Origin of the sequence: Roseomonas sp. HF4, assembly GCF_005222755.1 — a bacterium.
Taxonomy (GTDB): domain Bacteria; phylum Pseudomonadota; class Alphaproteobacteria; order Acetobacterales; family Acetobacteraceae; genus Neoroseomonas.
The window spans coordinates 1-224,583 of sequence record NZ_STGD01000001.1; the positions used below are offsets into that span (position 1 = coordinate 1).

Annotated in this window: 204 protein-coding genes, 5 tRNA genes and 3 pseudogenes (1 of these 212 only partly in view); 72 read left to right on the forward strand and 140 right to left on the reverse strand. The window is 72.0% G+C overall.

Annotation, left to right across the window (positions count from 1 at the left end):
* The first annotated feature begins 239 nt into the window (after positions 1-239).
* Positions 240-518, forward strand: a complete 279-nt coding sequence (locus tag E8M80_RS00005) for an AlpA family transcriptional regulator (protein ID WP_137123605.1) — start codon at positions 240-242, stop codon at positions 516-518.
* Here E8M80_RS00005 and E8M80_RS00010 read toward each other — a convergent pair.
* The 9 genes from E8M80_RS00010 to E8M80_RS00050 form a co-directional block, all read right to left on the reverse strand.
* A complete protein-coding gene (locus E8M80_RS00010; protein WP_137123606.1) occupies positions 484-1,764 on the reverse strand; it encodes a tyrosine-type recombinase/integrase in 1,281 nt (426 codons plus the stop codon). The two genes, E8M80_RS00005 and E8M80_RS00010, sit on opposite strands and share 35 nt — an antisense overlap.
* A 317-nt stretch (positions 1,765-2,081) precedes the next feature.
* Positions 2,082-3,677 (reverse strand): glutamine-hydrolyzing GMP synthase, encoded by a 1,596-nt coding sequence (gene guaA / locus E8M80_RS00015; protein ID WP_137123607.1) that lies wholly within the window; start codon positions 3,675-3,677, stop codon positions 2,082-2,084.
* Positions 3,678-3,756: 79 nt separating this feature from the next.
* Complete coding sequence (locus E8M80_RS00020; protein WP_137123608.1) at positions 3,757-4,332, reverse strand: GNAT family N-acetyltransferase; 576 nt, start codon at positions 4,330-4,332, stop codon at positions 3,757-3,759.
* Positions 4,329-5,654, reverse strand: a complete 1,326-nt coding sequence (locus E8M80_RS00025) for an RsmB/NOP family class I SAM-dependent RNA methyltransferase (protein WP_137123609.1) — start codon at positions 5,652-5,654, stop codon at positions 4,329-4,331. Before E8M80_RS00025 ends, E8M80_RS00020 begins: the two co-directional genes overlap by 4 nt.
* Positions 5,651-6,328, reverse strand: a complete 678-nt coding sequence (locus tag E8M80_RS00030; RefSeq protein ID WP_137123610.1) for a haloacid dehalogenase type II — start codon at positions 6,326-6,328, stop codon at positions 5,651-5,653. The genes E8M80_RS00025 and E8M80_RS00030 overlap by 4 nt, the downstream gene beginning before the upstream one ends.
* A gap of 106 nt (positions 6,329-6,434) precedes the next feature.
* Entirely contained in the window at positions 6,435-7,940 is a 1,506-nt protein-coding gene (guaB, locus tag E8M80_RS00035; protein ID WP_137123611.1) for an IMP dehydrogenase, read from the reverse strand.
* Between the two features lie 144 nt (positions 7,941-8,084).
* Positions 8,085-8,846 (reverse strand): hypothetical protein, encoded by a 762-nt coding sequence (locus tag E8M80_RS00040; protein WP_137123612.1) that lies wholly within the window; start codon positions 8,844-8,846, stop codon positions 8,085-8,087.
* A 514-nt stretch (positions 8,847-9,360) separates the two neighbouring features.
* Entirely contained in the window at positions 9,361-10,035 is a 675-nt protein-coding gene (locus E8M80_RS00045) for an RlmE family RNA methyltransferase (RefSeq protein WP_137123613.1), read from the reverse strand.
* 11 nt (positions 10,036-10,046) lie between these two features.
* Positions 10,047-11,105: a Ppx/GppA phosphatase family protein gene (locus E8M80_RS00050; RefSeq protein ID WP_137123614.1), complete on the reverse strand. Its 1,059-nt coding sequence runs from the start codon at positions 11,103-11,105 to the stop codon at positions 10,047-10,049.
* 181 nt (positions 11,106-11,286) lie between these two features.
* Between E8M80_RS00050 and E8M80_RS00055 the strand changes: the two genes are divergently transcribed.
* Positions 11,287-11,360, forward strand: a tRNA-Gln gene (locus E8M80_RS00055).
* Positions 11,361-11,406: 46 nt separating this feature from the next.
* Here E8M80_RS00055 and E8M80_RS26985 read toward each other — a convergent pair.
* Positions 11,407-12,555: pseudogene (locus E8M80_RS26985) on the reverse strand (sensor histidine kinase); the annotation flags it as partial.
* Here E8M80_RS26985 and E8M80_RS00065 point away from each other — a divergent pair.
* From E8M80_RS00065 to E8M80_RS00080, 4 genes are all read left to right on the forward strand, one after another.
* Entirely contained in the window at positions 12,445-13,071 is a 627-nt protein-coding gene (locus tag E8M80_RS00065) for a hypothetical protein (protein WP_137123615.1), read from the forward strand. The pseudogene E8M80_RS26985 and the gene E8M80_RS00065 overlap by 111 nt on opposite strands.
* A 39-nt stretch (positions 13,072-13,110) precedes the next feature.
* Positions 13,111-13,581, forward strand: coding sequence for a hypothetical protein (locus tag E8M80_RS00070; protein WP_137123616.1), 471 nt, complete (start codon positions 13,111-13,113; stop codon positions 13,579-13,581).
* A gap of 127 nt (positions 13,582-13,708) precedes the next feature.
* Positions 13,709-14,215 (forward strand): M23 family metallopeptidase, encoded by a 507-nt coding sequence (locus E8M80_RS00075; RefSeq protein WP_137123617.1) that lies wholly within the window; start codon positions 13,709-13,711, stop codon positions 14,213-14,215.
* A gap of 248 nt (positions 14,216-14,463) precedes the next feature.
* Positions 14,464-15,792 (forward strand): NAD(P)/FAD-dependent oxidoreductase, encoded by a 1,329-nt coding sequence (locus E8M80_RS00080; protein WP_137123618.1) that lies wholly within the window; start codon positions 14,464-14,466, stop codon positions 15,790-15,792.
* A gap of 168 nt (positions 15,793-15,960) precedes the next feature.
* Here the strand turns inward: E8M80_RS00080 and E8M80_RS00085 are convergent, their stop codons facing one another.
* The 7 genes from E8M80_RS00085 to E8M80_RS00115 all read right to left on the reverse strand — a co-directional run bounded on the left by E8M80_RS00085 (position 15,961) and on the right by E8M80_RS00115 (position 23,721).
* Entirely contained in the window at positions 15,961-16,374 is a 414-nt protein-coding gene (locus E8M80_RS00085; RefSeq protein WP_137123619.1) for a DUF3830 family protein, read from the reverse strand.
* Positions 16,375-16,605: 231 nt separating this feature from the next.
* Complete coding sequence (locus E8M80_RS00090; RefSeq protein WP_137123620.1) at positions 16,606-17,649, reverse strand: C-terminal binding protein; 1,044 nt, start codon at positions 17,647-17,649, stop codon at positions 16,606-16,608.
* Positions 17,650-17,674: 25 nt separating this feature from the next.
* Entirely contained in the window at positions 17,675-18,577 is a 903-nt protein-coding gene (locus E8M80_RS00095) for a carbohydrate ABC transporter permease (RefSeq protein ID WP_137123621.1), read from the reverse strand.
* Between the two features lie 19 nt (positions 18,578-18,596).
* Positions 18,597-19,559, reverse strand: coding sequence for a carbohydrate ABC transporter permease (locus tag E8M80_RS00100; protein ID WP_137123622.1), 963 nt, complete (start codon positions 19,557-19,559; stop codon positions 18,597-18,599).
* A 53-nt stretch (positions 19,560-19,612) separates the two neighbouring features.
* On the reverse strand, positions 19,613-20,953 hold the full coding sequence (locus E8M80_RS00105; RefSeq protein ID WP_137123623.1) for an ABC transporter substrate-binding protein: 1,341 nt from the start codon (positions 20,951-20,953) through the stop codon (positions 19,613-19,615).
* 28 nt (positions 20,954-20,981) lie between these two features.
* Positions 20,982-22,034 (reverse strand): ABC transporter ATP-binding protein, encoded by a 1,053-nt coding sequence (locus E8M80_RS00110; RefSeq protein WP_137123624.1) that lies wholly within the window; start codon positions 22,032-22,034, stop codon positions 20,982-20,984.
* 58 nt (positions 22,035-22,092) lie between these two features.
* Entirely contained in the window at positions 22,093-23,721 is a 1,629-nt protein-coding gene (locus E8M80_RS00115) for a thiamine pyrophosphate-requiring protein (RefSeq protein ID WP_137123625.1), read from the reverse strand.
* Between the two features lie 185 nt (positions 23,722-23,906).
* On the opposite strand from E8M80_RS00115, the gene E8M80_RS00120 reads away from it, so the two are divergent.
* From E8M80_RS00120 to E8M80_RS00130, 3 genes are read left to right on the forward strand one after another with little or no spacing between them, the layout of a single operon-like run.
* A complete protein-coding gene (locus E8M80_RS00120) occupies positions 23,907-24,383 on the forward strand; it encodes a tripartite tricarboxylate transporter TctB family protein (RefSeq protein WP_137123626.1) in 477 nt (158 codons plus the stop codon).
* Between the two features lie 4 nt (positions 24,384-24,387).
* Positions 24,388-25,884, forward strand: a complete 1,497-nt coding sequence (locus E8M80_RS00125) for a tripartite tricarboxylate transporter permease (RefSeq protein WP_137123627.1) — start codon at positions 24,388-24,390, stop codon at positions 25,882-25,884.
* A gap of 33 nt (positions 25,885-25,917) precedes the next feature.
* Entirely contained in the window at positions 25,918-26,907 is a 990-nt protein-coding gene (locus E8M80_RS00130) for a tripartite tricarboxylate transporter substrate binding protein (protein ID WP_137123628.1), read from the forward strand.
* 35 nt (positions 26,908-26,942) lie between these two features.
* Here E8M80_RS00130 and E8M80_RS00135 read toward each other — a convergent pair whose 3' ends face one another.
* From E8M80_RS00135 to E8M80_RS00150, 4 genes are read right to left on the reverse strand one after another with little or no spacing between them, the layout of a single operon-like run.
* Positions 26,943-27,725: an enoyl-CoA hydratase/isomerase family protein gene (locus tag E8M80_RS00135; protein ID WP_137123629.1), complete on the reverse strand. Its 783-nt coding sequence runs from the start codon at positions 27,723-27,725 to the stop codon at positions 26,943-26,945.
* A 2-nt stretch (positions 27,726-27,727) separates the two neighbouring features.
* Complete coding sequence (locus tag E8M80_RS00140; protein WP_240789828.1) at positions 27,728-28,354, reverse strand: glutathione S-transferase family protein; 627 nt, start codon at positions 28,352-28,354, stop codon at positions 27,728-27,730.
* Positions 28,351-29,061, reverse strand: a complete 711-nt coding sequence (locus E8M80_RS00145) for a metal-dependent hydrolase (RefSeq protein WP_137123630.1) — start codon at positions 29,059-29,061, stop codon at positions 28,351-28,353. Before E8M80_RS00145 ends, E8M80_RS00140 begins: the two co-directional genes overlap by 4 nt.
* A 19-nt stretch (positions 29,062-29,080) precedes the next feature.
* Positions 29,081-29,539: a MaoC family dehydratase gene (locus E8M80_RS00150; RefSeq protein ID WP_137123631.1), complete on the reverse strand. Its 459-nt coding sequence runs from the start codon at positions 29,537-29,539 to the stop codon at positions 29,081-29,083.
* A gap of 96 nt (positions 29,540-29,635) precedes the next feature.
* Between E8M80_RS00150 and E8M80_RS00155 the strand changes: the two genes are divergently transcribed.
* Entirely contained in the window at positions 29,636-30,838 is a 1,203-nt protein-coding gene (locus E8M80_RS00155) for an MFS transporter (protein ID WP_137123632.1), read from the forward strand.
* Between the two features lie 45 nt (positions 30,839-30,883).
* Here E8M80_RS00155 and E8M80_RS00160 read toward each other — a convergent pair whose 3' ends face one another.
* Together E8M80_RS00160 and E8M80_RS00165 are read right to left on the reverse strand one after the other, a co-directional pair.
* On the reverse strand, positions 30,884-31,558 hold the full coding sequence (locus E8M80_RS00160; RefSeq protein ID WP_137123633.1) for a hypothetical protein: 675 nt from the start codon (positions 31,556-31,558) through the stop codon (positions 30,884-30,886).
* Between the two features lie 131 nt (positions 31,559-31,689).
* Positions 31,690-32,292 (reverse strand): HupE/UreJ family protein, encoded by a 603-nt coding sequence (locus E8M80_RS00165; protein ID WP_137123634.1) that lies wholly within the window; start codon positions 32,290-32,292, stop codon positions 31,690-31,692.
* Positions 32,293-32,376: 84 nt separating this feature from the next.
* Between E8M80_RS00165 and E8M80_RS00170 the strand changes: the two genes are divergently transcribed.
* The gene (locus E8M80_RS00170; RefSeq protein ID WP_137123635.1) at positions 32,377-33,168 is read left to right on the forward strand and encodes a sterol desaturase family protein; all 792 of its coding nucleotides are present in this window, start codon (positions 32,377-32,379) and stop codon (positions 33,166-33,168) included.
* Positions 33,169-33,186: 18 nt separating this feature from the next.
* On the opposite strand, the gene E8M80_RS00175 is transcribed toward E8M80_RS00170, so the two are convergent.
* Together E8M80_RS00175 and E8M80_RS00180 are read right to left on the reverse strand one after the other, a co-directional pair.
* Positions 33,187-33,672, reverse strand: coding sequence for a RidA family protein (locus E8M80_RS00175; RefSeq protein ID WP_137123636.1), 486 nt, complete (start codon positions 33,670-33,672; stop codon positions 33,187-33,189).
* An 83-nt stretch (positions 33,673-33,755) separates the two neighbouring features.
* A complete protein-coding gene (locus E8M80_RS00180) occupies positions 33,756-36,107 on the reverse strand; it encodes a recombinase (protein WP_137123637.1) in 2,352 nt (783 codons plus the stop codon).
* 97 nt (positions 36,108-36,204) lie between these two features.
* On the opposite strand from E8M80_RS00180, the gene E8M80_RS00185 reads away from it, so the two are divergent.
* Together E8M80_RS00185 and E8M80_RS00190 are read left to right on the forward strand one after the other, a co-directional pair.
* A complete protein-coding gene (locus E8M80_RS00185; protein ID WP_240789829.1) occupies positions 36,205-37,650 on the forward strand; it encodes an aspartate aminotransferase family protein in 1,446 nt (481 codons plus the stop codon).
* The gene (locus tag E8M80_RS00190; protein WP_170979120.1) at positions 37,647-38,435 is read left to right on the forward strand and encodes an RMD1 family protein; all 789 of its coding nucleotides are present in this window, start codon (positions 37,647-37,649) and stop codon (positions 38,433-38,435) included. Before E8M80_RS00185 ends, E8M80_RS00190 begins: the two co-directional genes overlap by 4 nt.
* 4 nt (positions 38,436-38,439) lie before the next feature.
* Here E8M80_RS00190 and E8M80_RS00195 read toward each other — a convergent pair whose 3' ends face one another.
* The 3 genes from E8M80_RS00195 to E8M80_RS00205 all read right to left on the reverse strand — a co-directional run bounded on the left by E8M80_RS00195 (position 38,440) and on the right by E8M80_RS00205 (position 41,263).
* Positions 38,440-39,825, reverse strand: coding sequence for an amidase (locus E8M80_RS00195; RefSeq protein ID WP_170979121.1), 1,386 nt, complete (start codon positions 39,823-39,825; stop codon positions 38,440-38,442).
* Entirely contained in the window at positions 39,822-40,016 is a 195-nt protein-coding gene (locus tag E8M80_RS00200; protein WP_137123640.1) for a hypothetical protein, read from the reverse strand. Before E8M80_RS00200 ends, E8M80_RS00195 begins: the two co-directional genes overlap by 4 nt.
* 68 nt (positions 40,017-40,084) lie before the next feature.
* Positions 40,085-41,263, reverse strand: coding sequence for a pyridoxal phosphate-dependent aminotransferase (locus E8M80_RS00205; protein WP_137123641.1), 1,179 nt, complete (start codon positions 41,261-41,263; stop codon positions 40,085-40,087).
* 67 nt (positions 41,264-41,330) lie between these two features.
* Between E8M80_RS00205 and speB the strand changes: the two genes are divergently transcribed.
* The 6 genes from speB to E8M80_RS00235 all read left to right on the forward strand — a co-directional run bounded on the left by speB (position 41,331) and on the right by E8M80_RS00235 (position 50,364).
* Entirely contained in the window at positions 41,331-42,227 is an 897-nt protein-coding gene (speB, locus tag E8M80_RS00210; RefSeq protein WP_137123642.1) for an agmatinase, read from the forward strand.
* 478 nt (positions 42,228-42,705) lie between these two features.
* Entirely contained in the window at positions 42,706-43,932 is a 1,227-nt protein-coding gene (locus E8M80_RS00215) for a type III PLP-dependent enzyme (RefSeq protein WP_137123643.1), read from the forward strand.
* A gap of 20 nt (positions 43,933-43,952) precedes the next feature.
* Positions 43,953-45,359 carry a homospermidine synthase gene (locus tag E8M80_RS00220; protein WP_137123644.1) on the forward strand — a complete coding sequence of 469 codons (1,407 nt, stop codon included), beginning with the start codon at positions 43,953-43,955 and terminating at the stop codon, positions 45,357-45,359.
* A 59-nt stretch (positions 45,360-45,418) separates the two neighbouring features.
* Positions 45,419-47,131 (forward strand): acyl-CoA dehydrogenase family protein, encoded by a 1,713-nt coding sequence (locus E8M80_RS00225; RefSeq protein ID WP_137123645.1) that lies wholly within the window; start codon positions 45,419-45,421, stop codon positions 47,129-47,131.
* 66 nt (positions 47,132-47,197) lie between these two features.
* Positions 47,198-48,349 carry a TAXI family TRAP transporter solute-binding subunit gene (locus E8M80_RS00230; protein ID WP_137123646.1) on the forward strand — a complete coding sequence of 384 codons (1,152 nt, stop codon included), beginning with the start codon at positions 47,198-47,200 and terminating at the stop codon, positions 48,347-48,349.
* Positions 48,350-48,429: 80 nt separating this feature from the next.
* Positions 48,430-50,364: a TRAP transporter fused permease subunit gene (locus E8M80_RS00235; protein WP_137123647.1), complete on the forward strand. Its 1,935-nt coding sequence runs from the start codon at positions 48,430-48,432 to the stop codon at positions 50,362-50,364.
* A 10-nt stretch (positions 50,365-50,374) separates the two neighbouring features.
* On the opposite strand, the gene E8M80_RS00240 is transcribed toward E8M80_RS00235, so the two are convergent.
* Positions 50,375-51,328, reverse strand: coding sequence for a mitochondrial fission ELM1 family protein (locus tag E8M80_RS00240; RefSeq protein ID WP_137123648.1), 954 nt, complete (start codon positions 51,326-51,328; stop codon positions 50,375-50,377).
* 63 nt (positions 51,329-51,391) lie between these two features.
* On the opposite strand from E8M80_RS00240, the gene E8M80_RS00245 reads away from it, so the two are divergent.
* The 6 genes from E8M80_RS00245 to E8M80_RS00270 all read left to right on the forward strand — a co-directional run bounded on the left by E8M80_RS00245 (position 51,392) and on the right by E8M80_RS00270 (position 56,532).
* Complete coding sequence (locus E8M80_RS00245) at positions 51,392-52,105, forward strand: orotate phosphoribosyltransferase (protein WP_137123649.1); 714 nt, start codon at positions 51,392-51,394, stop codon at positions 52,103-52,105.
* Entirely contained in the window at positions 52,102-53,751 is a 1,650-nt protein-coding gene (locus E8M80_RS00250; protein WP_137123650.1) for a peptide ABC transporter substrate-binding protein, read from the forward strand. The genes E8M80_RS00245 and E8M80_RS00250 overlap by 4 nt, the downstream gene beginning before the upstream one ends.
* The gene (locus E8M80_RS00255; RefSeq protein ID WP_240789830.1) at positions 53,751-54,683 is read left to right on the forward strand and encodes an ABC transporter permease; all 933 of its coding nucleotides are present in this window, start codon (positions 53,751-53,753) and stop codon (positions 54,681-54,683) included. The genes E8M80_RS00250 and E8M80_RS00255 overlap by 1 nt, the downstream gene beginning before the upstream one ends.
* Positions 54,680-55,516, forward strand: coding sequence for an ABC transporter permease (locus tag E8M80_RS00260; RefSeq protein WP_137123652.1), 837 nt, complete (start codon positions 54,680-54,682; stop codon positions 55,514-55,516). Before E8M80_RS00255 ends, E8M80_RS00260 begins: the two co-directional genes overlap by 4 nt.
* 130 nt (positions 55,517-55,646) lie before the next feature.
* Positions 55,647-56,033: a hypothetical protein gene (locus E8M80_RS00265; protein ID WP_137123653.1), complete on the forward strand. Its 387-nt coding sequence runs from the start codon at positions 55,647-55,649 to the stop codon at positions 56,031-56,033.
* Between the two features lie 166 nt (positions 56,034-56,199).
* Positions 56,200-56,532, forward strand: a complete 333-nt coding sequence (locus E8M80_RS00270) for a hypothetical protein (protein WP_137123654.1) — start codon at positions 56,200-56,202, stop codon at positions 56,530-56,532.
* Between the two features lie 106 nt (positions 56,533-56,638).
* On the opposite strand, the gene E8M80_RS00275 is transcribed toward E8M80_RS00270, so the two are convergent.
* The 3 genes from E8M80_RS00275 to E8M80_RS00285 all read right to left on the reverse strand — a co-directional run bounded on the left by E8M80_RS00275 (position 56,639) and on the right by E8M80_RS00285 (position 62,582).
* Positions 56,639-58,618, reverse strand: a complete 1,980-nt coding sequence (locus tag E8M80_RS00275; RefSeq protein WP_170979122.1) for a PhoX family phosphatase — start codon at positions 58,616-58,618, stop codon at positions 56,639-56,641.
* 209 nt (positions 58,619-58,827) lie between these two features.
* A complete protein-coding gene (locus E8M80_RS00280) occupies positions 58,828-60,270 on the reverse strand; it encodes an alkaline phosphatase PhoX (protein ID WP_170979123.1) in 1,443 nt (480 codons plus the stop codon).
* Positions 60,267-62,582, reverse strand: coding sequence for a molybdopterin-dependent oxidoreductase (locus E8M80_RS00285; RefSeq protein WP_137123656.1), 2,316 nt, complete (start codon positions 62,580-62,582; stop codon positions 60,267-60,269). The genes E8M80_RS00280 and E8M80_RS00285 overlap by 4 nt, the downstream gene beginning before the upstream one ends.
* A gap of 57 nt (positions 62,583-62,639) precedes the next feature.
* Between E8M80_RS00285 and E8M80_RS00290 the strand changes: the two genes are divergently transcribed.
* Both E8M80_RS00290 and E8M80_RS00295 read left to right on the forward strand, forming a co-directional pair.
* Positions 62,640-63,215 (forward strand): hypothetical protein, encoded by a 576-nt coding sequence (locus tag E8M80_RS00290; protein WP_137123657.1) that lies wholly within the window; start codon positions 62,640-62,642, stop codon positions 63,213-63,215.
* 72 nt (positions 63,216-63,287) lie between these two features.
* Positions 63,288-64,682, forward strand: coding sequence for an aspartate aminotransferase family protein (locus tag E8M80_RS00295; protein WP_137123658.1), 1,395 nt, complete (start codon positions 63,288-63,290; stop codon positions 64,680-64,682).
* Between the two features lie 142 nt (positions 64,683-64,824).
* Here the strand turns inward: E8M80_RS00295 and E8M80_RS00300 are convergent, their stop codons facing one another.
* Entirely contained in the window at positions 64,825-65,850 is a 1,026-nt protein-coding gene (locus E8M80_RS00300; protein ID WP_370287114.1) for a polyprenyl synthetase family protein, read from the reverse strand.
* 87 nt (positions 65,851-65,937) lie between these two features.
* On the opposite strand from E8M80_RS00300, the gene E8M80_RS00305 reads away from it, so the two are divergent.
* Together E8M80_RS00305 and E8M80_RS00310 are read left to right on the forward strand one after the other, a co-directional pair.
* Positions 65,938-66,150: a DUF2007 domain-containing protein gene (locus E8M80_RS00305; protein WP_137123659.1), complete on the forward strand. Its 213-nt coding sequence runs from the start codon at positions 65,938-65,940 to the stop codon at positions 66,148-66,150.
* Entirely contained in the window at positions 66,147-66,878 is a 732-nt protein-coding gene (locus E8M80_RS00310) for a tRNA1(Val) (adenine(37)-N6)-methyltransferase (RefSeq protein WP_170979124.1), read from the forward strand. Before E8M80_RS00305 ends, E8M80_RS00310 begins: the two co-directional genes overlap by 4 nt.
* Before the next feature lie 24 nt (positions 66,879-66,902).
* Here the strand turns inward: E8M80_RS00310 and E8M80_RS00315 are convergent, their stop codons facing one another.
* From E8M80_RS00315 to E8M80_RS00335, 5 genes are all read right to left on the reverse strand, one after another.
* Entirely contained in the window at positions 66,903-67,190 is a 288-nt protein-coding gene (locus tag E8M80_RS00315; RefSeq protein WP_137124146.1) for a hypothetical protein, read from the reverse strand.
* A gap of 98 nt (positions 67,191-67,288) precedes the next feature.
* Positions 67,289-67,972: an SCO family protein gene (locus E8M80_RS00320; RefSeq protein ID WP_137123660.1), complete on the reverse strand. Its 684-nt coding sequence runs from the start codon at positions 67,970-67,972 to the stop codon at positions 67,289-67,291.
* A 57-nt stretch (positions 67,973-68,029) separates the two neighbouring features.
* Positions 68,030-69,082, reverse strand: a complete 1,053-nt coding sequence (locus E8M80_RS00325; protein ID WP_137123661.1) for a ribonucleotide-diphosphate reductase subunit beta — start codon at positions 69,080-69,082, stop codon at positions 68,030-68,032.
* A gap of 139 nt (positions 69,083-69,221) precedes the next feature.
* Positions 69,222-70,184: a tripartite tricarboxylate transporter substrate binding protein gene (locus E8M80_RS00330; protein ID WP_137123662.1), complete on the reverse strand. Its 963-nt coding sequence runs from the start codon at positions 70,182-70,184 to the stop codon at positions 69,222-69,224.
* Positions 70,185-70,267: 83 nt separating this feature from the next.
* Positions 70,268-73,423 (reverse strand): AsmA-like C-terminal region-containing protein, encoded by a 3,156-nt coding sequence (locus tag E8M80_RS00335; protein ID WP_137123663.1) that lies wholly within the window; start codon positions 73,421-73,423, stop codon positions 70,268-70,270.
* Positions 73,424-73,470: 47 nt separating this feature from the next.
* Between E8M80_RS00335 and E8M80_RS00340 the strand changes: the two genes are divergently transcribed.
* Positions 73,471-76,461, forward strand: a complete 2,991-nt coding sequence (locus E8M80_RS00340; protein WP_137123664.1) for a bifunctional [glutamine synthetase] adenylyltransferase/[glutamine synthetase]-adenylyl-L-tyrosine phosphorylase — start codon at positions 73,471-73,473, stop codon at positions 76,459-76,461.
* A complete protein-coding gene (gene bcp, locus E8M80_RS00345; RefSeq protein ID WP_137123665.1) occupies positions 76,458-76,925 on the forward strand; it encodes a thioredoxin-dependent thiol peroxidase in 468 nt (155 codons plus the stop codon). Before E8M80_RS00340 ends, bcp begins: the two co-directional genes overlap by 4 nt.
* 46 nt (positions 76,926-76,971) lie before the next feature.
* Here the strand turns inward: bcp and E8M80_RS00350 are convergent, their stop codons facing one another.
* Entirely contained in the window at positions 76,972-77,526 is a 555-nt protein-coding gene (locus tag E8M80_RS00350; protein ID WP_137123666.1) for a hypothetical protein, read from the reverse strand.
* A gap of 123 nt (positions 77,527-77,649) precedes the next feature.
* Positions 77,650-78,144, reverse strand: coding sequence for a hypothetical protein (locus E8M80_RS00355; RefSeq protein ID WP_137123667.1), 495 nt, complete (start codon positions 78,142-78,144; stop codon positions 77,650-77,652).
* Between the two features lie 124 nt (positions 78,145-78,268).
* Between E8M80_RS00355 and E8M80_RS00360 the strand changes: the two genes are divergently transcribed.
* The 5 genes from E8M80_RS00360 (at position 78,269) to E8M80_RS00380 (ending at position 82,355) form a co-directional block, all read left to right on the forward strand.
* Positions 78,269-79,531, forward strand: a complete 1,263-nt coding sequence (locus E8M80_RS00360; RefSeq protein WP_137123668.1) for a CaiB/BaiF CoA-transferase family protein — start codon at positions 78,269-78,271, stop codon at positions 79,529-79,531.
* A 289-nt stretch (positions 79,532-79,820) separates the two neighbouring features.
* Complete coding sequence (locus E8M80_RS00365; protein WP_137123669.1) at positions 79,821-80,420, forward strand: TetR/AcrR family transcriptional regulator; 600 nt, start codon at positions 79,821-79,823, stop codon at positions 80,418-80,420.
* A complete protein-coding gene (locus tag E8M80_RS00370; RefSeq protein ID WP_137123670.1) occupies positions 80,417-81,124 on the forward strand; it encodes a glutathione binding-like protein in 708 nt (235 codons plus the stop codon). The genes E8M80_RS00365 and E8M80_RS00370 overlap by 4 nt, the downstream gene beginning before the upstream one ends.
* Positions 81,121-81,816: a glutathione S-transferase family protein gene (locus E8M80_RS00375; RefSeq protein ID WP_137123671.1), complete on the forward strand. Its 696-nt coding sequence runs from the start codon at positions 81,121-81,123 to the stop codon at positions 81,814-81,816. Before E8M80_RS00370 ends, E8M80_RS00375 begins: the two co-directional genes overlap by 4 nt.
* A gap of 17 nt (positions 81,817-81,833) precedes the next feature.
* Positions 81,834-82,355, forward strand: a complete 522-nt coding sequence (locus E8M80_RS00380; protein WP_137123672.1) for a redoxin domain-containing protein — start codon at positions 81,834-81,836, stop codon at positions 82,353-82,355.
* Positions 82,356-82,510: 155 nt separating this feature from the next.
* Here E8M80_RS00380 and E8M80_RS00385 read toward each other — a convergent pair whose 3' ends face one another.
* Together E8M80_RS00385 and E8M80_RS00390 are read right to left on the reverse strand one after the other, a co-directional pair.
* On the reverse strand, positions 82,511-83,536 hold the full coding sequence (locus E8M80_RS00385) for an L-idonate 5-dehydrogenase (RefSeq protein ID WP_240789832.1): 1,026 nt from the start codon (positions 83,534-83,536) through the stop codon (positions 82,511-82,513).
* Complete coding sequence (locus E8M80_RS00390) at positions 83,533-84,474, reverse strand: 2-hydroxyacid dehydrogenase (RefSeq protein WP_137123673.1); 942 nt, start codon at positions 84,472-84,474, stop codon at positions 83,533-83,535. Before E8M80_RS00390 ends, E8M80_RS00385 begins: the two co-directional genes overlap by 4 nt.
* Positions 84,475-84,525: 51 nt before the next feature.
* On the opposite strand from E8M80_RS00390, the gene E8M80_RS00395 reads away from it, so the two are divergent.
* A complete protein-coding gene (locus E8M80_RS00395; protein WP_137123674.1) occupies positions 84,526-85,281 on the forward strand; it encodes an SDR family oxidoreductase in 756 nt (251 codons plus the stop codon).
* On the opposite strand, the gene E8M80_RS00400 is transcribed toward E8M80_RS00395, so the two are convergent.
* The 18 genes from E8M80_RS00400 to E8M80_RS00485 form a co-directional block, all read right to left on the reverse strand.
* Entirely contained in the window at positions 85,278-86,144 is an 867-nt protein-coding gene (locus E8M80_RS00400) for a CoA ester lyase (RefSeq protein ID WP_137123675.1), read from the reverse strand. The genes E8M80_RS00395 and E8M80_RS00400 overlap by 4 nt on opposite strands.
* Positions 86,141-87,043, reverse strand: a complete 903-nt coding sequence (locus E8M80_RS00405; protein WP_137123676.1) for a polysaccharide deacetylase family protein — start codon at positions 87,041-87,043, stop codon at positions 86,141-86,143. The genes E8M80_RS00400 and E8M80_RS00405 overlap by 4 nt, the downstream gene beginning before the upstream one ends.
* A complete protein-coding gene (locus E8M80_RS00410; protein WP_137123677.1) occupies positions 87,040-87,945 on the reverse strand; it encodes a polysaccharide deacetylase family protein in 906 nt (301 codons plus the stop codon). The genes E8M80_RS00405 and E8M80_RS00410 overlap by 4 nt, the downstream gene beginning before the upstream one ends.
* A 67-nt stretch (positions 87,946-88,012) precedes the next feature.
* Positions 88,013-88,987, reverse strand: coding sequence for a tripartite tricarboxylate transporter substrate binding protein (locus E8M80_RS00415; protein ID WP_137123678.1), 975 nt, complete (start codon positions 88,985-88,987; stop codon positions 88,013-88,015).
* 61 nt (positions 88,988-89,048) lie between these two features.
* Positions 89,049-90,566, reverse strand: a complete 1,518-nt coding sequence (locus E8M80_RS00420) for a pilus assembly protein TadG-related protein (protein WP_137123679.1) — start codon at positions 90,564-90,566, stop codon at positions 89,049-89,051.
* Positions 90,563-91,138 (reverse strand): TadE/TadG family type IV pilus assembly protein, encoded by a 576-nt coding sequence (locus E8M80_RS00425; RefSeq protein ID WP_137123680.1) that lies wholly within the window; start codon positions 91,136-91,138, stop codon positions 90,563-90,565. Before E8M80_RS00425 ends, E8M80_RS00420 begins: the two co-directional genes overlap by 4 nt.
* Complete coding sequence (locus E8M80_RS00430; RefSeq protein ID WP_170979125.1) at positions 91,116-91,592, reverse strand: TadE/TadG family type IV pilus assembly protein; 477 nt, start codon at positions 91,590-91,592, stop codon at positions 91,116-91,118. The genes E8M80_RS00425 and E8M80_RS00430 overlap by 23 nt, the downstream gene beginning before the upstream one ends.
* Entirely contained in the window at positions 91,589-92,311 is a 723-nt protein-coding gene (locus tag E8M80_RS26425; RefSeq protein WP_137123682.1) for a tetratricopeptide repeat protein, read from the reverse strand. Before E8M80_RS26425 ends, E8M80_RS00430 begins: the two co-directional genes overlap by 4 nt.
* A gap of 19 nt (positions 92,312-92,330) precedes the next feature.
* Positions 92,331-93,251 carry a type II secretion system F family protein gene (locus E8M80_RS00440; RefSeq protein WP_137123683.1) on the reverse strand — a complete coding sequence of 307 codons (921 nt, stop codon included), beginning with the start codon at positions 93,249-93,251 and terminating at the stop codon, positions 92,331-92,333.
* Positions 93,248-94,213 carry a type II secretion system F family protein gene (locus tag E8M80_RS00445; protein ID WP_137123684.1) on the reverse strand — a complete coding sequence of 322 codons (966 nt, stop codon included), beginning with the start codon at positions 94,211-94,213 and terminating at the stop codon, positions 93,248-93,250. The genes E8M80_RS00440 and E8M80_RS00445 overlap by 4 nt, the downstream gene beginning before the upstream one ends.
* Entirely contained in the window at positions 94,210-95,619 is a 1,410-nt protein-coding gene (locus E8M80_RS00450) for a CpaF family protein (protein ID WP_240789833.1), read from the reverse strand. The genes E8M80_RS00445 and E8M80_RS00450 overlap by 4 nt, the downstream gene beginning before the upstream one ends.
* Positions 95,607-96,845, reverse strand: coding sequence for a cellulose synthase operon protein YhjQ/BcsQ (locus tag E8M80_RS26830; RefSeq protein WP_137123685.1), 1,239 nt, complete (start codon positions 96,843-96,845; stop codon positions 95,607-95,609). Before E8M80_RS26830 ends, E8M80_RS00450 begins: the two co-directional genes overlap by 13 nt.
* Positions 96,832-97,155: a hypothetical protein gene (locus E8M80_RS00460; RefSeq protein ID WP_137123686.1), complete on the reverse strand. Its 324-nt coding sequence runs from the start codon at positions 97,153-97,155 to the stop codon at positions 96,832-96,834. Before E8M80_RS00460 ends, E8M80_RS26830 begins: the two co-directional genes overlap by 14 nt.
* 11 nt (positions 97,156-97,166) lie before the next feature.
* The gene (locus tag E8M80_RS00465) at positions 97,167-98,633 is read right to left on the reverse strand and encodes a type II and III secretion system protein family protein (protein ID WP_137123687.1); all 1,467 of its coding nucleotides are present in this window, start codon (positions 98,631-98,633) and stop codon (positions 97,167-97,169) included.
* A complete protein-coding gene (cpaB, locus tag E8M80_RS00470; RefSeq protein ID WP_137123688.1) occupies positions 98,630-99,484 on the reverse strand; it encodes a Flp pilus assembly protein CpaB in 855 nt (284 codons plus the stop codon). The genes E8M80_RS00465 and cpaB overlap by 4 nt, the downstream gene beginning before the upstream one ends.
* Before the next feature lie 203 nt (positions 99,485-99,687).
* Positions 99,688-99,873, reverse strand: coding sequence for a Flp family type IVb pilin (locus tag E8M80_RS00475; RefSeq protein WP_137123689.1), 186 nt, complete (start codon positions 99,871-99,873; stop codon positions 99,688-99,690).
* 186 nt (positions 99,874-100,059) lie between these two features.
* Complete coding sequence (locus E8M80_RS00480) at positions 100,060-100,983, reverse strand: nucleoside hydrolase (RefSeq protein ID WP_137123690.1); 924 nt, start codon at positions 100,981-100,983, stop codon at positions 100,060-100,062.
* The gene (locus tag E8M80_RS00485; RefSeq protein ID WP_240789834.1) at positions 100,980-102,164 is read right to left on the reverse strand and encodes an amidohydrolase; all 1,185 of its coding nucleotides are present in this window, start codon (positions 102,162-102,164) and stop codon (positions 100,980-100,982) included. The genes E8M80_RS00480 and E8M80_RS00485 overlap by 4 nt, the downstream gene beginning before the upstream one ends.
* 19 nt (positions 102,165-102,183) lie before the next feature.
* Here E8M80_RS00485 and E8M80_RS00490 point away from each other — a divergent pair, with 19 nt between their 5' ends.
* Positions 102,184-102,915 (forward strand): phosphoribosyltransferase, encoded by a 732-nt coding sequence (locus E8M80_RS00490; RefSeq protein WP_255467488.1) that lies wholly within the window; start codon positions 102,184-102,186, stop codon positions 102,913-102,915.
* Positions 102,912-104,468, forward strand: coding sequence for an ABC transporter substrate-binding protein (locus tag E8M80_RS00495; RefSeq protein ID WP_137123692.1), 1,557 nt, complete (start codon positions 102,912-102,914; stop codon positions 104,466-104,468). Before E8M80_RS00490 ends, E8M80_RS00495 begins: the two co-directional genes overlap by 4 nt.
* Here E8M80_RS00495 and E8M80_RS00500 read toward each other — a convergent pair.
* A complete protein-coding gene (locus E8M80_RS00500) occupies positions 104,465-105,091 on the reverse strand; it encodes a heme-binding protein (protein ID WP_137123693.1) in 627 nt (208 codons plus the stop codon). The two genes, E8M80_RS00495 and E8M80_RS00500, sit on opposite strands and share 4 nt — an antisense overlap.
* A 109-nt stretch (positions 105,092-105,200) precedes the next feature.
* Between E8M80_RS00500 and E8M80_RS00505 the strand changes: the two genes are divergently transcribed.
* The 4 genes from E8M80_RS00505 (at position 105,201) to E8M80_RS00520 (ending at position 111,551) form a co-directional block, all read left to right on the forward strand.
* Positions 105,201-108,056, forward strand: a complete 2,856-nt coding sequence (locus E8M80_RS00505) for a molybdopterin oxidoreductase family protein (RefSeq protein WP_137123694.1) — start codon at positions 105,201-105,203, stop codon at positions 108,054-108,056.
* The gene (locus E8M80_RS00510) at positions 108,053-108,796 is read left to right on the forward strand and encodes a 4Fe-4S dicluster domain-containing protein (RefSeq protein WP_137123695.1); all 744 of its coding nucleotides are present in this window, start codon (positions 108,053-108,055) and stop codon (positions 108,794-108,796) included. Before E8M80_RS00505 ends, E8M80_RS00510 begins: the two co-directional genes overlap by 4 nt.
* The gene (locus E8M80_RS00515) at positions 108,793-109,734 is read left to right on the forward strand and encodes a DmsC/YnfH family molybdoenzyme membrane anchor subunit (protein WP_137123696.1); all 942 of its coding nucleotides are present in this window, start codon (positions 108,793-108,795) and stop codon (positions 109,732-109,734) included. Before E8M80_RS00510 ends, E8M80_RS00515 begins: the two co-directional genes overlap by 4 nt.
* 233 nt (positions 109,735-109,967) lie before the next feature.
* Complete coding sequence (locus E8M80_RS00520) at positions 109,968-111,551, forward strand: ABC transporter substrate-binding protein (protein WP_170979127.1); 1,584 nt, start codon at positions 109,968-109,970, stop codon at positions 111,549-111,551.
* Positions 111,552-111,699: 148 nt separating this feature from the next.
* Here the strand turns inward: E8M80_RS00520 and E8M80_RS00525 are convergent.
* The 11 genes from E8M80_RS00525 to E8M80_RS00575 all read right to left on the reverse strand — a co-directional run bounded on the left by E8M80_RS00525 (position 111,700) and on the right by E8M80_RS00575 (position 119,034).
* Positions 111,700-111,776, reverse strand: a tRNA-Pro gene (locus tag E8M80_RS00525).
* Positions 111,777-111,821: 45 nt separating this feature from the next.
* Complete coding sequence (locus tag E8M80_RS00530) at positions 111,822-112,247, reverse strand: MerR family transcriptional regulator (RefSeq protein WP_137123698.1); 426 nt, start codon at positions 112,245-112,247, stop codon at positions 111,822-111,824.
* Positions 112,244-112,549, reverse strand: coding sequence for an integration host factor subunit alpha (locus E8M80_RS00535; RefSeq protein ID WP_137123699.1), 306 nt, complete (start codon positions 112,547-112,549; stop codon positions 112,244-112,246). Before E8M80_RS00535 ends, E8M80_RS00530 begins: the two co-directional genes overlap by 4 nt.
* 116 nt (positions 112,550-112,665) lie before the next feature.
* Positions 112,666-113,937 carry a TRAP transporter large permease gene (locus tag E8M80_RS00540; protein WP_137123700.1) on the reverse strand — a complete coding sequence of 424 codons (1,272 nt, stop codon included), beginning with the start codon at positions 113,935-113,937 and terminating at the stop codon, positions 112,666-112,668.
* Entirely contained in the window at positions 113,934-114,443 is a 510-nt protein-coding gene (locus E8M80_RS00545; RefSeq protein ID WP_137123701.1) for a TRAP transporter small permease, read from the reverse strand. The genes E8M80_RS00540 and E8M80_RS00545 overlap by 4 nt, the downstream gene beginning before the upstream one ends.
* A gap of 15 nt (positions 114,444-114,458) precedes the next feature.
* Positions 114,459-115,478 carry a TRAP transporter substrate-binding protein DctP gene (gene dctP / locus E8M80_RS00550; RefSeq protein ID WP_170979128.1) on the reverse strand — a complete coding sequence of 340 codons (1,020 nt, stop codon included), beginning with the start codon at positions 115,476-115,478 and terminating at the stop codon, positions 114,459-114,461.
* Between the two features lie 132 nt (positions 115,479-115,610).
* On the reverse strand, positions 115,611-116,591 hold the full coding sequence (locus E8M80_RS00555) for a beta-ketoacyl-ACP synthase III (protein ID WP_137123703.1): 981 nt from the start codon (positions 116,589-116,591) through the stop codon (positions 115,611-115,613).
* A 14-nt stretch (positions 116,592-116,605) separates the two neighbouring features.
* Positions 116,606-117,667: a phosphate acyltransferase PlsX gene (gene plsX / locus E8M80_RS00560; protein ID WP_137123704.1), complete on the reverse strand. Its 1,062-nt coding sequence runs from the start codon at positions 117,665-117,667 to the stop codon at positions 116,606-116,608.
* A 29-nt stretch (positions 117,668-117,696) separates the two neighbouring features.
* Positions 117,697-117,897, reverse strand: coding sequence for a 50S ribosomal protein L32 (gene rpmF, locus E8M80_RS00565; RefSeq protein ID WP_137123705.1), 201 nt, complete (start codon positions 117,895-117,897; stop codon positions 117,697-117,699).
* Between the two features lie 89 nt (positions 117,898-117,986).
* A complete protein-coding gene (locus E8M80_RS00570; RefSeq protein ID WP_137123706.1) occupies positions 117,987-118,490 on the reverse strand; it encodes a DUF177 domain-containing protein in 504 nt (167 codons plus the stop codon).
* Positions 118,480-119,034, reverse strand: a complete 555-nt coding sequence (locus tag E8M80_RS00575; RefSeq protein WP_137123707.1) for a ubiquinol-cytochrome C chaperone family protein — start codon at positions 119,032-119,034, stop codon at positions 118,480-118,482. Before E8M80_RS00575 ends, E8M80_RS00570 begins: the two co-directional genes overlap by 11 nt.
* A 69-nt stretch (positions 119,035-119,103) precedes the next feature.
* On the opposite strand from E8M80_RS00575, the gene E8M80_RS00580 reads away from it, so the two are divergent.
* Positions 119,104-119,619 (forward strand): outer membrane protein assembly factor BamE, encoded by a 516-nt coding sequence (locus tag E8M80_RS00580; RefSeq protein ID WP_137123708.1) that lies wholly within the window; start codon positions 119,104-119,106, stop codon positions 119,617-119,619.
* Positions 119,620-119,698: 79 nt separating this feature from the next.
* On the opposite strand, the gene E8M80_RS00585 is transcribed toward E8M80_RS00580, so the two are convergent.
* The 5 genes from E8M80_RS00585 to E8M80_RS00605 form a co-directional block, all read right to left on the reverse strand.
* Positions 119,699-119,775: transfer RNA gene (locus E8M80_RS00585), tRNA-Arg, on the reverse strand.
* A gap of 30 nt (positions 119,776-119,805) precedes the next feature.
* Positions 119,806-120,129, reverse strand: a complete 324-nt coding sequence (locus E8M80_RS00590) for an NADH dehydrogenase ubiquinone Fe-S protein 4 (protein WP_137123709.1) — start codon at positions 120,127-120,129, stop codon at positions 119,806-119,808.
* Between the two features lie 23 nt (positions 120,130-120,152).
* A tRNA-Pro gene (locus E8M80_RS00595) sits at positions 120,153-120,226 on the reverse strand.
* Between the two features lie 45 nt (positions 120,227-120,271).
* Positions 120,272-120,763, reverse strand: a complete 492-nt coding sequence (locus E8M80_RS00600) for a DUF192 domain-containing protein (RefSeq protein ID WP_240789835.1) — start codon at positions 120,761-120,763, stop codon at positions 120,272-120,274.
* Positions 120,760-121,887, reverse strand: coding sequence for an acetoin utilization protein AcuC (locus E8M80_RS00605; RefSeq protein ID WP_137123710.1), 1,128 nt, complete (start codon positions 121,885-121,887; stop codon positions 120,760-120,762). The genes E8M80_RS00600 and E8M80_RS00605 overlap by 4 nt, the downstream gene beginning before the upstream one ends.
* Positions 121,888-122,030: 143 nt before the next feature.
* Here E8M80_RS00605 and E8M80_RS00610 point away from each other — a divergent pair, with 143 nt between their 5' ends.
* Positions 122,031-123,443 carry an ATP-binding protein gene (locus tag E8M80_RS00610; protein ID WP_137123711.1) on the forward strand — a complete coding sequence of 471 codons (1,413 nt, stop codon included), beginning with the start codon at positions 122,031-122,033 and terminating at the stop codon, positions 123,441-123,443.
* Positions 123,444-123,531: 88 nt separating this feature from the next.
* On the opposite strand, the gene E8M80_RS26910 is transcribed toward E8M80_RS00610, so the two are convergent.
* The 3 genes from E8M80_RS26910 to E8M80_RS00625 form a co-directional block, all read right to left on the reverse strand.
* Positions 123,532-124,626: an OmpA family protein gene (locus E8M80_RS26910; protein ID WP_305011534.1), complete on the reverse strand. Its 1,095-nt coding sequence runs from the start codon at positions 124,624-124,626 to the stop codon at positions 123,532-123,534.
* 514 nt (positions 124,627-125,140) lie between these two features.
* A complete protein-coding gene (gene prpB, locus E8M80_RS00620; RefSeq protein WP_137123712.1) occupies positions 125,141-126,061 on the reverse strand; it encodes a methylisocitrate lyase in 921 nt (306 codons plus the stop codon).
* Positions 126,062-126,074: 13 nt separating this feature from the next.
* Positions 126,075-127,487, reverse strand: coding sequence for a sodium:proton antiporter (locus E8M80_RS00625; RefSeq protein WP_137123713.1), 1,413 nt, complete (start codon positions 127,485-127,487; stop codon positions 126,075-126,077).
* 149 nt (positions 127,488-127,636) lie between these two features.
* Here E8M80_RS00625 and E8M80_RS00630 point away from each other — a divergent pair, with 149 nt between their 5' ends.
* The 7 genes from E8M80_RS00630 to E8M80_RS00660 all read left to right on the forward strand — a co-directional run bounded on the left by E8M80_RS00630 (position 127,637) and on the right by E8M80_RS00660 (position 134,015).
* On the forward strand, positions 127,637-128,266 hold the full coding sequence (locus E8M80_RS00630) for a carbon monoxide dehydrogenase subunit G (protein ID WP_137123714.1): 630 nt from the start codon (positions 127,637-127,639) through the stop codon (positions 128,264-128,266).
* On the forward strand, positions 128,263-129,147 hold the full coding sequence (locus tag E8M80_RS00635) for a MoxR family ATPase (RefSeq protein WP_137123715.1): 885 nt from the start codon (positions 128,263-128,265) through the stop codon (positions 129,145-129,147). The genes E8M80_RS00630 and E8M80_RS00635 overlap by 4 nt, the downstream gene beginning before the upstream one ends.
* Positions 129,148-129,337: 190 nt before the next feature.
* Entirely contained in the window at positions 129,338-130,597 is a 1,260-nt protein-coding gene (locus E8M80_RS00640) for a VWA domain-containing protein (protein ID WP_137123716.1), read from the forward strand.
* A complete protein-coding gene (locus E8M80_RS00645) occupies positions 130,594-130,926 on the forward strand; it encodes an XdhC family protein (RefSeq protein WP_137123717.1) in 333 nt (110 codons plus the stop codon). The genes E8M80_RS00640 and E8M80_RS00645 overlap by 4 nt, the downstream gene beginning before the upstream one ends.
* The gene (locus E8M80_RS00650; RefSeq protein WP_137123718.1) at positions 130,923-131,663 is read left to right on the forward strand and encodes an XdhC family protein; all 741 of its coding nucleotides are present in this window, start codon (positions 130,923-130,925) and stop codon (positions 131,661-131,663) included. The genes E8M80_RS00645 and E8M80_RS00650 overlap by 4 nt, the downstream gene beginning before the upstream one ends.
* Positions 131,660-133,309 (forward strand): NTP transferase domain-containing protein, encoded by a 1,650-nt coding sequence (locus E8M80_RS00655; RefSeq protein ID WP_137123719.1) that lies wholly within the window; start codon positions 131,660-131,662, stop codon positions 133,307-133,309. Before E8M80_RS00650 ends, E8M80_RS00655 begins: the two co-directional genes overlap by 4 nt.
* 88 nt (positions 133,310-133,397) lie before the next feature.
* On the forward strand, positions 133,398-134,015 hold the full coding sequence (locus tag E8M80_RS00660) for a hypothetical protein (protein WP_137123720.1): 618 nt from the start codon (positions 133,398-133,400) through the stop codon (positions 134,013-134,015).
* Positions 134,016-134,025: 10 nt separating this feature from the next.
* Here the strand turns inward: E8M80_RS00660 and E8M80_RS26915 are convergent, their stop codons facing one another.
* Genes E8M80_RS26915 through E8M80_RS00675 form a run of 3 tightly spaced genes read right to left on the reverse strand, consistent with a single transcriptional unit; the run spans position 134,026 to position 137,316 of the window.
* The gene (locus E8M80_RS26915; protein ID WP_137123721.1) at positions 134,026-134,964 is read right to left on the reverse strand and encodes a glycosyltransferase 61 family protein; all 939 of its coding nucleotides are present in this window, start codon (positions 134,962-134,964) and stop codon (positions 134,026-134,028) included.
* Complete coding sequence (locus E8M80_RS00670; protein ID WP_170979129.1) at positions 134,961-136,055, reverse strand: DUF563 domain-containing protein; 1,095 nt, start codon at positions 136,053-136,055, stop codon at positions 134,961-134,963. The genes E8M80_RS26915 and E8M80_RS00670 overlap by 4 nt, the downstream gene beginning before the upstream one ends.
* Positions 136,048-137,316 carry an amidase gene (locus E8M80_RS00675; RefSeq protein ID WP_137123723.1) on the reverse strand — a complete coding sequence of 423 codons (1,269 nt, stop codon included), beginning with the start codon at positions 137,314-137,316 and terminating at the stop codon, positions 136,048-136,050. The genes E8M80_RS00670 and E8M80_RS00675 overlap by 8 nt, the downstream gene beginning before the upstream one ends.
* Positions 137,317-137,421: 105 nt before the next feature.
* Between E8M80_RS00675 and E8M80_RS00680 the strand changes: the two genes are divergently transcribed.
* The 3 genes from E8M80_RS00680 to E8M80_RS00690 are packed head-to-tail and all read left to right on the forward strand — an operon-like array spanning position 137,422 to position 139,562.
* Positions 137,422-137,916, forward strand: coding sequence for a hypothetical protein (locus E8M80_RS00680; protein WP_240789836.1), 495 nt, complete (start codon positions 137,422-137,424; stop codon positions 137,914-137,916).
* Positions 137,913-138,281 (forward strand): hypothetical protein, encoded by a 369-nt coding sequence (locus E8M80_RS00685; RefSeq protein WP_137123724.1) that lies wholly within the window; start codon positions 137,913-137,915, stop codon positions 138,279-138,281. Before E8M80_RS00680 ends, E8M80_RS00685 begins: the two co-directional genes overlap by 4 nt.
* A 21-nt stretch (positions 138,282-138,302) precedes the next feature.
* Positions 138,303-139,562 carry an MFS transporter gene (locus E8M80_RS00690; protein WP_137123725.1) on the forward strand — a complete coding sequence of 420 codons (1,260 nt, stop codon included), beginning with the start codon at positions 138,303-138,305 and terminating at the stop codon, positions 139,560-139,562.
* Between the two features lie 116 nt (positions 139,563-139,678).
* Here the strand turns inward: E8M80_RS00690 and E8M80_RS00695 are convergent, their stop codons facing one another.
* Positions 139,679-140,944: a CNNM domain-containing protein gene (locus tag E8M80_RS00695; protein WP_240789837.1), complete on the reverse strand. Its 1,266-nt coding sequence runs from the start codon at positions 140,942-140,944 to the stop codon at positions 139,679-139,681.
* 113 nt (positions 140,945-141,057) lie between these two features.
* On the opposite strand from E8M80_RS00695, the gene E8M80_RS00700 reads away from it, so the two are divergent.
* From E8M80_RS00700 to E8M80_RS00725, 5 genes are all read left to right on the forward strand, one after another.
* The gene (locus tag E8M80_RS00700; protein WP_240789838.1) at positions 141,058-142,044 is read left to right on the forward strand and encodes a Gfo/Idh/MocA family protein; all 987 of its coding nucleotides are present in this window, start codon (positions 141,058-141,060) and stop codon (positions 142,042-142,044) included.
* 159 nt (positions 142,045-142,203) lie between these two features.
* Positions 142,204-142,911, forward strand: a complete 708-nt coding sequence (locus E8M80_RS26835) for a hypothetical protein (protein WP_206035540.1) — start codon at positions 142,204-142,206, stop codon at positions 142,909-142,911.
* An 81-nt stretch (positions 142,912-142,992) separates the two neighbouring features.
* Positions 142,993-143,871 (forward strand): tetratricopeptide repeat protein, encoded by an 879-nt coding sequence (locus E8M80_RS00715; RefSeq protein WP_170979130.1) that lies wholly within the window; start codon positions 142,993-142,995, stop codon positions 143,869-143,871.
* A 111-nt stretch (positions 143,872-143,982) separates the two neighbouring features.
* Complete coding sequence (locus E8M80_RS00720; protein ID WP_137123728.1) at positions 143,983-144,333, forward strand: RidA family protein; 351 nt, start codon at positions 143,983-143,985, stop codon at positions 144,331-144,333.
* Positions 144,334-144,628: 295 nt separating this feature from the next.
* Positions 144,629-145,423 carry a CHAP domain-containing protein gene (locus E8M80_RS00725; RefSeq protein WP_137123729.1) on the forward strand — a complete coding sequence of 265 codons (795 nt, stop codon included), beginning with the start codon at positions 144,629-144,631 and terminating at the stop codon, positions 145,421-145,423.
* A gap of 61 nt (positions 145,424-145,484) precedes the next feature.
* Here the strand turns inward: E8M80_RS00725 and E8M80_RS00730 are convergent, their stop codons facing one another.
* Positions 145,485-146,075 (reverse strand): cysteine dioxygenase, encoded by a 591-nt coding sequence (locus E8M80_RS00730; protein ID WP_137123730.1) that lies wholly within the window; start codon positions 146,073-146,075, stop codon positions 145,485-145,487.
* Between the two features lie 67 nt (positions 146,076-146,142).
* On the opposite strand from E8M80_RS00730, the gene E8M80_RS00735 reads away from it, so the two are divergent.
* Positions 146,143-146,646, forward strand: a complete 504-nt coding sequence (locus E8M80_RS00735; protein ID WP_137123731.1) for a cupin domain-containing protein — start codon at positions 146,143-146,145, stop codon at positions 146,644-146,646.
* A 77-nt stretch (positions 146,647-146,723) separates the two neighbouring features.
* Here E8M80_RS00735 and E8M80_RS00740 read toward each other — a convergent pair whose 3' ends face one another.
* From E8M80_RS00740 to E8M80_RS25670, 8 genes are all read right to left on the reverse strand, one after another.
* Positions 146,724-147,791, reverse strand: a complete 1,068-nt coding sequence (locus E8M80_RS00740) for an alcohol dehydrogenase (protein WP_137123732.1) — start codon at positions 147,789-147,791, stop codon at positions 146,724-146,726.
* Positions 147,792-147,850: 59 nt separating this feature from the next.
* A complete protein-coding gene (locus E8M80_RS00745; protein WP_137123733.1) occupies positions 147,851-148,435 on the reverse strand; it encodes a transposase in 585 nt (194 codons plus the stop codon).
* A gap of 211 nt (positions 148,436-148,646) precedes the next feature.
* Positions 148,647-149,447 (reverse strand): alpha/beta hydrolase, encoded by an 801-nt coding sequence (locus E8M80_RS00750; protein WP_170979131.1) that lies wholly within the window; start codon positions 149,445-149,447, stop codon positions 148,647-148,649.
* Positions 149,448-149,672: 225 nt separating this feature from the next.
* Entirely contained in the window at positions 149,673-150,002 is a 330-nt protein-coding gene (locus E8M80_RS00755) for a YMGG-like glycine zipper-containing protein (protein WP_137123735.1), read from the reverse strand.
* Positions 150,003-150,050: 48 nt separating this feature from the next.
* Positions 150,051-151,013: a tripartite tricarboxylate transporter substrate-binding protein gene (locus E8M80_RS00760; RefSeq protein WP_137123736.1), complete on the reverse strand. Its 963-nt coding sequence runs from the start codon at positions 151,011-151,013 to the stop codon at positions 150,051-150,053.
* 101 nt (positions 151,014-151,114) lie between these two features.
* Complete coding sequence (locus tag E8M80_RS00765; protein ID WP_137123737.1) at positions 151,115-151,651, reverse strand: hypothetical protein; 537 nt, start codon at positions 151,649-151,651, stop codon at positions 151,115-151,117.
* A gap of 93 nt (positions 151,652-151,744) precedes the next feature.
* The gene (locus E8M80_RS00770; protein ID WP_137123738.1) at positions 151,745-152,470 is read right to left on the reverse strand and encodes a hypothetical protein; all 726 of its coding nucleotides are present in this window, start codon (positions 152,468-152,470) and stop codon (positions 151,745-151,747) included.
* Positions 152,467-152,625 (reverse strand): hypothetical protein, encoded by a 159-nt coding sequence (locus E8M80_RS25670; protein ID WP_170979132.1) that lies wholly within the window; start codon positions 152,623-152,625, stop codon positions 152,467-152,469. Before E8M80_RS25670 ends, E8M80_RS00770 begins: the two co-directional genes overlap by 4 nt.
* A 115-nt stretch (positions 152,626-152,740) precedes the next feature.
* On the opposite strand from E8M80_RS25670, the gene E8M80_RS25675 reads away from it, so the two are divergent.
* Both E8M80_RS25675 and E8M80_RS25680 read left to right on the forward strand, forming a co-directional pair.
* Complete coding sequence (locus tag E8M80_RS25675; RefSeq protein ID WP_170979133.1) at positions 152,741-153,217, forward strand: DUF3592 domain-containing protein; 477 nt, start codon at positions 152,741-152,743, stop codon at positions 153,215-153,217.
* Complete coding sequence (locus E8M80_RS25680; protein WP_170979134.1) at positions 153,214-154,041, forward strand: DUF3592 domain-containing protein; 828 nt, start codon at positions 153,214-153,216, stop codon at positions 154,039-154,041. Before E8M80_RS25675 ends, E8M80_RS25680 begins: the two co-directional genes overlap by 4 nt.
* Here E8M80_RS25680 and E8M80_RS00780 read toward each other — a convergent pair whose 3' ends face one another.
* From E8M80_RS00780 to E8M80_RS00820, 9 genes are all read right to left on the reverse strand, one after another.
* A complete protein-coding gene (locus E8M80_RS00780) occupies positions 154,042-154,755 on the reverse strand; it encodes a metallophosphoesterase (protein ID WP_137123740.1) in 714 nt (237 codons plus the stop codon).
* Positions 154,752-155,624, reverse strand: coding sequence for an ABC transporter permease (locus tag E8M80_RS00785; RefSeq protein ID WP_137123741.1), 873 nt, complete (start codon positions 155,622-155,624; stop codon positions 154,752-154,754). The genes E8M80_RS00780 and E8M80_RS00785 overlap by 4 nt, the downstream gene beginning before the upstream one ends.
* Before the next feature lie 454 nt (positions 155,625-156,078).
* Complete coding sequence (locus E8M80_RS00790; RefSeq protein WP_137123742.1) at positions 156,079-157,026, reverse strand: ABC transporter permease; 948 nt, start codon at positions 157,024-157,026, stop codon at positions 156,079-156,081.
* Positions 157,027-157,198: 172 nt separating this feature from the next.
* Positions 157,199-158,722: an ABC transporter substrate-binding protein gene (locus E8M80_RS00795; protein ID WP_137123743.1), complete on the reverse strand. Its 1,524-nt coding sequence runs from the start codon at positions 158,720-158,722 to the stop codon at positions 157,199-157,201.
* On the reverse strand, positions 158,719-159,771 hold the full coding sequence (locus E8M80_RS00800; RefSeq protein ID WP_137123744.1) for an ABC transporter ATP-binding protein: 1,053 nt from the start codon (positions 159,769-159,771) through the stop codon (positions 158,719-158,721). The genes E8M80_RS00795 and E8M80_RS00800 overlap by 4 nt, the downstream gene beginning before the upstream one ends.
* Before the next feature lie 145 nt (positions 159,772-159,916).
* Positions 159,917-160,900: an ABC transporter ATP-binding protein gene (locus E8M80_RS00805; RefSeq protein WP_137123745.1), complete on the reverse strand. Its 984-nt coding sequence runs from the start codon at positions 160,898-160,900 to the stop codon at positions 159,917-159,919.
* Positions 160,901-161,092: 192 nt separating this feature from the next.
* Complete coding sequence (locus E8M80_RS25685) at positions 161,093-162,808, reverse strand: methyl-accepting chemotaxis protein (RefSeq protein WP_170979135.1); 1,716 nt, start codon at positions 162,806-162,808, stop codon at positions 161,093-161,095.
* An 82-nt stretch (positions 162,809-162,890) separates the two neighbouring features.
* Complete coding sequence (locus tag E8M80_RS00815) at positions 162,891-164,201, reverse strand: NtaA/DmoA family FMN-dependent monooxygenase (RefSeq protein ID WP_137123746.1); 1,311 nt, start codon at positions 164,199-164,201, stop codon at positions 162,891-162,893.
* 110 nt (positions 164,202-164,311) lie between these two features.
* On the reverse strand, positions 164,312-165,244 hold the full coding sequence (locus E8M80_RS00820; protein ID WP_137123747.1) for a 3-hydroxyacyl-CoA dehydrogenase NAD-binding domain-containing protein: 933 nt from the start codon (positions 165,242-165,244) through the stop codon (positions 164,312-164,314).
* A gap of 102 nt (positions 165,245-165,346) precedes the next feature.
* Between E8M80_RS00820 and E8M80_RS00825 the strand changes: the two genes are divergently transcribed.
* The 3 genes from E8M80_RS00825 to E8M80_RS00835 are packed head-to-tail and all read left to right on the forward strand — an operon-like array spanning position 165,347 to position 167,932.
* A complete protein-coding gene (locus E8M80_RS00825) occupies positions 165,347-166,189 on the forward strand; it encodes a serine hydrolase (RefSeq protein WP_137123748.1) in 843 nt (280 codons plus the stop codon).
* Position 166,190: 1 nt separating this feature from the next.
* Complete coding sequence (locus E8M80_RS00830; RefSeq protein WP_137123749.1) at positions 166,191-167,066, forward strand: hypothetical protein; 876 nt, start codon at positions 166,191-166,193, stop codon at positions 167,064-167,066.
* On the forward strand, positions 167,063-167,932 hold the full coding sequence (locus E8M80_RS00835) for a CoA ester lyase (protein WP_137123750.1): 870 nt from the start codon (positions 167,063-167,065) through the stop codon (positions 167,930-167,932). Before E8M80_RS00830 ends, E8M80_RS00835 begins: the two co-directional genes overlap by 4 nt.
* Positions 167,933-168,115: 183 nt before the next feature.
* Here E8M80_RS00835 and E8M80_RS00840 read toward each other — a convergent pair whose 3' ends face one another.
* Together E8M80_RS00840 and E8M80_RS00845 are read right to left on the reverse strand one after the other, a co-directional pair.
* Positions 168,116-169,183, reverse strand: a complete 1,068-nt coding sequence (locus E8M80_RS00840; RefSeq protein WP_137123751.1) for a ketopantoate reductase family protein — start codon at positions 169,181-169,183, stop codon at positions 168,116-168,118.
* On the reverse strand, positions 169,180-170,139 hold the full coding sequence (locus tag E8M80_RS00845) for a Gfo/Idh/MocA family protein (RefSeq protein ID WP_137123752.1): 960 nt from the start codon (positions 170,137-170,139) through the stop codon (positions 169,180-169,182). Before E8M80_RS00845 ends, E8M80_RS00840 begins: the two co-directional genes overlap by 4 nt.
* A gap of 117 nt (positions 170,140-170,256) precedes the next feature.
* Between E8M80_RS00845 and E8M80_RS00850 the strand changes: the two genes are divergently transcribed.
* Positions 170,257-170,502, forward strand: coding sequence for a phage baseplate assembly protein V (locus tag E8M80_RS00850; protein WP_137123753.1), 246 nt, complete (start codon positions 170,257-170,259; stop codon positions 170,500-170,502).
* A gap of 219 nt (positions 170,503-170,721) precedes the next feature.
* The gene (gene secD, locus E8M80_RS00855) at positions 170,722-173,295 is read left to right on the forward strand and encodes a protein translocase subunit SecD (protein ID WP_137123754.1); all 2,574 of its coding nucleotides are present in this window, start codon (positions 170,722-170,724) and stop codon (positions 173,293-173,295) included.
* Positions 173,296-173,452: 157 nt separating this feature from the next.
* Here the strand turns inward: secD and E8M80_RS00860 are convergent, their stop codons facing one another.
* From E8M80_RS00860 to E8M80_RS00915, 12 genes are all read right to left on the reverse strand, one after another.
* Positions 173,453-174,622: an iron-containing alcohol dehydrogenase gene (locus E8M80_RS00860; protein WP_137123755.1), complete on the reverse strand. Its 1,170-nt coding sequence runs from the start codon at positions 174,620-174,622 to the stop codon at positions 173,453-173,455.
* Positions 174,622-175,500, reverse strand: a complete 879-nt coding sequence (gene mmsB, locus E8M80_RS00865; RefSeq protein ID WP_137123756.1) for a 3-hydroxyisobutyrate dehydrogenase — start codon at positions 175,498-175,500, stop codon at positions 174,622-174,624. The genes E8M80_RS00860 and mmsB overlap by 1 nt, the downstream gene beginning before the upstream one ends.
* Before the next feature lie 175 nt (positions 175,501-175,675).
* Positions 175,676-176,737 carry an ABC transporter ATP-binding protein gene (locus E8M80_RS00870; RefSeq protein WP_137123757.1) on the reverse strand — a complete coding sequence of 354 codons (1,062 nt, stop codon included), beginning with the start codon at positions 176,735-176,737 and terminating at the stop codon, positions 175,676-175,678.
* Positions 176,734-177,720, reverse strand: a complete 987-nt coding sequence (locus tag E8M80_RS00875; RefSeq protein WP_137123758.1) for an ABC transporter ATP-binding protein — start codon at positions 177,718-177,720, stop codon at positions 176,734-176,736. Before E8M80_RS00875 ends, E8M80_RS00870 begins: the two co-directional genes overlap by 4 nt.
* A 174-nt stretch (positions 177,721-177,894) precedes the next feature.
* Positions 177,895-179,328, reverse strand: coding sequence for an amidohydrolase family protein (locus E8M80_RS00880; protein ID WP_137123759.1), 1,434 nt, complete (start codon positions 179,326-179,328; stop codon positions 177,895-177,897).
* Between the two features lie 13 nt (positions 179,329-179,341).
* Positions 179,342-180,940: an ABC transporter substrate-binding protein gene (locus tag E8M80_RS00885; RefSeq protein WP_137123760.1), complete on the reverse strand. Its 1,599-nt coding sequence runs from the start codon at positions 180,938-180,940 to the stop codon at positions 179,342-179,344.
* A gap of 17 nt (positions 180,941-180,957) precedes the next feature.
* Entirely contained in the window at positions 180,958-181,833 is an 876-nt protein-coding gene (locus E8M80_RS00890; protein WP_137123761.1) for an ABC transporter permease, read from the reverse strand.
* Entirely contained in the window at positions 181,830-182,771 is a 942-nt protein-coding gene (locus E8M80_RS00895; RefSeq protein ID WP_137123762.1) for an ABC transporter permease, read from the reverse strand. The genes E8M80_RS00890 and E8M80_RS00895 overlap by 4 nt, the downstream gene beginning before the upstream one ends.
* Positions 182,771-184,381, reverse strand: coding sequence for an amidohydrolase (locus E8M80_RS00900; protein WP_137123763.1), 1,611 nt, complete (start codon positions 184,379-184,381; stop codon positions 182,771-182,773). The genes E8M80_RS00895 and E8M80_RS00900 overlap by 1 nt, the downstream gene beginning before the upstream one ends.
* Before the next feature lie 100 nt (positions 184,382-184,481).
* The gene (locus E8M80_RS00905; protein ID WP_137123764.1) at positions 184,482-185,357 is read right to left on the reverse strand and encodes a transglutaminase family protein; all 876 of its coding nucleotides are present in this window, start codon (positions 185,355-185,357) and stop codon (positions 184,482-184,484) included.
* Positions 185,354-187,831, reverse strand: coding sequence for a circularly permuted type 2 ATP-grasp protein (locus E8M80_RS00910; protein ID WP_137123765.1), 2,478 nt, complete (start codon positions 187,829-187,831; stop codon positions 185,354-185,356). The genes E8M80_RS00905 and E8M80_RS00910 overlap by 4 nt, the downstream gene beginning before the upstream one ends.
* Positions 187,824-191,198 carry a DUF2126 domain-containing protein gene (locus tag E8M80_RS00915; RefSeq protein WP_137123766.1) on the reverse strand — a complete coding sequence of 1,125 codons (3,375 nt, stop codon included), beginning with the start codon at positions 191,196-191,198 and terminating at the stop codon, positions 187,824-187,826. Before E8M80_RS00915 ends, E8M80_RS00910 begins: the two co-directional genes overlap by 8 nt.
* Before the next feature lie 173 nt (positions 191,199-191,371).
* Here E8M80_RS00915 and E8M80_RS00920 point away from each other — a divergent pair, with 173 nt between their 5' ends.
* Entirely contained in the window at positions 191,372-192,709 is a 1,338-nt protein-coding gene (locus E8M80_RS00920) for a ferric reductase-like transmembrane domain-containing protein (RefSeq protein WP_170979136.1), read from the forward strand.
* 263 nt (positions 192,710-192,972) lie between these two features.
* Positions 192,973-194,679, forward strand: coding sequence for an amidohydrolase family protein (locus E8M80_RS00925; RefSeq protein WP_137123768.1), 1,707 nt, complete (start codon positions 192,973-192,975; stop codon positions 194,677-194,679).
* Between the two features lie 168 nt (positions 194,680-194,847).
* On the opposite strand, the gene E8M80_RS00930 is transcribed toward E8M80_RS00925, so the two are convergent.
* The 12 genes and pseudogenes from E8M80_RS00930 to E8M80_RS00985 all read right to left on the reverse strand — a co-directional run bounded on the left by E8M80_RS00930 (position 194,848) and on the right by E8M80_RS00985 (position 206,491).
* Entirely contained in the window at positions 194,848-195,840 is a 993-nt protein-coding gene (locus E8M80_RS00930) for a branched-chain amino acid ABC transporter permease (RefSeq protein ID WP_137123769.1), read from the reverse strand.
* 3 nt (positions 195,841-195,843) lie between these two features.
* Positions 195,844-196,740: a branched-chain amino acid ABC transporter permease gene (locus E8M80_RS00935; RefSeq protein WP_137123770.1), complete on the reverse strand. Its 897-nt coding sequence runs from the start codon at positions 196,738-196,740 to the stop codon at positions 195,844-195,846.
* A gap of 17 nt (positions 196,741-196,757) precedes the next feature.
* Complete coding sequence (locus tag E8M80_RS00940; protein WP_137123771.1) at positions 196,758-197,978, reverse strand: ABC transporter substrate-binding protein; 1,221 nt, start codon at positions 197,976-197,978, stop codon at positions 196,758-196,760.
* Between the two features lie 101 nt (positions 197,979-198,079).
* Positions 198,080-199,321, reverse strand: coding sequence for an ABC transporter substrate-binding protein (locus E8M80_RS00945; RefSeq protein ID WP_137123772.1), 1,242 nt, complete (start codon positions 199,319-199,321; stop codon positions 198,080-198,082).
* Between the two features lie 59 nt (positions 199,322-199,380).
* Positions 199,381-200,619, reverse strand: a complete 1,239-nt coding sequence (locus E8M80_RS00950; RefSeq protein WP_137123773.1) for an ABC transporter substrate-binding protein — start codon at positions 200,617-200,619, stop codon at positions 199,381-199,383.
* A gap of 31 nt (positions 200,620-200,650) precedes the next feature.
* Positions 200,651-201,889 carry an ABC transporter substrate-binding protein gene (locus E8M80_RS00955; RefSeq protein WP_137123774.1) on the reverse strand — a complete coding sequence of 413 codons (1,239 nt, stop codon included), beginning with the start codon at positions 201,887-201,889 and terminating at the stop codon, positions 200,651-200,653.
* A 52-nt stretch (positions 201,890-201,941) separates the two neighbouring features.
* A complete protein-coding gene (locus E8M80_RS00960) occupies positions 201,942-202,631 on the reverse strand; it encodes an ABC transporter ATP-binding protein (protein WP_137124156.1) in 690 nt (229 codons plus the stop codon).
* 49 nt (positions 202,632-202,680) lie between these two features.
* Positions 202,681-203,460 (reverse strand): ABC transporter ATP-binding protein, encoded by a 780-nt coding sequence (locus E8M80_RS00965; RefSeq protein WP_137123775.1) that lies wholly within the window; start codon positions 203,458-203,460, stop codon positions 202,681-202,683.
* Between the two features lie 210 nt (positions 203,461-203,670).
* Positions 203,671-204,456: pseudogene (gene tig, locus E8M80_RS00970) on the reverse strand (trigger factor); the annotation flags it as partial.
* A 636-nt stretch (positions 204,457-205,092) separates the two neighbouring features.
* Positions 205,093-205,509 (reverse strand): annotated as a pseudogene (locus E8M80_RS00975) (trigger factor); the annotation flags it as partial.
* Positions 205,510-205,553: 44 nt separating this feature from the next.
* Positions 205,554-205,638, reverse strand: a tRNA-Leu gene (locus E8M80_RS00980).
* 82 nt (positions 205,639-205,720) lie between these two features.
* Complete coding sequence (locus E8M80_RS00985) at positions 205,721-206,491, reverse strand: aspartate/glutamate racemase family protein (RefSeq protein WP_170979138.1); 771 nt, start codon at positions 206,489-206,491, stop codon at positions 205,721-205,723.
* A 60-nt stretch (positions 206,492-206,551) separates the two neighbouring features.
* Between E8M80_RS00985 and E8M80_RS00990 the strand changes: the two genes are divergently transcribed.
* Positions 206,552-207,769, forward strand: coding sequence for an NAD(P)/FAD-dependent oxidoreductase (locus tag E8M80_RS00990; protein WP_137123777.1), 1,218 nt, complete (start codon positions 206,552-206,554; stop codon positions 207,767-207,769).
* A gap of 4 nt (positions 207,770-207,773) precedes the next feature.
* A complete protein-coding gene (locus E8M80_RS00995; RefSeq protein ID WP_137123778.1) occupies positions 207,774-208,727 on the forward strand; it encodes a tripartite tricarboxylate transporter substrate binding protein in 954 nt (317 codons plus the stop codon).
* A 197-nt stretch (positions 208,728-208,924) separates the two neighbouring features.
* Here E8M80_RS00995 and E8M80_RS01000 read toward each other — a convergent pair whose 3' ends face one another.
* The 12 genes from E8M80_RS01000 to E8M80_RS01055 all read right to left on the reverse strand — a co-directional run.
* Positions 208,925-211,228: a xanthine dehydrogenase family protein molybdopterin-binding subunit gene (locus E8M80_RS01000; RefSeq protein WP_137123779.1), complete on the reverse strand. Its 2,304-nt coding sequence runs from the start codon at positions 211,226-211,228 to the stop codon at positions 208,925-208,927.
* A 60-nt stretch (positions 211,229-211,288) separates the two neighbouring features.
* Positions 211,289-211,897, reverse strand: a complete 609-nt coding sequence (locus E8M80_RS01005) for a cysteine hydrolase (protein WP_137123780.1) — start codon at positions 211,895-211,897, stop codon at positions 211,289-211,291.
* 1 nt (position 211,898) lies between these two features.
* The gene (locus tag E8M80_RS01010; protein ID WP_137123781.1) at positions 211,899-213,941 is read right to left on the reverse strand and encodes a hydantoinase/oxoprolinase family protein; all 2,043 of its coding nucleotides are present in this window, start codon (positions 213,939-213,941) and stop codon (positions 211,899-211,901) included.
* Positions 213,938-215,638 carry a hydantoinase B/oxoprolinase family protein gene (locus tag E8M80_RS01015; RefSeq protein WP_137123782.1) on the reverse strand — a complete coding sequence of 567 codons (1,701 nt, stop codon included), beginning with the start codon at positions 215,636-215,638 and terminating at the stop codon, positions 213,938-213,940. Before E8M80_RS01015 ends, E8M80_RS01010 begins: the two co-directional genes overlap by 4 nt.
* Positions 215,639-215,640: 2 nt before the next feature.
* Positions 215,641-216,342 carry an ABC transporter ATP-binding protein gene (locus E8M80_RS01020; protein ID WP_137123783.1) on the reverse strand — a complete coding sequence of 234 codons (702 nt, stop codon included), beginning with the start codon at positions 216,340-216,342 and terminating at the stop codon, positions 215,641-215,643.
* Positions 216,335-217,102, reverse strand: a complete 768-nt coding sequence (locus E8M80_RS01025; RefSeq protein ID WP_137123784.1) for an ABC transporter ATP-binding protein — start codon at positions 217,100-217,102, stop codon at positions 216,335-216,337. The genes E8M80_RS01020 and E8M80_RS01025 overlap by 8 nt, the downstream gene beginning before the upstream one ends.
* On the reverse strand, positions 217,099-218,046 hold the full coding sequence (locus E8M80_RS01030; protein ID WP_137123785.1) for a branched-chain amino acid ABC transporter permease: 948 nt from the start codon (positions 218,044-218,046) through the stop codon (positions 217,099-217,101). Before E8M80_RS01030 ends, E8M80_RS01025 begins: the two co-directional genes overlap by 4 nt.
* Positions 218,043-218,885, reverse strand: a complete 843-nt coding sequence (locus tag E8M80_RS01035; RefSeq protein WP_137123786.1) for a branched-chain amino acid ABC transporter permease — start codon at positions 218,883-218,885, stop codon at positions 218,043-218,045. Before E8M80_RS01035 ends, E8M80_RS01030 begins: the two co-directional genes overlap by 4 nt.
* A 36-nt stretch (positions 218,886-218,921) precedes the next feature.
* Positions 218,922-220,133 (reverse strand): ABC transporter substrate-binding protein, encoded by a 1,212-nt coding sequence (locus E8M80_RS01040; RefSeq protein ID WP_137123787.1) that lies wholly within the window; start codon positions 220,131-220,133, stop codon positions 218,922-218,924.
* 94 nt (positions 220,134-220,227) lie between these two features.
* Complete coding sequence (locus E8M80_RS01045; RefSeq protein WP_137123788.1) at positions 220,228-222,414, reverse strand: glycosyltransferase family 1 protein; 2,187 nt, start codon at positions 222,412-222,414, stop codon at positions 220,228-220,230.
* Positions 222,415-222,569: 155 nt separating this feature from the next.
* Entirely contained in the window at positions 222,570-223,916 is a 1,347-nt protein-coding gene (locus E8M80_RS01050) for a glycosyltransferase family 1 protein (RefSeq protein ID WP_137123789.1), read from the reverse strand.
* A gap of 117 nt (positions 223,917-224,033) precedes the next feature.
* Positions 224,034-224,583, reverse strand: the end of a protein-coding gene (locus E8M80_RS01055; RefSeq protein WP_137123790.1) for a TRAP transporter large permease. The gene runs 770 nt beyond the window's last position; the window shows 550 of its 1,320 coding nt (coding positions 771-1,320); its start codon lies off the right edge, out of view; the stop codon is at positions 224,034-224,036.

Below are 224,583 nucleotides of genomic sequence, written 5' to 3' on the forward strand. Positions count from 1 at the left end.
CTCGTATGAGCGCTCGCAGTCTCCACCTCGATCTCCATCGGCCACCCCGCCACGACATCAGCCGCGACAGCGCACCATTAGAAACCCGTGCCGCAAGGTGTGGCCCAGACAGCGGATACAGCGGATCACCATCCGATTTGCACGCAGCGACGCGACGCGGCACTACGGCATTCAATCTCGGCTTTTCTCTGCTCGATAGATGCCGCTGCATGGCGATAGCGATCGTCACGGAGCGGCACATGTCCGAGAATCAGCGCAGCTTCCCCGCTCTTCGCCGAACCCTTCGACGGCACGAGCTTCGGGATCTCGTCCCACTATCGGACACGACGATCTACGAGATGGAGCAGAGGGGCGAATTTCCACGACGCTTCCATCTGACGCCGCGTTGCGTGGCTTGGGACTACGCAGAAATCGCAGCATGGCTCGCGGAGCGGCGGCACGGCGCTGACCGTGGCGCATCAATGCGCGCGCCAATACCCGATGTCAGGATGCGGCGGACACGCCCTTTGAAGGCATGACGTCTGTGGGCCCAAGCTGCATCGTCGGCGGATAGAGCGTGGGCACCCGCTTCTGTCCGCTGCACCATGCGTCGATCATGTCCGCCCACTCCTGGAGCATGTGTCGACGCTGCGGCTCATACTCCGCCTTGTTGTAGACACCGCGCGACGATCGATTGTCCTCATGGGCAAGGGTTTTCTCGATCCAGTCGCTGTTGAAGCCGAGCTCGTTCAGCAACGTCGCGCCAGTCCGCCGCAGGTCGTGCACCGTGAAGGCGCCCAACGGCAGCCCGCTGGTCTTCGCACGCCCGACAACCGCGTAGATGACGCGATTGAAGGTCGCACGGGACATCGGCTGGTCGGCCTCATAGCGAGAGGGCAACACATAGGGTGAATTGCCAGCGCAGGTTTTCAGCGCGACCATGATGTCGAGTGCCTGTCGCGCGAGATAGACGTTGTGCGCGCGCGAGCGCTTCATGCGCTCCTTCGGAATAGTCCAGACAGCGTTTTCAAAATCTACCTCGTCCCATGTCGCATCGAGCAGCTCGCTCTTGCGCACCATGGTCAGGAGAATGAGGCGGAGCCCGAGCCGTATGGTCGGCAGGGTTGCGACGTGTTCGACCTGGTCGAACAGAATGCGGATCTCCGACGGCAAAAGCGCGCGATCCTTCGGCACGAAGGTGGCGATTGATGCCGGCCCCACTTCGTCGGCCGGGTTCGCAATCTTCTCGCCATGCAGGATCGCGTGGCCATAGATCTGCTTGATGATGTCGCGAACATGGATCGCGGTCGCCGGCGCACCGCGCTCCTTCACTTTGGCACAGAGCCCGCGCAGATCGTCGGGCGTGATCTCCGACAGGAGTCTATTCTTCCATGTCGGCAGGATGTCCCGGTCGAAGATTGCCTTCCGCATCGCCCGTGTGCTCTCGGCCATTCGCGCGCCGTCGAACCAGCGCTTTCCGGCGGCCGCGATGGTGAGTGCTTCTGCCGCGCGGCGCTTCGCGCGCTGCTTCTCCTGCGCGGGCGACTGTCCGACCGCAACGGTCTTCCGAGCAATGAGGCAGCGCTCGCGGGCTTCGGCGAGCGTCAGTCCGCCAGGTCCGTAGGCGCCGAGGGTCAGCGTTTCGCGGCGCCCGTTCAGCCGATAGTCGTAGCGGAACGAGATCGCTCCTGACGGCAGGACCGCGACATACATACCGTCGCGGTCAGCAACCTTGTACGATTTGTCTTTTGGTTTCAGCCGCTTGATGGCGATATCGGTGAGCATGGCATCCTCCTCAGCGACTACGATACGCCCCGCTCCAGGGCCGTCCATACCGTCAGAGCTGATACCGTCAGTCCAATAAAAATTATCAATAAATTCAGTTCTTTGTCCGCAAAAATTGGATCGAGCTTGACGGAGCTCCAGGCGGGCAAGCTTCAACACGCCTGCACTATCCGCCAGATGATACCGTCAAGGATGCCGTCAGATCATCGCGCTTGCGCGCGATAGATCGCGAAGCATCTCACCAGATATTATCAATGATTTTAGATACTAAGCGCCGTTTGCGCGATAGGTCTCGAACCCTGCCGAAGCCTATCGCATCATTCCCACTCGATCGTCCCCGGCGGCTTGCTCGTGATGTCGTAGGTCACGCGGTTGATCCCGCGCACCTCGTTCACGATGCGGTTCGCGACGCGACCCAGGAAGGCCATGTCGAAGGGGTAGAACTCCGCCGTCATGCCGTCGGTGCTGGTCACCGCCCGCAGCGCGCAGGCCTGGTCGTAGGTGCGGCCATCGCCCATCACGCCCACTGTCCGCACCGGCAGCAGCACCGCGAAGGCCTGCCAGATCGCGTCATAGAGCCCGGCGTTGCGGATCTCCTCGAGGAAGACCGTGTCCACGCGCCGCAGCAGGTCCGCCTTCTCGCGCGTGACCTCGCCCGGGATGCGGATGGCGAGCCCCGGACCCGGGAAGGGATGGCGGCCCACGATCTCCTCCGGGATGCCGAGTTCGCGGCCCAGCGCGCGCACCTCGTCCTTGAACAATTCCCGCAGCGGCTCGACCAGCCGCATGCGCATCCCTTCCGGCAGGCCGCCGACATTGTGGTGCGACTTGATGGTGACCGACGGCCCGCCGGTGGCGGACACGCTCTCGATCACATCCGGATAGAGCGTGCCCTGCGCCAGGAAATCCGCGCCGCCGAGCTTGTTCTGCTCCTCCTCGAACACCTCGATGAACAGCCGCCCGATCGTCTTGCGCTTCACCTCGGGGTCCGTGACGCCGCTCAACTGGCCGAGGAACAGGTCGGAGGCGTCGCGGTGCACAAGGCGGATGTTGAAGCGGTCGCGAAAGGTCTTGACCACCTGCGCGCTCTCGTTCGCGCGCATCAGACCGTGGTCGACGTAGATGCAGGTGAGCTGGTCGCCGATCGCCTCGTGGATCAGCACCGCGGCCACCGAGGAATCGACGCCGCCCGACAGGCCGCAGACGACACGCCCCTGGCCGACCTCGGCGCGGATCTTCGCGATGGTCTCGGCGCGATAGGCGCCCATGGTCCAGTCGCCGCGGCAGCCGCAGATGCCGTGCGTGAAGTTGCGCAGCAGGGCCGCGCCGTGCGGCGTGTGGACCACCTCCGGGTGGAACTGCACGCCGTAGAAGTGGCGCTCGTCGTCGGCGATGGCGGCGAAGGGCGCGCCGTCGCTGACGGCCACGGGGCGGAAGCCCTCGGGCAGGCGCGTCACGCGGTCGCCATGCGACATCCAGACCTGCTCGCGCGCGCCGGGCGCCCAGACGCCCTTCGTCAGCGCGCTGTCGGCCACGACGTCCACGAAGGCGCGGCCGAATTCGCGATGGTCGTGCGGCTCGACCGCGCCGCCGAGCTGCGCCGCCATGGCCTGCTGCCCGTAACAGATGCCGAGCACGGGCACGCCGAGCCGGAACACGGCCTCCGGCGCGCGCGGGCTCTCGCCCTCGGTGACCGAGGCTGGCCCGCCGGAGAGGATGATGCCGCGCGGCGCGAAGGCGCGGATGCGGGCCTCGGGTGCGGCGTTGAAGGGCCAGATCTCGCAATAGACGCCGGTTTCGCGCAGGCGGCGCGCGATGAGCTGCGTCACCTGGCTGCCGAAGTCGAGGATCAGCACATGGTCGTGCCGGGGGGCGGAATCAGCGTGCGGGTCGGCCATGGCGGCGTGAAGCATGCCGGCGCGCCTGGGGCAAGCCGCACGCCATTGCGTGTTTCGCATCACCGGGGCCGAGCCAGCCGCAGCGTAGAGCGCCCTATCGCTCCCCGGCCGGCGCGGTCGCCGCCAGCAGGCTCTCGATCGGGTCCCAGACATAAGCCGCCTGCTCGACCGCCTGGCCGCCGACGCGGATGCCCTCCCGCGCCACTTCCCGGGCGCCGAGCCGGCGGTAGAACCATTGCGTCGGATTGTCCCGCAGCACCCAGAGCATGGCCGACCGGCAGCCGACCGCGCGCAGATGCGCCCCCATGGCGCGCATCAGCCGACGGCCCGCGCCGCGGTCGCGCCAGTCCTCGAGCAGGTAGAGCGTCTCGACCTCGCCATCCGCGAGACCCGGGCGCCGGGCGCGACCGCCGGAGGCGAAGCCCACCACCGTCGAGCCGCCGAGCCCCTGGATCGGCGCATCCGCGCCGCCCGCCACCGCCACGAAGACCGCATGGCCTTCCCGCCGGTCGAGGATGGCGCGCTGGTAGAAGCCCGCGAGCCGGCTGGCCGAAAGCCCCGCGAGATAGGCATCGGGCAGGATGCCCGCATAGGCCGAGCGCCAGACCGCCGCGTGGATCTCCCCGATCGCCGGCGCATCGGCCGGGCGGGCGCGGCGGATGCTGATCACGCCGCGCGCTCCAGCACCGCACAGAAGAACCCGTCGGTCCCCTGCCCTGCCGGCGACAGTGAAAGCCAGGGCCCCGCGCAGGGCACCGGGACGCCGGGTCGCAGCGCCGCCCAAAGCCCGTCCAGCGGAACCGTCGCGAAGGCATCGCCGCGCGCCAGGAAGCGATCCATCTGCTCCTCGTTCTCCTGAGGCAACAAGGAACAGGTAGCGTAGACCAGCCGGCCGCCCGGGCGCACCAATTCTGCGGCCTTGACGAGGATATCATGCTGCACGACCAGGAGCTCGGCGAGGTCCTCGGGGCCGGTGCGGAGCCGCGCGTCCGGATTGCGCCGCCAGGTGCCGGTGCCGGTGCAGGGCGCATCGACCAGCACGCGGTCGAAGGTGCCCGCCCGCCGCTTGGCCCAGCGGTCGCCGGGTGCCAGCAGGTGGCGTTCGGCGTTGTCGACGCCCGCGCGCCGCAGGCGCTTCCCCGCCCCCTCGAGCCGCGGCGCCGAGGTGTCGCAGGCGGTGATCCGCCCGCGATTGCCCATCGTCGCCGCCATGGCGAGCGTCTTGCCCGCCGCGCCGGCGCAGTAATCCGCGACGCGCATCCCGGGCCGGGCATCGGCCAGCAGCGCGATCAGCTGGCTGCCCTCGTCCTGCACCTCGATCAGCCCGTCCCGGTAGGCGGCGGTCCCGGTGATGGGCCGGCGCGCCGGCAGCCTGAGGCCCCAGGGGGAGAAGGGCGTGGGTGCCGCCTCGATCCCCTCCCCCGCCAGCAGGTGCCGGGCGGCATCGCGGTCGGTCTTCAGCAGGTTGGCGCGCAGGTCGAGCGGCGCCTCGGCTTCCAGCGCCGCCGCTTCCGCGGCAAGGCGCGGCCCGAAGCGCGCCGCCAGCGCGGGCAGCGCCCAGCCGGGCAGGTTGAGGCGCACCGCCTCCGGCATCGCCGGGTCCTGCAGCGGCCGGCCCGCCAGGGCCGCGGCCGCGCGGCGCTCCGCCTCGTCCAGCGCCGCCGGCCCGTAGCGGGACCCGTCGAAGACGGCCTCCACCGCCTGGCGCTGCTCGCGCTCCACGAGCAGCAGCTGCGCCAGCAGCAGCAGCCGCGCCGTCGGCGCCATGCCGATGCGCTCCAGGTGCCAGCCGAGACGGATGCGCTGGCGCACCACGCCCCAGGCCAGTTCCGAGACGACGCGGCGGTCGGCGCCGCCGATGAAGCGGCGCGACCGGAGGAAGTCGCTCGCCACCGCGTCCGCGGGCCGGCGGCGCGCGCCCTCCGCGAAGCACTGGTCTTCGAGGACGCCGAGGAGATCGATCGCGGCGGCGATGCGTCCGGCGGGCGTCACGCCAGCAGGTCTGTCAGGCCGGCGAGGTCCGTCACCACCGGCACACCCGCTTCCTCCAGGCCGTATTCGTCCGGCGTCGCGGCTCGGCAGACGCGGATCACGCGCATGCCGAAATGATGCGCCGCCTGCGCGTCCCAGGCATTGCCCGACACGAAGGCCAGCGCGTCCGGCGAACAGCCGAACTGGCGCGTCGCCAGCCCATAGACGCGCCGGTCCGGCTTGAAGACGCCCACTTCCTCCACGCTCAGCACCTCGTCGATCAGGGGCGCGATCCCGGCCGCCTCCACGGCCGCCGCCAGCATGCCGGGCGTGCCGTTGGACAGGATCGCGGTCGCGACGCCCCGCGCGCGCACCGCGCGCAGCATGGCGGGCACCTCGGGATAGGCGGGCAGCGTGCGGTAGGCCTGCATCAGGTCGCGCGCCAGCGCCTCGTCGGCGATGCCGTGGCGCGCCAGCACGAAGGCCAGCGCGTCGCGCGTGCAGAGCCAGAAATCCTCGTGCCGGGCGGGGCCGGTCAGGCTGCGCACCCAGGTGTATTCCAGCTGCTTCGCGCGCCATTCGCCCGAGAGCGATTCCCACCGCGCGCCCAGCCGCGCCGCATGCCCCGCCATGGCGGCATTGACGTCGAGCAGCGTTCCGTAGGCATCGAACACGACCGCTTCAGGCGCGGGCATGGCGCATCTCCTGTCCTTCGAATTCAGGATGGCCGAGATGCCGGCGCGCCGCCAGCACGACGCACCAGGCCCGCCCGGGCGGATCGCGGTCCCGGCCGCGCGCGCTTCAGTTCTCGGCGCGGTAGTTCGGCGCCTCGCGCGTGACGGCCACGTCGTGGACATGGCTCTCGCGCAGGCCGGCGCCGGTGATGCGGCGGAAGCGCGCGTGGGACTGCAGGTCGGGAATGGTGGCGCAGCCCGTGTAGCCCATGGCGGCGCGCAGGCCGCCGACCATCTGGTGCAGCACCGCGCCCACCGGGCCCTTGTAGCCGACGCGGCCCTCGACGCCCTCCGGCACCAGCTTCAGGCTGTCCTGCACCTCGGCCTGGAAGTAGCGGTCGGCGGAACCCCGCGCCATGGCGCCGAGGCTGCCCATGCCGCGATAGGATTTGTACGACCGGCCCTGGTAGAGGAAGACCTCGCCCGGAGCCTCGTCCGTGCCGGCGAAGACGCTGCCCAGCATGGCACAATCGGCACCCGCCGCCAGCGCCTTGGCCAAGTCGCCCGAGGACCGGATGCCACCGTCGGCGATGCCGGGCACGCCCTTCTCCCGCGCCGCCGCGGCGCTTTCCATCACGGCGGTCAGCTGCGGCACGCCGACGCCAGCGACGATCCGCGTCGTGCAGATCGAGCCCGGGCCGATGCCGATCTTGACCGCGTCGGCGCCGGCCTCGATCAGCGCCAGCGCGCCTTCGGGGGTCGCGATGTTGCCGGCGACGACCTGCACGGAATTCGACATGCGCTTGATGATCTCGACGGCCGCCATCACGCCGCGGGAATGGCCGTGGGCGGTGTCCACCACCACGACGTCCACATCGGCCGCGACCAGCAGCTCGGCGCGCTTCAGCCCGTCCTCGCCCACGCCGGTCGCGGCGGCGACGCGCAGCCGCCCCATGCCGTCCTTCACCGCGTTCGGATTGGCCTGCGCCTTGTCCATGTCCTTCACCGTGATGAGGCCGACGCAGCGATAGGCTTCGTCGACCACGAGAAGCTTCTCGATCCGGTGCTTGTGCAGCAGGCCGCGCGCCTCGTCGGGCGTGATGTCCGGCTCGGCGGTGACCAGGTTCTCGCGCGTCATGAGTTCGTAGACGCGAAGGTTCGGGTCGGTCGCGAAGCGGACGTCGCGGTTCGTGATGATGCCGACGAGCCGGCCCGAGCCGCGCTCGACCACCGGGATGCCGCTGATCCGGTGGCGGTCCTGCAGCGCGCGCACCTCGGCCAGGGTCTGGTCGGGATGGACGGTCAGCGGGTTCACCACCATGCCCGATTCGAACTTCTTCACCTGCCGCACCTGCGCGGCCTGGTCCTCGGGGCTCAGGTTCTTGTGGATCACGCCGATGCCGCCCGACTGGGCCATGGCGATCGCCATGTTCGCCTCGGTCACCGTGTCCATCGCCGCCGAGATCAGCGGGATGTTGAGCGTGATCTCCCGCGTCATGCGGGTGCGCGTGTCGGTCTGAGCGGGCAGGACGGTGGAGAAGGCCGGCACCAGCAGTACGTCGTCGAAGGCGAAGGCCTCCTCGATCATGCGGGGCGCGAAGCGGGGGGCGTCGTTGCTGCTGTCGGGAGCCATGGGGGACCTTTCGGGATCCGAACCTTGGCGGCCCTCCTTAGTGGGCGGCGGGGGTCACGGCAAGCGCAGGAAGACGAGGAGGTCGCGGAAAACGAACATCGCTGGCAGTCACCTACGTATTTCAGCCACGTGGCGCCTGCCGCCTCAGGAGGTGCGAAAGACCGCGCCCCGCATCTCGAGCGCGGTCTGCACGAAGTCCTCGAGCCGTCCCGGATCCACCGCATCCGTGCGCATCCGCACGCGCAGACCGTCGCCGCGCCAGAGCAGGATCGGGGACGCCTCCCCCCCATGCCGGCTCTGCCAGGCATCCGTCGCCGCCACGATGCGCCCCAGGTCGATCTCCGACGGCATGCTGCCGGTTGCGAAAAGGCTCAGCCGTCCCTGCACCGCCTCCGGCCCCTCCAGGGGCTGGAGCAGCGCCGCGGCGGGGCCGAACTCGCCGAACATTCGCTCGAACAGCGCCTTCCGGAACGTGTCGGGAAGCCCTTGCGCCGAGGGGCTGGCGAGCGCCCTGATGTCCGCCGAGGCCGGCAGCGCGATCGCCAACGCAAAGCCCTCCGGTGCCTTGCAGGCGGCGTCGGTGAATTCGGTCAGGCCCCGTCGCCTGACGACGCTGGCGCCGGACTCGTCGTTCGGGTTCGTCGCCTCCTCGTCCCAGGTGCCGGAGTCGCAGCGCCAGCCCTGGCCGTCCCTGGGCGTCACGACGATGCGCGCCTCCTTGCCGCTCAGGTGCGCGATCCCGAGGGCCGTTTGGCGGCCCTCCATCGCAATGTCCCAACCCCGCCGAGCGGCCATGGCCGCCAGCGCCGCGCTACGCTGCGCCTGCGCCCTCTGTCGAAGGAAGAAGATGCCGCCGAGGACACCGAGGCCCCCCAGGACCAGCACGATCGTTAGGTCGAAGTCCATCGTCCCCTCCCTGCGCCAACGGTCGCGGGTCCGCGCGGCGGGCAGCCGTGGATGCGCCTACGCATGTCCGGCCAACCCCGAAGGCGGGCTCAACGGGATCCGACGAGACCGACGCATGCAGCGTCTGCCGGGAAGCCCCCTCGTCGCCGCATCGGAGCGCACGCCTTGGAATGAGGTCAATCGCCACGGGGCGCGACAGCGTGAGTCTGATCACACGAAAGCGATCCCTCGCACGCCGAGAAGGCCTCCGCCGCCGACGCCCTGCAGCGGCAGGGACGCGGCCGCCCCGCATGCTGCAGGCTCAATCGTCCCGCGCGAAAGGGCGGCGAGGTCCCGCGAGTCAAGGTGGCGCCATGCAGGCCCCAGGATCGGCGTGCCCCATGACCAAAAGCGCGCCCTCGGACACGCTGAACGGGGGCCGCCTCATCTGCGTGAGCGTTTCGTCCGCCGGCGCGGCGCCGCCTTCAAGACCCTTCAGGGCTTTGGTGTAAGAGTTTGTGGGAGCATCACTTCTTCAACGCCGGAAACCCGTCGCAACCACATACATCTCGGCGCTGTCCTTCCGGCTCGCCGGCGGCTTCACGTGGCGCACCACCGCGAAATCCCGCTTCAGCACGGCCAGCATCTCGGCCTCCGTGCCCCCCTGCAGCACCTTCGCGACGAACGCGCCCTTCGGCGCCAGCACGCGGGTCGCGAAATCCAGCGCGATCTCGGCCAGCGCCATGATCCGCAGGTGGTCCGTCGCCTGGTGCCCCGTGGTGTTCGGCGCCATGTCGGACAGCACCAGATCGGCCTTCCCGCCCATGGCGGCGGTCACCCGCACCTCCGCCTCATCCTCCGTGAAGTCGCCCTGCAGCACGGTCGCCCCGGCAACCGGGTCCATCGGCAGGATGTCGATCGCGACGACCTCGCCGCGCTCCTCCACCGCCGCGACCGCCACCTGCGTCCAGCCGCCCGGCGCGGCGCCGAGGTCCACCACCCGCATCCCGGGCTTCAGCAGCTTCAGCTTCGCGTCGATCTCCAGCAGCTTGAACGCGGCGCGGGACCGGAAGCCCTGCGCTTTCGCCGCCCGGACATAGGGGTCGTTCAACTGCCGCGTCAGCCAACGCTGGCTGGCGGTGCTGCGCCCCTCGGCCGTGCGCAGCCGCGTGGCCATGCCGCGCCCCGCGGCCGGCGGCTTCTTCGCCATGGCTGCGTTCCCTATCTCGTGCGGCGGCGCGGCGCGCGATCGGCGCGCATCATCCGCGTCAGCATCCCTTCCCGCAGGCCACGGTCCGCGACCGTCAGCCGCGGCGTCGGCCAGACGCGCCGGATCGCAGCATAGACCGCGCAGCCCGGCAGCACGAATTCCACCCGGTCCGGGCCGACGCAGGGGTGTTCGGCCAGGCCCTTGCGGCCGAGCGCGAAAAGGTCGCCCAGCGCCAGGTCCGCAGCCTCGCAATCCAGGGTCTTGCCGTCCACCAGCGGCCGGCGGTAGCGCGGCAGCGCCATCGCCACGCCCGCCAGCGTGGTGACGGTCCCGGACGTGCCCATCAGCCGGACACCACCCGCCCGAATCTCCTGCCCGATGCAATGCACGCGGTCGAATTCCGCAAGATATGCCGTGACCTCGTCCACCACCTCGAAGAAGCCGCTCTCTGTGAAGCAGTCCCGGCCGGCCCGCTCGGCCAGCGTGACGACGCCGAGCGGCAGCGAGACATAGCCGATCAGTTCCGGAAAGGCCCCGCCTGGCGGCACGCGCATCCACGCGATCTCGGTACTGCCGCCGCCGATGTCGAACAGCAGCGCGCGCCGGTCCTCGGGCTCGAGCAGCGGCGCGCAGGATTCCATGGCGAGCTCCGCCTCCTCCCGCGCCGAGATGACGCGAAGCCTGAGCCCCGTCTCGGCCGTGACGCGGGCGAGGAAGGCCGGGCCGTTCGCGGCGCGCCGGCAGGCCTCGGTCGCCACCGCCTCAAGCCGGCGGACCGGGCGGCGCGCCAGCTTCTCGGCGCAGGCGGCCAGCGCCGCGGCGGCGCGGTCCATCGCGGCCTCCGCGAGGCGCCCGCTGGTGGCCAGCCCCTCCCCCAGCCGGACGATGCGGCTGAAGCTGTCGACCACGCGGAAGCCCGAGCCCGTCGGCGCCGCGACCAGCAGCCGACAATTGTTGGTGCCGAGGTCGAGGGCGGCATAGGCCGCGCCGCCGGGGTCCGCGCGCGCGAATCCCCGGTCCGCCGGATGCGGCGGTGCGTCGGGGACAAGGGGGGCGGCGGCGTCGGTCATCTCGGGTCCGGACCGGCGGGCGAGAGCCGATCATATTGGAATGATCTGGACATGTGGGGCGTGGGGCAAGCGCTTTCCATGCCGCATCCGCAACCGCCGGGCCGAGCGTTGCGCCGGTGGGTGTTGCCTCCCCGGGGCCCCGATGCTACTCCCCCGGCCCTCGGCCACGGCCGGGCCCGCTTGGGGGATAGTTTAACGGTAGAACTCCCGACTCTGACTCGGGCAGTCTTGGTTCGAATCCAGGTCCCCCAGCCATCTCCGCCGGCACTTCGGGCGCAACCTGCTCCGCCCGGCGCAGCCTCAGCGTGAACGCCGCCCCCTCACTGTCGTTGCAGCCCTCGATCTCGCCGCCCATCGCGCGCATCAGCCCGTGGCATATCGACAGGCCAAGCCCCGTGCCGGTCTCCGGGCTCTTGGTCGTGACGAAGGGCTGGAATAGGCGCGGCAGCAGGTCGGGCGCGATGCCGCCACCGGTGTCGGCGACGCGGAGCGCCGTGACGCCGTCCTCCGTGTTCCGTGCCGTGATGCGGATGCGCCGCGCCGCGCCCGGCGGCCGCTCGACCAGCGCATCGCGTGCATTCAGCAACAGGTTCGTCAGCACCTGCTCGATCGGCAGCGCCTGGCCCAGCACCCAGGGGCCCGCGGCGCCGAGATCGATCTCGACCGCAATCCCGGCCTCGCGCAGCGAATGGCCGACCAGCGACAGCGCGCGCTCCACGCTGCGCGCGAGGCTGACAGGCACCGGCGGCCCCGCCCCCTCCGCGCCGCGGGCGAAGCGCCGCAACTCGTCGATCACCGCGCCGGCCCGGTCCGCCTGCGCGACGATCCGCGCGAGCCGGCGCCCGAGTGCCGCATCGCCCTGCGAGGCCGCCACCCGCTGCGCGTTCTCGGCCGAAAGCAGGATCGCCTGCAGCGGCTGCCGCAATTCATGCGCGAGACCCGCGGACAGTTCCCCGAGCGCCGCGAGCCGGCCCGCCGCCTCCGCGCGCGCCTGCGCCGCCCGCTCGGCCGTGACGTCGAGCAGGTAGCCCACCAGCTCCGCGCCCCCATCGGCGCGGCGCGTCAGGATCCGCCCCGCCTGCAGCACATGCCGCCAGCTTCCGTCGGGCTGCCGGAAGCGCCATTCGACGCTCGCCCGCCCCTCGTCGAGGGCCGTGCGCTGGAACCGCAGCGTGCAGTCGGGCGCGGCGTCGCCGAACGCCTTCATCAGGTTGTCGTGGCGCGCGAGTTCATCGGCCGGCCAGCCCGTCACGGCCTCGAGGTCCCCCGCGCGATAGAGCAGGCGTGAGGATCCGTCGGGGGCGATGTCACGCAGGAAGATCAACACGGGCATGGCGGCGTGCAGGCGCTCGACCTCGGCGCGCCCCGCCCGGAGCGCGGCGGCCTCGTGGAGCGCGTCGCGCAGCGCGAGGCGCCGGTTCATCCAGATTGCGCCGAGCAAGGCGACCATCAACGCAGCCGCAGCCGCCAGCAGGAATTCCAGTTCCCGCCAGGCCGCGGCGGGCCCCGCCTCGAGGGGTTGCGAGACGACAACGGTCCAGCCCTCGGCCATGGTGAGCCGCTCGAAGGCGACGTCCGCCGCGCCGTCTGCGCCATCGTCGGAGACCATGCCGCGCTGTTCGCCCTGCTGCAGCGCCGCGCGCCATGCCGCCGGGATCGTAGGCATGGCGGCGTCGCCGTTCGAATGGGCGACAACCTGCATCCGCCGGTCGACGATCGCGGCAACGGTGCCCGCCGGCAGGTCCTGCTGCGCAAGCAGCGCCTGCAGGGCCGCCGTATCCTGACCGAGGGCAAGCGCACGGGTGGCCCGGCCGGCATGCAGCAACGGCAGGAAGCTCAGGAACACGGGGCGGCCGCGCAACGGGCCGTCGAACACGTCCGAGACCCCGGGCCGGCCCTCCGCGAACACCCGGGTCAGCGGCGCGGCCGTGGCGTCCTTGACCTCGGTGGGACGCGGAGAGGGTAGCGGCCGCCCGGGGCCGCGGAGCGAATTCGCGAGCAACCGATGCTCGGGCGGCGGCCCCAGGAACACGATCCAGCCGCCCAGCGCTTCCGCCACGTCGCGCGCACGCGCCTCGATCTGGATGGGATCCGCCGGATCGTCAAACAGCGGCGAGACCCCGAAGCCGCGGAGCGCCGCGAACCCGGCGTAGATCCGCGCATCGACCGCGGCCGCCAGCGCCTGTGCCGCGCCGCGCAGCCGCGCCTGCTCGGCGGCGCGAATGCTGCCCATCGCGTCGACGACCGCGAAGACGGCGAAGGCGCTCAGCGGCAGCAACGCCAGCAGGGCGAGGGGCAGGCCGCCGCGCCGCCGCCTGGGCAGCGGTCGGGTGGCCAGGGTCTCGGAGCGTGCCGCGGCGGGCAAGGTCACCTCATGGGTCGCGATGCGCGGACGGCGAACGGGATGCCGCGCGCCGAAGACAGCCGCCCATGCGCCGCCCCCATCGGCAGCGCCCAGGCGGGCATGCACCCCTAGTCTAGGCGCCGGGCGCCGCGTCGCGCGACAGTTCTGACAGGTGGCCGGCGCGCCGGCCCGGGATTGACGTGCCGCCCGCCGGCTGCTCTTGCAGAGGCACGTCGCTGCCCTGGGGGACAAGATCCGCATGCCGAATGATCGCGCGGGCCGCCGCCTGCCGTGTGCCGCGTTCGTCCTGGCGGCGGCTCTTGCGCCGGCAGGCGCCATCGCCGCGCCCTGCCCGGTCGCCCTGCCGGTTTCGGGCGAGTATTCGTCCGGCTTCGGTCAGCGCGGCCGCGTGTTCCACGCCGGCGTGGACCTGCGGGCACCGACCGGCACGCCGGTTCGCGCCGCGGTGGGCGGTACCGTGGCCTTCGCCGGGCGCTACTACGCCTACGGCATCATCCTCGACATCCGCCACGCCGACGGGTCGGTCGCGCGCTATGCGCATCTTTCGCGGATCGCACCGGGGCTGACGCCCGGGGCGGCGGTCGCGGGCGGCGAGACGATAGGCGCTGTCGGCCGGACGGGGCGGACGACCGGTGCGCATCTGCACATCGAATTGCGGCGGGACGGACGGCCGGTCGACCCCTGGCCGTGGCTCGCGCGAACGGCCTGCCGCAGCGACGTCGAGGTGGCCGAGGCGCAGCGGTAGCCGCCGCTCGGCGCCCTCGATCACAACCCAACGCACGAAGGCGTCACCTTCGTGCGCCTCAGGCGCCGGGCCGCGGCCATCAGGCCACCGTGGCTTCGCCGGACTGGCGGCCGACCGCAGTCGCGGCTTCGGCCCTCAGGGCCAAGGGTCGGGCATGCATGCGCCGCGTTTCATTGCGCAGCCGCAAGCGGGCCTGGACGGCGCGCCGCCGCTGCGCCGATGCTGGCGTGGCAGCGCAGGAGCACGGCATGGCCGACGCATCGCCCGGGGCGGACCCGCACCGCATCGTCATCGCCGGCGGGGGCGCCGCCGGGCTCGAGCTCGCGACGCGGCTCGGCGACCGGCTCGGCCGGCGGGGCGAGGCCTTGGTCACGCTGGTGGACCGCGCGCGGGGGCATCTCTGGAAGCCCCTGCTGCACGAGGTCGCCGCCGGCAGCATGGACCCCGACGAGCATGAGCTCGGCTACCTGGCGCAGGCGCACTGGCATCATTTCCGCTTCCGCCACGGGGAGATGGTGGGGCTCGATCGCACCGCGAAGACCGTGCTTCTGGCGCCCACCTTCGACGAGGAGGGACGCGAGGTGACGCCCGGGCAGGCGCTGCCCTACGACACGCTCGTCATCGCCATCGGCAGCACGACGAATGATTTCGGTACGCCCGGCGTGCGCGAGCACGCCATCGCGCTCGAGACCACGCAGCAGGCCGTGCGCTTCAACCGACGCCTGGTGAATGCCTGCCTGCGCGCGCACGGCCAGGATGCGCCCGTGCGGCCCGGGCAGTTGCATGTCGCGATCATCGGCGCCGGGGCGACAGGCACGGAACTGGCCGCGGAGCTGCACCATTCGGCACGCGCCGTCGTTGCCTACGGGCTCGACCGCATCGACCCCGACAAGGACATCCGCATCACCCTGATCGAGGCGGCGCCGCGCATCCTGCCCGGCCTGCCGGAACGGATTTCGGAGGCGGCGCGGCAGTTGCTCGAAGGCATCGGCGTCATGGTCAGCACCGGCGTGCCGGTCACGCGCGTGACCGAGGCCGGGATCGAGATGAAGGACGGCCGCTTTATCGATTCGGAACTCGTGATCTGGGCCGCCGGGGTGAAGGGGCCGGAAGTGCTGCGCGACCTCGGCGGGCTCGAGACCAGCCGCAGCAACCAGCTTGTCGTGCTGCCGACGCTGCAGACGACGCGCGACCCCGACATCTTCGCGATCGGCGACTGCGCCTGGTGCGAGATGCCGGGCGGCAAGCCGGTGCCGCCGCGCGCCCAGGCGGCGCACCAGCAGGCGACGCACCTGCTGAAGCAGATCCGCCGGCGCCTGAAGGGCGAGCCGCCGCTTCCCTTCGTCTACCGGGACTTCGGCTCGCTGGTCTCGCTCGGCGAGTATTCGACCGTTGGCAGCCTGATGGGCTTCCTGGCCGGCCGGAGCATGTGGGTCGAGGGGCTGTTCGCCCGGCTGATGTACCGCTCGCTCTACAAGATGCACGAGCGGGCGCTGCACGGCACGGTCAAGACCGCGCTCGGCAGCCTGGCCCGGAGCCTGTCCCGACGGACCGAGCCCCGCGTCAAGCTGCACTGATGCCAGCGGCCGAATTCTTCGACCGCTGATACCCGGTTTTTCCTGCCCTCGGACGCCGGGCGGAAACCTCCGGTTTCCTTGGCTTCGCCGGATTGCCGGCGGGCCGCATGCGCGGCCTCGGCCCTTCGGGGGCGCAGGTTTTCCGGCGCCGCGTATGCGCGCGGCGGATCAGGCCGGGCGGAAGGTGATCGGCTTGGCGCCATCCCAGAGCACCGAGCGGCCGATGACCGCCAGGCGGTCGAGCCCCTCGCGGATGGTCAGCACGTGGTTGCCGGCCAGCGGCCCGGCCTTGGAAGCGAAGGCGGTCGGGCCGTAGGCGATCAGGATCTCGGTCTCGCTGACGCCGCCCGGGTAGACGATGACGTGACCGGGCGCCGGGTGGGAGGTGGCGTTCTCGAAGGTGAGGCCGAGGTCGTAGTCCCCCATCGGGATCCAGCAGGCCTCACCGGACCAGCGCACGTGGATGATGCGGTTGCTGTAGGGGATGAAGTCCCGGAAGCGCGCGACGGTCCTGGGCGCGTCCTTGGTCTCGTAGAAGGCTTCGAAGATCTCGCCGCCGATGTCGATGATCACGTCCGCCACGTGGGGGATTCTCCGGTTCGGGTGCGGGTGGGGTTTAGCGGGAAGGTCGGGGGAGGAGAACCTCCCCCGATCCGGGACCCCGCGACGTTGCTGCGCAACGCCGCGGGGACCCCAAGCCATCCCTTCCTTGGCACCTGGCGACGAACCTGGAAGGCCGGGGCCAAGTGCCAAAAAAGGCTTGAGGCGGGGTCCGGGGGGAGAAGTTCTCTTCTCCCCCCGCCTTCATTCAGCTCAAGAGTTCGGCCCGCGGTCCATCGCATAGGGCTGCCAGCGCCGCAGGGTGGACGTGGCCAGCACGGTCGGGTTCACGCAGGACATCGGCCACTTCCCTTGCAGGGTCAGCGCCAGTTCCTGGCCAACGCGCCGCTTGCGCGCCGGGTCGAAGCGCGACGACGCCGAGGCGTTGTGCGGCGACAGGATGATGTGCGGCATCCGGTGCAGCGGGTTGTCCTGCCGCGTCGGCTCGACCTCGAACACGTCGAGGCCGGCGCCGGCGATCCACTTCTCCTCGAGCGCCTTGATGAGCGCGGCCTCGTTCACCGTGGGGCCGCGGCCGGTGGTGACGAAGATCGCGGTCTTCTTCATCTGGCGGAAGTGGTGTTCCTTGAGGAAGCCGCGCGTCTCGGGCGTGTCGGGCAGGTGCATGGAGACGAAGTCGGAGGTGGACAGCACCTCGGACAGCGACGCCGGCTCGACGCCGAGTGCGGAGAGCGTCAGTTCCTCGACATACGGATCATACGCCTTCATGTGCAGGCCGAAGGCCCTGGCGCGCCGGGCGGTGGCGCGCGCCACGCGGCCGAAGCCGATGAAGCCCAGCGTCTGCCCCATCAGGCGCGGGATGGTAAGCAGTTGCGGGCGGCCTTCGGCCCAGCGGCCCTCCCGCACCATGCGGTCCTGTTCGATGCAGCGGCGGTGCGCGGCCAGCAGCAGCATCATCGCGTGGTCGGCGACTTCCTCGATGAAGGTGTCGGGGCAGTTGGTGACCGGGATGCCCTTCGCGGTGGCGGCGGCGACGTCCACATAGTCGACGCCCACGGTGCCGAGCGCGATGTGGCGGCACTTCGTCAGCGCGTTGATCATCGCGGCCGAGAACTTCATGCCCTTGCCATAGACCGCGTCCGCGGACGGCGCGGCGGCGATGAAGCCCGCCTCGGTCGCCGGGCATTCGACGATCTCGGCGTCCATGCCCGCGAGCGCCTCCATCTCGTACTCGTAACCGCCGCCGGCAGTGGTGAAGGATGCGCCGGCCGGCGTCAGGATCGTGTACTTCGCCAAGGGTGGTTCTCCTGTTGCGGGAGCCTCATTCCTTCACCGCGCCGGTGAGGGAGGAGACGTAGTAGTCGACGAAGAAGGAATAGAAGATCGCGACCGGCAGCGAGCCGAGCAGCGCGCCCGCCATCAGCGCGCCCCACTGGTAGACGTCGCCGGTGACGAGCTCGGTCAGGATCGCGACGGCGACGGTCTTGTTCTCGCTGCTCTGGATGAACGCCAGCGCGTAGATGAATTCGTTCCAGGACAGCGTGAAGGAGAAGATGCCCGCGCTGATGAGGCCCGGCACCGCCAGCGGCAGCGTGATCTGGCGCAGGATCTGCAGGCGCGTCGCGCCGTCGATCAGCGCGCATTCCTCGAGCTCGTAGGGGATCGACTTGAAGTAGCCGATCAGCAGCCAGGTGCAGAAGGGAATGAGGAAGGTCGGATAGACCAGGATCAACGCGAAGGGCGTGTCGAACAGCCCGAGCTGGAACACGATGGTGGCCAGCGGGATGAACAGGATCGACGGCGGCACCAGGTAGGCCAGGTAGATGCCCAGGCCGACATACTGGCTGCCCCTGAAGCGCAGCCGTTGGATCGCATAGGCTGCGAGGGTCGAGGCCAGCAGCGACAGGAAGGTGGACGCGACCGCCACCATCATCGTCGTCCACAGCCACTTCGGATAGGCCGTGTTGAACAGCAGGTGATAGATGTGGTCGAGCGTCGGGCTGCTGATCCAGAACGGGTTGTGGTCCCTGAGGTTGTACAGTTCCGCGTTCGGCTTGAATGCCGTCATCGTCATCCAATAGAACGGGAACAGCAGGATGATGACGAAGCACAGCAGCGGCACATAAAGTACCACTACGCGCCGCGCCTTGCTGTCCCAGGACAGCAGTTCTGGCGCATCGGTGGTGGATGCGGGCGGCTTGGTCTCGGCGACGGCGTCGCTCATGGGGCTGCTCTCCGGCCGCTCAGTCGTTCGCCTCGCCCTGCTGCCACTTGCGCCGCGCGAGGGCGAAGTAGCTGAACAGGGTGGCGAAGACCAGGAAGGGGATCATCGAGACGGCGATCGCCGCACCCTCGCCGAGCTGCCCGCCCGGGATGCCTTTCTGGAAGGCCAGCGTCGCCATGATCTGCGTCGCGTTCACCGGCCCGCCGCGCGTGATCGCATAGACCAGCTGGAAGTCGGTGAAGGTGAAGATGATGCTGAAGGTCATCACGATCGCCAGGATCGGCAACAGCATCGGAAAGGTGATGAAGCGGAAACGCTGCCAGGGCGACGCGCCATCCAGCAGCGCGGCTTCGTACAGCGATGGCGAGATGGTCTGCAGCCCCGCCAGCAGCGAGATCGCGACGAAGGGAATGCCGCGCCAGACATTGGCCGCGATCAGCGACCAGCGCGCCGGCCAGGCCTCGCCCAGAAAGTTGATGTTGGTCTCGCGCCAGCCCAGCACCTCGACCAGCATGTAGGAGATGATCGAGAATTGCGGGTCGTAGATGAACCAGAAAGCGATGGCGGACAGCACCGTGGGCACGATCCACGGCAGCAGGATGATGGCGCGCAGCATCGACTTCCACGGCAGGTGGTTGTTGAGCAGCAGCGCCAGCCACAGCCCCAGGCCGAACTTCAGCACGGTGGCGACCGCGGTATAGAACACGCTGTAGAACACCGCGCTCCAGAAGATCGGGTCCTCCATCAGCCATTCGAAATTCTCGATCCCGATCCACTTGCCGCTGCGCCCAATCGTGGTGTCGGTGAAGGCGAGCCAAATGCCCAGGCCCAGCGGATAGGTCAGGAACACCATCAGCAGCCCGATCGCGGGCAGCAGGCAGATGAAGATCAGGAAGGGCTTCCAGTCGAACAGCCGCACCAGCAGGTTCTTCTGCTGCTTCGGCCGCGTCCAGGTCTCGGTTTCGATCGCGGTGACGGACATGGTGCCCTCCGGCGCTCGGCGCGCCGCCGGGTGACCGGCGGCGCGCGGCGGGTTCAGCGGTAGTAACGGCGGATGCGGCGCTCGGCCTCGCGCGCGGCGGCTTCCGGCGTCGCCTGGCCGGACGCGACGGACGCATACATCTGGATCATGATGTATTCCGACGCGACGGTGCCGGAGGCCTGCGTGATCGGCCCCTTGTAGCCGGACCAGAAGGGGTGATCCATGCCGTTGCGATAGACGGCGAGCTTCGGGTCGCTCTCCCACACTGCGCTGTTGCTGTAGGCGCGCAGCGGGTGCGACCAGTAGCCGAGGCAGCCGGTCAGCCAGCGGTCGTACTGCTCGCCTTCCATCATGTAGGCGATCAGCCGCTTCGCCGCATTCGGGAAGCGGGTGTGCTTGAACACCATCGCATTCAGGATGGTGGCCGATTGCGGCGTGCCGGTCGCGACGCCGCGCGGCAGTGGCGCATGGTCGGTGTCCTCGGCGATGGCGCGCGTCGCCGGATCGTTCTTGAGCGCGAAGTACATCGACACGCCGTTCGGCGTCAGCCAGGTCTGCTGCGACGCATAGGCGCGGTTGTTGGACGGGTCGAGCCACGACAGCGTACCGTCCACGAAGGTCGGATACAGCTCCTTCAGGTAGTTGAGGGAGGCGATCGTCTCGCGGCTGTTGATCGCGACCTTGCCGTCCTCGTCGACCATGTAGGCGCCGTGCGACCAGGTCAGCCAGTTCGCCGTGCCGTTGCCGTCGCCCACCGCATTGCCAAGCGCGAAGCCGCCCGGCTTGTTGATGCGCTTGAGCGCCTGCATCAGACGCAGGAAGCCGGCATGGTCCTGCGGGATCTCAGTGAAGCCGGCCTCGCGGACCGCCGAGATGCGGTAGACGATGGGCCCGGTCGATCCTCCCATCGGAATGCCGATCCAGTTGTTCGTGCGCGCCCGCTTGCCGAACTTGTCGGCCAGGAACATCCAGCCGCCATACTTGGTGCCGAGGTATTCGGCGATGTCCGACAGCTCGACCACCTTGTCGGCATAGACATGCGGGTCGTCGCCCCAGCCGATCACCATGTCGGGGCCCGCACCGGTATTCGCGGTGACGGCGGTCTGGGAACGGATGTCCTCCCAGCCCACGAAGTCGGCGCGCACCTGCACGCCGGTCGCCTGGGTGAACTTCGCGATGTTCTCGCGGAAGATCACCTCGTCGGGCTCGACGAAGCGCGTGGGCCGGATCAGGCGCAGCGTCGCACCGCTCTCGATCGGCAGGTTGGGCATGGTGGCCGCGACGGTCTGGATCGGCCGCGCCGCCTGGGCCCAGGCGTCGCCACCCTTGAGCGCCGAGAGCGCGATCGCGGAACCGCCAAGCCCGAGGGCCGCGCGACGTGTGAGTTCGGTCATTCCTGCTTCCTCCCTTGTTACTGTTGCGTCAGATCCGTTGCCCGGTCTGCCGGTCGAACAGATGGACCAGCGCCGGGTCCGGCGACACGGGCAGGACATCACCCGGGCGCGCCGAGATGCGTTCGCGGAAGGCACCGTGGAACTGCGCCTGCCCGATCCGCAGGACGACCTGCGTCTCGGAGCCCGTCGGCTCCACGATCTGAACCGTACCAGGCAACCCGCCCTCGGGGTCGAGCCGAAAATGCTCGGGGCGGATGCCATAGACCACGTCGCCGCCCGGCGGATGGCCATTGGCCGGCAGCGGCCAGGCGGTGCCGTCGTCGGTGCGGAAGGCGCCGCCCTCGATCCGCCCATCCAGCATGTTCATCGCGGGCGAACCGATGAAGCCCGCCACGAACAGGTTGGCCGGACGGTCATACAGTTCCAGCGGCGCACCGGCCTGTTCGATGCGGCCGTGGTTCATCACCACGATCAGGTCGGCCATGGTCATGGCCTCGATCTGGTCGTGCGTGACGTACACCGTGGTGACCTTCAGGCGCTGGTGAAGCTCCTTGATCTCGGAACGCATCTGCACGCGCAGCTTGGCGTCGAGGTTCGACAGCGGTTCGTCGAACAGGAAGACCTGCGGGTTGCGCACGATGGCGCGCCCCATGGCGACACGCTGGCGCTGCCCGCCCGACAACTGCCGCGGGAAGCGGTGCAGCAATTCGTTGAGGCCGAGGATCTTCGCCGCCTTCTGCACCTCGCGCTCCATGTGCTCCTTCGGCGCACCGGCGAGCTTCATGGAAAACGCCATGTTCTGGAACACGGTCATGTGCGGATAGAGCGCATAGTTCTGGAACACCATGGCGATGTCCCGGTCCTTCGGCGGGACGTTGTTGACCACCCGCCCGCCGATCGCGATCTCGCCGCCGGTGATGTTCTCGAGCCCCGCGAGCATGCGCAGCAGCGTGGACTTGCCGCAGCCCGACGGGCCGACCAACACGACGAACTGCCCGTCCTCGATCGCGACCGAGACCCCGTGCAGGATCTTGGTGCTGCCGAAATTCTTCCGCACGTCGCGGATGTCGACCGTGGCCATTCAGCCTCCCCTTCCCGGTGCGCGGGTGCGCACCCCGCCTGCTCATGATCTCCCGCCGCTAGAGGCGGGAGACGGCGGTTTCCTTGGACGTGATGAACTCCAGCAGCGCCGGGGTCCCGTTCTTCGTCTGCTCGATGCCGCGCAGGATGGCCGGGACGATGTCGGCGACTTTGGTCACCCTCTCGCCGTAGCCGCCGAAGGCCCGCGCCATCGCAGCATAGTCGCCCGAGATGTCGGTCGAACGATATTTTTCTGTGCTGATCGGCATCACCTTCAACTCGATCGCCATCGAGAAGTTGTTCAGCAGGATGGACAGGATCGGGATGCGCTCGCGCACCGCCGTCTCGAAATCCATGCCGGTGAAGCCGATCGCCGCATCGCCCCACACATTGATGCAGAGCTTGTCCGGCGCCGCGAGCTTGGCACCCATCGCAAGACCCAGCCCGTAGCCGAGCTGCGTCGTCTTGCCCCATCCGAGATAGGACAGCGGCGTGCGCGCCACCCAGAACGGGGAGAGCTGGTCGCGCGGGCTCCCCGCATCATGCGTGATGATGGTGTTGTCGACATCGACCGTCCGCCACAGGTCGCGCAGCACGCGATAGGGGTTGAGCGGCTCGGCATCGCTGTCGGTCTTCGCGGCCCAGGCGGCGAGCCATTCGGCGCGGTGCTGCGCAATCTCGGTGGCGACGGGGCCGGCATCGCGCGGCGCCGTCACGCGGCCGGCGAGTTCCGCCAGCAGCGCATCGAGCGTCAGGCCCGCATCGCCCACCAGCCCGATCGCGCAGGCGACATCCTTGTTCAGGTGATCGGGGTCGAGCGTGGCGTGGATGATCTTCTTCCCCGCCGGCATCTTCACGCCGAAATTGGTCTCGGTGAAGGAACACCCGATGCCGAGGATGAGATCGGCATTGTCCAGGAAATGCCGCACCGGCTTCGGGATGGCGAGCCCGCCCGAGCCGAGCGCCAGCGCGTGGTCCTCGGGGAAGGACGACTTTCCGCCGAGGCTGGTCGTCACCGGCGCCGCCAGCAACTCGGCCAGCGCCTTCAGCTGCGGCCAGGCGCGCGCCCAGTGCACACCGGTGCCGGCATAGATCACCGGCCGCTTCGCCGCCGCCAGCGCATCTGCGGCGCGCGCCACATCGGACGGGTCCGGGCCGTAGCGCGTGGCGATGATCGGCGTATAGGCCAGCGGCTCCGGCACCTCCTCGTTCCACATGTCGGTCGGGATCTCGACCAGCACGGGCCCGCCGCGCCCGTTGCGCAGCTTCGAGAAGGCGCGGCGCAGGATGTTGGGCACCTCGGCCGCCGACATGATCGGCTCGGCGGATTTCGTGATGCCGCGCATCTGCACGGATGAATTGAAGTTCGGGTCGATGTGGGCCAGCCGGCGCGGATAGCCCATCGGCAGCACGAGCACGGGGATGCTCTCCCCATAGCATTGCGCCACGCCGCCATAGGCGTTCTCGGAGCCCGGCCCGTGCTGCATGCAAAAGGCGCCGATGGTGCGGCCCGAGGTGACGCGGCTGATTGCGTCGGCCATGTGCAGGCCGATGCGCTCCTGGCGTACCATGATCGGGCGGATGTCGACCTCCGCGGCGAACTCGATCAGGTGGTTGACCGGGTAGCCCGTGAGGATCTCGATGCCCTCGCGCTTCATGATCTCGGCGATGGCCGCGCCAAGTTTCATCCTGCCGTTTCCTCAATGCCCGGCGCTCTCGCGGCGCTCTCTGCTATGGCAGCCTAGACACCCGCGGCGGTCGGCGGCAACCCCCGGACGCCGCTTACCGGTGCAAAGGGTCTGGAAACCGCCGCGCGTTCGTCTAGCGTGAGGACGCGGCGAAGACCGCGCATGGGTGGGGAGACGACAAGAAGATGCACCTGTCGGACCGCGTGACCGGGTTGTTCCTGGTCGTGCTCGGGGCGCTGGCCTTCTGGGGCGGCTCGCTGCTGCCGGCGGTGCCGGGGCAGGATGTCGGCCCTGCCGCCTTCCCGATGGTGATCGGTGGCGGCCTCGTGCTCTGCGGCGCGCTGATCGCGCTCGGCATCGGCCGCAGCTTCGAGGCACCGGAAGCGGCGGACGATGCGCCCCCGCCCGGTCTCGCGGCGCGCATCGGCGGCTGGGCCGCCTTCCTGCCGCCGGCGCTGCTCATCTTCTACGTGCTGGTCTCCGAACGCCTCGGCTTCCTGCCGACGGCGGCGCTGATGCTGCTGGCGACGGCGCGCGCGCTCGGCGCGTCCTGGCGCCTGGCCGCCGGCGTCGCGCTGCTGGCGCCGCTCGCCGTCCATCTCGCCTTCGCGAAGCTGCTCCGCGTGCCGTTGCCCGACGGCGTCCTGCCAGCGCCGTGGTGACCCGATGAACGCCGTCCTCGAAGCCTTCCAGATGGTCGCGACCACCGAGGTCGCGATCGCCATCCTCGCCTCGGCCGTCTACGGCATGGTGATCGGTGCGCTACCGGGCCTGACCGCCACCATGGCGACGGCGCTGCTGGTGCCGGTCACCTTCTACCTCTCCCCGATCGCGGCGATCGCCACGATCATCACATCCTCGGCCATGGCGATCTTCTCGGGCGACATCCCGGGCGCGCTGATGCGCATCCCGGGCACGCCGGCCTCGGCCGCCTATACCGACGAAGCCTACGCCATGACCCGCAAGGGCCAGGCCGAGGTGGCGCTCGGCGCCGCGCTCTGGTTCAGCGCCATCGGCGGCATCGTCGGCACCGTCGCGCTCATGATCATGGCGCCGGCGCTGGCCGAGGTCGCGCTGTCCTTCTCCACCTACGAGTATTTCTGGTTGTCCTTCCTCGGCCTGATGTGCGCGACGCTGGTCGCCCGCTCATCGCCCATCAAGGCGATCGCCGCGGCGCTGCTCGGCCTGCTCGTGACCTGCATCGGCATCGAGAACCCCGGCGGCGTGCCGCGCTTCACCTTCGGCATGACGGACCTGCTGGGCGGCATTGAACCCCTGCCCGCGCTGGTCGGCGTGTTCGCGGTGTCCGAGATCATGCGCGCCATGACGAGCGCGCCGCCGCCGCCCATTCCGCACCGGCCGCTCGGCTCGATCCTCGCCGGGCAATGGGCGCTGACGCGCCGCTACAACAAGCAGATGTGGCGGGGCAACATCGTGGGCGTGCTGATCGGCGCCCTACCTGGCGCCGGCGCCGACATGGCCGCCTGGATCGCCTACGCGAATTCCAAGCGGTTCTCCAAGGAACCGGAGAAATTCGGCACCGGCCACCCCGAGGGACTGGTGGAATCGGGTGCCGCCAACAACTCGGCGCTCGCCGGCGGCTGGGTGCCGGCGACGCTGTTCGGCATCCCGGGCGACACGATCACGGCCATCGCCATCGGCGTGCTCTACATGAAGGGGCTGAACCCGGGCCCGACGCTGTTCACCGAGAAGGCGAGCAGCATGTACGCGCTCTACATCGTCTTCATCATCGCCAACATCCTGATGATCCCGCTCGGCATCGTCATGATCCGGCTTTCGCGGCACGTGCTGCGCGCGCCGCGGGCGGCGGCGATGCCCCTGATCCTGCTGCTTTGCGCCGTCGGCGCCTTCGCCATCGGCAACAACCCCTTCGCCGTGGTCCTGGTCGCGGTGTTCGGCGTGATCGGCTACGTGATGGAGCGCAACGGCTACCCCGTGGCGGCCCTCGTGCTCGGCATCGTCATGGGCACGATGGTCGAGCAGACCTTCGTCACGTCCCTGATCAAGTCGGACGGCGCCCTGCTGCCCTTCTTCGAACGACCGGTCTCCGCCGGCCTCGCCGCCCTGACCATCGCGGCGCTCGCCTGGCCCGTGCTGGTCTGGATGTTGCGCCGCTTGCGGCGCGCCGAACCGGCGCGATAGCGTCGCCCCCCACTGCCCAAGGAGGAAACGAGAATGACCCAGTTCACCCGCCGCGGCGCGCTTGCCGCCGGCGCCCTCGCCGGCTTCGCGCCGCTTGCCCGCCCCGCGCTCGGCCAGGCGCGCTACCCGGCCCGCCCCGTCCAGGTCATCGTGCCCTGGGGCGCGGGCGGCGGCACGGACGCGACCGCGCGCATCGTCGCGACCCTGCTCGAGAAGGAGATGGGCCAGCCCTTCAACGTCGTGAACCGCACCGGCGGCTCGGGCGTCGTCGGCCACAGCGCGATCGCCCAGGGCGCGCCCGACGGCTACACGATCGGCATGATCACGGTCGAGATCTGCATGATGCACTGGCAGGGCCTGACCGAGCTCAAGCGTACCTCCTACACCCCGCTGGCACTGCTGAACGAGGACCCTCCGGGCGTGCAGGTCAACGCCTCCTCCCCCTACCAGGACGTCAAGGCGCTGGCGGACGCGATCAAGGCGAGCCGCCCCGGCCAGTTCAAGGCGTCCGGCACCGGCCAGGGTGGCATCTGGCACCTGGCGCTGGCCGGGTGGCTCGGCGCGATGGGGCTGCGCGCGGACCATGTGCGCTGGGTGCCGTCGAACGGTGCCGCGCCCGCCATGCAGGACCTCGCCGCCGGCGGCGTCGACCTCGTCACCTGCTCGGTGCCCGAGGCGCGGGCGATCATCGAGGCCGGGCGCGCGCGCTCACTCGCCGTCATGGCCCCGCAGCGCAATCCGCAATTCCCGAACGTGCCGACGCTCAATGAAGCGCTCGGCATCAACTACAGCGTCGGCGCCTGGCGCGGCATGGCCGCACCGCTGAACACGCCGCCCGCCATCGCGCAGGCGCTGACGGCCGCGCTGCAGAAGGTCTGGAACAGCGACGAGTTCAAGACCTTCATGAACGCGCGCGGCTTCGGCATGACCTGGGGCGACGCCGCCGGCTTCGCCGCGCACATGGAACGCACCGACGCCAACCTCGGCGCGGCGATGCGCGCGGCCGGCCTCGCGCGCGGCTGATGCGACGGGCGGCGCCGGGCACGCCCCGGCGCCGCTCACCGCCCGCGGAAGACGGGCTTGCGCTTCTGCGCGAAGGCGGCCAGCGCCTCCTGCGTGTCCTCGGTGCGTGCGAGCGCCGCGGTCTGCGTCTGCTCGAACCGGTAGCCCTCGTGCAGCGGCATGTATTCGCACAGCGTGAAGGCCCGCTTCATCGCCGCCACCGCCAGCGGCGCCTTGCCCGCGATCTCCGCTGCCATCGCCTGCGCCGCGGGCAGCAGCTCCGCCTTCGGGAAGCAGCCGGAGGCGACGTTCATGCGCAGCAATTCGGGCCCCTGCAGCCGGCGCGCGGTGAACAGGAACATCCGCGCATCCGACTGGCCGAAATGGCGCAGCACGTGCTGCACGCCGCCGGCCAGGCCGACCTCCACCTCGGTCATGGACATGAAGGCGTCCTCGGCCACGAGCACGATGTCGCAGACCAGCGCGAGCACGCAGCCCGCGCCGATCGCCGGTCCGTTCACCGCCGCGATCACCGGCTTGGCGCATTCCATCACGCAGTCGAAGCCGGCGCGCACGGCGCGGCTGTGACGCGGGAAGGCGCCCACCGTCCCGGCATCCGGCCGGTCGCGCAGGTCGGCCCCGGCCGAGAAGGTCTTCCCCGCCCCGGTCAGCACGATCGCGCGCACCTCCGCCATCTCGTGCAGCGCGTCGAAGATGCGCGTGATCTCCTCGCGGAAGATGCTGTTCTGCGCGTTCACCGGCGGGCGGTCGATGGTCACGGTGGCGACGCCGCCGGCCAGCCCGACATGGAACGCCGTGAGGGGGCCGAGGCCTTCCATGCTCAGTCGTCCATCACCGGCACCGCGCGCACCGAAGGCCGCGCGGCGAAGCCCTCCGCCCAGGCCGCCAACGCCGGGCGCCCGTCCCGCCAGCCGAGTTCGGCGAAGCGGAAGTCGAGGTAGCCGAGCGCGCAGCCCAGCGCGACATGCCCGATCGTGAAGCCGTCGTGCCCGAGCGCCGGCGCTTCCGTCTCGAGCGCGGCGAGCGTGGCCGCGGCCTTGCCCTCGAAGCCTTCCAGCACGCCCGGGTGGGGCGCGGCGCGGGCGCGCTCGTAGCGCCAGAGGATCAGCATGTCGAGGAACCCGGTGCCGAGCGCGTGGCGCCGCAGCGCCGTCCAGCGCGCCGGCCCTTCCCGCGGGAACAGCGTCCCGCCGGCCAGCGCGTCGAGGTATTCACAGATCACGCCGGAATCGTAGAGCACCGTGCCGTCCGCGAGCACCAGTGTCGGGATCTTGCCGATCGGGTTGTCGGCCAGGATCTCGTCGTTCGGCTCGGTCATGGAGACGCGCGTGCGCACCGTCCCGATCCGGTCCGCGAGACCGAGCTCATGCGCCGCGATCATCACCTTCCGCACGAAGGGCGAGCGCGGCGACCAGTGCAGGCGCATCTGCCCCGGCTGCCCGCTCACGGCGCGAAGGCCTCGCCCTTCGCGGGCACGACCACGCGGGCATTGGCGCCTTCCATCTCGGCCACGAAGCCCGAGGCATCGGGCAGCAGCAGGCCGAAGGTCGCGTAGTGGCAGGGGATGGCGATCCGCACGCTCGGCAGGAAGCGCTTCAGCGCGAGCGCCGCGCCGCGCGGGCCCATGGTGAAGCGGTCGCCGATCGGCACCATCGCGACCGCCGGGCGGTGCATCTCGTCGATCAGCGCCATGTCCGAGAACAGGTCGGTGTCGCCCATGTGGTAGACGACCGGCTCCGCCTTGTCCTTCGGCGTCACCACGATGCCGTTCGGGTTGCCGAGGCAGTGCGACACCCCGTTGCCGTCCAGTTCCACCGAGGAATGCAGCGCATGGGTCAGCGAGACGGTGAACTCGCCCTGGTCCGTCGTGCCGCCCGTGTTCATCGGGTCGAGCGCGGTCAGCCCCTGCCGCGCCAGGTACATGGCCAGGTCGTAGTTGGTCACGAGCTTAGCGCCCGTCCGCTTGCAGATCGCGACGGTGTCGCCGATGTGGTCGCCATGGCCGTGCGTCAGCAGCACATGCGTCGCGCCGACGGAGGCGGCCTCGGCATCCCCCCCGAAGGCCGGGTTGCCGGTGAGGAAGGGGTCGATCATCACGACCGAGGCGCCGAATTCCAGCCGGAAGGCGGAATGGCCGAACCAGGTGATCTTCATCGCTGTGGCTCCGTCTCGCTCAGGGGAAGGTCATGCGGATGGTGTCGGCGACCAGGGCCGGCTTCTCCTGGCCCTCGATCTCCATGGTCTGGCGGACGGTGATGCGGTGCGTGCCATTTGCGCCGTCATCCACCGCGACCAGCGCCTGGCGCAGGCGCACGCGCGCGCCGGCCTGCACCGGGTTCACGATGCGCACCTTGTCCGACCCGTAGTTCAGCGTGCGCGACGGCCAGGCCAGCCGGTAGACGCCGGCGCCGAGCTTCGGCAGCAGCGACAGCAGCAGGTAGCCATGCGCGATGGTCTTGCCGCCCGGCATCTCGGCCCGGGCGCGCGCCACGTCGACATGGATCCACTGGTGGTCCCCGGTCACCTCCGCGAAGCGGTCGATCATGTCCTGCGTGACCTCGAGCCAGTCGCCGACGCCGAGTTCCTGGCCGACCAGCGCCTTCAGCGCCTCCGGCGTCGCCACGTCGCGCATGCGTTCCCTCCGTGCCTGCGGGCCGGAGTGTCGCGGCGTGCGGCGCCGCGATCAACCCCGCTTCCGGCGGCGCTGCGTCGGCCCTAGCCTGCCGTCATGGCCCTGACCCCCGGCACGCCGCGCTTCACCGCCGCCATGGTCACGGCGCAGGTGCTGACGCAGATCGGCGCCTTCACCCTGCCCGCGCTGCTGCCGGGCTACATGGAGCGCTGGTCGCTCTCGGGCACCGAGGCCGGCTGGCTGATCGGCATCTTCTTCGCCGCCTACGTGCCGGCCGTGCCGGTGCTGCTGGCGCTGACGGACCGCGTGCCGGCACGGCGGATCTACCTGATCGGCACCGGGGCGACTGCGCTCGCGCATCTCGGCTTCGCCTTCGCCGGCGGCTTCTGGGAAGGGCTCGCCTGCCGCGCGCTGGCCGGCATCGGCTGGGCGGGGGCCTATATGCCCGGCCTCAAGGCGATCGCCGATCCGCTGACCGGGCCGGCGCAGTCGCGAGCCGTCTCCTGGCACGCGGCGGGGGTGGGCACGGCCGGGGCGCTGTCCTTCGCCGTCTCGGGCGCGATGGCGGCGCTGGCCGGCCCCGAGGCCGCCTTCCTGCTCGGCGCCGCCATGGCGGCGGGCGCCTTCGCCATCGCGCTGCTGATCCTGCCCGACACGCCGCCGCCGCGCCGCGCTGCCGGCGGCAGGCTGCTCGATTTCCGCCCGGTGCTGGCGAACCGCCGCGCCATGGCCTGGATCGCCGGCTATTGCGTCCATACGCTGGAGATGGCCGTGCTGCGTGCCTGGGCGGTCGCCTTCCTGGCCGCAAGCTTCGCCGCCGCCGCCCCGCCGGCCTGGCTGCCGGGGCCGACGGTGCTGTTCACGATCGCCGGGCTGGTCGGCATCGCGGTCTCGCTGTCGGGCAACGAGGCGTCCGAACGCTTCGGGCGCGGGCGCGTGGTCGGCGCCGCGATGCTCTCGGGCGCGGCGCTCGCGGCCGTGACGGGCTTCACGGCGGGCTCGGCGCCGCTGCTGGCGCTCGGCTTCGTGCTGGCCTGGAACGCGGCGATCTACCTCGACAGTGCGGCGCTCACGGCCGGCACGGTGCAGGCGGCGGACCCGGCGCTGCGCGGCGCCACCATGGGGCTGCATTCCATGGCGGGGTATGCGGGCGGCTTCGCGGGGCCGCTGCTCTGCGGCGTGGTGCTCGACCTCGCGGGCGGCGAAGGCGCGCTGGCCTGGGGCCTCGCCTTCGGCCATGTCGCGCTGATCGTGCTGGCGGGCTATGCGGTGCTGCGGCGCCTGGGACGGGATGCCTGATCCTGGCCGGGCCCGGCCAGCGGAAGCCGGGCCCAGCGCGCCGGATCAGTTGATGGCGAAACAATAGAACAGGCCGGCGCCGCCCGTGCCGCGCAGCGCGTCCTGCGAGCAGCCGCCGCGCGACGCATGGGATGCATTCCAGAAGGAGGCACGCGGGTCGTTCGGCAGGCCCATGCGATCATGGTGCCCGAGCATGGCCGCGCCGTCCGGCCCGCTGTAGGTCCAGTTGCGGCAGGTCATATCCTCGGCGCCGGTGAATGCGGTGCCATCTTCCTGCGAGCCGGTCAGGATGTCGTGCGTGTTCGGCTGGTCGCCGCGCCCGTTCACGACGGCGCCACGCTCGGTCAGCGCGGTCTGCTTCGTCAGGTTGTTCTGCCCATGCAGTTCGGCGACGCTCTGCGCGACCACCACGCCCTGCGCGTTGCGCCAGGGCCCGGCGCCGATGCGGTCGCGCGCGTTGACTGCTGCCGCCCCCCCGGCCGCCTGTGTGCTGAGATAGGCGCGCCAGGTGCGGCCGCCCGCGCCGGCCGCCTGCGCAAGCGACTGGCAATGCGCATCCGCCCCCGCGAGGCCGCCGAGGTCGGCGCCGTTGCCGCTGCCGACGCTCGTTACGAAGAACGTCATCGCGGCCGGGTTCGCCGCCGGTTGGGACCGGACGCCGACCGGACCCAGTGCCGCGAGCGCCGTCACGGCGACCAAAGTCGGGACGAGCCTGTTCATCCTGTTTCCTCCATGCGGGCGACAACGGTCGCTCCTCAAAGGAGAAGGCTCGCAGCTATCTCCCCGGCATGGAATGACAATGTCACGCGCCGCCGGCCGGGACCCGGCCGACCGCGCGCGACACCCCGGGATCAGCCGAGCAGCGCGGCGCCGGCGAAGACGACGCCGAGGGCGAGCCCCGCCACGCCGGCCGCGCGGCGCAGCCCGGCGCCGTGGCCGGCCGCCGCGACGCGCGCGGCGACGAGCATCGCGACGATCGCGACGCCCGCCTGCATCATCGCGAGTGCGCCGAGATAGGCCACGAGCGGCGTCGGCTCGGCGCCGATGATCGCCTCGGCGAAGGCATGGCCGTGCACCAGCCCGGCCAGCGCGAAGGCGGCCGGCAGAACCGCCGCCGGCACGCCGCGCCAGAGCAGCGCAAACCCGGCCGCGACCAGGCTGAGCGCGACCAGCGCCTCGACCGGCCCGAACCCGATCCCCGCGACATGCGCCAGGCTGCCCGCGAAGCCGCCGGCCACGAAGGTCAGGATCGCCAGCAGCCCGCGCCGCGCGGGCAGCGTCGCCGCCAGCACCCCGGCCGCAAGCAGGAAGGCGAGATGGTCCGGCCCGATCACCGGATGCCCGATGCCGGAGGCGAAGCCCTCCCACAGCGTGGCCGGCACCGCGCCGCCCATCGGGTGGTGCGCGAGGGCGGGCAATGGGGCCAGGGCCAGCAGGGCGGCGATGCGCATCATGGGCGTATGTCTCCTTCGGCCCGTATGCTCGCCCCGGAACGCGCCCCCTGCAAGCCGGGCGGCGGCGCGCTACATGAATGGGCGATGCTGTCCCAGGAACCCGTCATCCGGCTTTCGGCCTTCGCGGCCGTGCTGCTCGCCATGGCGCTGCTCGAACACGCCTTCCCGCGGCGGCCGCAGCGCCTCGCCTGGCGGCGCTGGCCGTCGAACCTGGGGCTGGTCGCGCTGTCCTCCGTGCTGCTGCGCCTCGTCGCGCCAGCGGGGGCCGTCGGCGTGGCGCTCTGGGCCGAATCGCAGGGGCTCGGGCTGTTCCGCTGGCTCGACGCGCCGTTCTGGGCGGCGGCGCCCATGGCCGTGCTGCTGCTCGACCTGATCATCTATCTGCAGCATCGCGTCTTCCACGCCGTGCCGGTGCTCTGGCGGCTGCACCGGGTGCATCACGCGGACCCGGAGCTCGATGCCTCCTCCGGGCTGCGTTTCCATCCGGTCGAGATCCTGCTCTCGCTCGGCATCAAGGCGGTGGCCGTCATGGCGCTCGGCGCGCCGGCCGAGGCGGTGCTGGCCTTCGAGGTCCTGCTGAACGCGACGGCGATGTTCAGCCACGCCAACCTGGCGCTGCCCGCCTGGGTCGACCGGCCGCTGCGCTGGGTTCTGGTCACGCCCGACATGCACCGCGTCCACCATTCCGAGATCGAGCGCGAGACGAACAGCGACTTCGGCTTCTGCCTGTCGGTCTGGGACCGGATCTTCGGCACCTACATCGCCGAGCCGGCGAAGGGGCAGCTCGGCATGGTCATCGGCATCGATGGGTTCCGCGCAGACCGCGAACAGCGGATCGACCGGCTCCTCGTGCAGCCTTTCAAGAGCTGGCGCTGAAACCTGCGACGCCCATCGTCACGGCCGTATGAGGACTTCGGCCTCGATCTCCACCGCCACATCGAAGGGAAGCCCGGCCATTCCGACGGCCGATCGCGCATGGCGCCCGCGCTCAGGGCCATACAGGTCGAGGATGAGATCGGTGAACCCGTTGATGACCATCGGATAGGCGCGGAACGCCGGCGCCGTGTTCACCATCCCGAACACCCTCAGCCACGCGACCACACGGTCCAGGTCGCCAAGTTCGGTCCTGAGGCTGGCCAGGATCGCGAGACCCACCGAGCGGGCTGCTCCATAGGCCTCCTCCGGCGTGACCTCCTGGCCGACGCGGCCCAGCGGTTGAGCCAGACTGCCATCCGCCGCAAGCGGGACATGGCCAGACACGAACGCGCGGTCACCTCGAACATTCACCCAGGGAAAGCGGATAAGGACCCCCGGCGGCAGGCGGATCGGCGCAGGCAACGGCAAGCCCAATTCACGGAGGCGCGTCTCGATCTCGGCCATGGCCTGGTGCCCTCTCCATATCTGAGTTCTCGGGACAGAGCGGACCACGCTGGCAGAAGTTCCGAAGCGAAGGCAATCCAATCTCAGACCGGGCAGACCCCCGCCTCGCATTGCAGCCGCGCGAGGTCGACCGCCTCCCCCGCCCCGGGGTCGCGGATGCCGGCCACGATCGCGGCGAAGCGCTCGGGCGGCACCTCCTCCTCCGGCAGGTATTCGTAGCCGAGGTCGCGGTCGGGCCGGCTCGGCAATACCGCGCAGCAGCGCAGATGCGGCTGGTGCGCGCGCAGCAGGTCGCGGAATTCCTCCAGCCCGACGCGCTCGGTCGCGATCTTGAGCGTGTAGGAGACCTGGTTGCCGCGCGCCGCGCCGATCCAGTGGCGTTCCAGCAGCGCGAGCCAGCGGTACTGCTCGGCCGGGCTCGCCTCCGGCGCCGTGACCAGCTTCTCCCCGATGCCGAGGCGCTGGATCAGCGGCAGCGTCGGGAAGCCCACCACCGCGACGCCCGGGAAGGTCTCGAGCCGCCGCACCGGGTAGCCGCGCCCGGCATAGTCGGCGACCAGCGGGTCCTCCGCCCGGAACTGCACCCAGCGGAGGTATTGCCGCCGCGCCGGCAGGTGCGCGCCCTCGGTCAGGCCGAACAGCTTGCTGGTCGTGCCGGCGGGCTTGACGGTCGTGACCGTCGCGGGTGCCGCCATGCCGAGCGCCGCGGCGTAGCGGCTCGCCTCCTCCTTCGCGGCGGCCGAGAGCCGCGCCAGCGCGTCCCAGAACGGCGCGGCGCGCGCCTCGTCGAGCAGGTCGCGGAAGGCGAGGCCGAAGCGCGCCCAGGCCCATTCGTGCAGCCCGGTCGGCCCGATGCCGATGCGGTTGGTGCGCGCGACCTCGGCCGCGTAGAGCCCGTCCATCCGGTTCACGCGGATCAGGAAGCGGACGCCGAGGCGCACCGCATCCTCGACCCTTGCATCCCATTGGGCCGCGAGGTCCGTCGGCACGGCACCAGGCACCAGGCCGTCCAGCGGCACCGGGCAGGCGAGCAGCGGCGCGAAATCCGCGATGACGCAATAGCCGCCGGTCACGTGCAGCACGACCTCCCCGCAGGGATTGGTCGTGACGGGGAAGTCGGCCGTCGCGGCGCGGCGCGCGACCTCGGCCAGCAGCGGCGCCCCCTCCCCGATCCGATATTGCGCGGAGCCCGCCTCGGCCGTCGCGGGCTTGGCGCGGGCGAAGCCGGTGCGCGCATCCTCCAGCCGGTCGCCGTTGATGAAGCCGGGCTCGCCGTTGACATAGGCGCAGGCGGTCGCGGCCTCGAACAGGGCATGGGCGTGGCGGGTCAGGCGCTCATCGTCATCACGGCCGAGCCGGGCCCAGAACTCCGCATCCACCATCAGCGAATGATTGGCGGTCCAGAGCCCTCCTTCCGCCTTGAGGCGGACGAAGCGGAGCGCCCCGGGGTCGCGCCAGGACTTCGTCGCCATGCGCGCGGCCCGGCGCGCGCCGCCCAGCTGCACCTCGGTCGACAGGATGTGGTCGGCGCGCAGCGCCTGTTCCCAGGGGCGCATCGCCTCGCCGGCCGGGTCGCGGTCGCGCGCGGCCTCGATCACATCCCGCCGCAGCGTGATGAAGGCGCGCAGCAGCGACAGCGGGCCCGAGGCCGGGCGCCCCTGCATGCCCCGGATCGGCGCGCCGAGCGGCCGGACCTCCGAGAGGTCGAGCACCAGCGCACGGCCGCGCGCGCGGCCGAAGGCGAGGGCTTCCAGCACCTCGACCGCGCGCGCCCAGCCTTCCCGCGTGTCGGCGACGCGGTGCAGGACGGCATCGGCCGGCAGCCGCGCGAGGTCGTGCACCAGCTCGCGCGCCAGGAAGGCGCGGACGTCGGCTTCCTCGACATCGCCGAAATCCTCCGCGCGCATGCCCCAGCGCAGCAGGCCGAACTCGAGCCCGAAGCGGTGCAGCGCCGCGCGGTCGCGAGGCCAGTCGGGATGCGCGGGCGACAGGTGCAGAAGCAGCTCGGGCGCCTCCGCCCAGTCGACGGGGCAGAGCGCGTCGTCATAGGCCCGCCCGACGCCCGCGCCGTTCAGCAGCAGGTAGAACTTGGTGAAGGATGCGCCGGCCGTCGCGCAGTTGGTGAAGACCTCCATGTTGCGCGACGGCTGCGCCGCGTCGCCGTGCTGGAGATGGCGGCCGGAGGTGATCAGCGCGCCGGTGGCGATCGCGTTGCGCAGCCGCACGGCTTCCAGCGGGTCGGCGGCGCTGCCCGCCAGCGCCATGTTGCCGGCCGCGACGCGGTCCGCCACGCGGCCGAAATCCTCGGCATCCGAGGGGCGCAGCACGGTGCGGCGCGCGACCGCGAGGCCCATCCCCGGGTCGAAGGCGCGGCCCGGGAGCGGCGCCTCCCCGAAAGCCGCGCCCGGCAGCGGTACAGGTGACGGGCCGTCCATCGCTCTCCCTCCGCCGCCGGGCTGGGATGCCGCGGCGACACGCTGAATATAGCGGTTCGCGGGCGGGATTCACACCACATCTCGGCAATCCGGCGCCATGGACAGGCCGCCGGCGGTCGCGCAGGCTTGCGACCTCGACCCCCCCCGCGAGGCCGCCATGAACGCCATCCCGCCGAGCAATTCACCGATCATCGCCGCCTTCGTCGCGCATACCCCGGGCAGCGCCGCCGCCTACGCCGAGGCGCGAACCCATTTCCCGGGTGGCGTGACGCATGACACGCGCTATGTCCGTCCTCATCCGCTCGCCGTCTCGCACGCCGCGGGCGCGCGGAAATGGGACGTCGACGGCCACGAATACGTCGACTACGCGGGCGGCCACGGCGCGCTCATCCTCGGCCACGCGCATCCCGCGGTGACGGCGGCGGTGGCAGAGCAGTTGGCGAAGGGCACGCATTACGGCGCCAACCACGCGCTCGAGAACCGCTGGGCGGAACTGATCAAGGAGATGGTGCCGAGCGCGGAGATGATCCGCTTCACCAATTCCGGCACCGAGGCGACGCTGATGGCGCTGCGCGTCGCGCGCGCGGCCACGGGCCGGGCGAAGCTGCTGCGCCTGCGCGGCCATTTCCACGGCTGGCACGACCACATGGCCTTCGGCGTGACCAACCATTTCGACGGCACGCCGACGCCGGGCATCCTCGAGGGCCTCTCCGACAACGTGCTGCTGCTCGACCCGAACGACGAGGCGGGGCTCGCAGGACTGATGGCGGCGCATGGCGGGGAGATCGCTGCCGCCATCCTGGAGCCGACCGGCTCCACCTACGGCCAGGTGCCGCTGCGCGAGTCCTTCGTCCATGCGCTGCGCGCCGAGACGGCGCGGCATGGCGTCGTCCTGGTGTTCGACGAGGTTGTGACCGGCTTCCGCGTGGCGAAGGGCGGCGCGCAGGAGGTGCTCGGCATCCGGCCCGACCTCACGACCCTCGCCAAGATCCTGGCCGGCGGCCTGCCGGGCGGCGCCGTGGTCGGGCGGGCGGACCTGCTGGAACTGCTGGACCCCGAGCGCGCCGCGGCCCGGGGCGTCGAGAAGATCCCGCACCAGGGGACCTACAACGCGAACCCGCTCTCCGCCGCGGCCGGCATCGCGACGCTCGGCATCCTGCGCGACACGGATGCGATCGCCCGCGCGCACGCCACCGCCGCGCAACTGCGCGAAGGCATGAACGGCGTGCTGGAGGAAATGGGCGTGCCCTGGGCCGTCTACGGCCAGCACACCGGCATCCACGTCTTCACCAATTGGAAGGGCCTGCGGGTCACGCCGCGCGGCTTCGATCCCCTGGCGATGGGCTACGCCGACCTCAAGGCGCCGCGGGGCTCCCAGACCATCACGAAGCTGCTGCTGGCGTTGCGCACGCATGGGGTGGATTTCTCGCCCTGGCCGGGCGGGCCGGTCTCGGCGGTGCATGGCCCGGCCGAGGTGGAAGCGACCGTCGCGGCCTTCCGCGCCGCGCTCGCCGACCTCAGGGCCGAGCGCGAGATCCCGTGAGCACCAGCGTCGTCGGGCGCGCCCTGCTGCTGGGCGAAAGGCTCGACCATCGCGGCCTGCCCCGGGAAGGCGCGCCGCTGGCCGACCCGGTGCCGCTCGCGACGCCGGAGGGCTTCACGGCCTTCGCCTTCCGATGGGGCGCCGTCGTGTTCTTCGGCGCCACGACGGCGCAGCAGGACGCGGTGGTCGGGATGCTGCGCCCGCGCCTGACCGGCCCCCTGCCCACCCCGGTCGAGGAAGCGGCGCGGATCGAGTCGGGCGCCGAGCAGGATGGCGTCGACCCGGCGGGCATCGTCCGGCTGCGTGACCTGGCGCCCGCCAGGCTCGCGGTGGTCGCGGACGCCCTGGCGAAAAGCGCCGCGCTCGCGCACCAGGAGGCGCTGCTGGCCGAGGCGCTGGACCGGCTGGAACCTGTGGTCGCGGCGCTCAGGCGGGACGGGCGGCTCGTCGCCTCCACCCGCGCGCTGCACCGGCAGATCGGCCATGCGCTGTCGGCACGCAGCCGCACAACGGCGCGCGTCGAGGCCGAGGAGAAGCCCGAGATCCTCTGGGACCACCCGGAGCTCGAGCGCCTGCACGCGCGCCTCGCGGACGAATGGGAGCTGAAGGAGCGCAGCGCCGCCCTCGACCGCAAGCTGTCGCTGATCGGCGACACCACCGAGGGCGTGCTGTCGCTGATCCACGGCCGGCGCGCGATGGGGCTCGAGATCGCGATCGTCGCGCTGGTCGGCATCGAGGTCGTCTTCACCTTCTGGGAGTATCTGGTGAAGCCGATGTTGCGCTGAGGGCCTACCCCGCCATGGCAGGCCGCCGCGCCCGCCACGACGTCGCCGTCTCATAGGCATGGCCGGCGCACAGCACCGTCGCATCCTCGAAGGGCCGGCCCACGAGCTGCACGCCGACGGGCAGCCCGCCTGCGCCGAAGCCCGCGCAGACCGTCAGCGCCGGCTGGCCGGTCAGGTTGAAGGGGATGGTGAAGTTCGGCACCTCGAAGGAGGTCCACTTGCCCATCTTGGTGATGAGCGGCGCCTCTCCCGGCTGCGCCGCGGTCAGCAGCAGGTCGCAGCCTTCCATGACCTTCGCGACCGCGTCGCAGAGCTCCCGCCGCCGGCGCTGCGCCTGGAGGTAGTCGGCGGCCGAGATGGTGGCGGCGAGCGCCAGGCGTTCGCGCAGGATCTCGCCGTAGTCGCGGTACTTCGTGTGCAGCCAGGGTTCGTGCACGGCGAAGGCGTCGGCGGCCAGGATGAGCCAGCCGGCCGCGTTGAAGTCGGCCAGCGGCGGCAGCGTCACGTCCGTGATTTCGGCGCCGAGGGCGCGCAGCGTGTCGGCCGCATGCGCGATGCCCGCCGCCATGCCGGGGCTGACCGGGCAGTCGGTCTCGTGGAAATGGCGGATCACGCCGATGCGCAGCCCCTTCACGCCGCCGCCTAGTCCGCGCAGCAGGTCGGGCTTCGGCCGCGGCGCCGAGGACGGGTCGACGGGATCGTGGCCGGCCAGGGCATCGAGCAGGATGGCGCAATCCTCGACCGTCCAGGCGAGCGGCCCGACCGTGTCGAGGCTGTGCGAGAGCGGCAGCACGCCCATGCGCGAGCAGAGCCCGTAGGTCGGCTTGATGCCCGCCGTGCCGCAGAGCGAGGCCGGGCCGCGGATCGAGCCCCCCGTGTCCGAGCCCGTGCCGCCCAGGATGACGCCGGCGGCGATCGCCGCCCCGGTGCCGGAGGAGGACCCGCCCGTGAAGTGGTCGGTGTTCCAGGGGTTGCGCGCCGGCGGCCAGGGCAGGTCGAAGGAGGGCCCGCCCCAGGCGAATTCGTGCGTCGCGAGCTTGCCGAGCATGACCGCCCCGGCCCCGCCCCAGGCGCGCACGGCGGCGGCGTCGGCCTGCGGCACGTGGTCGATCAGCACGCGGGAATGGCCGGTCGTGGGCACGCCCGCCGTCTCGTAGATGTCCTTATGGCCGATCGGGATGCCGTCGAGCGGGCCCTTCAGCGTACCCGCCATCTGCCGCGCCTCGGCGGCCTTCGCCTGCGCCAGCGCGATCTCGGGCGTGAAGCGGATGAAGGCGTGGATCGCGGGGTTCAGCGCCTCGGCCTTGGCGAGGCGGTCCGTGGCGAACTCGACGGGCGAGACCTTCTTCGCGGCGATCAGGCGCGCCGCCTCGGCGATGGTCGGGATCATGCCGCGGGGCCCTTGGGCGCGAAGGTCACCGCCATCTCGGCGAAGCATTCGCGGGGCGTGCGCACGCGCGTCGCCATCGCGAGGATATGGCCGGAGACGGCGCGGATGCCCTCGCGCTCGGCCTCGGTCAGCGGCAAGGCGTGCCGCGCCATCAGCGCGTCGAACTGGGGCTTGTCCATGGGCTCGGGCATCGCGGTTCCCCTCCTGGCTCGGGAAGCGGCGATGCTGCGCCGATCGGCGGGCGGGTCAATCCCGCCGGTCAGCCACGCGCGGCGTGGTCGGTCAGGGATTGCGCGACCCGCGTGCAGGCCGTGCGCAACCGTTCCTCGGTCTGCGCGAAACAGAGGCGCAGATGCCCTTCCCCGCCCGCCCCGAAGGCCGCGCCGGGCGCAAGGCCCACGCCCGCCGAATGCAGCAGCGACTTCGCTAGCGCCACGCTGTCCGTGCAGGCCGCGACCTTCAGGAAAAGGTACATCGCGCCGTCGGGCCGCGGCGCCGTGACGCCCGGCACGGTGCCGAGGATCTCGACCGCAAGGTCGCGGCACGCCCGGTAGCGCGCCTGCGTCTCGGCGATGAAGCCATCCCCCCGGTCCAGCGCCGCGACGCCCGCGTGCTGCACGAAGGTCGCGGCCGAGGACATGTTGAACTCGTTGAGCTTGGCGAGGCTGTCCATCAGCGCGGGCGGCGCCACGATCCACCCCAGCCGCCAGCCCGTCATCGACCACGACTTGCTGAAGGAATTGACCGAGACGACGCGGTCCTCGGGCGTCGCGATGGACAGGAAGGACGGCGCCGCGTCGCCGGCGAAGAACAGGCGTTCATAGACGTCGTCCGCCAGGATCCAGGTTCCGGTCCGCCGGCAATGGTCGAGGATGATGCGCTGTTCGGCCGCGCTCAGCGTCCAGCCGGTCGGGTTGCCGGGGCTGTTCAGGAACAGAAGGCGCGTGGCCGGCGTCACGGCCGCCAGCAGTTCGTCGAGATCCACGCGCCAGAGGCCGTTCTCGATCCGCAGCGGCAGCGGCGCGACCCGCGCGCCCAGCACCCGCGCGATGCCGTCCATGTTCGGCCAGGCCGGCATCGGGATCACCACCCGGTCGCCCGGGTCGAGCAGCGCCTGCGCGACCAGCATCAGCGCATTGACGCCGGACGCCGTGACCGCCACCCGCCCCGGCCCCACAGGCCGGCCGTTGCGGGTGAGGTAGCGCGCGATCGCGTCCCGCAGCGGCGCGATGCCGGGGTTGGGCGCGTAGAAGGTCTCCCCGGCATCGAGCGCCGCCTTCGCCGCCTCCCGGATGAAGGCGGGGGTGACGGTGTCGGGCTCGCCGAAGAACAGGCGGACCAGGCCCGGGATGCCCCGCCCGGCCTCGGAGACTTCGCGGATCAGGGAGCCTTCGATGGCGTCGAGCGCAGCGCGCGGTCCGGTCGGATGGGTCGTCATGCGGGGGGACTTACCGCCGCGCGCCGGTCCTGGACAGGGGCGGGCGGGGCGCGCTTAAGGTGCCCGCATGGCCACGCCCATGACCTTCGCCGCCCCGCACGCCTTCCTCGGCGCCCGCGCCCACGACCGCGGCGCGGCCGTGTGCGTGGCGGGCGTGCCGCTCGACATCGGCACCACCAACCGCGCCGGCACGCGCGACGGCCCGCGTGCCATCCGCGCCGCGGCGCGCATGCTGACCGACGGGCGCCACCCCGAGACTGGCGCCGACCCCGCGGCGCTCGACCTTTCGGACCTCGGCGAATTCGCCATCGCGCTGGGCGACATCCCCGAGAGCCTCCGGCTGGTCGAGGCGCAGGCGACGGGGCTTGCCCACCTGCTCGCCTTCGGCGGCGAGCACGGCGTGACGCTGCCGCTGCTGCGCGCGCTCACGAAGCGTATCGGCGGGCCGGTCGGCATGGTGCACATCGATGCGCATCTCGACACGTCGGAGGACAATTTCGGCCAGCGCTTCGCCCATGGCTCGGTGTTCTGGCACGCCATCACTGAAGGCTTGGTGGAGCCGCGGCGGATGATCCAAATCGGCATCCGCTCCCCCGCCTGGCCCGAGATGTTCGCCTGGACCCGGGCGCAGGGCGTCACGATCCTCTCCGCCCAGCAGGTGCACGAGAGCACGCCGGCCGCGGTCGCGACGCGCGTGCTGGAGGTGGTGGGCGCCGGCCCGGCCTACCTGTCCTTCGACATCGACGGGCTCGACCCCGCCTTCGCGCCCGGCACGGGCACGCCGGAGGTGGGCGGCCTCGCCACCTGGCAGGCGCAGGGCATCCTGCGGCGGCTGGGCGCGATCGACTTCCGGGGCGCGGACGTGGTCGAGGTGGCGCCGGCCTACGACGTGGCCGAGGTGACCGCGCTGGCGGCGGCGACGATCGGCTGGGAATACCTCTGCCTTCTGGCCGGCAAGGGTTGACCGCCGGATAGTTTCCGGCTGTTACAGGGGGTGTTCCGGCCGATATGCGCGCGGCTCATGCCGCCCCCGCGAGTTTCTTCTTGCAATCCGCAGACATGCTGCATATTTTCCGGCCGTCGCCCCGTCCTGGGGCGCCGACGCCATCGCACGTGCCGCGAGGCCCGCCTTGCCGGGCCACAAGCAACGACGGGACGCGTCCTTTGCACGATCCGGCCATGCTGTGGGCCGGAAGGTTCGAGGGAGCCGCCTGTGTCGCCTGACCGCCGCCTTGCGATGGACCCCCATCGCACCAGACGCAGCGCCTGATCCACGCCGCTGCGCCGCCGCCCCGTCCCCAAGCCGCAAGGCCGGGGGGAGAGCGGGGCGTCGTCTGCGGCGGGCCGCCGGCAGGCTCCCTCATTCGCCGCCGCCGCGCCCGGGTGCGAACCCGTGGCGCGGCGGCGGGCGCGCGAAACCCCCCTCCCCAAGGTCCGATGCGATGACCCAGATCCGCCTCCGCGGCGCAGTCGCGCCGCTCCGCCGCCCCGGGGCCACCCAGCGCCGCGCGACCGTCGATGCCATGGTCGCCGCGCTCCGGCCCGAGGAGCCGCTGCACTGCCTGCGCCCGCAGGCGGTGACCGACGCCGCGCGCGCCTTCGTCGCCGCCTTCCCGGGCGACGTGCTCTATGCCGTGAAGTGCAACGCCGAGCCCGCCATGCTGCGCGCCGTCGCGGCCGGCGGCGTGGCGCATTTCGACTGCGCCTCGGATGCCGAGGTGCGGCTCGTGCGCTCCATGTTCCCGGGCGCCGCCATCCACTTCATGCACCCGGTGAAGTCCCGCGCCGCCATCCGCGCCGCCTGGGCGCAGCATGGCGTCAGTGACTTCGTGCTCGATGCCGATGCGGAGCTGACCAAGATCCTGCAGGAGACCGGCGGCGGCGACCTCGGCCTGGTGGTGCGGCTCGCGCTGCCGAAGGGCTCGGCCGCCTACGACCTGTCGGGCAAGTTCGGCGCCGCGCCGGCGGAGGCCGCGGCGCTGCTGCGCGCCGCCCGCCCGCATGCGGCGCGGCTCGGCCTGTCCTTCCATGTCGGCTCGCAATGCATGGACCCCGCGGCCTGGACGCGCGCGCTGGCGCTGGCGGCCGAGGTGATCGCCGCGGCCGGCGTCGCGGTCGATATCGTCGATGTCGGCGGCGGCTTCCCGGTCGCCTATCCCGGCAGCACGCCCCCGCCGCTCGCGGCCTTCATGGCCGCGATCCGTGACGGCGCAGCGCTGCTGCCGCCGGGCGTGCGGCTCTGGGCCGAGCCCGGCCGCGCGCTGGTCGCCGGGGGCGCCTCGGTGGTGGTGCAGGTGCAGCAGCGCCGCGGCGATGCGCTGTATGTGAACGACGGCGTCTATGGCGCGCTGTCGGATGCGGGCGCGCCCGGCTTCCGCTTCCCGCACCGCCTGGTCCGTGCGGGCGGGGACCCGGTCGCGGCCGTCGCGCGGGACTTCACCCTGTTCGGTCCGACCTGCGATTCGGCCGACGTGATGAAGGGCCCCTGGACGCTCCCCGCCGATGTGCGGGAGGGCGACTGGATCGAGGTCGGCCAGCTCGGCGCCTACGGCACGGCGCTGCGCACCGCCTTCAACGGCTTCGACCGCGCGCATGTGGCGGAAGTTTCCGATGCGCCCATGCTCGCCACCGCCGGATACGACACGGCCGCGCCCGCGCGCGCGGCCTGACCTGCAAGGATACGACGACGATGAAGCATGCCGCCTTTGAAGGCCGCCTCGTGATGCTGGGCTTCGGCTCGATCGGCCAGGGTGTCCTGCCGCTGATCCTGAAGCATATCGACATGCCGAAGGAGAGGATCGAGATCATCACCTCCGACGCGCGCGGGGAGGCGATCGCCGCGCAGTACGGCATCGCCCATACCGTGCTGCCGCTGACCCGCGCCAACTATGCGGGGGTGCTGCGCACGCGGCTCGCCAAGGGCGACTTCCTGCTGAACCTGTCGGTCGACGTCTCCTCCGTCGCGCTGGTCACGCTGTGCCGGGAGATCGGCGCGCTCTACCTCGATACCTGCGTCGAGCCCTGGGTGGGCGGCTACACCGACCCGTCGCTGACGCCGTCCCAGCGGTCGAACTACGCGCTGCGGGAAAGCGCGCTGGCGCTCAAGACCGGCGCCGGGCCGACCGCGGTGATGACGCATGGCGCCAATCCCGGGCTGGTGTCGCATTTCGTCAAGCAGGCGCTGCTGGACGTGGCGCGCGACACCGGGCACGCGACGCAGGTGCCCGGCACGCAGCAGGGCTGGGCGCGGCTCGCGCACGACCTCGGCGTGAAGGTCATCCACATCGCGGAACGCGACACGCAGGTCTCCGCCCACATGGCCAAGCGGCGGGGCGAATTCGTCAACACCTGGTCGATCGACGGCTTCACCGGCGAAGGCTGCCAGCCCGCGGAACTCGGCTGGGGCACGCATGAGAAGGCGATGCCGGCCGACGGCCTGCGCCACGATTTCGGCTGCGACGCCGCGATCTACCTGATGCGCCCCGGGGCCGCGACGCGCGTGCGGTCCTGGACGCCGCTCGAAGGGCCGATGCATTCCTTCCTGATCACGCACAATGAGAGCATCTCGCTGGCGGACTACTACAGTTTGCGCGACGCGTCGGGCGCGGTGGTCTATCGCCCGACCAGCCACTACGCCTACCACCCCTGCGACGACGCGGTGCTGTCGGTGCACGAATTCGCCGGGCGGAACTGGGACCTGCAGCCCGAGAAGCGGCTGATGATGGAGGAGATCACCTCCGGCATGGACGAGCTCGGCGTGCTGCTAATGGGCCATGCGAAGGGCGCCTACTGGTACGGATCGCGCCTGACGATCGAGGAGGCGCGCGCTCTCGCACCGCACAACAACGCGACCTCGCTGCAGGTCTGCGTCGCGGTGCTCGCCGGCATGGTCTACGCCATCGAGAACCCCGAGGCCGGGCTGGTCGAGGCGGATGAGCTCGACCATGCCCGCGCACTCGAGATCTGCTTCCCCTACCTGGGGGAGATGGCGGGGGTCTATTCCGACTGGACGCCGCTCGAGAACCGCGGCGCGCTGTTCCCCGAGGAGGTGGACACCGCCTGCCCCTGGCAATTCGCCAATTTCCGCGTGACGTGACCGATCCAGGGGAGGGCAGCGCCCTCCCCAAGGCCACCGCTTGGTCGTAGCCTTGCGCCATGACCGTCATCCGCCCCAACCGCCCAGCCCCCATCGGCGCCGAGGCCGTCCCGGACAGCCACGGCCTCAACCTCTATCGCGCCGACCCCACGCTGGCCGCGCTGCTGCGGATCTATCTGCCGCCCGACCTCGACGCGCATCTGGCGCCGCATCTCGACCGCCTCGGCGCGCTCGCGGGCGGGCCGCTCGCGGGCCTGGCCGCGGCGGCCGACGTGCACCCGCCCGAGTTGCTGCACCGGACGCGGCGCGGGGAGGACGCGCAATCCATCGCCTACCACCCCGCCTATCGGGAAATGGAGCGCCTGGCCTTCGGGGAATACGGGCTCGCCGCGCTGTCGCATCGCGGCGGCGTGCTCGGCTGGCCGGCGCCCATGCCGGGGGCGGCGAAATACGCCATCACCTATCTGTTCGTGCAGGCGGAATTCGGCCTCATGTGCCCGGTCTCGATGACCGACAGCCTGACGCGCACGCTGCGCAAATTCGGCGACCCGGCGCTGATCGACCGCTACCTGCCGGCGCTCACCACGCAGGACCTCGACGACCTTTACCAGGGCGCGATGTTCATGACCGAGCAGGGCGCGGGGTCGGACATCGCCAATACGGCGGTGACCGCGACGCCCCAGGCCGACGGCACATGGGCACTCACCGGCGACAAGTGGTTCTGCTCCAACGCCGATGCCGAGCTGGCCATGGTGCTGGCGCGGCCGGAGGGTGCCCCGCCGGGCATCAAGGGCGTGTCGCTGTTCCTGGTGCCGCGCGTGCTGCCCGACGGCACGCCGAACGGCTACCGGATCGTGCGGCTGAAGGACAAGCTCGGCACGCGCTCGATGGCGTCGGGCGAGATCGCGCTGCAGGGCGCGACGGCCTGGATGCTCGGCGAGCCCGGCGCGGGTATGCGCCAGATGGCCGACATGGTGAACAATTCCCGCCTGTCGAACGGCGTGCGCGCGGCCGGCATGATGCGCAAGGCGGTGACCGAGGCGTTGTTCATCGCCCATCGCCGCATCGCCTTCGGCACGCCGATCGTCGCGATGCCGCTGATGCGCCGGCAGCTGGCCAAGATGCTGGTGCGTGCCGAACAGGCCCGGTCGATGGTGTTCCAGACCGCGGAGGCCCTGCGCCGGTCCGATGCCGGCGAACCCGGCGCCTACGCGCTGCTGCGCATCCTGACGCCGCTGCTGAAGTTCCGTGCCTGCCGCGACGCGCGCGTCGTCACGGGCGACGCGATGGAGGTGCGCGGCGGCTGCGGCTACATCGAGGACTTCCCCGATGCCCGGCTGATGCGCGACGCGCATCTGGGCTCGATCTGGGAAGGCACGTCGAACATCGTGGCGCTCGACGTGCTGCGTGCCGCGGCGCGCGAAAGCTCGCTCGAGGCACTGGAGGCGCATCTCGGCGCACTGCGCGCCGCGACGCCCGATCCGCTGCCGCTCCTCGACGACGCGACGGCCCGCGCCGTCGCACTTGCGCGCCATGCCGGCGCCGAGGGCGGGCCGGTGCTGGCGCGCCAGGCGGCGAGCGGCCTCTTCAACGTCACCGCGGCCACTGCGATGGCATGGGAGGCAGCGCGGGCCGGCCTGCCGGAGCGGCGCGAGCTCGCGCGCCTCGTGCTCGTGCACCGGGTGCTGCCGCGCGACCCGCTCGATCCGGGCGCGGACGGGATCGCCGACGAACTCCTCCACGACCCGGGCGCGGCCGCCGCGACGGTTTGACAGGCCCGCGCGTCCTCGGGGTAGTCTGCGGGGCCACAACCAAGAACAGAAGGAACGGGAGCCGCCATGATCACCCGCCGCACGGGACTTGCCCTCACCGCAGCGCTCGGCACCGGAGCCCTCGCCCGGCCGGGCCTCGCGCAGACCGCAATGCCGGACCTGCCCTCCACGATGGTCTGGTCGGTCTACGACGTCGGATCCGCCGGCTATGTGGAGGCCTCCGCGATTTCCGACGCGCTCGGCCGCGCCCATGGCTCCCGCGTCAGGCTGCTGCCGTCCGGCACGTCGATCGGGCGCATCCTGCCGCTGAAGCAGCGCCGCGCGTCCCATGCCTGGCTCGCCAACGAGTTGTTCTTCGCGGCCGAGGGCATCTACGAATACGCGACGCCCGACTGGGGCCCGCAGGATTTCCGCGTGCTGATGGGGCGCAAGAACGCGTTCTCTGTCGTGGCCACGAAGGAAAGCGGCATCACCAAGCCCGAGGACCTCAAGGGCAAGCGCATGGCCTGGGTGCCGGCGAATTCGTCGGTCAACATCAAGGTCGAGCCGGTGCTGGCCTTCGCGGGCCTTACGCTGAATGACGTGCAGCTCGTGCAGTTCCCGTCCTACGTGGCCAGCCTGCGCGCGCTGATCGAAGGCCGTGCGGACTGCGCCGGCGCGGCGGTGAACACGTCCGTCCTGCGTGAGCTGGAGGCAAGCCCGCGCGGCATCTCCTGGGTGCAACTCGACCCGAACAATGCGCAGGGCTGGGCTGCGATGCGCCGCGTCGTCTCCTTCGCCGAGCCGCTGCGCGAGACGATCGGCTCGGGCGTGTCGGAAAGCTCGCCCGCGAACGTCATGGGCTACCGCTACCCCATGATCACGGTGAATTCCGACACGCCGGACGCCGAGGTCTATGCCCTGATGAAGGCGGTGCACCAGACCTTCGACCTCTACAAGGGCGTCAACGCGACCATGCCGCGCTGGGCGATGAGCCAGGCCGGCACGCCGCCGATGGACGCGGCCTTCCACCCGGGCGCGATCCGCTTCCTGACCGAGGTCGGCGTCTGGAACGCCGAGGCGCAGGCCTGGCAGGACGGCGCGCTGCGTCGCAACAACACGCTGCGCCAAGCCTGGGGCGAATTTCTGCCCGGCGCACGCAGCCGCAACCTGGAAGGCGAGGCCTTCTCGAACGCCTGGGGCGAACGCCGGCGCGCCGCCCTCGCGACCCTCGGCTGAAGCTTCGCCGCGCCCACCCGTGACGCCGCCGCCGGCCCGTGCCGGCGGCGGTTTCGTCTCCGCCGCCAGGACCACCCCGCATGTCCAGCACCGCCAGCGCGCAACCCATGCCCGAGGATCCGGAGGCGCGATCGACACGCCTGACGGGCGCTGCCTTCTGGGCGGCCTTCGTGCTCGCCTCGGCGGGTCTGATGCTGACGGTGAACCAGGTGTTCAACCTCGGCATCGGCGGCTTCCGGCCGATCAGCACGGCTTACTACTACCTGGTGCTCGGCTGCTTCGGCGGCTTCGCCTTCCTGGCCTTCCCGGCACTGAAGTCGCACAAGGCGCGCGTTCCCTGGTTCGACTGGATCTGCGCGGGAACGGTTCTGGCGCTCGGCATCTGGCTCGCGACCGAGGCGCTGCGCATCCAGCTCGCAGGCTGGAACGCGACGGCGCCGGACTGGGCCGCCTGGCTCGGCGTGCTGCTGCTCGTGCTGATCCTCGACGGCGTGCGCCGCACGGGCGAGATCGTGCTGTTCATCGCCTGCCTGCTGTTCGGCCTTTTCCCGCTCATCGCGGATAGCGCGCCGGGCTTCCTCTGGGGCGTCCAGTTCACGCCGCTCGATGCCGCGCGCGAGCATGTCTTCGGCACCGAGAGCATCATCGGCATCCCGATGCAGGTGGTGAGCGACACGCTGATCGGCTTCCTCGTCTTCGGCGTCGTGCTCTCGGCCACGGGCGGCGCCGCCTTCTTCATGGATTTCGCGCTGTCGCTGATGGGCACCTCACGCGGCGGGCCGGCCAAGGTGGCGGTGGTGTCGTCGGCGATGTTCGGCATGCTCTCGGGCAGCCCGACCTCGAACGTGCTGACCACCGGCACGCTCACCATCCCGACCATGAAGCGCTGCGGCTACGCGCCGCACTACGCCGGCGCGGTCGAGGCCTGCGCGTCGACGGGCGGCGCGCTGATGCCGCCGGTGATGGGCGCGGCCGCCTTCATCATGGCGAACTTCCTGAACGTGCCCTACGCCGAGGTGATGGTCGCCGCCGTGCTGCCCAGCGTCCTCTACTACGGCGCGCTGTTCCTGCAGACCGATCTCTATGCCGTGCGCAACGGCCTGCGCGGCGTGGCGCGCAGCGAAGTGCCGCCGCTGCTGCCCACGCTGCTGTCCGGCTGGTACTACATCGCGGCGATCGTCGGCCTGACCGTGCTGCTGCTCGCTTTCCGGATCGAGGCGGAGGCGCCCTTCTGGGTCTGCCTGTTCCTCCTGGGCATCGCCGTGCTGCGCGCGCGGACCACCGGGTTCAACCTGCGCCGCTTCTGCGGCCTCGTGGTCGATGCCGGCCAGGCGGTCGCGCAGCTGGTCGCGCTCATTGCGGGTATCGGGCTCATCATCGGCGCGCTGTCGATGACGGGCGTCGCCAATTCCTTCTCGCGCGAGCTGGTGCAATACGCGGCGGGCAACATCGCGCTGCTGCTGTTCTTCGGCGCCATCACGTCGTTCATCCTCGGCATGGGGATGACGGCCTCGGCCTGCTACATCTTCCTGGCCATCGTGCTGGCGCCGGCGCTGGTGCAGGCGGGGCTCGACCCGATGGCGTCGCACCTCTACGTCCTCTACTGGGGCATCGTGTCCTTCATCACGCCGCCGGTGGCGCTTGCCGCCATCGCCGCGGCCTCCATCGCGAAGTCGAGCCCGATGCTCACGGGGCTGATGGCGCTGCGCATCGGCTTCCTGCTCATGCTGCTGCCGGTGCTGTTCGTGCTGCAGCCGGCGCTGATCCTGCGCGGGGACCTGCCGACCATCGCGCAGGCGGTGCTGACCGCGGCCGTCGCGGTGGTGCTGATCGCCTCGGCGCTCGAAGGCTACGTCTACAAGGTGGGCCGGACGCCGCTCTGGGCGCGCGTGCCGATCCTGCTGGGCGGGCTGCTGATGCTGATCCCGGAAGGCACGACGGACCTGATCGGCCTCGCGGTCGGCCTGGGTGGCATCGCGGCGCTGCGCCTGGCGCGGCCGCCCGCGCCGGCCTGAGGCAGCCGGCTCAGACCGGCCAGTCCTCCAGGAAGCGTTCCGCCACCTCGAAGGCGACGCGCCCGGTCTCGTCGAGCGGCTCCCGCGCGAAGGGGGTGGGCGCCTCGGCCAGCGGTCGCGCCTGGCGCGCGGCATAGAGGCTGTCGTGCAGGCGCCGGTGGCGCGCCCCGAGCCCGCCCGGATCGGCGATGAACACCGGCACCTCGGTCGCCAGCGCCTCCGAGACCATGGAGACGGAATCGCCCGTCACGACCACCGCATCCGCCCAGGCGAGCAGCCCGGCATAGGGGTTGGCGCCGCCATCCCCCCAGCGATGCAGGTGGTGCGGCAGGTCGCCGATCATCCCGGCCGCCGCGGTCTCCGCCGGACGGCCGGTGCGGCGCGAGCCCGTGGCCAGCACGCTGCCGGCGAAGCCCGCGACCTGGCGGGCGATGGCGGCCGCCGTGCCCGGCGCCATGCCCTCCCCCCGCGGCGGGCCGCCGAGCAGCAGCGCCACGCGCGGCGACGGGAAGGCGGCGAACATGCTCCATTCCTCCCGCGCCGCCGCCAGGCGCGCGGGCGACATGCGATGCGTCGCGCCCAGGATCGCGACAAGGTTCGGTGCCGCCGGCGGGGAATCGTGCCGCCCGGCCACCAGCAGGCCGAAGCGGTGCTCGGCGAAGCCCGGGCGCATGCAATGGACGGTGCGCGCCCCCTGCCCCGCCAGCCACAGCGCGACCGGCGCGCTCCTGCGCCCGGCCGAGATCACGAGGCGCGGCCAGGGCGGCGCGAGGCCGCGGCGCGCCGCCGCGCCCATCCCCGCCAGCGTCGGCCAGCGCAGCGGCAGCCGCGCGAGCGGCCCCCAGGCCAGCGGCATCGTGCGGAACGGGCGCCCGAGCCGTTCTGCGATGCCGATGGCCTGCGCCGCCGTTCCCGCCCGCGGGTCCGCCAGCACCCAGATGCGCCCGGCCTCCGCCTCCGTCATGGACGGCGCCCGCACTGCCGATTAGGACAGGGGCGACAAGGACCACCACCAGGACAGACCGCCATGACCGCGCTGCACGCCTCCGACTGGGACCGCGACGCCGCCCTGACCACCGCGCGCATCCTGCTCGAGATCAAGGCGGTGAACTTCCGCCCCGAGGAGCCCTACACCTTCACCAGCGGCTGGGCCTCGCCGGTCTATATCGACTGCCGCAAGATCATCTCCTTCCCGCGCGCGCGCAACCGCATCATGGAACTCGGCGTCGAGAAGATCGGCCGGCATGTCGGCTACGAATCGATCGACATCGTGGTGGGCGGCGAGACCGCCGGCATCCCCTTCGGCGCCTGGATCGCCGACCGGATGATGGCGCCCATGGCGTATGTGCGGAAGAAGCCCAAGGGCTTCGGCCGCAACGCGCTGATCGAGGGCGAAGTGCCCGTCGGCCAGCGCACGTTGCTGGTCGAGGACCTGACGACCGATGGCGGCTCCAAGATCCGCTTCGCCAATGCGCTGCGCGAAGCGGGCGCGATCTGCGACCACACCTTCGTGGTGTTCTACTACGGCGTCTTCCCAGGATCCTTCGAGAAGCTGAAGGAGATGGGGCTGAACCTTCATCACCTCTGCACCTGGTGGGACGTGCTCGAGGTGTGCCGGGAGAAGCCGTATTTCAGCGAGGCCGCGCTCAAGGAAGTGCGGAAGTTCCTCGAGGACCCGGTGTCCTGGTCCGTCGCGCATGGCGGGGCGGGCGAGGCGAAGCCGAAGGACGCGGCCGAATGAGGCTCGGCGCCGCCGCGCTCCTGCTGGCGCTGGCGGCGCCCGCCGCCGCGCAGCCGCGCGACAGCCTGACCATCGGCATCACCCAGTACCCCTCCACCTTCCACCCCAACATCGAGAACATGGCGGCCAAGTCCTACGTGCTGGGCTTCGCGCGCCGTCCGCTCACCGCCTATGGCGCCGACTGGCGCCTGGCGTGCCTCACCTGCGAGACCCTTCCCAGCCTCGAGAACGGCGGCGCCGAACGCGAGACCACACCCGACGGGAAGGCCGGCATCCGCGTCACCTTCCGCCTGCGGGAAGGGCTGCGCTGGGGCGACGGCACGCCGGTTTCCGCCGAGGACCTCCGCTTCGCCTGGGAAGCCGGGCGCGAGGCTGCCACCGGCTTCGGCCCGGCGGAATTCTACCGCAGCGCCTACGAACTCATCGTGGTGGACCCGCGCACGGTCACGCTGCGCTTCGACCGCGTCACCTTCGAATATGCCTCGATGGGGGACTTCCAGCCGCTGCCCGCGCATGTCGAGCGCGCCCGCTGGCAGGCCGACCCGCGCGCCTATCGCACCCGCACCGCCTACGACACGGAAACGACCAACCCCGCGCTCTGGAACGGGCCGTGGCGCATCACGGGCGTGCAGCCCGGCGCCTCGGTCACGCTGGAGCGCAACGAGGCCTGGACCGGCGCCGCGCCCGCCTTCCGCCGCATCGTGATCCGCACGGTCGAGAACACGCCGGCGCTGGAGGCGCAGCTTCTCGCGGGCCAGGTGGACATGATCGCGGGCGAACTCGGCCTGCCGATCGAGCAGGCCATCGCGCTGGAGCGGCGTGCCGGCAACCGCTTCCGCTTCACCTACCAGCCGGGGCTGATCTACGAGCATCTCGACCTCCGGCACGACCACGTGGCGCTCGGCGACCGTCGCGTGCGCCAGGCGCTGCTGATGGCGACCGACCGCGCGACCATCACCGAACGGCTGTTCGGCGGCCGCCAGCCTGTGGCGCATACCAGCGTCAACCCGCTCGACCCGATGCACGACCCGGATGTGCGGCGCTGGCCCTTCGACCTGGCCCGGGCCCGTGCGCTGCTCGACGAGGCCGGCTGGACGCCCGGGCCGGACGGCATACGCCGCAACGCAGCCGGCGAACGCCTGTCCCTCGAATTCATGACGACCGCCGGCAACCGCGCACGCGAACAGGTGCAGCAGGTGCTGCAGGGCATGTGGCGCCAGGCGGGCATCGAGGCGCGCATCAGGAACGAGCCGCCGCGCGTCTTCTTCGCGGAAACCCTGTCGCGCCGCCGCTTCCAGGGCCTCGCGCTGTTCGCCTGGATCAGCGCGCCGGAAAGCGTGCCGCGCAGCGCGCTCCATTCGGACGAGATCCCGCGCGAGGAGCGCAACTGGTCCGGCCAGAACTACGGCGGCTTCCGCAACGCCGAGGTGGACGCGCTGACCCACGGCATCCCCGAGGAACTCGACCGCGAGCGACGCCGCGCGATGTGGCGCCGCTTGCAGGCGATCTACGCGGAGGAGCTGCCCGCGATCCCGCTCTGGTTCCGCGCCGATGCGCATGTCTGGCCGCAATGGCTCGATGGCGTGCGGCCGACCGGGCATCTCAACGCCTCGCCGTTGTGGGCGGAGGAATGGCGGGTGCGCTGATGGGGCGCATCCTTCCCGCCCGCCTCGCGCAGATCGCGGCGACGCTCGCGATCCTTTCCTTCTGTGCCTTCGCCCTGATCGCGCTGATGCCCGGCGACCCGATCGAGGTCGCCATCGCCGGCGACCCGCGCCTCACCTCCGAGGACGCGGCGCGGATGCGCGCGCTGCATGGCCTCGACCGGCCCTTCCACGAACGCTACCTCGCCTGGGCGTCCGGCCTGCTGCGGGGTGATTTCGGCTATTCGCGCCTGTTCGCGCAGCCCGTGGCGGCATTGCTCGGGCCCGCGCTGCTGTCCACGCTGGCACTCGCCGGCACGGCGCTGCTGGTCGCGCTGACGCTCGGCGTGGCGCTGGGCGCGCTCGCGGCATCGCGCCCGCGCGCCGCCCCGGCGGTGGATGCGATCGCGGTGATGGGCCAGGCGATGCCGACCTTCTGGCTCGGCATCCTGCTGATCATCGCCTTCGCGGTCACGCTCGGCTGGCTCCCGGCCGGCGGGGCGGCCGAAGCTGGCGCGGGGCTGCGCTACCTGGTGCTGCCGGTCGCGACGCTCGCCATCGCGCACCTCGCCGCCTATGCGCGCCATTCGGCCGCGAGCCTCGAGGCGACGCTCACCGAACCCTGGATCCGCACCGCCCGTGCCCGCGGCGCGCCGGAGCGCATCGTGCTGTTCCGCCATGCCTTCCCCAACGCCGCGCTGCCGGTGCTGCAGATCGCGGCACTCGATGCCGGCGCGCTGGCCGGCGGCGCGCTGGTCACCGAGACGGTCTTCGCCCGCCCGGGCATGGGCAAGCTGCTGTACGACGCGGTGATGGGCAACGACACCAACCTCGCGCTGGTCGCGCTGCTGCTGGTCGCGCTCACGACCATGCTCGCGACGCTCGGCGCGGACCTCGCGCAGCGCGCCCTCGATCCCCGGCTGCGCGAGCGATGAGCCGCCTCGCCCTCGGCCTCGCGCTGCTCGGCGCGCTGGCGCTGGCCGCCATCGCCGCGCCCTTCGCGGCCGATGCGCTCGGCCACGATCCCTTCGCGCCGGACCTGCTGGCGCGGTTCGAGCCGCCTTCGGCCAGGCATCCGCTCGGCACCGACGACCTCGGGCGCGACATCCTGCTGCGGCTGCTGTTCGGCGCGCGGGTCTCGCTCGCGGTCGGGTTGGCGGCGGCGCTGGCCGCGACCGTGATCGGCACGGCGGCCGGGCTGCTCGCCGCCTGGCGCGGGGGTGTCACGGACGCGATCGTGATGCGTCTCGCGGATTTTATGCTGGCGCTGCCCGCCCTGCCGCTGCTCGTGCTGCTGGCCGCGGCGGACCCGTCCCGAATCGGCCTGCCCGCGCGGGGGGAGCCGGCGGGGGACGTACTCCGCATCGTCGTCATCCTGGCGGTCTTCGGATGGGTCGGCGTGGCGCGGCTCGCGCGGGCGGCGGCACTGGCCACGCTCTCGCGCGACCATGTGCGCGCCGCACGCGCGCTCGGCGCCGGGGAGGCGCGCATCCTCGCCCGCCACGTCCTGCCGGCCCTTGTGCCCCCGATCGCGGTCGCGACCGCGCTCGCCGTCGCGGGTGCGATCCTGGCGGAGAGCACCCTGTCCTTCCTTGGCCTCGGGATCAGCCCGCCGGCGCCCTCCTGGGGGAACATGCTTGCAAATGCGCAGGACCTCGTGTTCAGCGCCCCCTGGGCGGCCATGTGGCCGGGGCTTACGATCATGGCCACGGTCGCGGGCTGCACCCTGGTCGCGGACGGCGTCCGGCGCCGGGGACGGGCACGCTGACCCCAGCCGGCGCGGGGCTTTCGGCCGCAGGACTTGTTCCGGATCAAGGCAGCGCCCGGCCCGCTGCCGCAACCTTCACCCGACGGCCCCGGCGGGGCCGCCACCACACGCGAGGAATGCAGGACCGACCATGACCGACACGCCCTTCTCGAAGTCCATGATGGACCTGCTCTCCCACATCCGCCTGCCGGCGGCGGATGCGCCGAGCCATGCCGAGGGCGCCGCGGCCGACCCGCAGCAGCCGCTGGCCGAGGATGTCGGCGGCCCGCACGCCGTGATCGACCACCTGCTGGCCGAGGTGGAGCACGACCTGCGCGCGGGGCATCACCAGGCGGCGAGCACGGCGATCGGCCTGGTGGGCACCCGCGTCAGCCTGGACGCGATGCGCGGTGCGACGCCGCCGCGGCATGTCGAGTGGCTGGCCGCGCATCTCCGCACGGCGGCGGCCGAGATGGCGCAGGGCCATCCCGGCAAGGCGCTCCATGCGGTGCGACGGGCGCGGCTGGCGCTCCGCTGAGCGCCGCCGGGGACGGCGCTGCGCAGGTGCAGCAAATGTTTCCGATCAGTCACTTTCCGGACAAGCCTGCGACAGGCCGGCAAGCGTAGAGTGTCCTCCAGGTAGCGGGCCCCCGACCGTGCCGTCACGCCCTTGCCGGTTCGCCGGTCGAAAAGGATCCGACGCCATGTCTCGAGCCTTCCTGCTTGCCGCGGGCCTCCTGCTTGCCCTCGGGACCATGGGTTCCGCCAGCGCGCAGCCCAGCGGCGCCGGCGCGAACCGCACCGAAGCCGCCGCCGCGGCCGATGCCCCGCGGGCGCAGTCACCGCGCCGGACGCGCCGCACGGAGGCGCAGCGCCAGCGCCGTTCGCGCGGCGAGGCCAGCGCCGCGCGTCGCAACCGCGGGGAGACGCGCGCGCAGCGCCGGTCACGCGGCGAGGCCAGCGCGCAACGGCGGCAGCGCGGCACCCAGACCGCGTCGGCCGACCGCCGCACCCGCCAGGCGCCCCGCGCGCAATAGGCGCAGCGGCGGCGCGTCCCGGGGAACCTCGGCCTGATGCGACGGGGCCGCGGGGCCCCGTCCGGCAAGGAGGCGCGGCCGGTGCGTCGCCCAATCGGCTGAGGTTCTAGTCTCCGATCACCCCGCCATCCTTCTTCACGATGGCGATGACCGACGGGCGCGGCGGCACGCCCTCGGCGAAGTCGGGCCAACGGGTGGACGGCCGCTCGAAGGTGGAACCGCTGTCTTCGCCCGGATGCTGGATCGCGAGGAAGACCGTGCGGTCGTCGGGCGTGAAGAGTGGCCCGCAGACCTCGGCCCCCGTGGGCGCCTGGTAGAACAGCCTGGTCAGCGCCCGGCCGCGGCCCGAGGTATCGGCGGCATAGAGGCCATCCGCGACGCCGGCTGCCGAAGGCGCGCCATCCGTCGCGATCCAGATCCGCCCCTTGCTGTCGAAGGCGCAGTTGTCCGGGCAGGACAGCCAGCCATCGGCGCTGGTGGCGCGGTGGTATTGCGCGCCGGCGTCGATGCCCGGCTTGCCGGCCACCAGGAACAGGCCCCAGCGCATCTCGCGGGCGGCGTGGTCGACCTCGGCGGTCCCGGCGCCGGGCGGGATGATCTCGACCACATGGCCGTGCGCGTTGCGCGCGCGGGGATTGGCGGCATCGACCTGCTGCGCCGTGCGGCGGTCGTTGTTGGTCAGCAGGACGTAGACGCGGCCATTCGCCGTGTTGGGCTCGACATCCTCGGGCCGGTCCATAGGCGTCGCGCCCAGCAGGCTGGCGGCCTGGCGGCAGTTGATCACGACATCCGCCTGGCTGCGGAAGCCGTTCGCCTCGGTCAGCGGGCCCTGGCCGTGCACCAGGTCCACCCACTCCACCTTGCCGTCGGCGGCGAACTTCGCGACCGAGAGCGTGCCCTCGTCCAGCAGGTCGCGATTGGCGGCGCGGTTCTGCCGGTCATGGGGACGCGCGGTGACGAAGCGGTAGACGAACTCGAAGCGCTCGTCGTCGCCCATGTAGATCACCACGCGGCCGTCCTTGTTGACGGCGTGGTGGCAGCCCTCGTGCTTGAAGCGGCCGAGTGCGGTGCGCTTCACCGGCACGCTCTCCGGGTCGTAGGGGTCGAACTCGACCACCCAGCCGAAGCGGTTGGGCTCGTTCGGTTCCTTGCCCACGTCGAACCGGTCCATGTGCTGCGGCCAGGAATACCAGGCGTTCTGGCCGATGCCGTAGCGGCGCCAGGCCGCGTGGCGCGGGTTCTGCTGGTTCGCGGCCTCGGCGCCGCCGAAATAGCCGTTGAAGTTCTCCTCGGCCGTCAGCACCGTGCCCCAGGGCGTATTGCCGCCGGCGCAGTTGTTGAGCGTGCCGAGCACGCGCAGACCGGTAGGATCGGCACTGGTCTTGAGCGCGTCATGCCCCGCCGCGGGGCCGGCGACGCGCATCGGCGTCTCGCCGGTGATGCGGCGGTTGAAGCGGCTTTCCTTCACGTAGCCCCAGCGGCCGCCGGTCCTGCGGATCTCGACGACCGACATGCCGTGCGCGAGCAGCTCGGTCTTCGCCTGCTCGGCGCTGGCGCGCAGCGCGGCGGCGCGGCCCGTGCCCATGCCCGGCCACATCAGGTTGGTGTTGGTGTATTCGTGGTTGACCGCGAGCAGGCCGTGGTCGCTCGTGGTGCTGCCCGCGGGCAGCGGGAAGAAGTCTAGATAGTCGTTGTTGTAGCCGAACTGGCGCGCCTGCGCCTCCGGCGTGGTGCGGCCGGGCGCGAAGTCCGGCGCATCGGCCAGGATCGGGTCGCCCCAGCGGATCACCGTCTGCACCTCGTAGCCCTCGGCCACGGCCTCGGTCTGCGCAAGCTGGTGGCGCAGTTCCTGGAAGCCGAGCGAGGAGGGGCCGCCGGTGCGCGGCGCACCCTGCGCCTGCGCATCCTCGGGCAGCGCCGCGATGGCGGCCGCGGCCGCGGCCGAGCCGAGCAGCGCGCGACGGCCGTAGCGGGCCTCGATCAGTTCGCCGATCGGGCGGCGCGGGTCGGGGTTGGAGGTGCCGAGGCTCTCAGAGGCGTCGATCATCTCGTCCTCGGGCGTCGGTGTCAGATGCGTGTCGGGCATGGCGTCCGTCCATGATGGGCAGGCGCCGGCAGGATGTCCGGCGGCGCCGCGAACATGGCCGCGACCGGACATGTCGAAAACGGGTCCAAGTGTGAAGCTTCTGTGGCGGCGCCCGGAACCCTCCGCGTGCGATGCGGTGGCCGTCACGGCCCGGGACGGTCGCCGGCCGCCCGGATACGCCCCCCCGGAACGGCCCCCAAGCCGATCCTTCAGCGCGACAGCATGACGATCGTGCTGCGCGGCGGCTCGTCCGGCCGCATGTTCGGCCAGCGAGTCGCCGGCTGCGCCCAGGCGGCGCCGGGCGCCGCGCCGGGATGCGCGACCGCGGCGAAGACCGTCCCGTCCGCGGCGGCTGCCGCGCCGCCCATCGCCGCGCCCACCGGCGCGCCATAGAGGAAACCGGGCTGGCCGCGGTCCGGCCCCTCCGTCGGCACGCGGTAGAGCGCCTCGGGCAGCGCGCCGGGACGGGCCCCGCGGTCGGTCGCGAGCAGAAGCGCCCCCTCCCCGTCGAAGCCGAGCGCCGCCGGCGCCCAGGGCCAGGCGGGCGCCGCCGCCGGGGCCGCGCCGCGCCGCGGCGCCTCGGCGGGCGCCTCGCGCCCCACGAGCAGCGTCTCGGCCGCGCCTGTCTCGGCCGCCGCGTCGCCGGCCGCCATGCGCAGGTCGAGCACGCGCCCCGCGCCGTCGTTCAGCGCGACGCAGAGCCGCTGGCGCGTCGGATCGAAGGCGAGGCCCCGCGCGCCGCCCAGCGGCGTCGCCCCCGCGAGCCGCGCCGCGGCGAAGGGGTCGCCCTCGCCCAGCGGGACGAAGCGCAGCGAGGATCCGTCCATCCGCGCCGCCGCCATCCGCCCGGCATCGAGCGCACGCGGCCCCGCCCCGCCATCCGAGACGAAGCGATAGAGAAAGCCGCCCGCGCGCCCGTCGGTCAGCCACACCACCGCCCGCCCGTCCGGCGTGCGCGCCGCGGCGACGTCGACCGCGCCGATGCGGCCGAGCGCCGGATGGCGCACCGGCACCGAGACGGGATCGAGCGCGTCGACCTCGACCACCATGCCGGTTGCCTGGCCGTCGATGGCCGGCAGCCTGGCGCGCCAGGCGGCGGCCCTGCCCTCGGCCAGCAGCAGGCTGCCCCAGGGCGTCGCGCAACCGCCGGTGACGCCCACGATGCCGAGCGCCGGCCCGCCATCCGCGCCGAGGCGGCAGAGCGTCGCCGCCGTCAGGCGTCGGTTCTGGTAGCCGCCGTCGACCACCACCCAGGCTCCGCCGCGCCGCACCAGGTTCAGGATGGTGGCGCCCTGCATGGCGCCCGCCACCTCCGGCTGATCGCGCCCGCCGGGGAAGGCCATGGCGGGATCGACCTCGGGGTGCCCGACCGCCAGCAGCAGGCGCGGCAGCCCGTCATCGGCCGGCGGTGCCGGCAGGACCGCCAGGATGCGGGCATCCCAGCCGAACTGCGCCGCCGCGGCGGCAAGGCTGGGCGCCTCGGGCGTCCAGGCAGGGGCGTCGAAGGTCACGCGATCGCCCCAGCGGACCACCACGCCGCGGGTCCAACCCGGCGCCACCTGGTCGTCCTGGCGGATCGCCAGGGCTTGCGCGCGCAACGCCGGCGCTGCCAGCACCGCCGGGGCGGCAAGCAGCGCGCGGCGTCCGATCACCCCGCGATGTCCTCGATCCGGGGCGGCAGGTGGGCGCGGACGGGGGGAAGGGCCTCGGTCCATTTCTCGACCTCCACCAGGCAGGATTGCGCCGAGGGCCCCTGCCCCAGGCGCGAGGTGCCGATATCGGGCGTCAGAACGTTCGGGTTGCCATGCACGCAGAGGCTGCCAGGCACGCCGGGCTCCAGCGGGTCGAACCAGGCGCCGGTCGCCATCATCGCGACGCCGCGCATCAGGCCGGGATCGGTGCGGAGTCCGCCAAGACACGCCCCACGGTCGTTGAAGACGCGCACGATGTCGCCGGCCTTGAGGCCGCGCGCGGCCGCGTCCTCGGGGTTGAGCGTGATGGGCTCCCGGCCGGCGATCTTGTCGGTCGCGGCGACACGTCCGGGGTCGAGCTGCCCGTGCAGGCGCGTCGCCGGCTGGAAGGACAGCAGGTGCAGCGGGAGGCGCTTTGCGTGGTCGGCGCCGAGCCATTCGCGCGGCGCGATCCAGGCCGGGTGGCCGGGCGCGTCGTCGTAGCCGAAGGACGCCACAGTCTCGCTGAACAGCTCGACCTTGCCGGAGGGCGTGTCGAGCGGGTGTTCCTCCGGGTCGGCGCGGAACTCCGCGAACTGGGTGTATTCGGTGCCGCGCTTCGGCACGTCCGCTTCCCAGTATCCCTGTGACCAGAAGGTGTCGAAGTCGGGCGTGTCGAAGCCGAGGCGTGCGCTGTTCTGGCGCCACTGCTCGAACAGGTGGCGCAGCCACGCTTCCTCGTTGCGCTGTTCGGTGAAGCGGTCGCGGAAGCCGAGTTCCTCGGCGATGTCGGCCAGGATGTCGTGGTCGTTGCGCGCCTGGCCGACCGGGTCGATCGCCTTGTGCATGGCGCGTAGGAAACGGTCGCGGCCGCTGGACGCGATGTCGTTGCGTTCGAGCGTGGTCGTCGCCGGCAGCACGATGTCGGCGTGGCGCGCGAGCGCGTTCCAGTGCTGCTCCTGCACGATGATGGTGTCGGGGCTGGCCCAGGCGCGCAGCAGGCGGTTGAGGTCCTGGTGGTGGTGGAAGGGGTTGCCGCCGGCCCACCAGACGATGCGCGCATCGGGGTAGCGCTGTTCGCGCCCGTTGAAGTGGTAGGCGCCGCCGGGGTTCTCCAGCATCTCGGTCACGCGCGCGACGGGGATGAAGGCGCCGGTCGGATTGCGCGCGGCGGGCATGGCGAAGGACGGCACGTCCTGCCGCGGGTTGCCCATGCCGTTCACGCTGCCGTAGCCGAAGGCGACGCCCTGCCCCGGCTTGCCGATCCTGCCGAGGATCGCGGCGAGCGCCGCCAGCATCCAATAGGGCTGCTCCCCGAAGTCGGCGCGCTGCAGGGACCAGGTGGCGGTCAGCATCGCGGGCGTCCCGGCCAGGTCCAGCGCGAGTTCGCGGATGCGCGCGGCCGGGATGGTGGTGATCGGCGCAGCCCAGTCCGGCGTCTTGGGCGTGCCGTCGCCCTCGCCCAGGATGTAGGCGCGCAGCCGGTCCCAGCCGGTGCAATGCGTGGCGAGGAAGGCACGGTCCTCGCGCCCCTCGGTCACGACGACATGCGCCATCGCCAACAGCAGCGCGGTGTCGGTGCCGGGGCGGATCGGGATCCATTCCGCCTTGCACCACTCCGGCACGTCGGCGCGGTTGGGCGAGACCTGGATGAAGCGCAGCCCCGCCTCGGCGGCGCGGCGGAGGTTGATCTCGTTGGCATGTTCGCCGGCGCCGCCGGAGGTCACGAGCCCGTTGCGCAGCGGCAGCCCACCCAGGCAGAGCATCACCTTCGCGTGACGCATGATGGCCGCCCAGTCGGTGACCTTGCCGAGCAGCACCTCGTTGGTGCCGAGCACATGCGGCAGCAGTGCCTGCGCGGCCGCGTAGGAATAGGCGTTGATCTGCCCCGTATAGCCGCCGCCGAGGCCGAGGAAACGCTGCAGCTGGCTGCGCGCATGGTGGAAGCGCCCGGCCGAGGACCAGCCATAGGACCCGCCGAAGATGCTGGTCGGCCCGTGCTCAGCGCGCACGCGCCGCGTCTCCGCCGCGACCAGCCGCACCGCGCGGTCCCAGGTGACCGGCACGAAGGCATCGCCGCCGCGCAGGTGTCCGCGCCGGCGGCCCTCAAGCCAGCCCTTGCGGACATGGGGGCGGTCGATGCGGCAGGCGGCGTGGACGATGTCCGGCACGCTCTCGATCAGCGTCCCCGGGAAGGGGTCGCGGGCGAAGGGCTGGACGCCGACGACGCGGCCATCCTTCACGATCGCATCGAAGCTACCCCAATGGGCGGCATGGGGCTTGAGTTCGGTCATGGGTATGCTCCGTGCCCGACAAATCTGGCGTGGGTGGGGCGGCGAGACAATCTCCACATGAATCATCGCAAGGACCACCCCATGCCGCGCATCGCCATCCTCTCGCTGACCATCCTGGCCGCGGCGGCCGCGCCGCTCGCGGCCCGGTCGCCCTATGCCGGGCAGCAGGAGCGGCCGATCAAGGCGCTGTCCGCCGAGCAGATCGCGGACCTGCGGGCCGGGCGCGGCATGGGCCTTGCGCTGCCGGCGGAACTCAACGGCTGGCCGGGGCCGATGCATGTGCTGGAACTCGCCGGGCCGCTCGGCCTCGATGCGGCGCAGCGCGCGACGGTGGAGGCGCAGTTCGCCGCGATGCGGGCCGAGGCCGTCGCGGCTGGGGAGGCGGTGATCGCCGCCGAGGCCGCGCTCGATGCGGTCTTCGCCGGCGGGGCGCCGACGGCCGCGCTGATCGGCACGGCGACCGAGGCCGCCGGCCGTGCCCAGGCGGCGCTGCGGGCGGTGCACCTGCGCTACCACCTGGCGACGGCGGCAGCGCTGACGGCGCAGCAGCGCGCGGCATATGCGCGGCTGCGCGGGTATGAGGGCGCATCCGCGCCGCGGCGCCACGACCCGCACCGCCATCATGGCGGATGACCGCAAGGCCCCTTGGGGCCGGTGCCGAACCGGGCCTAGGATGCCGCCGACGCCGCCGAGGAAGCCAAGCCCATGACACCGCCCCGCAATTCGAACGCCGCCCGCGACATCGCGAATGTCCTGCACCCCTACACCGATGCGAAGGCGCATCTCGAGAAGGGGCCGATGGTCATCAGCCGCGGCAAGGGCGTGCGCATCTACGACGACCAGGGCAAGGAATACATCGAGGCGCTGGCCGGCCTCTGGTGCGCCTCGCTCGGCTTCGACAACGAGCGCCTGGTGCAGGCGGCGGCGGCGCAGATGCGCAAGCTGCCCTTCTACCATTCCTTCACCGCCAAGTCGCACGAACCCATGATCGACCTGGCGGAGATGCTGATCGAGCGCGCGCCCGTGCCGATGAGCAAGGTGTTCTTCGCGAATTCCGGCTCGGAAGCGAACGACAGCGCCATCAAGATGGTCTGGTACATGAACAACGCGCTGGGCCGGCCGCAGAAGAAGAAGATCATCGCGCGGATGAAGGGCTACCACGGCATCACGCTGGCCGCGGCCTCGCTCACGGGCCTGCCGGCCAACCACAAGCTGTTCGACCTGCCGCTGCCGGGCTTCCACCACGTCAGCACGCCGCATCACTACCACGGCGCGCATGACGGCGAATCCGAGGAGGATTTCGCGACGCGCCTCGCGCAGGAACTCGATGACACGATCGTGAAGGAAGGCCCGGAGACGGTCGCCGCCTTCTGGGCCGAGCCCGTGCTCGGCGCCGGCGGCGTCATCGTGCCGCCGGCCACCTACTACGAGAAGATCCAGGCGGTGCTGAAGAAGCACGACGTGCTGTTCGTGGCGGATGAGGTGATCTGCGGCTTCGGGCGCACCGGCAACTACTGGGGCAGCCAGACCTTCGGCATCGCGCCCGACATCCTGGTCTGCGCCAAGGCGCTGTCGTCCTCCTACCTGCCGATCTCGGCGGTGATGGTGAACGAGACGGTGTTCCAGGGCATCGCCGAGGGGTCGTCCGCCGTCGGCACCTGGGGCCACGGCTTCACCTATTCCGGCCACCCGGTCGCCGCCGCCGTCGCGATCGAGACGCTGAAGATCTACGACGAGATCAACCTGATCGGGCATGTGCGGGAGGTCGGCCCGCACATGCAGTCCGAACTCCGCCGCCGATTCGCGGACCATCCGCTGGTGGGCGAGGTGCGCGGCGTCGGCATGGTGGCCGCGATCGAACTGGTCGAGGACAAGGCCGCGCGGAAGAACTTCGACCCGGGCCGGAAGGTCGGCCCCCGCCTGTTGAAGCACGGCGAGGAACACGGCGTCATCCTGCGCGCCATGATCAACGACAGCATCGGCTTCTCGCCGCCGCTGATCATCACGAAGGAGGAGGTCAACGAGATGCTCGACCGCGTGGAGAAGGCGCTGGACGGGCTGACCGTGGAACTGCGGCGGGAGAGCATCGCCGCGGTCTGACCAGGCAAGGTCGGGGGAGGAGAACCTCCCCCGAGCCCCCCGCCCTTTTCTGGCACTTGGCGCTGGACCTGGAATGTCGGGCGTCAAATGACAAGGCAGGTTGTGGGGGGGGTGGGGAGAAGTTCCCTTCTCCCCCCGACCTTCAGCGCGCGCGCTCGATGCAGAAATCCACCACCGCGGCGAGCGCCCGCTTCTCGGCGCCATCGGGGAAGGCCGCCAGCGCGGCCAGCGCGCGGTCGCCATAAGCGCGCGCGCGCGCGATGGTGTCGGCCAGCGCGCCATGGCGCTGCATCAGGGCCTGCGCTTCGGCGAGGTCCCCTTCCTCCTGCCCACCGCCTTCCAGCGTGCGGCGCCAGAAGGCGCGTTCCGCGTCCCTGCCCCGCGCGAAGGCGAGCAGCACGGGCAGCGTGATCTTGCCCTCCCGGAAATCGTCGCCGACCGTCTTGCCGAGCGCCGCCTGGTCCGCGCTGTAGTCGAGCGCGTCGTCCACCAACTGGAACGCGACGCCGAGCGCCATGCCGAATTCCCGCAGCCGCGCCTGCTCCGGCTCCGGCCGCCCGGCCACCACGGCGCCGAGCTCCGCCGCCGCCGCGAACAGCGCCGCGGTCTTGCCCTCGATGACGGCCAGGTACTGCGCTTCGGTCGTCGCGGTGTCGTTCTGCGTGATGAGCTGCAGCACTTCGCCTTCCGCGATGGTGGCGGAGGCATCGGACAGGATCCGCATCACCTCGATCGAGCCGTCCGAGACCATCAGCTGGAAGGCGCGGGAGAACAGGAAATCCCCCACCAGCACCGAGGCATTGTTGCCGAACAGCGCATTGGCCGAGGCCTGGCCGCGACGCAGCGCACTCTCGTCCACCACGTCGTCGTGCAGCAGCGTCGCGGTGTGGATGAATTCGACGCATGCGGCCAGCGTCGCGTGCCGTTCGCCGCGGTAGCCGCACATGCGCGCGGCGGCCAGCGTCAGCAGCGGCCGCAGGCGCTTGCCGCCGGCCGAGACGATATGCGCGGCGACCTGCGGGATCAGCGCGACGTCGCTCTGCATATTGCGCAGGATGATCCGGTTGCAGGCCTCAAGGTCGGCCTGCGTCAGCCTCGTCAGCGTGGTCAGCGCGTCCTCCCCCCGCGGCGCCGGCGGGGCGACGAGCGGCGGTGCGGTTGCGCTCACCCTTGCTCTTCCTTCGATGCGGCGGGCACCATAGTCATCGGCCGGCACAGCGGCAAGCACCGGAAAACCAAGGGATTCCCACTTGCGATGCGGGTGATCGCCACCACCACGGACCCGGTCCGCCTATCCTTCCTGCGGGCGCTCCTCGCCGATGCGGGCATCGAGACGATCGTGCTCGACGCGCATATCAGCGCCGTCGAGGGCGGCATCGGCGCCTTCCCGCGCCGCCTCGCGGTGCTGGCGGAGGACGAGCATCGCGCCCGCGCCATTCTGGCCGAGGCGGGCGAGGAGACCGCGTGAGCGGAACCAGCGAGGACCGGCTGCTTGGCGGGCGGGTTCTCCTGCGCCAGCCCGTGCAGGGATTTCGCGCGGGGCTCGATGCGGTGCTTCTCGCGGCCTTCGTCCCTGCGCGGCCGGGCCAGCGCGTGGTCGAGGCAGGCTGCGGCAGCGGCGCCGCCTTCCTCTGCCTCGCCGCACGGGTGCCGGGCCTCCGCATCGCCGCGGTCGAGCGCGAGCCGGCCATGGCCGCGCTGGCGCGCGCCAATGCCGCGCTGAACGGCGTGGCGGCCGAGGTGACGGAAGCGAACATCGCGGATCGCGCCATCGCGCGCAGCCTGGCGCCGTTCGATCACGCTTTCGCGAACCCGCCCTATTGGCCGGGCGGCACGGCGCCGCCTGGCGCCAGCCGTCGCGCCGCCACGCACGAGTCAGGCGCCGGCCTCGATGCCTGGGCGCGCTTCCTGACGGATGCGCTGAAGCCCGGCGGCACCGCGAGCCTCGTGCTGCCCGCCGCCCGCTTCGATGCGGGCATCGCTGCGCTGCGCGGCGCGGGCTGCGGGTCGGTCGCCCTGCTGCCGCTGGCCCCGCGCGCCGGCCGCGCCGCGAAGCGCGTGCTGGTCATGGCGAGGCGCGGCGGCCGCGGCCCGGCGCGCCTACTGCCGCCCTTCGTCCTTCATCACGCGGATGGCGGCTTCACGCCGGAGGCCGAAGCGGTCCTCCGCGACGCGGCCGCGATCACGATCGCCTGAGCGCCCGCGCGAGGCTGCCTGAGCCTACTGGTCCTTCACTTCGGGATGGCGGAGCAGCCAGAGCCGCTCATGCGCCGCGACTAGGCTCTCGAGGTTCTTGCGACGATTGGTGTCCGGCGATGCGGAACGGCGCGTCAGCATCATCTCGAGGATGCGGAGAAGTTCTTCCGCCACCTCGAAATCGCCCTGGTCGCAGGCGTGGTGGAAGGCGATGAGGATCTTGTCCGACAGACGGCGGGTATGACGCGGCGCCGGCGCTGCGCCGCGCACCGCATCGAGGCCCGAACGGCCCTCATCCTCGTCCACAGCCATGCCACCCCCAACGGTCACGACCGGGTATATCCCTACAGGGCACCGCGGTCGCGACAAACAATGATACCGTTTTGGTTGTGGTTGCGGAACCCCGGCGCTCAGAACGCGCGAAGTTGTGCAGTCGTCGCCGACGCGATCGCCTCGGGCGAGGTCTCGGGCCTAAACAGGCTGCGTACGCGCCCATCGGGGCCGACGAGGTAGATGAATGAGGAATGATCCATCAGGTAATCGGTCGAGTCGCGCGGCCGGACCTTCGCGTAATACACGCGGTACGCGCGCGCGGCCTGCGCAATTTGGTCGGCGGTACCCGTAAGCCCGACGAGGCGCGGATGAAAACGTGACACGTAGTCCGCCATGGCTTCCGGCGTGTCACGCTCCGGGTCGACGGTGATGAAGACCGGCGTCACGCGATCCGCACCCTGCCCCATCGCGTCGAGCGCGGCTGCGATGGTGCCGAGTTCGGTCGGGCAGACATCCGGGCAATACGTGAAGCCGAAATAGACCAGCAGCGCGCGGCCGGCGAAGTCGCGTTCGGTGACGGTGCGACCGGTGTGGTCCACGAGCGTGAAGGGGCCGCCGAGCGACACCCCCTGCGCGAGTTGCACGCCGCCCGCCGAGGGCGCCGGCATATCGAGGCCGGTGAGGCCGGTGAGGCCGGCGACCCGGCGCAGGAAGGCATCGGCGAGGGATTCGCCAGGCGCGCGCCCGAACCAGGCGAAGCCCCAGACGGTGCCGAGCAGCAGCACGAGGGCAAGGGCGGCGAGGCGGATGGCGCGGAGCATGATGCGGCGCAGATAGGCCGTGGGACGCGGGGCGCGCAAGGGCGCCCCGCGTAACCGTCAGTGACGCACGCCCTCGATCTCGCCGCGCGGCTGCGGCGTCGAGAAGACGTTGTCGGAGAAGGCTTCCTCCCACGTCCCGCCGGTGCTCGCCTTCGAGTACTCGGTCGCGCGGTTCTCGAAGAAGTTCGTGTGCTCGACCGCGTTCAGCATCTCGTCCAGCCAGGGGATCGGGTTCTTCTCGATGTGATAGAGCGGCTCGAGGCCGAGCTGCTGCAGGCGGCGGTCCGCGATGAAGCGGATGTACTTCTTGGTGTCCTCGGCATCGAGGCCCTGCACGCCGCCGAGCTCGAAGGCGAGGTCGATGAAGGCGTCCTCGTGGTCCACGATGGTTGCGCAGATCAGATAGAGGTCGCGCTTCAATTCCTCGGTCCAGATCTCCGGGTTTTCCTGCACGAAGGTGCGGAACAGGCGGATGACGCTGAGGCAGTGCAGCGTCTCGTCGCGCACCGACCACGACACGATCTGCCCCATGCCCTTCATCTTGTTGAAGCGCGGGAAGTTCATGAGGATCGCGAAGGAGGCGAAGAGCTGCAGGCCTTCCGTGAAGGCGCCGAAGGCGGCGAGCGTCTTGGCGATCTCGGTCTTCGATTCGACCGAGAAGGTCTGCATGTAGTCGTACTTGTCCTTCATCTCCTTGTACTTCAGGAACGCCGTGTACTCGATTTCCGGCATGCCGATGGTGTCAAGAAGATGGGAATAGGCCGCGATGTGCACCGTCTCGATGTTGGAGAATGCCGACAGCATCATAAGCACTTCTGTAGGCTTGAACACCTGGGAGTAGTGCTTCATGTAGCAGTTGTTCACCTCGACATCGGCCTGGGTGAAGAAGCGGAAGATCTGCGTCAGCAGATTGCGCTCGGCCTCGGTCAGGGTCTTCTGCCAGTCCTTCACATCGTCCGCGAGGGGCACTTCCTCGGGCAGCCAGTGGATGCGCTGCTGCTGCAGCCACGCCTCATAGGCCCAGGGATAGCGGAACGGCTTGTAGACCGGGTTGGAGGTGAGAAGGTCGAACTTCACCGGAAGCTCGTCGGTCGCGATTCCATCGGCCATGGTACCCATCCCCAAGTGTGCTGCGCTGCGCGCGACACTACCACAATTGGTGGGCGCGGCAACGATGTGCCGCTACATCTTGTGGATTGCGGGGAAAACGCAAGGCGCCGCGGCGGGCGGCCGCAGCGCCCTGCGCGCCTCAGCCGGCCGTCACGCCGGCAATCCGCGCCATCTCGCGGTTCTCCTCGATCTCGCGCGTGATGCGCCGGAGGAATTCCGCCTGCCCCTCGGCGATGATGAGGCCGCCCGTGTCGCGGATGCGCTCGGCCATGGCGGGCTCGCGCATCAGCGCCACCGTGTCGCGCTCGACACGCTGCACCACCTCGGCCGGCAGGCCCTTCGGGCCGATGAAGCCGTACCAGGGGCTGGTATCGGGGATCTCGAGCCCGACCTCGGCCAGCGTCGGCACGCCGTCCAGCACCTCCGCGCGCTGCGGCCCGCCCACCGCGATCGCGCGGATCTGCCCCTGGCGCTGCAGCCCGATCGCCCCCGAAAGCGTGCTGAAGGTCGCCGGCACGCGGCCCGAGACCACTTCCTGCAGGGCCGGCGCGGCACCGCGGAAGGCCACGTGCGTCACCTCGATCCCGGCCTTGCGCCGGAACATCTCGAGCGCGAAGTGACCCGAGGACCCGTTGCCCGACGACGCGAAGGCGACCCCGGGCTCGCGCTTCGCGGCCGCGACCAGGTCCTGCACCGTGCGCCAGGGCGCCTGCCGGCTGACGAACAGCACGGTGGGCGAGCCGTAGAGCACCGAGATCGGCGTGAAGTCGGCCACCGTGTCGTAGGGCAGGCGCTGCTGGACGGCGACGTTGCTGGTGTGGGTGCTGGCGGCCAGCAGCAGCGTGTAGCCATCCGGCGCGGCGCGCGCGACCGCCTCGCTGGCGATGATCTGGCTCGCGCCGGGCCGGTTCTCGATCACCACTGCCTGGCCCCAGAGCCGCTGCAGCGGTTCCTGCAGCAGCCGCCCGACCAGGTCGGTCGGCCCGCCCGCCGGATAGCCGATGATGACGCGGACCGGCCGTTCGGGCCAGCCTGCGGCGCGGACGGCGGGTGCGGCAAGCAGCCCCGCCCCGGCAAGGGCGAGCGTACGACGGCTGATCATGTGGTGGTCCTCCCTGTCGACCGGCACGGTGTTCCGCGCTCGGCGCCAAGGCTAGACGGAGGATGCGGGCGCCGTCGATGCCCCTACCGCCGCTCGTCCGCCGCCGGCGCATCCTGCCCGAGGCCGAAGATGCCGCGCAGGAACCCCGGCGTCAGCGCCGCCAGCGGGTTGACCGAGACCGTCGGGTCGGACAGCGGGCCGCGCATCCGGTAGGTCGCCGCGAAAAGCCCGCCGCCGGCCTCCGGGCTGAACACACGGCCGAGCAGCGGGATGCGCCCGAGCAGCGAATTGAACACGTAGGCCGGCACGATCGTCCCCTCCATGTCGATCGTCTCCCGCCGCCGGTCGATCCGCCCCTTCGCCGTGATGCCGAGCGAGACCGAGAAGGCCCGCGCATCGTCGAGCACCAGCGCGCCGGGCGTCAGGACGAAGGGGGCGGTCAGGCTCGCGAAGGACAGGCCGCGCTGGTCGAGCGCCTCGAAGACGCCGAAGACCGTCATCGCCTGCAGCAGCTTGGCCAGCGCCGGCGCCTCGCGCACCGCGAAGTCCTCGAGTTCCGCGCTGCCCGCCAGCGGCGCGCCCGGCCGCGCATGCGCATAGGCCGCATCCACGCTGAGCCGCCCGCCCTGCACCGTCCGCAGCACGCCGAAGGCGCGCAGCAGCGCGCCGCCGTCGTCGCTGGTAAGCCTGAGACGCCGCCGCGCGCCCTCGGGTGTGATGCGCATCGCGAAGACGCCGCCGCCCGCCACGCGGCCGGACATCGTCGCCTGCTGCACGACGCCCGCGCCATCGACCCGCGCCTCGGCCACGACGCCGGTCAGGGCGCGGTCGTCCCGCAGCAGCACGCGGTCGAAGCGCGCATCGACCGACGCGCCGGGCGCCGCGCCGCCGGGCCCATCGGCCGCGTCCCCCGTCGGCGCCGCCAGGGCCGGCCCGAGGTCGAGCACCGGCCCCCGCAGCGCCATCCGCCATTGCGCGCCGCGCCCCTGCGGCGGGAAGAATTCCCCGGTGAACCGGCTGCGGCCGAGGTTGCCCTGCGTCACCTCGATCCGGCGCGGCAGGTTGTCCTGCACGTCGCCCGCGACCCCGCGCAGCAGCGCGTCGGGTGCGGTGATGCGAATGCCCTCGATGCCGCGCAGCCGGCCGTTCTGCATCAGCAGCAGCGCCTCCCCGTTCGCGGCGACGCCGGGCGGCTTCGACCAGGCGAGCGGCTCGACCGCGAGCCGCGCGGCGGTGAGGTCGGCGCGCAGCGCGACCCGCGCCTGGCCGTTGCGCCGCGTCTCGCTGCGGATGTCGAGGCCGACCGGCCCCTCCACGAGCGGCCGCGGGTCGAGGCCGAGGGCGGCCAACTGCTGCGCTTCGGCGCGCCCCGTGACAGTCTCGCGCGCCACCACCTGGCCGGCCGGCCCGGCGCGAAAATCCGCTTCCTGGCGGATGCGGAGCGGGATGCCGGCAAGCGTCGCCGTGCCCGTCACGCGCAGCCCCTCGGTGTCGGCACTGAACTCGAAGGCGCCGCGTTCCAGCGTGCGGCCGAGCAGCGCGCGTGGCACGCGCACCTCCGTGCTGCGCCCGGTGGCGGAGATCACGAGCCGCTCGACCGGCAGGTCGGCGATCAGCGGGAAGGCAATGCTGAGGCGCGCCTCGCGCAGCGTGCCGTCCAGCCGCTCGACCGGCGGCGGGCGGCGGCTGAACAGCCCGAGCCGCGGGTGGCGCAGCAGCGTCCAGGCCTCGGGCAGCGGTCCCGCCACCACGATCTCCATCTCCGCCGTCTCGGGCTCGGCCGCGAGGTCGAAGCGGATGCGCGCTTCCTGCACCGCGATCCGCGTGCCCCCCTGGCGGGCCTCGCCCACGTTGATCTCGATGGCGTCGCGCGTGAAGCGCGCGGTGCCGTGCGCGCCCTCGGCCGGCGGGATCGGACGGAGCCAGTGGACCGTCGCGTCCTCTGCCGTCGCCTCGCCCTCGAAGGTGTCGAGCACGACATCCCCCGCGGCCGCGTCGCCGCTCAGCGCGATGCGCCAGGTGCCGTCGCGCGCCGTGCCCTGCGTGACATTCTCCACCATCCAGACGCGCGCGCCGCTGGCGATCCCCGCCGGCCAGTAGTGGCCGAGATCCGCGAGCGAGAGGCGGTCGAGCGTGACCGACGCCTCGGCCCGCCAGCGCGGCCCGTCGCGCCGCAACGTCGCCGTGGCGCCGATGACCGGCGGCACGGCGGCGCTGCCGCGCGGCCCGGCCGGGCGCAGCACCGCGCGGTCGAGGCGAAGGACGCCTTCGGCCAGCGTGGCCTCGGCGAACAGCCCCGCCAGCGGCAGGCGTCCGTGCCGGCCCATGTCGATCGCGCCCGCGCCGACATCGAGCCGAAGCCGCCCGGCCGAGGGGATGTCCAGCCCCTGCAGCCGCACGACCAGCGCCGCCGAGGCCTCGGCGTCCACGGCCGCGAGCGGCGCCAGCAGCGGCGCAGCGCGCGCGAGCGCCGCCGGGCGCACCTCGGGCAGCGCGAGCGCCACCTCGCCCTGCTGCGTCGCGCCGTCGATCGTGCCGTCGATGCGCAGCGCCACCCGCTCCCCGCCGAGCCGCACCGCGCCGAAGCCGCCGAGGTCGAGCCCGCCGCCCTCCCGCCGCGTGAGCGACAGGCGGGCGATGTCGGCGGACCAGGCGCGGCCAAGCTGCGCGTCCGCGACATCGAGCCGGGCATCGAGCAGGCGGACCCGCCGCAGCGCCGCAAGCGGCGTCGCCTCCGAGGGCGGGCGCATGAGCTCTGCCAGCATCGGCAGCAGCGCCGCCGCGCCGCCCTCCGCGCCCTCGGCCGCCGCATCCTCGCCCGGCGCGCCGAGGTCGAGGTGGAAGGCCCCCTCCCCGGTCCGGTAGGCCCTGAGCGCGAGGCCGCGCATCTCGAGCGCCCGGGGCGCCACATGGCCGCGGAACAGCCAGGCGAGCGAGAGCGACAGCGCCGCATCCGGCAGGTCCGCGCGCACACTGCCATCCGCCTCGACCAGGCGGGCCCGGTGGAGCGTGAGCTCGAGCGGCGAGCGGTGCCCTTCCCGCCAGCCGGCCCAGGCGAGGGTCGCGGCGCCGATCTCGAGGCGCGCCGGCCGCCCGCCGGCATTGATCGATCGCTCGACCTGCCGTGCCAGCCAGGCCACCTCGAGCGGCCCCTGCTCGAGCCGCCAGGCGAGTGCGCCTATGCCGATCGCCACCAGCACGACCGCGGCGATGCCAAGCCGCAGCAGGCGGTCGAGCATGCGTCCGGCTTGACCCGCCATCCGCCTCACCGCTTCCCTGCCCCCCCATGACAGCCCGCCTGGACCCGGAGCGCCTGCCCCGCCCCTTCGACGCCGCCGCGGCGGCGATCGCGGCCGAACGCTTCGCCGAAGCCGGCGAGGCCGAGCGAGCCTTCGCCGCCGCGCCGGCCGGCGCCGCGCTCCTGGCGGCGCTGGGCGGTCACAGCCCCTACCTCGCGGAACTCGCGGTCCGGGAATCGGCTGCCCTTCTGCTGCTGGCCGAAGACGGGCCGGACGAGGCCTTCGAGCGCGCCATCGCCCCGCTCGGCGCGGTGGACCCCGCGACGACGCGCCCGGCGCTGGCCGCGCTGCTGCGCCGGGCCAAGCGGCAGGGGGCGCTGGCCGCCGCCGTCGCCGACATCGCCGGACTCTGGCCGCTGGAGCGCGTGACCGGGGCCATCTCGGACCTCGCGGAGGCCGCGATCGACGCCGCCTGCGCCCACCTGCTGCGCGACGCCGCGGCGCGGGGCGAGCTCAGGCTTACCGGCGCGCAACGGGCGGAACCGCGGCTGGTCGGCCGCAATTCCGGCCTCGTCGTGCTCGGCATGGGCAAGCTCGGCGGGCGGGAACTCAACTATTCGTCCGATGTCGACCTCATGGTGCTCTTCGAGCCCGAGACGGCAGCCTATCACGCGGACCGCGCCCAGGCGGTCCATGTCCGCATCGCCCGCGACCTCGTGCGCCTGCTCGAGGAACGGACGGCGGATGGGTATGTCTTCCGCACCGACCTGCGGTTGCGCCCGGACCCGGCCGCGACGCCGCTCGCCGTCTCGGTGCCGGCGGCGATCACCTATTACGAGAGCATGGGCCAGAACTGGGAACGCGCGGCCATGATCAAGGCGCGCCCAGTGGCCGGGGATCGCGCGGCCGGCGAAGCCTTCCTGCGGGAGATCCGCCCCTTCGTCTGGCGCCGGCATCTCGACTTCGCGGCGGTGGCCGACATCCATTCCATCAAGCGCCAGATCCACGCGCACAAGGGCGCGAAGGGGGCGGGTGCAACCATCGCGGTCGAGGGCCATGACGTGAAGCTCGGCCGCGGCGGCATCCGGGAGATCGAGTTCACCGCCCAGGTGCTGCAGCTGATCTGGGGCGGGCGCGACCCGGGGCTGCGCGACCCGACCACGATCGGCGCGCTGGGTGCGCTGGCCGCCGCCGGCAAGATCGACCCGCGCGCGGTGCGCGACCTGTCGGAGGCCTATGTGTTCCTCCGCAACCTCGAGCATCGGCTGCAGATGGTGGACGACCGCCAGACCCACCGGATGCCGGAGGACGCGGCCGGCGTCGCGCGCATCGCCTCCTTCCTCGGCTTCCCGGACGATGCCGCCTTCCGCCGCGCCTTCACCGGCCACATGGCGAAGGTCGAGCGCCACTACGGCCGCATGTTCGAGGCCGAGCCGACCCTGGCCTCGGAGGAGGTGCGCGGCAGCCTGGTCTTCACCGGCGTCGAGGACGACCCCGCCACCCTCGCGACGCTGCGCGCGATGGGCTACGGGAACCCGTCCGGCGTCGCGGCCATGGTGCGCGGCTGGCACCACGGCCATGCCCGCGCAATCCGCAGCGAACGGGCGCGCGAGTTGCTGACCGCCCTTATGCCCGCGCTGCTGGCAGCCTTCGCGAAGCAGCGCGACCCGGACCAAGCGCTTGCGCGCCTCGATGGCGTCTTCGGGCGCCTCGCCGCCGGGGTCCAGGTGCTGAGCCTGCTCGAACGCAACCCGGCGCTGCTCGGGCGGCTCGCCGGCATCCTCGGCGCGGCGCCGCAACTGGCCGACCACCTGGCGCGCCACACCGCCGCGCTGGAGGGCCTGCTGCTCGGCGCCGACGGCGAGGTCGGCAGCGCGGCCGCCACCCTGCCGGGCCAGCTGGCCGATGCCCGCCACTTCGAGGAGGCGCTGGAGGCCGCCCGGCGCCTGGTCCAGGAAGGCAAGTTCGAGATCGACGCCGCGGCGCTGGAAGGCGCGCTCGACATCGACGCGGCCGGCGAGGCGCGCTCTGGCCTGGCCGACGCCGCGATTTCCTCCCTGATGCCCCATGTCGCGGCTGCCTTCGCGGAGCGGCACGGCAAGGTCAAGGGGGGCGCGCTGGCGGTGGTGGCGCTCGGCAAGCTCGGCGGGCGGGAGATGCTGCCCGGCTCGGACCTCGACCTGCTGCTGATCTACGACCACGCAGCCGGGGCCGAGATGAGCGCGGGCCGGGCGCGACGGGGCATGCCGGCCATCCGCCCGCTGCCCGTCAGCCAGTATTTCGCGCGCCTTGCGCACCAGGTGATCGGCGCCATCACCGCGCCGGGCGCCGAGGGCCGGCTCTATGACGTGGACATGCGGCTGCGCCCCTCGGGCTCGAAGGGCCCGGTCGCGGTCTCGCTCGCCGCCTTCCGGCGCTACCATGCGGAGGAAGCCTGGACCTGGGAACGGATGGCGCTGACGCGCGCGCGCGTCGTCGCCGCGCCGCCGGCGCTGCGCCGCAAGGTGGAAGCCGCGATCCGGGACGCGCTGCTGCGCCCCGACGCGGCGGAGAAGGCCATCCCCGACGCCGTCGCGATGCGCGCGCGCATGCTGCGCGACCTGCCGCCAGACGGCCCCTGGGACGTGAAGCTCGGCCGCGGCGGGCTGGTCGAGGTGGAGTTCGTCGCGCAGGCGCTGCAACTGGTGGAGGCCCGGCGCCATCCGGGCGTGCTGGCGACGACGACGCGCATCGCGCTCGCGCGCCTGGCCGACGCCGGCGCGCTGGACGCGGAGGAGGCCCGGGCGCTGATCGCCGCCGAACGCCTCTGGCGCACCGTGAGCGGCCTGCTGCGCCTGACCGTCGGCCGCTGGCGGGAGGAACCGCTGCCCGAGAGCGTCACGGCCGCGCTGCTCAACGCCTGCCGGCGGCTGGCGCCGCAGGAAGCGCCGGTTGACCTCCCCGCCCTCCAGGCACAGATGGCGGCACGGGCAAATGAGGTCCGCGCGGTGTTCGAGCGGCGCCTCGGTCGGCCCGAAACCAGCGGGGATCGCGCATGACGGAACTGGCCGAGGGCAAGAAGGCGCCTGCCTTCAAAATGGCTGCGAGTGGCGGGCGGGAGGTGTCCTCCGCCGCGCTCAAGGGCAAGCCCTACCTGATCTATTTCTATCCCAAGGCGGATACGCCGGGCTGCACCAAGCAGGCCTGCGGCGTGCAGGAGGCGCTGCCGCAGCTCGGCAAGGTCGGCATCGAGGTGATCGGCGTGAGCCCCGACGCGATGCCGCCGATCGAGAAGTTCGCGAAGAAGTACGGCCTCGAGTTCCCGCTCGCGTCGGATGCGGACCACAAGGTGGCCGAGGCGTTCGGCGTCTGGGTCGAGAAGTCCATGTACGGCAAGACCTACATGGGGATGGAACGGTCGTCCTTCCTGGTCGGCGCGGACGGCAAGATCGCGAGGATCTGGCGCAAGGTGAAGCCCGACCAGCACGCGGCGCAGGTGCTGGAGGCGGCGGCCGCGCTGTAGCGCGCGCACACGGGGCCGTCCGTCGCGGGGCGGCCCTGCTGGCGGTTCAGTTGCCGTTGCCGAGGATGTGGCGGAAGACCTCCTCCGCCTCCTTGAAGGTTTCCTCCGCGCGCTCCTTCATCACGGGGTCCGAGAAGCGGTCGGGATGGAAGCGCAGGCGAAAGGCGCGGCGCACCGCCTCGACCAGCCAGGCCGGCGCCGTGTCCGCCAGGTGGACGCGACGCAACAGGCCGTTCCCGCGCGCCGGCAGGCCCTCGGAGGCCAGCATCCGTTCTGCGGTCGCGGCGCGCATCTCGGCCTGGCGGAGGCGCTGCTCGGTCTCCTCGAGCCGGGCCGTTAGGGCGGCCAGGACGGACTCGGAGACGCCGCGGCCGGGATCATCCGCGGGCGGGGCGGCGCCGTTGGACCGGCCGCGCAACAGCTCGGCGACGCGCTGGGCGGCGGAATGCGCGACATCCACGTCCCGACGGCCGAGTTCCGTCCGGATGAATTCCAGCAGGTCGCGGTCGTCCGGATGGGCCTCCGCCAGTTCGAGCAGGCGCGAGGAAGGCCAGCTCGAGACCGACTTCCGGTTCAGTGACGGCGCTGTGCCGTGGTTCATGAATCGTTAACGTCCGGCAGGTGGCAAAAAAGTCTAACGATCTTGTTACTTCGACGCCACAGGATCTTTCTCCGCCGCCGAGGCATCGCCGCCGGCACACGCAGGGGTTGCGGCATCGCGCCTTCAACGCCGGCGCTCGATCTCCGCGAACACCGCCTCGGCGCGCTTGAACACCTCCTCCGCCCTCCGGCGCCGGCCGGGTTCGTCATGGCCATCCGGATGATAGCGTCGGCGGAACGCGCGCCGGACCTCGGCCACCAGCCAGGATGGCGCGTCGGGCGTCAGGTAGACGCGCCGGTGCGGCCCGGGCTCGTCCGCCGCGGCGCGTTCCGCCCGGCCCGCCGCCGCGGCGTCGAGGCGGGCCCGCAGCATCGCGATCTCCCGCGCCGCGGCCGCCAGCATCTCGCGCAATTCGGCGCTGCCCGCGCTGCGCGGCGCCCCATCGACGGCGTCCAGCATGCGGAGAATGCGCGCTTCCAGCGCCTTGGCGCGGGCGCCCGGGCGGCGGCCGGCTTCGTCCGCGAGGCCGGTCAGGATGACGCGGTCGCCCGGATGCAGCAGCGCCTGCTCAGCGATCTGCTCGAGCGGCCATTCGCGAAACGGCCTCTCGGCCTCCATCGGCGCCGGACCCTCCTGGTCAGGCGCCCGGTCTGACACGGCCGGGTTAACGCACCGCTGAACGGCGGCTTCCGGCCCGGCGGTCCATCGGCGAGACTACGCAAGCAACGCAGGAGACCCATGCATGGCCGAGGACGGCACCCCCGGCATCCACCGGCGGCACTTCGACCCCGCGGCGCGCGGCGCGATGGATGGCGTGCGCGTCGTCGACCTCTCGCGCCTCGTGGCCGGCAACGTGCTGACCAAGGTCTTCTCGGACCACGGGGCGGAGGTCGTGAAGGTCGAGCCGCCCGAAGGCGACACGCTCCGCGCCTGGCGCGTCGGCGGCGTCGAGACGTCGTGGAAGACGATCTGCCGCAACAAGAAGTCGGTGGCGCTCGACCTCAAGCGCCCCGAGGGAATCGCCGCGGTCAAGGCGCTGGTCCGCGACGCCGCGATCTTCGTGGAATCCTTCCGCCCCGGCGTGCTGGAGGCGATGGGCCTGGCGCCGGAGGACCTGCTCGCCGTCAACCCGGCGCTCGTGATCGTGCGCATCTCCGGCTGGGGGCAGGACGGGCCCTACCGCCACAAGCCCGGCTTCGGCACGCTGGTCGAGGGCTATTCGGGCTTCGCCGCGGTGAACGGCTTCGAGGACCGCGCGCCCGTGCTGCCGCCGATGTTCATGGGCGATGCCTATGCGGGGCTGCATGGCGCCTCTGTCGCCATGATCGCGCTGCGCCACGCGGAAGCGGGCGGCGGCGGCCAGGTGCTCGATGTCTCGCTGTTCGAGCCGCTGTTCGGCGTCATGGAGCCGCAGCTGGCGAACTGGCGCATCACCGGCCAACGCAAGCCGCGCACGGGCAGCCGCTCGACCAACACCTCGCCGCGGAACGCTTACCGGACAAGGGATGACGGCTGGGTCTGCCTGTCTGCCTCGACGCAGGGCATGACCGAGAAGCTGTTCCGCGCGATCGGGCGGGACGACATGATCGGCGACCCCCGCTTCGCGAACAATCCGGCACGGCTGCAGCACTGGCAGGAGCTGGACGAGATCATCGGCGGCTGGATCGCCGGGCGGACGCTGGCCGAGAACCTGGCGCATTTCGACGCCGCGGGCGTGACGATCGGGCCGATCATGGACGCCGCGATGCTGGAGCAGGACCGCTACGCGATCGAGCGCGAGGCGCTGATCGAGGTGCCGGACGAGGACATGCCCGGCGGCTGGCTGCCGATGCACGGGATCGTGCCGCGACTGTCGGCCACGCCCGGCGTGCTCGCCCGGCCCGCGCCCCGCCTCGGCGAGCACAACGAGGAGATCCTGGGCGCCGTGCTGGGTGCGGCCGAGCTCGCGCGGCTGCGCGGCCTTGGCGTGGTGCGGGACGCCCCGGCGCGCCGGGCGGCGGAGTAGCGACCACCGGCCGGGCGAGGCCACGGACGCCATCTTCCGGCGTGAGTCGGGAGACGAAGGGCGGGGGCGAAGGGACCTTCTCCCCCCGGATCACCCTTAACCTTCTTTGGGACTGGGGGTCGCAGCGGCGAGGCGCGGCAAGTCGCGCGGTCCCGGATCGGGGGAGGCTGCCCCCAGGCTTCTTCCCTGCCGGTCGCCATCCTTCCCGGTGCCTGGCAGGCGGGCTTGATTCTGGGGCGGAGGCTCCATACGTTCTGGAACAAGCGATCCAGAACACCGGAGACCCGCCCTGCCCCGCCCCCGCGCCTTCGACGAGGATGCCGCCCTCGACGCCGCCACGCGGCGCTTCTGGGACCACGGCTACGCCGCGACCTCCGTGCGCGACCTCGGCGCCGCGATGGGGCTCGGCGCGGCCAGCCTCTACAATGCCTTCGGCGACAAACATGCGCTGTTCGCGCGCTGCCTCGACCGCTACCTCGATGCCAGCATGCGCGAGAGGATCGCGCGTCTGGAGGCGACCCTCCCGCCGCGCGCGGCGATCGAGGCGTTCCTCGGCGAGATCGTCGCACGCTCGCTCAGCGACCGGCGCGGTTGCCTGCTGGTCAACACCGCGCTCGAACTGGCGCCGCATGACGACGGGATCGGCAGCGTGGTGGCGGCGCGGCTCGCGGAGCTCGAGGCCTTCTTCCGCCGCTGCCTGCTGCGCGGCCAGCGCGCCGGCACCATCGCCCGCGCCCGGCCGGCGCGGGACCTGGCGCGGCTGCTGCTGACCACCGTCATGGGCCTGCGCGTGCTGGCGCGCGCGCGGCCCGAGCCCGCCCTGCTGCACGGCGCCGCACGCCAGGCGCTGGCACTGCTCGACCCCCCCGCACGAAGGACGCTGTCGTGATCGACCTGCACTACTGGACCACGCCGAACGGCCACAAGGTGACGATGTTCCTCGAGGAGGCGGGCCTGCCCTACCGCATCGTCCCGGTGAACATCTCGGCCGGCGACCAGTTCAAGCCGGATTTCCTGGCCATCGCGCCGAACAACCGCATCCCCGCCATCGTCGACCACGACGTGCCGGGCGGTCCGGTGTCGCTGTTCGAGAGCGGGGCGATCCTGCTCTACCTCGCCGACAAGATCGGGCGTTTCGTCCCACCGCCCGCGCAGGTGCATGCGCGGGCCGAGGCGCTGCAATGGCTGTTCTGGCAGATGGGCGGATTGGGCCCCATGGCCGGCCAGAACCACCATTTCCGGCAATACGCGCCGGAGAAGATCCCCTACGCGATCGACCGCTACGTGCGGGAGACCAACCGGCTCTATGGCGTGCTCGACCGGCGCCTCGCGGACCGCGAATTCGTGGCCGGCGACGACTACGGCATCGCCGACATGGCGTCCTACCCCTGGATCGTGCCGCATGCACGGCAGGGCCAGGACCTGGCCGATTTCCCGCACCTGAAGCGCTGGTTCGAGGCGGTGCGTGCGCGCGCTGGCACCGTCCGCGCCTATGCGCGGGCGCAGGAGGTCAACAGCACGCCGACCGTCAACGCGGCCTCCGCCGCGATCCTGTTCGGGCAGACGGCGGCGAACACGGGGGCACGGGCATGAGCGCGGCACGGCAACTCTACGAACTCTGCGGCACGGATCCGGCGCGGATCTTCAGCCCCTATTGCTGGCGGTCCCGCATGGCGCTGGCACAGAAGGGGCTCGACTTCGAGAGCATGCCCTGGCGTTTCACCGAGACCGACCGCCTGTCCTTTGCGGGCCACGACAAGGTGCCGGTGTTGGTGGATGGCGCGCGCACGATCGCCGATTCCTGGGCCATCGCGCAGTATCTCGACGAAGCCTATCCCGACGCGCCGTCGCTGCTGCGCGGCAATCCGGAACCCTACCTGTTCGTCGCCGCCTGGAACGACACCGTGCTGCAGGCGGGCATCGCGCGGCTGATCGTCTCCGACATCCCGCCGCTGCTGGCGCCCGAGCACGCAGCCTATTTCCACGCGAGCCGCGAGAAGCGCTTCGGCATGACGTTGGCCGAGGTGACCGCGGGGCGCGAGGAGAAGCTGCCCGCCTTCCGCGCGACGCTCGCGCCGCTGCGCCAAGCACTGAAGGGGCGCGGCTTCCTCGGCGGCGATGCGCCGGACTATGCCGACCACATCGTCTTCGGGTCCTTCATGTGGGCGCGCAGCACGAGCCCGCTGCGGCTCGTCGAGCCCGACGACGCGATCCATGCCTGGCGCGAGCGCATGCTCGACCTGTTCGGCGGCATGGCGCGCCGCGCGCCCTGCTTCGGCGCATGACCCCAAGGAGAGACCGGATGCACCCCACCAAGCTCGCCGCCGGCGCGCCCTTCCCCGCCATCGCCACGCCCCGCCTCGGCGGCGGCGAGGTCGCACCTGCAGCCGCCGAGGGCTGGCGCCTGCTGGTCGTCTATCGCGGCAAGCACTGCCCGCTCTGCAAGACCTACCTGACGACGCTCGACGGGCTTATCGATGCCTTCGCCGAGGCCGGCGTGCAGGTGATGGCCGTCTCCGCCGACCCGGAGGAGAGGGCCGCGGCCGACTTCGCGGAATTCAAGTGGCGCTTCCCGCTCGGCTACGGGCTGACGGTCGCGCAGATGCGCGAACTCGGCCTCTATGTGTCCGACCCGCGATCGCCGCAGGAAACCGACCGGCCCTTCGCCGAGCCGGGACTGTTCCTGATCAACCCGGAAGGGACGGTGCAGATCGTCGACATCTCGAACGCACCCTTCGCGCGGCCGGACCTCGCCGCCATCGCGCGCGGGGCGAAGCGGATCCAGGAGTTGAACTACCCGATCCGGGGAACGCACGCGGCGTAGGACGGATCGACGGGGCCTTGCCCCCTCGAGCACCCCCACCAAAGGCCGAAAGGCCTTTGGGAACCAATACGTGGTGCCCTGCTGCAAGGATGGGTTCCGAGGGCCTTTCGGCCCTCGGCGGGTGGGGTCCGGGGAGGGCAGCGCCCTCCCCGCCATCAGAACGCGATCTGCACCTTCATCGCCCGGCCGCGGTCGCCCGCGAGTTCGAAGGCTTCGCGCGCGCGTTCGATCGGGAAGCGTCCGGTCAGCAGCGGCGTCGCATCGATGGCGCGTTTCGCCAGCGCCTCAACCGCCATGGCGAATTCCGCATGGAAGCGGAAGGTGCCGCGCCAGGTGATCTCCTTGGCCGCCAGCACCGACATGGGCACCGGCGCGTCGCCGCCGATGCCGATCTGCACGATGGTCCCGCCGGGCCTGAGCACCGGCAGGATGCCAAGCAGCGCGCGCGGGCTGCCGGAGGCTTCCAGCGCCACGTCGAACCAGCCCTTGTCGGGGGCATAGGCGGCCAAGGCATCCGCGTCGGCATGAAAGCGGTCCGCGCCCATCTTCAGCGCGACCGCCTTCGGCGCGTCGCTGAGGTCGGTCGCGACGATCTCCCGCGCACCGCCCATTCGCGCGGCGGCGATGGCGAGCGCGCCGATCGGCCCGCAGCCCGTCACCAGCACGCGCCGGCCGAGCAGCGGCCCCGCCTGCCGCGCGGCATGCAGGCAGACGGCGAGCGGCTCGGCGAAGGCCGCCGTGGTCGTATCGAGGCCGGGCGGGAGAGGCACCGCCTGCGCCGCCTCGCAGACCAGCGCCTCGCGGAAGCCGCCGTCGACATGCGGGTCGCGCATCGCGCTGCCGTAGAAACGCATGTCGAGGCAGTGCTGCTGCGCGCCTTCAAGACAGAAGCGGCAGCGCCCGCAGGGCAGCGACGGGTTGACCGCCACCGCCTGGCCCGGCGCGAGGCCCGCGACGCCCGCGCCGACGGCGTCGATCACGCCCGCCACCTCGTGACCCAGCACCATCGGGTGCTTCACGCGGATGGCGCCGAAGCCGCCATGCTGGAAGTAGTGCAGGTCGGACCCGCAGATGCCGCCGGCCTCGATGCGCACGCGGACCTGCCCTGGTCCGGGCTCGCCGGCGGCACGGTTCTCCACGCGGAGGTCGTGCGCGGCGTGGATGACGACGGCACGCATCATGCGACCGGCGTCGGCAGTGGCTTGCCGCCGAAATGCGCCTCCAGGTTGGCCAGCATCAGCGCGCCCATCGCCTTGCGCGTCTCGACCGTGCCGGAGGCCTGGTGCGGGGAAAGCACGACGTTCGGGAAGGTCGCGAAGACCGGGTCGATCGCGGGCTCGTTGTGGAAGACGTCGAGGCCGGCGGCGGCGATGCGCCCCGATCGCAGCGCTGCGACCAGCGTGGCCTCGTCGACCACCGATCCGCGCGAGACGTTGACGAAGATGGCGCCGGGGGCCAGCGCCTCGATCGCCGCACGGTCCACGAGGCCAGCCGTGCCAGCGCCGCCGGCCGCGGAGATCATGAAGATGTCCACCAGCGGCGCCATCGCGGCGGGCGAGGCGTGGAAGGCGTAGGGCACGTCCTTCCGCGTCCTCCCGGAATAGGAGATGTCCATGCCGAAGCCCTCCGCCCGCCGCGCGATGGCGCGCCCGATCCGGCCGAGGCCCACGATACCGATGCGCTTGCCCCAGACGCGCGTCGCGAGCCGCATCGGCCCCTGCCTCGCCCAGGTGCCGGTGCGCACATAGGCATCGCCTTCCGGGATGGCGCGCGCGGTCGCGAGCAGCAGGGCGAAGGCCATGTCGGCCACGTCCTCGGTCAGCACGTCGGGGGTATTGGTCACGGCGATGCCGCGGGCAAGGGCGGCGGGAAGGTCGATCGCGTCCACGCCGACGCCGTAGCAGGCGATGATCTTCGCGCCCGGGCAGGCATCCATCATCGCCGCGTCGGCGCCGAGTTCGCCCTTGGTGGCGATGGCGCGGATCGCGGGGCCGTGCTGCGCGAGGAAGGCGGCGCGGTCGGGTGCCTCGTAGAGCAGGTGCAGCGTGAAGCGCTGCGCCAGCGCGGTCAGGTCCCAGTCGGGCAGAACGCCCACCACGAGCAGCCCCGGCTTGTCCATCTGCGCATCCTCCCCCTAGCCTTCCCGCGGACCTAACACGGGGAAACGCCGATGTCGCGCGCGCTGTTCGACCTGACGGGGAAGCTCGCCCTGGTGACCGGATCGAGCCAGGGGATCGGGCTCGCGCTGGCGCGCGGGCTCGCGGAGGCCGGCGCCAAGGTGGTGCTGAACGGCCGCGACGCGGCGAAGCTGGAGGCGGCCCGCGCGCATGTGCCGGGCGCGATGACCGCCGCCTTCGACGTCACGGACCACGCCGCGGTGGAGGCCGGCATCGCCGCGGTCGAGGCGGCGCACGGGCCGCTTTCGATCCTCGTCGCGAATGCCGGCATCAACCTCCGCGCAGCGTCCGTGGACATGCCGCCCGAGACCTGGCGGCGCGTCATGGACGTGAACCTCGACGGCGTCTGGTACTGCTGCCAGGCGGCAGGCAAGCGCATGGTCGCGCGCGGCCGCGGCAAGATCATCACCATCTGTTCCGTGCAGAGCGAACTCGGCCGCCCGACCATCGCACCCTATGCGGCCAGCAAGGGCGCGCTGCGCATGCTCACGCGCACCCTCTGCGCCGAATGGGCGAAGCACGGCGTCAACGTGAACGGCGTCGCACCCGGCTACTACGATACGGAACTGACCAGCGCGCTGGTGCAGGACCCGGCCTTCACGGACTGGCTGTGCAAGCGCGTGCCGGCCGGGCGGTGGGGGCGCGTGGAGGAGCTGGTGGGCGCCGCGGTGTTCCTCGCCGCGCCGGCGTCGGACTTCGTGCACGGGCAGCTGATCTTCGTCGATGGCGGCATGACCGCCGTGGTCTAGCCCGCGCGCGCGATCACCCGGCGCGCGCGGTCCACCACCGGCTTGTCGATCATGTCGCCCTCGAAGGCGACGGCGCCCTTGCCGTCCGCCAGCGCCGCCTCGAAGGCCGCGACCAGGCGCTTCGCGCGCTCCACTTCCTCCGGCCGCGCGCCGTATTCCTCGTTCAGGATCGGCACCTGGGAGGGATGGACGCAGGACGCAGAGGCGAAGCCGATGGCACGCGACCGCCGCAGCATCGCGCGATAGCCGTCGAGGTCCTTCAGCCCCGCGACGGTGCCGATGAAGCCGAGCGGCAGCACCCCCGCCGCGCGCGCCGCCACCAGGCCCATCCGCTTGGGCAGGTCGAGCGCGTCGGGCGTGGGTTCGGCGCCGAGGTCGGTCGCGAGATCCTCCCCACCCACGCCCAGCGCCACCACGCGCGGGTCGGCCGCCGCGATGGCCTGCGCGTGGGCGAGTGCGGGCGCGTCCTCCACCAGCACCACGAAGCGGACGGACCCGATCGCGCGGCCCGCCTCGGCCTCCGACTCCGCTGTCAGTTCCGACAGCAGCCGCACATGCTCCGCGCCCATGATCTTCGTGCAGACCAGCGCATCGGCGCCCGCGCCGACGGCGGCGGCGATGTCCTGCGCGGCCAGGCGCAACGGGCGGTTGATGCGCACCAGCACATCCGCGCCGCCCCGCCGCACGCTGGCGACGGAAGCCGGCAGCCCCGCGCGCGCGGCCGCCTTCGCATCCGGTGCGACACCGTCCTCGAGGTCGAGGATCACCGCATCCGCGCCGCGCTCATGCGCGCGGGCGACGAACTTCTCCGCGCTGGCGGGGACATAGAGCAGGGAGCGCCAGGCCGGCAGGTCGCGCGTCATGCGGGCGGGTGCTCCTGGCGCCAGTGGCGGGCGATGTCGATGCGCCGCATCACCGCCACGCGCGGATGCTGCGCGATCCAGTCGAGCAGCCGCGCGAGCCCCATCGCGCGCCCCGGATGGGCGATGATGCGGTTGTGCAGGCCGAAGGAGAGCATGCGCGGCGGGTCCTCCCGCAGCACGCATTCGATCGCGTCGCGCATGTAGTCGAAGTATTCCGTGCCGGAGCTCATGCCCATGCGCGGGAACCGCACGTCGTTGTGGACCAGCGAATAGGGCACCACCAGCGCATCCCGCCCGGCCGTCTTCACCCAGTACGGGATCTCGTCGTCATAGGCATCGCTGTCGTAGTCGTAGCCGGCGTCCAGCAGCAGGCGGCGCGTGTTCAGCGAGGGCGCGTAGCGCGTGTACCAGCCGGCGGGCCGTTCGCCGATGCAGCGCGCGATGATCGCGGTCGCCTCGGCGATGCGGGCGCGCTCGGTCGCCTCGTCCATCGCGTTGTGCATCTCCCACCGCAGGCCATGGCCGGCGACGTCCCAGCCGGCCTCGCGCATCGCCGCGCAGGCCTCGGGGTTGCGTTCCAGGGCGCGGGCCACGGCGAAGACCGTGCAGGGCAGGCCGCGCTTGGTGAAGATACGGTGCAGCCGCCAGAAGCCTGCACGCGACCCGTAGGCGAACATCGATTCCGCGGCGAGGTCGCGGCCCTTCACCGGGGCGGTGCTGCCCTCGGTCAGCGCGCCCTCGCTGTCCGCGTCGCCGTCCGGCACGGCGCGCTCGCCGCCTTCCTCGTAGTTGATGACGAAGTTGCACACGACATGCGCGCCGTCCGGCCAGCGCGGGTCGGGCGGGTTGCGTCCGTAGCCGGCGAAGTCGCGCGCGCGGCCGGCGGCGGCGTCGCTCATTCCAGCGCCTCCGACCCCGGCACCACGCCCTTGGGCAGGGCGGCGGCGTAGCGCGCGACCTCCCCCGGCCGCGCCACCCACAGGCTTTCGCGGTGCGACAGTATGTGGCGCAGCGCATCGCGCAGCGCGCGAAGCCGGAAGGGCTGGCCCACGATGAAGGGATGCAGCACCACCGAGCAAACCAGCGGGCGCTTGCGCGACTGTTCCAGCATCTCGTCGAACTGGTCGATGATCATCTGCGCGAACTCGCGCCCGGTGTGCTGGCGGAAGATCTGCGCGGGGCTGTCGTTCAGCTCGATGGAATAGGGCACCGACAGGATCGGGCCCGTTCGCGTGCGCATCCAGAAGGGCTGGTCGTCCGCCGGCCAGTCCATCACGTAGGAGAAGCCTTCCTCCTTCAGCAGATCGAGCGTCACCGCCGACTGCGCGATGTAGGGGCCGAGCCAGCCGGCCGGCGCGACCCCGGCATGGCGGATGATGGCGTCGCGGCTTTCCGCGATGAGGCGCCGCTCATCCTCCTCCCACATGCCGTCCTGGCGTTCGGCGTTGGTCCGGCCGTGGCCGATGAACTCGTCCCCGCGGGCCTTCAGCGCCGGGGCGATCTCGGGACAGGCATCGAGCACTGCACCGTTGACGTTGTGCGCGCAGGGAAGGTCCAGCTCGTCCAGCAGGTCGAGCATGTTCCACAGGCCCACGCGGTTGCCGTAGTCGCGCCAGGCATAGTTGCGCTGGCCCTGCGGCGAAGCCGCGCCGGTGCTGTCGGACCCGAGGCCGGCGCGATACGCGAAGGCCTCGATGTTGTTGCACACCACCAGCGCGAGTCGCGCGCCGTTCGGCCATTCATAGGTCGGGCGCTGCGGGATCGCGCTGTGGGCGTAGCGCCCGTGGCCCGGAAGTCTCATCGCGCGCTTCTCCGTTCGGCAGCGCGCGACGCTACGGCCGGGTCGCGAAGCCCGTCAACGCGGGGGCTCAGCCCTGCGTCGAGATTCCCGCGGCACGCACGACCGGCGCCCAGCGGTCGAATTCCTGGCGCACGAAGGCATCGGTCTCGGCCGGCGGCATCAGCAGGGGCTCGCTGCCGATCGCGACCAGCCGCCCGGCCACCTGCGGCAGGGCGAGCGACTCCCGCACCGCCGTCGCGAGCCGCTCGATGATCGGCGCCGGGGTGCCGCGCGGCGCGAAGATCCCCATCCAGGACCGGATCGCGAAATCGGGCACGCCCTGTTCCGTCACGGTCGGCAGATCGCGGCGGATCGAGACGCGCTCGGCGGTGCAGACCGCCAGGATGCGCACCCGGCCGTCCGAGGCCGGCGGGACCACCGTCGGCAGGTTCATGAAGCCGATCGGCACGGTGCCGGCCACGAGGTCGTTCAGGGCCGGCCCGCCGCCGCGATAGGGCACATGGGTCAGCTCGAGTCCCGTCCGCAGGCGGAACAGCTCGCCCGCCAGGTGGTTCGAGGTGCCGACGCCCGAGGAGGCATAGGACACGCCACCCCGCGTCGCGCGCACCTTGGCGATCAGGCCCTGCACGTCGGTCACGCCGAAGCCCGGATGGGCGGCGAGCACGTTCGGCACGTCGGCCACGATCGAGACGCCGGCCAGCGCGTCGCGCACGTCGTAGCCGAGCTCGCCCGAGACCAGCGGGTGGAACACGTGGTTCGACGCCGAGGAGACCAGGAAGACCGAGCCGTCCGGCCGGCCGCGCGCGACCATGCCCATGCCGAGCGACCCGCCGCCGCCCGGTCGGTTCTCGACCACGAAGGGCTGGCCGAGCCGGGCTTCCAGATGCGGCGCGATGAGGCGCGCGGTGATGTCGTTCGACCCGCCGGCCGCGAAGGGCACCAGCAGCGTGACCGGGCGGCTCGGCCAGGCCCCCTGGGCGCGCGCGACGGCGGGCATGGCGACGGAGGCGGCGAGAAGGGCGGCGAGCTGGCGGCGGTTCACGGGAGACCCCTGGGTTCGGACCGCGCGCGCCGTACGCCCTTCGCCGCCCCGGGACAAGGGCTCAGCGCACCAGCCGGAGGTTGGCGAGCTGCCCCGCGATTTCCCGGAACGCCGCGCGCAGCGCCGTTCCGTCCGGACTGTTGAAGTAGTATTCGGGCCGCGTCGCGCAGCTGCGATACAGATCCTGCGTCGCGCTCGCCGAGACGTTGAAGGTGATGGTGTAGACCACCACGCCGGCCGCCTTGATGCTGGTGCAGAGCCGCGCCATGCGGGCGTTGATCTCGGAGCGCGCATTCGCGTTGGTCGCGCTGGCCAGGCCAAGCCGGTTCTCCCGCAGCCGGCCATAGGCGGTCATGTCGGCGTCGCCGTTGCTGGAGTAGCCCGACTGGCAGGGCGGGTTGCTGCCGCCGGTGCGGCAGGCGCCGGGCGCGCCCTCGGGCCAATCGTACCATTCGTTCTGGCCGTCGGTCATCAGCACCAGCACCTTGTCCATGAAGGGCGTGCCGTAGGCGAGCGGCAGCGTCGGACTGCCCCAGAGCCCGCGCCAGCGCGGCGACAGGCTGGCCCAGCCCATCTGCAGGCCGAGATTGGCCATGGTGCCGCCGCGGTGCGTCGCGCGCAGCGCCGCGATCTCGGCCAGCACGGTGCTGCGCGGCTGGCTCAGCGGTAGGATCGCACGCCCGCAGCCGAGGTTCGGGCCGCGGGCATTGTTGCCGAGGCCGTTCTGTGCGGCGTCGCTCGGCGGGTTCTCGGGGTTGGGCTCGGTGATGGCGGCGTTGGTCCATTCATTGTCGCCGAGATGCGGCGTGTAGCGCCCGACGGTCGAAGGCCAGAGATGCGGCCGGAAGGGCACGATGGTGGGCGGCGTGTCGGTCTCGTCCTCCCGGTTCTGGTGGCGGGCCTGCACGCAGCCGCGCCAGACAGTCGAGCCGTAGTCGGACGGGTCCAGGCTGCCGGCCGCGAGCCAGCCCGCCCGCCCGCGCCCGACATTGACCGTGGCCGTGTAGGGCACGACCGAGACCCAGAGGTTCGGCACCGTCTCGTTCGGCCCGTAGAGGATGTTGATCATCTCGCTGGCGGAGTCGCGCAGCGCCGTCATGGATGCGCCGGCCATCGAGCCCGTGACGTCGAGCACGAGCGCCAGTTCCATCCCCCGGTCCTGCCGGCGCGCCGCCTGGTCGGCCTGCGCGACCAGCGTCTCCTGGCCGAACAGGCGCAGCACCGTCGTCGGGATCGCCGCGCGGACGCGCACCCGCACGACGCGGCTCTGGTCCTCGATCGCGATGGTCAGGGAGGTGACCTCGGCCCCCATGAAGCCGGTGCGCGACGCCGGCGCGTCGCGGGTGAAATTCGCCCAGAACCAGCGCTGGATCTGGGTATCGCGGTCGGCCTCGTTGATCGCGCGCGCGCCGGCCAGCGCCGCCGCGTCGGTCGCGGTGACGAGGCGCGAGTGGAGAACGTAGAGCCGCGTCAGGTCGATCGCCGCGCCGGCCATGGCGAGCAGCGGCAGTGCCGCGAAGCCGGCCAGCATCGCGATGCCGCCGCGCCGGTCGCGGAGCGCCGTCCAGAATCGCGTCATGGCGCACTCACCCGCAGGATGGAGACCATGCGCGGCCGCTGCAGCGCGAAGCTCTGCAGCCGCGTGAAGGGATCCCCCGGCACGAAGCGGCCGGACAGGATCCAGGGCTCGCGTGCCAGGAAGACCTCGGTCACGACCGCCCCCTGCCCGCTCGCGAGTACGAGGTCGCCCGACCGCGCCGGGATGGTGGCGACGCCGCCCTCGGCGCCGAAGGCGCTCGGGTAGCCGGAGGACCCAGCGCGGCGCTGCCACAGCACGACCGTCCCCTGCCCCTGGTTGGCGAGGCCCGTCAGGATCACCGCGCCATCATCCTGCGTCACCCGCCAGGGGTCGGCGATGCGCCCGGCCAGATCGAACAGCGTCGCGAATTCCGCCTCGGGCAGCACCTCGTATTGCGCGACGATGTTCGCGACCTCCCCGGCCGTACGCTCGATCCTGAGGGAGATGCGCAGGAAATCCACGACATCGAGCACCGCGAGCCCGAGCATGGCCAGGATGGGCGCGACCAGGGTGAACTCGACCGCGATCGAGCCCCGGCGCCGGCGCCGGTCAGGAGGCGGGGAACGGCTCATTGCGCACGATCATGCGGGAGCGGTGCTCGATGACGGTGCGGCCGAGCACCATGGCCGGAAAGGGCGACAGGAAGGGCTGGTCGTAGGTGAGCTCGTAGAGGACGGTCTCGCCCGCCCCGCCGGCGCCGGCCTGGCCCTGCTCCCGCGCGCCGAGCGCGCTTGCCCCCGCAAAGGCGGCCACGCTGAGGTTCAGCCGGTCCGGATGCAGCACATAGGGACCGAAATGGAGAACGATGCGGCGCACCGCATCTTCCCGTGAGGTCGGCGCCGGCGCGGGCAGCCAGTCGGGCGCGGCGGCGCCGGTCGCGCCGAAGCGGCTCGCCTCCCGCGCGCCGATGTCGAGCGTCGCAGCCGTCAGCGCCTGCCAGGCGCCCTCCAGCACCGTCATCATCAGGGCGAACAGCAGCGGTCCCGTCAGCGCGAACTCGATGATGATGGAGCCGCGCCGCTTCACGACCCGTCCAGCGCCGCCCGCCAGGCCAGCGCCGCCTCCCTGCTGCGGTCACCCAATTCGGGCGCCATCATCTCCGCCGCCCGCGGCGCGTCGCCCGCCGCCGCATAGGCCAGCGCGAGGTTGTGCCGCTGCCGCGGCGTCGCCTGCGGCGCGCGCGCGACGGTCTCGAGCATCTGCACCGCCTCGCTCCCCTGACCCGACAGCGTCAGCGACAGCGCGAGGTTCGTGCGCGCGCCGACATGCGCGGGCTCGAGCGCGAGGGCCCCGCGGTAGGCGGCCTGCGCCTCGGCGTGGCGGCCCTGCAGGTCGAGCGCGACGCCGAGCCCGCTCTGCGCGCCGGCCTCCTGCGGCAGGGCGGCGGCGGCCTCGCGGAAGGCGGCCTCCGCACCCGCGATGTCGCCGCCGCGCAGCCGCGCGCGGCCGAGGCCGAGCCGCGCCTGGCGCGAGGCGCCGTCCGCCGCGACGGCACGCGCGAATGCCTCGGCCGCCGGCTGCCAGCGCCCGGTGGCGGCAAGCATTTCCGCGTGCCGCAGCTGCGCGGCCGCGTCGCGCGGGTTCTCGGCCGCGATCTGCCCCGCGATGCCGATCGCCGCACCCGTATTGCCCGAGGCCATGGCGGCTTCCGCCATCCGGAGCCGCTGTTCGTCTCCGCCGCCGCCGGGGGCGCCGCAGGCGGCCAGCAGGCCGGAGACCAGGCCGGGGAGGAGCATCTTGCGCATGGGGGCCAATTCCTTCGGCTCAGCGACCGGCGGCGAGGTCGAGCACCCGCAGCACCGCGGGGCCGCCGACGATCAGGAAGATGCAGGGCAGGATGAACGCGATGGTCGGCAGCGTGAGCAGCGCGGGCAGCCGCGCGGCGCGCGCCTCGAAGCGCATCAGCGTCTCGTGCCGCAATTCGGTCGACAGCGTCCGCAGCGCCTGGCTGAGCGGCGTGCCGTACTGCAGCGTCTGCGCCAGCGTGCCGCCGAGGCGCCGCAAGCTGTCGAGGCCGGTGCGCTCGCCCATGTTCTGCAGCGCCTGCCGGCGGTCCGACAGGATCCGGAGTTCCGTGCCGACATTGGCGAATTCGGCCGCGAGCGCGCGGTTCGCCTCCTGCATTTCGTACGAGACACGCTCGATCGCGGCTTCCAGGGGCAGGCCGGCCTCGGCGCAGATCACCATCAGGTCGAGCGCGTCGGCAAGGCCGCGCTCGACCTGCTTCGCGTTCGCGTCGCGCATGCGCCGAAGCGCCATGTCGGGCAGCACGAGCCCCGCGACGGCCGCGCCCGCGACCAGGAGGTTGCGCAGCACCGGCTCCGCCCCGGCGGACAGCGGCAGCATGCCGAAGGGCAGCCCCACCATCAGGATCACCTTGGCGCCGATGAACACCGCGACCGCGCGCGGGCCGCGGAAGCCGGCGGCCATGACGGTGCGCTGCAGCTCGGCCAGCGTCTCCCCCTTCACGATGCCGCTGGCGAGCACCGCCTGCCCCACGGCGCGAGCGATGCGCTGCGGCCACGGCGCCGCGTCCGGCCGCGTGCGCACCGCAAGCCCGCGCAGCGCGGCGATGCGGCCCTGCAGCCGGTCGCCCCGCCGCAGCCGCGGCAGCAGCAGCGCGGCGCAGAACAGCATCGCGACCGTCAGCCCGAACCCGGCCTGCAGCAGGACCGCGCGGTTCACGTCAGGCTCCGGCGGATGATCGCCTTCATCGTGCCGAGCCCGACCCCGAGCGAGGCCACGGCGGCCAGCAGCACCATGTTCCCGCGCGAGTCGCTGAACAGCAGCAGGATGTAGCGCGGATTGATCAGGAGCAGCGCCGCGGCGGCGACGACCGGCACCGCAGACAGCACATAGGCGCTGGCCCGCGCCTGGGAGGCGAGCGCGTGGCCGCGCTGGCGCGTGGCGACGCGCTTGCGCACCACGTCGGCCAGGTTGTCGAGCGTTTCGGTCAGGTTGCCGCCGGCGCTGTTCTGCAACGTGAGCGAGACGGCGAAGAAACGGTATTCCGGCAGGCCCGAGCGGCGCGCCAGGCGCTTCAGGCCGTCCTCCATCGGGATGCCGATCGCCAGCTGATCCGACAGCTGGCGGAACTCGCTGCCGGTCGGATCAGGAATCTCGCGGGAGACGGTGCGCAGCGCCTCCACCACCGGGATACCCGCCCGGACCGCGCGCACCACCATGCCGAGCGCGTCCGGCAGCTGCCGATAGAGCGCGTCCGCGCGCTTGCGGTGGATCGCGGCGAAGATCCAGCGCGCGAGCGCGATCCAGACCGCGAGCGCCGCCAGCCAGCCGGGCGCGCCCAGCAGCGAGGCGGCATAGGCGCCGGCCAGCAGCGCCGGCATGGCCGCAGCCAGCACCATCGGCGGCGGCGGCGCCGGATACTGGTCGAGCCGCTCCGCGTCCCACCCGAAGATTGCCGAAAGACGCGCCTCCAGCGGCTCGGGAATGCGCAGCCACGCCGCCTGTGGGGCCTTCTGCGTCAACCGGCTGCCGAGGCGGACGCGGGCATGCGGCAGGGAATGCGCCGCGAAGCGTGCCTGGAGGCGACGCCCACGCCCCTTGCTGCCCGTGCTGTGGAGCCCCCAGAGCGCGAGCGCGAGCCCGACCAGCAGCGCGAAGATGAGCGCCGCGAGGCCGCTCATTCGCCGGCCTCCTCGAGCGCGGCATACCAGGACCGCTCGAGGCCGTAATAGGCCAGGCGCGGCGCGAAGCCCGGGCGCGCACGGCTGACGCGGTAGGTGCCGCGCAGCCGGCCGCCGGGCTCCTCGCCGTCGTATTCCCACTGGAAGATGTCGTTCAGCACCACGACCTCGCCCTCCAGGCCGCAGACCTCGGTGATCTGGGTGCAGCGCCGCACGCCGTCGCGCATGCGCTCGATCTGGAGAATGATGTCGACGGCCGAGACGATCTGCTGGCGGATGGCGCGCGCGGGCAGCGCCGTCTGGCCCATCAGCACCATGTTCTCGATGCGCGTCACGGCGTCGCGCGTGTTGTTCGCGTGGATCGTGGACATCGACCCGTCATGGCCGGTGTTCATCGCCTGCAGCATGTCGAAGGCCTCGGCGCCGCGGCATTCGCCGAGGATGATGCGGTCGGGGCGCATCCGCAGCGCGTTCTTGACGAGGTCGCGCTGCGTCACCTCCCCCTTGCCTTCCAGGTTGGGCGGGCGCGTCTCCAACGGAATGACGTGCGGCTGCTGGAGTTGCAGTTCCGCCGCATCCTCGCAGGTGACGATGCGCTCGGTCGGGTCGATCAGCCGCGACAGCGCGTTCAGCATGGTGGTCTTGCCCGACCCCGTGCCGCCCGAGACGATGACGTTGAGCCGCGCGCGGGATGCGATCTCGAGGATCCGGGCCATGGCCGGCGCGATCGATCCGTTCTTCACCATCTGCGTGAAGTCGATCTTGCGCTTGGCGAACTTGCGGATGGACAGGCAGGGGCCGAGCAGGGACAGCGGCGGGAAGATGATGTTGACGCGCGAGCCGTCCGGCAGGCGCGCATCGACCATGGGGCTCGATTCGTCGATGCGCCGGCCGACCTGCGCCGCGATGCGCTGCGCGATGCCCGCCAGGTGCGCATTGTCGCGGAAGCGCACGTTGGAGAGCGACAGCCGCCCCCGCTGCTCGAGGAAGACCCGGAACGGGCCGTTGACCATGATGTCGGTCACGGTCTCGTCCTCGAGCAGCGGCGCGAGCGGACCGAGGCCCAGCATGTCGTCGACGAGTTCCGCCGCGACCTCGCGCTGCTCCCGCGCCGACAGGCCGATGCGCTGCGCATCCGCGATCTCGGCGATCATGCGCTCGACCTCGGCGAACAGCGCCTCCTGCGGCAGGGCCGCGACCGAGGCGGGATCGATGCGCGCGAGGCAGAGCGAACGCAGTTCCTGCTTCTGCCGCTGCTGCGGCGTCAGCGCCGAGACAACCGCCGGCAGCGTCTCGGCCGGGTCCGGCTGCTCGATCACCGCGGGCAGGTTGGCTGACGCCCCCGCCACGGGGTCGCGCCGCACCATGCGGCCGAAGGTCGGTGCTGGCAGGTCTAGCGGAACCATCGCGCGAACAGCCCCTTCCTCTCCGGCTCCTCGCCCTCGGTGCGGATCGCGGCCACCTCCTGCGCCAGGCGCAGCAGGTTGGTGCGGAACGGCCCGCGCCGCGCGCCCGCCGCCTCCCCCAGGTCGGCCGCGCCGGGCACGAGCTTCGGCAGCCAGGGGAAGACGAGGTCCGGCGCCTCCCCCAGGGCTTCCTTGACCTGCGCCTCGGCCAGCATGCCGGGCTGGCCCGCGCGGTTCAGCACGGTCACGGCGCGGCGCGACTGCGTCGGCGCATTCGGGATGGCGGCGAAGCGCAGCATCTCCCGCGCCCCGGCCAGCGAAGCGTCGGTGACCAGCACGCGCTGGTGCGCGATGTCGAGGACCTCCCGCGCACCAGGCGCACCGCGCGCCGGCAGGTCGACGATCACGAAATTGTAGCGCCGCCGCAGCATGCCGATCAGGCGCGCCGCCGCGCCGGGCTGCGCGAGGATCGTCTCGGCCGGCTTCTCCTCGGCCGCCAGGACGTGCAGGCGTTCGCCGGCGGGCTGCGCGGTGCGCTCGACGAACAGCTCGTCGACCCGGTCGGGATGCTCGAGAGCCGAGCGCAACCCGTTGGTCGTCCGCGCGCCGAGCAGCAGCGCCGCGGCGCCCGAATGCAGGTCCGCGTCGAACAGGACGGTGTGCCGGCGCGCCTCCTCCCCCAGGTGCCAGGCCAGGTTGGCGGCGATGGTGGTGGCGCCGACGCCGCCGCGCACGCCGGTCACGGTGATGACGCGCCCGCCGCGCACATGCATGTCGCGCGGCGCCGTGCCGGCGCGCAGGTAGGGCAGCAGGTGGCGCGCGACCATTTCCTGCGTCAGCGGCTTGAACAGGTATTCCAGCACGCCGAGCCCGCGCGTCAGCTGCCGGTAGAAGCCCGCGTCCTGCCGTTCGCCGACGACGAGCACGCGCACATCGGGCTCGACCACCTGCGCCAGTTCCTCGAGCGCCGTCAGCGGCTGCTCGACGCCCGAGACATCGACCAGCAGCGCCAGCGGCGTCGCGGTGCGCTTCAGCGCCTTCATCGCCGCGATCACGTCGCCGCGCCGCACCTCGGCGCCCTCGCCGAGCTCGGTCAGCAGCGTCTCGCGCAGGATCGCGTCGGAGGCGGCATCGGTGACGAAGGCGACCAGCGGCGGGCGATCGCCCGGCGTGCTCGCCTGCTGCGCGCCGGGCGCCAGCCGGTCGGCGCCGTCAACGCCCGCCATTGGCCCCGCCCCCGCCGGCGCCGACGCCGCCCGTGGTCGCGCCGCCCACGCCGGTCGCCTGGACCTCGGCGACCCCCGAGGCCGGCAGCGGCCGCACCCGGTCCGTCCGGTAGCGTCGCACCGCATCCGCCGCCGCCTGCCCGTCCGAGCCCCCGTCGGACGACCCGCGGTCGAGATGGGCGGGGTTCGCGACATGCGTCCGCAGATTGGCCTGGTTGGCGCCGAGCGGCCGCCAGGCGCCGTCCCGCGTATAGGGGTCGATGGCTTCGCAGCCGGGAAGCAGGACCAGGAGAAACAGAGCGCGTCGCATCCCGTGCCCCCTCAATCCAGGACGAAGCCGGGATTGCCGGCGAGGCCGCCGGCCGGCGCCGCGGCCCGCGCGCGACCTGTCTGGCGCAGCAGCAGGATGCGCTCGACGTCGTTCGGCGGCACGAAGCCGTCGGTCGGCGACGTCACCTGGCGCGGGCTGTCTGCCGGGCGCACCAGGTAGGGCGTGATGATGATGACGAGCTCCGTCTCGTTGCGCTGGAAGCGGTCGGACCGGAACAGCGCGCCCAGGATCGGCACCTCCCCCGCATAGGGCAGCGCGCGCCCGGTCTGGCGGGAGCTGTCCTGCAGCAGGCCGGCGATGGCGAAGGCCTGGCCCGAGCCGAGTTCCACCGTCGTCTCCGCCCGCCGCACGGTCAGCGCGGGCACGGTGATGGTGTTGTTGTTGCCCGACAGCAGCCGCACCGCCCCGGCCTCCGACAACTCGCTCACCTCCGAGCGGATGCGGAAGGAGATCCGCCCGTCCGAGAGCACCGTGGGCACGAAGGCGAGGCCGACGCCGAACTGCTTGAATTCGATCGTGACCTGGTTCTCGCGCTGGCTGACCGGGATCGGGAACTCGCCGCCGGCGAGGAAGGACGCGGTCTCGCCCGAGGTCGCCGTCAGGTTCGGCTCGGCCAGGATAGTGACCAGGCGGTCCTGCGCCAGCGCGTCGATCACGGCATTGATGTCGCGCAGTTCCGCCGCACCGGTGCGGAAACCGAGGCCAATGCGGTCGGACGGGTTGGTGCGATCGAAGGCGAAGTTGAAGGTCTCGGCCGCGAGCCCCGCCGGCCCGCCGATCGCCGTGCCGATCCGCCCGATGGTGCCGAGCGCCTGCCAGTTCACGCCCAATTGGCGCGTCACCTCGCGCGACACCTCGGCAACCCGCACGCGCAGGTTCACCTGCGTCACGCCGGTCACCGAGATGCGGTTGTCGATCGGCAGCCGCTGGTCCTCGAGGCGGGATCGGATCAGCGTCTGCGCGCGTTCCGCATCGGCCGGGGCGCTGACCGTGCCGCTGACGACGATGCCGCCGGGGCCGGCTTCGACACGCAGGCTGCGGTTGCCGGGGAAGGACCGCCGCAGCGCCGATTGCAGGTCCGACATCAGGAAGGCGGAGGGGCGGACCGTCACCTCCCACTGCACGAGCGGCAGGCCGGCAGCGTCCATGGCGGCCAGCGTCGTGCGTCCCGGCGCCACACCGAAGACGAAGACACTGGTCGGGCTCGCGGGCCGCATCTCCGCGATGCGCGGGTCGGCGGCGAAGAGGCTCGCGGCCGGCGCGGAGAGCACCAGCACGCGCCCCGTGCCGGCCTCGAGCGACATGCGCTCGACGCGCAGGCCGGGGGGCGACTGCACGACCGGCAGGGCCGCGGCCGGGTCGGGCGCCGGGGCCTGCGCGGCCGCGGCGCCTGCCAGCAGCGCCAGGGCCGGCACCGCGCCCCATCCTGCGGCGCGGAAGCGGGATCGGGTCATCATCGGAACTGGATCTCCTCGACCCGTCCTGGGCCACCGAAGACGCGGATGCGCGCGCCGCTCGCCGCCGCGGCGGTCGGCGTGCCGGCGGGCGCGAAGGCGGCGCTGACATCGCCACCCCAGACGGGGCGCTGCGCGGCGGGTTCCTCGGCCGGCGTGCCGGCGGCGCGGAGCGAAAGCGAGAGGCGCCCGAGCCGCGTCGCGACGGCGACGCGCGTCGCCTGCTCGGGCGTCACCTCGAGCGTGACGGTGCGATTGGTCTCGCGCAGCGAATCACCGACGGCGGCAGGTTGCATCCCCTGCACCAGGTGCCGGTCGACCGCGATGACGCGGGCCGCGCTCAGCACCGTCTCCCCGGCCACGCGCCGGGCGGGGGCGATGTCGTTTTCGTCGAAGGCCTGGGTCAGGATCACGTCCACGCGGTCACCGGGCCAGATCAGGCCGGCGGTGCCGGTCACGGCATCGACGCCGACCGTCACGGCGCGCATCCCCGGCGCCAGCACGGCGGCGAGGAAGCCGTTCTCCCCGGGGCGCAGCATGCCATCGAGCCGCAGCGCATCGCCGGGTGCCACCGTGCGGCGGACCATGGCGCCGATGACGTCGAGCCGCGCCTCCGGCGTGTCGCGCAGCGCGCCGAGCGGCATGTCCTCGACCGGGATCTCGCGTGCGCCGAGGTCCTCGGGCTTCAGCAGGGTGCCCGCCTGCACCGCGCGGGTCGCGACCAGGATGCCGATGCGCGCGGGCGGCGGCGCATCCACGGCCGCCACCTGCGGCGGCGGCGCCAGCGCCAGCATGCCGAGCAGCCCGAGCCCCCCGAGGCCGGCGACGAAGACGAGGATCAGGACGATGCGCATCGCGACCTCTCATGCCCCTCGGCCGGTCCGGGGCAGGACCGGGTGTCGTGCCGCCTCAGCGATGCGGGGCATCGGCAGCGCGGTGGCAGGGACAAGGGGACCATCGACGCGAGCATGGCGGCGGTCGCATGAAGGAAGGGTTAGTCCCGGTGCCGGCACCGGAAGGCGGGGCGGCGGAGCATCCCTCCGCCGCCCCGGACGCGTCAGACCGGCGCGGCGAAGTTGGCCGCGATGGTGTTCAGGAAGGTGTTGAGGTTGCCGCCGAGCAGCGTCAGCCCGCCGATGATCGCGACCGCGATGAAGGCGGCGATCAGGCCGTACTCCATCGCCGTCACGCCACGCTTGCACTGGAGCAGCGCGGACAGGCGCGCCGGGATCAGCTTCGTCATGTGTCAGGTCTCCGAGGCCGCGCGCCTCCCCGGGCGCGCGAAGGGGTGGAGGCCAGGCATCCTGCCAGCCAGCGAGCGGTCCAGACCCGGCCGACAAGGGGTGCCTCTCACCCGCTGCGGGCGCCGGTTCGGGCCCTCACCACCATTTGACGAGACGTCGCTTAAGGAAGCGTGAAGCGCGGCCGCTCAGCGCAGGACGGCGAGCCGCCCGGCCAGCAGCGCGAAGAACCCGTCCGCGTCCAGCGTCTCGAGCAGGCGCGCATTCGCCGCCTGCCCCGTGCGTCCCCAGCGGTCCACCAGCGTCCGCCCGCGCGAGGCGCCGGGCGCGCAGCAGACATCGGCATGGACATCGCGCGTCGTGAACAGGCCGGGCGCCAGCAGCCAGGCGATCGCGCAGGGATCGTGCAGCGGGAAGCCACGATGGCCGAAGCGGCGCGACGGCGGCACGCCATCGAGGATGCGCGCAGCCGCCGCGAGGCACGCCCCCTGCCCCGCCGCGCGCAGCGCCGCGACGCGCGCGGGCGTCACCAGCGCCTGCGCCGTCAGCTCGAGCGTCGCGAGCGTGACCGGCCGCCCGCAGCCGAGCAGCACGGCCAGCGCCTCGGGGTCGGACCAGGCGTTGAACTCGGCCTCGGGCGTGATGTTGCCCTCGGCCCAGGCGCCGGTCATCAGCACGATCTCCGCGACATGCGCCGCGAGGCCAGGCTCGGTCGCGAGCGCCAGCGCGATGTTCGTCGCCGGGCCGATGCCGATCAGCGTGACGCGGCTCTCCGCGCGCAGCAGGTCGCGGATCGCGTCCGCCGCGATGCCGGGTGTCGCGGGTGGCCCCTCGGGCAGCACGACGCCGCCCAGGCCATCCGCGCCATGCACGCGCGTCTCAGAGGTGAAGGCGCCGAGCAGCGGGCGGTCGGCGCCGGCCACCACCGGCACGGCGCTGCCCGCGAGGCCGAGGATGGCGCGCGCATTGGGCAGCGTGCGGTCGAGCCCGACATTGCCCCCCGCCACCGTCACCAGCCGCAGGTCGAGCTCCGGCGAGGCCAGCGCGAGCCAGAGCGCGATGGCATCGTCCGTGCCCGGGTCGGTGTCGATCAGGCAGACGCGCCGCGTCATGCGAGCTCGCGCTCCACCAGGCTGCACCAGAAGGCGGCGCCGTGCGCGAGTGCGGCGTCGTTGAAGTCGAAACGTGGGTTGTGGTGCACGCCTTCGGGATGCGCGGGCTCGCCGGTGCCGAGCCAGACATAGGCGCCGGGGCACTCGGCCAGGAACTCGGAGAAATCCTCGCCGGGTGTCAGCGGCGGGTGGTCGTCGAGCGTCAGCGCCGCGCCTACCGCCGCGCGTGCCGCCTCGACCGCGATGGCGGCCTGGTCCGCGCGATTGATGGTGGGGGAAATGCGGCGGATGTAGCGCGGCTCGGCCGCAACGCGGCAGGTGGCGGCGATGCCGCGCGCGACCTCGGCGAGGCGCGCCTCGAGGTGGTTGCGCACCGTCTCGGTGAAGGCGCGCGCGGTGCCGCAGAGGAAGACCTCCGCCGGGATGACGTTGGGCGCGTCGCGCGCGCCGGCGGCCATGTGGCCGACGCTCAGCACGGCGGCCTGCAGCGGGTCGATCTCCCGCGCCACGATCATCGGCAGCGCCGCCACGAACTGCGCGGCGGCGAGCGGCGCATCGGTGCCGAGATGCGGCCGCGCGCCGTGCACGCCGGCGCCGCGGAAGGTCACCTCCCAGGTGTCGGAACTCGCGAGCACGGCGCCCTTCGGCACGGCGATGGTACCGAGCGGCAGGCCGGGCAGGTTGTGCATCCCGTAGACCGCATCGACGGGAAAGCGCGCGAACAGGCCATCCTTCACCATGCGCGCGGCGCCGCCGCGGGATTCCTCGGCCGGCTGGAAGATGAAGCGCACGGTGCCGCCGAAGCGGTCGCGGTTCGCCGCCAGCCAGCGCGCCGCGCCGAGCAGCATGGCGGTGTGCCCGTCATGGCCGCAGGCATGCATCTTCCCGGGTGTCCCGCTGGCGTGGTCGGCACCGGTCGCCTCGGTCATCGCCAGCGCGTCCATGTCGGCGCGCAATCCGACCGCGCGGTTGCCGCCCGGCCCGCGCGTGCCCGTCAGCGTCCCGACCACGCCCGTCACGCCGACCCCTGGCTCGACCGCGATGCCCCATCCGCGCAGCAGGTCCGCGACGATCCCGGCGGTGCGCACTTCCTCGAAGCCGAGTTCCGGGTGGCGATGGAAGTCGCGGCGCCAAGCCGTCATGTCGGCCGCCAGCGGGGCGAGGTCGTCCGGCCTGGGCATCGGGTGCTCCGTTGCTGCGATGCGGCGAAGATGCCACGCTCATCGTCCCACCGCCACGGACCAGGCCATGGAGTTCTGGCAGACCTTCGACGCGCCGTCGCGCGATCCGGGCCCATTCACCGACCGCTACCCCGCGCCGATGCCGGATGGCGCACGGCTCGTGCTGCCACTGCGCGACTATGGGCAGATCGCGGTCGCCGGCTTCATCGCCAACCAGGCGGCGATTCCGGTCGTGCAGCGAATCGCACGCTGGATGGCCGACGCCGCGAGGGACATCGGCCCCGAGGTGGTGGTCGGCCTGCCCACGCTCGGCCAGGTCTTCGCGCCGCTGGTGGCCGAGGCGCTCGGCCATGCGAACTGGGTGGCCCCCGGATGGTCGCGCAAGCGCTGGTACGAGGACGGGCTGTCGGTGCTGGCCTCCTCCTCCACCGCGCCGGCGGAGCGGCGGCTCTGGCTCGACCCGCGCATCCGGCACCGGCTCGACGGGCGGCGCGTGCTGCTGGTGGACGACGTGATCTCGACCGGCAGTTCCGCGCTGGCCGGGCTGGCGCTGCTGGAGCGCGCCGGGGCGCGGCCGGCGGCGCTGCTGGTGGCGATGGCGCAGGGCGACCGCTGGCGCGGCGCCTGGCCCGTAGGCATCCCGGTGCGCGCGGCCTTCGCGACGCCGCTCTTCTCCCGCGCGCCGGGCGGCTGGATGCCGCGCGCGGGCAGCGCGCCGCTCGATACCCTGGCCTGGAAGGATGCCGCATGAAGCGCCTGCTGATCGCCGCCTTGACCGCCCTCGCGTTGCCGGCGGCAGCCCAGGACCGCGCAGAGCTGCGCATCGGGGTCGAGGCGGGGCCGACCAGCCTCGACCCGCATTTCGCCAGCCTGATCACGAACATCGCCTTCGCACGCCACGTCTTCCAGCCGCTGGTGGAACAGGATGCGCGCCAGGTGCTGCGCCCGGCCATCGCCAGGTCCTGGCGCGTGGTGGACGACACGACCTGGGAACTGCAGCTCGACCCCGATGCGCGCTTCAGCAACGGCCGGCCCGTCACCGCCGAGGATGTCGCCTTCACCATCGCCCGCGCCGGGGACGTGCCGAACTCGCCTTCCTCCTTCGGCTATGCGACGCGGCCGGTCGCGGCGGTCGAGACGGTCGGCCCGCACACCATCCGGCTGCGCACGCGCGGCCCCTTCCCGCTGCTGCTGAACCAGCTGGCGCTGGTCATGGTGGTGCCGAAGCGGGACGGGCTGACGACGGCGGCCTTCAACGACGGCTCCGCCATGATCGGCAGCGGTCCCTATCGCCTGGTGTCCTGGCAGCCGGGCCAGCCGGTCCGCTACGCGCGCAACCCGGCCTTCGCCGGCGTCGCGCCCGCGCACGCCACGGTCGAGTTCCGCCCGATCGCCAATGCGGGGTCGCGCGTGGCCGCGCTGCAGGCGGGCGATGTCGACCTGATCGAGATCGTGCCGCCGGACCAGTTCGAGGGCTTCCGCCGCGACGCCCGCTTCGCCGTCGCCGAGAGCCCGTCGAACCGACTGATCTTCCTAACGCTCGATTCGGATCGCGAGACCAGCCCGCATGTCCGCGCGCCGGAGGGCGCGCCGCTCGCCAACCCGCTGCGCGATGCGCGGGTGCGCCGCGCGCTGTCGCTCGCCATCAACCGGGAGGCGCTGGTCACGCGCGTCATGCAGGGCCAGGCCGTGGCCGCGGGCGACCTCGGCCCCGCCGGCTACTTCGGCACCTCCCCCGACCTGACGCCGCCGCCCTTCGACCTGGACGCCGCGCGCCGCCTGCTGGCCGAGGCCGGCTTCCCGCGCGGCTTCGCCGTGCAGGTGAACGGCCCGAACGACCGCTACGTGAACGACGAACGCGTGGTGCAGGCGATCGCGCAGATGTGGACGCGCCTCGGCCTCACCGTGACGGTCGAGACCAAGACGCGGTCGGTCTGGCTGCCGGAGGCCGCGCGGCTGATGTACTCGGTCAACCTCGCGGGCTTCTCGCCCAACCCGGAGGTGCTGGGGATGCTCGAGACGCAGATCCACACCTGGAACCGGGACCTCGGCCTCGGCACCGCGAACCGCGGCCGGTTCGGCAATCCGCAGATCGACGCCATCATCCAGCGCGCGCGGACCACCATGGACAACGCCGAACGCGAGCGTCTGACGCAGGAGGCGACGCGCCGGGCGCTGCGCGAGGAGACGGCGCTGATCCCGCTCTATTTCCAGGTCAACACCTGGGCGATGCGCCGCGGCGTCACCTATGAGGCGCGGACGGACGAGATGACGCTCGCCTTCTCGGCCGGGCGCGCGAACTAGCGCCGCGCGACGGGGACCACTACCTCGTTCCGCCGCAGCGCCGGCACGGTCCAGGGCGGGTCGTAGAACCAGCCCTGGACGGGGCCGGTCGCCGCCCAGGCCGAGCCTTCCAGCGCCGCCGCCAGGGCCGCGCCGCGTTCCGCGACCAGATCGGGCCGCGGCACGCCGGAGAACCGCAGCACGGCCACCGTTTCCTCCGGAACCGTCACCAGCGCCACGCGGGAATCGTCGGGGACGGGCAGCGTCTCCATCGTGAAGCGCGCCGGCATGAAGAACCGGATGCGCCAGGCGCCGTCCGAACCCTGCTGCGCGACGGGGGCGGTCATGGCGATCCGCTCGCCCCGCGCCTGCGCGACCGGCGCGGTCATGGCGATGCGGTCGCGCCGCGCATTGCCCCCGAAGATGTAGCCGGCGAGGCGCCGGAAGCCCTCGTTGCGGGCGGCCTCCTCGCCCCCCGCGACCTCGGTCTCGGCGGCGATGCGGGGCGCGTACCGGCGGATCTCGACCTCGCCCACCTGCTCCACCACCGCGAAGGCCGGTTCCTCCGTGCCGCTGCGGATGCCCACGACCGAACAGGCCCCTAGCAGCAGGGAAGACAGGATGGCGGGCAGGTGGGCGGGCATGGCGCGGGTCTCCGTCTCATCGACCGGATATGGCGCCACGCCCCCCTTTGCGCAGCCCCGGGGCCATGCGCTACTCCCATCCGGAAGACACCGAAGGGGCGACGACCACATGCCGGATGACGGCGGCGCGACCGACAGGATCGCCTACTCGGCGCCGATCGGCGACGAGGTGAAGACCACGACCTGCTACATGTGCGCCTGCCGCTGCGGCATCCGCGTGCATCTCAAGGACGGGCGCGTCCGCTACATCGAGGGCAACCCGGACCATCCGGTGAACAAGGGCGTGCTCTGCGGCAAGGGCAGCGCCGGGATCATGACGCAGTATTCGCCGGCCCGCCTGCAGGCGCCGCTGAAGCGCGTCGGCCCGCGCGGCTCCGGCGAATACGCCGAGATCAGCTGGGAGGAGGCGATGGAGACCGCCACCGGCTGGCTGAAGCACGTGCGGGAGACGGACCCGAAGAAGCTCGCCTTCTTCACCGGCCGCGACCAGTCCCAGTCGCTGACGGGCTTCTGGGCGGCGCAGTTCGGCACGCCCAATTTCGCGGCGCATGGCGGCTTCTGTTCCGTCAACATGGCGGCGGGCGGCCTCTACACCATCGGCGGGTCGTTCTGGGAATTCGGTGAGCCGGATTGGGAGCACGCGAAATACCTGATGATCTTCGGCGTCGCCGAGGATCATGACAGCAACCCCATCAAGATGGGCCTCGGCGCCATGAAGGGGCGGGGCGCCAAGATCGTCTCGGTAAACCCGGTGCGCACCGGCTATTCGGCCATCGCGGATGAATGGGTCGGCATCCGCCCGGGCACCGACGGGCTGTTCGTGATGGCGTTGATCCACGAACTGATCCGCACCGACCGCGTCGATGGCGAATTCCTGGTGCGCTACACCAACGCGCCCTGGCTGGTGGTACGCAATCCGGGCGGCGCCGATGACGGCCTGTTCGCCCGCGACGCCGAGGGCAAGCCGCTCGCCTGGGACCGCGCGCGCGGCGCGATCGCGGCCGATGACGTGACGCTGAGCGCCGTGCTGGTCGGCGACTTCACGCTGGAAGACGGCCGCCGCGTGCAGCCGGTCTTCAACCTGATGGCGGAACGCTACCTCGGCGCCGAATACGCGCCGGAGGCGGTCGCCGAACGCTGCGGCATGAGCGCCGAGCGCATCCGGCGCCTGGCCGCCGAGGTGGCCGACATCGCCTTCAACCATCCGCTGACGCTCGACATCCCCTGGACCGATGTCTGGGGCCGCAAGCACGACAAGATGGTCGGCCGCCCGGTGGCATTCCACGCGATGCGCGGCATCAGCGCCCATTCCAACGGCTTCCACACCTGCCGCGCGCTGCACCTGCTGCAGATGATCCTGGGTGCGGTCGATACGCCGGGCTCCTGGCGCTACAAGTCGCCCTTCCCGCGGCCGATCCCGCCCGGCCCCGGCCCCGCCGGCAAGGGCGCCAAGCCGAATACGCCGCTGGCCGGGAACATCCTGTCCTTCACCCATGGCCCTGACGACCTGCTCGTCGAGGATGACGGCACGCCGCTGCGCATCGACCATTCCTTCTCGTGGGAAGCGCCGCTCGGCCTGCACGGGATGATGCACACCGTCATCGGCAACGCCGAGAAGGGCGATCCCTACAAGATCGACACGCTGTTCATGTTCATGGCGAACATGGCCTGGAACAGCGCGATGAATCCGCTCGAGACCATCCGCTGCCTGACGGCGCAGGACGAGAATGGCGACTACGTCATCCCGCACATCATCTATTCGGACGCCTATTTCAGCGAGACGGTCCCCTATGCCGACCTGATCCTGCCCGACACGACCTACCTGGAACGCTGGGACGCGATCAGCATCCTCGACCGCCCGATCGGATCGTCCCACGGGCCGGGCGATGCCATCCGCCAGCCCGTCATCAAGCCCGACCGCGACGTGCGCCCCTTCCAGGAGGTGCTGATCGAACTCGGCGCCCGCCTCGGCCTGCCGGCCTTCGTGAAGGAGGACGGCAGCCCGAAGTTCAAGGACTATCCGGACTACATCGTGAACCACCAGCGCATGCCGGGCGTGGGGCCGCTCGCCGGCTGGCGGGGCGAGGACGGCTCGAAGAAGGGCGTCGGCGAACCCAACCCGGACCAGCTGCAGCGCTACATCGACAATGGCTGTTTCTGGCGACACAACCTCGCGCCGGAAGAGTCCTACTTCAAGCACGCCAACGCGACCTACCTCGCGAACGCCAAGGCGATGGGGATGATGGGCAATGCGAACCAGATCGTGCTGCAGATCTGGTCCGAGCCGCTGCAGAAATTCCGCCTGGCCGCCGAGGGCCACGGCACCAAGCAGCCGCCCGAGAACCTGCGCGAGCGCGTGCGCACCTATTGCGACCCGCTGCCCTTCTGGTACGCGCCGCTCGAGCAGCAGCAGCACGACACCGAGCCCTTCCCTCTGTCCGCCGTCACGCAGCGGCCGATGGCGATGTATCATTCCTGGGGCTCGATGAACGCCTGGCTCAGGCAGATCCACGGGTCGAACAAGCTGTACATGTCGCGCGAACGCGCCACGGCCGAAGGGCTGGCGCAGGACGACTGGGTCTGGGTGGAAAGCCGCAGCGGCCGAGTGAAGGCGCAATTGTCGCTGATGGAAGGCGTCAACCGCGACACGGTCTGGACCTGGAATGCCATCGGCAAGCGCGCCGGCGCCTGGATGCTGAGCCCGGATGCCGCGGAAGCGCAGCGCGGCTTCCTGCTGAACCACGTCATCAGCGAATGGCTGCCCGCGCAGGCCGGCCCGCGGCTGGCCAATGCCGACCCCGTCACGGGCCAGGCCGCCTGGTACGACCTCCGCGTGAAGGTGACGAAATGCGCGCCGGAGGAAGCCGGCGTGACCGACCCCTTCCCCACCATGCTGGAGCCGCCGCCCGACATGCCGGCAACACCCGACATCCTTCGCTTCAACGCAGGGGGGCCGAAGCCGTGACGTCCCTTCCGACACCGCAGCCCGGCGCGAAGAAGCTCGGGCTGGTCATCGACCTCGACACCTGCGTCGGCTGCCATGCCTGCGCGACCAACTGCAAGGAATGGAACACGAGCGGACACATGGCGCCGCTGCCGGATCGCAACCCGTATTCCGCGGGGCAGGAAGGCGTCTGGTTCAACCGCGTCCATTCCTACGAGGCCGGCGACGGGGAAGACGGCCGCACGGTCCACTTCCCGCGGTCGTGCCTGCATTGCGAGACGCCCGCCTGCGTCACCGTCTGCCCCACCGGCGCGTCCTACAAGCGCGCCGAGGACGGCATCGTGCTGGTCAACACCGACATGTGCATCGGCTGCCAGCTGTGCGCCTGGGCCTGCCCCTATGGCGCGCGGGAATTCGACGACGACCAGGGTGTCATGAAGAAGTGCACGCTCTGCGTCGACCGCATCTACAACGAGACCATCCCCGAGAAGCAGCGCGTGCCGGCCTGCGTCTCCACCTGCCCGGCCAATGCGCGCCATTTCGGCGACCTCGGCGACCCGGAGAGCGCGGTGTCGAAGCTGGTCGCGGACCGCGGCGGGTTCGAACTGATGCCGGAACTCGGCTACAAGCCGGTCAACCGCTACCTGCCGCCGCGGCGCGCGCCCAAGGCCGATGCCGGGCCGCCCAAGGATGCCGGCCCGCTGCCGTCCCAGATCACCAACCCGCTGCTGCGCTGGGTGGACAAGGTGCTGTCCCGATGAACCCGGCGCCGTCCATCGTCTTCTTCACCGTGGCGTCGGGCGCCGGCTACGGGATGCTGTTCTGGATGGGGCTGCTGCGCCCGCTCGGCCTGGTGCCCGGCACGCCGGGCTTCGGCGCGGCTGCGCTCGGCCTCGCGCTGGTGCTGGTCATGCTCGGGCTGCTGTCGTCCACCGCGCATCTCGGCCGGCCGGAACGGGCGTGGCGGGCGGTCAGCCAGTGGCGCTCCTCCTGGCTGTCGCGGGAGGGCGTCGCGGCGATCGCGACCTTCGCGCCAGCCGGGCTGTTCTTCATCGGCACGATCGGCGACGGCGGCGCCTTCACCACGCTGATGGGCCTGCTCTCCGCCCTCGGTGCGGTCGTGACTGTGTACTGCACCGGCATGATCTACGCCTCGCTGAAGCCGATCCGGCAGTGGCACCACCCGCTGGTCACGCCCGGCTACCTGCTGTTCGCCGCCTTCTCGGGCGCCGCACTGCTGGCGATGCTCGGCGCCTTCTGGGGCCAGGCGGCCGGGCCGGCGGCGATCGCGGCGCTGCTCGGCGCGCTCGGCTTCGCGCTGAAGCGCGCCTATTGGGCCAGCGTCGATGCCGCGCGGCCGGTCTCGACCGCGGAAAGCGCCACGGGCCTCGGCTTCATCGGCAAGGTGCGGCCGCTCGACCCGCCGCACACCGAGACCAACTACCTGCTGCGGGAGATGGGCTTTCGCATCGCCCGCGCCCATGCCGCGCGGTTGCGCCTGATCGCCTCCGTCGCGGGCTTCGCGGCGCCGGCGGTGCTCCTGGCGCTCGCCCTCGTCGTGGGGGGCGTGGCTGGCGGGCTGCTGGCGGTGCTCGGCACCGCCTCGGCGCTGCTCGGCCTGGTGGCCGAACGCTGGCTGATGTTCGCCGAGGCGACGCACACCGTGACCCTCTACTACGGAGGCGAGGCGCGGGGCTGATACGGCCGGTCAAAGGGCCTGACGCATCCGCGCGCAGGGTTGGCGGGCGCCCATCGAAGCCCGCTTCGATGGGACCCGGTTTGGCGGCTGCATGAAAAATCCATGACGTGCCAGCGGCCGCGCGACTTCTTCACGAGCCAACGCATGCGGCCGCTGGCATGAGGCCGCGCCGCTTGCGCCGGCGGCCCGCTTCGCCAAGGATCACCGGGAACGAACCCCGGGAGGCCACGGCCATGAAGCGTTCCGAATTCCTCAAGGCAGTCGCCGCATCCGCCGGCGCGGCGACCTTCGGCCTGCCGCACCTGGCGCGCGCCCAGGCGCCGGGCCTGCGCGCCGGCATCAAGCTCACGCCAACCTCGCTCGACCCGCATTTCCGCCTTTCGGGCGAGCAGGCCATCCTGCGCGCCATGCATGCGCGCCTGGTCGGCATGACCGCCGACGGCAAGCCCGAGCCCGGCATCGCGGAATCCTGGCGCCCCATCGGCGACAACACGGTGTGGGAATTCAAGATCCGCGCGGATGCGAAATTCAGCGACGGCAGCCCCATCACGGCCGAGGACGTCGCCTATTCCATCGCCCGGGTGCCGACCATCACGGGCTCGGCCGGCGCCTACCACATCTTCGTCCGCGCCATCACGGGGACCGAGGTGAAGGACGCGCGCACGCTGCATATCCGCACCGCCCAGCCCTATCCCTTCATGGCCGAGGACATGACCGAGATCGCGGTGCTGTCGAAGTCGCTCGGGGCCGGGCTGCGGACGGCGGATTTCAACGCGAAGGAGGTGCGGGTCTTCTCCGGCCCCTATACGCTCACGGACTACCGCTTCGGCGAGTTCATCGAGATGCGGCGCAACCCGCACTGGACCGGCGCCGCGCCCGCCTTCGAGACGGCGAACTTCAAGGTCATCTCGTCCGACGCCAGCCGCATGGCGGCGCTGATCGCGGGCGACGTGCAGGCGGTGGACGAGGTCTCGATCCCGGACATCCCGCGCCTGCGCCGCGACGCGAACCTCAACGTCACCCAGACCGCCGGCATGCGGGTGATGTATGTCGCGATGGACATGGACCGCGACGCCTCCCCCTTCGTGCGGGACGCCGCCGGCCAGCCCATGACGCGCAATCCGCTCAAGGATGCGCGCGTGCGCCAGGCGCTCTCGCTGGCGCTGAACCGCCAGGCGATCGTGGAGCGCGTGATGGAGGGGGCGGCGACCGTCGCGTCGAACCTGTTGCCCGAAGGCACGCCCGGCACCTCGGCCAACCTGCGCGTCGTGCAGCAGGACGTGGCGCGCGCCCGCGCGCTGCTGGTCGAAGCCGGCTATCCGAACGGCTTCCAGCTGACCATCCACGCAACCAACGACCGCTACCCGAACGACGAGAAGGTGGCGCAGGCGATCGCGCAGTTCTGGACACGGATCGGCGTGCGCACCGAGGTCGCGACGCTGCCGAACGCAGCCTACTTCCCGGCGGCGTCGCGCCAGACCTTCAGCGTGATGGCGGCGCAGTACGGCGCGGACAACGTCTCCTACGCCTACCGCGCGCTGGTCCACACCTTCGACCGGGAACGCGGCCTTGGCACCGCCAACCGCACGCGGCATTCGAGCCCGCGGGCCGATGCGCTGGTCGCGCAGGCGCTGACCGAGATGGACGACGCAAAGCGCAACGGCCTGCTCGCCCAGGCCGCCGACATCGCGATCGGGGAGGACGCGATCATCCACATGGTCTACCACCCGGCCTATGTGTATGCGGCGCGCAAGCCGCTGAGCGTCACGCCCTACTACAATGGAGCGTTCCTGCCGCAGGCGGTGACCCGGGGGTAGGCGGCCGGAAGGCGGCCCGAGGTTCGCCTCGGGCCGGGACCGCAGGGCGCGAGCGCGCCCGGGCTGACAGCGGATACCTGGGCGCCGGCGCGATACGCGAAGCGAAGGGCCGTGGAAAAGAGCCGTCCGGCGCTTAAGGGGGAAGAAATGGTCGGAGCGGCGGGATTCGAACCCACGACCCCCAGTCCCCCAGACTGATGCGCTACCAGGCTGCGCTACGCTCCGACCGGGCGCGCGGTGTAGCACCGCGCGGGGCGCCTTGAAACCCCCTCAGGCGGCGAGTGCGCGCAGGTCGCGCGCGATCGCCTCCAGCTCCGCCAGCGCATCGCGCAGCGCCGCGGTCTCCTGCTCCTCGGCCGCCGGGGGCGGGTCGCCCAGCGGCAGCTCGCCGGTCGCGGCCGCCTGCGGGCCTTCGTCCGTGCCGTCGCGCAGCAGGCGCTGCACGCCCTTGATCGTGTAGCCCTGGGTGTAGAGCAGGTCGGAGATGCGCCGCAGCAGCGCGATGTCCTCCGGCCGGTAGTAGCGGCGGCCACCACCGCGCTTGAGCGGCTTGAGCTGCGGGAACTTGGTTTCCCAGAAGCGCAGCACGTGCTGCGGGATGTGCAGGTCGTCCGCCACCTCGCTGATGGTGCGGAAGGCGGTCGGCGCCTTGCGCGGGCGGGCGCGGCCCTCGGACTCGGGAAGGTCCTCGCTCATTCGTCCTCGCCCACCGGCTCGTTGTTGATGCGCGCCTTCAGGACCTGGGACGGGCGGAAGGACAGTACCTTCCGCGGCAGGATCGGCACCTCCACCCCGGTCTTGGGGTTGCGCCCGATCCGCTGGCCCTTCTGGCGCACCAGGAAGGTGCCGAAGGCCGAGATCTTGACGGGCTCCCCGGCCTCGAGCGCGGCCGAGACACGCTCCAGCACCGTCTCGAGCAATGCGGCGCTTTCGTTCCGCGACAAGCCGACATTGGCGTAGATCGCCTCCGCCAACTGTGCCCGCGTGACCGTGTTCATGTCAGGAAAATTCCCGCAACCCCTTCAAGACCAACAGGAAACCGGCAACGCCGCCGCGCGTCAACCCAATTGCGCGCCGGCGTCACGGTTTCCGTGGGCGCCGCCCCTGCACTGCCTCAGCCGTAGACAAGGTTCGGCAGGAACAGCGAGATGGCCGGCACGTAGGTGATCAGCAGCAGCAGCAGGAACATCAGAACGAGGAACGGCCAGATGCCGCGCACCACCTCCGACAGCGGGCAGCGCAGGATCGCCGCCAGGACGAAGAGGTTGAGCCCGACCGGCGGCGTCAGCAGCGCGATTTCCATGTTCATCACGGTGACGACGCCGAAATGCACCGGGTCCACGCCGAGCGGCTGGAGCATCGGCAACACCACCGGCATGGTCAGCAGCAGCACCGAGAACACCTCGAGGAACATGCCGAGGATCAGCAGCAGCACGTTCACGCCCATCAGGAACTGCCACCAGGTCAGGCCGAGTTCCGTCGCCCAGGTCACGGCGCGGGTCGCGATGCCGGCTTCCGTCACCCAGTGCCCGAAGATGAGCGCGAGCGCGATGATGATCATGATCGCCGCCGCGTTGCGCACCGCCTCCGCCATCACCGGCAGCAGCGTCGAGAAGGTGACGCCCTTGTAGACGAAGACCGACAGGACGATCGCGACGATCGCCGACAGCGCGGCGCATTCGGTCAGCGTCACGACGCCGCCATAGAGCCCGCCCAGCACGATCACCGGTACCGAGAGCGCCGGCAGCGCGTGCACCGTGCGGCGCCAGCGTTCCTCCTTCGGCACCTTCGCTTCCTGCGCGTATCCCTTGCGCCGCGCGTAGTAGACCACCCAGCCGCCGATCGCCGCCGCCTGCAGCAGGCCGGGGATGACGCCGGCCAGGAACAGCCGCGTGATCGCCTCGTCCGCCAGCACGCCATAGACCACGAAGGCGAGCGATGGCGGGATCAGGATGCCGAGCGTGCCCGACGCCGCGACGATTCCGGCCGCGAAGTGCCGTTCATACCCCGCGCGCAGCATGGCCGGCACGAGCACCGTGCCCATCGCCATGGCCGTCGCGACGGACGATCCGCACATCGCCGCGAAGATGGTGCAGGAGGCGACGCAGACGAGGCCGAGACCGCCCGGGATGCCGCCCACCCAGGCCTCGGCGCCGCCGATCAGCGCCTTCGCCACGTTGCCGCGTTCCATGAACACCGCGGCCGCGACGAAATATGGCACCGCTAGCAGCGTGGTCGAGTTCAGCTCGTCCACGATCTTCTGCGCCATCGGCAGCAGCGGCTGGCCTTCCGAGACGAAGACCAGCATCGAGGTGGCGCCCATCACGAGCCAGATGGGCACGCCGAAGATCAGCAGCGCCGCGAACAGCGGCCAGACCAGCGTCATGTCCTGCGCCCCCCGATGCCGAAGGCGTGCGCCATGCGGATGATGTAGCGCAGCGTCATCAGCGCCATGCCAACGAACAAGGAAGCGGCATAGATCCAAAGCGGGAAGCGCAGCGTGGTGGTCGAGACGTCGCCGAAATCCCAGGTCTCGTAGGTCACGAGCCAGGCGTACCAGGTGAGCACCCCGGCCACGAACAGCCCGAGCGCATCGGCGAAGACGCCGAGCACCTTCTGCAGCGCCACCGGCAGCATGCCGACGAAGAGATCCGCCTTGATGTGCCGGTTCGCCGCCGTGATCGCCGCGAAGGACAGGCAGACCGCCCAGACGACGAGGTAGACCTGGACCTCGTCCCCCCATTCGATCGCGTGCTGTGGCGCGAAGGTGCGCAGCGCAACGTTGAGGGAGGCGAGGCTCAGCGCGGCGAGGCCGAGCCCCCCCACCAGGACCGCGTCGATGCGGTCGAGCAGGCCGCGGGGTTCATCCGCGGCCTCCGGCACGTATTCCATGCGGATCGCGCGGCGTCAGACGGCGACGCCGGCGGCGCGGATCTCGCGCAGCACGGTGGCGACCAGGTCGCGGTCCATCCCGATCTCGGAGACCACCTGGTCCTGCGTCGCCATCAGGCGGCGGCGCGCGGCGGCGGCAGCGTCCTGGCTCGCCGTCACGATCGTGATGTTGTTCTGCAGCAAGATGCCGCGCGCGGCGGTCTGCGCGGCGGCGGCCTCGGCGCGCTCCTTGTCGACCGATTCCTCCCAGATGCGCGTCAGCGTCGTGCGCTCGGCCGCGCTCAACTTGCCCCAGAGCACCTGGCTGACCATCGGGATGTACTGGTTGAAGGTCTGGAAGTCCTCGAAGGAATAGCGCACGCCGGCATCCCAGAGCTTCGCCGTGTTGGCGCTCTCATGGGTGGTGACCAGGCCGTCGACCGTCCGCTGGCTGAGCGCCAGCGGCACGTCGGGCCAGGGCACCAGCACCGGGTTGGCGCCGAGCGTGCGGATGCGCGCCGCATTCGCCGACCCGCCCGGATGGCGGATGCGCAGCCCCTCGAGGTCGGCGAAGGAATTGAGCGGCTTGCCCGTCGAATAGAAATGCTGCGCGCCGAGGTCGAACCAGCGCCCCAGCACCTTCACCCGCAGCCGTTCCTCGAGCTTGCGGTTGATCTGCTGCCCCGCGGCGCCGTCCAGGATCCGGTGCAGGAGTGCGGGGTCGAGCCCGTAGAACATCGGCAGCGACGGCAACGCCGCGTCGGGCGCTATGCCGTCGAGGTTCCACCAGCCGGCGATCCCCATCTCGACGCCGCCCTGGCGCAGCGCGCGGGGGACGTCGCGGTCGCGGAACAGCTGTGCGGAGGGGAAGACCTGCGGCGCGAGGCGCGGGATCTCGGCGCGGATCCGCACGGCGAAGGCTTCGGCATTGCGGTTGCGGACATGGGTCGGATTGGTGTCGAGCGCGATCCGCATCTGCTCGTTCGCGTGGCCCGGTCGAGCGGCCAGCGTCGCGGCCGACCCGATGATTCCGAACATGAAGGGACGACGCATCATGTCCCGATCCTCCCGTTTGGCCCCGCTTCGACGCAGGTGCCGGTTCAACAAGAAAGCGGGCATCTCTGCCCGCAGCGATGCCCCATCATACCGGATGGGTGCAGGTTCCTGTCAAACCGGGATCGGTCCGGATCAGAAACGGACCAGCGTCGCGCCCCAGGTGAGGCCGCCGCCAATCGCCTCCATGACCACGAGGTCGCCATCGGCGATGCGCCCGTCCTGGCGCGCCTCGGCGAGCGCGAGCGGGATGGAGGCGGCCGAGGTATTGGCGTGGCGGTCGACCGTGACGACCACACGCTCCTTCGGCAGGTTCAGCTTGCGGCCCATCGCCTCGATGATGCGGGCATTGGCCTGGTGCGGCACGAGCCAGCGCAGGTCGGCATGGGTCAGGCCGTTCGCCTCCAGCGCCTCATCGACCACGGCGGCGAGCTTCGTCACCGCGTGGCGGAACACTTCCTTGCCCGCCATGCGCAGCAGGCCGGCGCCGCCCGTGGAGCCCGCGCCGCCCTCGATGTTCAGGATGTCGCCGAAGCGGCCATCGGCATGCAGGTGGCAGGACAGGATGCCGCGGTCGGCGACCGTGCCGCCGTTCTCCTCGGCGCGCAGCAGCACCGCGCCCGCGCCGTCGCCGAACAGAACGCAGGTGCCGCGGTCGGTCCAGTCGAGGATGCGCGAATACACCTCGGTGCCGATGACCAGCACGCAGCGCGCGGCGCGGGTGCGGATCAGGCTGTCGGCCACGCCCATGGCATAGACGAAGCCGGTGCAGGCCGCGGCCATGTCGAAGGCGAAGCCCTTCGTTGCGCCGATCCTGGCCTGGATGCGCACCGCGGTCGCGGGGAAGGCGCTGTCGGGGGTCGAGGTCGCGACCAGGATGGCATCGACCTCGCTGGCGTCGACGCCGGCATGGGCCAGCGCGTCCAGCGCCGCGGCCGCGCCCATGTCGGACGCGGTCTCGCCCGGGGCCGCCATGTGGCGGAAGCCGATGCCGGTCCGGTCGCGGATCCAGGCGTCCGAGGTCTCGATGCCGTGCAGCGCGGCGAGGTCGTCGTTGGACAGCCGCCGCTCGGGCAGGTAGCCGCCGCAGCCGGCGATCGTCGCGCGCAGGACCATGGGCCGTCGTGCCTTCAGCGGGGATCGGCCGGGATGCGCGGCCCGGCCGAGGAGAGCCGCGTCAGCCCGACGCGGATCTGGTCGGTGAAGCGGTGCGTCACCATGTCCATCGCGACATCGACGGCATGGGCGAAGCCCACGGCATCCGTGCCGCCATGCGACTTCACGACCACGCCGTTCAGCCCGATCAGGATGGCGCCGTTGTAGCGCCGCGGGTCCATCCATTCGCGGAGGCGATCGAGCGCCGGGCGCGCCAGCAGGTAGCCCATGCGCGCCGGCACGCTGCTCGTGAAGACCTGGCGCAGCAGGTCCCGCATCAGCTTGAGCGCACCCTCCCCGGTCTTGAGCGCGACATTGCCGGTGAAGCCGTCGGTCACGACCACGTCGGTCGTGCCGGCCGTGATGTCGTGGCCCTCGACGAAGCCGCGGAACTGCGCGCCAATGTGCGAATCGCGCAGCACCTCGGCGGCGTGGCGGACGCGGTCGTCGCCCTTCAGTTCCTCGGAGCCCACGTTGAGCAGCCCGATGGTCGGGCTGGTCAGGCCGAGCACGGCGCGCGCGAAGGCGTCGCCCATCACCGCGAACTCGACCAGGTTGCGCGCGTCGCACTGCACGTTGGCGCCGAGGTCGAGCAGGACGACGTCGCCGCGCGCCGAGGGCCCGATCGCGGCGAGAGCCGGCCGGTCGATCTCGGGCATGGTCTTGATGACGATCTTGGACAGCGCCATCAAAGCGCCCGTGTTGCCGGCCGAGACGATGCCGGCCGCCTCGCCCCCCGCGACCGCGTCGATCGCGACGCGCATGGACGACCCGCGCACGCGCAGCGCGGCGGTCGGCTTCATGTCGCCGGAGATGCGGTCGGGCGCGTGGCGCAGGCTGCAGGCCCGGGCCGCGCGCTTGCGCCGCGCCAGGGCACCGCCGACCAGCGCCTCGTCACCCACCAGCAGGAATCGCGCCTCGGGATGCCGTTCGGCCGCGAGCTCAAGCCCGTCGAGCACCACATCGGGCGCCTGGTCGCCGCCCATGGCGTCGATCGCAAGCGCGAAGGGCGGAGAAGACCCCGTCACGTGGAACATCCCCGCCGCGCGTGGCTCTGCACCGCGGCTCAGCTGCGGATGGTCTGGCCCACGCGCTCCGCCGCCACCACTTCACGGCCGTCGTAGTGGCCGCAGTGGGAGCAGACATGATGCGGGCGCTTGAGTTCGCCGCAGTTGGAGCACTCCTGGTACGAGGGCGCGCTGAGCGCCTCGTGGCTGCGACGCATGCCGCGGCGGGAGGGCGAAACCTTCTTCTTCGGAACGGCCATGGCGCCGAGCCTCTTTCGAATTCAACGAGATTGCAGAATAGCGGGAAGCCGGGCCTTAGCACCCGCCCCCGCAGGGCGCAAGCGCGGGGTCAGGATCCGGGCGGCCCCCGGCGCGGCAGGGAGGCCAGCGCCGCGAAGGGCCCGCCCGTCTCCCCCGAGGCTTCCGGCGCCAGTTCCGCCCCGGGGGCGCGCGGATAGGGATCGAGTGCCAGGGCGAGTTGTTCCGCGAGCGCCTCCCCCAGGTCGACAACGTCGCCCTCGGCCTCGATCTCGTCCGGCGCCTCCGGGTCGTCGGACGGCTCCCCGCCGGGCGGCAGGATGCGGAGCGCCACCTTCTCCTCGACCGCCTGCATCACGGGCTCGAGCGTCACGACGCAATCCTGAACGACCTCGGCCGAGAGCCGGCCACCGATGGTGACGCCGCCGCCGGGCTCGGGTCGGAGCCGGACCACCGCCTCGAGGCGGTTGATCGCCGGGATCGCGAAGCGCCGGGCGAGCGCGGCGCATTCCGCGGCCGAGGCGGCCAGACGTTCCTCCCGCCCCGCGGGCGGCAGCCGCGCGAAGGACCGGACGCGCGAGAATTCAGGCGTCATGGAGCAGCCCCCCGGCCGCCAGGAACGCCGCCTCCCCCGCCGCGAGCGCCGCGATCCCCTGGCCCGCCAGATGCGCCGCCTGCCCGCGCGCCAGGCCGGCCAGTCGCGACGGCGCGCCATCGGGCGGCTCGCCGACCCAGACGTTGCGCGCCAGCGCCTCGGCCAAGGCGGGCTCGTCCGCCGCCTCGAGCGCCGCCTCATAGGCCAGGGCGCGGCCATGGAAGGCTTCCCACATCCGCCGGACCCGCTTGCCGACGGACAGGTCGCCCACCCCCATCTCCCGGAGGTTCAGGTCCATGTCGGCGAACATCGCGTCGAACACCGCCTGCGCGAGCGCAGGGCCGCGCGGGTCGGGATCGGTGCGCAGCCGGCGGATCAGCAGCGCGACATGCAGGCTGACCAGGTCGAACCGGCCCTCGACCGTGTCGGGCACGCCGAGTCGTCCGAACAGCAGCGGATCGCGCGCCGCGGCGACGGCGGCGCCGTAGAGTTGGAAGCCGGCCCGCTCGTGCGGTCGGCGGCGGAACATGGTGAACAGGCCCATCGGTCGGAAGGCTCCGGCCGCCAAGGCGGTTGACCCGGGGGCGGCGTGGTGTCTATCGGTTGCCCCGACATGGCCCGCCATCCCCGATCGGTCAACGCACGCCTCGCCGCCTCCCTGCTGCTCGTCGGCCTCCTGGGCGGCTGCGCCTGGATCGGGGACCGCATCGGCCCCGAGCCGGTCGAGCGCGGCAACCGCGTCGATGCTGAACGGCTCGGCCAGATCACGCCGGGCGTCCAGACGCGCGCGGATGTCGAGGCGCTGCTCGGCTCCCCCACCGCCCGCGGCACCTTCGACGAGGCGAACTGGTACTACATCAGCGCCCGGACCCGGCTTTCCCCCGGCACCTTCCTGCGGATCGAGGACCGTCGCGTCATCGCGATCTCCTTCAACCGCGACGGCGTCGTGAACGACATCCGCGAACTGACCGCTGCCGATGGGCGCGACGTGCGCATGGTGTCGCGCGAGACGCCGGTGCCCGGCAACGATCGGTCGCTGCTGCAGGCGCTGTTCGGCAACATCGGGCGGCCGGGCATCGAACGGGGCGGCAGCGGCGCGAACCCGGCGCGGGTGCCCGGTCAGCTCTGACGGCCGGCGTGGCCCGCGCGGCGGCCGGCAGCCCTGCACGTCGGGCTTGGCCCGGCCGCCGTTGCGCCTCGCGGCGGAATGGCGCGCCCTGAGGGATTCGAACCCCCGACCCACGACTTAGAAGGTCGTTGCTCTATCCAACTGAGCTAAGGGCGCCCGCCGCGCTTCTACCACGCAACCAGCCGGTCAGTGCGACCAGTTCTCGTGCCGGCCATAGCGGAAATTGTCGGCGTAGACCTTGGGGGTGATCGCGGCCGGCGCGGCGGCCGCCTCGGCCTCGTAGGCGATGCCCTGGCCCTCGGCATAGGCGATCGCCTGCTCGCGCGTGTCGAACTGCAGGCGGACCTGCCCCCGCATGTCGCCCGAGCCATACCATCCCGTCAGCGGGTCCAGCGCCTTGGCCTCGGTCGGCACGAATTCCAGCATCCAGCCCGTGGCCTTTCCGCGGCCGGACTGCATCGCCGACTTCGGCGGCTGGAAGATGCGGGCGAAGCCCTTGCTGTTCGACATGCGTGCTGCCCCAGGAAGTCGAATCGGGGCGACTGGATTCGAACCAGCGACCCCTTGGTCCCAAACCAAGTGCGCTACCAGACTGCGCTACGCCCCGTGCGGACGGCACCCTATGGAAGCAGCCCCGCGCCGGCAAGCGCGCTCAGGGCGCCGTGCCGAAGATCCGGTGCAGCACGCGGTCCCCGGCGCGGATGTCGAGCCGCTCGGTCGCCCCGGCCGCCAGTTCGAGCGTCGCCCGCACCGGCCCGCCGGAGGAGACGGTGGCGAGCGACAGCGGCACGGTCCGTTCCGCGATCCGATGGATCCGCCCGTCGGCCGCGATGAACACCATGTCGAGGCTGGTGATGGTGTTGCGCATCCACATGCTGCTCTCGCGCGGGGCGCCCCAGTCGAACAGCATGCCCTCGTCCGGCTTCACCTCGGGGCGGAACATGAGGCCGATCATCTGCTGTTCGCCCGACAGCGCCATCTCGACCGTGAAGTCGAGCCGCCGCCCGTCGCGCGTCTGGATGACCAGGCGTTCGGTCGGCAGGCGCGGCTGCGGCCGGTCCACGCCGGGCTGGGCGAGCGCCGCGGCCGGGACCAGGGCGAGAAGGACGGGCAGGCTGCGGCGGAGGATCATGCCGTCGGTCATGCCATGGCCGCCCCCGCGGCGGGAAGGTCCTCCAGCGCGCGGGCCGCGACGCGGCGCACCACGGCGCGCACGACGCCCGGCCGCGGCGGGTCCGCGAGGGTGGTGAACCAGTGCTCGGGCGGGCTCCGGCCGGCGGCGCGGTGGAAGGTGAGCGCGCGCAGCACGGCCTCCGCGGGCGGCGGCAGGCGCTCCGGCACAGCGTGGCCGGCCAGCGTGCCCCAGACGCCGGCCCAGCAGCGCGCCACGGTCCATGGGTTGTAGCCGCCACCGCCCAGCACGATCAGCCGGGGCGCCAGGCCCATGAGCGCCGCCACGACCATTCGGTGGGAATTGTTGGAAAGAGAAAGCCTTGCCAGTGGATCTTCCTCAACCCCATCGGCCCCGCATTGCAGCATGATCGCCTCCGGCCGCAGGCTTCGCGCCAGCGGCAGCACCGCCTCGTGCAGGACCCAGGCCATCTCGCTGTCGTTGAAGCCGGCCGGCACGGGGATGTTGCGCGCATGCCCGCCGGCCCGGTCCTCGGCGCCGCCGGTGAAGGGCCAGCGCCCTTCCTCGTGGATGCTGACCGTGAAGACGCAGGGATCGTCGTGGAAGGCGTCCTGCACCCCGTCGCCGTGATGGGCATCGATGTCGAGGTAGAGGATGCGCGTCAGCCCCTGCGCCCGCCACGCCAGCAGCCCGAGCACCGCGTCGTTCAGGTAGCAGAAGCCCGATGCTCGGTCCGGCCGGCCGTGATGCGTGCCGCCGCCCGGCACGTGCACCACGCCGCCGGCCGCGGTCAGCGCCGCGGCCAGCATGGTGCCGCCCGCGCCGGTCGCGGGGCGGCGGAACACCTCGCGGAACACGGGGTTGCCATCGGCGCCGATCCGGTAGCGCTCGCGGTCCTCGGGGCTGACCGCCTGCGCGGCCTCCGCGCGCATCAGCGCCGCGACGTAGTCCGGGTGGTGGAAGCGGGCCAGCGCCTCGGGCGTCGCGACCGGGCTCTCGCGGTACTGCCCCGGCGCCACCCAGCCCAGCGCCTGCACGAGGTCGAGCATGGTCGACACGCGAGGGATCGCGAGCGGGTGCTTCGGCCCGTAGGTCGAACGGCGGTAGATCTCGGACCCGATCAGGATGGGGGGCATGGCGGCAAGCCCCAGCTTGGCGCGCCCGCGCGACTGCGCAAGCGGCGGTGGACCTCGGCCGGGACTATGGTTAATGAAGAACTCCCCCCGGTGCTCGGCGACCGCGCGTCCCGCGGCGCGTTCTATCGTGGTGGAGGCTTCCCTTGCGCTTCAGTGACCTCATCGTCGCCCTGGAACTTGTCCCGCGCGACACGGTGAACGACGCGCTCGAGCGCCAGTCGCGCTCTGGCCGCCCGCTCGGCGACCTGCTGGTCGAGATGGGCCTGATGACCACGCGCCAGGTGCGCGACCTGCAGGACGGCCTGCCCGCGCCGCCCGACAACCTGACCGGGCTCGGCATCGACCAGCGGATCGTCCTCGACATTCTGGTGAAGTACCTGAGCACGACGGGCCAGGGCACGACGGCGTCGATCGCGCAAACGCTGGCCGTCTCCCGCCGCCTGTCGAGCGTGCTGATCGAATCGGCCCGAGCCCAGGGCATCGTCGAGCTGAAGCCCGGGATCGTCGCCGGCGAATTGCGGGTGGAGCTGACGCCGCGCGGGCGGTCCATGGCGGTCGAGGCCTTCGCGAACAACGCCTATATCGGAGCGCTGCCGGTCTCGCTGGCGACCTATTCGGACCGCATCCGCCAGCAGACCATCCGGGGCGAGACGGTGCCGCCCGCGACCGTCGCCGCCGCGCTCCATCCGCTGTCCGTGACGGACGAGATGCTGGCCAAGGTCGGCATCGGCGCCAATTCGGGCCGCTCCATCCTGCTCTACGGCGCGGCCGGCAACGGCAAGACCTCGATCGCCGAGCGCATGGTGCGGATGTTCGGCGCGATGGTGCTCGTGCCGCACTGCTTCGAGGTCGGCGGACAGATCGTGAAGGTCTTCGACCCCTCCGTGCATCGCCGGCTCGGCGGCGACGCGGAGACGGCCCGGAGTTCCAGCCTCTTCACCGACGAGTTCGACCCGCGCTGGGTTCCCTGTCGCCGCCCCTTCGTCTCGGCCGGCGGCGAGCTCAGCCTCGACATGCTCGACCTGAAGTTCGAGACCAGCTCGCGCTTCTACGAGGCGCCGCTGCACGTGAAGGCGCAGAACGGCGTCTTCCTGATCGACGATTTCGGCCGCCAGCTTGCGCGTCCCGAGGCGCTGCTCAACCGCTGGGTCGTGCCGATGGACCGCGCCATCGACTTCCTGAAGCTGCACACCGGCCAGTCCTTCCAGATCCCGTTCGACCAGCTGCTGGTGTTCTCGACCAACCTTTCGCCGCGCGACCTGATGGACCCGGCCTTCCTCCGGCGCCTGCCCTACAAGATCCATGTGCATGCGCCGAGCGAGGAGGAATTCGGCCAGGTCCTGCTGGAAGCGGCACGGAAGCAGGGTGTCGCCTATCCGCAGGCGGCGGCGGAGTTCACGATCCGCAGCATCGTGCGCCACGGCACGGCGCTCGCCTACTACCAGGCGATCGAGATCCCGCAACAGATCTCCGACCTCTGCACCTTTGCCAACCGGCCGATGCTTGCCGACGAGGCGACGATCTCCTTCGCGCTCGGCAACCTGCTGGTCGAGTGAGACAGGGCGGACGAGGGGCCCGCCCCCGTCCGCGCGTCGCCCCGCAGGACGGGCCCGCGCGCGCCGGCCATGACGCCGGCGCGTGCCGTCAGCGGAGGACGATCTCCACGCGCCGGTTCTGCGGCTCGCGGACGTTGTCCGGGGTCGCGACCAGCAGCTGGCTCTGGCCGAAGCCGCGCGTGACGATCTCGCCGCGCGGCACGCCCAGGCGGACCAGCTCGGCGGCAACGGCCGCCGCGCGACGCTCGGACAGGCCCTGGTTGTAGCGGGCCGAGCCCGAGGTGTCGGTGTGGCCGTTCACCTCGATGCGCGTCACCTGCTGGCGCGAGCGGGCCTGGGCGGCCTCGCCGATGATCTGACGCGCGCGGGCGGTCAGGTCGGCGCGGTTCCAGTCGAAGAACACCAGGAAGGTGCGCGCCGGCGCCGGGGCCACGGCGGCCGCGGCCACCGGGGCGGCCGAGCGGCCGTAATTGTAGCGCACGCCCAGCAGCGCGCTGTGACTCGATGTGGCCACGGGCACGTTCACGCCGCGCCCAGCGCCGGTCGCGGCGTCGCTTACCCGGCCCGAGATCTCGGGATTGTCGAAGGTGCCGAAGTACCGGTACTCGGCCGTCACCGCGAGGCCAGGCACCGACGCGATCGGCACGGCAAGGCCCAGGATGCCCTGGAAGGCCCAGGTGCCGTCGGACCCGTCGAGGTCGATGCCCGCAGTCCCTGCCCGCCCGCCGACATCGGACCAGTCGGTCCAGGCATAGCCGAGGCCCGCGCCGATGTAGGGGATCACCGCCGGCGCGAGCCCACCCAGCGGTATGTCATACAGGATGTTGGCCATGAGCCCGTAGGTGTTTGCCGTGCCGCTGGTCGCGCCTCGGTTGAAGGCGAGGCCGGAGGCCGCCTCGCTGGTCCGGTAGAAGCCCTCGAGTTCCCCCCGCAGGCCGAAGCCGAGGCCGTAGCCGACGCTCAGTACGCCGGCGAAGCCCACTTCCCATTTCCGCTGGAAGTGGTCGGACGGCGTGCTGAGATTGGCCGAGTCCGGCGGAAAGACGGATGCGTTCGTCTGCGACAGCCAGGTGATGCCCGCACCGGCGCCGACATAGAGGCCTTGCACCGCCTGCGCCGAGGCATCGCCGCCGGTGGCGGTGGCAATGGCGAACGCCGCCGAGGCCAGGAGAGTTCGCTTCATCATCATCATTCCTGCGCAGCCGTTCCGCGGTACCCGACAGCGGCCCCGGCGAACGCCGGCATTCCACGGAAACCACGATTCATGAGACGGCTACGTTACACGGATGGGTGATCGCGGCCAGAATTTGGACGTGACGGACAGGCGATGCTGCGCTTGGGGGAACGGTTTGTTGCGCAAAGGCCACAAGGCCGCGAGCACTGCCGCGGTCGTATGCCTGCCGCGGGTTGTCATCCACCAGGCCGCAGGCACCACGGGGCGCGGACACGACCTGGTGGATGCCACCATAGCCTGTAGCCGGGTCCCGAAACTCGCCTCCCATCCGATGGCCGGCGCTGCGCCACGCCGCCATCGAGGCACGACGCGCCGCGACGACTCGATCCCAGGTGCGGAAACGCCCTGGCGGGGTCGCGGTGGCCTGCGCCGTCGATCCCGACCGAGGATCACCCCGGAGATGGCGGAGTTCCGGAAGACAGGCCTGGCCGCGCTCGGGCGCAAGGCGCCCGGCCGCCGCGGCTCAGCCCTGCGGCATCCCCTCGGGCACCACCGTCCGGATCAGGGAGGCATCCAGCGCCTCGTAGGCATGGTAGCCGATCGTCTCGTACAGTTCGGCGCGCGTCTGCATGCGGTCGAGCATCCCCTGCGTACCGCCGTCGCGGCGGATCGCGGCATAGAGCTCCTCCATGCCGCGCGCGGCCACGCGCAGGTGGCTCACGGGCCAGATCACCATGGCGTAGCCCATCGCCTGGAACTCGGCGGCGGTGAAGAAGGGCGTGCGGCCGAACTCGGTCATGTTGGCGAGCAGCCTCACGCCGGGCATGCGGCGGGCGAATTCCTCGAACATCTCGCGCGTCGTCAGCGCCTCGGGGAAGATCGCGTCGGCGCCGGCGTCGAGGTAGCGGCGCGCGCGCGCGACGGCCGCGTCCATGCCCTCGCTCGCCACCGCGTCGGTGCGCGCGATGACGACCAGGTGGCGCCGCGCGCGGCGCGCGGCGGCGACCTTCGCCGCCATCTCATCGACGCCGGCCAGCTTCTTGTCGTTGAGGTGCCCGCATTTCTTGGGCAGCAGCTGGTCCTCGAGATGCACGGCGGCCGCGCCCGCTTCCTCGAAGCAGCGGACCATGTGCATGACGTTCAGCGCCTCACCGTACCCGGTGTCGCCATCCACCAGCACCGGCAGGCCGGAGGCGCGCACCACCTGGCGGACATGCCAGGCGACGTCGTCCACCGTGATCATGCCGAGGTCGGGCAGTCCCATCGTGGCCGACATGGCGGCGCCCGACATGTACAGCGCCTCGAACCCCGCCTTCTTCGCGAGCAGCGCCGAGATGCCGAGATGCGCCCCCGGCATCTGGACGATGGCGCCGCTGTCGAGCATCCGGCGGAAGCGCAGCCCCGCGGGCTCGGCGGGCAGGTCGTCGGCGATCACATAGGGCATGGCGAACCCCCTCTCAGAAGAAGATGAAGGTCACGAGGACAAAGAGCGGCACCAGGAACACCACCGCCCAGCCGACATAGCCGAAGAAGGATGGCATGCGTTCCCCATTCTCCTCCACGATCGCCTTGACCATGAAGTTGGGCGCGTTCCCGATGTAGGAATTGGCCCCCATGAACACCGCGCCGCAGGAAATGGCGGCCAGCGTCAGCGCGCCCTGCGTCATCAGGTATCCGGGGTCGCCGCCGGCCAGGTTGAAGAACACCAGGTAGGTCGGCGCATTGTCGAGGAAGGACGAAAGCCCGCCCGTCAGCCAGAAATAGACCCAGGGCACCGGCTGGCCCGCGGCGTCCGAGGTCAGCGCCACGAGCGGCCCGGCCGCGCCGTCCACGCCGGCGCGCAGGATCGCGAGCACGGGCGCCATGGTCACGAAGATCGCGGCGAACAGCTTCGCCACCTCGAGGATCGCGCCCCAGGCGAAGCCGTTCGCCTCACGCAGTTCGAGCGAGGTCAGGCGCATCGAGAACCAGGCGATCGCCACGAAGACGGCGATGCCGACGATGCGCTCGATGCCGATCGTGTCGCCGAGGATGCCGATGTCGCCCGGCCGCCAGTAGCCCTGCGCCAGCACCATCCCGACCACGAGGCCGATCAGCGCGAGGTTGATCGTGCCCTCGATCCGCAGCGGTTCCTTGGCGCCGGTATCGGGCACCGCCGGCTTCTCCTTGGCCCAGGCCCAGGAATCGAGAACGTAGTAGACCGCGAGCAGGATCAGCGCGCAGACCAGGAATTCCCAGAACAGGTGCGTCGTGGTCCAGAAGAACGACACGCCCTTGAGGAAGCCGAGGTAGAGGGGCGGATCGCCGAGCGGCGTCAGAGAGCCGCCGATGTTGCTCACCAGGAAGATGAAGAAGACGAAGGTGTGCGTCTTGCGCTTCCGGAAGGCGTTCGCGCGCAGCACCGGGCGGATCAGCAGCATGGACGCGCCGGTCGTGCCCATCACGCTCGCGATCACGGTGCCGAAGGCGAGCAGCGCGGTGTTCGTGGCCGGCGTGCCGACCAGGGACCCCTTCAGCAGCACGCCGCCGCCGGTGACATACAGCGCCAGCAGCAGTGCGATGAACGGGATGTATTCCTGCAGCAGGATGTGCCAGACCTCTGACGCCGCGACCTGTGGCCCGAAGGCGATGGCGAAGGGCACCACCAGCAGCACGCCCCAGCCCGCGGCGATCTTGCCGTAGTGGTGGTGCCAGAGATGCCCGGCCACCAGCGGCATCAGCGCGATGGACAGCAGCAGCCCCGCGAAGGGGATCCCCCAGAGCAGCGACAGCTCGGCCCCCGACACGCCCGCGGCGGCTGCCGGTGCGGCCGTGGCCGCAACCAGCGCGCAGGCGCAGATGCTCGCAGGAACGGCTCGGCCCAGGCGCATCGTGTCTTGCTTCCCCTCGATCCCGGGGACGCCCCCGACCGCACTCCGCGCCGTCCTTGCCGGATGCGCGGCCGGGCCACAAGAGCCCCGCCCCCTTTTCCCACCCCTCCCCCGGGCCTAGTTTGGCCCCCGGACAGGAGACACGCCTGATGGACATGACCGGCGAACGCCGCATCCCCGCCCCGCGGCCGCGGGTGTGGGAGGCGCTGAACGACCCCGAGATGCTGCGCGCCGCCATCCCCGGCTGCGAATCCGTCACCCGCACGGCGGATGACGCCTTCGAGGCGAAGCTCGCCCTCAAGATCGGGCCAATGGCCGCCAAGTTCGGCGCCAAGGTGAAGCTCGAGAACGTCAATGCCCCCGTCTCCTACACCATCACCGGGGAAGGCAATGGCGGCGCCATGGGCTTCGCCAAGGGCGGTGCCGATGTCGCGCTGGAGGAGGTGGGGCCCGAGGAGACGCTGCTGACCTACAGCGTCAAGGCGCAGGTCGGCGGCAAGATGGCGCAGCTCGGCGCCCGCCTGATCGACAGCACCGCCAAGCAGATGTCGGACCAGTTCTTCGACCGCTTCGCCGCCGCGCTCTCCCCGCCCGCGCCCGAAGCGCCGGCCGCCGAGGCAGCGCCGGCGGCCGCGCCCGCCGCAGCGCGCCCGCCGGTCACGCAGCCGGCCGGCATCTCCATCCTCGACCTGATTCCGGAAGCGCCCCTCGGCATCCCGGTCATGGCCTGGGTCGGCGGCGCCATCATGATCGTCATCCTGGCGCTGATGTTCCTGTGACGGTGCCGGCGACCGTCGAGGACACCCAGGCGCTGCTCGCGGCCGGCGGCTACGTCGCCGACCGCGCGCTCGCCACGACCGTCCATCTCGCGCTCCGCATGGGCCGCCCGCTGTTCCTGGAAGGCGAGCCCGGCACCGGCAAGACCGAGATCGCCAAGGTGCTCGCGAAGATGCTGCCGCGCCACCTGGTGCGCCTGCAATGCTACGACGGCCTCGACCTCTCGGCCGCGGCGTATGAGTGGAACCACGCCAAGCAGCTGATGGCGATCCGCCTGGCGGAAGCAGCCGGGGAAAGCGACCGGGAAGCACTGGAGCGCGGCATCTACGACCGCCGCTTCCTGCAGTCCCGCCCGCTGCTCCAGGCGCTGGAGGGCGAGCCCGCCATCCTGCTGATCGACGAGCTCGACCGCGCGGACGAACCCTTCGAGGCGTTCCTGCTGGAAATCCTGGCCGACTTCCAGATCAGCATCCCCGAGCTCGGCACCATCCGCGCGCTGACGCCGCCGGTCGTCATCATCACGTCGAACCGCACGCGGGAAGTGCACGACGCGGTGCGCCGGCGCTGCCTCTACCACTGGGTGGACTACCCCGACGCGGCGCGCGAACGCGCCATCCTGCGGCTGCGCGCGCCCGGCCTGCCCGAGAAACTGTCGGCCCAGATCGTGGCCTTCGTGCAGAAGGTCCGCGACGGGGACTACTTCAAGCTGCCCGGCGTCGCCGAGACGATCGACTGGGCGCAGGCGCTCTCCGCCCTTGATGCGAAGGAACTCGAGCCCGGCGCGGTCGATGAGACGCTCGGCGTGCTGCTGAAGTACCAGGACGACATCGCCAAGCTGAAGGGCGCGGAAGCGGCCAGGATCATCGCGGAGACATCGGCGTGACCGGGGAGGGCGCCGCCCTCCCCGACCCTGGGCTACGCCTTGGGGAGGGCTCTGCCCTCCCCAAACCCCTCCGGCCAAAGGCCGAAAGGCCTTTGGAAACCAATACTTGGCGCCCGACCTCCAAGGACCGGCGCCAAGTATCCAAGAAAGGGAGGGGGACCGGGGGAGGTTCCCCTCCCCCGGACTGCCGATGGCCCTGACCCCCGACCGCGACGCCTCGCGCATCATCGGCGCCGCCCAGGCCCGTGCCGCGGGCGCCGCGACCGCCCCGGGCGGCCACTTGGCCGACAACCTGCTGGCCTTCACCCGCCTGCTCAGGCGCACCGGGCTGCCGCTCGGCCCGGGCGAAGCGATCGCCGGCCTCGAGGCGCTGACCGAGATCGACCTCGCCGACCGCCGCCAGGTCCATGCCGCGCTGCGTGCCGTCATGGTCCACCGGCACGAGCATTTCGAGATCTTCGACCAGGCCTTCCAGCTGTTCTGGCGCGACCCGGAGGCCGCCGCCCACGCCGCCGCCATGGCACTGATGGACGGCAACAAGCCTAAGGACGAGAAGGCGCCGCCCGTCTCCCGCCGCCTGGCCGAGGCGATGCAGGAGAACCGGCCCAAGCCAAAGCCGCTCGAGGAACCCCCGCCGCAGCACGACATGACCTTCACGGTCAGCGAGCGCGAGCGCCTCCAGCAGATGGATTTCGAGGCGATGTCCGCCGCCGAGATCGCGGCCGCGAAGCAGGAGATCCGCCGCCTCGCGCTGCCGCTCGACGAACTCCGCACGCGCCGCTTCCGCCCCGACCCGTTCGGGCCCGTCGCCGACCTGCGCGCGACGGTGCGCGAAAGCCTGCGCACGGGGGGCGAGATCCTCGACCTCGCACGCCGGCGCCGCGTCACGCGCCCGCCGCCGCTGGTGGCGCTCTGCGACATCAGTGGCAGCATGTCGCGCTACGCGCAGGTCCTGCTGCATTTCCTCCATGCGGTGGCGAACGAGCGCGACCGCGTCCACACCTTCCTGTTCGGCACGCGGCTGACCAACGTGACGCGCCAGCTGAAGCACCGCGACCCGGAAGTGGCCTTCGAGACCGTCGCCCACATCGTGCCCGACTGGTCGGGTGGCACGCGGATCGGCGAATCGCTCGCGCTGTTCAACCGGCTCTGGGGCCGGCGGGTGCTGGGCCAGGGCGCGGTGGTGCTGCTGATCACCGACGGGCTGGACCGGGAAGGGGCGAAGGGGCTGGCGGATGCGACGGAACGGCTGCGCGGGTCCTGCCGCCGCCTCATCTGGCTCAATCCGCTGTTGAGATTCGAGGGCTTCCAGCCCAAATCCCAGGGCATCCGGGCGATGCTGCCCCATGTGGACGACTTCCGCCCGGTGCATAACCTGAACAGCCTGCGCGAACTGGTCGCCGCCCTGTCCGACCGCCACGCCGCGCAGCGCGGGAGGATCGCGGCATGACCACCGATACGACCCAGTCCGAGGACATCCTCTCCATCGCCGCCGAATGGAAGGCCGCCGGGGAGGCGGTCGCGATCGCGACCGTGGTCGAGACCTGGGGCTCATCGCCCCGGCCGGCCGGATCGCGACTCGCGGTCACCGCCTCGGGCCGGCTCATGGGATCGGTCTCCGGCGGCTGCATCGAGGGCGCCGTCGCCGATGCCGCGAAGCAGGCCATGGCGAGCGGCCGGCCGCAGTTGTTCGACTTTGGAGTCTCGGACGAGCGCGCCTGGGAGGTGGGCCTGTCCTGCGGCGGCAAGGTCAAGGTCTTCGTGGAGCCGCTGACGTGAAGACGGACACGCTCGCGCGCCTGCAGGCCGAACGCGCGGCGCAGCGCCCGGTCGTGTTGCTGACGCGCCTGTCGGACGGCGCGCAGCATCTCTGGCCGGCCGAGGCGCTGCCCGCCGCGCTGGCCGAGGCCGCGCGCGACGCGCTCGGCCGCGAGAAGGCCGCGACCCTCGACCTCGACGGGGAGGCCTGGTTCGTCCACCCGCACAACCCGCCGCTCCGCATCATCGTGGTGGGCGCCGTGCACATCGCGCAGGCCATGGCGCCGATGGCCGGCCCCCTGGGCTTCGGCCTGACCGTCATCGACCCCCGCCGCGCCTTCGCAACCGAGGAACGCCTGCCCGGCGTGACGCTGAACACCGACTGGCCGGACGAGGCGATGGCGGCGCTGAAGCCCGATGCCCGCACCGCGGTCGTGACGCTGACGCACGACCCGAAGCTCGACGACCCGGCGCTGGATGCGGCGCTGCGCAGCGCCGCCTTCTACATCGGCGCGCTCGGCAGCCGCCGGACGCATGGCAAGCGCGTCGCCAGGCTGCAGGAGATGGGTCACGACGATGCCGCGATCGCGCGCATCCACGCCCCCGTCGGCCTCGACATCGGCGCGGTCACGGCGCCCGAGATCGCGCTCTCGGTCATGGCGGAGATCGTGGCGGCCCGCCGCGACGCCGCCCTCGGCCGGCCGCGCCCCGCCGCCCCGCCGCAGGACGGGCGCGTCAGCATCGGGATCGGCGCATGATCTTCGGCCCGACGCCGCTCGACGAAGCCAAGGGCGCCATCCTCGCCCATTCGCTGCGCCTGCCCAGCCGCGTGTTCAAGAAGGGCACGGTGCTGGACGAGGAGGCGGTCGCCGCCATCCGCGACAGCGGCCGGCGGGAGGTCATCACCGCGCGCCTCGAGGCCGGCGACGTGCCGGAGAATGAGGCGGCGGAACGGCTGGCGATCGCGCTGACCGCGCCGCTGATCGCGCGGTCCCGGTCGGCCACCGGCCGCGTCAACCTGCTGGCCGAGACGGCGGGGCTGCTGGTGCTGGATACGAAGCGCCTCGATGCGCTGAACGGCGTCGACGAGAGCCTGACCGTCGCGACCCTGCCCAACCACACGCCGGTCGCGCCGAAGGAGATGGTGGCCACCATCAAGGTGATCCCCTTCGCCGTGCCCGGCACCGTGCTCGGCGTGGCGGAGGCCGTGGCCAAGGGTGGCCGCGCGGCCCCCTTCGCGATCCACCCCTTCCGCCCACTCAAGGTCGGGCTTGTGCTGACCGAGCTGCCGGGCATCAAGGAAAGCGTCATGGAGGGCGCGGTCGAGGCGACCACCGCGCGCATCGAGGACCTGCGCGGCACCATGCTGCCGGTCGAGCGCGTGCGGCATGAGGAAGGGCCGGTCGCCGAAGCACTGTCCCGCCTCAAGCGCGCGGGGGCCGAGATGCTGTTGATCGCCGGCGCATCGGCCGTGGTGGACCGGCGCGACATCGGACCTGGCGCGATCTTGCGCGCGGGCGGCGCCATCGAGCATTTCGGCATGCCGGTCGATCCGGGGAACCTGCTCTGCCTCGGCCGGGTCGGGGATGTCCCGGCCATGGTGCTGCCCGGCTGCGCACGCAGCCCGAAGCTCAACGGCTTCGACTGGGTGCTTCAGCGGCTGTTCGCCGGGCTTCGCGTGACCGCCGCCGACATCATGGCGATGGGCGTGGGTGGCCTCCTGAAGGAGATCGAGGTCCGCCCCCTGCCCCGCGAACAGGCGCCGCGCGTGGCGCCCCCGGCGCTGGCGCCGCGGCGCGCGCGCACGGTCGCGGCCATCGTGCTCGCCGCCGGGCGGTCGCGCCGCATGGCGCCGCTCAACAAGCTGCTGGTGGCCGACACCGCCGGCACGCCGATGGTGGCCCGCGTGGTGGACAACGTGCTCGCCTCCCACGCGCGGCCCGTCATCGTCGTCACGGGCCACGAGCGCGACCGGGTGGAGGAGTCGCTGGCCGGCCGGCCGGTCCATGTCGCCCACGCCGAGGACTATGCCGAGGGGCTTTCCGCGTCTCTCAAGGCGGGCATCGCGGCGCTGCCGCCGGAGGCCGAGGGCGTGCTCGTCTGCCTCGGCGACATGCCGCTGGTCTCGGGCGCCATGCTCGACCGCCTGATCGCCGCCTTCGACCCGGAGGAAGGGCGCGCCATCGTCATGCCGACCTTCCGCGGCAAGCAGGGCAACCCGATGCTCTGGGCGCGCGAATTCCTGCCGGAGATCCTGGGCATCAGCGGCGACGTCGGCGCCCGCCACCTGGTCGGCCGCCACGGCGACCGGATGGTCGAGGTGGAGATGGCGGATGATGCGGTGCTGCGCGACTTCGACACGACCGAGGCGCTGAAGGCGCTGCCGGGGGGCGTGCGGGCGTGACGGCGCGCGCGCGTCGCGAAGGCCCGCCCTCCCGGCGAGGCGCAGGGCGGCGTGAAGCCCGCTTCGCCGGACCACGGGCCGCCGCCGCATGATGGCATCCCTGCGATTCGGCTTCATCGTCCTGTCGATGCCGAAATGCGCCTCGAGTTCCCTGCAGCAGACGCTGACGCCGGTCTGCGACGTGCGCTTCAAGGACCACATGAAGCATGTGGACCTCGGCTTCGTGGAGACCTTCGTCCTGCCCATGCTGGGCGCGCGGCGCGCCCCGCAGCCCTATGCGCCGCGGATCTTCTGCCTGATGCGCGACCCGATCGACTGGCTGCATTCCTGGTACCGCTATTCCTGGGACGCGGACGGCCGGCCGAGTGCGCGCGGCGGCTATGGCGATGCCGTCTTCGCGGATTTCGCGGCCTTCCTCGACGCGTATTTCTCCGACCGCCCGCCGCGCGTCGGCGGCGTGCTTCGCCAGTCGGACTTCATCCGCAGCCGCGGCGGCGCGCTCGGCCGGGTCGAGCTGTTCCGCTTCGAGGACCATGCGCGGTTGCTCGCGACGCTCGAAGGGCTCTGCGGCCAGGACCTGCCGCTGAAGGTGACGAACCAGTCGCGGCCGAAGCGTCCGGAGGATTTCTCCGGCATCGACCTGATCGGCCTGCGGCGACGGCTCGCGGACGAATACGCGATCTACAACGCCATCCCGGCCGGCTGAGCGCGCGCGGTCAGCCGCCGTCGAGCAGCCGCCGCGCCAGCCCGGCCGGATCGGCGAGCCGCAGCGCCGCGCGGGGCCCCTGCCCGCCCGACGCGTCGAAGGCCGCGGGCAGCACCTCCTGCGCGAAGCCCTTGGCGGCGGCGATGGCGCCGTAGGCACTGACCACGTCCCGCGACAGCCGGCGGCTCACGAGGCTGACCCGCGCCGGCACCCGGTCGAACAGCAACAGCAGGTGGAAGGCCGATCCCATGAAGCCCGCGATGCGCGCCGCCCCGGCAATCGCGGCGAGCTGCGCGGGCAGCGGCAGCGTCTCGGGCGCCAGCACCTCCCACCCCGCTTCCGTCAGAAGCGCCTCGACCTCGTCTTCCCCTTCGATCCGGGCGAGGTGCGCGGGCAGCGCGCGGCGCGACAGCCAGACGCGCCGCCCCGCCCGGACCGGCCCATACGACGCGGCGGCAAGCGCCGCCGCCTGCGCCGGATGCATGCCGCCCCCGAACTCCGCGCCCTGCGCCGGCACGAGAAGCTCCTCGACCAGAAGCGGCTCCGTCACCACCCGCTCCGCCGGCGCATCGAGGCCGAGCAGGTCCAGCAGGCCGCGCATCGGCGCGCCCAGCCTGTCCCCCCGCCGCAGCCAGAGCGGCGGCAGGTCGCGATGCGCCGGGTCTCGCAGCGCCCAGGCGCGCGACAGGCCCTCGACCAACGCGTGCCCGAAATGCTGGAACAGGACCCCGCCGTAGATGTGCCGCCCGGGCAGCCGCCGGACGGGCGGGCGCGGCGGCGCATCGGCCAGGTCGCGCCCTTCCCGCCGGAAGGCCGCTTCCGGCACCGGGGCGCCGGCCTGATCGCGGATGCCCATGGTGAAGGCGTGGCCAGGCCGCGACCCGGGCTGGACCGGCAGCACCAAAGCGTCCCGAACCAGCCGCAGGCCGAGCAGCGCCGGCTCGGTCACGCGACGCCCCACGCCCGCAACTGCGCCAGAAGCGCGGGTATCTCGGCGACCGCGCGCGTGTCGTGGCCCTCCCCCTCCGCCGGCATGATCCAGCCACGCCAGGCCAGGCCGCGCTGGATGGCCAGCCGCGCGAAGGCCGCCGCGCCGTAGCCCTGCGGATGCAGTTCCACGAGCACCGCCCCTGGTCGGGCATAGCCCGCATTGGTCAGGCCCGCGCCATGCGGCCCCAGGATGATCGAGGCGCCGGCGGCGGCGCGGACCTGTTCGGCGAAGGGAAGCGTGCCGGGCGTCACGACCCGGAACCCGTAGCCCGTGAGCGCCTCGGCCAGTGCCGCCTCGTTGACGATGGCGCGCCGCGCGCCCGCGTCGAAGCGCGCGAGATAGAGCCGCGCATCCGCCCCGCCCCGGTCGCCAAGCGCCGCGCCGATCCGGGCGAAGGCCGCCGCGGCATGACGCCCGGCCATTGCCGAGCCCCCGAGCGTCGAGGGCCAGTGGAGCCGCCTGCACCGGATCAGCCCCGTGGCCGGCAGGACCGCCCCCACGTCCCCCAGCAGGGCCAGGCTTTCGCGCTGGAAGGGCGCCATCACGCCCGGCAGCAGGATGTGCGGCACCGGGCCCAGCGCCTCCCGCGCCAGCATCATCCCCGCGAGGCAGTCGAGGTGCCAGTGCGCGTAGTTGCGATGGGGCGCATTGGCCCCGCAGATCACGGGGTCCGCGAGGTCAGCCGTCACGCCCGCCGCCCAGTCGGCGGCCAGCCGCGGCAGCGCGAGGAAGTCCGCGAGATCCCCGCGCCGCCAGCCCGGCACGGTCTCGAGGACCGGGCGGCCGGCCTTGAACACCGTCCAGCTGCCGGCATGAACCAGAACGTCGTCCAGCACGTGCAGCCGGGCCGGGGGCAGCGCGGCCTCGCGCGTGAGCAGCCGCGCCAATGACGGGTCGCCGAGCCGATCCTCCGGCGCCGCCGCCATGCCGCCCGGGGCGGCGCGCAGCCAGCCGGCGGGCGCGACCTCTATGGTCTCCCGCGCCGCCTCGGCCATCGGCAGGGGCGGCGCGGTTGCGAGCGCCGCGGCGGCGGCCGGGCCTTCAGCCAAGCGCCGCCCTGACCCAGGCCGCCCACCCCAGCACCGCCGCATCCTCCCCCACGCGCCCGGTCACCTGCACGCCGAGCGGCAGCCCCTTCGGCCCCGCCCCCGCCGGCACCGTCACGCAAGGCCCGTGCAGCAGCGTCCAAAGCGTGTTGAACGCCGGGTCCCCGGTCCAGCCGAGCCCCTCCGGCGCCTCCCCCGGCGCCGCCGGCGTCAGCACCGCGTCGAAGCCTGCGATGGCCTCCACGAACGCCGCGCGGGCGGCGGCGAAGGCGGCGCGGCCCTCGGCCAGCTTCGCGGCCGGCTCGGCTCGCGCCCAGTCCATCCTCTCCCGCAGGACGGCGGAGAGCAGCGGCCGCGCATGGTCCAACTCCCAGCCGATCGCCTGCGCGCTTTCCATGTTCATGACATGCGGGTGCAGCGCATAGGCCGCCGCGCAGGCCGCAGGCAGGTCGAGCGGCGTCACCGTCGCGCCGGCACGACGGCAGGCCTCGGCCGCACGCTCCATCAGGGCCAGAGTCTCGGGCGCCGCCTGCTCCGCCGCGGGGCCCATCACGAGCGCCAGCCGCGGCGCGCGCCCCGGCTTCGCCTCCGGGTCGCCGAAATCCATCCCGGTCATGGCGGACATCGCCAGCGCGCAATCGGCCAGGCCGCGCGCCATCACGCCGATGGTATCCAGGCTCTCGCTCATCACCTTCATCCCGGCGCGGTGCAGCGTGCCGAAGGACGGCTTGAAGCCGACCACGCCGCAATAGGCCGCCGGGCGGACGATGCTGCCCGCCGTCTGCGTGCCGAAGGCCAGCGGGAAGAACCCCGCAGCGACGCCCGCCGCCGAGCCCGAGGACGACCCGCCCGGCGTATGCCCGAGGTTTCGCGGATTGGCGGTCGGCCCGGGATGGCGCGTGGCGAACTCCGTGGTGACGGTCTTGCCGATCACGACCACGCCCGCACCCCGCGCCGCGGCCACGGCGGCGGCATCCGCGCGCGGCCGGTGCCCCGCCCAGGCGGGCGATCCGTATTGCGAGGGCAACTCGGCCGTGTCGATCACGTCCTTCACGCCGATCGGAATGCCGGCCAGCGGCCCCGGTCGCGCCGCCGCCGCCGCCCGCCGCGCCTGCGCCGGGTCGAGCCAGGCGAAGGCGCGCACCTCCCCCTCCCGCGCCGCGATGCGGTCGAGGCAGGCCTCCATGAGGTCGGCGGCGGAGAGGCGGCCCGCGCGGATCGCGGCGAGGGCCTCGGTGGCGGTGAGGTCGGCGGTGTCGGTCATGGCCGCATGACGGCCCGGCGCGGCGCGGCGGTCAAGCGGGCAGCGCCGGCCAGCCCCGCGCCCGCCGGGGTGGCGCCGGCCGCGCGCGGGCGTCACATTGCCGCGATGCCTGTCCCGATCCGGGTCGCGCGCGCCCCGGACGGGGTGCTCGCCTACGCCATTCCCGTCCCGCCCGAGGCGCTGCCCCCCGTCGCGCCGCGCGACCTCGAGGCCGCCTGGGACCGCGCCCGCGCCGCCGCGGCCGCCGAACGCTGGGGCGCGCCGCGCCGCCTGCTCTTCCGCCGCCCCGACGGCAACAGCCAGGAGATGCTGCTGGCCGACGCCGACGCGGCCTGCTGGGCGGAGGCGGTGGACGCCGCGCACGACCTCGGCACGCTGTCCGGCCTGTCGCTCTGCCTCAGGCTGCTGGCGCTGGTCGAGGTCATGACGCGGGCGCGCTGGCTGGCCGGCCTCTATGCCCTGACGCCGGACGGGATCGACCTGCATCCCGCTCTGCTGCGGGTCGCGGCGGCCATGCCGCTGGACGCCGGCGCACGGTTCGACGAAACCGGGCTCAGGCGACTATTGTCGCGTCCGATTCCATCCGGAGTATCCCCATGATCCGCCTGGCGCCCGCGTGGCCTTTCCTCGGCGTCCTGCTGCTCGCGGCCTGCGCCGAACCGGCCCCCGCCCCCGCGCCCCAGGCCGCCGCGCCCGCCAGCGGCGACGCCCGCCTGCGCGCCGCCTGCGAGGCCGAGGCCGAGCGCGCCATCGCCGTGCGCGAACGCGGTCAGGATTCGCGGCTCGACCGCGACCTCGGCCAGACGGATGCGACGAACCTCATTCCCTCGCTCCGCGTGCAGTCCGACGCCTATGGCCGGCGCGTGCTGCGCGAAGACCTGATCCGCGACTGCATCCGCGCCAATACCGCCGGCCCCGCGCCGCAGGACCGCGCGGCGCCGGCGCCCCGCGGCAGGGGGAACTGACGGGGCCGGGCGCCCCGGGACGTGGCCTCGTTCAGCACGCTCACGCGGGCGCTCTCGCACCGCAACGCCCGCATCTTCTTCGGCGCCTCCCTCACCGCCTGGACGGGCCTCTGGATGCACCGCATCGCGGTGTCCTGGCTCGCCTGGGAACTGACCGGCAGCGCCTTCTGGGTTGGCGTGGTCGCGTTCTGCGACCTCGCCCCGGCGGTGATCGCCAGCCCCTTCGCCGGCGCGGTGGCGGACCGCGCCGACCGGCTGCGCATGACGATGCTGAGCCAGGCGGCGATCGGCCTCAATGCGCTTGCCATCGCGCTGCTGGTGGCGTCGGGCGGCATGACCATCTGGCTGCTGCTGGTGCTGGAGGTGGTGGGCGGCGTCGCCGCGTCCTTCGCGCAACCGGCGCGGCAGTCGCTGATGCCGGGGCTCGTGCCGCGCGCCGACCTGCCGGCCGCCGTCGCGCTCAATTCCCTGACGTTCAACGTCGCGCGCTTCATCGGCCCCGCCATCGCCGCGCCGATCATCGCCGTGGCCGGCGTCTGGCCCGCCATCGCGTTGAATGCGCTGGCCTACGCCATCGCCACCGCCACGACGCCGCTGCTCCAGGTCGAGGAAGCGGCGCGCCGCGGGCATGCCGCCACCGCCTCCCTGTTCGGCGAGATGGTGGACGGGCTGCGCTACGCCGCGCGCCATCCGGGGCTCGGGCCGATCCTCGCCTTCTCGGCCGTCGCAGCCATGCTGCTGCGCGGCGTGCAGGAGATCCTGCCGCCCTTCGTCGAGCGCATCTTCGGCCTGGGGCCGACCGCGCTGGCCGGGCTCACCGCGGCCTTCGGCGTCGGCGCGCTGGCGGCGGGACTGACGGTCGCGGCGCGCGGGCGGCTCGCGGGGACGACGCGGCTCGCGGTGCTGGGCGTGGCGGCGCTGGCACTCGCGACCGCGGGCTTCGCGGCGACGGGCTGGTTCACCTTCGGCCTGTTCTGCGCGGTTCTGATGGGCGCCGCCGGCTCGGTGCACGGCATCAGCGTGCAGACACTGGCACAGAGCGCCTCCGACCCCGCGATGCGCGGTCGCGTGCTCAGCCTCTGGGGCCTCATCACCCGCGCCTGCCCGGCCTTGGGCGCGCTGCTGCTCGGCGCGGCGGGGGAGGTGTTCGGCCTGCGCTGGCCGACCCTCGTGGCGGTCGCACTGTCGCTGCTCGCCGTCGCCTGGGGCCTCTCGCGCATGAACCGCATGGCCGAGGCGCTCGAGGGATCCGGGCCACCGCCCGACGCCGCCAATCGCTGAGCCGCCGGCTGCCTCCTGCCGAGCGTTCGAAGGACTGACCTGCGGCGGCCGCCGGTCGTCCGCGCCGATGAGCGCGACTTGCAAGGGCAGAAGGTGAAGCCTTCGGCCGCCGGGCATCAGGCCTCAATGCGGACCGTCACGCGATCGATCCGCAGCCCTCGCCGCTCCTCCACGCGGATACGGTAGCGACCGATCACGATCTCGGCCCCCGCGGCCGGAATGTCATGGCAGCGCGCGGCCATCAGGCCTCCGATCGTCGCCGCCTCCGTCTCCGGCAAGTCCCAGTCGAACTCGCGGTTCAGGTCGCGCACCCGGACATCGCCGCGCACCTCGGCCGTTCCGCCCGGCCCGATATCGCCCAGGATCGCCTCGCCGCGATTGGCGATCTGGCCGACCACGACCTCTACGATGTCCTCGAGCGTGACGATGCCGCGCATCGCGCCGTATTCGTCCATCACGATGGCGAGCTTGACCGCGGATTTGCGGAATTCGTGCAACTGCGCGCGCAGCGGCCGCGCCTCGGGCACGATCACCGCGGGCAGCGCCAGCGCGGCGGGATCGAGGCGCGCCGGATCGCCGCCGACGGCATGCAGCGCGCGCAGCGCCATGCGCACGGTGACCACGCCGAGGATCTCCTCCCCGTTGCGCCGCAGCAGCGGCAGGCGCGTATGCCGCGAGGCCAGGAGCCGTTCCAGCATCACATCCGGCGGATCGTCCGCATCGAGCACCGCGACGCGGGAGCGGTGCGTCATGACGTCGCGCACCGCCATGTCGTCCAGTTCCAGCACGCCGCGAAGCATCCGCCGCTCCTCCCGCGCAGCGATGTCCGCCGCCCCCTGCTGGCCAAGGCCGTGCAGTTCGATCGCGCCAAGCAGCTCATCCTCGGTGATGCCCGGCCGCTCGGCGGCGGGCGCACGGACGCCGAAAAGGCGGAGCGTGAAGGCCACCACGGCGCCGACCACGCGTGCGACCGGCCCGAGTGCGCGCATGACCAGCGTGAGAAGCGGCGTCACCCGCAGCGCAGCGGCATCCGGGCCGCGCAGCGCGATGGTCTTGGGCAGGACCTCGGAGAAGATGACCAGCAACGCCGTCATCACCAGCGAGGCATAGACGACGCCCCCCTCCCCGAACCAGGAGATGAGCAGCGCCGAGGCCATCGCGGTCGCGGTCGTGTTCACGAGGTTGTTGCCGACCAGGATGGCAGCCACCACCTGGTCCTGGCGGGCGCCCAGCGCCTCGAGCGCCACGGCGCGGCGGTCGCCTTCGCGCGCGCGGCGGGTGACAAAGGCACGGCTGACCGCCGTGAAGGCGGTCTCGCTGCCCGAGAAGGCAGCCGATGCGGCGAGAAGAAGAAGGATGGCCCCGACCATCGCGAGGGTCACGGCATCGATCATTGGTTGTACCGGGTCTTCATATGCTGCTTGTTCATATGCATGCGCCGGCCGCTGGTGCATAGGAGCGTCCGGCCGTGCGGGCCGGCGGGGAACGGAGGGGAATGGAAGGCATGCTCGACGCGGCGATTATCGGCATGGGCCGCTGGGGCCAGACTCTGGTCGACAGCGTCCAGGGCCGGAACGATGCCGGCATCCGCTTCGTCGCCGGCTGCACCGGCCGGCCGGAGCGCGCCGCCGACTGGGCCGCGCGGCAGGGCCTGCGCATCCTGCCCGATTTCGACGCGGTGCTGGCCGACCCGGCCGTGCAGGTCGTCGCCATCGCCTCCCCGCACCGGATGCACGCAGATCAGGTGGTCGCCGCGGCCGCCGCCGGCAAGCACGTGTTCGTCGAGAAGCCCTTCACCATGACCAAGGCCTCGGCGGAGGCCGCCGTGGCGGCCTGCGCGCGCGCCGGGGTGGTGCTCGCGCTCGGGCACAATCGCCGCTTCCTGCCGGCGGTCGCCGAGATGAAGGCGATGCTGGCGGCCGGGCGCCTCGGCACGCTGCTGCATGTGGAGGGCCAGTTCAGCGGGCCGGGCGCGGCCGCCTACAAGCCCGGCATGTGGCGCGCGGACCGGGCCGAGAGCCCGCTCGGCGGGATGGGCGGCATGGGCATCCACATGGTCGACATGTTCATCAACCTGGCCGGGCCGATCGCCGAGGTGACGGTGCTCTCCCATGCGCGGGCGATCGACAACGGGCTCGACGACACGACCGCCGCGCTGATGCGCTTCGAGAGCGGCGTGACGGCCGGTTTCGCGACGCTGGCGCTGGCGCCGCGCTACTGGCGCGTGGCGCTGTTCGGCACCGACGGCCTGCTGGAACTGCACGGGCACGAGCACTTGGCCTTCACGCCGCGCGACGGCGAGGGCTGGGTGCGCGACTTCCCCAAGACCGACATCGAGGCCGCGGAACTCGCGGCCTTCGCCGCCGCCGTCGCCGGCGGGCCGGCCTATCCGCTGCCGTCGGCGGAGGCGATCCACGGCGTCGCGGTCTATGAGGCGATGATCGGCGCGGCGGCATCGGGCAGCACCTACCGGGTGGCCTGAGGCGAAGGGACGACACGTGGCGGGCCGCGGGCTCCGCTCCGGCGCGGCCGCCCGCGGCCTCACGACAACGCGAGGCCATTGCGTGATACCTGCCGATGAGCGCACGCTTCCGTGACCAGCGCGCCGTGGCGCAGCCGACGACCAGGAGAATGGCCAACCATGCCCAGCACCTTGCCGCGGGCGACCTTCGCGCCCCTGTTCCAGCGCAGCCTGCTGCTGCTGGGCGTCCTGTCCCTCACGGCCCTGCCGGGCCTGCCGCTTGACCTGTCCTCGCCCGCCCATGCGCGCGGCGGCGGAGGTGGTGGCGGAGGTGGTGGTGGTGGTGGCGGCGGAGGTGGCGGCGGAGGTGGCGGCGGCGGCGGGAATGGCGGCGGCAATGCCGGCGGCCAGGGTGCAAGTGCCTCGGCCGGCGAGAACGGCCGCGGCGGCGGCTTCGGTGGTGGCCGCGGCGACGATGCCGGCAGCCCCGGCAACCAGGGCCAAGGCCGCGGCCAGGGCGCCTCGGCCGCGTCGGGACGCGGCGGACCGGATGGCCGCGGCGGCGGCCCCGGGCGCGGCGGCTCGGCCGACCGTGGCGCGCTGGCAAGCGCGCTCGGCGCGCTCAACGCGGCGCACGCCTCGCCCACCGCGCGACAGAACGCGGCACCGAACTCCCGAGTCGGCATGATCGCGGCCTACGAAGACAGGGTCATGGCCGCGCTTGCCAATCCGACTTTGTCGCCCGCGCAGCTGCGCGCCGAGATCGCCGCGGCGCGCGCGGAGGAACTGACGGACGCGGCCAACAAGCCCGTGACCAGGGCGGTCGCGGAGCGGGTCGACGACCTTCTCGGCCTGCCGACCGACGACATCGGGAGGCCGCGCCGCTAGCGCGCCTCGCCGATGCCGATGCACCGCGTCGTTGCCTGCGCCTCGCCGGCGGGGGGGCGGCTTGGGCCGGGCCCGGGTGCCGTGCGGCGCGCCGCCGGCCGCCTGCAGGCGGCCGCCTTGGTTCTGCTGGCCGTGGTCGTGCTCGGCGGCTGCTCGGCGTTGCACGGCGACGTCGCGGTGCCGACCGCGCGCCCCGCCCCCGCCGAGTCCCAGGACCGCGCGCGCGCCGCGAGCCTCTTTCGCGATGCGCAGCGGACCCTGAATCCGCCGCGCGGCGGTACGCGCGACCCCGACCGCGCCGCCGCGCTGTTCGAGCAGGCGGCGCGGCTCGGCCACCCGGAAGCGCAGGTCCTCGTGGCACTCGCGCATCTGTCGCGCGGCGATGGCCGGCGCGACACGGCCGCAGCCATCCCCTGGCTGAACCTCGCGGCGCATGAGGGCGAGGCGGAGGCGCAGTTCCTGCTCGGCCGGCTCCTCGAGGCCGGCGACGGCACGCCGCGCGACACCGCCTGGGCCGCGCTCTGGTTCCATCGTGCCGCCGAGCGTGGCCACCCCGAGGCCGGCTTCGCCATGGCCATGCTGCAGGTCGCCGGCGAGGGCACGGCGCGGGACTGGCCGGAGGCCCTGGCACGGTTCCGCCTGGCCGAGCGCAGGGGCGTCGGGGCCGCGAGGCGGTACCGGGAGGCGCTCGCCCCACGCGTGCCGCCGGCCGAGGCGCGCCAGGGCGCCGCCCTCCTGGCCGGGGAGAGCGCCCGCGGCGCCGTGCCGGCCGTGGACCGGCCGTTGCGGCGCTTCGCGCAATCGGCGCTGGCACGGCGCGGTCGCTGGGACGCGGCGGTGGATGGACGGGACAGCCCGCGGCTGCGCGCCGCGCTCGATGCATTTGCGCGCGACGAGCGGATCGTCGCCGCCTCCCCCTTCGACCCCCTGGTGATCGACCGCCTCCGCAGGCCGGGCTGACGGGCGGGCCGGGTCATTCCCGCCTTGCGAAAGCTGTTCTAGAACCGGCGCGCGCCCACGGCGCAGGCATCGCGCCCGCGCCCGGGCGCATATCGCGAAGGAGCGGCCGGCATGTCCAAGATCACCCGCCAGGGTACGAACCAGATCCTCTCGTCCTCGGTCGAGTACCACAACTTCGTCTATCTCGCGGGTATGACCGCCGATGACCTGTCGAAGGACATCAAGGGCCAGACGGCCGAGGTGCTGGCCAAGATCGACGCCGCGCTGGAGGCGAACGGCACCGACAAGACCCGGATGCTGACTGCGACGATCTGGGTGAAGCACATCGCCGACCGCGGCGCGATGAACGAGGTCTGGACGCCGTGGCTGCCGCCCGGCGGCGCCCCGGCCCGCGCGTGCGTGGAGGCCAACATGGCCGACCCGCGCCACCTGGTGGAGATCATGGTCACCGCCTGCCGCTGACGCGGCCATTGCGATACGGGAATCCTTTCCTCGATTCCGACGCGACGCCCGGCGCCATGGCACCGGGCGTTGTTGTTTTCCGGCCACCACACTGTGGCTCTGTCCAATTCTCGCCCCAATCCTGGGAACCTGGTCCTGAGACGGCTCGCCTGCCCCGGCCCCGCACGACAAATCACTCCTGATTTCCCCGCGTTACAGACCGGCGGCTTGCCGCCCCCGTTCCGCGCTTGTTACCGAAGTCACACACCGGTTCGAAAACCATCCGGCAGGGGCTTCCGAGGGGCGACGGGGGAACATGAAGGCAAATATCGCGGCGATCGCGCTGGCGATCGTGTTCGGCGGTCTGGGATTCGCGGCGGGGGATGCCGAGGCCCGGGCAACCGACGGGCGCCAGGGCAAGCCCTCGGCGCGCAGCGCGGCGGCGACGGCACCTGCCGCCAGCCGTCCTCGCGCGGCCAATCCGACGGCGCGCGCGACCACCCAGCGCGGCCGCAACGTCGCGGCGCGCAACGCGCCGGCCAACCGCAGCGCAGCGCGAGCCGGCCGCGGCAGCCGCTCGGCCGCAGCCGGTTCCGTCGGGCGCGGCATCTCCTGCGTGCCCTACGCCCGCCAGGCGACGGGCATGGCGATCAGCGGCAATGGCCGCGACTGGTGGCACAATGCCGCCGGCCTCTATGCCCGTGGCAACCGGCCCGAGCCCGGCTCGGTAATGGCCTTCCCCGGTTCGGGCGGCATGCGGTCCGGCCACGTCGCGGTCGTGGAGCGTGTCGTCTCCCAGCGCGAGGTGCTGATCCACCACGCCAACTGGGGCGGCCCCGGGATCCGCCGCGGCAGCATCATGCGCGGGGTGTCGGTCATCGACGTCTCGCCCAACAACAACTGGACGCAAGTGCGCGTGCAGGTCGGCCACAGCGCCGAGGCCTACGGCCGCACCTATCCGGTCTACGGCTTCATCCACAACCGGCCCGATGCGACGGGCGGCATGATGATGGCCGGCACCTCGCCCACCCGCGTCAATGCCTCCGACGCGGCGCGCCTCGCGCTCGAGGAAGTGGCCCAGGCCCCGGCGGCGCGCGGCGCCCGCCGCTGACGCCAGCCGAGCGGATGCTTCGCAAGGGCCGCCCCTGCCCCGGGGGCGGCCCTTCGCGTGTTCAGGCCGCCGCGCTCTCCCGGCTGCGGTCCCAGAGGTTCGGCACGGCGTCATTGTCGTAGCCCGAGATGAAGCGCCTCGCCGCGCCGGTCGCAGGGTCGAAGACGGAACGCTCCACCGCGCCGATGTTGCCGCCATAGACGTGGATGCTGATGGAGGCGCGGTCCGGCAGCGCGTTCTCGACCACATGGATGTCGTAGGTATCGGCGCCGACGGCGACCACCTCCCCCTGCCGCAGCCGGTCGACCTGGCCGGCGGCCATGGGCGCGCCGGGGCGCATCTCGGTCGAGACCTCCTCGCCACGCAGCATGCCAACCAGGCCCCAGACCGTGTGGTTGTGCACCGGCGTCCGCTGGCCCGGGCCCCAGACGAAGGAGACGACGCTGAAGCGCTCCAGCGGGTCGCAGTGCAACAGGTACTGCCGGTAGCGCGGGCCCGGCACGGCGCAATCCTCCGGCAGCCAGGCGTCGGTCGCGACGAGACGGCGCAGCAGCGCCGCGCCCTCGGTCAGCCAGCGCTGCTCGGTGGCGCCATCCTCGGCCAGGTTCGTCATGTCGCGGATGAAGTCGCGCAGCGGCGTGATGTCGGTCATGCTGGAACCCTCCCCGTCCGACGGGCATCATGGAGAAGGGGATTCCACGCGACAAGGAAGGGACGCCATGCACGAGCATCGCAGGGACGGGGCGGAGTTGCTGTTTCTCCCGGACGGCGGGGACATCCCGAACAACCCGCGCCTGCCCGTGCTGCTGCATCGCGCCGCCGTGCCCGTGGGCGAACCGGCCGCGGCCGAGGCGCTGTTCCTCGCCAATGCCTGGCGCCCGGCCTGGCGGGGCGGCATCCACGCCTGGCACCACTACCATTCCAACGCGCATGAGGCGCTGGCCGTGGTCGCCGGACAGGTGCGCGTTCAACTCGGCGGCGAGCAGGGCGTGCAGGTGGAACTCGCGGCCGGGGACGTGGCGGTGCTGCCGGCCGGAACCGGCCACCGGAACCTGGAGGCGAGCCCGGACCTGCAGGTGGTTGGCGCCTATCCCGAGGGCTCGGACCCGCCCGACCAGCACCACGGCGCGCCGGAGGAACGGGCACGCGCCCTGCACGCCATCGCGGCGACGCCGGACCCGGCGACCGACCCGGTGACGGGCGGGGCCTATCCGCTGGCCTGAATACGCCGGCTCCGGCCGTCTCGGACACCGCGCCGCGCGCCCCCGCCCCGGACCGGGCGGGGGGCGCGGCGCCGCCGTCATGCCGCCGCGGCCGTCAGCACGATGCGGCCGACCACCTTGCCGTCCTTCAGCCGGTTCAGCGCCGCATCCGCCTGATCCTGCGGCATGTTGGTGATCGGGATCGCCGGCAAGGCGCCCGACTGCGCAATCTTAACCAATTCGCGCAACTCCTTGACATTGCCGACATAACTGCCCTGGATCGTGAGTGCGCGGATGGGCATCAGCGGCAGCGGGATGTTCATCTCCCCGCCGAACAGCCCGACCTGCACCAGCTTGCCGCCCTTGCGCAGCGCGTCGAAGCAGAAGCGCGCGGTGTCGGTGCCGTTCACCAGGTCCACGATGGCGGCGACGGGGCCGCCGGCGGCCTCCATGATGCGCCTCGCGGTGTCCTCCCCGGCGGCGAGCACGGTGTCGGTCGCGCCCTCGGCCTTCGCGGCATCGAGCTTCTGCGCGCTGACATCGACCACCACGATCCGCTTGTGCCCCTTGGCGCGCAGCACCGCGATGGCGTTCAGGCCGAGCCCGCCGGCGCCGACCAGCACCACGGGTTCCTCCGGCGGCAGCGGCATGACCTTGTTGATGGCGCTGAACACCGTGATGCCCGAGCAGGCATAGGTCGCGGCCAGCGAGGGATCGAGGCCGCCGAGCGGCACCAGGTGCCGTGGTTCCGGCGCCAGGCAATGCGTGGCGTAGCCGCCATGCTGGTAGACGCCGAGGCTGCGCGGCTTGAGGCACATGTTGTCCTCGTCCGCCCGGCATTGCGGGCAGGTGCCGCAGCCGACCCAGGGGAAGACGATGACCTGGTCGCCGACCTTGAGGCCGCCCGGCTTCGCGTCCGGCCCGAACTTCGCGATGCGGCCGACGATCTCATGCCCCATGGCGAGCGGCAGCGTCACGCCGCGGTCGGTCAGACGCATCTTCCCGCGGGAGCCGAGGTCGTATTCCCCTTCCCAGATGTGCAGGTCGGAATGGCAGACGCCGGCATGCGTCACCTCGATCAGCACCTGCTGGCCCGCCGGTTCGGGCGTGGGCAGGTCGATTTGCTGCAGCGGCTTCCCGGTCTCGACGACGGCCCAGGCGCGCATGGCGGTTCCTCCTGATGGGTCTGGCGTTGGAGGCATCGGACTGCGCCCCGCCGGGCCGGTCAAGCGGGCGCCAGCGCGCGCGGGATACGCTGCACGCCGCCGCACCGCCGGTGCAGGCGGGACAGCGCGCGCAGCACGAGATTCCGCCCGCCTTCCTGCATCGCCGGAATGAACGCGAGCCGCAGCGGGAAGCGCCGGATCGTTTCGGACAGATCGGGATCCGCCACCAGGTGCGGCGGCCCCTTCAGCGCGCTGAGGAAACCGAGCCGCCGCGCCAGCGCGATGAACCGCAGCCCGAGGATGCGCCCGGCGCGCTGGCAGGCGCGGCAGATCCAGTGTTCCAGCGCCTGCAGATGCGCCGGCACGGCGCCGGTGGCGAGCGCATCCAGCAGGCGCTGCCACAGCCCCGCATGCGTCAGCCGGCGGAAGAAGCGGGAGACGGTGTCGGGGCGGCCATATTCCGGCGGCAGGGCGCGCCAGGGGTCGCGCGTGGTGGCGATGCGGAAGATGGCGTCCATCCGGGCGCGCAGGTCCTCGACCTTCGGGCCGGGGCGGGCGGCGGCACGGGCGATGTAGGGGGCGAGGCAGGTCCATTCGTGGTCGGAGAGCGGGGCCCAGGGGCGGGGGGTGGTGAGGTGGGGCATGGGCGGGGTCTCGGCGGCGCGGAGTCAATGAGAACATATAAGGAACGTTTACAGCGTGTCGAGTAAAATGGGTTGGTTCCGGCGGCGGCCGCCCGAGCCAAGGGCTTCGCGCGCGACCGGCGAGGCTGCGCCCGGCCCCGAATTGCGGAAGGTCCAGGAAACTCAGTTTCCTGGCGGGGTCCAGGGGCGGCGCCCCTGGCCTTTCCCCCCCCTACCGCACCGCCTCCCCCAGGAACCGCAGCACCGCCCGAACGCCCTCGCCGCTCGGGTCGTTCAGCACCGCCGGATGCGCGCCCCCCGGCAGCATGACCAACCGCCCGTCCCGCGCCGCCTCCGCCATGCCCTGCGCATGTGCGGCGGGCGTGATGCGGTCCGCCGCGCTGCCCACCACCAGGATCGGTGCCGCGATGCCCGGCAGGCGCGCCCGGCTTTCGAAGCGGTGGCGCAGCAGCCAGTCGGTCGGCAGCACCGGGTACATGCCGCGCGCCAGGTCGGCGACCGAGGTGAAGGGGCTTTCCAGCACCAGCGCCGCGATGTCGCCGCGTCCCTCCGCCAGGCGGGTGGCGACGCCCGAGCCGAGGCTTTCGCCCCAGAGCACGACCGGACGGCCGGGAAAGCGGCTGCGCGTCCAGTCGAGATAGGCGACGGCATCCTGCGCGAAGGCGTCCTCGCCCGGCCGGCCGGGGTTGCGGCCGTAGCCCCGGTATTCCGCAAGAACAAAGGAATAGCCGGCACCGTTGAAAATATTGGCGAGGCCGACGCGGTCCCCGGCATTCCCGCCATTGCCGTGGAAATGCAGGATGACGGGGCGGCTGGCCGCGCCCTCGGCCGCCAGGAAGCCGAGGTCGAGGCCGTCCGTCGTGCGTAGCCTTTCCCGGCGCCAGCCGTCGGGGGCGACCAGCGGGCGCGGGTCCGGCAGGAAGATCAGCCGCTCCTGCCCCGCCCAGAGGGCGCCCGTCAGCACCAGCGGGATGGCCGCGACGATGGCGAGGGCGGTCAACACGCGGCGCATGGGTCCTGCATGGCGGGGCATGTGGCGACGTTGCGCCGCCGGGGCAATCGGGCGGGGCTAGAGCAAAATCCGAAGAGCAAAATCCGAAGAGCAAAATCCGAAGAACAATATCCGATCAGATGGAATCATCCGATCGGACTCCTTGCTCCAGAAAACACATATTGTAGATCATCTTATACCCGATCGGCGGGACCGCGCCGCGGTTCCATCCGATCGGGCGCTGCTCTAGTAGGGCGGCGGGGCGTAGGGTTCCGGCCCGTAGGGAGGCGCACCGTAGCCCGGCGGCGGATAGCCCGGCGGCGACGCGCAGGGCTGGGCGCCGATCGCGGCGCCGGCCAGCGCGCCGATCCCTGCGCCGATCGCGGCCCCTCGGCCGGCATCGGCCGTGGCCGAGCCCGCGATCGCGCCGATGCCCGCCCCCGCCAGCGCGCCATAGACCGCGCCCGTGGCGGGGTCCTCGCAGGCGGGGCCCGTCGGCAGGGCGATCGGCACGGGCCGCACCACCACGCAGGCGGCGAGCGGCAGGAGGAGGACCGGCATCAGCAGGCGGCGCATGGCGTCATCCTGCCCCGGGGTTGCGGCCGTGCTGTGGCAGGGCGCCGCTCAGTCCGGCCGGATGTTGTTCTCCCGCACCACGCGCCCCCAGGTCTCCATCTGGCGGTCGAGGAAGGCGCCGAAGGCCGCGCCGCCCTGCGGGTCGAGGTCGATCTGCATGGTGGCGATGCGCTCGCGCACCATCGGCACCTCGAGCGCCTTCCGCAGCGCCGCCTCCATGCGCGCCACGATCGGCGCGGGCGTGCCCGCGGTGCCGAGGAAGCCCCAGAAGGCGCTGGCATCCACCCCCGCGATGCCGGCCTCGGCCAGGGTCGGGAGGTTCGGCCAGGAGGGGGACCGGCGCGCGCCGGTCTGCGCCAGCGCGACGAGCGCGCCGGCCTCGACATGGCGGGCGAGCACCGCGGGGGTCGCGACGGCCAGGTCCACCTCGGCGGCCACGGCCGCGGTCTGGATCGGCCCGCCGCCGCGATAGGGCACATGGACCAGCGTGAAGCCGCCGGCCTTGGCGGCCAGCGTCATGGTCAGGTGCGCCAGGCTGCCATTGCCGATCGAGCCGTAGGTGATGGTGTCGGGGCGGGCGCGGGCGGCGGCGACCACGTCCTCGAAGCGGCGGAAGGGGCGGCCGCGGGTCGCGCAGACCAGCATGGGCGCGGTGCCGAACAGCAGCACCGGCGCCAGGTCGCGCTTCGTGTCGAAGCCCATGTTCGGGATCAGCGCAGGGTTCACGGCGTGGGTGTCGAACACCAGCACCCAGGCATTGCCGTCGGGCGCGGCGCGCGCCACCGCGGCCGTCCCGATCGCGCCCGAGGCGCCGGCGCGGTTCTCGACCACCACGGGCACGCCGAATTCCGCCTGGAGATGCGGCTGCAGCAGGCGCGCCAGCGCATCCGTGCTGCCGCCCGGCGGGAAGGGGGAGACAATGCGGATGGGCCCCGATGGCGCCTGCGCGCGGGCGATGCCCGGTGCCGCGGGAATCGCGACAGCGGCCAGCAGGTGACGACGAAGGATCATGGTGGCTTTCCCCCTGGCGCCGGCGCGGCTGGGTTGCCGCGCCGGCTTGGGGGGAGTGTGGCATGCCCCGCCGCGACGGGCGAAGCGCCGGCCCGGCGCCCTCAGGTGCCGCCGCCGCGGCGCCCGACGCTCAGCGCCTGCAGGGCGCCCATGATGTTGCGGTTGGGTGGCGGCGCGGCGAGGCGACGCACCGTTTCATCCGGCCCGAGCGGGAAGGTGCCGCGCGGCAGCGCGCGGGCGATGGCCGCGGTGTCGTTCGCCTCGATCGCGGCGGCGGCGGCGGCGAGGCCGTTGATCACGGGCTGTGCCGGTGCGCGGGCCGGGATGCCGAGGGCGCTGCGCGCCTCGTTGCGGGCGAGTTGGAGTTGGTTCAGGCCCGCCGGGCTCGCCCCCGCCATGCGCGGCGAGGTGGGAAGGTTGGCGGCGAGCCATTCGATCTCGGCGATGGCGCGCGCCGCCGCGGCCGGCTGGCCGGGCTGCGGCCGGCGGTAGAAGGCGGCGATGTCCTGCCCGACGGCCACCGTCTCGTCGAGGATACCGCGCGGCGCCGTGCCCGCGGGCAGCGTGACCGGGGCGGGGGCCTCGGCCGCGCAGCCCGCGAGGAACAGCGCGGCGCAGAAGGCGGCTGGTCTGATCATGACGTTCGTCCCTTGCTGGGTGTCGATGAACGCTTTGGCCAGCCTCGCGCGTGGATACGCGGTCGGTGCGCGAAACCCCGCCGCGGGGCGGGGTCAACCATAGCCCTCCTGCCGCAGCCGGTCGCCCAATACCTTCACCTGCACGGCGAGCGCCGCGCTCTCCTCCTCCCGCAGGCGGCTGCGCAGGTCGGTTGCGGCGGCCTCCATGTCGGCCAGCAGGCGCGGCAGGCCGGGCGGCGGCTCGGCGCCGGCGGACAGCCGGCCCGCGATCCGTTCCAGCCCGTCGAGGTTCACGGCCAGGAAGCGCCGCGCTTCCTCGAGCCGTTCGGGGCGGCGTTCGAAATCGTCGAGCACCCGGCCGATGGCGGCGGCGACGGGCAGCAGGCGCGGCTCGGCGCCGGAGCGCGCCTGGAAGGAGATCGCGGCCAGGCGCGCCCGCGCATCGTCGAGCGGCCGGGGCGGCGGCGGGGGCTCGGGCGGCGGTGGGGGCGGCGGCTTGGGCGCCTCGGCCACGCCGGTATAGAGAAGGCGGGTGCCGCCCCAGGCGCCGGCCGCGAGCAGCAGGGCGGCAACCGGCCCGGACTCCGCGCCCACGGCCGCGACGGAGGCGGCGGCGCCGCCCATCAGCAGCGCGGCCAGGTTGGCATCCCCTGCCCTGCCGCGGCGCATCAGCCAGGTCGCGCCGATCGGCAGCGCCATGCCGACGAGGCAGCCGAGCAGCGCGATCTCCCGCCCGCCGAACAGGTTGACCAACGTGGCGGGCAGGAAGGGCAGGATGGTGAAGGGCAGCAGCCAGCGCCGCCAGAACGCCGAGATCATGGCGTCGTCAGCGCGAAGACGCTGCGGAACAGCGCGAGAACCCCCGCGATCCACATCGTGCCGCCGAGCAGGAAGAAGCCGAGCAGCCGCGTGCCGACGGGCGGGGGCGCGGTGGGCGGGGCGATGGGCGGGGGCTGGCGCTGGAGGTCTCTCACGCCGCGTAGATCGCGCGGCGGATGGCCCGGATCAAGCGGCCCTGCCACGCCGAAGCACTTCAGCCCGTCCCGGCGGCAGGTCTGGCATGATCGCCCCATCGCGGAAGGATGGCCGATGCGCTGGAAGGTGACGCCGCTCGGGATCATGCCGGAAGGGGCGCGGCCGGCGCGCGTGCTCGGCCTGGTCTTCGCGACGCTCGGCGCCCTGCTTCTGGCCGGCAGCGGCATCGCCGCGGCAATCGAGGCCGCGGCGCAGGCGCGCATGACCGAGGCCGAGGGCCGGATCTTCGGGATGCTGGCCGGCGAGCGGCGCGACCGCGGGCGCGTCCACGCGCAATGGACGCCGGTCTTCGCCTTCGTGGCGGGCGGGCGGGAGGTCCGCGTCGTGGCGGGCTTCGCGACCTCCGCGCCCTGCCGCGCCGTGGGGGACCCGGTGCGGGTGCTGCAGGACCCGACCACGCTGGACCGCGCGCGGATCGCGTGGCGCCGAGAGAACCGGATCATCGCCCTTGTGCTGGCGGGGGCGGGGGCTGTCTTCTCGGTGCCCGGGCTGGCGGCGCTCGGCATCGACCGCCTGCGGAGGACAGCATGATGCGCATCCGGACGCCGGCGGGGACCGTGGCCAGCATCGGCCGGGCGCCGCGCGTGATGGCCTGGAGCTTCCTGCTCCTGGGCCTCGGCCTGCTGGCGGGCGCGGGCGTGGCGGTCGCACTGGAACTGCGCTTCCGCGCCGGCGCTGTCGAAACCGACGGACGGGTGGTCGCGATGCGCGTGAGCCACGGCACCTCCGGCAGAAGCGGATCCTCCTCGCCAAGCTGGACGCCGGTCTTCGCCTTCGCCCTGCCGGACGGGAAGGAGATCAGGGTCGAATCGGGTGTCTCCTCCTCCCCGCCCTGTTGCCGCGTGGGGGACAGGGTCCGGGTCCGCTACGACCCGGCGCAGCCGTCCCGCGCGCAGATGGCGGGCTTCCTCGAGAGCTGGCTGGTGGCCTCGATCCTCGGCGGGATGGGCATCATCTTCGCGGGTGTCGGCCTTGTGGTGCGGCGCGCGGTCGCGGCACCGGGCGCCACCGCGCAGGGCTACATCGAGCGCGCCCTGCAGGACCACGCCCTGCACGTGCAGGCGGCTTCTGGGGTCCAGCCGCTGCACGTGCCGCTGGCCGGGCTGCGGCAGGAGGCGTCGGCTGCCGGCCCGCGCTGGGTGCTGCAGGCGCGCTGGATCGACCCGCGCAGCGGCGGCGCCAGGCTGTTCGAGAGCGAGCCCCTGCCCTTCGACCCCGTGCCCCAGATGCGGCAGATGACCTCGGTGCTGGTCGCCTTCGACCCGGCGCAGCGGGACGGGCCCTACCGGATGGATCTGTCCTTCCTGCGCGACCCACGCGGCGTGCCGCCCGCGGGGCCGGTGCGGCGGGGCTGATCAGGCCTGCAGGAAGCCCAGCGTCTCGCCCTCGAACACTCCGCAGGTGAGCGGTCCGCCGGACCAGGCGGCGGTGTCGAGGCAGATGCGGTTGTCCCGCACCACCGGGTTGAAGCCGGCCGTGTGGCCATGCACGACGACGACGCCGTGGTCGCGCTCGCTGCCCAGGAAGTCGTGGCGGATGCGGATGAGGTCCTCGCGTGACTGATCCTCCAGCGGCACGCCGGGGCGGATACCGGCATGGACGAACAGATAGCCGCCCTCCTGGTGAGTCAGGTGCAGGCGGCGCAGGAAGCGGAGATGGGCGGGCGGGACATGCTGCGGCCAGTCCTCCCGCGGTGCCTCGGCGGCGACTCCGTAGCTGTCGAGCGTCGCGCGGCCGCCGCCCCAGAGCCAGTCGGCCGCCGCCGCGCCGTCGCCATCCAGCGCGGCCAGCATCGTCTCCTCGTGGTTGCCGGTGAGGTTCAGCGTCTCGAGGCCCGGGACCGGGTCCTGTTCGGTCAGGTGGTCGAGGACCGCGCGGGACCCCTCCCCCTTGTCGACGTAGTCGCCGAGGTGAAGCAGCAGCGCGGAGGCCACCGGGCGTTGCTTCAGGTCGGCGGCGATCGTCCCGTGCAGCGCGCGCAACTTGCCCAGCGCGCCGTGGATGTCGCCGATGGCATAGATCCGCCGGCCGCGCGGCAGGCTGGCAGGCGCGGGGCGGAGGTCGATCATTTCCGCTCGGCACGCGGGTCGAGCGCGTCGCGCAGCCCGTCGCCCATGAGATTGAAGGCGAGCACCACGATCATGATGGTGGCACCCGGGAAGATCGACAGCCAGGGCGCCTGCGTCAGGAAGCGCTGCGACGAATTCAGCATCGAGCCCCAGGACGGGTTCGGCGGCTGCATGCCGAGGCCGAGGAAGGAGAGCGCGGCCTCGGCGATGATCGCCTCGGCGATCGCGAGCGTCGCCTGCACCAGCAGCGGCGGGATGATGTTGGGCAGCACGTGGACGAAGGCGATGCGCCAGGCGGGGTTGCCGAGCGCGCGCGCGGCTTCCACCCAGTCGGTCGATTTCGCGTCCAGCGCCATGCCGCGCGCCAGCCGCGCGAAGACCGGCGAGGCGGTGATGGCGATGGCGAGCATCGCGTTCTCGAGCGCGGGGCCGAGGAAGGCGGCGAGCGCGATCGCCAGGATCAGGAAGGGCACGGACAGCATCGCATCCGCGACGCGGGAGATGATTGCATCGACCCAGCCGCCGGCCAGCCCCGCGAGAAGCCCGAGCGGCACGCCGAGCGCCAGCGCCCCCAGCACGGAGATGACGCCGGCCATGAGCGAGGCGCGCGCCCCCCAGATCACGCGGGAGAGCACGTCGCGCCCGTTCTCGTCCGTGCCCATCCAGTGTTCCCAGGATGGCGGCTTGCGGATGCGGGACCAGGAGGTCTGCAGCGGATCGTAGGGCGCGATCAGCGGCGCGAGCACGGCGACGAGCACGAACAGCACGACGACAACGAGGCCGAAGACCGCCAGGCGGTGGCGCAGGAATCGGCGGACGGCGCGGCGCGTCGGGCTTTCGGGCGCGGGGATGACGGCGGTGGCGCTCATGGCGATTTCCCCCCTGCCAAGCGGCCCGATGCCCCGCCTCGGGCCGGAAGCGCGAAGCGCGACCGCGCCTGGACCGACAGCACCGCCGGGCGCGCCAGTGCGTGGCGCGCAAGCCAAGCCGCCGGATGGCGGTGCCGGCGCCTGAGGTCACACAACAAGCGGCCCGAGGCCCCGCCTCGGGCCGGGAGCGCAAAGCGCGACCGCGCCCAGACCGACAGCACCGCCGGGCGCACCAGTGCGTGGCGCGCAAGCCAAGCCGGCGGATGCCGGCGCCGGCGCCTGAGGCCACACAACAAACGGCCCGATGCCCCGCATCGGGCCGGGAGCGCAAAGCGCGACCGCGCCCGGACCGACAGCACCGCCGGGCGCACCAGCGCATGGCGCGCAAGCCAAGCCGGCGGATGCCGACGCCGGCGCCTGAGGCTCACAGAAGACCCACGCCTGAGGAACGCCATCAGGCATTCCTCAGGCGCGGGTTGATCATCATGTACAGCAGGTCCGCGACCAGGCTCAGCATCACGAAGATCAGCGCGGTGGCGAGCACCACGCCCTGCACCACCGGGTAGTCCCGGTTGAACACGGCATCGACGATGAGCTTGCCGAAGCCCGGGATGGTGAAGATCTGCTCGGTCAACACCGCGCCGGCCAGCAACCGGCCGAATTCGATGGCGCCCAGCGTCACCACGGGGATCAGCGCGTTGCGCAGCGCGTGCTTCCAGACCACGACGCGCTCCTTCAACCCCTTGGCGCGGGCGGTGCGGACGTAGTCCTGGCTGAGCGCGGTCAGCATCGCCGCCCGCGTGTGGCGCATCAGCACCGACGCCACGCCGGTGCCGAGCACGAAGGCCGGCATGATGGTGGTGGCGAGCGACTGCCAGGGATCCTCGGTGATCGGCACGTAGCCCGATGGCGGCAGCCAGCCGAGCTCCACGCTGAACAGCAGGATCATCATGATGCCCAGCCAGAAGTTGGGCGTCGAGATGCCGAACAGCGCGGCGCCGTTCGCCGCCCAGTCGGCCGGCGTGTCCTTCTTCACCGCGCTCAGGATGCCGAGCGGCACGCCGATCAGGATGGCGATGATGAAGGCCATCGTGGCCAACTGGAACGTCACCGGCAGCTTGGTCAGGATCAGTTCCGACACCGGGACGCGGATGCGCCAGGAGAAGCCGAAATCGCCGACGAGCACCTTCGACATCCAGATCAGGTATTGCTCGTGGATCGGGCGGTCGAGGCCGAGCTCGGCGCGGATCGCGGCCAGCACCGCGGGGTCGCCGCGCTCCTCCCCGGCCAGGATCAGCGCCGGGTCGCCGGGCATGAGCTGCTGCAGCCCGAAGATCAGGACCGACAGGATCAGCAGCGTGGGGATGACCTGGCCGATGCGGCGCAGGAGCCAGACGATCATGCGATGGAGATCCTCGAAGGGCGGGAGGCGAAGGGAACTTCTCCCCCCGGACCCCCCTCAACCTTCCTTGGCACCTGGTGCCCCGCCATGAAGGTCAGGTGCCAGGTGATCAAGGAAGGGAGAGGGCGCGGGGGAGGTTCCCCTCCCCCGCCCTTCAGCCCGTGCCCTGCGGTCACTGCAGCCTCATGCCCTGCAGCCGGATCATGCCGTCCGAGACCGGGCGGTAGCCGGACAGCCGCGCGCTGTGCGCCATGATGTTCTTGCGGTGCCAGAGGTAGATGCGGTTGGCATCCTGCCCGAGCGAGATCCGCAGCGCCTGGGCGTAGAGGTCCTTGCGCTTCTCCACATCCAGTTCCGTGCGCGCGGCGTCGAGCAGCCGGTCCACCTCGGCGTTCGAATAGCGGCCGTCATTCTGCCCGCCGCCGGTGCGGGAGAAGGAGAAGATGTTGCCGTCCGGATCGACGCGCCCCGACCAGCCGACCAGGTAGGTCTCGAAGTCGCCCCGCTGCGCCGCCTGGAGCGAGGAGGCGAATTCCATCGCGCGCAGCGTCAGCGTGAAGCCGGCCTCGGCCACCATCGCCTGGATCACCTCCCCCACCTGGCGGAGGTCGGGGTTGTTCGGCACCGTCATCTCGATGGCGAGCGGCGTGGTCACGCCAGCTTCCCGCAGCAGGGCGCGGGCGGCCTCGACGTTGCGCGGCAGCGGCTGGAAGTCGCGCACGTGGAAGGGGTTGGCCGGCGGGAAGGGCTGGCGCGTCGGCGTGTACATGCCCTCGTAGACGACCTGGTTCACCGCGGCGCGGTCGATCGCGAGCTCGAAGGCGCGGCGGACGCGGGCATCGCGGCCGAGCGGCGTGTTCGCGCGTTCTCCGTTCGCGACGTTGATGGTCAGGCCCTGGTAGCCGAGCTCGTCCACCGCATGGGCGCGCAGGTTGCGGTTGCGCTGGATGGTGCGGATGTCGTCCGGCTCCATGCGTTCCACGAACTCGACCGCGCCGGACTGCAGGTTGGCCAGCCTGACCGTGTTGTCCGGGATGGGCAGGTAGGTCACGCGCGCGATGTGGACGTTGGCAGCGTCCCAGTATTCGGGGAAGCGCTCGACCACGATACGTTCCTGCGCCACGCGCTCGACGAAGCGGAAGGGACCGGCGCAGACCGGGCGGGTGCCGAAGTTGCGGCCCGCCGCCTCGGCCGCCGTGGGGCTCACGATCATGCCGGCGCGGTCGGTCAGCGCCGAGAGGAACGACGCGGACGGGCCCTTGAGACGGATGCGGACGGTCGCCGGGTCCACCACCTCGATCGCCTCCATGTCCGCGATCTCGCTGCGGCGGAAGCTGCCCTGCATCGTCAGGTGGCGGTTGAGCGAATAGCGCACCGCCTCGGCGTCCATCGCCGTGCCGTCATGGAAGCGCACGCCGGGCCGCAGCGTGACTAGCAGCGTCTTCGGGTCCTCCCAGCGGAAGCCGGTGGCGAGTTGGGGCACGACCTCGAGGCGCTCGTTGATGTCGAACAACTTGTCGCAGAGGGCCATGTAGACGATGCGCCCGACATAGGTGCGCGACAGGGTGGGGTCGAGGATGTCGGGGTCCTCGCGCAGGCCGATGCGCATGTGCTGCGCGCTGGCCGGCGCGATGGTCGCGACCGCCGGGATGATCGCGGCGGCGGCGGCGAGGATGGCCTTGATGCTGCTTTTCATTGTGGCACTCCCGGTTGTGGGCTTGGGGCCCGGAAGAAGGATTGCAGGCGCTGCAGGCGCGCCCCGCCGGCCAGGCGCGCGGGGCGCCCGGCGGGCGGCGGCAACCTGTCCGCCAGGTGGCACGCCACGCGGTGCGGGCCGGCGTCGAGGTCCGGCGTCTCCGCCCGGCAGCGGGCTTCGGCGAAGGGGCAGCGCGTGTGGAAGCGGCAGCCCGGCGGCGGCGCGATCGGGGACGGCACGTCGCCCTCGAGCGGCGGCGCCTTCTCGCCATGGCCCGGCACGGCGGCGAGCAGGGCGCGGGTATAGGGGTGGCGCGGCGCGCCCAGCACCTGCGCGGCCGGGCCTTCCTCGACGATGCGGCCGAGGTACATCACGGCGACGCGGTCGGCCACGTGGCGCACCACGCCGAGGTCGTGGCTGATCAGCACGAAGGTCAGCCCGAGGTCGCGGATCAGGTCGGACAGCAGGTTCACCACCTGCGCCTGCACGCTGACGTCGAGCGCGCTGACCGGCTCGTCGCCGACGATGAGCCTGGGCTGCGACGCCAGCGCGCGCGCGATGGCGACGCGCTGCCGCTGCCCGCCCGAGAATTCATGCGGCCAGCGGCGCGCGAGTTCCGGGCGCAGCCCGACGCGGGACAGCAGGTCGGCCACGCGCGCGCGTTCCTGGTCCTTGGGCACGATGCGGTGCAGGCGGAGCGGCTCGGCCACCGCCTGCTCGACCGTCATGCGCGGATCGAGGCTCGCGAATGGGTCCTGGAAGATCAGCTGCATGTCGCGGCGCCTGGCGCGCAGCGCGGATGCCGAGAGCTTCGTCAGGTCGTCGCCCGCGAAGCGAACGGTGCCGGCATCGGGGGTGATGAGGTTCAGCATCAGCCGGCCGAGCGTCGACTTGCCGCAGCCGCTCTCGCCCACGATGGCGAGCACCTCGCCCTCGGCGACGCTGAGCGTGACGCCGTCCACGGCGTGCACGGCACCGGCGCGGCGGCCAAGCGCATCGCGCACGGGGAAGCGCTTCACCAGGCCGGTGAGTTCGAGGAGCGGCGTCATGGGAAAGACGGGGGGAAGGGAACTTCCCCCCGAGCCCCCCAACCTTCTTTGCCACCTGGAGACCACCCCCGGCGTCGGGCGCCAGGAAGCGAAAGAAGGTAGGGGGTCTGGGGGAGGTTCTCCTCCCCCATCCTGTCTTCCGCCATCACGCCGCCTCCAGCACCTGGTCGAGCGGTGCCCGCCAGCACGCCGAGACGTGGTCCTCCGCCACCCGCGCCAGCGGCGGCGCCTCCGCATGGCAGCGCGCCAGCGCGAAAGGGCAGCGCGGGGCGAAGCGGCAGCCGGGCGGCGGGCTGCGGAGGTCGGGCACGGTGCCCTCGATGCTTGCCAGCCGCTGGCCCGGCTCCCCCTCCCCCGGCGCGGCGCCGAGCAGGCCGGCGGTGTAGGGGTGCTCCGGGCGCGCGAAGAGCGTCGCGGCCGGCGCCTGTTCGGCGATGCGCCCGGCGTACATGACCGCGACCTCGTCCGCGTGGTCCGCGACCACGCCGAGGTCGTGCGTGACAAGCACGACGGCGGTGCCGGTCTCGCGCTTCATCTCATCCAGCAGGGCCAGAATCTGCGCCTGGACCGTGACGTCGAGCGCGGTGGTGGGTTCGTCCGCGATCAGCAGCTTCGGCCGGCAGGCGAGCGCCATGGCGATCATGACACGCTGGCGCATGCCGCCCGAGAGCTGGTGCGGATACTGCCGCGCGCGGCGCGCGGCGTCGGGGATGCGCACGCGGTCGATCATGCGCACGGCTTCCGCGAAGGCGGCCTGCGCGTCGAGGCCCTGGTGCAGCCGGAGCGCCTCCGCCACCTGTTCCCCCGCCGTGAAGGCCGGGTTCAGGCTGGTCATGGGCTCCTGGAAGATCATCGCCATCTCGCCACCGCGCAGCAGGCGGCGGTCCTCCGGCGACAGCGCGGTCAATTCCCGCCCGCCGAGGCGGATGGCGCCGCCGATGCTGGCCGTATCCGGCAGCAGGCCCATGACGGCAAGCGCGGAGACCGACTTGCCGCAGCCGGACTCGCCCACGATCGCAAGCGTCCGGCCGGCATCGACGCGGAACGATACGCCGTCGAGCACGCGCAGGCGTCGCCCGTCCTGGCGGAAATCTAGGGTCAGGCCGGAGACCTCGAGCACCGCCGTCATGTGGCGCCGCCGGTCCCGGCACGGTCGTGGAGAAGACGAGCCATGCGCGGAGAGGAAGCCCGCGCGGCCGCTTCGCGCAAGCCCCCCTTGCCGGAATGATGGGCATGGCCGGTGGCGACGTGCCTTTGCGGCAGGCACCGGCTGCACATCCGGCGGGCGAAGTCCGGCCAGGATCCGGCCGGCGGCGACGCCTCAGGCTGCGCGGCGCGGCAGGTCGGCGCCGGCGGCCGGGGCCCCGCCCGCTTCGGCGACGATGCCCAGAAGCGTGGCCCGCAGCCCGGTCATGGCAGCCTCGGCCTCGGCTGCCGCGACGCGCAGCGCGCCCGCGCGCGCGTCCGCCTGCCCCGTCGCGCTGCCCACGGCCTCGCAGCGCGCCGTCATGGCCTGGGCGGCGGCGGCGGCGCCGGAGGCGGTGCGCGCGATCTCCCCGGTCGCCTCCGTCTGCTGCGTCATGGCGCCGGCGATGGCCGAGGCGATGCCCTCCATCTCGGAGACGCTGACGGAGATGTCCTGCACCTTGTCCACCGCTTCCCGCGTCGCGCTGACGACGGCCTGGATCTGGCGGCCGATCTCCTCGGTGCTGCGGGCGGTCTGGCTGGCGAGCGCCTTCACCTCCCCGGCCACGACGGCGAAGCCCTTGCCGGCCTCCCCCGCGCGGGCGGCCTCGATCGTGGCGTTGAGCGCGAGCAGGTTGGTGCGCGCGGCGATGTCGGAGATCAGGCGCGCGACCTCCCCGATCCGCTCGACCGCCTGCTGCAGGCCCTCGATGGCGCGGCCGCCCTCGGCGGCGCCGTGCACGGCACGGCGCGTCGCGCCGGCGGCCTGCTCCACGCGGCCGGCGATCTCGGAGATGGAGGCGGAGAGTTCCTCGGCCGCGGCGGCACTGCCGGTGGCGTGGTCGAGGCTCGACCGCGCGCCGTCGGCCAGCGCCTCCCCGTCCCGCGCCGTGGTGCCGATGAAGGCGGCAAGGCTGCCCGCCTCGCGCGACATGGCCGCGAGGCGGGCGGCGATCGCCTCCACCGCCGCGCGCGTCTCGGTCTCGATCCGGCGGCCGACGGCCTCGATCGCGGCGCGGCGCTCGCCCTCGGCGCGGGCGCGCTCGGCCTCCTGGGCGGCGCGCAGCGCGGCGTTCTCCTGGGCGTTGCGGCGGAACACCTCGACGGCGCGGGCCATGGCCCCGATCTCGTCCGCGCGGGCCGCCTCGGCCAGCGTCAGGTCGGTGCGCCCGGCGGCCAGCGCGTCCATCCCCGCCGTCACGCGGGCGAGCGGCGCGCCGATGCCGGCGCGCGCGAACCAGGCGGCGGCGAGGCCGGCCAGCAGCGCCACGAGCGGGACGACCAGCAGGAGCCACCCGAACCACCTGCCCTCCGCCTCCATCTCGGCGGCGGCGGCGGCGGCGCGGTCGCGGAACCGCGCCGAGGCGGCGTCGAGCGCCCGGTTGACCTGCGTGCGGTTGGCGCGGTTGGCGTCGTTGTTGCCCATGCGGTCGGCGGCCGCGGCGCCCTCCGCCAGGCCGACCCTCACGAGGTCCTCCCGGAAGCGGACGAATTCGTCGAGGGCGGCGAGCAGCGGCGGGATCAGGTCGTCGCCTTCGGCCACGGCGCGCAGGCCCTGCATGTCCTCGCGGATGCGGGCGGTGTGGCGCCGCAGCCCGGCGCCGAAGCGCTCGACCTGCTGCGCGGTCCGCGCGACGTAGATGCCGCGGCTTTCCATCACCACCGCGTAGACCGAGGTATCGAGCCGCTGCACGAGGTAGGCGCGTTCCTGTTCGCGCCCAAGCGCGGCGACATCCGCCGCGTGGATGCGCAACGTGAGCGCGCCGACGAGGCCGCCCGCCGCGCCGAGGACGGCCAGCAGGCCGACCAGCAACGTGATCCTGCCTCGGATCGATCGGAACCAGGCGCGCATGCGGAACCTACTCCTCGGTACGTCGCCCGAGGATGCCCGACGAAGGTGAAGGCACGGTTCACGGCCGCGCGGCGGGTGCGCCTCAGAACGCCAGCAGGTTGTCCCGGAACATCGCGTGCCCGTAGGCGCGGCGCACCAGGCCGCGGCGCTGCAGTTCCGGCACCAGCCCGTCGGCGATCTCGGCGACCACGCGGCGGGAGGTGTCGTTGCTCGACAGCAGGAAGCCGTCGCCGCCGATCTCCTCCATCGCCCTGCCCATCTGCTCGGCGACCTGCGCCGGCGTTCCGATCAGCGGGATGGAGCCCGCGTCGGAATAGATCTCGGCCGCCTCCCGCAGCGTGCGGTTGCCCGCCTTCTTCAGGAATTCATCGAGCGACTGCTGGTGGCCGTTGGTGGTGAGGCTGCCCAGCGGCTGGTCGAGCGGCAGCGCGCCGAAGTCGAGGTTCGTGATCTTGGACAGGTGCGCGAGGCGCTTGGCGATGGCGTCCTCGGTCGTGGCGAGGCGCCGCCTGTGGCGCGCCTGCGCCTCCTCCTCGGTATCGCCCAGCACGGGGGAGACCAGGAACAGCACCTTGCAGTCATCCGGGTTGCGCCCGTGCGCCGCCATGCGGGCGCGGATGTCGTCGCGGTAGGCGCGCATCCCGGCGGTGCCCTTGACCATGGCGACGATAGTGTCGGCGTGGCGGGAGGCGAAGGCGCGCCCGCGGGGCGACCCGCCGGCCTGGGCGATGACCGGCTGCCCCTGCGGGCAGGGCCCGGAATTGAGCGGCCCGCGCACCTTGAAATGCGGCCCGTCATGGTCGATCGCGTGGACCTTGGCGTGGTCCACCAGCACGCCGCTCTCGCGATCCGCGAGGATGGCGCCGGGCTCCCACGACCCCCAGAGCTTGCGGCAGACATCGATGTACTCGTCGGCGATGTCGTAGCGCGTGTCGTGCGGCGGCATGCCGTCCAGGCCGAAGTTCCGCGCCGCGAAGTCGGAACTCCCCGTGACCGCGTTCCAGCCGATCCGCCCGGAGGAGACCTGGTCGAGCGTCGCGACCAGACGCGCCAGCAGGTAGGGCGGATAGGCGAAGGTGCCGAAGGTCGCGACGATGCCGATGTGTTTCGTCTCCCGCGCCAGCAGCGCGGCCACGACGGACGGGTCCTGCCGCGGCACCGACAGGCCATGGTGCAGGTAGATCTCGCGCGAGCCGCCGTAGGATTCCCCGATGTAGGAACTGTCCTCGAGCAGCACGTAGTCGAAGCAGGCGCGCTCGAGGTTCCTCGTCATCTCGATGAAGAAGTCGGGCACCATCCATTCGGTGCCGATGTTGCCCGTCCAGGGCTCCCCCCAGGCCTGCGCCGAGGATCCCTGGAGGAACCAGCCGAGATGGAATTGGCGCGCGCCCATGCCTGCCCCCGCGGTGTTGCTGCGGTGCAGCGTGGCGCGGCGGGGCGGGCTTGGGAAGCCCGCCCCGCCGTCGCGCGGCGCCGCCGGCGATGGCGCCGCCGCGCATCGCGTCAGCCGGTGGCGGCGCGTGCCTCCAACAGGCGCACCAGGGCGGCGTCGCGGCGGCGGGCGAGGTCGGCCGTGGAGGCGCCGCCCGTGGCCTCGGCCACGCCCGCGACCAGCGCGCGCTGCAGCGCGGCGTCCACCTTCGGCTCGCCGAGGTCGTCCCACCACGAGGTCACGGCGGGCAGCAGATGGTGCATGAAATGGTCGAGCCCCCCTTCCCCGCCGGCCAGGTGAAAGGTCGTATGCGGGCCCATCAGCGCCCAGCGGAGCCCCGGGCCCTCGCTGATCGCGGCATCGACGTCGGCGACCGTCGCGACACCCTCGGCCACCAGGTGGACCGCTTCCCGCCAGAGCGCGGCCTGCAGCCGGTTGGCGAGGTGCCCCGGCACTTCCTTGCGGATCTCGATCGGGTACTTGCCGATGGCGCGGTAGAAGTCCATCGCCGCCGCGACGGCCTCGGGGCTGCCCTTGGCGCCGCCCACCACCTCGACCAGCGGGATCAGATGCGGCGGGTTGAAGGGGTGGCCGATCACGACGCGCTCCGGATGGGCGCAGCGTTCCGACAGGCGGGAGGCGAGCAGGCCCGAAGTGGAGGAGGCGATCACCACGTCCGGCGGCAGGGCGGCGTCGATGCGGGCCAGCAGGTCCTGCTTGATGTCGAGGCGCTCGGGCGCGCTTTCCTGCACGAAGTCGCAGCCGGCGCAGGCGGCGGCGGGGTCCGCTTGGAAGGTCCAGGCGGCCGGGTCGGCGCCGGACTTGCCGCCGAGGCGCATCAGCACGGGCCAGGCGCCCTCGATCATGCGGCGGATCAGGTCGGGCGCGCCGGGGGACGGGTCGGAGGCCGCGACGGGGATGCCGCGGCTCAGGAAGTAGGCGGCCCAGGAGGCGCCGATGGTGCCGGCGCCGATCACCGCGACGCGCCTGATGTCGGTCCTCATGGCATTCCTCCGCTTGCTGCGCGCGCAGGATATCGCGCGGCGCGCGCCCTGGCCACGCGGGGTCGGCGGGGCTAGCGTTCGGCATCTTCGGGAGGAACGCTGATGCAGGACCTGGTCGCGCGGATGAACGCCATCTGCGACGTGCAGCTCTTCGACACGACCTGGTACGTGAAGGACCTCAGGACCGGCGCCGAGGCGGATCGCCGCGGCGACGTGGTCCTGCCATCCGCCAGCACGCGCAAGACCTCGATCCTGATGCACGCGCTGAGCAAGGTGCATGAGGGCGCGCTGCGGCTGGACGAGCCCTGCACGATCGAGGCGCGCCTGCAGGAGGGCGTGGACAGTGGGACGTACCAGTACATGACGCCGGGCTGCGTCATCCCGCTGCGCGACGCGCTGGTGAACATGATCATCACCAGCGACAACGTCTGCACGCAGATCGTGCTGGAGCGGCTGGACCGGGACGCGTTGAACGCCTGGTGCCACCGGATCGGCATGAAGGGCATGACGCACCGGGTGAACTTCCCGCCGCCGGGCCTGCCCTGGGACCATCCGGTGGAGGCGGTGGCGAGCACCTCGGCCCGCGACCAGGGCGTGCTGCTGGACCGCATGGTGGCCGGGGCGTCGGACGATGCCGCGGCGGCCTTCCTGGGGGCCACGCCGACGCTGTGCCGTCTGGGGTTGGATATCCTGTCCTGGCAACGGCTGCGGAACCTGATCCCGTCGCTGCTGCCGCAGAAGGCGAAGGTCGCGAACAAGACCGGGCGCGGGCCGCGCGGGCGGATGGATGCGGGCGTGGTCTACAAGGACGACCGGCCGCGCTTCATCATCAGCGTCTACCTGGACCAGGTGCCGGACACCTTGCCGGATGGCCTGCCTGGCTTTACCGCCGCCTATGCGACGGCCGGGCGCCTGGCCCGCGCCTGCTGGGATGCGATGGACTGACATGACGAGTGATGCCGAATTCGAGGCCGCGATCGCGGGCCTCCAGGACTGGGTCGGGCGCGAGCGGGTGGTGGAGGACGAGATCGGCCTGTCTTCCGCGCGGCGCATCGCGGGGATGCTCGACATCGACCCCGCGACGCTGCGGCAGGACGACGAATTGCCGCCGCACTGGTTCACGATGTTCTTCCCCGACATCGCCAGGCAGAGCGACATCGGCCCCGACGGGCACCCGAACAAGGGCGTGTTCCTGCCGCCCATCCCGCTGCCGCGGCGCATGGGCGCGGGGCGGCGGGTCACGATCGAAGGGTCGCTCCGGATCGGCGAGCCCGCCATCAAGCGCGCGATCGTCGCGCAGGTGGCACCCCGGATCGGACGGACCGGGCGGATGGCGGTGCTGACGATGCGGCACGTCATCGAGACGCGCGGCCAGGTGATCGCGGTGGACGAGTTCGACGCCCTGTACCGGGAGGCGCCGCAGCCGGGGCAGGCGAGCCCGACCTCCCCGCCGCAGCCGGCGCCGGCGGACGGCATCTATGCGGACACGGTGGTGCTCTCCTCGCCGCTCGTGTTCCGCTATTCCTCGGTGACCTGGAACGCGCACCGCATCCACTACGACGCGGACTACGCGCGGAACGAGGAAGGCTACCCGGCCACGGTGCAGAATGGCGGGCTGACCATGCAGCTGATGCTGGACGCGGCGCTGAAGCGGGCCCAGGGCCGGCTCAGGGGCTTCACGGCACGGCTGTCGCGCCCCCTCTGGGTGGGCGACACCGTGACGCTCTGTGGCGCGGCGCCCGCGGATGAAAAGATGCGCTGCTGGGCCACCGACAAGGACGGGCATCTCTGCGCGACGATGGAGCTGGAGTTCGCGGCATGACGCGCGCATCCCCCGCGACGTGGCGGTCGCTGATGTTCGTCCCCGCGACGGGGGAGAAGTTCGTGGCGCGCGCCCATGCGCGCGGGGCGGATGTGGTGATCCTCGACCTCGAGGATTCGATCCCGCCCGAGGCGAAGCAGGCGGCGCGCGATGCGCTGGCCAGGGCAGCCGCGACCGTCGGCCAGGCCGGCGCGGAGGTGGCGGTCAGGATCAACCGCCCGCTGGACCTCGCCGTGCCGGACATCGCCGCCGCGGTGATGCCGCCCGTCGGCACGCTGATGCTGCCGAAGACCATGGGGCCGGAACATGTGCGGCTGCTGTCGGAACTGGTGGCGGCGCGGGAAGCGGCGCAGGGCATGACACCCGGCCATACGCGCTTCGTCGCGGTGGTGGAGACGCCGGATGCGCTGCCGCTGCTGGGCGCGATCGCGGCCGCCGACCGGCGCGTGGTGGCGCTCGGCATCGGGGCGGAGGATCTCGCCACCGAGCTCGGCGCCGTGCCGGGGGCGGACATGCTCTACCACTTCGGGATGATGGTGGTGGCCGCGGCGCGTGCCGCGGGGATCCAGCCGATGGGCTCGGTCGGACCGTTCGCGGATTTCTCTGACCTCGAGGCGTATCGCGCGTCGCTGCGCCGGTCGCGCGCGCTGGGCTTTTCCTGCCAGGCCTGCATCCATCCCGCGCAGGTGGCGGTGATCAACGAGGAATACGGGCCCTCCCCCACCGAGGTCGACCGCGCGCGGCGGCTGATCGCGGCCTTCGATGTCGCGCTCGCCGAAGGCAAGGGCGCGGTCGCCTTCGAAGGGGCGATGATCGACCTGCCGGTGGTGGAGCGCGCGCGGCGGGTGCTGGCGCGGGTCAGGTGAGGTTGGGGGAGGAGAACCTCCCCCAAACCGGGCCCCACGACGTTGCTGCGCACCGCCGCGGGGACCCCAAGCCCTCCCTTCTCTGGCACCTGGCGCCGATCCTGGGTGGTGGGTCGCCAGAAGCCAGAAAAGGTTGAGGGGGGTGTGGGGGGAGAAGTTCCCTTCTCCCCCCACCCTACATCGTCAATTGAGCCGCAGCCCCCGGATCAGGTCGGGCGACGGCGCCGCCTCCCCCCGCTCGACGCGCTTCACGATCTCGGTCAGCGCGGCGTTCGCGGGCGCGGCGATGCCGATCCCGGCGCCGCGGGCCACGACGAAGCCGTTCAGGAACTCGATCTCGGTGCGCCGGCCCTTCATCATGTCCTGGCCCATCGAGGCGCGGTGCGCGCCGCCGCCGGGCTTCTGCGTATCGGCCAGGCGCTGCGCGTCGTAGGCGCGGCGGGCCGCGTCGTCGCCTTCCCCGGCACGGGCGATGACCTCGGGGTCGAGGTGCAGGATCTCCTCGAGGTCGTAGCCCAGCGCCTGGCCGATGCGGATCGCCTCGCTGCCCAGCCGCGCGGCGAAGGCGCGGATGGCGTCGTCGGCCGTGGCCTCCTTCGCGACCAGGCCCGTGGCGGCGGCGATCCCGTTGCCCATGACGTTGGCGGTGAGCTTCGACCAGCGTTCGCCCCAGAGGTTCGGCGTGGTCAGCGCGGAATCGGACAGCGCCAGCAGCGAGGTGACGAATTCCGCACGCGGGGAGATCCGGCCATGCGGCTCCCCCACGCGATAGACGGTGTGCGACGCGCCGGACTTGCCAGCCGCGCGCTTCACCAGCCCCGGCGCGGAGAGCTCGACCGTGATGAGGGAGGCGATCGCGCCGAGCACGCGGCCCCAGCCGACGATGCCCGCGATGACCTCCTCGTTGATGCAGTTCTGCAGCGAGACGACGTAGCCGCCCGGCGAGAGGTACTGCGCGATCATCGTCGTCGCCCAGGCGGTGTCGTAGGACTTCATGCAGACGAAGGCGATGTCGACCGGGCGCTGCTTCGCGAAGGACTGCAGCTCGGTCAGGTGAATGGCGTTCACCGGCACGGTGAACTCCGGCACGTCCTTCAGGTGGGCGATGGTCAGGCCGCGCGACCGCATGGCCTCGACATGCTCCGGCCAGGGGTCGACGAAGGTGACGTCGTGGCCGGCCTCGGCCATGTAGGCGCCGGCGTAGCCGCCGACGGCGCCGGCGCCGATGACGGCGATGCGGGGTTTGGTCATGCGTGTCCTCCGGCGATGGCCGTCTCGATGGCAAGCGCCACCTTGAGCGCGCGCCGACCGGCCGCACCGTCCACCACCACGGGCGCGCCGTCCAGGCAGGCCGCGACGAAGGCGGCCTGCTCGGCCTCCAGGCTGTCGTGGTCGGTCCAGGTGGCGCGGTCGATGCCGGAGCCGGGCAAGGCCACGACCGGCTCGGCCCCGCCGCGGCGCAGCACCGCCAGCGAGCGGTCGAGGAAATTCACCGCCATCTCGCCCTCCGTGCCGAGGACGCGCAGGCGGCGTTCCATGGCGAGCGAGACGCGCGACGCGGTCAGCACCGCCGCCCGACCGCCGGGAAAGCGCAGGCGGGCGACCGCGAAGTCCGGGCGCTCGGAGGCGACGGCGCTGCCCACGGCCTCGATCGCCTCGGGCATGTCGCCGGCCAGTTCGAGCACCAGGTCGATGTCGTGGATCATCAGGTCGAGCACGACCGAGACGTCGAGGCTGCGCGGCCGGAAGGGCGCCGCGCGGACCGCGTCCCAGGACAGCGCGCGGCCACCGGCGGGCGCGCCCGTGACGGCGCGGAAGGCGGCCGAGAAACGCTCGATATGGCCGACCTGGAGCACGCGGCGCCCGGCCTCGGCGCGGGCGATCAGCGCATCGGCTTCGTCGAGCGTCGCGGCGATCGGCTTCTCGACGAACACATGCTTCCCGGCGGCGAGCGCGGCCTCGGCCAGCGCGAAATGGAAGCGGGTCGGCGCGGCGACGACCACGGCATCGGCGGCGGCGATCAGCGCGGCGGCGTCCATCGGGGGTGCGGCGGCCTCGGCGCCCACCGCGGCGGCACGGCCGGCATCGGCATCGTGCAGGCCGACCAGGCGGATGCGCGGGTTGGCGGCGGCCTTCAGCGCATGGAAGCGGCCGAAATGGCCGACGCCGAGGATGCCGAGGGCAAGGGGGGTGGAGGGGGCGCTCATGCGGCGCTCGTAACGCAGTCGGGGCCGGGGCGGTATCCCCCGGGGGCGGCCCTCGTGGCGCTTCTGGGCCGCCGGCCGGCATGTTACCGTCGGGCGGGGCGCGGGAGGAACGATGCGATGTCCGGCCTGAAGGGTGTCTATCGCGGCCAGGTGGTGAACGCGGCGGACCCGATGCAGCAGCAAAGGGTGCAGATCCGGTGCGAGTCGGCCCTCGGCGGCGGCATTTCCGCCTGGGCGGCGTGCAGCCTGCCCCCGGGTGCCAATGCCGGCGGCGCCGCCTACCGGGTGGGCGACAAGGTCTGGATCGCCTTCGAGAACGGCGATGCCAACCACCCGGTCGTGATGGGGCGCATGGGCGGCTGATACGCCCGGCGCTGTCGCCGGACGTATCTGCGCGCAGGGTTGGCGTGGCGGCTGCGCGCGATACCAAAGCCATGCCGGCGGCCGCGCGACCGCTTCACGGGTCAACGCGTGCGGCCGCTGGCATGGCACCCCGCCCCGGGGCAGGCGCGGCGCGGGGTTGCATCGGCAGGCCCCCCTCGCCATTGTCCGGCCCGCGCAACCCTGGGGTATCGACTGGTTATGCTGCATTTCGGGCGCTGGAAAACCGCGGCCATCCTGCTGGTCTGCCTGGTCGGGACGCTGGTCAGCATCCCGAACCTGATCCCGCGCGCAGCCTTCCCCGACTGGTTCCCGGTGCGGCAGGTCAACCTTGGCCTCGACCTGCGCGGCGGGTCGTACCTGCTGCTCGAGGTGGACCTCAACACCGTGGTCCGCGAGCGCCTGGACAGCATGGTGGACGGCGCGCGGACGCGGCTGCGCCAGGGCAACATCCGCTACGTGAACCTGGCGTCCGACGCGCCCAACCGGCGCATCGGGCTGCGCGTGACCGACGCGGCGCAGGTGCAGGCCGCCGTCGCGGCACTGCGCGAACTGGGCAACCCGATCCGCGCGAGCACCGGGCAGGACATCCCCGATGTCGAGGTGACGACCGAGGCCGACGGGCAGGTCTGGGTGACGCTGACCGAGGCCGGGCTGCGCGCCAAGGCAGGCTCGGCGGTCGAGCAGTCGATCGAGATCGTGCGCCGGCGCGTGGACGAGACCGGCGTGGCCGAGGCGCTGATCGCGCGCCAGGGCTCGCAGCGCATCCTCGTCACCCTGCCCGGCGTCGAGGACCCGAACCGGATCAAGGACCTGCTCGGCCGCACCGCGCGCATGACCTTCCACCTGGTGGACGAGGCGGCAACGCTGGCCGCGACGCCCCCGCCCGGCGTGATGATCCTGCCCGGCGAGCGGGACGGCGAACGCTTCGGCGTCCGCCGCCGCGTCGAGGTGGACGGCGCCAACCTGACCAATGCGCGCGCCGGCCAGGACAGCCGCACCGGCGAATGGGTGGTAAACTTCACCTTCGATTCCATCGGCACGCGCCGCTTCGCACAGATCACGCGCGAGAACGTCGGCCGCCCCTTCGCCGTGGTGCTCGACAACAAGGTGATCACGGCGCCCGTGATCCGCGAGCCGATCCTGGGCGGCCAGGGCCAGATCAGCGGCAACTTCACGGTCCGAAGCGCCAATGACCTCGCGGTCCTGCTGCGCGCCGGCGCCCTGCCCGCGCCGCTGACGGTCGTGGAGGAACGCACCGTCGGGCCGGAACTCGGCGCGGACGCCATCCGCGCGGGCATGATCTCGCTCGCGGCCGGGACGGTCTTCGTCTTCCTGTATATGGGCTTCGCCTACGGGCTGTTCGGCTGGTATGCGAATGGCGCGCTGTTCTTCAACCTGATCCTGATGATGGCGGCGCTGTCCCTGATGGAGGGCACGCTGACCCTGCCCGGCATCGCCGGCATCGTGCTGACGCTCGGCACCGCGCTCGACGCCAATATCCTGATCAACGAACGCATCAGGGAGGAAGTGAAGAACGGGCGAACACCGGCCAATGCGCTCGAGGCCGGCTACACCAAGGCGTCCGGCACCATCCTCGACAGCAACCTCACGAACCTGATCGCCATGGCCTGCCTCTACGGCTTCGGCTCGGGGCCGGTGAAGGGTTTCGCGGTGACGGTCGCGATCGGCACCATCGTGCAGATGTGGACGGCGACGGTGCTGACGCGCCTCGTCATCTCCTGGTGGTTCAAGCGCACGCGGGCCAAGGAGCTGCCGGTCCTGGAACGCCCGGGGCTGAGCTTCCTCCAGCGCCTCGGCCGGCCGCTGTTCCGCATCGTGCCGGATGCGACGAGCATCCCCTTCATGCGGGGTGCGCGGATCGGCCTGCTGACCTCGGCCATCCTGTCGAGCGCCTCGGTCGTGCTCGCGGTCTATCCGGGGCTCGAGAAGGGCATCGACTTCAAGGGCGGCATCGAGATGGAGGTGCGCACGCCCGGGCCCGGCGACATCGGCCTGCTGCGCGGCACCGTGGGCGGGCTCGGACTCGGCGATGCGATCGTCCTGCAGTTCGGCGACCCATCCACCTTCGCCGTGCGCCTGCCCGCGCAGGGCGACGAGGGCGCGGTGCAGCGCGCCGTCAACCAGGTGCGGGGCGCCCTGGAACAGGCGGTGCCAGGCACGCGCATCCTGCGGGTCGAGGCCGTGGGCAACCGCATCTCGGACGAGTTGTTCCTGGGCGGCATGATCGCGCTCGGCCTCTCCTTCGCGGCGATGCTGCTCTACATCTGGTTCCGCTTCGAATGGCAGTTCGCCATAGCCGGCGTGGTCACGCTGCTGCTCGACACCACCAAGGTGGTGGGCGTGATGGTCGTCACCGGGATCGAGTTCAACCTGACGACGGTCGCGGCCATCCTGACCATCATCGGCTTCAACGCCAACGACAAGGTCGTGGTGTTCGACCGGATGCGGGAGAACCTGCGCAAGTTCAAGACCATGCCGCTCGAGGAACTGGTCGACCGCTCGATCAACGAGACTCTGAACCGCACGCTCGGCACTTCGATGACGCTGCTGCTGGCGGCGCTGCCGCTCGCGCTGTTCGGGGGCGAGACGCTGGCGGGCTTCGGCTGGCTGATGATCGCGGGGATCATCATCGGGACTTCGTCGTCCACCTTCATCGCGGCGCCGATCGTGCTGTTCACCGGGCGGACGCGGCTGCGCCGGGCGGAGGAGCCGGCGCCGCCGCCGGCCGGGGCGAAGGCGGCGAAGCGGTAGCGCTTCGGAAGGTCGGGGGAAGAGAACCTCGCCCGAACCCCCTCCCTTCTTTGTCGTTTGGCGCTGACCCTTCGAGGATCGGTCCCAAACGACAAAGAAGGTTGAGGGGGGTGTGGGGGGAGAAGTTCCCTTCTCCCCCCACGGCTCCCTTCCCCGATCAGCCTTCCCAGGCGCGCCGGTAGAGGGCCACGATCTCGTCTTCCGTCGGCACGGCTGGATTGTTCGCCGGGCTGCCGCTGGCCAGCGCCTGCGCGGCCATCGTGGGCAGCAACCCGTCCCACGTCGCCGCATCGATGCCGAAGGCACCGGGTGTCGGCACCGCGAGGTCGCGGTTCAGGTCGCGCAGTTCCTGCAGCAGCTTCGCGCCGGCGGACTGGTCGCCTTCGGCCGCGGTCGCGATGCCCATGGCGCGCGCGGCTTCGGCGTAGCGGGGCAGCGCGGCGTTCAGGCTGAATTCCGTGACCGCCGGCAGCAGCATCGCGTTGGACAGCCCGTGCGGGACATGGAAATGCGCGCCGATCGGGCGCGACATGCCGTGCACCAGCGCGACCGAGGAGTTGCTGAAGGCGATGCCCGCCAGCGTCGCGCCCTTCATCATGGCCGCGCGCGCGACGGCGTTGGACGGCTCGGCGTAGACGGTCCGCAGGTTCGGCGCGATGAGGCGCATCGCGCGCAGCGCGTATTCGTCCGCCTCGTCGTTCGCGCGCTTCGACACGAAGGCTTCCAGCGCATGGGTCAGGCTGTCGATGCCGGTATCGGCCGTGATGCGCGGCGGCAGGCTGAAGGTCAGCTCGAAATCGACCACGGCCGCCAGCGGCAGCGCGCCGAGGCCCGCGATCAGCATCTTCTCGTCGTGCGCGGTGTCCGTGATGACGGTGAAGCGCGTCGCCTCGCTGCCGGTGCCGGCGGTCGTGGGCACGCAGATGACCGGCAGCGCGGCGCGATTGGCCTGCGCGGGCACCTTGAAGTCGCGCATCTTCGCCCCTGGTTCCGCGGCGGCGAGGATCGCCATGGCCTTCGCCGTGTCCATCGGGCTGCCGCCACCGAAGCCGACCAGGCAATCGTAGTCGCCTGCCTTCACGGCCGCGGCGCCGGCCTCGATCACGGTGTCGGTCGGGTCGGGCACGGTATCGCTGAAGATGCCCGGCGCGATGCCGGCGGCCCGCAGCGGCGCCAGCACCTTGTCCACCGTCCGCGACGACACCATCCAGGGGTCCGTCACCACCAGCGGCTTCGACAGGCCGAACTGCGCCAGCACCTCGGGCAGTTTCGCGACCGACCCGCCGCCGATCATCAGCAGGCGCGGGGAGACGAAGGTCGTGGTCATCAGGCGTTCCCTTCGCGGATCATGGCGATGATGCCGGAGAAGTCCTTCGCCGCCCCGCCGCCCTCCACGAAGCGGCGATAGAGGTCGAGCGCATGCGCGCCGATCGGCGTCGCGGCCCCCACCTGCTGCGCGGCCTGCTGCGCGAGGCCGAGGTCCTTGAGCATCAGCGCCGCAGCGAAGCCCGGCGCGTAGTCCCGGTTGGCCGGGCTGCCAGGCACGGGCCCCGGCACCGGGCAGTAGGAATTGAGCGCCCAGGAGGAGGAGGTCGCGGTCGAGCACACGTCGAACAGAGCCTGGTGCGACAGGCCGAGCTTCTCGGCCAGGACGAAGGCCTCGCAGGTCACGGTCATGGTCGCGGCCAGCATCATGTTGTTGCAGAGCTTCACCCCCTGCCCGGCGCCCGCGTCGCCGCAATGCACGATGCGCTTGCCCATGCCCTGCAGAACGGGCTCGGCGCGGGCGAATCCCTCCGCCGTGCCCCCGACCATGAAGGTCAGCGTGCCCGCCTCCGCACCCATAACGCCGCCCGAGACGGGCGCGTCGAGGAAGGCCTGCGGCACGGCACCGGCGACCTCCCGCGCGGTCGCGACGTCGATCGTGGAGCAGTCGATCAGCAGTGCGTCGGCGCGCGCGGCCGCGGCCATGCCGCCGGCGCCGAGCCAGGCGTCGCGCACATGCTGGCCGGCCGGCAGCATGGTGATGACGACATCCGCGCCGGAGGCCGCATCGGCGGCGGAGACCGCATGGCGGGCGCCGGGCACGAGGTCGAGCGCCCCCGGCACGATGTCGAAGGCGGCGACGGCATGGCCCGCCTTCAGCAGGTTGCGCACCATCGGCGCGCCCATGTTGCCGAGGCCGACGAAGCCGATGCTGGCCATGTGGTCTGCTCCCCCCAATCCGGGCGGAGGGTAGGTCGGGAGGAAGGCGGGGGGAAGGGAACTTCCCCCCGAGCCCCCTAACCTTCTTTGACACCTGGCGCGAAGCCGACGAGGTCCGGCGCCAGGTGTCAGAGAAGAGAGGGGGATCGGGGGAGGTTCCCCTCCCCCGACCGTCCTAGGCCGCGCGCGCCTTCGCGTAGAGCGCGAGTCGCCGCGCCGCGATCTCCGACAGGCCGCCGCTGAAATCGAGCCCGGCGGGCGGCAGCGTCTCGGCGAAATGGCAGGCGGCCGCGTGCCCGTCGGCCATCGGGCGCAGGGCCGGCGCCTCGGTCCGGCAGCGGTCCTGCGCGAAGGCGCAGCGCGTGTGGAAGCGGCAGCCAGGCGGCGGGTTCATCGGGCTCGGCACGTCGCCGCCAAGCGGCTTCACCTGGCCACGGCGCGCGGGGTCGGGATGCGGGATCGCGGCCAGCAGCGCGCGCGTATAGGGGTGGCGCGGCGTGGCAAACAGCGCGCGCTTCGGCGCGGTCTCCACGATCTCGCCGAGGTACATCACCGCGACGCGGTCCGCGACGTGCTTCACCACCGCCAGGTCATGCGCGATGAACAGATAGGCGAGGCCGAGGCGGCGCTGCAGGTCCTTCAGCAGGTTCACCACCTGCGCCTGGATCGACACATCGAGCGCGCTGACGGGCTCGTCGCAGACGATCAGCTCGGGCTGCACCGACAGCGCGCGCGCGATGCCGATGCGCTGGCGCTGGCCGCCGCTGAATTCATGCGGGTAGCGCTGCGCGTGGAAGGCGCGCAGGCCGACCAGGTTCAGCAGTTCCTCGACGCGCGCGCGGCGGGACGCGGCATCGCCGATGCCGTGCACCTGCATGGGCTCGGCGATGGTTTCCGCGACGGTCAGGCGCGGGTTCAGGCTGGCATAGGGGTCCTGGAAGACGATCTGCATGCGCCGGCGCATGGCGCGCTGCGCGGCGCCGGTGACCTTCGTGACATCCTTCCCGTCGAAGCGGATGGTCCCGGTGGTCGGCTCGATGAGGCGCAGCACCAGGCGCGCGGTGGTCGACTTCCCGCAACCGCTCTCGCCCACCAGCGCCAGCGTCTCCCCGCGGTCCACGGCGAAGGAGACGCCGTCCACCGCGCGCACGATGCCGACCTGCTTCGCCAGGATCAGCCCCTTGCGGACGGGGTAGTGCTTGGCGAGGCCCGTGACCTCGAGCAGCGTTGCGCTCATGCGACGAAGGCCTCGACCGGGGCGCGCAGGCAGGCGGCCTCGTGCCCGTCCGCGATGCTGCGAAGGGGGGGCGGCTCGACCTTGCAGGCGTCCTCGGCGAAGGGGCAGCGCGGGTGGAAGCGGCAGCCTTTGGGCAGGGCGAAGGGCGGCGGCACGCTGCCGTCGATCGCGAGCAGCGTCTCCCGGTCCTCGTCGAGCCGGGGCACGGAGCCCAGCAGGCCGAGTGTGTAGGGGTGCATCGGATCGGCGAAGACGGCCGGCGCCGCCGCGCGCTCGACCACGCGGCCGGCATACATGACGGCGACCTCGTCCGCCATTTCCGCCACCACGCCGAGGTCGTGGGTGATGAGGATGATGGACATGCCGGTGTCCTGCTGCAGGTCGCGCAGCAGGTCCAGGATCTGCGCCTGCACGGTCACGTCGAGCGCGGTGGTGGGTTCGTCCGCGATCAGCAGCTTCGGCCGGCAGGCGAGTGCCATGGCGATCATCACGCGCTGGCGCATGCCGCCCGAGAGCTGGTGCGGATATTCCTCGAAGCGCCGCTCGGGTGCCGGGATGCGCACGCGGGTCAGCGCCTCGATGGCGCGGTTGCGGAGCTCGGCGTTCGACGCACGTGGGTCGTGGGCGCGCATCGCCTCGGTGATCTGGAAGCCGACCGTGTGGACCGGGTTCAGGCTGGTCATCGGCTCCTGGAAGATCATCGCGACCTGGCTACCGCGCACGTCGCGCATCTCGGCGCTGGAGAGCTTCAGCAGGTCGCGGCCTTCCAGCAGCACGCGCCCGGCGGCGACACGGCCGGGATGGCCGACGAGGCGCATGACCGAGAGCGAGAGCACCGACTTGCCGCAGCCGGATTCACCGACGATGCCGAGGGTGCGGCCGCGCGGGACCGAGAGGTCGACGCCGTCGACGGCCGCGATCTCCCCGCCATGGGTGCGGAAGACGGTGCGGAGGCCCTCGATGCGCAGCAGTTCGTCCGACATTGGGCTACCTGGAGTTGGAGGGGCCTTGCCCCTCCAAGCCACCCCACCAAAGGCCAAAAGGCCTTTGGAAACCAACATTCTGGCGGGTGGCGGGGTGATGGTGTCCAGAGGCCCTTAGGCCTTTGGCGGGGAGGGTCCGGGAGGGGCAGCGCCCCTCCCGTCGCGCGCGGCGCGTCACGACCAGTGGAAGGTCGGCGGCGCGATCTTCTCCGCGCTGCGATGCGCCCAGTCCTGCTGCGGCACGCGGCCGATGACGCGCTTCTGCGCCTCGTGCAGGTGCTCGGCCGCCTGGCGGTAGTCCATGGTCAGCACCTCGCCGTCCTCGACCACCTTGGCACCGTCCACGAACACCGCCTTCAGCGCGCGGTCGCCGGCGGCGTAGATCAGGCTGCGGATCGGGTCGTAGGCCGGGCGGATCATCGGGTGGGTGATGTCCACCAGCGAGAAATCCGCCTTGCAGCCGACCGCGAGGCGGCCGATGTCGTCGCGCCCGAGCGCGCGCGCACCGCCGATGGTGGCCGCATTGAACAGGTCCGTCGTCTGCAGCGTGCGCGGGGAATTCGCCTGGGTGCGCGCGATGTGCGCGGCGAGGCGCATCTCGTCCAGCATGTTGTGGGGATAGGTGTCGGTGCCGATCCCCATGTTCACGCCTTCGCGGATGTAGCGGCCGAGGTCCTTCATCGCGATGCCGCGCCGCGCGAAGACGGTCGGGCAATGCGCGACGGTGGTGCCGGTCTCGGCCAGGCGCTTGAGGTCCGTCTCGGTGTGCCAGGGCGTCGAGGGATGGTCGTCGAGGAAGATGCCGTGCCCGATGATGCTGCGTTCGCCGAGCAGCCCCATCTGGTCGAGCCAGCCGATCGGCGTCACGCCGTGGCGGCGCGTGATCTCGTGGAACTCGACCACCGACTGCGCGGCGTGGATCTGCCAGGACAGGCCCCGCTTGGCGGCCTCCGCGTGGCTGTCCTTGAGCAGGCCGGCCGAGCAGGTGTCGATCTGCGCGGGCACGACCATGCCGAACAGCCGGCCGCATTCGTGCTGCTCGGCGCGTTCGACCAGGCGAAGGGCTTCCTCCATCGCCTTCTCGCCGGCCTTCTCGTCCCATTCGTATTCGACGACATGGCCGTTCTTGGTGTACCAGCGCGCCGAGCGAAACATCGGCGCGATGCAGACGCGCATGCCGGCCTCGGCCAGCAGGTCGAGCCAGCCGGGATGCGCCATGGACAGGTCGGCCAGCGTCGTGACGCCCGAGAGCAGCAGTTCCGACAGCGCCACGCGCACGCAATGCGGCACCGCTTCCGCATCGGCGCGGAAGATCGGCATGTATTCGTAGAGCGACGAATTGTAGAGGCCGGGCGAGCCGATCTCGTCGAGGAAGCCCTTGTTCAGCGGCTCGCTCGACGGATGGGAGTGAATGTTGACGAGGCCCGGCATGACCATCAGCCCGCGTCCGTCGATCACCGCATCGGCTGCGCCTTCGTAGCCGCGGCCCATGAAGGTGATCGTGCCGCCGGAGAAGGCGACGTCGGTGTCGGGCATGTAGCTGTGGGACTTCGCCGTGGAGTCCCACCCCACGACGAGTTCCGCGTTCCTGACGAGGGTGGTGGTCATGCCGGGGGGCTCCTTAGCGCGTCAGCCGGATGTCGAGGCCCTTGTAGAGGGCCACGCCGTAGATGCCGTGCGCGCGCACACCCTCCACCCGGGCCGAGGAGGCGACCCAAAGCTGCTGCCGAGCGACTGGCATCCAGACATTGGCCTCTGCGACGATGCGCTGCGCGCGGGCGATGGCGGCGGCACGCACGGCGGGGTCGACCGCGGTCTGTGCTTCGCGCAGAGCGGCGTCGGTCGCGGGGTCGTTCCAGTTCATGCGGTTGGGCGTCGGGCGGTTCGCGCTGTTGAAATACAGCGAGAAGGCGTCGGTCGCCGTCACGTAGGGGTAGGACATGATGAAGGCGTCGAATTCCTGCGTCGCGAGCCGGCCCCAGCCGACCGTCGCGTCCCACATCTGGATGCGCATCTCGATGCCGACGCGGCGTAGGTCCGCCTGCACCGCCTGCAGGTACTGCTGCCCCTCCGCCGTCTGCAGACCATAGACCAGGAAGGTGGCGCGCTGGCCGTCCTTCACGCGGACGCCGTCGCTGCCCATGCGCCAGCCGGCCTCGTCCAGCGTGCGGCGCGCCGCATCCGGGTTGAAGGTCGGCACGAGCCGCGCGGCATCCGCGTCGAAGCCGGTCACGTTCGGATTCAGGTAGCTGTCGGCCGGCACCGCGGTGCCGAACCAGGTGGCGCGGACCAGCGCCTCACGGTTCACGGCCTGGTTGATGGCGCGGCGCACGGCAGGGTCGCTCACAACGGGCTTGTCGACCTTGAAGCCCATGAAATGATCCCAAAAGTAGTTGTCCTGGCGCGACATGCGGACATTGGGCGTGCGCTGCAGCGTCTGCACCGCGATGGGCGGGATGTACTGCGTCACGTCGCCCTGCCCGGTCTGCAGCGCCGCAAGGCGCGTCTGGCTTTCCGGCGTCACGCGCCAGATCACGCGGTCCACCTGGGGCGACGGGTTCTGGTACATCTCCCGCGGGCCCCAGCTGTAGGTCGGGTGGCGCTGCAGCACGAGTTCCTGCCGCGGCGTCCAGGACACCCAGCAATAGGGGCCGGTGCCGTTGAAGCCCTGCACGCCGAAATTCTCGCCCAGGCGTTCGACCGTGTTGCGGTCGACGACCGAGGCGAAGAACAGCGTGAGCTGGAACAGCAATTCGCCGAAGGGCTCGTTCAGCTCGTATTCGAGCGTATGCGGGCCGACCGCGCGGATCTCCTTCACCGGGCCGGCGCGCCAGCGCACGGGGCTGCGCGTCGCGGGGTTGATCCAGCGGTTGATGGAGTAGGCCACGTCCTCGGCCGTCATCGGCCGGCCATCGCAGAAGGTCACGTCGCGGCGAAGGTGGAAGGTGTAGGTCTTGCCGTCCGGGCTGACCTCCCAGCGTTCCGCCAGCGCGGGACGGATCGTCTGCATGTCGAAGTCGAGCGCCACGAGCGTGTCGCTCATCATGTACAGGACCTCGCCCGCGCCGCGCGCGGTGGTGCGCGCCGGGTCGTAGCGGTCGGCGTCGATCTCGCGCAGCACCACGAGCGTGTTGCGCGGGTTGGTCGCCTGCGCGAGCGCGTCGCCCGCCGGGATTGTTGCGGCCAGCGCGAGCATCGCGGCGCCGATGGTCTTCCTCATGGGTCTCTTTCTCCCGTTCAGATGCGAAGCCTGGGGTCGAGCGCGTCCCGCAGCGCGTCGCCCAGGACGTTGAAGGCGAGCACGACGACGAAGATCAGGACGCAGGGCACGACGGCGATGTGCGGCGCGAAGAACAGGAAGTTCCGTCCCTCGCTGGCCATAGCGCCCAGCTCGGGCACCGGCGGCTGCGCGCCGAGCCCGAGGAAGGACAGCGCCGAGCCGAGCAGGATGACCTGCCCGAAGCGGAGCGTGGCAAAGACGAAGATCGACGACAGGCAATTGGGCGCCAGGTGCCGCCAGATCAGCCGCGCATCCGTCATGCCGGTCGCGCGCGCCGCCTCGATGTAGTCGAGCCGCATGACGACCAGCGCCGTGCCGCGCACGATGCGCGCCATCAGCGGCACCGTCGCGACCGACAGGGCGATCACGACGGAAAAGATGCCCGGCCCCAGGATGGCGGCGATGGCGAGCCCGACCAGGATGGCCGGGAAGGACAGCATCATGTCGACCAGCCGCATGATCGGCCCGTCCAGCCAGCGCTGGTAGAAGGCGGCGAGGAAGCCGAGCAGCGCGCCGAGCGACCCGCCCAGCACCACCGCGAAGAAGCCCATCAGCAGCGACACGCGCAGGCCATAGAGCAGGCGCGTCACCATGTCCCGCCCCTGGGCGTCGGCGCCGAGCGGCAGGCCCGGGCTGCCCGGCGGCTGCATCGCGAGCGAGAGGTCGTTGTCGTAGGGATCGGTCGGCGCCAAAACCGGCGCGAGCACGGCGCCGCCGATCAGCAGCACCACCAGCAGCAGCGAGAAGGCCGCCGCCGGTTCCCGCAGCAGGCGCGACAGGATGCCGGGGCGCGGCGGCGCGATCGGCTCGCTGGTGTCGGTCGAGGCGCTCATGCCGTGCGGATCCGCGGATCGAGCGCGGCGTAAAGCACGTCGACCACCAGGTTGATCACGATGAAGCCGAGCGAGAGGACGATGATCGTCCCCTGCGCCATCGGGAAGTCCGACGACAGGATCGCGCCGACCGCGAGCCGGCCCACGCCGGGCCAGGAGAACACCGTCTCGGTCACGACCGCGCCGCCCAGCAGGAAGCCGATCTGCAGGCCGATCAGCGTCACCACAGGCACCAGCGCGTTGCGCAGCGCATGGCGCAGCACCACCAGCCGTTCCGTCAGCCCCTTGGCGCGCGCCGTGCGCACATGATCGGCCGAGAGCACGTCCAGCACCGCCGTCCGCGTCATGCGCGCGACGGGCCCGACGAAGACGCCGCCCAGCGTGAGCGCCGGCAGGATGAGGGAGCGGATGCCGTCCATGGTCCAGATCGGCCCGCCGCGCCCGGTGAAGGGCAGCCACTGCCACTGGAAGCCCACGAACCAGATCAGCACCAGGCCGAGGAAGAAGACCGGCACCGAGACCCCGGCCACGGAGATCGCCATGATCACGCGGTCGACCACCGACCCGCGCCAATACCCCGCCAGCGTGCCGAGCAGGATGCCGAGCGGGATGGACCAGACGAGGCTCGCCGCCATCAGTTCGAGCGTCGGTCCGATGGTGGCGCCGAGTTCCTGCGCGACCGAGACGTTGTTGATGATCGAGACGCCGAGGTCCCCCTGCACCAGGCGCCACATGTAGAGGCCGAACTGCACGTAGAGCGGCTCATCCAGGCCGAGGTCGGCGCGGATGGCCGCGATCACGTCCGGCGTTGCGGTCGGGCCGGCGCGCACCGTGGCGGGGTCGGTCGGCACCACCTGCATCAGCAGGAAGCCGATCAGGATCACGCCGAACATGACCGGCACCGCGAGGATCATGCGGTGAATCGCGTGGCGCAGCATCAGCCCGCTTCCCCGTGGCGGTCGAAGATCGCGACGCCGTCGCGCAGCGTGAGGTCAGCCTGCGCCTTCAGCACGGCCTCCGGTTCCATCGCGAAGATGTCCCCGGACAGCACTGCGATGTCGGCCTGCATGCCTGGCTCCAGCGTCCCGCGGCGGTCCTCGGCGAACTGCGTGTAGGCGCCGCACCAGGTGTAGCAGTGCACGGCTTCCTCCGCGGTCAGGCGTTCCTCCGGCCCCATCACGGTGCCGCGGTTCGTCTGGCGCGTGAGCATGGTGAACAGGTTGATGAAGGGATCGACCGTCGAGACCGGGCAATCGGAGGAGGCCGCCGGATGCGCACCGTCATCGAGCCAGGTCTTCATCGGATAGGCATGCATCGACCGCGCCGGGCCGAGGTTACGGACATAGAGGTCGCCGAACTCGTACATGAACACCGGCTGCGGCACGGGCAGGATGCCGCGCGCCTTCATCCGTCGGCGCTGGTCGCGCGTGACGAAGCCGCAATGCTCGATGCGGTGGCGGCGGCCGGCGAAGGGGTGCGCTTCGCTGTCGGCCGCCTCCATGCCCTGCAGCACCTGCTCGATCGCGGCATCGCCGATGGCGTGGATGTCGAGCTGCCAGCCCTGTTCGTGATACCGCTTCAGCAGCGCGTGGATGGTCTCGTCCGGGAAGGTGAAGACGCCCGTGCCGCCTTGCAGGTAGGGCTCGAAGAAGGCCGCGGTCAGCCCGCCGGCGGACCCGTCCGCGAAGACCTTCACCGCGCCCCAGCGCAGCCCGTCGTCGCCCTCCATGGGCCGCATGCCGGCATCCCAGGCCTCGGCGGCGATGCCCTCGGGGTTGCCGGCCAGCACCTGCCACATGCGCAGCGGCAGCCGCCCCGCCGCCTGCGCCGCGCGATAGGCTGCGACCTCCGCCATGCCCGCCGTCATGCCCACGTTCATGTCGGTGGCGGAGGCGAAGCCGAACGAGGCGAGGTGCCGGCAGGCCGCCTCGATCGCATCGACCATGGTGGCTTCGTCGGGCGGCGGGATCACGTCGCGCACCAGGCGCATGGCGCGTTCCTGGAACAGGCCGGTCAGCGCGCCGCCGCGGCGCTCGATCACGCCGCCTTCGGGGTCGGGCGTGTTGTGGCCGACGCCCGCGAGCCGCATCGCCATGGTGTTTGCCACCGCCATGTGCCCGCAGGTGCGCACGATGGCGACGGGGTTGTCCGGCGCCGCTCGGTCCAGCTCCGCCGCCAGCGGGTGCCGCCCGACATCGAGTTCCGCGTGGTCGTAGCCGCGGCCGAGCACCCAGGCGCCTTTGGGCGCGGCTTGCGCCGCGACACCGATGCGCCGCAGCACCTCGTCCAGCGTGCGCACCTCCTCGGCCCGCAGGTTCACCTGCGACAGGCCGAGCCCGTAGGGCAGCAGGTGCATGTGCGCTTCGTTGAAGGCAGGAATCGCGACCCGTCCCGCGAGGTCGATCCGCCGCGTGCCCGGCCCCGCCGCATCCAGCGCATCCGCGCCGAGCGCCACCACGCGCCCGTCCCGCACCGCCAGCGCATCGACGAAACCATGGGCGAGGCCGCGGAAGATGCGGCCGCCCGAAAGCAGAATATCTGCGGACATGGCGCGACTCTCATGGGGCGCCGAGACCGCGTCAACCCGTCTCGCGGCACCCCGGGCGCGGGCCTTGCGGGCGGTGCCGCCGCAGGCGGCAGCCCTGCCCTCAGGCGGGCAGGAGGCTCTCGGCTTCCTCGAGATCAACGCCGACGCGCAGCCCGTGTTCGCCGCCGCCCAGGATCACGCCGCGCAGCGGGCTGACATCGGCGAAGTCCCGCCCCCAGGCCAGCACCACGTGCTCATCGCGCACCACGACGTCGTTGGTCGGGTCGAGCCCGACCCAGCCATGGCCGGGCCCGAGCCAGGCCTCGACCCAGGCGTGCGACTGGTCCGCGCCGCGCCGCGCGGTGCCGCCCGGCGGCGGGCGCGTGCGCACATAGCCCGAGACGTAGCGCGCAGGCAGGCCGAGCCCGCGCAACCCGCTGATCATGACATGCGCATAGTCCTGGCAGACGCCGGTGCGGGTTTCCAGAACCTCGGCCACCTGGGTGTTCGGCCCGGTCACGCCGGGGCGATAGGTGAAGTCGGCGCGGATGCGCGCCATGAGCTCGACCAGCCCGGCCAGCACCGGGCGGCCCGGCGGGAAGGATGCCGCGGCATATCCCGTGGCGGCCAGGACCACCGGCGCGAGCGGGCTCGGAAAGGCGAATTCCGCGGCCTCCGAGGCGCGCGCGGCGGCCGCGACCGCCTCCCAGGGCAGGGTCGCGGCGGCGGGCGGCGGCGGCGGGAAGAGCACCCCGACCAGCGCCTCGGCGACCACCTCGAAGCGCGCATGGGGGCGGTCGATGAAGACGCGCGTCGCCCGGTTGCCGAAATGGTCGGTCGCCTCGGTCACGTGCGTGGGCGTCGGCGTGATCGCCAGCGTGGCGCGCGCGACCGATTGCTGCGGCAGGGCGCGCGGCGTCAGCAGGAGCAGGTGCGCGGCCAGGTCCACGGGATGCGCATAGGCATAGGTCGTGACGTGCCGCAGCCTGAAGATCACGCGGCACCGCGCATGGCCGGCTCGGCGCCTTCCAGGCCGAGCGTCTGCGTCGCCGGCAGCAGCGCGAAGTAGCGCCGCGTTACGGCGTCGGACAGGGCGGCGATCCGGCCCGACATCGCCTCCAGCCGTGCCGGCAGCGCCGCCGCCGCGGCCGCCTGGTCGGATGCCGCGATGACGGCGGCGACCATCGCCTCGGCCTCCGCGCGCAGCATGGCGGCCTCGGCCGGCAGGCTCGCGTCCTCCTGCCCCGCCACCTCGTCCAGGTGGTGGCCGATCGCGGCCAGCTGGAACGCGAGCGCGCGCGGATTGCTCTCGTCGGCCAGCACCAGGTCGAGCGCCGGCGCGGGCTGCAGGATCGTGAGGTAGCGGCTGCGATAGGTGATGACGCTGTCGCAGAGCTCCAGGATCAGCCGCAGCCCGCCCTCGATCCGCGCCGGCGGCTGGTCGAGCGCGAAGCCCACCTCGGCCGCGATCGCCTGCGCGCGCTCGATCCGCCGGCCGAGGTCGAGGAACAGCCAGGCGCCGCCGCGCACCATGCTCTCGGCCGCGACGCCCGCCACGGCGGTCGCGAAGCGCAGCACCGGGATCATGGCGCGCGAGATCGCCTCGAGGCTGCCGCCGGCGTCGCGCATCTCGGCCCGCGCGGCGCGCAGCGTCAGCGTGAAGGTCGCGTGCATGTCGGCGGTCAGGCGGTCGCGCACCATGGCCGTCAGCGCCGCGATCCGGTCCGCGAGGCCTGGCAGCGCGCCGCCGTCGCGCAGCTCGGCCGCGATGATCCCGGGCAACGCCTGCGCGGCGGAGGACGCGCCGACATCCTCGGCGTCCGTGAAGCCCGCCTGCGCGAGGCAGCGGATCAGCGCCGCGACCTCGGCGGCCTCGCGCGGCAGCACCACGCCGCGGGAGATGCGCGCATGGGTCGCGCGCACCAGCCGCGCCGCGCGCTCGAGGCGCTCGGTGTAGCGGCCGAGCCAGAACAGGTTGTCCGCCACGCGCGACGGCAGCGCGCCGGGCTGGCGGCGGATCGGCAGCGGCGGCAGTTGCAGCGCGGCGGGGCCGATGATGTCCGCCCCTTCCTCGGCCAGCACCCAGACATCCTTGGACAGGCCCTGCGACGGCAGCGCGCCGCCGAGCGAGGCGGGCTCCCCGATCCGGGCGAGGCCGCCCGGCATGACGCGCCAGGCATCCCCGTCGAACAGCGCGAACATGCGCAGCGTGAGCGGCCGGGGCTCCAGCGCCTCCCCCACCACGCAGGGGGCGACGGACGGGGTCGGCAGGCGCGTCGCCGCGAAGGCGCTCGGACGCTGCTCCGCGGCGATCGCGTTCGCCCAGGCATCGAGCGGGATCGGCGCCGGGGAGGCGCCGTCATTGGCATCGCGCACGAGCCAGCCCGGCTCCTCGGCCAGCCGCGCGCGGGCGGCGGCGGCGCCGAGCCAGAGCGTCTCGACCGAGGGCAGCAGCAGCGCCGCGCCCAGCAGCCGTTCGGCGACGGCGGGCAGGAAGGCGGCCAGCGCCGGCGCCTCGGCCAGCGCCGCGCCGGGCGCGTTGAGCAGGCGCACCGCGCCGTGCCGGGCGGCGTCGAGCAGCCCCGGCACGCCCGAGGTGCCTGCCTCGGCGCAGTCCAGCGGGTCGAGCGTCGCGCCCTCGATCCGCGAGAGGAGCACGTCAACGCGCTGCAGCCCCTGCAGGGTCTTCAGGTAGAGCACGCCGGCCCGCACCGTCAGGTCGCCGCATTCGACCAGCGCGCAGGACAATTCGCGCGACAGCAGCATGTCCTCGACCCAGCGCGGGTGGTGGGTGCCCCGCGTCAGCAGCGCGACGGCGGGGTCGGGCCGCTCGGGCGGGGCCAGGCGCTGCAGCGCGTCCTGCCAGAGGTCGAAGAAGGGGCGCATCGAGCGCACGGGCGCGCCGCGGAAGGCCTCCGGCATGATGCGCGCCAGCATCCGCCGGTTCTCGCGCGCCAGGCCCGGGCCCGCGGGCGCGGTGGTGCGGTCGGCGAGCACGCGCCAGGCGCCGTCCGGGCCGCGCAGCAGGTCGACCGCATAGAGGTGGAGCTGCGGCGCGGCGGCGGCGCGCCCCTCGCTGCGGCAGGCGCGCAGGAAGGCCGGGTTCGCATGCACCAGCTCGGGCGGCACCAGGCCTTCCGCGACCAGCGCCTGCGGGCCGTAGAAATCCTGCAGCACCGCGTCCAGCAGCCGGGCGCGCTGCGCGATCCCGGCCTCGAGCGCCGCGAATTCCGCCGCGGGCAGCACGAGCGGCAGCGGGTCGCAGCGCCAGGCGGCCTCCCGCTTCGTGCCGGGCAGCACGCCGGCGATACCCTCGTCCTCGAAGGCGCGGTCGAGGCGGCGGGCACGCTCGCCCAGCACCCCCTCCCCCATGCCGCCCAGCATGCCGAGCAGCGGGCGCCAGTGCGGGCGCACGCCGCCGCGGCCGTCGACCATCTCGTCGACCGGTGGGACCTCCACGCGGTCAGCCATGGCGTCTCAGGTCGAGGGTGAAGGGCAGTTCGAGGCCCGCCTGCGGTTCGGGCGGCGCCATGCTGCCGGGCGTGTGGCCGAAGGGCTGGAAGCGCGCGCGGCGCCGCGCCTCGGCCTCGTTCGCATTGACCGGGTAGCGGTCGTAGTTGCGCCCGCCGGGATGCGCCACGTGATAGGTCAGGCCGCCGAGGCTGCGCCCGCTCCAGCGGTCGAAGACATCGAGGATGAGCGGCGTCTGCGGCGCGACGGTCGGATGCAGCGACGACGGCGGGTTCCACGCCTTGAAGCGGATGCCGGCCACGTATTCGCCTGCCCGCTCGGTCGCGCGGAGCGGCACCGCCACGCCGTTCACCGCGAGCAGGTGGCGGTCCGCGACCCAGTTGGTCACGCGCGCCTGCACGCGCTCGGCGCTGCTGTCCACGTAGCGGACGGTGCCGCCGGCCGACGCATCCTCCGCCAGCACGTGCCAGGGCTCCAGCGCGTGGCGCAGCTCGAGGTGGACGTCGCGCATCGGCACCTCCCCGATCATCGGGAAGCGGAAGGCGAGGTGCGTCGCGAACCAATCGGCGTCGAGCGGGGCGCCGAGGTTGCGCAGCTCGTCGATCGCGTCGCGGAAATCCTGTTCGCAATAGTGCGGCAGCATGAACTGGTCGCCGAGCCGCGTGCCCCAGCGCACCAGCCGGCGCTCGTACGGGCGTTCCCAGAAGGCGGCGACGGCGGCGCGCATCAGCAGCATCTGCGCGGCCGACATCTCGGCATGCGGCGGCATCTCGAAGGCGCGGAACTCGACCAGGCCGCGCCGGCCGGAGGCGCTGGCCGGGTCGTACATCTTGTCGATGCAGAATTCCGTCCGGTGCGTGTTGCCGGTCATGTCGGCCAGGATGTTGCGGAACAGCCGGTCGGTCAGCCAGGGCGGTGCCTCCTGGCCCGCGCGAACCTTGGAGAAGGCGATCTCCAGCTCATGGATCGCATCCATCCGCGCCTCGTCGATGCGCGGATGCTGGCTGGTCGGGCCGATGAACAGACCGCTGAACAGGTAGGACAGCGACGGGTGGTTGTGCCAGAAGCCGAGTAGCGACTTCAGCAGGTCGGGGCGCTTCAGGAAGGGGCTCTCGGCCGCGGTCTCGCCGCCCATCACCACATGGTTGCCGCCGCCGGTGCCGACATGGCGGCCGTCGGTCATGAACTTCTCGGCGGCGAGGCCCTCCTGGCGGGCGGCCTCATAGAGCTGCCCGGTGCGCTCGACGACCTCATCCCAGCGGCGGGCGGGGTGGATGTTCACTTCGATCACGCCGGGGTCGGGCGTCACCGAGAAGTGCAGCAGGCGCGAGTCCGACGGCGGCAGGTAGCCTTCCAGCACGACCTTGCGGCCGGTCTCGGCGGCCGTCGCCTCGATCGCGGCGGTCAGGTCGAGCCAGTCCTCGGCGGCCGTCAGCGGCGGGTAGAAGACATGGATCTTGCCGTCCCGCGCCTCGACCGTGAGCGCGGTGCGCACCACGCCGGGGTCCGAGACGCCGACCACCGGGATGTCCTGCGGCTGCGGCCGGAAGGCCTCGATGGCCGAGGTGGTGCGCTCGCCCGGCCGCGGCGGGCGCAGCGCCGCCTGGTCGAGGCTCGCGGGTGCGTGCTGCGCGCGCAGCGCCCGCTGCGCCATGAGCGCGGCATGGGGCGGCAGGTCGTCGCGCCAGGCAAAAGGGTCGGCCTCGTGCTCGGCCACGCGCAGCGCGTCCTCCGCGCTCATCCAGGGCAGGCTGGCCAGCGGCAGGCGGAGCCCGACGGGGCTGTCACCCGGCACGAGGAACAGGTGGTCGCCGCGCAGGAACCAGCGGCCGGACTGCCAGCGCCGGGCGCCGTCCTGCAGGACGCGGCGCAGCGGCAGCACGGCGCCGACCTCGGAGGAGAGGCCCTGGCCGAACACCCGCGCCAGGCGCTCGCGCTCCAGCGCGTCGACCAGGCGGCTGTCCTCGGCGACCACGTTGGCCGGCAGGCGCTTTTCCTTCCACAGGTAGTAGTGGATGTCCTCGTGCGCGCCCTGCACCAGCGCGGGGTCGACCTGCAGCCGCTCGGCGAGCTGGCGGGCGAAGCGCATGGCGTCGGCCGCGGTCGCGTCGTCGGTGTCGTCGTCCGAGGCCAGCAGCGCGGGGTCGAGCCAGACCGGCTCCCCATCCGCGCGCCAGTGGGAATAGAGTGCCCAGCGCGGCAGCTGTTCCCCCGGATAATGCTTGCCCATCGCGCATTGCAGGGCCGCCCCGGGCGACCAGAGTGCCACCAGCCGGCGCAGCAGCCGCCCGGCATAGGCGCGCTTGGTGGGACCCAGCGCATCGGTGTTCCATTCGGCCGCATCGCGGTCCGACGCCGCGACGAAGGTGGGCTCGCCGCCCATGGTCAGGCGCAGGCCGAGCCGCGCCAGCTTCGCGTCCACCCGGTCGCCCGCGGCGCGGATCGCCTGCCACTGGGCGGGCGTGTAGGGCTTGGTCACGCGCGGCGTTTCGCGGATGCGCGCGACGCTCATCTCGAAGCCGAACTCGGTCTCCACCTTCTCGAGCCCGCCCGAAATGGGCGCGGCGGATTGCGGCTCGGGCGTCGCGGCCAGCGGGATGTGGCCTTCCCCGGTCATGAGCCCCGAGGTGGCGTCGAGGCCGATCCAGCCCGCGCCCGGCAGGTAGACCTCCGCCCAGGCGTGCAGGTCGGTGAAGTCCGCGGTCGGGCCCTCGGGGCCTTCCAGCGGCTTCTGGTCGGCGACCAGCTGGATCAGGTAGCCCGAGACGAAGCGCGCCGCGAAGCCGAGGCGGCGCAGCAGCTGCACCAGCAGCCAGGCGCTGTCGCGGCAGGACCCCTTGCCCTTCGCCAGCGTCTCCTCCGGCGCCCAGACGCCGGGCTCCATGCGCACGACATAGGCGATCCGGGCCTGGATCATGGCGTTCAGCGCGACCAGCATGTCGACGGTGCGCTGCTCGCCCCGCGGCACCTCGGCCAGCAGGCGGTCGAGCAGCGGCCCGGCGGGGTCGATGCGGCGGAACGGGGCCAGTTCCTGCTCGAGCCCCGGGTCGTAGGCGAAGGGCCAGGTCTCGGCCTCGGGCTCCAGGAAGAAGTCGAAGGGGTTGATCGTCGCCATGTCCGCGACGAGGTCGACCGTCACGTCGAAATGCGTCACGCGCTCGGGGAACACCACGCGGGCGAGGAAATTGCCCTGCGGGTCCTGCTGCCAGTTCAGGAAATGCGGCTTCGGCTCGACCTTCAGCGCGTAGGACAACACGGGCGTGCGGCTGTGCGGCGCGGGGCGCAGCCGGATGGTCTGCGGGCCGAGGGTCGCGGGGCGCGCGTAGCGATAGGTCGTTCGATGCGTCAGCGCGACATGGATGGACATGGGCAGGCCTGGCCTCGGTTCGTGGATGCTTTCCCATGGATGCAAGGCGCGGTCCACCGGGGATGCGACGCGGCGCCCGGCGCGGCGATCTCCAGCCGGCCGTTGCGCTGGATCAAGACCTGCGGCCGCGCGGACAGGCTACGCAGGGGCGGCAACGACCGGGAGGAGCAACCATGCCCGCGACGATCCTGATCGGCGCCTATGCGGTGCTCGTGGTCCTGCCCGTCGCGCTCGGCTGGCTGCTGGTCGGGCCGGCACGCCCATGGCCTGACGAATTGTCCTCGGCGCTGGCGATGGCGGGGTTCGCGGCGCTGCTGCTGGAATTCCTGCTCTCGGGCCGGTTCCGCGTCGTCACCGGCGGCATCGGCATCGACCGGACCATGCGCTGGCACCAGTTCTTTGCCCGCGTGCTGACGGTGGCGCTGCTGGTCCATCCGGCGCTCTATTCCTACAACGCCTACCAGTTCACGGGCCCCGGGCTCTGGCAGTCGCTGGCGCCGGGCGACCCGGCGCGCGCGGCGGTCCTCGGCCTCGACGCCGGCTCGACGCTGACCGGCTGGCTGGCCTGGATGTTCCTGCTGGCGCTGACCGGCATGGCGATCTTTCGCGACCAGATGCCCTACAGCTACGAGGCCTGGCGCCTGATGCACGGGCTGACGGCCGCGGCCGTCGCCGTGATGGGGCTGCACCATGCGCTGGATGCCGGGCGCTACAGCGCCATGCCCGTCCTGGCGGCCTACTGGGCGGCGCTGGTGGGCCTCGCGCTGTTCACGCTGCTGACGGTCTACCTGCTCAGGCCGCTGCGCCTCACGCGGCGCCCCTGGCGCATCGCCGCGGTCGTGCCGGCCGCGGAGCGGACCTGGGAGGTGGCGCTGGAGCCGGACGGCCATGACGGGCTGGCGTACAAGGCGGGGCAGTTCGCCTGGGTGCGGCTCGACCGTTCGGCTTTCTCGATGCGGGAGCACCCGTTCTCGATCGCCTCGGCGCCGGGCTCGGGCCGCCGGCTGTCCTTCCTGATCAAGGAGGCGGGGGATTTCACGCGCACGATCGGCAGCCTGCCGGCCGGTGCGCGCGCCTTCGTGGACGGGCCCTACGGGCACCTGACACTCGCGGGGCGGCGCGAGCCGGGGCTCTGCCTGATCGGCGGGGGCGTCGGCGTCGCGCCGCTGCTGTCGGTGCTGCGGGGCGCGCGGGGGCAGGGCGATGCGCGCCCTGCCCTGCTCCTCTACGGCAACCGCCACGAGGGGCAGATCCTGGCGCGCGAGGAACTCGCGGCGATGCCGGGGGTCGAGACGGTGCATGTGTTGCAGGAGCCGCCGCCGGGCTGGCCGGGCGCCACCGGCCTGGTGACCGCCGCCTTCGTGCAGGAACGATGCGCCGGGGCCGCCGCGGCCGGATGGCTGTTCATGCTGTGCGGCCCGCCGGCGATGATGCGCGAGGTGCGCCGCGGGCTGCGCGCGGTGGGCGTGCCGGGGGCGCGGATCCTGGAGGAACGCTTCGTCTACGACTGAGGTGAGGCGCACGAACGCCACGGTGACGCGTCGCAGTGCAATGGGAAAGGAAGGGCGGGGGGAGAAGGGAACTTCTCCCCCCGCCCCCCCCACAACCTTCTTTGGCACTTGGCGCCCGACCGCCCGGGACCTGCGCCAAATGCCAAGGAAGGGAGGGGGTTCGGGGGAGTTTCCCCTCCCCCGACCTTCCCACCGCCCCCGCGCAAGTTGAGCCGGCCGCCCCGAGCGCCTAGGCTTCGGTGCAACGGGAAGGGAATGAGCCGATGGCCGATCTGGTGATCCGGGGCGGAACCGTGGTGGACGGCACCGGCGCGCCGCCCATCGAAGCCGATGTCGCGATCGAGGGCGGCCGCATCACGGAAGTGGGCCGCGTCGCCGCCCGCGGCCGGGCCGAGATCGACGCGCGCGGGCACATCGTCAGCCCCGGCTTCGTCGACATCCACACGCATTACGACGGGCAGGCGGTGTGGGACAGCCACCTCGCGCCCTCCGCCTGGCATGGCGTGACGACGGCGGTGATGGGCAATTGCGGCGTCGGTTTCGCGCCCTGCCGCGAAGCGGACCGCGAGAAGCTGATCGAGTTGATGGAGGGCGTCGAGGACATCCCTGGCCCCATCCTGCATGAGGGCCTCGACTGGCGGTGGGAGACCTTCCCCGAATACCTCGACGCGCTGGACGCGAAGCCGCGCGACATCGACATCTGCGCGCTGCTGCCGCATGGCGCGCTGCGGGTTCATGTGATGGGGGAACGCGGCCTCGCGCTCGAGAACGCGAACCAGGGCGACATCGCGCGCATGCGCGCGCTGACGGCCGAGGCGGTGCGCGCCGGCGCCTTCGGCGTCTCGACGTCGCGCACCATTTCCCACCGCACGCTGAAGGGTGACCCGACGCCGACGCTGCGTGCCCAGGAGGAGGAACTGCGCGGCCTGGCGCTCGGCCTGCGCGACGGCGGCGGCGGGCTGCTCGAACTGGTGAGCGACTGGAACACGCCCGACCCCGCGACGGAATTCGCGATCGTCCGCCGCGTGGTCGAGGCGACCGGGCAGCCGGTCGTGTTCTCGCTGACCGCGCGGCACGACCGGACGAAGGCATGGCAGGAATTGCTGGCGATGTCGGATGCGGCGGCCGCCAAGGGACTGCCGATCCGGCCCGTCTTCCCGCCGCGGCCGATCGGCATCCTGCTCGGGCTGCAGGGCAGCCAGAACCCGTTTTCGGGCTGCGCGTCCTACAAGGCCGTCGCGCACCTGCCGGCGCCCGCGCGCGCGGCGGCGATGCGCGATGCGTCGCTGCGCGCGCGCATCCTGTCGGAGGACCGCGTGGCGGGGTCGAACTTCCCGCTGATCACGCGCCTCGGCTTCGAGCGGATGTTCCCCTTCGGCGACCCGCCCGACTACGCGCCGCCGCGCGACGCCTCGATCGCCGCCATCGCGGCGCGGGAGGGGCGAAGCGCCGAGGAGGTCGCCTACGACCTGCTGGTGGCCGAGGACGGCGCCGGCTTCATCTTCGCGCCGCTGACGAACTTCGCTGACTACACGCTCTCGGCCAGCGCGGAGTGCCTGCGCCATCCGAACGCCATCGCGGGGCTGTCGGACGGGGGCGCGCATGTCGGCTTCATCTCGGACGGGTCCTTCCCGACCTTCCTGCTCGCCTACTGGGCGCGGGACGCGAAGGAGGCGGTCTTCCCGGTCGAGGAGATCGTGCGGCGCCTTACGTCCGACACCGCGCGCGCGGCGGGGCTCTCCGACCGCGGCGTGCTGCGGGCCGGGATGCGCGCGGACGTGAACGTGTTCGACCTGGGTGCGCTGTCGCTCGAGGCGCCGCGCATGGTGGCCGACCTGCCGGCGGGCGGGCGGCGCCTGCTGCAGCGGGCACGCGGCTATGTCGCGACCGTTGTGGCCGGGGAGGTGACCTACCGCGACGGGGAGGCGACCGGCGCGCTGCCGGGCCGCCTGGTGCGCAAGGCGGCGTGAGCCGCGGAGGGGTTTCGAAGGCAGAAGCGGGGGGAGAAGGGAACTTCTCCCCCCGAACCCCCCTCAACCTTCTTTGGTACTTGGCGTCCACCTTCGAAGGTCGGCGCCCGGTGCCAAAGAAGGGAGGGGGATCGGGGGAGGTTCTCCTCCCCCGACCTTGATCGACCTCTACAGCTTCACCTTCAGCAGGTTTGCGATCTCGCCCACGATGCCGCGCCGGAAGGCGAGCACCACGGTGACGAAGATGGCGCCCTGGATCACCGTGACCCAGGCGCCCATCTCGGCCAGGTAGTTCTGCATGGTGACGATGACGGCGGCGCCGACCACCGGCCCGAACACCGTGCCGAGGCCGCCCACCAGCGTCATCAGCACCACCTCCCCCGACATCGGCCAGTTCACGTCGGTCAGCGTCGCGATGCCGAAGACCAGCGACTTGGTGCCGCCGGCCACGCCCGCCAGCGTGGCGGACAGGATGAACGCGACCAGCTTGTAGTCGTCCGTCCGGTAGCCGAGGGAGGTCGCGCGCGGCTCGTTCTCGCGGATCGCCTTCAGCACCTGGCCGTAGGGCGAATGGATGACCCGGTGGACCATCAGGAAGCCCGCCAGGAAGATCGCGGCGACGAACCAGTACATCGACATGTCGTTCGACAGGTCGATGGCACCGAACGCCGCGCCGCGCGGAATGGCCTGGATGCCGTCCTCGCCGCCGGTGAAGGGCGCCTGCACGCAGAAGAAGTAGACCATCTGGGCCAATGCCAGCGTGATCATGGCGAAGTAGATGCCCTGGCGGCGGATGGCGATCCAGCCGAACACCCAGCCCTGCAGCCCCGCGACCAGCGCGCCGGCCAGCACCGCGACCTCGGGGCTGAAGCCCCAGACCTTGGCCGCGTGCCCCGCGATGTAGCCGCCCATGCCGAAATAGGCCGCATGGCCGAAGGACAGCAGCCCGACATAGCCAATCAGCAGGTTGAAGGCGCAGGCGAACAACGCGAAGCACAGCAGCTTCATCAGGAAGATGGGATAGAGGTAGAAGGGCGCGATCGCGAGGAAGGCGATCATCAGCACGAGCGCGCCGAGCTGCGGCTTGGTGAAGCCGAAGATGAAGCCTTCCGCCGGCGGCGCGACGGCGGGCACGCCGCCCGCGGTGGTTTCGGACGCCATGGCTCACGCCCTCCCGAACAGGCCGGCGGGGCGTGCCAGCAGCACGATCGCCATGATGACGAAAATCACGACCGCTGAGGCCTCCGGCCAGAAGACCTTGGTCAGGCCCTCGATGACGCCGAGGCTGAAGCCGGTGATCACCGAGCCCAGGATCGACCCCATGCCGCCGATGACCACCACCGCGAAGACCACGATGATGAGGTTGGTGCCCATCTGCGGGTTCACCGAATAGATCGGCGCCGCCAGCACGCCGGCCAGCGCCGCGAGCCCGACCCCCGCGCCGTAGGTCAGCGTGATCATGCGCGGCACGTTCACGCCGAAGGCCTGCACCAGGGGCGCGTTTTCGGTCGCGGCGCGGAGATAGGCGCCGAGGCGCGTCTTCTCGATCACCAGCCAGGTCGCGAGGCAGGTAGCCAGCGCGAAGACCACGACCCAGCCGCGATAGACCGGCATGAACATGAAGCCGAGGTCCCATGCGCCCGAGAGTTCCGCGGGGATCCTGTAGGGCAGGCCCGAGGATCCGAACTCGTTGCGGAAATACCCCTCGATCATCAGGCCTATGCCGAAGGTCAGCAGCAGTCCGTAGAGGTGGTCGAGCTTGTACAATCGACTGATCATCAATCGCTCGATGACGACGCCGGTGGCGCCGACGATCAGCGGTGCCAGCACCAGCGCCCCCCAGTACCCGATTCCCGCCCAGGCGAGCAGCATCCAGGCCACGAAGGCCCCCATCATGAACTGGGAGCCGTGGGTGAAATTGATGATGTTGAGCAGCCCGAAGATCACCGCGAGCCCGAGCGAGAGCATCGCGTAGAAGGCGCCGTTGATGAGGCCGAGCAGCAGCTGCCCGAACAGCAGCGGCGCCGGGATCCCGGTAATGGTCTCGAAGAATTCGAGCATCGACGATCAGGTCCTTGTCAGGAACGCACGAGGGAGCATCCGCCCTCGGTCAACGGGCGGAAGGCGTCCTCGCCGGGCGTGGTGGCGGCAACCTTGTAGTAGTCCCAGGGGCCGCGGGATTCCGCGGGGGATTTCACCTCGAACAGGAAGACCGGGTGGAGCTTGCGCCCGTCGGCGCGGATGCTCCCCGGCCCGAAGGCGTCGTCGTCGGTCGGCATGGCCTTCATGCGCGCGACCGCCGCGCGCCCGTCGGCCTTCGCCGCCGCCGCGCCCATGTCGGCCACCGCCTTCAGGTAGTGCAGCGCGGCGCCGTAGCAGCCCGCCTGCACCATGGCGGGCGGACGGTCCTGGTTCGCGCGGCGCACCCGGGCGGTCAGCGCGCGGGTGCGGTCGTTGAGGTCCCAGTAGAAGCTCTCGGTCAGCAGCAGCCCCTGCCCGCTCTCGAGCCCGAGGGCATGCACGTCGACCAGCCCCATCAGCAGCGCGGCCAGCTTCATGCTGCGATGCAGGCCGAATTCCCGCGCCGCCTTGATGGTGTTGACCGTGTCCGTGCTGGCATTCGCCATGCCGAGCACCTTGGCGCGCGACGACTGCGCCTGCAGCACGAAGGCCGAGAAGTCGGTGGTCGCCGGGAAGGGATAGCGCGCGGCACCCAGCACGCGCCCGCCGGCCGCTTCCACGAAGCGCGTCGTGTCGCGCTGGAGCGCGTGGCCGAAGGCGTAGTCCGCGGTGATGAAGTACCAGCTGTCCCCGCCGGTGCGCACGATGGCCGCCCCGGTGCCCTTGGCCAGCATCCAGGTGTCGTAGGTCCAGTGAACCGTGTTCGGGCTGCACTGCGCCCCGGTCAGGTCCGAGGTCGCGGCGCCGGAATTGAGGAAGACCTTGTTCTTCTCCCGCGCGATCTGGTTGATCGCGAGCGCGACCGAGGAGGTCGGCACGTCGAGGATCGCATCGACCCCCTGATCGAACCATTGCCGCGCGAGGTTGGCGCCGACATCGGGCTTGTTCTGGTGGTCGGCCTGCAGCAGCTCGACCGCGAAGCCGCGGTTGCCGAACTCGGCGATCGCCGCCTGCGTCATGACGACCGAGCCCGGCCCCGTCGCGTCGCGATAGGGCCCCGACATGTCCGACATGACGCCGAGGCGGATGGTGGCCGCCTGGGCGCGGGCGCGCGAGAGCGGCGCGGGCAGCAGCGCCGCGGCGGTGCCGGCGGCGAGCACGCTACGTCTGTTCAGCATCGTCTCCCCTCCCTGTTCAGTCACTCGCAATAGGCCTCGCCCGGCAGGCACGCCGCCGCGGCGGGGGATGTGCCCTCCCCCTTCCGCGGCGTCGACAGGGTTCAGCTCCGCACGAGCGAGCAGCCGCCATCTGCCATCGGGCGGAAGGCCTGGTCGGCCGGCACGGTCTGCAGCGGCTTGTAGTAGTCCCAGGCGCCGCGGCTCTCGGACGGCGCCTTCACCTCGAACAGGTGGGCCGGGTGCAGGTTGCGCCCGTCGGGGCGGATCGTGCTGCGTCCGAAGGCGTCGTCCTCGGCCGGCATCGCCTTCATGCGCGTGACCGTGGCGGCGCCGTCGGCCTTCGCCGCGGCCACGCCCATCTCCTTCACGGTCTTGAGGTAGTGCAGCGTGGCCGAATAGCAGCCGGCCTGGATCATGGACGGCCGGTTCTGCGCCGGCATGTTGGGCAGCACGCGGGCGGTGAAGGCGCGGGTGCGGTCGTTGAGATCCCAGTAGAAGGTCTCGGTCAGCACCAGACCCTGAGCCGTCTGCAGGCCGAGCGCGTGGATGTCGTTCACGAACACGAGCAGCCCCGCGAGCTTCGTGCCGCGCCGCGTGATGCCGAATTCCGCCGCCTGCTTGATGCAGTTGATCGTGTCGCCGCCGGCATTGGCGAGCCCGATCACCTTTGCGCGCGACGCCTGCGCCTGCAGCAGGAAGGACGAGAAGTCCGTCGTGCCGGGGAAGGGCGTGCGCACGGTGCCGAGCACCCGCCCGCCGGCCTGGCGCACGAAGTTCGAGGTGTCGCGTTCGAGCGCGTGGCCGAAGGCGTAGTCGGCCGTGATGAAGAACCAGGTGTCGCCGCCGGCGGCCACCATGGCGCCGCCGGTGCCGCGCGCCAGCATCCAGGTGTCGTAGGTCCAGTGCACCATGTTCGGGCTGCACTGCGCGCCGGTCAGGTCCGAGGTCGCGGGGCCGGAGGCCAGGAACACCTTGTTCTTCTCGCGCACGATGCCGTTGACAGCGAGCGCGATGGACGAGGTGGGGACGTCCATGATGACGTCGACGCCGTCGCGGTCGATCCACTGGCGCACGATGTTGGCGCCGACATCGGGGCGGTTCTGGTGGTCGGCCTCGACCACCTCGACATTGAAGCCGAGCGCGTTCATCTCGCGAATCGCCTGGCGGACGCAGGCGGTCGAGCCCGGCCCGGTGATGTCGCGATAGAGGCCCGACTGATCGTTCAGGACGCCGATCTTGACGCTGTTCGCTCCCTGGGCGCGGGCGCGCGAGAGGGGCAGCGCGCCCCAGGCGGCGGTGGCGGCGGCGCCGGCGAGGACGCCGCGGCGGGTGGTATTGGTCATGGCTGTCTTCCTCGTGCTTGCGTGTCGTGCCGGGGCAGCGTGCGCCGGGCCCGCATGGATCAGGTTCGCACCAGCGCGCAGTTGCCCTCGGCGACGGGGCGGAAGGCCTCCTCGGCCGGGGTGGTCTGCAGCAGCTTGTAGAAATCCCAAGGCCCGCTGCTCTCGGCCGGCGCCTTCACCTCGAACAGGTAGGACGGGATGAGGCGCCGCCCGTCGGCGCGGATGGTCGCGCGGCCGAACAGGTCGTCCTCGCTCGGTGCCGCCTTCATGCGGTTCACGAGATCGAGGCCCGACGCCTTGGCCGCGGGCACGCCCATGGCGGCGACGGTCTTGAGGAAATGGAGCGCCGCCGAATAGCAGCCCGCATGGATCATGTTCGGATAGTTGTTCGGCGTGCGGCGCACCACGCGCTGGGTCCAGGCGCGCGTCTTGTCGTTCATGTTCCAGTAGAAGGATTCCGTGCAGACGAGGCCCTGCGCGGTCTGCAGCCCGATGCCCTGCACGTCGTTGACGAACAGCAGCAGCGCCGCGAGGCGGATGCCGCGCCGCGTGATGCCGAATTCCGCCGCCTGCTTGATGCAGTTGGCCGTGTCGCCACCCGCGTTCGCAAGCCCGATCACCTTGGGCCGCGTCGCCGCCGCCTGCAGCAGGAAGGCGGAGAAGTCCGTTGTGCCGGGGAAGGGCGTGCGCACCTGCCCGAGCACCCGCCCGCCCGCCGCGCGCACGAAGGCGGCGTTGTCGCGTTCCAGCGCGTGGCCGAAGGCGTAGTCGGCGGTGATGAAGAACCAGCTGTCCCCGCCCGCGCGCACCATCGCGCCGCCGGTCGACTTGGCCAGCATGTAGGTGTCGTAGGCCCAGTGGATCGTGTTGGGGCTGCACTGCGCGCCCGTCAGGTCCGCCGTCGCGGAGCCGACGTTGATGTAGGCCTTGTTCTTCTCCTTCGCGATCTGGTTGACCGCGAGGCCGACCGAGGATGTCGGCACGTCGAGGATGAGGTCGACGCCCTGGTCGTACCATTGCCGCGCCAGGTTCGAACCCACGTCGGGGCGGTTCTGGTGGTCGGCCTCGATGACCTCGACCGCGAAGCCGTGGCTCGCGCCGAATTCGGCGACCGCTTCCCGCGTCGCCGCGACCGAGGTGGGGCCGGTATTGTCGCGATAGGTGCCGGCCATGTCGGTCAGCACGCCGATGCGGATCGTGTTGCCCTGCGCGCGGGCGCGCGACAGGGGGGCGATGGCCGAGCCGATGGCAAGGCCGGTGCCGGTGGCCAGGATGCCGCGGCGGGTTGCGATGGTCATGTCTGTCTTTCCTCCCTCTCGCGCGGCGGGCTCAGCTGCGCACCAGCGAGCATCCGCCCTCGCTCATCGGGCGGAAGGCGTCGTCGGGCGCGCTGGTCTGGAGCAGCTTGTAGTAGTCGTGCTGGCCGCGGCTTTCCGCCGGGGTCTTCACCTCGAACAGGTAGGCGGGGTGCAACTTGCGCCCGTCGGCGCGGATGGTGCCCTCGCCGAAGGCATCGTCCACGGTCGGCATCGCCTTCATGCGCTCGACGATCGCCCGGCCGTCCGCCTTGGCCGCGGCCGCGCCCATCTCGGCGGCCGCCTTCAGGTAGTGCAGCGTGGCGGAGTAGTCGCCCGCATGGGCCATGGTGACGGGCGTGTCGTTGGTCGCGCCCGTCCGGATGCGGCGCGCGATGCTCCGCGTCTTGTCGTTGAGGTCCCAGTAGTAGGAGGCGCTGCAGACCAGACCCTGCGCCGTCTCGAGGCCGAGCGCATGCACGTCCGAGATGAACATCAGCATCGAGGCGAGCTTGATGCCGCGCCGCGTGATGCCGAATTCGGCCGCCTGCTTGATGCAGTTGGTGGTGTCCGTGCCCGCGTTCGCCAGGCCGATCACCTTGGCGCGCGACGCCTGCGCCTGCAGCAGGAAGGAGGAGAAGTCGGTGGTGCCCGGGAAGGGCGTGCGGACCGACCCCGCGATGCGGCCGCCGGCATTGCGCACGAAGTTCGCCGTGTCGCGTTCCAGCGCATGGCCGAAGGCGTAGTCGGCGGTGATGAAGAACCAGCTGTCCCCGCCCGCGCGCACCATCGCCGAGCCCGTGGACCTGGCTAGCATGTAGGTGTCGTAGACCCAGTGGATGGAGTTCGGGCTGCAGGCACGGCCCGTCAGGTCGGAGGTCGCGGTCGAGGTCGCGATCATCACCTTGTTCTTCTCGCGCGCCAGGTCCGAGACCGCGAGCGCGACCGAGGAGGCGGCGAGGTTCAGCACCATGTCCACGCCGTCGCGGTCGAACCACTGGCGGGCGATGTTCACGCCGACATCGGGGCGGTTCTGGTGGTCGGCGACGACGAGTTCCGCGTTGATCCGCGGCGCCATCTCCTGGATCGCGACGCGCGTCGCGGCGATGCTGTTCGGCCCGTTCAGGTCGCGATAGGGCCCCGACATGTCGGACAGGAGGCCGATCTTCATGGGCGCGCCCTGCGCCCGGGCGCGGCCCGGCGCGATGAGGCCCGTGGCGACGGGCAGCGCGGCCGCGCCGCCGAGGAGGATGCGCCTGCTGGTCTCGGTCATGTCCTGTTCTCTCCCTATGATTCTTCTGGTGTTCGCCTGTGGTCCGGCGCCCTCAGACGCCAAGGTATTCGTGCAGCCGGTCGAGCGAGGCGGCCAGGTCTTCGTTGCGGACCATGTCGACCACCTTGCCGTGCTCCATGACGTAGTGCCGGTCGGCGACCGTCTGGGCGAAGCGGAAGTTCTGCTCCACAAGCAGCACGGTGAAGCCGCGCTGCTTCAGTTCGCGGATCGTGCGCCCGATCTGCTGCACGATCACGGGCGCCAGCCCTTCGGACGGCTCGTCCAGCAGCAGCAGCTTGGCCCCCGTCCGCAGGATGCGCGCGATCGCCAGCATCTGCTGCTCGCCGCCCGAGAGTTTCGTCCCCTGGCTGCGCGCGCGTTCCTTCAGGTTGGGGAAAAGCTCGTAGATCTCCGTGATCGGCAGCCCCCCCGGCTGCACCACGGGCGGCAGCATCAGGTTCTCGGTCACGTCGAGGGAGGCGAAGATGCCGCGCTCCTCCGGGCAATAGGCGATGCCCGCGCGCGCGATGATGTCGGACCGCGCCCCGATCAGGTCCTGCCCGGCGTAGCGGATGGAGCCCGACCGCTTCGGCACCAGGCCCATGATGGAGCGCAGCGTCGTGGTCTTGCCCGCGCCGTTGCGGCCGAGCAGCGTGACCACCTCGCCTTCGCGGATCTCGAGGTCCACGCCGTGCAGCACGTGGCTCTCGCCGTACCAGGCCTCGAGCCCGCGCACGACCATAAGGGGCGTGCCCCCGTCACGCCCCGCGCGGGGCAGCTCGGCGAGCGCTTCAGCCATGGGCGGCCTCCGGTTCGGCGGCAGGGGCGTCGCTGCCGAGATAGGCGGCGACGACATCGGGGTTGGCCGAGACGGCGGCGTAGTCCCCCTCGGCCAGCACCGACCCGCGCGCCAGCACGGTGATGACGTCGCAGAGGCCCTGCACGACCTTGAGGTTGTGCTCGACCAGCAGGACGGTGCGCCCGGCCGAGACGCGCTTCACCAGCGCCACGATCCGGTCCACGTCCTCATGGGCCATGCCGGCCGTCGGTTCGTCGAGCAGCAGCATGACCGGGTCGAGGGCCAGCGTCGTCGCGATCTCGAGCGCGCGCTTGCGGCCATAGGGCAGCTCTCCCGCCTGCAGGTCGGCATAGGAGCCGAGCCCGACATCCTCCAGCAGCTCGCGCGCCCGGCCGTCGAAGGCCCGCAGCAGCGAATCGGAGCGCCAGAAGTCGAACGACCCGCCGCGGGACCGCTGCAGCGCGACCCGCACATTCTCCAGCACGCTCAGGTGCGGGAAGACGGCCGAGATCTGGAACGACCGCACGAGCCCGAGCCGCGCCACCTCGGCCGGCTTCATGCCGGTAATGTCGCGCCCGTCGTAGCGGATCGTGCCGCGCGTCGGCGGCAGGAACTTGGTCAGCAGGTTGAAGCAGGTCGTCTTGCCGGCCCCGTTCGGGCCGATCAGGCCGTGGATCGTGCCGCGGCGGACCGTCAGGTTGACGTCGTTCACCGCGACGAAGCCGCGGAACTCCTTCGTCAGGCCCCTGGTTTCCAGGATGGCGTCGGACACCCTTGAAGCGCTCCCCTCATGCTGCGGCGACCTGCACGGCCGCTCATCTGCGTATTCATAGCATCTAGGCGAGGCGCAGGGCGGGACGCAAGGCGGGCGCGGCGGGAAGCGCGCTATTTCCCGGCGTTCCACGGCGCGGCCGGGCGGCCTGCATCAAAAAGGGGCAGCCGGTTGCCCGGCCGCCCCCTTCGGACGATGCGGTCTCGGGGGTCAGGCCGCGGCGGCGGTCAGCTCGTCCGGGCTCACCTGGCGGTCCGTGACCTTGGCCAGCTCGAGCATGAAGTCGACCACCTTCTCCTCGAACAGCGGCGCGCGGAGGCTTTCGGCCGCCTGCGGGTTCTTCTGGAAGAACTCCAGCACCTGCTGCTCCTGGCCGGGATAGCGCATGGCTTCCTGGCGGACCGCGCGGACCATCTCCTCCTGGCCGACCTGGACGTTGTTGGCACGGCCGATCTCGGACAGCATGAGGCCCAGGCGGATGCGCCGCTCGGCGATGCCGCGGTACTCGGCCTTCAGCGTCTCCTCGTCCTTGCCCTTGTCGTCCTCGTCCAGGCGCCCGGCCTTGAGGTCGGTCTCGACGCGCTGCCAGATCTGCGCGAACTCGGCCTCGACCATGCCCTGCGGGACCTCGAACGCAGCCTTGTCGGCCAGGCTGTCGAGCAGCGCGCGCTTCACCCGCATGCGGGAGACGGCGTCGTATTCCCGCTGCAGGGAGGACCGGATCGCCTCCTTCAGCGCGTCCAGCGTCTCCATGCCGACGGACTTGGCCAGCTCGTCGTCGATCGAGCGCGGCTTGCGGGTCTTGAGCGCCTTGGCGGTGATGGTGAAGCGGGCGTGCTTGCCGGCCAGGTCCGCCGAGCCGTAGTCGGCCGGGAACACGACGTCGATGTCCCGCGAATCGCCCGGCGCCATGCCCTCCATCTGCTCGGTGAAGCCGGGGATGAAGCCGCCGCCGCCCACCTCGATCGGCATGTCGCTGGCCGAGCCGCCGGCGAAGATGCGCGCCTCGGGCTCCTCGGCGCCGGCGAAGACGCGGGCGGGGCCGACGCGCAGCGTGACGTCGACCGCCGCGCCGGCCGCGACCGGGATCTCTATGACCGGGCGCGCGAAGGCGAGCGCGGCATCGTCCGACAGGGTCAGCGTCGCACGGTCGCCCGCTGCGCCGAGGCTGGCCGGCGCGCGGGAGGACCGGATGAAGGCCTCGGCCGAGCGCTCGTTGAAGCCGATGGACGGCTTGGCGCCCTCCGGCAGGGCGCCGGCGACGGGGTGGGCGGACATCAGGACGGTCAGGGTCGCCCCCGGCTTGGCCGCCAGGCCCGAGGGACGGGCCGCGAAGATGCGGATGAACCCGGCCTCGGCGGCCGTGCCCTTCACGCCGATGTCGAAATACGGAAGGCCCTTCTCGGTGCCGATCGCGTCCACCTCGGCCGCGAGGCCGGCCGAGACATCGACCGACCAGTTGGCGGGCACCTCGCCCGGGCTGCCCGGCCGGGCGCCGAGGCCCGGGCCGTTCGTCAGCAGGTCGGCCGGCAGCCGGCCCTCGAAGTCGCAGACCAGCACCTCGCCCTTGGCGGCGACGCGCGGCTCGGCATCCTCGAGCTCGCCGTTGCGCTCGGCGATGGAGGCGAGCGCCTTGTCCACGGCCTCCTCGGTCGGCTCGGCCTTCAGGCGCTCGAGCTCGATCCCCGCGAAGTCGGGCATCGGCACCTCGGGCAGCACCTCGAATTCCATCTTGAACTCGAGGTCGGCGCCCTCGGCGAAGTTCACGATCTCGATCTTGGGCTGCTGCGCGGGCTTGAGGCCGCGGTCGTCCACGACCTTGCGGGACGCGTCGGAGACCGACTGCTCCAGCACCTCCCCCAGCACCGCGGCGCCGTAGCGCTGCTTGACCACCGTGAGCGGCACCTTGCCGGGGCGGAACCCCGGCATGGAGACGGTCTTGGCGATCTCGGCCAGGCGCTTGTCGCGCGTGGACGCGATGTCCCCGGCCAGGACGGTGACGGAATAGGCGCGCTTCAGCCCGTCATTCGCGAGCTCGGAGACCTGCATCGAGGGACGTCCATCCAAAAGGCTAGAGAAGACCGGCGGCGCCTTGGTGCGGGCGAAGGGATTCGAACCCCCACGGCTTGCGCCACCGGAACCTAAATCCGGCGTGTCTGCCAGTTCCACCACGCCCGCCCGCGAGGCGCCGCGCGGCGGCAGGGGGCGGGATGTAGCGCAACATGGCGGGGTTTCCAAGCCGCGAGGCGCGCCCTGCCCCTCAGGGCCCCATCCGGGCCGCGAAACGGGCCCGCCACCCCTCCCCCGCGATCCAGCGGCGCAGCCCCTCCCCGGCCGGCGCTTCCCGCCGCAGCGCCAGCACGCTGCGCCAGCCGAGCGCGGTCATGCAGGAGATGACGGGCGCGCCGTCCACCGCCGGCCGGTCCAGGATCGGGCCCAGCGTCGGCATGCCGGTGCCCAGCATCACGATGGCCTCGACGCCCGCGCCCTCCATCCCGGCCAGGGCCTCCGCCGCGCTGCCGGCCGACATGGCGTAGATCGGGTGGAAGGCCTCCCCGGGGGGCGCGGCGGCCACGACCCGACCGACCTCGAAGCCGCGCGACGCCCAGTAGCCGGCCGAGGCCTCGGTCAGGTCCGGCGGGTAGGGAGAAACGAGGCCGACCCGCCGCGCCCCCAGCGCCGCGAAGGCATCGCAGACCGCCCGCGCGGCGGTGACGAAGGGCACGCCCGTGCGCGCCTCGATCCGCGCGACCGCCGCGTCCTCCGCCGCCCGGCCGACCAGGTAGGACGCGCCGGTGCAGGCGAAGGCGATGGCGCCGAGCGGCGCGTTGGCGAACTGCCCGACCGCTTCATCCAGGCCATCGACATAGTCCACGAGCCGCTCCGCGATGCTGGGCTTCGGACTGGTCAGCCGCGCGTTCAGCATCGCCATGCGTGGCGGCAGCAGGATCGCCATCTCGGGCTCGACGGTCGTGTTCGCCTGCGGCGTCAGCACGCCGAGCAGCCCGTCCGCCCCGTATTCGATCGTCATGCGCGGCATCCTCCCCGGCACAGTCTAGACGGGTCCGGCGGCTTGCCCCAGGCTCCCCGCATGTCGGAAGCGAGGTCGGACGCACACCCTGTCGCGATCGTCGGCGCCGGGCCGGTGGGGCTGGTGCTGGCGCTGCTGCTGGCGCGCGCCGGCATGCCCGTGGTGGTGCTCGAAGCCGGCGCGGACATCAGCGAGGAGCTGCGCGCCTCCACCTTCCATCCGCCGACGCTCGACATGCTGGACGGGCTCGGCCTGGCGCAGCCGCTGGTGGCACAGGGGCTGCGCACGCCCACCTGGCAGATCCGCCGGCACGAGGACGGCGCGCGCGCGGTCTTCGACCTTGGCGTGCTGGCGCGGGACACGGCGCACCCCTATCGGCTGCAGGCCGAGCAGTGGAAGCTGTCGCGCCTCATCCTGGAACGGCTGCGGCACCACCATCCGGAGGCCTTCCCCCGTTTCGACTGCATGGTCGAGGCAGTCGCGCAGGATGCCGACGGCGTCACGATCACCGGCAGCGGCTTCGACCCGATCCACGCCGCCTTCGTTGTCGGCTGCGACGGCGCGCGCAGCGTGGTGCGGCGTGCGATGGAGATGCCCTTCTCGGGCGAGACCTATCCCGAGACCACCATCCTCGCGACCACGCCCTTCCGCTTCCAGGACGCCTTCGAGGGCCTGTCCAACGTCAACTACGTCTGGACCGAGCACCCGGCCTTCTCGGGCACCTTCTCGCTGCTGCAGGTGCCCGGCCTCTGGCGCGCCAGCCTGCACACCGCGCCGGGCGAGGATGTCGAGGCCGCGCTCATGCCCGAGGCGATCGAGCGCAAGCTGCAGGCGATCCACCCCAAAGCCACGCCCTACGAGGTGCCGGACCTCCGCCCCTACCGAATCCACCAGCGCATCGTGCAGGACTACCGGCGCGGGCGGATGCTGCTCGCGGGCGATTCCGCGCACCTGAACTCGCCCTCGGGCGGGATGGGCATGAACGGCGGCATCCACGACGCCTTCGAACTCACCCTACACTTGCAGGAGGTCTGGACGGGGCAACGCGACATCGCGCATCTCGACCGCTACACGCGCCGACGCCGCCCGGTCGCGGAGCGCGAGATCATCGCCCAGGCCGACCGGAACCGCGCCCGCATGCGCGAACGCGACCCGGGGCGGCGCGCGGCGCTGCTGGCCGAGATGCAGGCGATCGCCGCCGACCCGGCCAAGGCGCGCGAGCACCTGCTGAAATCGTCCATGATCAACGGCCTGCGGGCCGCCGCCCTGGTGGAGTAGCCCCATGCATCGCCGCACCCTGCTGGCCGCCCTGCCCGCCCTTGCCCTGGCCACGCCGGCGCGCGCGCAATCCTGGCCGACGCGCCCCGTGCGCGTGATCGTCCCCTTCCCGCCCGGCGGCACGACCGACGTGGTGATGCGCCTGATCGCGCAGAAGCTGACCGAGACGCTCGGCCAGCCAGTGGTGGTGGAGAACCGCGCCGGCGCCGGCGGCACGATCGGCAGCGACGTCGCGGCGAAAAGCCCCCCGGACGGGGCGACCTTCGTCGTCGCCAACATCGCGAGCCAGGGCGTGGGGCCGAGCGTCTACCGATCCATGCCCTACGACGCCGTCCGCGACTTCACCTATGTCGCGATGATCGCCGAGGTGCCCTCCGTGCTCGCCGTGAACGTGAATTCCCCCGCGCGGACATTGGCGGAATTCGTGGCGCTGGCCAGGCAGCGGCCGGGCATCGCGGTCGGCTCCCCGGGCAACGGATCGGCCAGCCACGTGAAGCAGGTGCTGCTCGGCCGCCTCGCGGGGATCGAGACGACGCACGTGCCCTATCGCGGGTCGGGCCCGGCGCTGAATGACCTCGTCGCCGGGCAGCTCGACAGCCTGATCACCACCACGGTCGAAGCCGGGCGCAACGAGCGCGTGCGGATGCTGGCCGTCACCTCGGCCGAGCGGCTGGCGAACTGGCCGGACCTGCCGACCTTCGCGGAACTCGGCTACCGGGAGCTGGTCGCGAGCAACTGGTTCGCCATCGCCGGGCCCGCCGGGCTGCCCGCCGAGGTCGCCGACCGCATGCACCGGGAGACGCTGGCGGCGCTGCGCGAGCCCGCCATCGCCGACCGCCTGGCGCAGATCGGCGCGACGCCGCGGCCGCTGTCGCGCGCCGAACTCTTGGCGTTCGTGGCGGCCGAGGTGGCGCGCTGGGGGGCGATCGTGCGGGCCGCGGGCGTCAGGATCGAGTGAGGCGCAGGGAAGGTCGGGGGAGGAGAACCTCCCCCGAGCCCCCCTCCCTTCCTTGTCATTTGGCGCCGATCCTGGGTGGGGCGGCGCCAGGTGCCAAGGAAGGTTATGGCGGGGGCGGGCGCCCATCGGCGTTGCGCAGCGACGTCGATGGGACCCGTGGGGGGAGAAGTTCCCTTCTCCCCCCGCCCTTCACCGCATCAGCGCCCAAGCGCGCGCCAGACCGCCTCCGGCGTCACCGGCATGTCGAGATGCGCGACGCCCAGCGCATCGCACACCGCCGAGACGATCGCCGGCGGCGCGCCGCAGGCCCCGCCTTCCCCCGCCCCCTTCACGCCGAGGTCGTTCGACGGGTTCGGCACCACGTTCAGGCCGAGCCGGAAGGACGGCGCATCGCCGGCGCGCGGCATGCAATAGTCCTGGAAGGTGGCAGTCAGGAACTGACCGCTCTCGTCGTCGTAGCGCGCGTGTTCCAGCATCGCCTGGCCGATGCCCGACATGATGCCGCCATGGCACTGGCCGTGCACCAGCATCGGGTTGATCACCACGCCGACGTCGTCCACCGCGGCGTAGTTCACCAGCGCGACCTCGCCGGTCTCCGTGTCCACCTCGACCTCGGCCACGTGGCAGCCGTTCGGGAAGTTGCACTCGGTGTCGCGGGTGTAGGTGAGGTTCTCATCCAGGCCAGGCGCCTCGCCCGCTGGCAGGCGCGCGGGGTCGTGTGCGGCGGCGACGACGGCGGGCCAGTCCACCGCCAGGTCAGTGCCGGCCACGCGGAAGCGGCCATCGGCGAATTCCACATCCGCCACGCCGGCTTCGAGCAGGTGCGCCGCGATGCGCTTCGCCTTCTCCAGCACCAGCGCCGCCGTGCGGCTGATCGCGACGCCGCCCATCTGCGACGACCGCGACCCGCCCGTGCCCGCGCCCTTCTGCACCACCTCCGTGTCGCCCTGGATCAGGTCGATGGCATCGAAGGGAATGCCGAGCTTCTCGCTCAGCACCTGGGCATAGGCGGTCTCGTGCCCCTGCCCGTGGCTGAAGGTGCCGACGGTGAGCTTCGCGCGGCCTTCCGGCGTGAGCGCGACGCGCGCCCATTCGAAGGGCTGCCCGCCGGAGGCCTCGATGAAGTAGCCGAGGCCGATGCCGCGCTTCTTCCCGCGCCTCGCCGCATCCGCCCGCCGCGCCTCGAAGCCCGCCCAGTCGGCGAGGTCGAGCGCCATCTGCTGCGTTTCCTCGAAGCGGCCGGAATCGATCACGTTGCCGGCGGCGTTCGCGTAGGGGATCTGGTCGGGACGGACGTAGTTGCGCCGGCGGATCTCGTCGCGGCCGATGCCGAAGGCCGCCGCGCCCTGGTCGAGCAGGCGTTCCAGCACATAGGCCGTCTCCGGCCGCCCGGCACCGCGATAGGCATCGGTGGACACCGTGTTGGTGAAGACGCACCGCACCTGCACGTTCAGCGCCTGGATGTCGTAGACGGTGCCGTTGATCCGCCCGCCCGCCAGCGTCGGGATGCGCGGTCCGAAGTCGAGCAGGTAGGCGCCCATCGCGGCGGTGGTGCGGATGCGCACGCCGGTCATCTTGGCATTCGCGTCGAAGGCCATCTCGGCGTGGGTGACGTGGTCGCGGCCATGCGGGTCGGACAGGAAGGTCTCGGTCCGCCCGGCGCGCCACTTCACCGGCCGTCCGAGCCGCTTCGCGGCCCAGAGCACCATCGCGGTCTCCGGGAACAGCTTGCCGCGCAGGCCGAAGCCGCCGCCGACATCCGGCGAGATGACGCGGATGCGGTCGAGCGGCACCTTGAAGGCGAATTTCGCGAGCGACTCCCGCACCTTGATGACACCCTGGGTCGGCGAGGTCAGCGTCCAGCGCTCCCCATCCCATTCGCCGATCGCGACGCGGGGTTCCATCGGGTTGCCGACCAGGCGGTTCTGCACGAGGTCGACCGAGACCACGCGATGCGCCGCGGCGAAGGCGGCGTCCGCCATCTCCCCCCGCCCGCTGTCCCAATGGACGCAGAGGTTGCTGCCCTGCTCCTCCCAGATGACCGGCGCATCGGGGTCGAGCGCCTTCGCGGTGTCGGTCACGCTCGGCAGGATGTCGTAGTCGATGGCGATGAGCTCGCAGGCATCCATCGCCTGTTCGCGCGTCTCGGCCACGACCAGCGCGACGGGGTCGCCCACGAAGCGCACGCGGTCGGTCTGCAGGATACGCCGCGGCGGGCAGAACAGCGGCTTGTCCTTGCCCGGCACGTCGATATGCACCGGCAGCAGGCCGATGCCGTCGGCATCCGCGTCCGCCCCGGTCAGCACGGCAAGCACGCCCGGCGCGGCCAGCGCATCGGCCGTGTCGATGGACACGATCCGCGCATGCGCGTGCGGGGAGCGCAGGATGGCGGCATGCGCCTGGCCCGGCTTGTCGATGTCGTCGGTATAGGTGCCGCGCCCGGTCAGGAGGCGCACATCCTCCTTCCGCCGCACGGGCTGGCCGATGCCGAACTTGTCCATGGTCGCGTTCCCGGTCTGGTCGCGGCGCAACATGCCCCCCCGCGCGCGCTTGTCCAGGGGTCAGCCGAGCGCGGCGAGCGCGCCCGCGACCGTCGTGACGTCCGCGACCGGGCGCAGCCCCTCGACCGCCGCCGCATGCACGGCGTCGGAGAAGGCGGCGCAGCCGTCCTCCAGCAGCGTCACCTCGAATTCCCGCACATGCGCGCCACGGACGGTCGAGGCGACGCCGCCATTGGTCACGATGCCCGCCACCAGCAGCCGCCTTATGCCCGCCTTGCGCAGCACCCATTCCAGCCGCGTGTTCCAGAAGGCGTCGTAGCCGATCTTCTCGACCGCGAGGTCGGAGGGGGCGAGGTCGTCCAACAGCGCGTGGCCCCAGGACCCCGGCGCGAAGTCGCCCTTCTTCAGGAAGGGGCGCATCTGGCGCAGGTGCTCGGCGATGAAGGGCTCGCCGCCCTTGCCCGGCACCAGGGTGAAGTGCGTCGATGCGATCCAGCCGCCCTTGGCGCGCAGCGCATCGGCCAGCGGCTTCAGCCGCGCCGGCAGCGCCGCGATGGCGGGCGCCGACTGGCCCGCCCGGCCATAGGCGCCGTCGGGGTGGATGAAGTCGTTCTGCAGGTCGCAGAGCAGCAGCGCGGTCTCAGTGGCCGGGATCGGCGCATGCGCCATGTCACGCCCTTTCAATGATCAGGTTGCCGAAGCGGTCGGTCCGCGCCAACAGTCCGGGATCGACCACGATGGTCGCATCCGGCTGCTCCAGGATGGCGGGGCCGCGCACCACGCTGCCCTCGGGCAGGTCGAGCCGCGCGAAGATCGCGGCCTCGTGCCAGGCGCCGTCGAACCAGACGGGACGCGCGCCGCGCGCAGCGGCCTCGACCGTGCTGCCTGCCGGCGGCGCCAGCATACGCAGGTCGAAGGCCGGGCGCCGGCCGATCGCGGCGGTGCGGAGCGTCACGATCCGCACGGCAAGGCCGGGCAGCAGGCGCGTAAAGGCGCGGCTGTAGGCGGCCTCGAAGGCCGCGCGCACGATGGCCGCGGTGACGCCGGTGGTGCCGTCCCGCACAGCGACGGGCAGCGGCACGGCCACCGTATGCGTCTGCCCGGCGTAGTGCATGTCGAGTTCGAAGACCGTCTCGATGCCTTCGACCGGCAGCCCGGCGGCGGCAACGACCGCCTGCGCGGCCTCGGCCTCCGCCACCATGCGGACATCGAGCGCCGCGGCATCGAGCGTGTCGAGCCCGAGGTTCAGCGTCCGCACCTGGTCGTGCCGCACATCGGCGATGATGCAGCCCAGCGCCGAGGTCACGCCCGGATAGCGCGGCACCAGCGCCGCCTTGAGCCCCACCTCGCGGATCAGCGCGCCCACATGCAGCGCGCCGCCGCCGCCGAAGGGCAGCGCCACGAAGCGCCCGGGGTCGTGGCCGCGCTCGATGGAGACCAGCCGGATGGCGCCCGCCATGCGCGCATTGGCGACGCGCAGCACCGCCTCAGCCGCCGCCATGGCATCGAGGCCGAGCGGCTCACCCACATGCCGCGCGATCGCCGCGCGCGCGGCCTCGACATCGAGCCGCGCCAGCGCGCCGCCGATCGGCCGTTCCGCATTGATGCGCCCGAGCACGACATTGGCGTCCGTCAGCGTCGGCCGGTCGTTGCCCTGGCCATAGCAGACCGGGCCCGGCCGGCTGCCCGCGCTTTCCGGCCCGACCTGCAGCAGGCCGCCGCGGTCGACATGCGCGATCGAGCCGCCGCCGGCGCCGATGGTGGTGATCTCGATCATCGGCGAACGGATCACCAGGCCGAAGTCGATCACCGCCTGCGCGGCAAGGTCCATCCGCCCGCCCGCCACCAGCGACACGTCGAAGGAGGTGCCGCCGAGGTCGCAGGTGATCGCGTTCTCGAACCCCGCCGCGCGCGCGATGGCCGCCGCCGCGATGACGCCCGCGGCGGGGCCGGACAGCGCCGTCCGCACCGGCATGCGTCGCGCCGTTGCCGTCGACATGATGCCGCCATTGGACTGCACGATGTGGAAGCGCCCGGCGAAACGCTCGGTCTCCAGGGTGCCTTCGAGCCGCGCCAGGTAGCCGGCGACGACCGGCTGCAGATACGCGTTCAGCGCCGTGGTCGAGGCGCGCTCGAACTCCCGGATCTCGGGCAGGATCTCGCTGCTGACCGAGACATGCGGATTGGGCCAGATGGCGCGCACCGCCGCGGCCGCAGCCGCCTCGTTCGCCGGGTTGGCGTAGGCGTTGATGAAGACGATGGCGACGGCCTCGGCGCCGGCCGCCAGCAGCGCGCACGCCGCCGCCCGCACCGCCGCGACATCGACCGGCGTGCGGATGGTGCCGTCCGCCAGCGTGCGCTCCGGCACTTCCAGCCGCAGGTCGCGGTCGGCGACCGGCGTGAAGTCGCCCCAGAGGCCCCAGGTGTGGCGACGGTCGCGCCGGCGCATCTCCAGCACGTCGCGGAACCCCGCGGTCGTGATGACGCCGAGGCGCGCACCCTTGCGCTCCAGCAGCGCATTGGTGCCGACGGTCGTGCCGTGGACGATCGCGGCCATGGCGCCGGCGCCGCCCAGCGCCCGCAGGCCGGCGAGGAAGCCCGACGCCTCGTCGCCGCGGTTGGACGGCACCTTGGCGGTGCGGAAGGCGCCGGTCGCGGCATCGAACAGGAACAGGTCGGTGAAGGTGCCGCCGACATCGACGCCGACGATCATCGTGCCACGCTCCCATCGGCCGCGATGCGCACGCCGTAGTCGCGGATGGCGGCCTCGGCGCCGACGAAACCCAGCCGGATGTCGCGCGCCACGGCCTCGACGGGCCGCAGCAGCGGGTCGCCCCAGCCGCCGCCGCCCGGGCTTTCCAGGCGCAGGCGCTGCCCCTGCCGGATCGAGACGCCGACCACCTTGCTCGCCATCGGCGGCGTCGCGACGCCCTCGGCGGTATCCCAGCGGAAGGCGTTCATGGCACCCGGCCCGCCGCCGGCGACGCCGAAGGGCGCGAAGCGGCCGCGTTCGCCCAGCAGCGCGATCTCGGTGACGCCGGGCGCCAGCGCCTCGATCCCGTAGACCGCGCCGACGCCGCCGCGGTGCAGCCCCGGCCCACCGCTGTCCGCGCGCAGCGCCCATTGCGTGAACATCACGGGATTGGCGGCTTCCAGGATCTCGACCGGCGGGATGGTGGCGGTCGAGATCGGGTTGTTGGCGTGATGCAGCCCGTCGCTCTCGGGATTGCCGCCGAGGCCGCCGCCGAAGAAGGAGAACATCACCCAGCGCGTGCCGTCCGCCCGCTGCCCCGACAGCGACAGCGCGTTGATCGTGCCGAAGGGTGCGGCCGTCGCGCGCTCCGGCCGCGCTTGGCCGAGCGCGCCGAAGATCACGCCGATCAGCCTGAGGATCGTCTCGGTATATCCGGCGACGGGCCGCGGCGCCTTCGCGCCGAGCAGCGTCGTGTCGGGGGCGATGACCTCGACCGGCCGCAGCACGCCCGCATTGGCCGGCACGTCGGGGAAGGCGTGCTTCAGCGCCACGTAGCAGGCGGCGACCGTGGTCGCGACCGAGATGTTGACCGGCCCCGCGCAGGGCGCCGAGGAGCGCGAGAAATCCAGCACCATCCGCCCGCCCGCGATCCGCATGGCGAGCGCGATGCGCAGCGGTTCATCGACCACGCCGTCATTGTCGAGGAAATCCTCGAAGTCGTAGGTGCCGTCCGGCCGGGCCGCGATCTCGGCGCCCATCAGCGCCTCGGCGCGGTCCATGAGCAGGCCGAAGGCCTCGGCCACCGCCGCGTCGCCATGGGCGTCGAGCAGTTCCGCCAGCCGCCGTTCGCCGAGGTCGAGCGCGTTGAGCTGCCCGTTCAGGTCGCCCCAGTTCGACTGCGGCACGCGCGAATTCGCCGCCAGGATGTCGAGGATGTCCTGCTGCATGACCCCCGCGCGGATCAGCTTCACCGGCGGGAAGCGCACGCCTTCCTGGTGGCTTTCCGTCGCGCGCGGGTTGTAGTTGCCGGGCACGTTGCCGCCGATGTCGAGCCAGTGCCCGACCGAGGCGAGCCAGCAGAACAGCCGCCCGTCGCGGAACACCGGGCGCACCAGGCGGAAGTCGTTCAGGTGCGTGCCGCCGTCGTACGGGTCGTTGAACAGGAAGGTGTCGCCGGGATCGAGCCCGCCCTCGGCGGCCACCTTCGCGATCACCGCGCGCACCGCGAAGGCCATGGCGCCGACGAAGATCGGCAGCCCCTTGGTGCCCTGCACCAGCGTGTCGCCGGTGGTCGCGTCATAGACGCCGTGGCAGGCGTCGCGTGCCTCGGCGATGATCGGGTTGAAGGCGCTGCGGTAGAGCGTCGCGTCCATCTCGTCGGCGATCTGCTCGAGCCGGCCCTTCAGCACGGCCAGGGTCACGGGGTCGATCGGCATTCCTACAATCCGAGATAGGCGCGCTGCAGATGCGGGTCGGCGCGGACCTCGGCCGCCGTGCCGCCCAGCGCGAAGGCGCCGTTCTCCAGCACATGCGCCTCGTCCGCGACCTCGAGGCTCTGCGCGACGTTCTGCTCGACCAGCATGATCGCGAGCCCGTCGGCGTGCAGCCGGCGGATCAGCGCAAACATCTCCTCGACCAGCAGCGGCGACAGGCCGAGGGAGGGCTCGTCCAGGATCAGCAGCCGCGGCTCGGCCATCAGGCCGCGGCCGATCGCCAGCATCTGCTGCTCCCCGCCCGAGAGCGTGCCGGCCAGTTGCCGCATCCGCTCGCGCAGCCGCGGGAAGGTGGCGAAGACGCGTTCGATGTTGCGCGCGCGGTTCCCCTGCGCGCGGCGATAGGCGCCAAGGTCGAGGTTCTCCCGCACGCTCAGGTTCGGGAATATCTTGCGACCTTCGGGCACATGCACCAGCCCCGCGGCCGCGATGGCGGGCGGCGCCAGGCCGTCGATCCGCCGGCCTTCGAAGGTGATGGTGCCGGCGCGCGGCGGCACGAGGCCGCTGATCGCCATGTTGAGCGTGGTCTTGCCCGCGCCGTTGGCGCCGAGCACCGCCACGATGCGCCCCGCGGGCACCGTGAGGTCCACGCCGCGCAGCACGGTGGCGAGGCCGTATCCGGCCTCGAGGCCGCGGATCTCAAGCATCGGCTGCCCCCTGGAGGCGTCGCGCCGCGCCCTTGCCGAGATAGGCCTCGACCACCTCGGGCGCCGCCACCACCTCGGCCGGCGTGCCGGAGGCGATGATGCGGCCCTGCGCCAGCACATGGACGCGGTCGCAGAGGTTCATCACCGCCTGCATCACGTGCTCGATCATCAGCACCGTGACGCCCGAGGCGCGGATGGCCTGCACCACGGGCACGATGTCGCGCACCTCCGAGGGGTTGAGCCCGGCCAGCACCTCGTCCAGCAACAGCAGCTTCGGGCGCGTGGCCAGCGCGCGCGCCACCTCGAGCCGCTTTCGCCCGGCGACGGTCAGCGCTGCGGCCGGCTTGTCGAGCTGTTCGGTCAGCCCGACCCGCGCAGCGACCTCCTCGGCGGCGGCCAGCGCCTCGGCGCGCTTCGCGGTGCGGAGGAAGGCGCCGACCGCGATGTTCTCCCGCACGGACAGCCCCGCGAAGGGCTGCACGATCTGGAAGGTGCGTGCGAGACCCATGCGTGCCAGATCGTGCGGCCGGCGGCCGGTGATCTCCTCGCCTTCCAGCATCACGATGCCGGCGGTGGGTTTCTCGAAGCCCGCCACCACGGCAAACAGCGTCGTCTTGCCCGCGCCGTTCGGGCCGATCAGGCCGGTGATCGAGCCCTCGGCCACGTCGAGCGTCGCGTCGTCCACCGCGACCAGCCCGCCGAAGCGCTTGGTCACGCCGCGCACGGCCAGGAAGGCGGGATCGGGGCCGGTGCCGGTCATCGCCGCCGCCAGGCGCGCAGCAGGCCGGGGATGTCCCGCGGCGGGTAGCGCACCACCAGGATCAGCACGATGCCGAAGACCACTAGGTCGATCCCCGGGATGCTGCCGGCGACGGTCTTTGTCGCCTCGGCCAGGCCATGCAGGATGACGGCGCCCAGCACCGGGCCGAACACCGTCCCCGCCCCGCCCACGATCGGCGCCAGCAGGGCTTCCACCGAGATCCAGGTGCCATAGGCGATCTGCGCATCGAGGTAGAGGAAGTACTGCGCGTAGAGCCCGCCCGCCGCCCCGGTCATGCCGGCCGACAGCGTGATGGCGCGCAGCTTCACCGCGAGGATGTCGACGCCCAGCGCCTGCGCCGCCGCCTCGTTCTCCCGGACCGCCACCAGTTGCGCGCCGAGGCGCGAGCGTTCCAGCGCCAGCGTGGCCAGCAGCGCGAGCACGACCAGCGCCAGCGCCACCCAGAGGAAGGTGCTGCGCTCGGCGAACTGGAAATTCAGCGGGTCGGCCCGCAGGCGGATAAGAATGCCGGCCGCGCCGCCCGTGATCTCGGCGGCATTGGCCAGCACGCGGAAGACCTCGGCGAAGGCCAGCGTCACCAGCGCGAAATAGGACCCCTTGAGGCCCGAGCGGAAGGCGAGCGCGCCGATCGCGAGCCCGACCAGCGCCGCGAGCCCGATGCCCGCCGCGAAGGCCGGCCAGGCATTCATGCCGAAGCGCACCTGCAGGATGGCGGTCAGGTAGGCGCCGGTGCCGAAGAAGGCCGCGTGCCCGAAGGAATACTGCCCGCCATAGCCGCCGAGGATGTTCCAGCCCTGCGCGGCCAGCGCGATGATCAGGGTGAAGACCATGAAGTTCAGCACGACGTTGCTGGTGACCAGCAGCGGCGCCAGCGCCACCAGCGCCGCGAAGCCCAGGATCGGCAGGACGTCGCGGACACTCATGCGCGCGCCCCGAACAGCCCCGTGGGTCGCACCAGCAGCACCAGGATGAAGATGAGGAAGATGCCGATCTGCCCCAGGCTGTCGCCGAGATAGAGGCCGGACAGGCTTTCCACCACGCCGATGACCAGTCCGCCCAGCAGCGCGCCGACCACGCTGCCCATGCCGCCCAGCACCACGATGGTGAAGGCGACCAGCACGAAGGCATTGCCGACGCGCGGGGAGACGTAGAAGGACGGCAGCAGCAGCGCCGCCGCGATGGCGAGGCACGCCGTGCCGATGCCGAAGGTGACCGCGTAGATGTGCGCGACGTCGATGCCGACCAGGGCCGCGCCGGTGCGCTCCTTGGCCACCGCGCGGATCGCCTTGCCGGTCGCGGTCCGCGTCATCAGCAGGAACAGCGCGAGGCCGACCAGGATGGTCGCGCCGAAGCCCACGATGCGCGGGTAGGACAGCAGCGCCGGGCCGAACTCCACCACCTCCATCGCGTAGGGCACGTCGATGCTGCGCGTGTCGGACCGGAAGACGGCGAGCATCAGGTTCTCGATGATGATGGACAGTCCGAGCGTCACCAGCAGGATGTTCTCGTCCTTGCCCCGGCTGGCCGGCCCGATCACCAGGCGCTGCACGGCGTAGCCGAGGCCGAAGAACAGCCCGGCCAGCGGCAGCGCCGCGACATAGGGGTCGATGCCTAGGGCATCGCGCGCCACGTAGGCGGCGTACATCGCCATGGTCAGCAGCGCGCCATGGGCGAAGTTGATGATGTGGAGCACGCCGTAGACCAGCGTGAGGCCAAGGGCCACCAGCCCGTAGACGGCCCCGGTCAGGAGGCCGTTCAGCACGGCCTCCAGGATGATCTCAGGCGGGAAGCCCACGGGTCAGCCGGTGACGGGGAAGACCGGCTGCGCGTCGGCGAAGTCGCGCGGGAAAATCACCTTGATGTCGCCGTTCTGCACCTGGGTGTTGACCGGCTGGCCCGCCTGGTTCTGGCCGTTGACGAAGCGCGTCGGGCCATAGGGCATGATGTGCTTCGTGAAGGCCCCGTCGGTCGCGGCCAGCGCCGTGATCAGCGCGGCGCGGTCGGCGCGGCCGGCGCGTTCGATCGCGTCCGCCACCAGCATCACCGCCGAGTAGTTGAGCGGCGTGTTGTAGAGCCAGAAGCGGTTCTGCGCCTCGACCTGGCGGCGGAGCTCCGCGGTCCTGGGCTTGCGCGGGTCGGCCCAGTGGTTGCAGTCCATGACCAGGTTCGCCGCATCGGGGAATTCCCGCACGAAGCGGAAGTTCGACGCCGCGCCGTTCAGCACGCAGTAGATCCCCTTCGGCCGGATGCGCTGCTGCTGCATGGTGCGGCTGAGCAGCACGAATTCCGCGTAGTAGGAGGACGGGATCACGAGATCCGGCCGCAGCGCACGGATGCGCAGCGCGACGTTGTTCATGTCGCGCGCCGGCGTCGGGTGCGCGATGGTCTCCAGCACCTCGAAGCCGCGCTTCGGCAGTTCCGCATTCAGCAGCCGCGCCATGCCCGAGCCGAACAGCCCGTCCTCATGCACGATGACGACGGTACGCGCCGGCTTCCCGGCGCCGTCGTTCAGCGCGACCAGGTTGTCGAGCGCGGTCTGCGTGACCACGCCGAAGCCCGGGCCGAAACGGAAGGTGTTGGCGAGTCCGCGGGAGACGATCTGGTCCGACACGCCGACATCGACGACATAGGGCAGGTCGTAGCGCGACGCGGCCTGCGACGCGGCGAGGCAGATCGGGCTCGCGAAGCCGCCGACGACGGCCAGCACGCCCTCGGCCTGCATCTTCTCGACCTCGGCGACGCCGCCTTCGGGGTTCGACCGCGCGTCGCCGAACACCATCTCGATGCGCGCGCCACCCAGCGCCCGCAGGCCGCCGGAAGCATTGATCTCGGCGATCGCGAGCTCGGCGCCGAGGCGGCCGTATTCGCCGTCCTGCGACAGCGCGCCCGTCACGGGCTGCAGGATGCCGAGCTTCACCGCCGGCGCCTGCGCGCGCGGCAGGCCGGGCGCGGCCAGCACGCCCGCGGCGCCGAGCATCAGGCTGCGGCGGGCAACTTCGAGTCTTGCCATCGTTCTGCTCCCTGCGGGCCCGGCCGCCAACCGGGCCAGGCGCAAGCGGCCTTTGTCGCGCTTCGCCCGCCGCGGTGCAAGCAGGCGCCGCGGATCAGTCCGCCGCAAAGACCCGGTAGGCGTGGCGTTCCAGGAAATCGAGACGCGCGGCGAGGTCGTCGGGACGGCACAGCATGACGGCCGTCAGGCCGAGGCCCACGCGGCGCGCATCCGGCTTGCGGCGCGTGCCGATGCCCGCACCCGCGCCGCCGTCGATCTCGACCACCACCTCCCCGCCCGGCGCCGCGACGTCGAGGACGCAGGTGAAGCGGGACCCCGCTTCCGCCTCCAGCTTCAGGAAGGCGGGCGGCGTGCTGCCGGCGCCATGGGCGCGCAGCCCGATGCGCACCTCCTGCCCCGGCGCGACGCAGCCGAGATAGAGGCGCAGCGGCCCCTGCCCCGCGGCGTCGGGGACAGTGAGGCGCAGCCGCGCCAGCCCCGGCCGCGTCCAGACGCCCCAGGGTTCGAGCGGATGCCAGTTCAGCCCGTCCCGCACCATCTCGGCCACGGCCTTCGCGCGGCTTGCCTCCCCGCCGCCGATCAGGCGGAGCGGGTAGGTGGTGCCGAGCGCCAGCGCCAGGCGCGGCGCGGCCAGGGGCGCGGCGGACCGGCTCGCCTCGCGCATCATCTGGTCGGCGATCTCGGCCCAGCTCCGCAGCTGCGCGGCTGCGGGGATGGCGGCCTCGCGCCGCGTGCGCTCGGCGGTATCGAAGATCAGCGTCTCGAGCTTTGCGACCAGGTCGGGGCCGTTGCCGGGCTCAAAATAGACCGCGGCCTCCCCGCCCGCCTCGGTCAGCGCGGTGTTGCGCGCGACCAGCGGCAGGCGGCCGAAGGACAGGCTCTCCGTCACCGGCAGGCCCCAGCCCTCGTAGTGGCTGTTGGCGACGGTGAACATCGCGCCGCGATAGAGCGCGGCCAGCGCGGTATCCGCCACGCCATGCGCGATCGAGACCTTTTCCTGCAAGGCGGGGGAATTGCGCCAGAGCGTCGTCGCCGCCTCGGCCAGCCAGCCCGGCTTGCCGATGCAGACGAGGCGCGGCACGCGCGCCGCGCCGTGCCGGCGGATCAATGTGAGCCAGGCCTCGAACAGCATGAGGTGGTTCTTGCGGCTTTCGATCGTGCCGACGCAAAGGACGAAGGGTTCGTTCGGCTGCGGCAGGTCGGGGCGCGGCGGCCAGGTGTCGGCCGCCATGCCGCCCAGTTCGCGCTTGAGGTCGGCATCGAGCCGGACCACCGCGACCGGCAGCTCCGCACCCGGCAGCATCGCCGCCGCGATCCGCCGCGCATCGGCGGCCGACCATTCCGAATTGGCCAGCGCATGGTCCGCCGTCGCGGCCATGGAGGAGAACCACTGCGCGAATTCCCCGACCAGCGCGGGCGCGCAGTGCTCGGGCGTCATCAGCGGGATGCAGTCGTGGATCATCGGCATGTAGCGGACGCCCGAATACCGGGCGACGTGCCGCACATGCAGGAAATAGTCCTTGATCCACCACGACGTGCCGAGGTTGAGGAGGCTGGCCCCCGTCGCGAAGGCGAAGTCCGGGCCGGCGGCCAGCGCGCGGCGGAGCGCGGCCAGCGCGTCCTGCCACTCGGGCGCCGCGGCGTCCCCGCCGCTGCGCGACAGGCGCCAGAGCGCGAGGAAGACGTCGCGCGGGATCTCGCGCCAGGCGCGGGCGGCGGGCTCGAAGGCGACGGCCGCGGCCACCACGCCCTCCACCGGGTCGAGCAGCGCCCGGGCGGTGACGTTCAGCTGCACGCGCTGGATGCCGGTCGGCGTGCGGTTGTCGGCCAGGTAGGCGACGAGGTCCGAGCTGTCGAAGACGACCTGCACGGCCTGGCCCGGGGCGCGCGGGCGCCGCGCGAGCGGCGTGGCGAGACGCGACAGCGCCGCCGATTCGCGCGCCGCTTCCTCGAGCGTCGGGTCGATTTCGAGCGCGCGGGCATAGGCGCGCCAAGCCTGCTCGGCGTCGCCGGCCATCTTCAGCGCGTGGCCGAGCTGGATCTGGACATCGGCGTTGTTGGGCGCGAGCGCCTCGGCCGCGCGGTAGGCGACCAGCGCGGCGGCGGGGTCCCCCGCCTCCTTCAGGCAATGGCCGAGCTGCACCTGCGCGCGCCAGTCCCCGGGCCGCATCTCGAGATGCGCCCGGTAGGCGACGGCCGCCGCGTCCCACATGCGCTGGTCGCGGAGCCGGTCCGCCTGGCGCAGCCTGTCCTCCGCGCCGCCCTGTCCCTCGAGGTCCATCTCTCGCCCTGCCCCTGCGTCAAAGACCGTTTGAGAAGTCCTGCACCGGCCCGCTCCCCCACCCATCCAGGATACTGCCGTTGGGTGGCCGGGTGGGGGGGCGGGCCGGTGCAGGACTCCAGAATGCGCCGATGGGCGCATTCTCGAACGGTCCCTCAGCCCCAGTCTACGCCAACCCGGGCGTAGGTGTCGCGCAGGCGCGCCTGGTAGCGTTCCGGCGTGAAGAGCGACGCCTGGCCCGGCCCCGCCTGTGCGAGGCGCCCGCGCAGGTCGGCATCCCGGTCGAGGCTGCGGATCGCCTCGACCATCGCGCGCACGTCGTAGGGGTCGATCTTGATCGCGGCATCGCCCACCACCTCCGGCATCGAGGAGGTGTTGGACGTCATCACCGGCGTGCCGAGCAGCATCGCCTCCAGCGCCGGCAGGCCGAAGCCTTCATAGAGGGAGGGGAACAGCACCGACTTGGCGCCGCGGATCAGGCTGACCAGCAGGGGAAAGGGCGCGTAGTCGATGTGCTTCACGCGGTGGCGCGTCTCGGTCACGCCATTGCGCGTGAGCAGGAAGCGGACATGGTCGTTGTCGGACAGCAGGCGCAGTTCCTGCCGCGACTTCCAGGCCTTCTTGCCGAGGATCACGAGGGGGTCCTCGACGCCGGAGGCGAGATAGGCCTCGATCAGCCGGCCCACGTTCTTCTTGGGCTCGATCGCGCCGAAGAACAGGAAGTAGCGCTGGTAGCCGAGGCCGAAGGTGCCCTCGATCTCGGCCTTCACGTCGGCGATCGGCTTGTTTGCGTAGCGGTCCGGGATCTCGACCGCCTGGTAGGTGTTGCTCACGCGCTCCTCCGGGATGCCGAGGAGGCTGACGATGTCGCGCTTGGATGCCTCGCTGACCGTCACGATGTGGTCCGCCCGGCGGGTGAGCTGGCGGGTCAGGCGGAAATAGGCGCGCTTGTTGTCGAGCGTGGTGTAGGGCAGGCGCAGCGGCACCAGGTCGTGCATGGTGTAGATGTTGCGCGCGCCGCGCACCTTGAGCGCGAGCGGATAGGTCCAGTGCATCACCTGCGGCGGGCTGCGGAAATGCACGTTCAGCCGGTTGCGGTACAGGCTGAAGTGCAGGCGCTGCGCGTCGAACAGGTTCTGCACGTTCCAGACATGGTCGAAATGCGGCAGGCGGGACCGGTAGGTCTCGCGGATGACGCGGCCGGTGATCGGCACCTGGGTCGCGATCTCGCCGAAGGGGGTGCTGAGCGTCCGGCGGAGCAGGTGCAGCGCCTGCATGAACTTGGACGGCCGGCCGACCCGCGGGTCGAAGAAGGCGATCTCCCGAATCAGGGGGTTCATGCTGATGGTCGAGGATTTCGTGCCGTAGAGCACGCCGACCTCGGCGCCGAGGTCGCGCAGGCCGAAGGACAGGTTTCGCGCATAGGTTGCAACCCCGGTCCCCTGTTCAAGAGAGAGGTTGTAGCCGTCGATATAGATTCGCGGCTCGCGCCTGGCGGGCATGCGGGCTTTTCCGTCCTGGCCCGAAGGTGGGCGACGCCGGCGGCGCCGGCCGCCGGTCTCCTCTCAATATAACGTCAAGGTTGATAAGGCACCAATAGCGCGGCCCGGGCGATGCCCTCAGTCGAGGAATTCCGGCGAGACGAGGCGCGGCAGGAACAGCACGATCTCGGGCCAGACGATGACCAGCATCAGCACGCCGAACATCGGCAGCAGCATGATGATCGTGTCCTTCAGCGCATCCGCCATGCGCATGCCCGCGACGTGGCACGCGATCATGAGGCAGAGCCCGTAGGGCGGCGTGACCAGCCCGAAGGCCAGGCTCACGATGCCGATCATGGCAAAGTGCACCGGGTCGATGCCGACGCCGACCGTCAGCGGCTGCAGGATGGACCCCACGATGATGATGGCCGGGATGGCGTCGAGGAAGCAGCCCACCACGAGGAAGACCGCGGCCACGAAGAACCCCGTCGCGATCCGCCCCATGCCCCAGGCCGAGACGCCCTCCAGGATCGCCTGCGGGATCTGGTAGTAGGCGAGCAGCCAGCCGAAGCAGGACGCGGTGCCGACGCAGAACAGCGTGACCGCGGCGAGCCGCCCGGTCTCGTTCAGCGCGCCCCAGAGCTCCTTCAGCCCCATCTCCCGGTACACGAACAACGAGAGCGTGCCG

Bases quoted from the DNA above. Each gene is read 5' to 3' on its own strand.
- E8M80_RS00170 (WP_137123635.1), top strand. From the start codon at position 32,377: ATGCTGTCCCAGGAACCCGTCATCCGGCTTTCGGCCTTCGCGGCCGTG.
- E8M80_RS00425 (WP_137123680.1), bottom strand. From the start codon at position 91,138: ATGAGCCGTTCCCCGCCTCCTGACCGGCGCCGGCGCCGGGGCTCGATC.
- E8M80_RS00840 (WP_137123751.1), bottom strand. From the start codon at position 169,183: ATGACCAAACCCCGCATCGCCGTCATCGGCGCCGGCGCCGTCGGCGGC.
- E8M80_RS00545 (WP_137123701.1), bottom strand. From the start codon at position 114,443: ATGGAATACGTGCCGGAGGCCGCGGATGAACCCCGCGGCCTGCTCGAC.
- E8M80_RS00870 (WP_137123757.1), bottom strand. From the start codon at position 176,737: ATGAGCGCAACGCTGCTCGAGGTCACGGGCCTCGCCAAGCACTACCCC.
- E8M80_RS00110 (WP_137123624.1), bottom strand. From the start codon at position 22,034: ATGGCCACGGTCGACATCCGCGACGTGCGGAAGAATTTCGGCAGCACC.
- guaA (WP_137123607.1), bottom strand. From the start codon at position 3,677: ATGCTTCACGCCGCCATGGCCGACCCGCACGCTGATTCCGCCCCCCGG.
- E8M80_RS00995 (WP_137123778.1), top strand. From the start codon at position 207,774: ATGCATCGCCGCACCCTGCTGGCCGCCCTGCCCGCCCTTGCCCTGGCC.
- E8M80_RS00845 (WP_137123752.1), bottom strand. From the start codon at position 170,139: ATGAGCGCCCCCTCCACCCCCCTTGCCCTCGGCATCCTCGGCGTCGGC.
- E8M80_RS00135 (WP_137123629.1), bottom strand. From the start codon at position 27,725: ATGGAAGGCCTCGGCCCCCTCACGGCGTTCCATGTCGGGCTGGCCGGC.
- E8M80_RS00080 (WP_137123618.1), top strand. From the start codon at position 14,464: ATGGCCGACGCATCGCCCGGGGCGGACCCGCACCGCATCGTCATCGCC.
- E8M80_RS00070 (WP_137123616.1), top strand. From the start codon at position 13,111: ATGCTCGGGCGGCGGCCCCAGGAACACGATCCAGCCGCCCAGCGCTTC.
- E8M80_RS00785 (WP_137123741.1), bottom strand. From the start codon at position 155,624: ATGAGCGCCACCGCCGTCATCCCCGCGCCCGAAAGCCCGACGCGCCGC.
- E8M80_RS00735 (WP_137123731.1), top strand. From the start codon at position 146,143: ATGCACGAGCATCGCAGGGACGGGGCGGAGTTGCTGTTTCTCCCGGAC.
- E8M80_RS00880 (WP_137123759.1), bottom strand. From the start codon at position 179,328: ATGACCACCACCCTCGTCAGGAACGCGGAACTCGTCGTGGGGTGGGAC.
- E8M80_RS00120 (WP_137123626.1), top strand. From the start codon at position 23,907: ATGCACCTGTCGGACCGCGTGACCGGGTTGTTCCTGGTCGTGCTCGGG.
- E8M80_RS00990 (WP_137123777.1), top strand. From the start codon at position 206,552: ATGTCGGAAGCGAGGTCGGACGCACACCCTGTCGCGATCGTCGGCGCC.
- E8M80_RS00530 (WP_137123698.1), bottom strand. From the start codon at position 112,247: ATGAGCGAGGACCTTCCCGAGTCCGAGGGCCGCGCCCGCCCGCGCAAG.
- E8M80_RS01050 (WP_137123789.1), bottom strand. From the start codon at position 223,916: ATGCCCGCCAGGCGCGAGCCGCGAATCTATATCGACGGCTACAACCTC.
- E8M80_RS25680 (WP_170979134.1), top strand. From the start codon at position 153,214: ATGATGCGCATCCGGACGCCGGCGGGGACCGTGGCCAGCATCGGCCGG.
- E8M80_RS00250 (WP_137123650.1), top strand. From the start codon at position 52,102: ATGAGGCTCGGCGCCGCCGCGCTCCTGCTGGCGCTGGCGGCGCCCGCC.
- E8M80_RS00305 (WP_137123659.1), top strand. From the start codon at position 65,938: ATGCGGGTGATCGCCACCACCACGGACCCGGTCCGCCTATCCTTCCTG.
- E8M80_RS00260 (WP_137123652.1), top strand. From the start codon at position 54,680: ATGAGCCGCCTCGCCCTCGGCCTCGCGCTGCTCGGCGCGCTGGCGCTG.
- speB (WP_137123642.1), top strand. From the start codon at position 41,331: ATGGCCACGCCCATGACCTTCGCCGCCCCGCACGCCTTCCTCGGCGCC.
- E8M80_RS00475 (WP_137123689.1), bottom strand. From the start codon at position 99,873: ATGACGAAGCTGATCCCGGCGCGCCTGTCCGCGCTGCTCCAGTGCAAG.
- E8M80_RS01020 (WP_137123783.1), bottom strand. From the start codon at position 216,342: ATGCTTGAGATCCGCGGCCTCGAGGCCGGATACGGCCTCGCCACCGTG.
- E8M80_RS00800 (WP_137123744.1), bottom strand. From the start codon at position 159,771: ATGACGCCGCTCCTCGAACTCACCGGCCTGGTGAAGCGCTTCCCCGTG.
- E8M80_RS00175 (WP_137123636.1), bottom strand. From the start codon at position 33,672: ATGGCCGAGATCGAGACGCGCCTCCGTGAATTGGGCTTGCCGTTGCCT.
- E8M80_RS00340 (WP_137123664.1), top strand. From the start codon at position 73,471: ATGACAGCCCGCCTGGACCCGGAGCGCCTGCCCCGCCCCTTCGACGCC.
- E8M80_RS00325 (WP_137123661.1), bottom strand. From the start codon at position 69,082: ATGGCCGATGGAATCGCGACCGACGAGCTTCCGGTGAAGTTCGACCTT.
- E8M80_RS25675 (WP_170979133.1), top strand. From the start codon at position 152,741: ATGCGCTGGAAGGTGACGCCGCTCGGGATCATGCCGGAAGGGGCGCGG.
- E8M80_RS00180 (WP_137123637.1), bottom strand. From the start codon at position 36,107: ATGGACGGCCCGTCACCTGTACCGCTGCCGGGCGCGGCTTTCGGGGAG.
- E8M80_RS00720 (WP_137123728.1), top strand. From the start codon at position 143,983: ATGTCCAAGATCACCCGCCAGGGTACGAACCAGATCCTCTCGTCCTCG.
- E8M80_RS00350 (WP_137123666.1), bottom strand. From the start codon at position 77,526: ATGAACCACGGCACAGCGCCGTCACTGAACCGGAAGTCGGTCTCGAGC.
- E8M80_RS00750 (WP_170979131.1), bottom strand. From the start codon at position 149,447: ATGCGCCGCGTGTTGACCGCCCTCGCCATCGTCGCGGCCATCCCGCTG.
- E8M80_RS00405 (WP_137123676.1), bottom strand. From the start codon at position 87,043: ATGAGCGACGCCGCCGCCGGCCGCGCGCGCGACTTCGCCGGCTACGGA.
- E8M80_RS00160 (WP_137123633.1), bottom strand. From the start codon at position 31,558: ATGAACAGGCTCGTCCCGACTTTGGTCGCCGTGACGGCGCTCGCGGCA.
- E8M80_RS00630 (WP_137123714.1), top strand. From the start codon at position 127,637: ATGGACATGACCGGCGAACGCCGCATCCCCGCCCCGCGGCCGCGGGTG.
- E8M80_RS00445 (WP_137123684.1), bottom strand. From the start codon at position 94,213: ATGAGCGGCCTCGCGGCGCTCATCTTCGCGCTGCTGGTCGGGCTCGCG.
- E8M80_RS00200 (WP_137123640.1), bottom strand. From the start codon at position 40,016: ATGCCCGAGCCCATGGACAAGCCCCAGTTCGACGCGCTGATGGCGCGG.
- E8M80_RS26910 (WP_305011534.1), bottom strand. From the start codon at position 124,626: ATGAAGCGAACTCTCCTGGCCTCGGCGGCGTTCGCCATTGCCACCGCC.
- E8M80_RS00535 (WP_137123699.1), bottom strand. From the start codon at position 112,549: ATGAACACGGTCACGCGGGCACAGTTGGCGGAGGCGATCTACGCCAAT.
- E8M80_RS00765 (WP_137123737.1), bottom strand. From the start codon at position 151,651: ATGATCAGACCAGCCGCCTTCTGCGCCGCGCTGTTCCTCGCGGGCTGC.
- dctP (WP_170979128.1), bottom strand. From the start codon at position 115,478: ATGATGCGTCGTCCCTTCATGTTCGGAATCATCGGGTCGGCCGCGACG.
- E8M80_RS00240 (WP_137123648.1), bottom strand. From the start codon at position 51,328: ATGACGGAGGCGGAGGCCGGGCGCATCTGGGTGCTGGCGGACCCGCGG.
- E8M80_RS01015 (WP_137123782.1), bottom strand. From the start codon at position 215,638: ATGCCGATCGACCCCGTGACCCTGGCCGTGCTGAAGGGCCGGCTCGAG.
- E8M80_RS00235 (WP_137123647.1), top strand. From the start codon at position 48,430: ATGTCCAGCACCGCCAGCGCGCAACCCATGCCCGAGGATCCGGAGGCG.
- E8M80_RS01040 (WP_137123787.1), bottom strand. From the start codon at position 220,133: ATGGCAAGACTCGAAGTTGCCCGCCGCAGCCTGATGCTCGGCGCCGCG.
- E8M80_RS00040 (WP_137123612.1), bottom strand. From the start codon at position 8,846: ATGGACTTCGACCTAACGATCGTGCTGGTCCTGGGGGGCCTCGGTGTC.
- E8M80_RS00045 (WP_137123613.1), bottom strand. From the start codon at position 10,035: ATGGCGAAGAAGCCGCCGGCCGCGGGGCGCGGCATGGCCACGCGGCTG.
- E8M80_RS00760 (WP_137123736.1), bottom strand. From the start codon at position 151,013: ATGATCCTTCGTCGTCACCTGCTGGCCGCTGTCGCGATTCCCGCGGCA.
- guaB (WP_137123611.1), bottom strand. From the start codon at position 7,940: ATGGCTCCCGACAGCAGCAACGACGCCCCCCGCTTCGCGCCCCGCATG.
- E8M80_RS00590 (WP_137123709.1), bottom strand. From the start codon at position 120,129: ATGTCGAACAGCAAGGGCTTCGCCCGCATCTTCCAGCCGCCGAAGTCG.
- E8M80_RS00030 (WP_137123610.1), bottom strand. From the start codon at position 6,328: ATGCCCGCGCCTGAAGCGGTCGTGTTCGATGCCTACGGAACGCTGCTC.
- E8M80_RS00265 (WP_137123653.1), top strand. From the start codon at position 55,647: ATGACCGACACGCCCTTCTCGAAGTCCATGATGGACCTGCTCTCCCAC.
- E8M80_RS00725 (WP_137123729.1), top strand. From the start codon at position 144,629: ATGAAGGCAAATATCGCGGCGATCGCGCTGGCGATCGTGTTCGGCGGT.
- E8M80_RS00005 (WP_137123605.1), top strand. From the start codon at position 240: ATGTCCGAGAATCAGCGCAGCTTCCCCGCTCTTCGCCGAACCCTTCGA.
- E8M80_RS00660 (WP_137123720.1), top strand. From the start codon at position 133,398: ATGATGGCATCCCTGCGATTCGGCTTCATCGTCCTGTCGATGCCGAAA.
- E8M80_RS00270 (WP_137123654.1), top strand. From the start codon at position 56,200: ATGTCTCGAGCCTTCCTGCTTGCCGCGGGCCTCCTGCTTGCCCTCGGG.
- E8M80_RS00095 (WP_137123621.1), bottom strand. From the start codon at position 18,577: ATGAGCGACGCCGTCGCCGAGACCAAGCCGCCCGCATCCACCACCGAT.
- E8M80_RS00895 (WP_137123762.1), bottom strand. From the start codon at position 182,771: ATGCTGCGCCACGCGATTCACCGCATGATCCTCGCGGTGCCGGTCATG.
- E8M80_RS00780 (WP_137123740.1), bottom strand. From the start codon at position 154,755: ATGATCGACCTCCGCCCCGCGCCTGCCAGCCTGCCGCGCGGCCGGCGG.
- E8M80_RS00335 (WP_137123663.1), bottom strand. From the start codon at position 73,423: ATGCTCGACCGCCTGCTGCGGCTTGGCATCGCCGCGGTCGTGCTGGTG.
- E8M80_RS00205 (WP_137123641.1), bottom strand. From the start codon at position 41,263: ATGACGACCCATCCGACCGGACCGCGCGCTGCGCTCGACGCCATCGAA.
- E8M80_RS00795 (WP_137123743.1), bottom strand. From the start codon at position 158,722: ATGAAAAGCAGCATCAAGGCCATCCTCGCCGCCGCCGCCGCGATCATC.
- E8M80_RS00215 (WP_137123643.1), top strand. From the start codon at position 42,706: ATGACCCAGATCCGCCTCCGCGGCGCAGTCGCGCCGCTCCGCCGCCCC.
- E8M80_RS00505 (WP_137123694.1), top strand. From the start codon at position 105,201: ATGCCGGATGACGGCGGCGCGACCGACAGGATCGCCTACTCGGCGCCG.
- E8M80_RS00410 (WP_137123677.1), bottom strand. From the start codon at position 87,945: ATGAGACTTCCGGGCCACGGGCGCTACGCCCACAGCGCGATCCCGCAG.
- E8M80_RS00450 (WP_240789833.1), bottom strand. From the start codon at position 95,619: ATGGTTCCGCTAGACCTGCCAGCACCGACCTTCGGCCGCATGGTGCGG.
- E8M80_RS00295 (WP_137123658.1), top strand. From the start codon at position 63,288: ATGACACCGCCCCGCAATTCGAACGCCGCCCGCGACATCGCGAATGTC.
- E8M80_RS00900 (WP_137123763.1), bottom strand. From the start codon at position 184,381: ATGTCCGCAGATATTCTGCTTTCGGGCGGCCGCATCTTCCGCGGCCTC.
- cpaB (WP_137123688.1), bottom strand. From the start codon at position 99,484: ATGCGCATCGTCCTGATCCTCGTCTTCGTCGCCGGCCTCGGGGGGCTC.
- secD (WP_137123754.1), top strand. From the start codon at position 170,722: ATGCTGCATTTCGGGCGCTGGAAAACCGCGGCCATCCTGCTGGTCTGC.
- E8M80_RS00640 (WP_137123716.1), top strand. From the start codon at position 129,338: ATGGCCCTGACCCCCGACCGCGACGCCTCGCGCATCATCGGCGCCGCC.
- E8M80_RS00685 (WP_137123724.1), top strand. From the start codon at position 137,913: ATGATCCGCCTGGCGCCCGCGTGGCCTTTCCTCGGCGTCCTGCTGCTC.
- E8M80_RS00315 (WP_137124146.1), bottom strand. From the start codon at position 67,190: ATGGCTGTGGACGAGGATGAGGGCCGTTCGGGCCTCGATGCGGTGCGC.
- E8M80_RS00850 (WP_137123753.1), top strand. From the start codon at position 170,257: ATGTCCGGCCTGAAGGGTGTCTATCGCGGCCAGGTGGTGAACGCGGCG.
- E8M80_RS00935 (WP_137123770.1), bottom strand. From the start codon at position 196,740: ATGCTCGAATTCTTCGAGACCATTACCGGGATCCCGGCGCCGCTGCTG.
- E8M80_RS00680 (WP_240789836.1), top strand. From the start codon at position 137,422: ATGCCTGTCCCGATCCGGGTCGCGCGCGCCCCGGACGGGGTGCTCGCC.
- E8M80_RS00115 (WP_137123625.1), bottom strand. From the start codon at position 23,721: ATGAAACTTGGCGCGGCCATCGCCGAGATCATGAAGCGCGAGGGCATC.
- E8M80_RS00145 (WP_137123630.1), bottom strand. From the start codon at position 29,061: ATGAAGATCACCTGGTTCGGCCATTCCGCCTTCCGGCTGGAATTCGGC.
- E8M80_RS00500 (WP_137123693.1), bottom strand. From the start codon at position 105,091: ATGCCCGCCCACCTGCCCGCCATCCTGTCTTCCCTGCTGCTAGGGGCC.
- mmsB (WP_137123756.1), bottom strand. From the start codon at position 175,500: ATGGCCAGCATCGGCTTCGTCGGCCTCGGCAACATGGGCGCGCCGATG.
- E8M80_RS00825 (WP_137123748.1), top strand. From the start codon at position 165,347: ATGCAGGACCTGGTCGCGCGGATGAACGCCATCTGCGACGTGCAGCTC.
- E8M80_RS01025 (WP_137123784.1), bottom strand. From the start codon at position 217,102: ATGACCGGCACCGGCCCCGATCCCGCCTTCCTGGCCGTGCGCGGCGTG.
- E8M80_RS00835 (WP_137123750.1), top strand. From the start codon at position 167,063: ATGACGCGCGCATCCCCCGCGACGTGGCGGTCGCTGATGTTCGTCCCC.
- E8M80_RS00255 (WP_240789830.1), top strand. From the start codon at position 53,751: ATGGGGCGCATCCTTCCCGCCCGCCTCGCGCAGATCGCGGCGACGCTC.
- E8M80_RS00400 (WP_137123675.1), bottom strand. From the start codon at position 86,144: ATGACGCGCGACCTGCCGGCCTGGCGCTCCCTGCTCTATGTCCCCGCC.
- E8M80_RS00645 (WP_137123717.1), top strand. From the start codon at position 130,594: ATGACCACCGATACGACCCAGTCCGAGGACATCCTCTCCATCGCCGCC.
- E8M80_RS00575 (WP_137123707.1), bottom strand. From the start codon at position 119,034: ATGGGCCTGTTCACCATGTTCCGCCGCCGACCGCACGAGCGGGCCGGC.
- E8M80_RS00985 (WP_170979138.1), bottom strand. From the start codon at position 206,491: ATGACGATCGAATACGGGGCGGACGGGCTGCTCGGCGTGCTGACGCCG.
- E8M80_RS00805 (WP_137123745.1), bottom strand. From the start codon at position 160,900: ATGACGGCGGTGCTCGAGGTCTCCGGCCTGACCCTAGATTTCCGCCAG.
- E8M80_RS00225 (WP_137123645.1), top strand. From the start codon at position 45,419: ATGACCGTCATCCGCCCCAACCGCCCAGCCCCCATCGGCGCCGAGGCC.
- E8M80_RS00920 (WP_170979136.1), top strand. From the start codon at position 191,372: ATGCCCGCGACGATCCTGATCGGCGCCTATGCGGTGCTCGTGGTCCTG.
- E8M80_RS00220 (WP_137123644.1), top strand. From the start codon at position 43,953: ATGAAGCATGCCGCCTTTGAAGGCCGCCTCGTGATGCTGGGCTTCGGC.
- E8M80_RS00230 (WP_137123646.1), top strand. From the start codon at position 47,198: ATGATCACCCGCCGCACGGGACTTGCCCTCACCGCAGCGCTCGGCACC.
- E8M80_RS00480 (WP_137123690.1), bottom strand. From the start codon at position 100,983: ATGACGCGGCGCGTCTGCCTGATCGACACCGACCCGGGCACGGACGAT.
- E8M80_RS26425 (WP_137123682.1), bottom strand. From the start codon at position 92,311: ATGCGCAAGATGCTCCTCCCCGGCCTGGTCTCCGGCCTGCTGGCCGCC.
- E8M80_RS01010 (WP_137123781.1), bottom strand. From the start codon at position 213,941: ATGATCGTCGGCGTCGATGTCGGCGGCACCTTCACCGACCTGTTCCTG.
- E8M80_RS00930 (WP_137123769.1), bottom strand. From the start codon at position 195,840: ATGGCGTCCGAAACCACCGCGGGCGGCGTGCCCGCCGTCGCGCCGCCG.
- E8M80_RS00395 (WP_137123674.1), top strand. From the start codon at position 84,526: ATGTCGCGCGCGCTGTTCGACCTGACGGGGAAGCTCGCCCTGGTGACC.
- E8M80_RS00125 (WP_137123627.1), top strand. From the start codon at position 24,388: ATGAACGCCGTCCTCGAAGCCTTCCAGATGGTCGCGACCACCGAGGTC.
- plsX (WP_137123704.1), bottom strand. From the start codon at position 117,667: ATGTTCCACGTGACGGGGTCTTCTCCGCCCTTCGCGCTTGCGATCGAC.
- E8M80_RS00245 (WP_137123649.1), top strand. From the start codon at position 51,392: ATGACCGCGCTGCACGCCTCCGACTGGGACCGCGACGCCGCCCTGACC.
- rpmF (WP_137123705.1), bottom strand. From the start codon at position 117,897: ATGGCCGTTCCGAAGAAGAAGGTTTCGCCCTCCCGCCGCGGCATGCGT.
- E8M80_RS00910 (WP_137123765.1), bottom strand. From the start codon at position 187,831: ATGGCTGACCGCGTGGAGGTCCCACCGGTCGACGAGATGGTCGACGGC.
- E8M80_RS00385 (WP_240789832.1), bottom strand. From the start codon at position 83,536: ATGATGCGTGCCGTCGTCATCCACGCCGCGCACGACCTCCGCGTGGAG.
- E8M80_RS00165 (WP_137123634.1), bottom strand. From the start codon at position 32,292: ATGATGCGCATCGCCGCCCTGCTGGCCCTGGCCCCATTGCCCGCCCTC.
- E8M80_RS00815 (WP_137123746.1), bottom strand. From the start codon at position 164,201: ATGGGCGCGCGCCAATTCCATCTCGGCTGGTTCCTCCAGGGATCCTCG.
- E8M80_RS00890 (WP_137123761.1), bottom strand. From the start codon at position 181,833: ATGAGCGCCTCGACCGACACCAGCGAGCCGATCGCGCCGCCGCGCCCC.
- E8M80_RS00915 (WP_137123766.1), bottom strand. From the start codon at position 191,198: ATGTCCATCCATGTCGCGCTGACGCATCGAACGACCTATCGCTACGCG.
- E8M80_RS00820 (WP_137123747.1), bottom strand. From the start codon at position 165,244: ATGAGGACCGACATCAGGCGCGTCGCGGTGATCGGCGCCGGCACCATC.
- E8M80_RS01005 (WP_137123780.1), bottom strand. From the start codon at position 211,897: ATGGCGCATGCGCCGATCCCGGCCACTGAGACCGCGCTGCTGCTCTGC.
- E8M80_RS00730 (WP_137123730.1), bottom strand. From the start codon at position 146,075: ATGACCGACATCACGCCGCTGCGCGACTTCATCCGCGACATGACGAAC.
- E8M80_RS00050 (WP_137123614.1), bottom strand. From the start codon at position 11,105: ATGACCGACGCCGCCGCCCCCCTTGTCCCCGACGCACCGCCGCATCCG.
- E8M80_RS00555 (WP_137123703.1), bottom strand. From the start codon at position 116,591: ATGGTCCTGCGCGCGACGATCGCCGGCTGCGGCGGCTACCTGCCCGAG.
- E8M80_RS00380 (WP_137123672.1), top strand. From the start codon at position 81,834: ATGCACCCCACCAAGCTCGCCGCCGGCGCGCCCTTCCCCGCCATCGCC.
- E8M80_RS00490 (WP_255467488.1), top strand. From the start codon at position 102,184: ATGCGGCGAAGATGCCACGCTCATCGTCCCACCGCCACGGACCAGGCC.
- E8M80_RS00155 (WP_137123632.1), top strand. From the start codon at position 29,636: ATGGCCCTGACCCCCGGCACGCCGCGCTTCACCGCCGCCATGGTCACG.
- E8M80_RS00485 (WP_240789834.1), bottom strand. From the start codon at position 102,164: ATGCCCAGGCCGGACGACCTCGCCCCGCTGGCGGCCGACATGACGGCT.
- E8M80_RS00675 (WP_137123723.1), bottom strand. From the start codon at position 137,316: ATGACCGACACCGCCGACCTCACCGCCACCGAGGCCCTCGCCGCGATC.
- E8M80_RS00495 (WP_137123692.1), top strand. From the start codon at position 102,912: ATGAAGCGCCTGCTGATCGCCGCCTTGACCGCCCTCGCGTTGCCGGCG.
- E8M80_RS00570 (WP_137123706.1), bottom strand. From the start codon at position 118,490: ATGACGCCTGAATTCTCGCGCGTCCGGTCCTTCGCGCGGCTGCCGCCC.
- E8M80_RS00655 (WP_137123719.1), top strand. From the start codon at position 131,660: ATGATCTTCGGCCCGACGCCGCTCGACGAAGCCAAGGGCGCCATCCTC.
- E8M80_RS00105 (WP_137123623.1), bottom strand. From the start codon at position 20,953: ATGACCGAACTCACACGTCGCGCGGCCCTCGGGCTTGGCGGTTCCGCG.
- E8M80_RS00770 (WP_137123738.1), bottom strand. From the start codon at position 152,470: ATGATCTCGGCGTTCTGGCGGCGCTGGCTGCTGCCCTTCACCATCCTG.
- E8M80_RS00390 (WP_137123673.1), bottom strand. From the start codon at position 84,474: ATGGACAAGCCGGGGCTGCTCGTGGTGGGCGTTCTGCCCGACTGGGAC.
- E8M80_RS01030 (WP_137123785.1), bottom strand. From the start codon at position 218,046: ATGAGTGTCCGCGACGTCCTGCCGATCCTGGGCTTCGCGGCGCTGGTG.
- E8M80_RS00460 (WP_137123686.1), bottom strand. From the start codon at position 97,155: ATGCGACGCGCTCTGTTTCTCCTGGTCCTGCTTCCCGGCTGCGAAGCC.
- E8M80_RS00860 (WP_137123755.1), bottom strand. From the start codon at position 174,622: ATGACCACGACCTTCGTCTCCCCGCGCCTGCTGATGATCGGCGGCGGG.
- E8M80_RS00520 (WP_170979127.1), top strand. From the start codon at position 109,968: ATGAAGCGTTCCGAATTCCTCAAGGCAGTCGCCGCATCCGCCGGCGCG.
- E8M80_RS00320 (WP_137123660.1), bottom strand. From the start codon at position 67,972: ATGCTCCGCGCCATCCGCCTCGCCGCCCTTGCCCTCGTGCTGCTGCTC.
- E8M80_RS00355 (WP_137123667.1), bottom strand. From the start codon at position 78,144: ATGGAGGCCGAGAGGCCGTTTCGCGAATGGCCGCTCGAGCAGATCGCT.
- E8M80_RS00185 (WP_240789829.1), top strand. From the start codon at position 36,205: ATGGACAGGCCGCCGGCGGTCGCGCAGGCTTGCGACCTCGACCCCCCC.
- E8M80_RS00940 (WP_137123771.1), bottom strand. From the start codon at position 197,978: ATGCTGAACAGACGTAGCGTGCTCGCCGCCGGCACCGCCGCGGCGCTG.
- E8M80_RS00540 (WP_137123700.1), bottom strand. From the start codon at position 113,937: ATGACGCTGGTCTGGCCGCTGTTCGCGGCGCTGCTGATCTTCGGCGTG.
- E8M80_RS00465 (WP_137123687.1), bottom strand. From the start codon at position 98,633: ATGATGACCCGATCCCGCTTCCGCGCCGCAGGATGGGGCGCGGTGCCG.
- E8M80_RS00945 (WP_137123772.1), bottom strand. From the start codon at position 199,321: ATGACCAATACCACCCGCCGCGGCGTCCTCGCCGGCGCCGCCGCCACC.
- E8M80_RS00740 (WP_137123732.1), bottom strand. From the start codon at position 147,791: ATGCGCGCCTGGGCCGTCGTCGAGACCGGGAAGCCGCTGCAGCAAATC.
- E8M80_RS00625 (WP_137123713.1), bottom strand. From the start codon at position 127,487: ATGCGCCTGGGCCGAGCCGTTCCTGCGAGCATCTGCGCCTGCGCGCTG.
- E8M80_RS00130 (WP_137123628.1), top strand. From the start codon at position 25,918: ATGACCCAGTTCACCCGCCGCGGCGCGCTTGCCGCCGGCGCCCTCGCC.
- E8M80_RS00515 (WP_137123696.1), top strand. From the start codon at position 108,793: ATGAACCCGGCGCCGTCCATCGTCTTCTTCACCGTGGCGTCGGGCGCC.
- E8M80_RS00950 (WP_137123773.1), bottom strand. From the start codon at position 200,619: ATGACCATCGCAACCCGCCGCGGCATCCTGGCCACCGGCACCGGCCTT.
- E8M80_RS01045 (WP_137123788.1), bottom strand. From the start codon at position 222,414: ATGGACCTCGAGGGACAGGGCGGCGCGGAGGACAGGCTGCGCCAGGCG.
- prpB (WP_137123712.1), bottom strand. From the start codon at position 126,061: ATGCCCTATGTGATCGCCGACGACCTGCCCGCCGAGCCCGCGGGGCTG.
- bcp (WP_137123665.1), top strand. From the start codon at position 76,458: ATGACGGAACTGGCCGAGGGCAAGAAGGCGCCTGCCTTCAAAATGGCT.
- E8M80_RS00420 (WP_137123679.1), bottom strand. From the start codon at position 90,566: ATGACGCGATTCTGGACGGCGCTCCGCGACCGGCGCGGCGGCATCGCG.
- E8M80_RS00790 (WP_137123742.1), bottom strand. From the start codon at position 157,026: ATGATCGTCTGGCTCCTGCGCCGCATCGGCCAGGTCATCCCCACGCTG.
- E8M80_RS00875 (WP_137123758.1), bottom strand. From the start codon at position 177,720: ATGTCGGACGAACTGCTGCGCATCGAGGGCCTCCGCACCGTCTTCCGC.
- E8M80_RS00885 (WP_137123760.1), bottom strand. From the start codon at position 180,940: ATGAGGAAGACCATCGGCGCCGCGATGCTCGCGCTGGCCGCAACAATC.
- E8M80_RS00150 (WP_137123631.1), bottom strand. From the start codon at position 29,539: ATGCGCGACGTGGCGACGCCGGAGGCGCTGAAGGCGCTGGTCGGCCAG.
- E8M80_RS00330 (WP_137123662.1), bottom strand. From the start codon at position 70,184: ATGATCAGCCGTCGTACGCTCGCCCTTGCCGGGGCGGGGCTGCTTGCC.
- E8M80_RS25685 (WP_170979135.1), bottom strand. From the start codon at position 162,808: ATGCGCGCCTGGTTCCGATCGATCCGAGGCAGGATCACGTTGCTGGTC.
- E8M80_RS00290 (WP_137123657.1), top strand. From the start codon at position 62,640: ATGAATCATCGCAAGGACCACCCCATGCCGCGCATCGCCATCCTCTCG.
- E8M80_RS00580 (WP_137123708.1), top strand. From the start codon at position 119,104: ATGGCCCGCCATCCCCGATCGGTCAACGCACGCCTCGCCGCCTCCCTG.
- E8M80_RS00700 (WP_240789838.1), top strand. From the start codon at position 141,058: ATGGAAGGCATGCTCGACGCGGCGATTATCGGCATGGGCCGCTGGGGC.
- E8M80_RS00375 (WP_137123671.1), top strand. From the start codon at position 81,121: ATGAGCGCGGCACGGCAACTCTACGAACTCTGCGGCACGGATCCGGCG.
- E8M80_RS01000 (WP_137123779.1), bottom strand. From the start codon at position 211,228: ATGGACAAGTTCGGCATCGGCCAGCCCGTGCGGCGGAAGGAGGATGTG.
- E8M80_RS00600 (WP_240789835.1), bottom strand. From the start codon at position 120,763: ATGACCGACGGCATGATCCTCCGCCGCAGCCTGCCCGTCCTTCTCGCC.
- E8M80_RS00360 (WP_137123668.1), top strand. From the start codon at position 78,269: ATGGCCGAGGACGGCACCCCCGGCATCCACCGGCGGCACTTCGACCCC.
- E8M80_RS00195 (WP_170979121.1), bottom strand. From the start codon at position 39,825: ATGATCCCGACCATCGCCGAGGCGGCGCGCCTGATCGCCGCGAAGAAG.
- E8M80_RS26830 (WP_137123685.1), bottom strand. From the start codon at position 96,845: ATGGCGGGCGTTGACGGCGCCGACCGGCTGGCGCCCGGCGCGCAGCAG.
- E8M80_RS00010 (WP_137123606.1), bottom strand. From the start codon at position 1,764: ATGCTCACCGATATCGCCATCAAGCGGCTGAAACCAAAAGACAAATCG.
- E8M80_RS00285 (WP_137123656.1), bottom strand. From the start codon at position 62,582: ATGACCGAACTCAAGCCCCATGCCGCCCATTGGGGTAGCTTCGATGCG.
- E8M80_RS00960 (WP_137124156.1), bottom strand. From the start codon at position 202,631: ATGGTCGTGCGCGGGCTCGAGGCCTGGTACGGCGAGAGCCACGTGCTG.
- E8M80_RS00075 (WP_137123617.1), top strand. From the start codon at position 13,709: ATGCCGAATGATCGCGCGGGCCGCCGCCTGCCGTGTGCCGCGTTCGTC.
- E8M80_RS00745 (WP_137123733.1), bottom strand. From the start codon at position 148,435: ATGCCCCACCTCACCACCCCCCGCCCCTGGGCCCCGCTCTCCGACCAC.
- E8M80_RS00755 (WP_137123735.1), bottom strand. From the start codon at position 150,002: ATGCGCCGCCTGCTGATGCCGGTCCTCCTCCTGCCGCTCGCCGCCTGC.
- E8M80_RS00605 (WP_137123710.1), bottom strand. From the start codon at position 121,887: ATGCCCCCCATCCTGATCGGGTCCGAGATCTACCGCCGTTCGACCTAC.
- E8M80_RS26835 (WP_206035540.1), top strand. From the start codon at position 142,204: ATGCCCAGCACCTTGCCGCGGGCGACCTTCGCGCCCCTGTTCCAGCGC.
- E8M80_RS00275 (WP_170979122.1), bottom strand. From the start codon at position 58,618: ATGCCCGACACGCATCTGACACCGACGCCCGAGGACGAGATGATCGAC.
- E8M80_RS00100 (WP_137123622.1), bottom strand. From the start codon at position 19,559: ATGTCCGTCACCGCGATCGAAACCGAGACCTGGACGCGGCCGAAGCAG.
- E8M80_RS00925 (WP_137123768.1), top strand. From the start codon at position 192,973: ATGGCCGATCTGGTGATCCGGGGCGGAACCGTGGTGGACGGCACCGGC.
- E8M80_RS00955 (WP_137123774.1), bottom strand. From the start codon at position 201,889: ATGACCGAGACCAGCAGGCGCATCCTCCTCGGCGGCGCGGCCGCGCTG.
- E8M80_RS00830 (WP_137123749.1), top strand. From the start codon at position 166,191: ATGACGAGTGATGCCGAATTCGAGGCCGCGATCGCGGGCCTCCAGGAC.